Raw genomic sequence first — 230,686 nt, 5'->3', positions numbered from 1 at the left:
AGCTATTGGGAATTTCAGAAAATGAAGACATTACTTTATACAAGGGGAGAGGGTGCCCTGTTTGTAATAAAACAGGCTATAGGGGAAGAATTCCTATATATGAGATAATGACTGTTACTTCTGATATTAGAGAGCTTATAAATGCTAAGGTTTCCTCTGATGTTATTGGAGCTCAGGCTGTAAAAAATGGCATGAAAACTTTACGAGAAAGTGCTAAAAGACTTGTATTACAAGGAAAAACTACAATTGATGAAATGATAAGACTAACTTACGAGGAATGAGGGATATGGATACAAAGGAACTTTTAAAATTAGTAGTTGAAAGAAAAGCTTCAGACTTGCATATAACGGTTGGAGTACCTCCAGTTCTTAGAATTAATGGCTATTTAGAAAAATTAGAAGGGGAGCCTTTTACCCCTGGGCAGACTGAAGAAATAGTTAAGGATTTATTGACAAGTGAGCAATTGAAAAAGTTAGAACAAAATGGAGATATTGATTTGTCCTATTCAGTTACAGGAGTAGGAAGGTTTAGAATAAATGTATACAAACAAAGGGGAAGTTATAGCCTTGCAATAAGGTCTGTAGCTTTGAGAATACCTACAATAGAGGAATTGGGACTTCCTCCAATGCTTAAAGACTTAGCTTTAAAGGCAAGAGGGCTTATATTGGTAACAGGACCTACTGGCAGTGGTAAATCTACTACACTGGCTGCGATGGTGGATTGGATAAACTCTAAAAGGACTTGTCATATTCTCACATTGGAAGACCCTATAGAATATTTACATAAACACAACAAAAGCATAGTAAATCAAAGAGAGATTGGGCATGATGCGGCATCTTACGCTTCAGCTTTAAGGGCTGCTTTAAGGGAGGACCCGGATGTTATATTAGTGGGAGAGATGAGGGATTTAGAAACCATCCAAATTGCTATAACTGCTGCTGAGACAGGCCATCTTGTTTTGTCCACTCTTCACACAATAGGAGCCGTTAAGACGATCGATAGGATTATTGATGTTTTTCCTCCCCATCAGCAGCAGCAGATAAAAATTCAGCTTTCAAATGTTTTAGAGGGAATTATTTCTCAACAGCTTATACCTAAAAAGGACAACACCGGCAGAGTAGTTGCGACAGAAGTGATGATTGCTACTCCTGCTATAAGAAATCTCATAAGAGAAGGGAAGACTTTCCAGATACAGTCGGCAGTTCAAACAGGTAGCAAGTTTGGAATGATGACAATGGATATGTCTATTTTACATCTGTTAAAAAGAGGAGTTATTTCTTTGGAGGATGCATTGACCTATTGTGTGGACCAAGAGAATTTTTCTCGCATGATATAGAGGTGATTATATGCCGTTGTATGCATATAGGGCAAGGGATATGGGAGGAAATCTCGTTACAGGGACTTTGGAAGTTGATTCAAAGGCTCAGTGCATTGATGTTTTAAAGCAAAAAAATTATTATATAATTGACATCAAAGAAGAAGTTGTAAAACAGGACATATTAGATTTTGGCTCTTTTAAAAAGGTAAAGATAAAAGATATTGCTGTTTTTTGTAGACAATTTGCTACTTTAATAAATGCAGGTATACCCATCGTGACGGCTTTGGCCACTATTAAGGAGCAAGTGGAGAATAAAAGGCTAAAAAGAGCTATAAGCGAAGTTTATGAGGAAGTTCAAAAGGGAAGGACTTTGTCTGATGCAATGAAAAAATACGGAGATGTTTTTCCTATGCTTCTTTATAACATGGTGGAAGTAGGGGAAGTGAGTGGAACTCTTGATAAAGTAATGAATGAAATGGCGGACCACTATGAGAAGGAAAATGAATTAAATCAAAAAGTAAAGTCTGCTTTGACTTATCCTCTTATTGTATCTGTTGTAGCTGTATTAGTTGTTATTTTTCTTTTGACAAATGTTTTACCTATTTTTGTAGGTATGTTTAAAAATGCTGGAGTTCAGTTGCCTCTTCCCACTCGAATACTTATTGCTATAAGCAGTTCTATATCTCAATATTGGTACTTTTACACAGGAGTAATTTTCCTGATTTCTTATTCGATTTCGAGTTTTTTGAAGACACCTGAAGGAAGGCGCATTTATGACAGAATGCTTTTAAACATGCCAATCTTTGGCCCTCTAAACAAAAAGATTTTAATTTCCAGGTTTACAAGGACTTTAGGAACATTGATAAGTGCTGGTGTACCGCTTATGAAGGCAATGGAAGTAGTAGAAAAAGTTGTGGGTAATACAGTAGTAGCAGAAGGTCTTGGGAAAGCTCAAGAGGATATAAAAAAAGGCTTACCCCTTTCAGAACCTTTAAAAAGAATTGGCATTTTCCCGCTAATGGTAATTCAGATGATAAGTATTGGTGAAAGTTCAGGTTCATTGGACAGCATATTAAATAAAACTGCGGATTTTTATGACGGAGAAGTGGATACAGCCGTGTCACAAATGACAACTCTTCTAGAGCCATTAATAATTGTTATGCTGGCGACAGTGGTAGGATTTATAGTTATTTCAATTGTCATGCCGCTGTTCCAATTATACAATTTCATAGGCCAGTGATATTGGGAAAGGGGGTGAAAAAGGATGGAATGGTTTGTAAAAGCATTAAACAAGGATGAGAGAGGTTTTACACTAATTGAATTGATTGTTGTCATTGCAATTTTAGGGATACTGGCAGCCATTGCAGTGCCAAGAGTGACAACTTCATTGTCAAATGCTAAGACTAATGCTGATGAGGCAAATTTAAAAATTTTACAAAATGCAATAGAGAGGTATTATGTTGAGCATGACCAAACATACCCAACATCATTAAATGACCTTGTTCCTAACTATATTGACAAAGTACCAAAAACTCAGGATGGAAAAGATTTTAACTACAATTCTTCTACTGGCGAAGTTACTTTACCATAACTTCAGGGCACATTTTTGTGCCCTCCTTAATATTTTTTTAGGAGGTCATTATGGAGATACTACTTTACATACTGATATTTTTATTCGGCACAATTATAGGAAGTTTTTTAAATGTGGTCATACACAGAGTGCCAAGAAAAGAGTCAATAGTCTATCCTCCTTCTCATTGCCCTAAATGTGGACATGAATTAAAAACTATTGATTTAATACCTATATTGAGTTATATTCTACTTAAAGGAAGATGTAGGTATTGTGGAGAAAAGATTTCAGCAAGGTATCCTGTTGTTGAAGTATTGACTGGAATTGTGTTTTTGATAATTTACTATAAATTTGGTTTAGATTTTAAAGCTTTTTCTTACATGTTTTTAGCTTCTATATTGATTTCAATAAGTTTTATTGATATGGAACACAAAATAGTGCCAAATAAAATAATTATTGCAGGATTTGTAGGTGCTATAATCTTTCGATTGTTAATGTACAATTATGGATTTTTGGATTATGTGTTGGGTTTAGTCTTAGGTGGAGGAATTCTCCTTCTCATCTCTTTAATTTCAGGAGGAGAGATGGGAGGAGGAGACATAAAACTTATGGCGTTAATTGGATTTTTTATAGGATGGAAGCTTACAATTTTAGTGCTTTTCCTTTCTGTAATCATTGGAGCATTGGGAGGAGCTATATTAGTAGCTTTGAAAATTAAAGGGAGAAAAGATTACATTCCTTTTGCACCCCACATTTCCATTGCATGGTTTATTTCAATTTTGTATGGGTATGAGATTCTTAACTATTATATAAAATTCATAAGAGGTTAAGCTTATGAAAAGAGAGGAAGGATTAACTTTAATAGAGCTTGTAACGGTTTTGGCAATTTTTACAGTTATAGTTCTTATAGTTATTCCTTCGACTGACTTTTTTGATGCGACAAGGTCAAATGTAAGACTTACTCTTATAGCTCATGAAGTTGTGAAGGATTTAAGATATATTCAGCACAAAAGTATTTTCGAAAGAGAAAATTTATATTTTGAAATCAAACCCGATAAGACTGGTTATTACATAAATAGATATGAGGACGATAAAAATATTAAGACAAAGGATTTGCCTAAAGGAATTATAATAGAGAAAAATATACAAAAAGAAATAAGGTTTAATCAGATGGGGGTTCCATCTACTGGAGGTTGTACAATAACTTTAAAAAATAACAAAAAAGAAATTTATATAACTGTGCTTCCTGCTACAGGGCGTATTATGATAAAGGGGAATTATTAGGAGTGATTTTATGAAGATTTTAAAGGATAATAAAGGCATGACTTTAATAGAGGTACTTGTCTCAATAGCTATATTTGCAATAGTGGCAATACCTCTTTTGGGCATTTTTAGTCAATCTGCTATAACTTCTGCTAACTCTAAGATAAAGACAAAAGAAGCTACAATTGCACAGACAATTGCAGAAAACATAAAGGCGGGAATTGTAAAAGACAAGGCAGACCTTGCCAAAGTAGTAACTGACTTTGAAAAAGAAGGCTTTATAGCCTATGTAGAACAGCAAACCTCTACAGCGGAAGTTTCTCAGTATCAAATAAAAGTAGGAAAAATTGGTTCAAACACTCCTATGTATACCCTTTATGTTATGGCGCCTGCAACGGAAATTACTTCTTATGTTCCTGTAGAAATACCTTCTGAGGAAGACCCAAGTGGAGGCGGTAGCAGTAGTAATGATGCAATAAAGCATGTAGTGGACCTGATAACAATAGTGATAATTGCTACATGGACTGCTTTATTTTTAGTTTTTGTGGTAATCACATTGGGTTGGAATGAGGTTACCAAAACAAAAATTTTCACTATAGCAGACACTATTGTTAACATGATAAAACAGGGAGTTACTAGTTTAAAAGCAATAGGGACAAAAGCTTCAGAAATTACTGGCGTTAAGGTTCCATGGTGGTTAAAATGGTGGTGAGAAAAGAAGAAGGATTTACCCTCATCGAACTTATCGTAACATTGGCAATACTCGGAGTGGTAATAGGAGTTTACTCTTCTTTATATTATTCGGGCTTTAAATCCTTCATAAGCACTGAAAACAGTGTAGATGTAGAGCAAAATGTCAGGTTTGCTATGAATTATATCATATCTTTATTAGAAAAAGGCCCTTCTGAAGTCATTATTATTGATAATGGCCATGGCTTATTGATGAAAGATGTGAATAATCGTGATGAGATTACAATAAAGCTAGACAACAAAAAACATGCTTTGTATATTAATGACAATGTAGGTCACGAATTAGCTGTAAAGATTTACGGATTTAATATAATTCAAAAAAATGGCAACATGATAAATATTGAAATAATTGGACAAAGTGATGATAACGGCTCAAACAGATTTTCTCTTTCTACAGACGTTTTTTTAAGAAAGAGTGGTATAAATGTTCAATGAGAGAGGTTCTGCTTTAATTTTTACTTTAATGGTAATTTTGATTCTCACAGTTTTAGCTGTAGCAATTTTAGAAGTAACTGTTACCAATTACAAAATTTCTCATGCTTATGCAAACTCTATCTCAGCTACTTATGCAGCAGAAGCTGGCCTTGAACGAGTAAAAAATGAATTTAACATAGCTTTGTTAGATGCTTATCAAGGAAAAGGTAAAGGAAAAGGGAAAGGTGAATTTTGGATAAATGTAGTTGAAAATAAAAATACAACTAAAATTCAGTATAAACAAGATGCCAAAAATTTATTAAAGGAGTCATTTGGACTTGACATCCCAGTAGGGGAGTGGATTTCACTGGGTGATTCAGGACAAGAGTATAAAATTGACAGTATAGAAATGGTTCCTCCTTCAATTAAAGCTTTTGAAAATGAAGGAACTCAAGTTTTAAACTATAAAGTACGTGCATGGACGGAAGGTAGGATGAACAAAATCGTACGTTACGGTTATGCGGAGATTACATTTAATATTAATGTAAATATTACGAAGATGGGTTCTGATAAGAGTGCGAATTATAAGGTGATTCTTAGTGGTAATGCATCACAGTCTCCACCTATAGTAGATAAGTGGATAATTGATTCAATTCCACAAACACAATAAAAATAAGGAGAGGGTTTTTATGCATCTTAAAAATTACATGGAAGACGCTGTTGACCAAATGATGGATAAGGTTTTGAAAGATTTAGACGTTTGTAAATGCGACAGGTGTAGAATGGACATAAAAGCTTTAGCACTTAACAATTTACCTCCAAAATATGTTGTATCAGAAGAAGGAGAACTATATGTAAAGACAAATGAGTTAGCCAGGCAATTTGAGGTAGACATAATAAAAGCTATAACAATGGCTGCTATTAAAGTGAATAACAATAAGCGCCATTAGGAGGTAAAAAATGCTTGGAATTGAAATAGGGAATTTTAATACAAAATTATTAGTTGGAGAAAAAAAGAATAAATTCTTTGGTAAAAGGTTAATGATAAATACGCCTTCTAATGTGATAACTAATGGTAAAATTATTGATATAAATTCATTGGCAGATGTAATTAATGAGACTTTGAAAAGGAACAATATCAAAGAAAAACAAGTGTGTTTTACTATTTCCAGCTCAAATAATATAATAAGGGATTTAGAATTGCCACTAATGAAAGAAGAGGAAGTCGAAAAGGCCTTATACTATGAGATTGAGCAATACATCCCTGATTATGAAAATTATGTAATAGATTATAGATATTTACCTAATATTGCGGAGAAAGATAAAATGATTAGAGTACTGATTGCCTCTTCTCCTAAGGATATAATAGAAAAATATGTTAAATTAGCAGAGATGTTAAAATTAAAATTAGAAGCCATTGATATTTATAGCAATTCAATTTATAAAGCTTGTAAAAAGGTGAATTTAGCTGAAGGAATAGTGTCAGTTGTAGATATAGGGGCAGTTGTTACCAATGTGACGGTGATTGATAACGGAAATTACATTTTTAGTAGGAGCATAGAGTTTGGTGGAAATAAAATTACACAAATAATTGCGAATGCCTTTAATATAGATTTTCAAGCAGCAGAAGAATATAAAAGGGCAAAAAAATTTATTGGAGAAGAAAACTATAAGGATATAGAAGATACTATACTTTTATCCTTTTCGGAAGTGTTTCAACAGCTAAGCAGAATATTTGATTTTTATTATGCCACATATCATAAAAATATACAAAAAATTATCATGTTAGGTGGTACTTCTAAACTTTTAGGATTGAGAGAATACGTGGAAGATTATTTTAGGATACCTACTTTTGTGATAGAAACAGAAGATTATTTATACTTTTTACCTGTTTATGGATGCCTTTTAAGGGGGGAATAGGTTGAAGGATATAAACCTCATACCAGCTGAACTAAAGGAACAAAAAATGCGAAGAAAAAAACAAATATCCCGTCTTTTTTTTGTGTTTGTTTTAACCACCGTTATTTTTGCCTTAATAGCTTTTCCACTGGTATATATCAATAAATTGTATCAAGACTTAAAATACGCAGATAATGAATTAGGTAAATTTAAAGACATTTCTCAGTTGCAGCAAAATGTAAAAGATTTATCCGCTTATATAGAAAAGAAGAAAAGCTTAATAGAAAAATTGAAAAAGCAAAAAGTGGATGCAGTAGGTATATTGCAAAATTTAGCCTCAAATATACCTGAAAAAGTATCTATTGATTCTTTGAAATATGAGAAAAATATTTTGGAAATAGATGGACAAGCACTTTCAGAATCTGATATAGCAGCTTTTATGCTTAACCTAAGAAGTATAAGTTATGTAGAAGATGTGAAAGTGATATCGGTGGATTTGACAGATAAAGGCCTTCTAAAATATGTTTTACAAGTAAAAATCAAGGTGGTATCATAGATGAAGCTTACAAGAAGAGAAAGAGTATTAATTTACTTTGCTGTCATACTCGGATTTTTTGCACTTTATTATCAATATTATTTAACTCCCAAAATTTTAGAAATACGAAATTTATCTATTGAATTAAAAAATAAAAGACAAATTTTAGAACAAGTAACTGCTTTAAACAATAAAAATTTAAGAGAAGGTTTAGACAAGCAACAAACTCAACTAAAGGAATTAAGCATGATTTTACCAGAAGAAAGGGATATAGAAATTTTTCTTTTTAATTTACAACAAATGGTCAATGATACAGGTGTAAAGACAAAAAGCTTAACTTTTGAAAACCAAGATCAAAGTCAAAAAGAAACTAGTAATGTGAAAAAAGAAGATTTTGTGACAATACCCGTAAATATTACTGTTTCAGGTAATTACGATGAGATTATAGCTTTTCTAAATGAAATACAAAATTCTAAGAGACTTTGTAACATTCAAAGTTTCTCTATTGAAAAAGACCAAAATCAGCACAACCTTCTTTTGACTCTACAGATCTTTATTTATTCAATGAAAGACAGTAGTGGTACTTCAATACCGACAGATTTTTTAAAAGGTAAAAGTGACCCTTTCAAGTCTCTGTATGATGATACCAGAAGTGAACAATCAAATAATGTAGAACAGCCTTCTGCTTCTCAATCTCCTCAAAACATAGATGTGAATAAGGTAATAACTGATACTATAGAAAAAGTTTTAAAAGAGAAAATACCTTCATTGCCTTAGGGAGGAAATATTCATGAAAAACATCGTTTTAACGGGTTTTATGGCTACCGGGAAAACTACTGTTGGCAAAAAAGTAGCTACCACTATGTCCTTCGGTTTTATAGATACTGATAAAATGATTGAAAAAATGGCAAATATGACTGTTTCAGATATTTTTGAAAAATATGGAGAAGACTATTTTAGGAGATTGGAAAAAGCAGCGGTTATAAAAGCAGCTCGATTAAAAAATTTTGTGATTGCTACAGGAGGGGGTGTTGTATTAAATCCTTCAAATATTGTACAATTAAGAAAAAATGGAGTTGTAATTTGCTTTACAGCGAGGCCAGAAATTATATTGAGGAATATAGGAAAGAATAAAGACAGGCCTCTTCTTATGGTGGATAATCCAGAAGAAAAAATAAGACAGCTTCTAAGAGAAAGAGAGCCTTTTTATAGGTTTGCTGACTACACTATTGATGTATCCGATATGACAATAGATGAAGTAGCAGAGGAAGTTATAAAGGCTTACATTAGACTTAAGAAAGGATGAGGGGATTGACGATAAAATTTGGACCTTCTGGGAATTCCGACAGTTTTTACAAAGAAGGGCATAAGTCTTCTCTAGAGATGCCTGAATGGCTTTATAACATGGGGCTTGATGCGTATGAATATTCTTTTTCAAGGGGAATAAAAATTAGCGAAAAGATGGCGAAAGAGGTTAAGGAAAACGCACAAAAATTCAACATAACTATTACTGTTCATGCTCCTTATTACATAAACTTAGCTACTACTGATAAAACCAAAATGGAGAATTCTAAAAGATACTTAATAGATAGTTTAATTGCGGGAAAATGGATGGGGGCAAAAAGGGTAACTTTTCATCCTGGCTCTGCGACTGAAGGGACGAGAAAAGAGGCTTTAGAGAGAGCAAAAAAAGTTTTAAATGAAATTTTAAAAGAGATGGAGGACAAAGGACTTACTGACGTAACCATATGTCCAGAGACAATGGGAAAGAAAAACCAATTGGGTACTTTAGAAGAAGTATTGGAGCTGTGCAATGTGGATAAGAGAATTATTCCTACTATAGACTTTGCCCATTTACATGCAAGAGATAATGGAAGGTTTAAGTCTATAGAAGATTATGCAGAGGTTTTGGATATTATTGAAAGGTATTTGGGAAAAGAAAGGGCGAAAAAGATACACGTCCATTTTAGCAGAATTGAATACACAGATCAGGGAGAAAAAAGGCATTGGACGTTAAATGACACTCAATACGGGCCAGAATTTGAGCCTTTGGCACAGCTTTTCTATGAAAGAAAGATGGAGCCTATTGTCATATGTGAATCAAGGGGAACTATGGCAGAAGATGCTTTAAAACTAAAAGAGATATATCTTAATGTTGCAAAAAGGATGTCGAAAGTATGAGAATTGTAGTAAAAGTTGGTACAAGCACTTTGACATATGAAAATGGTAAATTGAACTTAGAAATAATGGAGAAGTTAGTAAGGCAAATTGCTAATTTATTAAACAGAGGAGAGGAAGTAGTATTAGTAACCTCTGGGGCAATTGGAGCTGGAATGGGAAAATTAAATTTAAAGGAAAAACCTAAAACCATTCCAGAAAAGCAATCCCTAGCGGCTATAGGGCAAGGGCTTTTAATTGAGATTTATGAAAAGTTTTTTAATGAATATGGCAAAATTACTGCGCAAGTTCTTTTGACTAAGGAAGATTTTAGCGATAGAAGAAGGTATTTAAATGTCAGTTATACCTTGTCAAACCTGCTCAAATGGGGCGTTGTGCCAATAATAAATGAGAATGATACAGTAACTGTTGATGAAATTAAAATTGGAGACAATGACACTTTAGCGGCGCTGCTTGCTAGTTTAGTTGAGGCTGACCTTTTGATAATTTTGACTGACATTGATGGACTTTATAATAAAGACCCTCGAATTTATAAAGAGGCAAAAATTATAGAAATCGTAGAAGAGTTTTCAGATGAATTGTTTAAAATTGCGGGTAGTGCTGGGACAAAAAGAGGAACTGGGGGAATGTATACAAAGATTCAGGCAGCAAAGATATGTTGGAATTCAGGAGTTAAGATGATTATAGCGAATGGGAAAATTGACAATGTATTAAATAGGATAGCAAATGGCGAAAAAAATTGGCACTACATTTTTGCCTATGAAAAACCCGATAAATAGCAGGAAAATTTGGATTGCTTTTAATGCGAAAGTGAACGGATTTCTTTTTATTGATGAAGGAGCAGCGAAAGCTATTATAAAGCATGGGAAAAGTCTATTACCAAGTGGAGTTGTAAAAACTGAAGGGGATTATGATGTAGGAGACTGTGTTGCAGTGGTTGACCATCAAGAAAAAGAGATTGCCAGAGGACTTATTAATTATTCTTCAGAAGAAGTTGAAAAGATAAAAGGTTGTAAAACTCATGAAATAGAAAAGGTATTAGGTTATAAATATTATGATGAAGTAATCCATAGGAACAATCTTGTAATACTTGAAAGAGGTGAGAAGTATGGAAATTGAAGTAAAGGCGAAACAGGCAAAAGCTGCGGCAAGAAGAATGGCTGTGTTGGATGAAAATACAAAGAATTTAGCTTTGAATCACATGGCAGATGCTTTAATAAAAGATATTGGAAAAATACTTGAGGCTAATAAAAAGGATGTTGTGGAGGCTGAAAAAAGGAATATAAAAGCTTCTCTCATAGATAGACTAAAACTTGATGAAAAAAGAGTCGAAGCTATGGCAAAAGGATTAAGAGAGATTTCTGCTCTTCCTGACCCTGTAGGAAGTATAGAAAAGATGTGGAAGAGGCCAAATGGACTTCAAATTGGCAAAATGAGAGTGCCAATTGGAGTAATAGGTATAATTTATGAATCTCGCCCGAATGTGACAGCTGATGCGGCAGGCCTATGTTTAAAGTCGGGGAATGCGGTGATTTTAAGGGGAGGAAGTGATGCGATCAATTCCAATATAGCAATTTCTTCTATTCTTGCTGAAGCTGCCTATGAGGCTGGTATTCCTGAAGGGGCAATACAGCTTATAGAAAATACCGATAGAGAAGAAGTAAACCGTATGATGAAGTTAAATGGTCTAATTGACCTCATTATTCCTCGAGGGGGAGCAAGTCTTATAAAAAATGTTATTGAAAATTCTACAGTGCCTGTAATAGAGACAGGAGTAGGCAATTGCCATATTTTTGTAGATGAGACTGCCAAGTTTAATATGGCAAAAGACATCATTGTGAATGCAAAAGTACAAAGACCAGGGGTATGTAATGCAGTAGAGACAGTTTTGGTTCACAAATCTATTGCAAAAGAATTTTTGCCTTTAATGGTAGAAGAATTGACTTCTTTGGGAGTAGAAATAAGAGGGTGTCAAATTACAAAAGAAATATGTCCTCAAGTTAAAGATGCTACAGATAAGGATTGGGAAACGGAATATTTAGACCTTATACTGGCTGTAAAAGTTGTAAATGACATAGAAGAAGCCTTAGACCATATTTCGAAGTATTCAACTGGCCATTCTGAAAGCATTATTACAGAAAATTATGAAAATGCCATGATGTTTTTAAAATCAGTAGATTCGGCTGCTGTATATGTAAATGCTTCTACTCGCTTTACAGATGGAGGAGAATTTGGTTTTGGGGCAGAGATAGGAATAAGTACACAAAAAATGCATGCGAGAGGGCCAATGGGACTTAAAGAACTTACCACCTACAAATATGTAATTTTAGGTAGTGGACAAATAAGGAAATAAGGTGTATTATAGTAAAGTGAGGTGAGATTATGAAAAGAGTTTTGATAATTCATGGCCCTAATGTAAATCTGACAGGTAAAAGAGAAAAAGAGGTATATGGAGATATAAATTACGAAGAAATAAATAATCTGATAAAAAGAGAGGCTGCAAAATTAGATATAGCTGTCAAGATTCAGCAATCTAATAGTGAAGGAGAAATAATTAACCTTATCCATTCTGCAGAAAACAATTTCGATGCTATAATTATAAATCCGGCAGCTTACACTCATTACAGTTTAGCTATTATGGATGCTATTGCAGCTGTGTCAGTTCCAGTAATAGAAGTTCATATTTCAAATATTTTTGGAAGGGAGGATTACAGAAAGACCTCTGTTACTGCATCTAAGTGTAAAGGTGTGATAACGGGGTTTGGACCTTATAGTTATGTCCTTGCCCTCAATGCAGTTAAGTTTTTAGAGGATTCAATTGGGGGGTAAAATCATGAATAAAAGGTTACAAAATTTGAGAGAATTGATGAAAGAAAAAGACATAGAAGCGTTTGTTATTTATAAATTTGTCAATGTTACATATATTACTGGCTTTACTGGAGATGACAGCGTAGCTCTTGTGACCCACAATAAAGCTATTTTTATTACAGATGGAAGATATACTGAGCAAGCACAAAAAGAAGTTAAAGATTTTGAAGTTATCGAGCACAAAACTGGCATAAAAGAAGTTTTAAAAGAATACATTAAAACATTGGAGATAAAGAAACTAGCCTTTGAAGAAAATATTTCTTATGGACAGTATAGGGAATTAAAAGAGCTCTTAGAGATTGAGCTAATACCACAGGCTAATTTGGTAGAGACTTTGAGAATGGTAAAAGATGAGGAAGAAATAGAAAACATAAAAAAAGCACAAAATATTACTGATAGGGCTTTTGAGCATCTGTTAAAATTCATTAAAGTAGGAATGACAGAAAAAGAAGTAGCATTAGAATTAGAGTATTTTATGAAGAAACAAGGGGCAGAAGACCTATCTTTTGATACGATTGTAGCATCAGGTAAAAGGTCTTCTCTTCCTCATGGAAAAGCTTCTGAAAAAGTGATAGAAAAAGGTGATTTTGTCACAATAGATTTTGGATGTAAAGTAGGTGGCTATTGTTCTGATATGACAAGAACAATAGTGATGGGGAAAGCCAGTGAAAAGCAAAAAGAGATATATAACATAGTTTTAGAAGCCCAGCAAAAAGCGATAGATAATATAAGAGCAGGTATCACTTCTAAAGAGGCGGATTTGTTAGCAAGGTCTGTTATTGAAGAAAAAGGTTATGGACAGTATTTTAGTCACTCTTTAGGACATGGAGTAGGACTTGAAGTTCATGAGGCGCCGAGCTTGTCTTTCAAAAAAGAAGAAATTTTAAAAGAAGGGGCAATTGTTACAGTAGAACCAGGTATATATATTCCCGATTTTGGTGGCGTAAGAATCGAAGATATGGTATTATTAAAAGAAGATGGTGTTATAAATTTAACTAAATCACCGAAATATTTAATTGAATTAAACTAAAGCGATGGAGGGATTTTTTTGATAGCAGCGGGTGATTTCAGAAAAGGAGTAACTATTGAGGTTGACGGACAGGTTTTTACAGTTGTGGATTTTATGCATGTTAAACCAGGAAAAGGTGCAGCTTTCGTGAGGACAAAACTTAAAAATGTCATGACAGGAGCTGTAATAGAGAAAACTTTCAGCCCAACAGAAAAGTTTGAAGAAGCAGTTATAGAAAGAAGAGAAATGCAGTATTTGTACAATGATGGAGAACTTTATTATTTTATGGACACAGAAACTTATGAGCAAATTCCTTTAAATTATGATAAAGTTGAGGACGCAATTAAATACATAAAAGAAAATATGATTGTTACAGTAAAGTTCTATAAAGGCGAAGCCTTTTCCGTTGAGCCCCCTACTTTTGTTGAACTGGAAGTTGTAGAAACGGAGCCTGGATTTAGAGGAGATACTGCAACAGGGGGTTCTAAGCCGGCAACTGTAGAAACTGGTGCTGTCATCCAAGTCCCATTGTTTATAAACGTTGGAGACAAAATAAGAATTGACACTCGAACCGGAGAATATTTAGAGAGGGTATAAACGCAGCAATTTGTCAAATACTATTTTGTAAAGGAGGGTATGTGGAATATGGAATACTTAAATGAAAGGGTTTCCTACTTAAGAGGGTTAGCAGACGGCTTAGGGATAGATGACAGCACAAAAGAAGGTAAAATAATTTTGGCAATTTTAGATACTTTAGAGGATTTTGCAGATGCTATAAATGAGCTGGAAGCTTCCCATTCCGAATTAGATGATTATGTGGGAGAAATAGATGAAGACCTTTCTGAAATTGAAAACCACATATATGGCGATGAGGACTATGAGGATGAGGATGACGACTATGACTATGATTATGACGATGATGAGGAATATGAGGATGAAGACGAGGATTATGAAGAGTATGTAGAGGTAGAATGTCCTAATTGCCATATGTTGATGAGTGTGGAAGAAGAGCTTCTAGAAGATGAAGATGCTGAGTTGGTATGTCCTCATTGCAATGAAACCCTAAAAGTAAAAATTTGAAAATTGTAGATGATGATGAAGATTAATAAAAAAAATGCCCACTAACTAAAAGTTAGTGGGCATTTTTTTATTCATAAATATTTAGCCTTATAAATATAATTTTACAAGGGGAGGGACAGGTATATGAACACAAGAAAAAATTTTGAGGAAGTACTTTATGCTCTTCCTCCGTCAGTAAGAGAGGTAATTATAAAAATTCCTGATGACCTGTTGCAAGAAGTAGAAGAAATACGTCTTAGAGTAAATAGACCTCTCACAGTTTATTTAAAAAATGAAGAAAAGTTTGTGTCAAAAGAAGGGACTATTTCTTTTTCACCTTCTTTGGCCTATATTGTTACTTCTGAAGATTGTGAAAAAAGCTCTTCAATTAATATCTAAATCTTCTCTTTATGCTTTTGAAGAAGAAATAAGAAATGGATATATTACTTTAAAAGGTGGTTACAGAGTAGGTATAGTTGGAAAATGTGTGTTAGAAAATGGTTATATAAAGACTTTAAAGAATATTTCTGGATACAATTATCGAATATCAAAAGAGATAATAGGAGTGGCAGAGGAAATATTAAAATATTTAATTACTCCTTCTAAAAACGTATATAACATTTTAATAATATCACCTCCTCAATGTGGCAAAACAACTCTCTTAAGAGATATTACAAGATGGATAAGTAATGGAATAGATTTTTTGGGATTTAAAGGTAAAAAAGTAGGCGCAGTAGATGAGAGGTCAGAAATTGCCGGCTGTTACAATGGTATACCTCAAATGGATGTGGGAATTAGGACTGATGTGTTAGATGGATGTCCTAAGGCTTATGGCATGATAATGCTTATAAGGTCTATGTCTCCAGAAGTAGTAGTGACAGATGAGATAGGTAAAAAGAGGATATAGAAGCGATTCATGAAGTGCTGAATACTGGTGTTAAGATTATAACTACAGTTCATGCAAATGACATTGAAGACCTTATGAAAAAACCTGTTTTAAAAGACGTTATTTCTTTAAGATGTTTTGAACGTTATGTAATTTTAAGCAATCGTTTAGGGGCAGGTACAGTAGAAAAAATATTAGATGAGAATTTTAATACTTTGTTTAAAGGGCCCTATAGGAGAGGAAGGACTGAAAAATGAAATTACTTGGAATAGTTTTAGTTATTTTTTCTACCAGTAGTTTAGGGTATTTGTTTGCTTTGAAATATAAAATGAGGCGTTGGATACTTAAAAGCATGATATCTTCATTAAATCTTTTTAAAATAGAAATCACATATTCAAAAGCTCCTTTAGGAGAAATACTCATGGCAATTTCTCGCTCTTCAGATAAAAGTATAAAATTTGTTTTTTCTAAGACAGGAATGATATTATCACAAAATGAGGGTTATACTGCAGGAGAAGCTTGGGAGATAGCTTTAAATGAATGGGACAATGGCTATCTTAAAAAAGAAGATGTAGAAATTTTGAGGTCTTTTGGGTATGGACTTGGCAATTCTGACGTATACAATCAAGAAAAAATTTTGATTTAGCCATTGAGCTTTTAAAAAGGCAACTTAGTAACGCAGAAGAAGAGAGTAAAAAGAACGAAAAGCTGTACAAAAATATTGGAGTTTTGGCAGGACTGGCGATAATCATATTGTTTTTATAGAGGAGGATTATAATGAACATAGATATAATTTTTAAAATTGCGGCAATTGGCATTCTGGTAACAGTATTAAATCAAGTATTAATCCGTTCAGGGCGAGAAGAACAAGCAATGATGGTGACACTGGCAGGAATAGTAGTGGTTTTGATGATGGTGATATATATGATAAACAATTTGTTTAATGCAGTAAAAACAATATTTCAACTTTATTAGGTGATAGAATGGAAATATTTCAAATTGTTATTTTAGGAATAGTGGTTTTGATTATTTTGACAGTTCTAAGAGAAACAAATCCTGAAATGGCAATAATTTTAAGTTTGGTAGCCGGAGTCATCATCTTTATGATGATTCTTCCAAAACTCAGCGCAATTGTAGAAGTATTGAATACTCTTGCTAGAAAAAGTGGACTTGACAATATTTATTTTATGACAACTTTAAAAATCATTGGTATAGCTTATATAACAGAATTTGGAGTTCAGCTATGTCTCGACGCAAATGAGAAAAATTTGGCTTCTAAAATAGAGATAGCAGGAAAGATAATCATAATTTTTTTATCAATACCTATAATTGTTGCATTGATGGAAACAATTCTTTCAATAATGCCGTGAGGTGTAAAAGATTGAAAAAGGTACTTTTTGTAATTTTAATGATTATGATTTTATTAACAACTGCCAGAGCGGATACGGGACAACAAGATATAGAAAGCCAATTGAAAGGTATTGACACTTATCAGATTGACCGCTTTGTAAAAGAAGCTAATCAAAAAAATGGCAATATACTTCCCTATGTTGATATAAAGACTTATATACAAGATGTGATATCAGGAAAACAACCTTTTAATATAAAGGAACTCTTTGAAAATTTATTAAAATTGTTTTTCAAAGAATTATATTCTTCTGTAAGACTTTTAACACAACTTTTAATTTTGGCTGTAATTGGCGGCATATTAATGAATTTGCACAGTTCCTTTGAAAATGAAAATATAAGTGAGATTGCTTTTTTAGCGGTCTATATGGTTTTTATAGTAATAGCGGTTAAAAGCTTTACAGAAGCTTTAGGAATTGGCAAAGAGGCAATTGACAGTATGATTGATTTTATGCAATCGATGCTGCCTGTACTTATAACTTTACTTGTTTCAGTAGGTGCTTTTACCTCTGCAGCGTTTTTTCACCCTGTTGTCATTGTGACAGTTGAGTTTATAGCCCATCTGATGAGGGATTTTGTGTTGCCTATTATTTTGCTCATGACAGCTGTAAAAATTGTAGGAAATATTTCTGAAAAGTTTAGCTTGAATAAAATGGGGGATTTTTTTAAGACTTTGTCTACAGCTTCTATTTCAATTTTATTGAGTATTTTTTTAGGAGTAGTAACTATACAAGGTTTATCTTCTTCAATGGCAGATGGTGTCATATCGAGAACGGCGAAGTATACAGTTGGTGCTTTTTTGCCAGTAGTAGGAGGGCTTTTATCTGATAGTGTCGATGCAGTTATAGGGGCATCATTATTGATAAAAGGAGCAGTAGGCACTTATGGGCTTATAGCAATTGTGATAATTTCTGCAGTACCTTTAATAAAGCTTTTTTCTCTCATAATCATTTATCGCTTTGCAGCAGCAGTGATTGAACCAATCTCCGATAAAAGGATAGTAAATTGCCTTTCAGATGTGGCAACTTCTTTAACTTATGTTTTTGGGGTATTGGCTTCTGTTACTGTGATGATGTTCTTTACAATAACAGCTATTGTAGGAACAGCTAATATTACCACTATGCTGAGGTAGGTGAAACAATGGAGTTTTTAAAAGACTGGATAACACAGATAATTTATATTGCAATCCTTTTGATAGTTTTAGAACTTTTAGTTCCTTCCTCCAGTTTAAAAAAATATGCTAAAGTTGCGATAGGGTTTGTAATCATGATTACTATCTTAAATCCTTTGATAAATTTTTTAAAAGGAAGAGCAAATATAGAAGCCTACGTATTTAAAAATGATTACTTTTTAAAAAACATAAATATTGAGCAAATCTCAAAAGAAGCAGAAAAGCAGAGGGATAATCTAATTGTGGCAGAATATAAAAAAAGGCTGATTGAACAGATTAAGGAAAAGCTTTTAAATCTGTATGAAATTGAGGGAGTGGAAGTAGAGGTTTCTTTTGTAGAAGACTTAAATGACAAAGAATTTGGGAAAATCAAAGAAATAACCTTATCTTTTAGAAATGCGAGAAGGGTTTCTCAAAATTCAGAAAAAATAGCAAAACCGACAGAAGATAAAAAATTTAACTATGAAGAGATTAAAAAAACAATAAGTGCATTCTATAATGTACCATTAAAGAATATATCTATAAATGAGGAATAAATTGAAAGGAGGTACTTGAGTGGATTTTGATAAACTTAAAGATAAGCTTTTAAAAGATAATAAAAAGTTGGTTGAGAATTTGACTGTTATCTTTTTAATAGGTTTAATTTTGTTAATAGGTGCGAGTGCTCTTTCAAAACCTCGCCCTTCAAATAACAACGATAACAAAGAATTGGTATTAGCTCAAAAAGAAAGTAGTAGTGAAGATTATGCTCAAAAATTAGAAAAGGATTTAAAAAATATATTGTCAAAAATTGAAGGGGTGGGAAATGTTGAGGTCCTCATAACACTAAATTCAGATGAAGAGGTAGTAGCGGCAATGGATGTAGTAGAATCCAGTACTACTACAAATGAAAAAGATAGTAGTGGAGGAATACGAGAAACCATTCAAACAGAATCAAACAACAGAGTAGTTACCTCTCAAGATACCTCTGGGCAAAATGCTCCTATTGTATTAAAAAGAATAATGCCAGAAATAAGGGGAGTGATTGTAGTTGCTGATGGAGCAAAAGATCCAAGATTAAGATACGAACTTTCTTCGGCAGTTCAAACTGCTTTAGGGATTCCTGCCTATAAAGTAAAGGTAATATCTTCAAAATAAGAGTGGGGAGGAGTTTTTATGGTCTATATGAGAAAAAAGCTTATAGCGATTATATCCCTTGTCTTGCTAATTGCTATTGCTTTTGTTTTAAACTATGGGTATACCAATAAAAAAGAAGAAGCTGCTAAAAATGAGTACAGTCAGAATTCGCAAGTTATTCAAACAAGTACTTCTTCTGCAAAAGAAACTAGTACAGAAAAAGATAAACTTTTCACTGGAATATTTACTACTTATAGAGAAGAAAGAGAAATAAATAGGAGTAGAAGTATTGATGCTTTAAAAGAAATAGTAGAAAATAAAAATACCAGTGAAGCGACAAGAGACGAAGCTCAAAGGCAAATAATAAAACTTACAGAAATAACAAATCAAGAGATGATAATAGAAAATTTGATAAAAGCTAAGGGGTTTCAAGATGCAGTTGTGATGATAGATAATGGCATAGTAAATGTAATTGTACAGGCAGATAAACTGTCAGAAGAGGAAGTGGCACAAATTGTAGAAATTGTCTCAAGGCAGACAGGAGTCTCATTAGATAATATAAAAATTATGACGAGACTGGAATAAGAAAACTTAATTGTTTTTGTAACTACAATTATGATATAATTTATTTGACAAATATTTATTTTCTCTAAAAATTTTTGCTTTTTAAGGGGGTGAAATTTATGGAAGAAAATGTAAATGCAAATGAAAATCAAGAGTTAGGAACTATTAAAATCTCTGAAGAAGTAGTTAGTGTAATTGCAGGCTTGGCGGCAACGGAAGTACCTGGAGTGGCTGGAATGAGCGGGGGAGTCGTAAACGGACTTTCTGAAATGTTAGGAAGAAAGAATCTAGGTAAAGGTGTAAAAGTAGAGGTGGGAGAAAAAGAAGTATCAATAGATTTGTACTTAATTGTAGATTATGGTGTTAGAATTCCTGAAGTAGCTTGGAATGTACAAGAAAATGTTAAAAATGCTGTGGAAAATATGACAGGATTAAAAGTTGTTGAAGTCAATATTCACGTTCAAGGGGTAAATATGGATAAGGAAAATAAAAAACAACAGCAAGTTAAAGAAGAGGAAAATTAAAATATCTACTTAAACTAACCCTCTGCTAGACAGAGGGTTAGTTTAAGTAGAGTTATGGTACAATATATGTAAGAAGTAAAATTCAAGGAGTTGGGACAATGAACAGAACAGAAGCCAGGGAATGGATTGTAAAAATGCTTTATCAATACGACGTTTCAAGGCTACCTATAAGCAAAATATTTGAGAATTTTTATAAGGAAAACGACCCAGGCGAGCAAAAAGAGTACATAGAAAATACCGTAATAGGGGCTATTGAACATTTAGAGGAAATTGATAAGGAAATAGAAAGATACTCTCAAAATTGGGCTCTTAACCGCATGCCAAAAATAGATTTGGCTATTTTAAGGTGCAGCATTTATGAGATGCAATACGGGAATATTCCTGTAAATATTTCTATAAACGAAGCAGTAGAAATAGCTAAAAAATACAGTACAGAAGATTCTCATGTGTTTATAAACGGTTTGTTGGGAGCGTTTGTAAGGGATAAAGGATTGGAGGAAGGTAAATCAAATGATAATTGATGGTAAGGAGATTTCTAAAAAGATAAGAGAAGAGGTAAAAAGAGAGATAAGGGAGTTTGGTTACAAGCCCAGATTAGCGATTTTGATGGCTGGAAATGATGAGTCTTCAAAAGTTTATGCAAACTCTAAAGTTAAAGCTTGTGAAAATGTGGGGATTGAAGCTGAAATCTATTATTTTTCAGAAAGTGAAGAGTCGAAGTTTTTTGACACCTTAAAGTTTTTAAATGAAGATAAAAATACCCACGGCATAATGATAGAAATGCCTCTTCCTAAAAACTTTAATGCTGAATTGGTATACGATACGCTAAATCCTTATAAAGACGTTGATTGCATATCTAATTATAATATGGGAAGGCTTTTTGCTGGAAAACCTCTTTTTGTTCCTTGTACTCCCAAAGCAATTTTACATATTCTAGAAAGTATTGATACTCAATTTGAGGGAAAACACGCAGTTGTAATAGGCAGAAGCAATATTTTAGGAAAACCTGTAGCTAAGCTTTTATTGGATAAAAATTGTACAGTTACGGTATGCCATTCAAAGACAAAAGATTTGGCTTATTATACTAAACAAGCAGACATTTTGGTGTTGGCAGCCGGAAAAATGAATTTGGTAAAGGGAGATATGATTAAAGAAGGGACAATTCTTATAGATGCAGGTATAAACGTTTACGATGGAAATATATATGGAGACGCGGATTTTGAATCTGTAAAAGACTTGTGTTCTTATGTAACACCAGTTCCAGGAGGAGTTGGGCCTGTGACGACAGCTATGATACTTAAAAACACCCTGGAGGCTTTTAAATATGCAATTAAAAGCACTTAACGTCAGTGAGATAACGGACTATATCAAGAGAATGATGGACAATGATATAATTTTGAGAAATGTCCGAGTAAGAGGAGAAATCTCTAATTTAAAATATCACAGCACTGGAATATATTTTACTTTAAAGGATGAAGTAGCTTCTTTAAAGTGTGTGATGTTTAATGAATATAGTAGACTTTTAAATTTTACTTTGCAGGACGGTATGTCGGTGATTGCTACAGGTAGAATAACAGTTTATGAAAAAAGCGGTACTTATCAGCTTTATGTGCAGTCTATTCAATCGGAGGGTATTGGGGCTTTATACCTTGCTTTTAATAAGCTTAAAGAGAAACTGGAAAAAGAAGGTCTTTTTGATTCTGATAAAAAGGAACCTATCCCTAAACATCCTAAAAAAATTGCTGTGGTGACTTCTCCAACAGGGGCTGTAATACGAGATATAATAACAATTTCGAGAAGGAGAAATCCAACAGTAGACATTTTAGTGGTTCCTGTTTTGGTGCAAGGAAGCTCAGCCGCCGATGAAATATGTAATGCTCTTCGAATTTTGAACAAAAGGGAAGACATTGATGTAATTATTTTAGCAAGGGGTGGAGGTTCATTAGAAGAAATTTGGCCTTTCAATGAAGAAAAAGTGGCAAGATGTATTTATGCATCTCGCATACCAGTTGTTTCTGCTGTAGGCCATGAGACAGACTTTACTATTTCTGATTTTGTGGCGGATTTGAGAGCTCCTACCCCTTCTGCAGCTGCTGAAATTGTAGTACCAGACATAAAAGTTTACCAAAGGGAATTGTTTTTATTAAAAACGAAATTATTAACATTGATGACTGCTGAATTAAATCGCAAGAAAAAAGAATTTGAAGGGCTTAAAAGGGCTTTGTATCTTAATAGCCCCACTAAGAAAAGTGAAATTTTAAGGCATAAAGTTGAAAATTTAACAGCCTCTTTATACAATGAAATGCTTTCTATATACCAACATAAAAGAAATGATTTTTTAATTTTAGCAGAAAAGTTGAATTCTTTAAGTCCTTTAAAAGTACTTACAAGAGGTTATACAATTGTTTTAGATAAGCAAGAAAAAGTTATTTCTTCTGTGAAAGATATAAAACCTTATGATGAAATAAAAATTTTATTTAAAGATGGCAAAGCTAAAGCGATTGTACAAGAGGTGAAAGAGAATGAATGAGGAATTGACTTTTGAAGAAGAAATGATGAGATTAGAAAAAATTGTAAATACACTAGAAAAAGGAAATTTAAGGTTGGAAGAGTCTTTTAACTTGTTTAAAGAAGGTGTTGAAATTTCTAAGAGATTAGAAAAAAGGTTAAGTGAGGTTGAAGGAAAGATAACCCTTTTCATCAACGAAAATGAAGAAATTGATTTTAAAGAGGAGGAAAAGGATGTTTAAAGAAAAGTTAAGAGAAAAACAACAGCTTGTTGAGAAAGAACTACACAGAATACTTGATATAGATGAAAAACCAGAGATAATTTATGAAGCAATGAGATATAGTGTGTTTGCGGGAGGGAAAAGGTTAAGACCAGTTTTATGCCTTTCTTCTTGTGAGCTTTTAGGAGGAGATATAAAAAAAGCTCTTCCTGTAGCTTGTGCGATTGAACTTATTCATACTTATTCTCTGATTCACGATGACCTTCCAGCCATGGATAATGATGATTTAAGAAGAGGAAAGCCCACGAATCACAAAGTTTATGGGGAAGCTATAGCAATTTTAGCTGGCGATGGGCTTTTAAATTTAGGGTATGAAGTGTTAGTAAGACATGCTTTAGAACATCCTGAAGATTATGAAAGAATATTGAAAGCTACCAATGAAATTGCGACAGCCTCAGGATGTAAAGGAATTATTGGTGGGCAAGTTGTAGATATACTATCCCAGAATACGGAGCTTACTTATGAAGAATTAAAATTTATGCATGAACACAAGACAGGAGCTTTGATAGAAGCCTCTGTTTGCGCAGGAGCTTACATCGCTGGTGCTACAGAAGAAGAGATTCATGCCTTAAGGGAATATGCACGCTTAATAGGTTTTGCTTTTCAAATAAAAGATGATATATTGGATGTAATAGGAGAAGAGGAAAAATTGGGTAAAAAAGTAGGTAGTGATAAAGAAAAAGGCAAGTTTACTTTTGTTAATATTTTTGGATTAGAAAAATCTCAAGAGATGGTTGTAGAGCTTACACAGAATGCTATAAAGATTTTAGATAGGTTTGGAGAAAAAGCAGAGTTTTTAAAAGAGCTTTCCAATTATTTGATTGAAAGAGTAAACTAAAGCTTAAGGGAGTATTGACAATGCTTTTTGAAAGAAATGAGTTTTTTGACAGTTAAATGACTGTAGCAACCTTCTACAGACTTTGTAGAGGTTTGATATTGTCATTTTTATTATGTTATAATTAATATACCTTGAAAAGAAAGGCAAAGTGGTGCAGTATCCTAGTCAGAGGCGCTAATCCCGAAGACGGGCCTAAAAATCCGTCAAGGGCACATCGATGAAGTTCCTGGTGCTGGCTTTCAACGCCCAGTTGGGGGCTGGTGCTGGGAGTTAAGGAGGGGGGGCGATCCACAATGGCATGTGGGCGTTGACCCTTCCTCCGCGGAGACCTACTTGCGTGGCTTTTACAGGCTACGGGGTAGGATGAACCTGTCTCGCGGCCATAAAGCTGCGGACAGTGTAGCCTGCCTTGAGTGATTCGGGTGGATATCAGTTGTAAGCCATAATTCAAAGAGCTCTTGAATTACTGGCTATTGCTGATGAAACCCGAATTGCAAAAGAGGATAGGGGTTAGTCCCTCTGTTGAGGAAAACTCCTAGGCTGCGCCTTGCCGGGCGGCATATTGGGGATTACGGTGCGGACTAAGTGGTAGTCCAGTCTTACCTTTGGCGACAAGGTAGAAGCGGGCTTAAAGGGGAACCGCTGAACGGCGACGTTCAGTGCACGCTTGGGAAATCCTACTGGACCTAAGCCGCAAAGTTTACCCAATATGCTACCACTTTGCCTTTATACATGTAGGAGGTCTTTTTTTATTATGAAAAATAAAAACATAAATACGAATTATAAGTGGATTTTACATATAACTATTATAACCTTTTTTCTTGCCACTATATTAAATTTTTTTTCTGATGTTGCATTAAAAGAGAGCAATCTCCTTGTAGCCTTTTGTATTCTTGGTTTTATAGTGTTAATTGGTATAATTTTTGATATAATAGGTACAGCAGTAATTTCAGGCAGAGAAGAACCTTTTCATGCAATGGCGGCTAAAAAAGTATTTGGAGCAAAGGAAGCCATAAAACTTCTTAGAAATGCTAATATTGTGGCTAATTTTTGCAATGACGTAGTAGGAGATATTTCTGGAATTGTTTCTGGTGCTGCTCTGATGGCAATAATTGTAAAATTAGCTTTTGAGGGACCCAAAGGCTCTATTTATACTGCGATTTTAGGAGGTTTATTATCTGCCATTACAATTGGAGGAAAAGCTATTGGTAAAAATATAGGTATAGCTAAAAGCCAGTCTATTGTTTATACAGTTGCTGTAATTTTTGCTTGGATAGAAAAAAACACGGGTATAAAGATTTTGCCCGATTATAAAAATAATAAAAGGAAAAAAGAAAGTGAGGGTTTTAAATGTTAGAACAAATTAACAGCCCTTATGATTTAAAAAAATTGACAAAAAGGACTTTCCACTGCTTTGTGAAGAAATACGCCAGTTTTTAATAGAAAAGGTGTCTAAAACAGGTGGGCATTTAGCTTCAAACCTTGGAATTGTTGAACTTACAGTTGCACTTCACTATGTTTTTAATTCACCTGTTGACAAAATAATTTGGGATGTTGGGCATCAATGTTATGTACATAAAATAATTACAGGTAGGAAAGACCAGTTTGATACTTTAAGGAAATTCAATGGCCTTTCTGGTTATACTAAAAGAACGGAAAGTGTGCATGATATATTTGGAGCAGGTCACAGTAGCACCTCTATATCTGCAGCATTGGGTATTGCCAAGGCAAGAGATTTAAAGGGTGAAAAATATTCTGTTGTAGCGGTAATCGGTGATGGAGCTTTGACAGGTGGCATGGCTTTTGAAGCATTAAATAATGCAGGAAGGTCTAAAACAGATTTGATTGTCGTGCTAAATCACAATGAGATGTCTATTTCGGAAAACGTAGGTAGTTTATCTTTGTATTTAAGTAAACTTAGAACTGACCCTACTTACAACAAATTAAAACAAGAGGTTGATAATTTACTCAATATTGTACCTCCAATAGGAAAAAGCCTTCATAAATACATTGAAAGAATTAAGGATTCTGTAAAACAGTTAGTAGTGCCAGGAATGTTTTTTGAAGAGATGGGCTTTACATATTTAGGACCTATTGACGGACATGACGTTGATAGCCTAATAGAGGTTTTAGAAAGAGCAAAGAAAATAAAAGGACCTATTTTAGTACATGTTATCACAAAAAAAGGCAAAGGCTATAAATTTGCAGAAAAATTTCCTGATAAATTTCATTCTGCAGCTCCTTTTGACATACAAACAGGTAAGTTTGTAAATGAGGGGCAGGCGACTTATTCTGATGTATTTGGGAAGACTCTTACTGAAATGGCATTAAAAGATGACAAAATTGTTGCAATAACTGCTGCCATGCCAGAGGGAACAGGGCTTATTCATTTTGCAAAATTGATTCCTGAAAGATTTTTTGATGTAGGAATAGCAGAGCAGCATGCTACTACCTTTGCAGCAGGAATGGCAGTGCAAGGATATAAACCTTATTTTGCAGTGTATTCTACCTTTTTACAAAGAGCTTATGACCAGCTTATACACGATGTATGTATACAAAAATTACCTGTTGTTTTTGCAATTGATAGAGCGGGAATTGTAGGAGAGGATGGAGAAACCCATCAAGGAGTTTTTGACCTATCATATTTGAGGCCTATACCTAATATAGCGATTATGTCTCCTAAAGATGCCAATGAATTAGTTGAAATGGTTAAATTATCAAGAAATCTTGACTTCCCTGTTGCCATAAGGTATCCAAGGGGAAAAGCAGGAGAATTCGATATTACAAGAGAATGCAGTATAGAGTTTGGAAAGGCAGAGTTAATTTCTGAAGGAACAGAAATAGCAATTTTTGCATTAGGAAGAATGGTAGGAAAGGTGTTAGAAGCAAAAGCAATTTTAAAAGCTTCTGATTTGCAACCCTTTATTGTCAATTTGAGATTTGTCAAACCTGTAGATGAAGAGCTGATTTTTGATATCTCAAACAAAGTTAAATTTATTGTTACAGTGGAAGACAATGTCATAGCTGGTGGTGTTGGAAGCGCTATACTCGAGCTTTTAAATTCTAATGGAATATATAAGCCAGTTTTGCGTTTGGGGTTTCCTGATAAATTTATTGAACACGGAGATGTGGAAAACTTGTTTAAAAAATACAATTTAGATGCTGAGTCTATCGCAAATACTATACTACAAAAATATAAGGAAATGAGGTAAATATGGCTTCAAAAAAAGAAAGATTGGATGTTTTGCTTGTTCAAAAAGGTTTTTTCTCCTCAAGAGAAAAAGCAAAAGCTTCTATTATGGCAGGAGAAGTATATGTTGATGGCAAGAGAATTGAAAAAGCTGGAGAGTTTGTCAACATAGAATCTTCAATTGAAGTAAAAACTAATTCTTTACCTTATGTAAGTAGAGGTGGGCTAAAGTTACAAAAAGCTATAGAAACGTTTAATATTAATGTGACTGGCAAGATTGCCTTAGACATTGGAGCTTCCACAGGAGGTTTTACTGACTGTCTTTTAAAACACGGTGCTTTGAAAGTATATGCTGTAGATGTAGGATACGGACAATTGGATTGGAGTTTAAGAAATGACCCTCGGGTCATAAACATGGAAAAGACTAATATAAGATTTTTAGAGACATTGCCTGAAATAGTGGACATGATCACAATAGACGTTTCTTTTATCTCCCTTGAACTTGTTATACCTTCTGCAGATAAATTTTTAAAACCAGAGGGAGATTTGATAGCTTTAATAAAACCTCAATTTGAAGCAGGGAGAGAAAAAGTAGGTAAAAAAGGCGTCGTGAGAGACCCGGCCGTTCATAGGGAAGTGATTGAAAAAATTGTGACTTTGTTTCAAAAGTTTAACTACGGTATAATAGGTATTACCTATTCTCCTATAAAAGGGGCAGAAGGCAATATAGAATATTTAATTTACGGCAAAAAGGGAATTGAAAAGCAACACAATTTTGACATTACGAAAATTGTAAAAGAGGCATTTAAAAATTTGTAGCAGGAAAATTTGTTTTTTTGTAGAATATGATAAATGTGGTGATATTATAATGAAAAAAGTCGGTGTAATTCCAAATATTAATAAAGATAAAGACTTAGAAGTGACAAAATCTGTAGTAAAATGGCTATTGGAGCATGGTTCTGAACCATATCTTAACGAAATAGTTGCGTCTAAAATGGGTTATGATGAATACGGTAGAAAATCTACAGATATATATAGTAAATGCGATTTTATAATTGCTTTAGGTGGAGATGGTACTATTTTAAATGTTGCAAGGCTTTGTGCGCCTTTTGACACGCCTATTTTTGCCGTGAATTTAGGTCATCTTGGATTTCTTACGGAAGTAGATGTAAATGAGGTGTTTGTTTCTTTAGATAAAATATATAAAGGAGAATATACAGTAGAAAAAAGGATGATGCTAGAGGCAAATGTAGTTAAAAATGATATGGAGATTATTAATTTTAGAGCTTTGAATGATATTGTCATTACAAGAGGAGCTTTTTCAAGAATGGCTCGTATAAATACCTATGTCAATAATAACTATGTAGATACTTATTTAGCAGATGGAGTAATAATTGCAACTCCTACTGGTTCAACTGCTTATTCACTTTCAGCAGGAGGTCCTATTGTATATCCTACAGTAGAAGTTATAATAATAACACCTATATGTCCCCATACTTTATATTCAAGGTCTATAATAGTTTCACGAGAGGATGTCCTCAGGTTGGAAATAAGCGAAGAGAATCAAGATTTAATGATAACAACCGACGGACAACAGGGATATAAACTTGATTATAGAGATATAATTTACATTAAAAAAGCAATGAATATACCAATCTTATAAAAGTAAAAATACCAATTTTTTTGACTTATTGAGGGACAAACTTACAGAAAGATAAAATAGGGATGTGCAAAATTAATTAAAATAATCATAATCAAAAACCAAAATATGTATTACATACAATATATAGTAATCAACACTGACAATCAAACATAAAGGAAGTGGTAAGGGAAAAGAAAAGACAAAAAGAGGAGCTAAAAAAGGGCATAAATATCCTGTAGAAGTCAAATGTTAAAAAATGGCATGAAATAGATTCAATAAAAATTAGGCCGATTGCATCAAAGCAACAAGAGATCTAAACTCATCATATTTGCCCAATTTAATAGCTACAATAGCGACAGTAAGCAAAGTAATATGGCCAAAAGTATTAAGGTTGCTCACAGAATTAATATTTCTAACATAAGCCTTTTCAAAATCCAGAGCTTTAAAGCGGGAATTATATCTTTCTGATTCAATTCTCAATTTGTAGACGGCCTTAAAATATAGGGAGTCTCTATTAATAGAGGACCTATAATCAGAAGATATAATAGCATACTTAGTACAGCCTCTATGCTTTTTGCCATTAAAATATTTAGGATGATTTATAGGGCAGGCAGAATCATCCTTAGAATTACAGAACTTGCAAACAAATTTTTGCTTAATAAAACCATCAAAATATTGCTTGCCATCTTTAAGCATTTTAATACCCGCTTCACAGACCATATAACCATCATCAGTCAGAGGGGGATTTTTAGAATTACGCTTGTTAAGAGGAATAAAGCAATGACCGTGGAGAATATTTCTAACATAATTATAAAGTTTCTTAACATCATAGCCTTTATCAGCAATAAAATTAACATACTTAAGGTTAAACCACTTATTAGTCTTCTCAAGCAAAGACAAAGCGACTTCAAAATCAGGGGCATCAGCGGGGGGTAGTAGTTTCAGCGATGGGTAAACCAGAGATAGCATCAACAATAATGTGATTTTTATAGCCCCAATAAAACTTATAGCGTTTATTAGAAGAATCGTTAGAAGCAGAATAAACGCCTAATTTACAATCCTTATCAGAGTTAGGCTGATTATCTTTAGAGAATTTATTTTTAGAAAAAGACTTAGGGTTATTTAACTTAGTGTTAGCTTTAATAGGGGTAGAGTCCATGGAAATAAACTCACCAGAGATAATGCCCATATTTTTGAGGATATTGACCTGGTTTTGAAAGATAGAGGCCAAATAATCATGAGAGAACTCATTAATAAAACGGCGAAAAGTCCAATAAGAAGGAAGAGGTTTAGAAATGTCGAAGCCACAAAGATGAGCAATGATAAGATTATTGCGGAGATAATCTAAAAGGTCAGAAATTGTGCCAAATCTTTCAGCTTTCATGACAATAAAAGCTCTAAAAAGTGCATGATGAGAGTAACCCTTACGGCCAGGACTAGAGGAAGGGAATTCAGGTATTGAAGACAGGTCAAGATTTTCAAACATAGAAGAATAGAAATCAATTTTAGACTGAGAGGTAAAGAGTTCAGGTATATTTAAAAGTAATTGAAGCTGGTACATGTAGGATTTCCTCCTTCTTAAAAATTTTTTATAGTGTATATATAATAATTCGACAAATGGGAGGGGAAATCCTACATAAAAGATAAAAAATTCAAGAGTGATAGGAAAAAGTAATGTCTGTAGAATGGCTTAAATGAAGGCTTCTGAATTTTGCACAAGTCTAAGATAAAAAGTAAAAGAGGTGAAGATTACTATGATGAAAATAGCTCGACACGCTAAAATTCTTGAAATAATATCTGAAAAAGAAATTGAAACACAGGAAGAGTTAGCAGCTGAACTTCAAAAACAAGGTATTGATGTGACTCAAGCGACTGTGTCAAGAGATATAAAAGAATTGAGACTGATAAAAGTTTTAACAGAGGATGGAAAAAGATATAAATACGCCCCGATGGGAAAAGTAGATAGCCATATTACAGATAGACTAATGACTTTATTATCTGAGTCTATAGTGAGCGTGGATTATGCTGGAAATATCATAGCTATAAAAACGTTATCAGGCACAGCTCCCGCAGCAGCAGAGGCGATTGATACATTAAATTGGAAAGATATAGTTGGAACTTTAGCAGGTGACAATACCATTTTTGTTTTAGTGAGAAATGAAGAAGCTGTTCAAGAGCTATTGGAGAAATTCAGAAAGTTAGTTAAGTGATTTTTGGGGGTTTTGTTATGCTTTTAGCACTTAGCATCCAAAACGTTGCACTTATTGACAAGGCAGAAATACAATTTGAAGAAGGATTCAATGTATTAACTGGAGAAACAGGAGCAGGGAAATCTATAGTTATAGACTCGGTTTTGCTGCTTTTAGGTAGTCGAGCCAGTAGAGATATAATACGTACTGGTGAAGAAAAAGCTATCGTAGAAGGAATATTTTTTGTGGATTCTAACAAGGATAAAATTGTAGAAATTTTAGAAGAAGTAGGTTTGAGCTTAGAAGAGGATGATACTTTGATAATAAATAGAGAAATTACAAGCAGTGGAAGAAGTTATTGTAGGATAAATGGCAGAATAGTGCCTCTTTCTTTTTTGAGTAAAATAGGTGCTTTCTTGGTAGATATTTTAGGTCAACATGAGCATCAGTTTCTTTTAGACAATACAAAACATCTTTCTATTTTAGATAATTTTGGTGACCAAAAGTTTAAAAGTTTAAAAGAAAAATTTAAAGAGCTGTTAGAAGAATATAGAAAGATACAAAATGAGATTTCAAGTTTTTTTAAAGATGAAAAAGAAAAGAATGAAACAATTGATCTTTTGAAGTATCAAATTGAAGAGATTGAAAAGGCGAATTTGAGCGTAGAAGAGGAAACACAGTTGTTAGAAAAAAGAAATTTGCTTATGAATTTCGAAAAATTATTTACTGCTATGAATTCTAGTTACAAAATTTTGTACGAAGGTAGTGGGAGCTTTTCTGTTTTAGATAATTTACATGTTGTAATAAAAAATTTAGAAACAGCCTTTTCTATAGATGAAAAGCTTAAAGGTTTAAAAGATAAGCTGGAGAATATTCTCTATGAATTAGAGGATTGTGCTTTACAGGTACGGGATTACTTGAATGGCTTAGATTTTAACCAGCAAAGTTTAGAGGAAATAGAAATACGATTAGATCAAATAAATTCCTTGAAAAGAAAATATGGACCTACAATACAGCATATTTTAGAATTTAAAGAAAATAAAAAAGAGAATTAGAGAATATATTAAATTTTGAAGAAAAGCAAGAAGAATTGAAGCTTAAGCAGCAAAAGTTATGGGAAAAAATTTTAGAAGTTGGTGAAGCATTACATCTCAAAAGGAAGCAAATAGCAGATAATATAGAAAAAAATATAAATCAAATTTTAGTTGAACTTAATATGCCAAATGCTTATTTTAAAGTGAATATAGAAAAAATGGAAGAACCTACTGAAACAGGATTTGATAAAATTGAATTTTTAATTTCTACAAATATAGGAGAGCCTTTAAAACCTTTGTCTAAAATTGCTTCTGGTGGCGAGCTTTCGAGAATTATGCTGGCATTAAAAACTATTCTCGCTTCCGCAGATGGAATTTCCACTTTGATTTTCGACGAAGTTGATACAGGAATAAGCGGGAAAACTGCCCAATTAGTAGCTGAAAAAATGGCATATCTTTCTAAAAAACATCAATTGATTTGTGTGACTCATTTACCTCAAATCGCTTCTATGGCAGATACACATTATCGAATCTCCAAAATTACAAAAAATGAAAGAACTTATATAAATGTGGAAAAACTTGACTATCAAGGTAAAATAAATGAATTAGCTCGTATTATGGGAGGATCACATGTTACTCAGACTACTTTAGAACATTCAAAAGAATTATTAGATATTGCATCTCAATTTAAAAGCAAAATTTAATATTTTAGTTTAATCTCACTTCCTTTTACTATCGGATAATATATTGACAGTATATAAAGCTTTAAAAAAGGTTAAGTTAATTTTAGATTAAAATAAGCTGCAAAAAAGGAAGTGAGAGAATGACAAAAAATACAGTAAAATTGCTACTTTTTATATCCTTAAGCTTTTTTTTAGTATTTGCAAATTATTTTACTCCTATACAAGATATAGCGAAAACTCCCTCAAGTTTTAAATTTTTTCAAGGTGAAAAAGTTAATTATAACTTTAATATACCAATAAAAGTAAGTTTTCAAGCTGATAAAAAAGGTTTTTTAAAAATTAATGAGACAGAAGATAAAAATGTTTTAAATTTGAAAGAACCTATTACTATAGAAGCGGTAAACACTGGCACAGTAAATTTGGATTTTAAGCTCTTTGGAATATTTCCTATAAAGCATATCAGTGTTGACATCGTTCCGACAATAAAAGTAGTACCGGGCGGCCAAGCGATAGGGGTCAAGTTAAATACAAAGGGAGTATTAGTAGTAGGCTATTCAGATATAATGGGGGAGGACGGTAAAATTTATAGTCCTTATAAGCAAGGGAAAATACAGATAGGAGATATAATATTAGAAGTCAACGGCATAGAAATAAAGCAAGCAGAAGACATTACACAAATTGCAAATGAATTACAGGGAAAAGCCTTAAAGTTAAAAATAAATAGAAAAAATAATATCTTTTATACTACGATTTATCCTATAAAGTCAAAAGAGGATAGACAATACAGAATAGGTCTTTGGGTGAGAGACCACACTGCTGGTATAGGTACTTTAACCTTTTATTATCCTACTAGCAAGATGTATGGAGCTTTAGGTCATGCTATAACTGATATAGATACTGGTCACATGTTATCAGTAGAAAATGGAGAGATTATGAATTCTCGAATTACTTCTATTGACCAAGGAAGAAGAAGTAAACCCGGGGAATTAAAAGGGATTTTTTTAGAAGAAGTTGATACAATAGGGAATATATTAAAAAACACTGAATTTGGAATTTACGGGAATATGTATGAAGACTTTAAGAACGATTTGTATGGCGAGATTCCTATAGCATATCAAAGCCAAATAAAAGAAGGGCCAGCTAAAATATTGGCTACCATTGATAATACAGGTATACAGCAATTTGATATTGAAATTATCAAAAAAGCGTATCAAGAAACTCCTAGCCCTAAAAGTATGATAATTAAAATTGTTGACAAGAATTTATTAAAAAAGACTGGAGGCATAATACAGGGTATGAGTGGTAGTCCTATTATACAAGATGGAAAACTGGTAGGAGCAGTTACTCACGTTTTTGTGAATGACCCTACAAAAGGATATGCTGTTTATGCAGAATGGATGATTAATGAAATGAATACTCTACTTAATAATAAGCAGGTTTTTACAAATAACTAAAAATTTTTAAGGGAAAAAGAAGGAAATTCAATTATTATGTAGAATAAATATTATATACTAATATTAGCAATGGGAGGTTAAATAATTGGTTAAGAAGATTAGAGTAGGGATAGCAGATGATAACAAAGAATTTGCTACTATTTTAGCTGAGTATTTATCTACTCAAGAAAATATTGAAGTGGTTGGTGTTGCCAATGACGGCAACCAAGCGATTGAACTCATTAAAAATCAACCGCCAGATTTGTTAATTTTAGATATTATAATGCCATATTTAGATGGCATTGGTGTTTTGGAAAAGATAAATGAAGAACAATTAAAAAAGCCTAAAATTTTAGTCTTATCTGCAGTAGGCCAAGAAAAAATAACTCAACGGGCTATTGCATTAGGGGCAGATTATTATATTTTAAAACCTTTTGATTTAGCTATGTTGTCAAAAAGGATTTCTGAGCTTATGGAGCCTGAATTAGATGTAGTATCAAAGACTGTATTTCCTGTGGTAAAAGCGAAGAAAAATTATGACCTTGAAGCAATGATTACAGAAATTATTCATGAGGTAGGAGTACCAGCTCATATAAAAGGCTATATGTATCTAAGAGATGCTATTTCTCTTGTTATTAGCAATATGGAGTATTTAAATTCTGTAACTAAAATGTTATATCCTAAAATTGCTGAAAAGTACAATACTACTCCTAGCAGAGTAGAAAGAGCTATAAGGCATGCAATAGAAGTTGCTTGGAGCAGGGGCAAAACAGAAGTCTTAAATGAACTTTTTGGATATACTATAAATGACGAAAAAGGTAAGCCGACAAACTCAGAATTCATCGCGCTTATTGCTGATAAATTGAGGTTGGGGATGAAAGCGGGGTAAAAGGGGTAGATACCTGCTTTCTCTTTTTTAACCTCCCATTTCAAAAGGGCAACAAACATAAAATAGGGCGATAAATATTGAATTTTCACGGCGACAAATAAGTTATGTCCTCTGTTTGTTAAAAAAACAAATAGAGGGCATATTTTATGTGATTGACATGTTGACTTTTTATTTCATGTAAAAATTTTTTATGCTATAATAATAAACAATGGGATGTTACTTTATGGAGGAAGCTTGTATGCAAATAACAGGTACAATTAAAATGGATAAAAGAACTAAAAATTTAGCAAAAAGACTAAATTCTGGAGAAATAGCTATAATTGACCATAGAGATATAGATGAAGTGGCTGCTGAATCCTTAGTTGAAAAAAAGTTTTGGCAGTCATAAATGCTGATAAGTCTATAAGTGGCAGATATCCTAACATGGGGCCTTCTATTTTATGTGAGGCTGGAATTCCAATTATTGACGATGTTGGGAAGGATATTTTTGATTTGTTGAAAGAAAATGACAAAATCACTATAATAGATAATGAAATATATAAAGATGGTGTGTTTATAAAAAGCGGGAAACTTCTTACAAAGGACGTTATAAACTATAAATTGCAGGAAAGTCGCGAAAACATAGGTGTTGAATTAGATAAATTTATTGAAAATACATTGGAGTATGCAAAAAAAGAAAAATATTTTATTTTGGGTGGTGTTGAATTACCTAATACTAAAACTCGTTTTAAAAATAGACATGCTCTTGTGGTTGTTAGAGGAAAGGATTACAAAGAAGATTTGTTTACAATAAAACAGTATATTAACGATGTAAAACCGATTTTAATAGGGGTAGATGGAGGGGCAGATGCTCTTTTAGAGTTTGGCCTTGTTCCTGACATAGTCATTGGAGATATGGACAGTGTAAGCGATGAGGCTTTAAAAAAGGCTAAGGAAATTATTGTTCATGCCTATCCCGACGGAAGAGCGCCGGGCTTGGAAAGAGTAACGGCATTAGGCCTTAAAGCGGAAATTTTTAAGGCTCCAGGTACAAGTGAAGATATAGCTATGCTTTTGGCTTTTGAAAAAGGTGCTGACTTAATTGTGGCTGTAGGGACCCATTCCAGCATGATTGATTTTCTGGAAAAAGGGAGAAAAGGAATGTCAAGCACTTTTTTAGTGCGATTAAAAGTAGGAGAAAAATTAATCGATGCCAAAGGAGTAAATAAGCTGTACAGAGAAACTTTTAAAATTTCTTATATATTTAGCATTATACTGGCAGCATTGATTCCTCTTGGAGTAATAGCGTATTTTTCACCACCTATGCAGCAGCTATTGAAGCTATTACAACTTAGAATTCGCCTTTTAATCGGATTTTGAGGAGGACTTTCTATGAATATAAATATTAAATACTATGTTTTGACAATTGCTTCTATTTTTATTGCTTTAGGAATTGGAATTTTTATAGGTTTTATGTTAGATGGCCAAAAAGTTTTTTCAGAGCAACAAACTGCAATTATAAACGAGTTAGAACAAAAGTTTAAGGATTTACAAACAGAAAATAATAATTTAAAAAACACTGTTCAAGAGTTAAATAAACAGATAGGGTATTACAATCAATATCATCAAATTATTTTTCCTGAGTTAGTAGCTGATAGATTAACGGGAGTGAAAGTAGCGATTATTGAAACTACAAATGAGTTTATATATTCTGGCATGAGAAATGCTCTTTTAAAGGCAGGAGCTACTATTGAGTCGATTACTGTTATAAAAGACAGTTTTGATACTGGCGATGAATTGGAAGTGCAAAATTTAATAAACTTCCTTTCTAATAAATATGGAGTTACAGTAGACGAAAAGCATTTGAATGAATTTGTAGTTTCAAAATTAGCTAATGCAATTGTAACAGGTCAGGATGTGGACCTTATTAATTATTTAAAGACAAATGGTTATATAGATTTTACAGGGATTCCAGGTAATACAGATTTTGTAATTATAGCTGGAGGAAGTAATAATAAAGATAATAATGTAGCTTCTATAGATATTCCCATTATAAAACAAGTGAAGCTACTTAATGTTCCTATTGTAGGTGTTGAACAAAGTGATACTAAATATTCCTATATTGATGCGTATAAAAAACAGCATATTTCCACAATAGATAATGTGGAGGATATAATAGGGCAGACGTCGCTTATAATGGTAATGGAGGGTAAAGAAGGAAATTATGGAATTAAGCAAAGTGCAATGAGCTTAATGCCAGATTCTTTTATGAATACTGACAATTCTACACATAATTCCTCTGCTAATTCTAAAAAGTGAGGGTAGATAGATGAATAAAAAAGTTAGTGTATTGATACCTGCTTACAATGAAGAAGAAAGAATAATTGATACCATAAAGGGATTAAAAGATGTTGAAGAAGTTGATGAAGTCATCGTAATAAATGATGGCTCAACTGATAGTACTGCTGAAAAGGCAAGAAAAGCAGGAGCTAAAATAGTCAATATGAAGAGAAATGTTGGCAAAGGGACAGCTTTAAAAGAAGGCTTGAAATATGCAAAAAATGATGTGATAGTTTTTTTAGATGCAGATGTAGGTCTTTCGTCACGAGAAGTCAAAAAACTTATATTGCCTGTTCTTGAGGGAGAAGCAGATGTTACAATTGCTAAATTTCCAAAGACAAATATAAAAGCTGGATTTGGCTTTGTTAAAACTTTAGCCAGAAAAGGAGTAAAATACTTTACAGGATATGAAATTGAATCTGTCTTGTCAGGTCAAAGGGCTTTTAAAAAAGAGGTTTTAGAGAGTTTAAAAACTTTTTATAAAGGTTTTGGAATAGAAGTTGGTATGACAATAGATATATTAAAGAAAGGGTATAAAATAAAAGAAGTAGAAGTGAATATGACGCACTCTGTTACAGGGAGAAACTTGAAAGGCTTCCTGCACAGAGGTAAGCAGTTTTGGGATATACTAAAAGTATTAGTGTATAAGTTGTTTTCAAAGAATATTAAAGAATAGCAGGTGAGATAGTGTTTTGGACTAAAATATTAATTCCTTTAATAATGACAGTTATAACAAAAAAGCTTTTTTATAGCATTATTAACAAGCCTTTGTGTTTGAAGGAAAACTATAAAAAAGTTATGATACCTGTTTGTGGTGGTATTGTATTTGTTCCTGCTTTATTTGTGTCAATTGTACTTCTCAATTTATTTGGAGTTAGAATAGAATATCAAGAGGTAATTTTATTGAGCTTATCACTGATTTCTTTTGTCGGTTTTATAGATGATGTATTAGGAGACAGAAGTGTAAGAGGGCTAAAGGGTCATATAACTATGCTTTTAAAAGGAAAGCCTACTACAGGCAGTTTAAAGGCTTTATCAGGAATTTTAATTGCTTTTTATGTGAGTTTTAATGTTGGAAAAAATAATATAGAGGAATTGATAATAAATACCTTGATAATTGCACTTTTTACGAATTTTTTAAACCTTGTAGACTTGCGACCTGGAAGATGCGGAAAAACTTTTTTGGTTATTTCTTTAATTTTTCTAATAATCGGGAAAACCCATCCCCATTTCTTAGTCTTGCTGACTATGATTCTTTTAGTGTATTTTCCAGAAGATTTAAAAGCAAATGTGATGATGGGGGACACTGGATCAAATGTTTTAGGAATGTCTTTGGGAATAAGCAGTATTCTTATTTTTGATTTATATGGCAGGTTGATAATATTGGCGTTGCTAATTTTATTACATATTTTTACAGAAAAATATTCTTTAACTGCTTTAATCGAAAAAAATAAAGTCTTAAATTACCTCGATATGTTAGGAAGAAAAGGAGAAAGATAATGTGATTAGCGTTTATTTAGCTAAAGTAAGTAAAATTGTTGCACAAAGAGAAGGTATAACTGTTGTGGAAGTTGAGTCAGAGGGAGAAAAGGCGTTAGCTTTAAATTATGACGATATAACTGGTAAAATAGAAGTAGGAGATAAAGTTTATGTAAACCGAACTGCTCGCCTTTTAAATCTTGGGACAGGTGGCTATGACTTTATAGTTGTAAATCTCAAATACTCTGAATACGATGCTGTGGGAAATGGGCATATTATGAAATTGAGATATACGCCTTTTCAGATAAATGTGTTGACTATGGAGGAGCAAAACAGTCCTTATCACACTGCTTTTGAAGAGTTTGAAAGTTTAGAAGATTTACCTGTAATAGTTGGAGAACTTCACAGTATGGTAGCGCCTGTAGCCTTAGTGCTAAAAAGTACAAATCCTAACCTTAAAATTACATATGTGATGACAGATGGAGGATGTCTGCCTATTAGTTTCAGCAATACAGTTTTTGAGCTTAAAAAGAGGGGAATAATAGATAAAACAGTTACAATTGGACATGCTTTTGGAGGAGATTATGAATGTGTAAATATTTATACTGCTTTGATAGGTGCAAAGGAAGTGTTAAAAGCAGATGTTGTTATAGTAACGATGGGACCGGGAATAGTAGGCACAGGAACCAAATATGGGTTTTCAGGGGTAGAACAAGCCCATATAATAGATGCTACAAGTAAATTAGGAGGTAAGCCTGTACTTATCCCAAGAATTGGGTTTAATGATAAAAGGCAGAGACATCAAGGGATAAGTCACCATACTATAACTGTTTTAGAGCTGTGTAACAGTTCCTGTGTTTTGACTTTTCCTACAATGGAAAGAGAAAAAGAGAAGATAATAAAAGAACAAATAATTTCGAATCCAGTATTTTCGCGATTTACAATAGAATTTGTGGAGTCTTCCATTACTAAAAGATATATAGAAGAATCTGGGCTTAAATTGACAACAATGGGAAGAAATTATGAAAGTGAGCCAGACTTTTTTAATGCTTGTGGAGCTGCAGCCCTTTATGTGTCTTTTAAATTAGTGCGAAACTGATTTGATTACTTCTCCTAAAGTTTTGTATTTTTTATTTAGTTCCTTTAATAAAAATAATAGGGTGGAAAATTTTCCAGCATAATAAAGAGTGTTTCCCACTATAATCATATTTCTCACCTCATTTCTATAGTATGTATTTATTGCTAAAATTATACATAGAAAGGAAGATGAATTTTGGAACAAAAAGAAGTTACAGTTAACACCAACAAGATTTTTGAAGGGAAAATAATAAATTTAAGAGTAGATGAGGTAAAACTGCCTAATGGAAAAGTTACTACGCGAGAAATAGTTGAGCATCCTGGCGGTGTATCCATAGTAGCAGTTAATGAAGAAGGAAAGATTTTATTAGTCAAACAGTATAGAAAACCTGCAGAGGAGTCTTTATTAGAAATACCGGCAGGAAAATTAGAAAAGGGTGAAGACCCTTTGATTTGTGCTAAAAGAGAGTTATTAGAAGAGACAGGTTATGAAGCAAGTTTTATAAAGCATTTGATTACTTTTTATACTACTCCCGGTTTTTCTAATGAAAAAATGTATTTGTATTTTGCAAAAGATTTAAAAAAATACACTGCTCAACCTGATGAGGACGAATTTTTAGAATTATATGAATATACTCCAGAGGAATTGTGGGAAATGATTTTACAAAATCAAATAAAAGATTCTAAAACGATAATTGGAATTTTATATTATTTAAAAATGAGGAGTAGCTTATGAGATTTTACGGAGATTTGCATGTTCATGTTGCAAGGAGTATAAAAGGAGTTCCTGTAAAAATTGCGGCCTCAAAAAATTTAACTGTTTTAAATATATTAGAAAAAAGTATATTAAAGGGAATTGATATAGTTGGCATTGTAGATGGCGCTTCTCCGCTTATTTTGGAGGAGTTAAAAGAATATATACAAGAAGGAATATTATTCTCCCTTGAAGAAGGAGGGCTTAGGTATAAAAATAAAGTTACTTTGATTTTAGGCAGTGAAATAGAAATTGGCAAAGAGGAAAAGGGTTCTCCTCATTTAACTTGTTATTTTAGAGATATTGAGAGTATTTCTTTGTTTTCTCAAGAAATTTCTAAATACATTAAAAATATAAATCTAAGCTCTCAACGAGTAAATCTTACAAGTGTGCAAGTTGTTGAAATCGCAGAAAAATACAGCGGGGTTGTGATTCCCGCCCATGTTTTTACTCCCTTTAAAAGTTATTATGGCAGTTCTACTGATAGGCTTAAATATGTCTTTAAAGATTTTTATCAATATATTTATGGAGTAGAGTTAGGCCTTAGCGCGGACTCTGATATGGCTGATCAGATTGAGGAGTTACAAAATAAAACTTTTCTTTCCAATTCAGATGCCCATTCTTTAGAAAAAATAGGCAGAGAGTTTAATGTTTTTGATATAAAAGAGGCAAATTTTGAGGAGATTTTGTTGGCTATAAAAAGAGAAAAGGGAAGAGAAATTGTAAAAAATTATGGCTTAAATCCTAAATTAGGGAAATACCACAGAACTTTTTGCTTGGATTGTGGCTATATTGCGAAGGAAGGACCTCCTGTAAAAAAATGCTTAAAATGTGGAAGTTCAAATATAGTTTTAGGTGTAAAGGACAGAATAGAGGAAATTAAAGATTATGATACAAAACATCCTCCTTTTAGACCTTTATATGTCTATCAAATTCCCTTAGAATTTATTCCTAATATTGGAGGTAAGACTATCGAAAAATTGGTGAATTACTTTGGAAGTGAATTGTATGCTTTGCATCATGTACCTTATGAAGAATTAGAGAAAGTGATAGGAACTTCAAAGGCATTAAATATTTTGAGAGGAAGAGAAGGGAAATTGGATGTTTCAGCGGGAGGAGGAGGAATATACGGCAAAGTTACTATAACTTAAAAGGAATATTGTCCCCTTTTGAATCATAAATTTAAATTAGCTTTATAAAAAATAGGGGGCAATATTCTTGAAGTTTTTAAAAGGAAATCTTTATTTGCATATTAAAAATAATTTTTTATTGTATGTGTTGGCTGTAATGTCTTTAATGATAGGAATAGCAGCAGGATCTTTTACTGTTAATAACCTCACTGACATACAGATGGAGCAAATAATAGGATATATTTCGAAATTTTATCAAATTGCAAAATCTGTAGACTTGAATTCTGCCCAAATTTTTAAACAATCCCTTCTAAATAATTTTGTCACTGTTTTTGTTTTATGGATTTTAGGGGCTACAATTATAGGGATTCCTTTTATATTTTTGCTTGTGGGGATAAGAGGTTTTATTTTAGGATTTTCTATTGGAGTTTTGATAAAAGAATTTGAAACAAAAGGGATACTACTCGTATTGATGGGAATTTTGCCTCAAAATATTTTTATCTTATTAGGAATCTTGTTTATATCTGTAACGGCTATTAATTTTTCTTTATATCTTTTGAAAAATCGCAAATTTTATTTAGAAGAATTAGTATCACAATTCGTATCTTATACTTTTATGGTATATGCAGGGTTTTTAGTTATATTAATAGGCTGCTTGATAGAATCTTATCTTTCACCTTATATATTACTTTTACCGATTTTTTCACCATAAAAGAAGGAAAATGACGATTTATGTTGAATATTTATAATTAATGGATTTATTATAAAAATTCAAGAATTGTAGGGGTAAAGAATATGTTAAATAATGTGGTTGGGGAGTTTTTGGATTTTTTAACAAAGAACAAAAAACTGTCAAAAAACACTCTTGAATCTTATAACAGAGACATAAACCAGTTTTTAAATTATCTCGAAGAAATCGGAATAAACTGTTATAATGTCAAAAAATCGACAATATTAAATTATCTTTACTATTTGAAGAAAAAAGGCAAATCACAAGCAACTGTTTCTCGAAATCTTTCTTCTCTTAAAGCCTTTTATCATTATTTATTTATGAAAAAGAAAATAGAAGAAGACCCAACGTACATGATTAATACCCCGAAAGTAGAAAAAAAGCCGACCTACTACTTTAACAGTTGAACAGGTAGATATGTTACTTTCACTAGATTTTGGTGATGATGAAAAAGGACTTAGAGATAAAGCTCTTATTGAATTACTTTATGCTACAGGACTTAAAGTCTCCGAAGTTATTTCTTTAAAATTAGAAGATGTGAATCTCTCTTATGGCTATGTAGTTATTCGCTCTAATAAAGAAAGAGTTATTCCAATAGGCTCTCATGCAATTGAGGCCTTAAAAAATTACATTGAAAAAGGAAGAAAAGCAAAAAATGGAGAAAATACTCTTTTTTTAAATTTGCGAGGGCAAAAACTTACAAGACAAGGATGTTGGAAAATAATAAGAGAATACACTGATAAAATTAGTCCTGGCTTTCCTGTTACTCCAAATACGCTAAGACAATCTTTTGCGCAGCATATGCTTCAAAATGGTGCAGATATTCGAGCTGTTCAAGAAATGTTAGGTTATCAAACAGATTTAAATACAAATTTACTTTCTTTAATTTCAAAATCAAAAATAAAAGAAGTTTATAATAAATTTCACCCTCGTGCTTAAAAATATAAAAAGTATAATATTCACCCTCCAGCGCAAAATAAATAGTGATGAGGAGGGTGATTTTATGTTTAAAAGGCTTTTAACATTATTAGTGAGTGTGATACTAGCTATTTCTTTTGTCTTAAATGGCACAGTATATGCTGATACTTTAAATTTAAAGTCAAAATCTGCTATTTTGATAGAGGCTAATACTGGACAAATTCTTTATGAAAAAGATAGCCATAAGCCCTTGCCGCCTGCCAGTGTTACCAAAGTAATGACTCTTTTACTGGCGATTGAAGCAATAGATTCTGGTAAAATTAAAATAACAGATAAAGTTGTCACAAGTAAACATGCCTTTGATATGGGAGGTACACAAATATATTTAGAAGTAGGAGAGGAAATGACAGTAGATGATTTAATGAAGGCTATAGCGATGAATTCGGCAAATGATGCTTCTGTTGCTTTAGCTGAGTATATTGCGGGTACAGAGGAAAATTTTGTTGAAATGATGAATAAAAGGGCTAAGGAATTGGGAGCAAAAAATACTACTTTTAAAAATGCAACTGGACTACCTGAGGAAGGGCACTTGACAAGCGTATATGATATTGCAATGATTTCAAGGGAATTAGTAAAGCACGAGAGCATATTTAAATATCTAACCAATAAATTAGATTCTTTAAGAAATGGGAAATTTAGTCTCATAAATACTAATAAATTATTATGGCGCTATAAAGGAGCAGATGGTATTAAAACAGGATCTACTTCGGAAGCACTTTATTGTATGGCAGCAACAGCTAAAAGGGGAGATACAAGGCTAATAGCGGTGGTATTTGGAGCACCTGATTCTGAGACGAGGTTTAGTGAAGCGGCTAAGTTATTAGATTACGGATTTGCTAATTATGAAAGTGTAAAAGTAGCTTCAAAGGGGCAAAGTTTTGGCAATGTCAAAGTTTTTAAAGGAAAAAAGCAGGCTGTTAGTGTTGTGTGCCGCGATGATGAGTATATACTGATTAAAAAAGGAGAAGGTAAAAATATAAAAACAGAGGTGGAGCTAAAGAATGCTGTATTAGCTCCTCTGGCCAAAGAGGTCCCAATAGGCACTGTAAAAATAACACAGGATGGCAAGATTATAAAGACATTTAACATATATCCTCAGGAAGTAGTAGAAAAAGCGAACTTTTTTGAAAATCTCAATAAAGTTTTTATTGGATGGCTAAGATATCAGTAGTTTACTTAAGCACTAAACAGTTGTTTAGTGCTTTTTATATTTTTTAGAAAAATATCACAAAAAAGGAGGAATTTTAAAATTTACATCGAATATAATAGGGGGAGGTTGATAAAATGAGAGTAAAATTTGCAAAAAAAGAGGATACCTTGATAGTAAAAATTGAAGGTGAGTTAGACCATCATGTGGCGGAGAGCATAAAAAGTGTTATTGATGACGAGTATGAAAAAAAGTCGTGTAAAAATTTAATTTTTGATTTTAAAAATGTAAATTTTATGGATAGTTCAGGAATTGGCGTTATAATAGGAAGATATAAAAAAATCAAAGAGAATAATGGTAAGGTAGCTATAGTAAATGCCAATAAGCAATTACATAAAATTATTGAAGTTTCTGGATTGTTGCGTATAATTAAATGTTATAATGACATTGAAGAAGCCTTAAAGGAAATATAGAAGGGGGATTATCATGGAATACACAAACATGATGGAGTTAAAATTTTTAAGTAAGTCGCAAAATGAGTCTTTTGCAAGGACTGTTGTTGCAGCTTTTGCTGCTCAACTAGATCCGACAATTGAGGAAATTGCAGATATAAAAACTGCTGTTTCAGAAGCAGTTACTAACTGCATAATTCACGGATATGAGAATAAAATCGGCATCATTACTATTAAAGCTTTTATTTCAGGTAACAAAATAACAATTGAAGTCATAGATGAGGGAAAAGGGATTGTCGATATTGAGAAAGCTATGCAACCTCTTTTTACTACTCGCTTAGAAGAAGAGCGAGCAGGAATGGGTTTTACTGTCATGCAGACCTTTATGGATGAATTAGAAGTTGAATCAACTCCAGGAAAGGGAACTCTTGTCCGAATGACAAAGTATATAAGGTCTGATAAATGAGGTGACTTTATGAAAGAAGGGAATTTTGAAAAAAGTGATGAGAATTTGGAATTGATAAGAGCGGCACAAAAAAATGATAAAGAAAGCTTGGAAAAATTAATTTTAGAAAATAGTGGCCTTATTTGGAGTATTGTTAAAAAGTTTTCTAATAGAGGGTATGAATTGGAGGATTTGTATCAAATAGGTTGTATAGGTTTTGTAAAGGCAATTCAAAAATTTGATGAATCTTACAATGTAAAATTGTCAACCTATGCAGTACCTATAATAATGGGAGAAATTAAGAGATTTCTAAGAGATGATGGATTAATAAAAGTGAGTCGTTCTTTAAAGGAGCTTTCTACAAAAGCTTTTTATGTTAAAGAGATTTTAAGCAATGAATTAAATAGAGAGCCAACTATTAATGAAATTGCTGAAAGATTAAATGTAAGTCCTGAAGAAATTGCTATGGCTTTTGAATCGGCTGCTACTGCTGAGTCATTATATGACAACGCAACTCATGACGAAGATGACAGGCTTTTAATTGAAATGGTGAGTGAAGAGGAAAAAGAAGTTGATATAGACGATAAATTAGCTTTACAGATGGTTATAAATAAACTTAAACCACGAGAAAAACAAATAATATTTTTGAGATATTTCAAGGATATGACGCAGATGGAGGTGGCAAGTGTTTTAGGAATTTCCCAAGTGCAAGTATCTAGAATTGAGAAAAAAGTTTTACAAAAACTAAGAAAAGAATTGGAAGAAGTGTAGTATTTTAACACAAATACTACACTTTTTTTGAATTAATTTTGCTTATCTTCACATACTAATAATGGCTGGTGAAATGAAAATGAAAAAGATGTTAATTATAATCGTGGCAATATTGCTAATTTTTGCTGTTAGCTATTTTTATATGCATAAAACCAATAAAAAAATACCTGACAGTGCTGATTTGGTATATAAGGGAGGAGGAAATTGTATGGCAGTTGTGAAAGTATTAAATGTTGTAGGGGATTCAACAGTGAGCTGGGAAGATGCAATACACAAAGCTGTAGAAGAGGCAGCTAAGTCTATTGACAATATATCAGGAATTGAAGTTGTCAATCAAACAGCAAATGTAAAAAACGGCAAAATAGTAGAATATAAAGCTAATATACAAATAGCTTATAGAGCAGATAAAGAATTAGGTTGAAAATAAAGGAGCACCGTCTATGGTGCTCTTGTCATAAGGAAGGGTGAAATTAATGGAAAGAGATGTAAAAAAAGAGCAAGAATATAAAAACATAGCACAGAAATATGAGCCTAAACCTGCTTTGCTTAAAAACGTAGTAATGGCTTTTGTAGTAGGAGGATTGATAAGCGACATAGGGCAGTTCTTTTTAAATTTTTACCTATCAAGAGGTTATTCTATGCAAGATGCCAATACTCTTGTATCAATTACTATGGTATTTCTTGGGGCTTTTTTAACTGGAATTGGGGTCTATGACGATATAGGGAAGTTTGCAGGGGCAGGTTCTATAGTGCCAATAACAGGTTTTGCAAATTCTATTGTGTCACCGGCAATGGAGTTTAAAAGGGAAGGTTTTGTTTTTGGGGCGGCAGCAAAGATGTTTACAATTGCAGGACCTGTTATTGTATATGGGGTCAGTACTTCAATTATTATAGGTTTGATATATTATTTTTTAAAGTAAAAGGGGAAGTTAGATATGGCAAAAAAAAATTAGGCACACAAACTGTTAAGTTTAAAAATCCTCCTTCTATAATAGCTGGAGGCACTATTGTAGGACCTAAAGAAGGAGAAGGACCTTTAAGAGATTATTTTGATATGATTTTAGTAGACGATACTTATGGAGAAAAAAGTTGGGAAAAAGCAGAGTCAAAAATGTTTCAAGATGCTGTAAATTTAGCATTAAAAAAGGCCAATCTCAAGATTTCAGAAATTGATTACCTATTAGGTGGTGATTTGTTAAATCAAATTATAAGTGCAAATTTTGCTGCGCGACAACTGAATGTGCCACATTTCGGATTGTATGGTGCTTGTTCTACTATGACAGAGGGATTGACTTTAGGGGCTATGCTTATTGATGGAGGCTATGCTGACTATATAATAGCGGCAACTTCCAGCCATTTTTCTACTGCAGAAAGACAGTTTAGATATCCTTTAGAACAAGGCATTCAAAGGCCTTTTACTTCACAGTGGACGGTGACAGGTGCAGGAGCTACAATTTTAGCCTCCACAGGAGAAGGCCCTTATATTACCCATGCTACTACTGGCAAAGTTGTAGATTTGGGGATGAAGGATGCCAATAACATGGGAGCGGCAATGGCACCTGCTGCAGCAGATACAATTATCACTCATTTTAAAGATACAGGTTTTACAATAGAAGACTATGACCTTATTATGACGGGAGACATGGGAAGAGTAGGGAGAGACATACTTTTAGAGTTATTATATAAAGAGGGCTATGATATAGAGAGTAAGTATAAAGATTGTGGAATAGAAATTTTTGATGAATCACAAGACGTTCACTCTGGTGGCAGCGGTGCGGCTTGTTCTGCAGTGGTTTTGAATGGATGGCTGTTATCTCAAATACAAAATGGAGTCTATAAAAAAGTTTTATTTATGGCGACGGGAGCTCTTTTATCTCCTACCAGCAGCCAGCAAGGGGAATCTATTCCTGGGATTGCCCATGCTATTACAATATCGACAACATTATAAGGAGGTCAATATGGATTATATAAAAGCGTTTTTAATGGGAGGTTTGATTTGTGCTATTGCACAAATTTTGATTGATAAGACTAAATTGACTCCTGCAAGAATATTAGTAACATATGTGACATTAGGAGCAATACTTGGAGGCCTTGGAGTTTATAAAAAATTGATAGATATAGGTGGTGCAGGAGCTACAATACCCCTTTTGGGCTTTGGAAATTCCCTTGCCCAAGGTGTAATAAAAGCTGTTGAGAAAGATGGATTGATTGGAGTTTTTACAGGAGGATTGACAGCCACTGCCGGAGGAATTTCTGCTGCAGTATTTTTTGGGTACATTTTTTCTTTAATTTTTAATTCAAAGACTAAGAAATAAGTATAAAATAAGTATAGGTTAATGAATTTTAACTTATACTTATTTTTTTATCTTTTCCTATGGTATAATATAAAAAGCAAGGAATTATTTTGTTGGTAAAAGGGTGATTTTTTGCGTATAGAGGTTAATGAAATAGATTTAATTAAACTGCTGAAAGAAATTTCTTTAAAAACAAAAATTAAATCTTATATTGTAGGTGGAGTTGTAAGAGACTTTTTATTAGGGGTTAAAAACCTTGATATTGATGTAGTAGTGGAAGGAGACGGTATTGAGTTTGCTTATATATTGCTTTCTTATTTAAAAGGTGATATTGTAGTGTATGAAGCTTTTAGGACTGCTACCTTAAGTTATGACGGTATTTCTATTGATGTTATATCTGCTCGTAAAGAGTATTATGAACGTCCTGCTGTACTGCCAACAATCGAATTTTCAAATATATACGATGACATGGCAAGAAGAGATTTTACTATAAACACTTTGGCTTATGATGTAATAGAAGAGAAGATTTTGGATTATTTTAATGGATTAGAGGACTTAAAAAAGGGTTTAATTAGAGTCCTTCATCCTAAAAGTTTTATTGATGACCCTACCAGAATATTTAGAGCTATAAGATATGCTACTAGATATTCTTTTGAGATCGAAGAAAAGACGCATAATTTGATGAAGGATTCGATAGAAAATATCAGACTTTTGTCTGCTGATAGAATAAGGAATGAAATCTTTTTAATTTTAAAAGAAAGTAAAGCCAAAGAGATGATTGATAAGCTTATTTATTACAGTATTGATAAAGTTATTTTTGATGGAATTACACTTAATACTCAACATCTCGATACAGTATATGTAAATTTAGAAATTGAATTATACAGATTTTTAGTGCTTTTTTACTATCTAAAAGAAAAAGATATTAATGAAATTGAAAAGAGGTTGCGAATAAATAAAATTTATCTCAAGGCTTTAAAAGACTTGGTTTTTTTGAGAGAGCAACTCAATTGCCAAAATAAAAATATCAGAAAAATAAGAGAAACTATAGAAGAAACAAAAGAAGAAGTTTTAAAAGCTATTGAAGTAATGGAAGGAGAAAAAGCCGAAAAAATTATAAAGGGGAAATTGACTGTAAAGGGAAAAGACATAGAAAATTTAGGACTTCCTCCCGGTTCTTTATATGGGGAATTAATGGATAATGTGTTTGAGGCGAAAATTAATGGAATTATTGCTACAAGAGATGAAGAAATTGCATTTTTGAAAAAACTGATAGAAAAATTAAAGAAAGGAGAATAAATTTGATAGATTTTATAGATTTTTTATATAGAATACCTGCACTTCTTATTGCGATGAGTTTCCACGAATTTAGCCATGGTTATGTGGCAGATAAATTGGGGGACCCTACTCCAAGGCAAAGTGGTAGGCTTACATTAAATCCGTTAGCTCATATTGACCCCCTTGGTCTTTTAATGCTTTGGCTTTTAAGGTTTGGGTGGGCGAAACCTGTTCCTATTAATCCTTTATATTTTAGAGATAGAAAAAAAGGTGTATTGCTTGTATCCTTAGCAGGCCCTCTTTCCAACGTCTTGTTGGCTATCGTTTCTCGAATATTGATGATAGCATTTAAAGATGTTCCAATACTGTATCCACTTTTATATCTATTGTACATTTACAATTTAATTTTTGCTGTTTTCAATATAATACCGGTGCCGCCTTTGGATGGTTCAAAAGTACTGTGGAGTTTGTTACCCCCAAGAGAAGCTTATATGATTTCTCAATATGAAATGTATGGACAGGTTATTTTGCTCCTTCTTGTTTTCACTGGGGTTATAGGACAAATCATGGGGCCTCTTATGAATGCTTTGGACTCTTTTATAACTCTTATTTTAAAGCCTTTTGGGGTGTGAAGATGTACAACGTAAAATTAGAAGTGTTTGAAGGACCTTTTGATTTGCTTTTTCACCTTATAGAAAAAAATGAAATTGATTTGATGGATATCCCGATTTCAGTTATTTTAGATCAATATATGGAATATATTAAAACTTTGCAGGAAATGGATTTAAATGTGGCATCAGAATTTATTGTAATGGCAGCTACTTTATTAGAAATTAAATCTAAAAATGTTGCTTCCCAAACAGCAGTTTGAGGGACAACAATTAGAAATGGAAGAAGTAGACCCAAGAGAAGAATTAGTAACTAAATTGATTGAGTACAAGAAATATAAAATTATTGCCCAGACTTTTAAAGAAATGTGCAAAATTGGTTCTCGTTTTTTTAGAGAAGAGTCTGAAGTAAAATATATAGATAAAAAAATTGCTTTAAACTACTCTAGTGAAGATATATATAAAGCGTATCTTAAAGTTATTTCAAAAAATAACGCCAGAGAAAATGAAATAGAAATAAAAAAAGATGAATATACTGTAGAGAATAAGATTAAAGAGTTATTAGTGAAATTAGTAAAAAAGCCTTTCCTTTGGTTTAGTGAACTTATTAAGAAAAGTCGAGCAAAAGGAGAAATTATTGTTTCTTTTATCGCTGTTTTAGAGTTAGTGAGATTAAATAGAATTATAGCGGAACAAAAGACTACTTATGGGGATATACTTATTAAATCCTTTAGGAGAGGAGAAAAAAATGAGCAATGAAGGAAAAATAGAAGCTATATTGTTCGCAGCAGGGGGACCAGTAAAATTAAAAACCTTATCCAAAGTAGTAGGACTTTCTCAAGAGGAAATAGTAGATGTTGCAAACAAATTAAAAGAATATTACGACCGAGAAAATCGCGGTTTAGATATTATATTTTTTGAAGATAAAGTTCAAATGTGTACAAATGATAATTATGGAGAAATAGTTAGACAAGCTTTGGGATTAGAAATAAAACAAGGACTTTCTCAAGCAGCATTAGAGGTTTTGGCTATAATAGCTTATAATCAACCTATTACAAGGGCAGAAATTGAAAGAATAAGGGGTGTAAAAAGCGATAAAGCTATAAATACTTTGCTGGAGTATAATTTGATCAAAGAAAGCGGAAGGGCTTTATCTCCTGGTAGGCCAATACTGTATACTACTACAGAAGATTTTTTAAAGTATTTTGGAATTAAATCTTTAAAAGAGTTACCGCAAATTGAAATCACACCTTAAGGGAGGATTATATATGAAACGAAATATTGCGTCTCTACTTTTAATAGGGCTTGCTTTTACATTTCTTTCAACCACTTTTGCCTTTGCAAATGAAAAAGAGAATGAAGGTAAAAAAGCAGGTGCTCTTTTATAAAGAGTTAACCTGCTATATTTATATTATTATAAGTACAATTTTACATAGAAGTTTTCTACAATTGTACTTGCTATTTTTTCAAAAAGAGGTTATCATATATCAAGATACTATATTTCCTTTATATGGATAAAAATACAATATAGGCAGTTTTTTAATAACTATCAATTTTTTTACCAAAACTATAATAAAGACCTAAATCTTGCTTAGAAAAGGCTTATAAACAGCGTGATATGAGGTGAAATGATGAAATATTTGTCTGTTTTTTTTATAATCCTTATTTTTTTGATTTTACTGTATTTTTTGCCTCTTAAAATTAAAGTAAAAGCGAATAAAGAGGAGAAAAATATTTCCCTGGAAATAGCAGCTAATATATTTTTTGTAAATTTTTTGACCTTTAAATTACAGAAAGAGCCTGAAAAAGAGGAATTGTATTTTAAAATTTTTGGCATCCAGATACTTAAAAGTGCAGGAACAAAAAAATTAGAGAGAACTAAAAAAGAGAGAAAATTTTCGACTTTAGATATAGGATATAAAGATTTTTTTAAGATTATAGAATTTTTAAAAGATGTGCTAAAAGATACTATTGTTTATAAATTTTATTTAAATTTAAAAATTGGCTTAGAAGATGCAGCTTGGACTGCTATCTTGAACGGCTCTTTATGGGGAATAATATATACAGCTCTTATGCCGATATATAATAATGCTACTTTTACTAATGCACCGGAGGTTTATATCACACCTTACTATGGTCAGAATAAGTTAGAAGGAAATTTAATTTGCATATTTAAAATAACCTGTGGTAATATTATTATTAATGGAATAAAGTTTTTGGGTAGTTTAAATGGGAGGTGAAAATAAATGAGTGACCACCCAATCGATGCTTTGATGAAAACGACCATGGAAAGCTTAAAAGACATGATAGATGTCAATACAATAGTAGGAGATGCTGTAGAAACTCCTGATGGAACGATAATAATCCCTATCTCTCGTGTGACCTTTGGCTTTGCTGCTGGAGGCGGTGAAATTAACTTGCCAAAGAATGATAAAAAAGGTACAGAACAAGATTCATCTCAAAACATGCCCTTTGCCGGTGGCAGTGGCGCAGGGGTTTCTGTACAACCCGTTGCCTTTATGGTGGTTGGCCAAGGGCAAATCAGACTCTTGCCAGTTACTCAAAGTGCTATGCTAGAGAGAATAATAGATTTGACGCCTAAATTGATAGAAGAAATACAAAACTTGTTCAATAAAGGTAAGTCGACAAAAAAGGTACAAAATCCAACAATAAATAACAATGCTGATATTTAAAAAGTGGGGAATCCCACTTTTTTGTATATAAAGGAGGCATAAAATGAAAAAATTTATACTTTATCTTTTTATTTTGTTGTATTTTATGTCTTCTGTAAAAGTGTATGCTGAGAGCTATCCTTCTATCTCTGCTAAAGCAGCAATTGTAATGGACCAAGAGACAGGGAGAGTGTTATATGAAAAAAATTCTCATGAAAAGCTGCCAATGGCAAGCACTACAAAAATAATGACTTTGTTGGTGGCTTTAGAAAAAGGTAATTTAAATGATATTGTAACTGTCAGCAAAAGGGCTGCAAGCGTTGGAGGTTCATCTATTTGGCTTTCGCCAGGAGAAAAAATTGATATGGAAAGCTTACTTTTTGGACTTATGTTAAACTCAGGGAACGATGCCGCCACAGCTATTGCGGAACATATAGGTGGTAGTGTAGAAAGTTTTGTCGAAATTATGAACCAAAAAGCAAAAGAAATAGGGGCATATAACACCCATTTTGTAACACCTTCTGGTTTAGACATTGGCATTGATGACCATTATACTACTGCTTATGATTTAGCTTTAATAACAAGGTATGCTTTTAGATATCCTAAATTTGCAGAGATTGTATCAACAAAAGAAAAGACAATTCCTTGGGAAGGGAAAGAATGGGATAGATATTTGAGGAATAAAAATAAGCTCTTATGGATATACGAAGGAGCAGATGGAGTAAAAACTGGATTTACTAATAAAGCAGGTAGGTGTCTTGTATCTTCTGCTACAAGAGAGGGAAGGAGATTTATTGCAGTTGTTTTAAATAGTCCTCCTATGTGGGAAGATTCCATGAAAATATTAGATTATGCTTTTTCAAAGTACAAACCCTATAAAGTTTTAGAAAAAGGGGAGTTAATTAAGAAGGTAAAAGTAGAAGGTGGGAAAGAAAATACTGTATCAGTTGTAAGTGAGAAAGCATGTGTTATTCCAGCATTAGAAGAGGAGAAGCAGAATGTGAATTTAGAATTTTATCTTCCCAAAAGTGTCAAAGCTCCTGTTGAAAAAGGCGAAAAAATAGGTTATGTGACAGTAAAGATAGGAGAAGAAAAAGTTTGTGATGTCAATTGTGTAGCCTTAAAGAAAGTAGAACAAGAAGATTTTGGTTACAATTTTCAAAAGATAATAAAAAATTGGTTAAAGGTGCTGAATCCCTCTTGAATATGACTCAAGAGGGTTATTTGTTTTGTAATAGTTTTTAAGTTTGAAGAATATTTTATTAGTGTTAGGGATGTGCAAAATTAATAAAAATAATCACGACAAAAAACCAAAATATGTATGACATACAATATATAGTAATCAACACTGACAATCAAACATAAAGGAAGTGGTAAAGGAAAAAGAAAGACAAAAAGAGGAGCTAAAAAAGGGCATAAATATCCTGTAGAAGTCAAATGTTAAAAAATAGCATGAAATAGATTCAGTAAAAATTAGGCCGATTGCATCAAAGCAACAAGAGATCTAAACTCATCATATTTGCCCAATTTAATAGCTACAATAGCGACAGTAAGCAAAGTAATATGGCCAAAAGTATTAAGGTTGCTCACAGAATTAATATTTCTAACATAAGCCTTTTCAAAATCCAGAGCTTTAAAGCGGGAATTATATCTTTCTGATTCAATTCTCAATCTATAGACAGCCTTAAAATAGAGGGAATCTCTATTAATAGAGGACCTATAATCAGAAGATATAATAGCATACTTAGTACAGCCTCTATGCTTTTTGCCATTAAGATATTTAGGATGATTTATAGGGCAGGCAGAATCATCTTTAGAATTACAGAACTTGCAAACAAATTTTTGCTTAATAAAACCATCAAAATACTGCTTGCCATCTTTAAGCATTTTAATACCCGCTTCGCAGACCATATAACCATCATCAGTCAGAGGGGGATTTTTAGAATTGCGCTTGTTAAGAGGAATAAAACAATGACCGTGTAGAATATTTCTAACATAATTATAAAGTTTCTTAACATCATACCCCTTATCAGCAATAAAATTAACATACTTAAGGTTAAACCACTTATTAGTCTTCTCAAGCAAAGATAAAGCGACTTTCAAAATCAGGGGCATCAGCGGGGGTAGTAGTTTCAGCGATGGGTAAACCAGAGATAGCATCAACAATAATGTGATTTTTATAGCCCCAATTAAAACTTATAGCGTTTATTAGAAGAATCGTTAGAAGCAGAATAAACGCCTAATTTACAATCCTTATCAGAGTTAGGCTGATTATCTTTAGAGAATTTATTTTTAGAAAAAGACTTAGGGTTATTTAACTTAGTGTTAGCTTTAATAGGGGTAGAGTCCATGGAAATAAACTCACCAGAGATAATGCCCATATTTTTGAGGATATTGACCTGGTTTTGAAAGATAGAGGTCAAATAATCATGAGAGAACTCATTAATAAAACGGCGAAAAGTCCAATAAGAAGGAAGAGGTTTAGAAATGTCGAAGCCACAAAGATGAGCAATGATAAGATTATTGCGGAGATAATCTAAAAGGTCAGAAATTGTGCCAAATCTTTCAGCTTTCATGACAATAAAAGCTCTAAAAAGTGCATGATGAGAGTAACCCTTACGGCCAGGACTAGAGGAAGGGAATTCAGGTATTGAAGACAGGTCAAGATTTTCAAACATAGAAGAATAGAAATCAATTTTAGACTGAGAGGTAAAGAGTTCAGGTATATTTAAAAGTAATTGAAGCTGATACATGTAGGATTTCCTCCTTCTTAAAAAATTTTTTATAGTGTATATATAATAATTCGACAAATGGGAGGGGAAATCCTACATAAAAGATAAAAAATTCAAGAGTGATAGGAAAAAAGTATGTCTGTAGAATGGCTTAAATGAAGGCTTCTGAATTTTGCACAAGTCTAATTAGTGTGAAATTGGAGGTGAGATAAATTGGCAAATAGATTAGAATGCATTGACGCTGGTACTGATTATTGTCCTTGCTATTTGGCTGAATTAAATGAGTGCATAGTATGTTCACAACTTCAGGGGAAAAATTTTTGCGATTGTAATTGGCGAGGAGTTTGTATCTTTCAGGAATTTGTTTGGGCAGGATACAAGGCTAAAGCTACCCGCAGCACAATTTTTTCTAAAGTGTTAAAAAGGGAAGAAATTAACGAAGAAGTTATAATTTTGACTCTTAAAGTACCAAATAAGATGGCACGAGATTTGAATGAACCAGGTTCTTTTGTTTTTTTAAGAGGAATTTCAAGCCCACCTTTTTTTGATACTCCTATGTCAGTAATGTATGCAGACGAGCTTGAAGGAATAATCAAGATAGCTATACAAGTAAGTGGTCCAAAAACAAAATTGATTCAAAAAGCTGAGGAAGGAGAAGAGGTTTATTTAAGAGGGCCTTATTGGAATGGGCTTTTAGGTCATAGGTATATTAAAGGAATTCACAATTCTAAGGCTTTAGTTGTTTTGAGAGGAATTGCACAAGCTCCGGGGGTAATTGTTATTTCAAAACTAATAAACAACAAAAACAAAGTTATTGCTATCGTAGACAAAGGAAAAGTAGGAGTAAATTTTATAAATGACTATTTGAAAGAGTTTAATATAATGATAATTGAAACAGACCTTTTAAGCGAAGAAGGAGAAAGAATTTTAAAGGAGTTAATTAAAGATAAAGAAATAACGGTTGTATATAGTGGAGGCTCTGATGAACAGCATGTGAATATTTTAAATTATTTGGACTTATATAATCAAGAAGCCTATTTAGCGGTTTCAAACAATAATACTATATGCTGTGGTGAAGGGATATGTGGTAGTTGTGAAGTTCAGATAGGATACCAAAAAGTAAGAACCTGTAAGGTTCAAGTGGATATTAGAAAAGCTTTGGAAAGGAAGATGTTACATGGTTAAAGTTGTTGTAATAGGTGGAGGTTGGGCTGGTTGTGCAGCTGCTTTAACGGCTCGAAAAGCAGGAGCGGAAGTAGTGCTTTTAGAAAAGACTGATATGCTTTTGGGATGCGGACTTGTAGGAGGTATAATGAGAAATAACGGGAGATATACTGCTGCAGAAGAACTTATATATTTGGGTGGAAATGAACTTATTGAAATAACAGATAAGGCAGCAAGACATGTAAATATCAACTTTCCTGGCCATGCTCATGCAAATCTGTATGATGTGACAATGGTAGAACCAATGATTAGAAAAATGTTACTTGAAAAAGGGGTTACTATTAAGCTGATGACAAGAGCTACAGATGTTGTGATGGAAAGCAAAAAAAGAATAAAAGGAATAGTTTTAGCAGATGATACTATAGAGTATGGAGATGTTTTTATAGAAACTACTGGTTCTACAGGACCTATGGGCAATTGCCTAAGATATGGAAACGGATGTGCTATGTGTATTTTAAGGTGCCCTTCTTTTGGTCCTCGAATTAGCATAAGTTATAGGGCAGGTGTAGAAGACCTTTTAGGAATGAGGGCAGATGAAGTTTATGGTGCTTTTAGTGGTTCATGTAAATTAAATAAAGAATCTTTAAGCAAAGAGATAAGAGAAAAGCTGGAAAGAGATGGAGTAGTAGTATTGCCTGTGCCTAAAGAAGATATTAACATGGAAAAATTGAATTTGAAGGTGTGTCAACAATATGCATTGCCAGAATACGCAGAAAATGTTATACTATTAGATACTGGTTATGTAAAGCTCATGACTCCTTTTTATCCATTAGAAAAACTTAGAAAAATTCCTGGCTTAGAAAGAGCACGTTATGATGACCCCTATTCTGGAGGAAAAGCTAATTCTGTAAGATATTTGTCAATGGCACCGCGAGATAATACAATGAAAGTTATAGGTTTAGAGAATTTATTATGTGCAGGGGAGAAGTCTGGCTTGTTTACTGGGCATACTGAGGCAATGGTGACAGGATGTCTTGCTGGACATAACAGCGTAAGATTAGCTCTTGGCATGCCTCTTTTGGAGTTACCAAGGAATTTAGCTTCTGGTGATTTGATAGCATATGCTAATGAAAGCATAAAGACGAAAGAAGGCTTGAAAAAGAGGTATACTTTTGCAGGGGCAGAATATTTTGAGAGGATGAAACAATTAGGCCTTTATACTACTGATACCAACTTGATAAAAGAAAGGATCATGAGAAATAATTTATTAAAAATTTATGACGAAAAACTTGTATAAACGAAAAAATGGGTGAACACAAATGGAAAGGTTGCAAAAATACTTAGCAGAATGTGGAATAGCCTCACGAAGAAAGTGCGAAGAGTATATTTTACAAGGCCGTGTAAAAGTAAATGGAAAAGTAGTAAAAGAGTTGGGAGTAAAAATCAATCCTGATGTTGACATAATTGAATTTGATGATAAAATTGTGAGAAGAGAAAAGAAAAAAGTTTATATTATGTTAAATAAGCCAACAGGATATATTACTTCCGTAAAAGACCAGTTTGGCAGGCCTACAGTGATGGACTTAGTTAAAGTTAAGGAAAGAATATATCCTGTTGGCCGCTTAGATTATGATACATCAGGGCTTCTGTTACTCACAAATGATGGGGAGATAGCCAATATCTTAATGCATCCTCGACATGAAATTGTGAAGACGTATATTGCAAAAATCAAAGGAATTCCAACACAAGAAGAGTTGGAAAGGTTTAGAAATGGACTTTTGATAGGAGATTATTTGACTTCGAAAGCAGAAATAGAGATTTTAGCAGTTAAAAATGGGACAAGTGTTGTAGAAATAAAAATTCATGAAGGGAAAAATAGACAAGTTAGAAGAATGTGTGAGGCTATTGGACATCCTGTTATTTCTCTTACAAGAACTAAAATTGGTGAGTTATCTTTAGAAGGGTTAAAACCAGGAGAGTGGAGGTATTTGACACAAAAGGAAATAGATTATTTAAAAAGCTTGAGGTGAAGTATGTTTTCAGTTAACTTTGCTAAAGCAGAGGATTTCGAAATTATTAAAAAAATTGCTAATGAGTGTAATTTGAAGGGAACTTTAAATTTTTTAGAAGAGATTTTCATGATTGCAAGAGAAGACAAGCCTTTTGGCTTTATTTCTATGAAAGTAGAAAATAATAATGCTATAATAACTAATTTGGCAATTTTGCCTTCCTACAGGGATAAGGGGTTTGAAAATTTAATGGTAAGAGTAGTACTTAATCATGCCCTAGATATGGGGTTAGAAAATGCTTGTGTCAATATACCTTTTTATAAAGATTTTTTTGTAAATTAGGTTTTAAAGAAAAAGGCGATTTTCAGATAGTTAAATTAAAAGAGTTTTTTGGAGAGTGAGATATTTTTTTAAATATATTATTAAAAATCTTGGAGGTGTTTTCAATGGAATTATGGTTTACAGAAAATCAGGATGAAAATTTGAGATTTTCTTTGAAAGTTAAAGAAACATTGGTGGTAGAAAAAACTCCTTATCAACATTTAGCAATACTCGATACATATCAATTTGGAAGAGTATTAACTTTAGATGGTATACTTCAAACCACTGAAAAAGATGAATTTGTATATCATGAGATGATAGTACATGTACCCCTCTTTACTCATAAAAATCCAAAAAGCGTGTTAATTGTTGGAGGCGGAGATGGAGGCTCAGTAAGAGAGGTCTTAAAGCACCCTTCTGTAGAAAGAGTAGTTTTGGCAGAAATTGACGAGGCAGTAGTGAGAAATTCTAAAAAATATCTTCCTACAATAAGCCAGGCATTAGATGACCCAAGAGTAGAAATAATGATTGGAGATGGAATTAAATATGTTAATGAACACAAAAATGAATTTGATGTGGTAATAGTGGATTCTACTGACCCAATTGGGCCAGCTGTAGGGCTTTTTACTTCTGATTTTTATAAAGCCGTATATGAATGCTTGAAAGAAGATGGTATTATTGTGGCTCAGACAGAATCACCTTTTATTTATGGAAAATTGATAAACAAACTCAGCAAAATGTTCAAAGAAATATATCCTATTACAAAAGCATATATAGCAACAATACCGACTTATCCAGGAAGTTTGTGGACTTTTACCATGGGTTCAAAAAAATATGACCCTGAAGAAGTGGACATAAATTCTATTCCAAGAATAGATACTAAATACTATACACCTGAAATTCACAAAGCGGCCTTTGTATTGCCTAAATTTGTGAAGGATATTTTTGATGAGGTGTAATATGATAGAAGGAAAATATTTTGTTGATCCGGGAAAGTTTTTAGGGGCTACTGAAGATTATGAAAAGGCAGAGGTAGTTATAGTAGGTTTGCCTATGGATTACACAGTGAGTTTCAAAGCAGGAAGCCGCTTTGGACCTGCTGCCATAAGGCAAGCCTCTTATGGTTTAGAATATTATAGTGTGTATTTAGATAGGAGGCTGGAAGATAAGAAATTTTATGATTTAGGAGATTTAGTACTTCCTTATGGGAATGTGGAAAAGAGTTTAGATTTAATCTCAAAAGCTACAGAAGACATTTTGAAAAGTGAAAAAAAGGATTGTTCTTGGGTGGAGAACATTTAGTGACTTATGGAATTTTAAAAGAGTACTTAAAAAAATATGAGGATAACCTTGTAATCCTTCATTTTGATGCCCATACTGATTTAAGAGAAGAATTTTTTGGTGAAGCATATTCTCACGCTACAGTGATGAGAAAAGTATGGGATATTGCTAAGGGTATTAAAATGTATAATTTTGGGATAAGGTCAGGTGAAAAAGAAGAATTTGAGTTTGCAGAAAAAAATACCCATATGTTTTTGTACGAAGTAGTTGAACCTTTGAAAGGTGTAATTGATGATATAAAAGATTATCCAATTTATATTAGCTGGGATATAGATGTTGTAGACCCTGCTTTTGCACCAGGCACTGGTACACCAGAACCAGGGGGAATAACCACAAAAGAGGCATTAGAGGCTATTCATATTTTAAAAGATTTAAATGTCGTTGGGATGGATTTGGTGGAAGTCTCGCCTTCTCACGATATAGCTGGTATAACCTCTATTTTAGCAGCTAAACTTATAAGGGAATCTATCCTTTCCTTCTTCTAAAATTTTGAGCCTTTTGGCTCTTTTTTTATTTTGTTTCTTTTGAAAAAATAGTATAATATATTATGAGGAGGTATTAATATGAGCAATAAAATTAAAATTACAGAAACTGTATTAAGAGATGCCCATCAGTCACTCTTGGCTACTCGAATGTCGACGGAAGAAATGCTCCCAATTGCAGAAAAATTGGATGCAGTAGGATATTATTCTATTGAAGCGTGGGGAGGAGCTACCTTTGATGCTTGTATGAGATTTCTTGACGAAGACCCTTGGGAAAGATTAAGAAGATTAAAGAAAAGGATAAAAAATACGCCTCTTCAAATGCTTTTGAGAGGACAAAATCTATTAGGATATAGGCATTATCCTGATGATATAGTAGAAAGATTTATTGAGAAGGCTGTTTACAATGGAATAGATATAATAAGAATTTTTGATGCTTTAAATGATGTACGAAATCTTGAAGTTGCTATAAAAGCTACTAAAAAGGCGGGAGCTCACGCTCAAGGTACCCTTGTTTATACTATAAGTCCTGTTCACAACATTGACCATTATATTAAAGTAGCAAAAGAGCTGACAGAATTAGGAGTAGATTCCATATGCATAAAGGATATGTCAGGAATATTAACTCCTTATGTTGCTTATGAGTTAGTAAAAAGCCTTAAAGATACAGTAAATGTTCCTATACAGTTGCACAGCCATTATACGAGTGGAATGGCGGCAATGACTTATCTTAAAGCAATAGAGGCTGGAGTAGATATAATAGACACTGCTATTTCACCTTTGGCATTAGGAACTTCTCAACCTGCTACAGAAACAATGGTGGCAGCTTTAAAAGGCACTCAATATGACACTGGTTTGGATATGGAGTTATTATCAGAGATTGCTTCATACTTTAAAGAAGTAAAACAAAATCACAATAAAGAAATAGATTTATCTATGGTTATGGGTGTAGATACAGATGTATTAATTTATCAAGTTCCAGGAGGAATGCTATCAAATTTGATTTCCCAATTGAAACAACAAAATGCTTTAGATAAGTACCCGGAGGTTTTAAAAGAAATTCCTAAAGTTAGAGAAGAATTAGGATACCCACCTCTTGTTACTCCTATGAGTCAGATGGTAGGGACTCAAGCCGTCTTGAATGTAATAACTGGAGAAAGGTATAAAATGGTACCAAAAGAAGTAAAAGATTATGTGAAAGGACTGTATGGTAGACCACCAGCGCCAATTTCAGAAGAAATAAAGAAGAAAATAATAGGAGATGAAGAGGTAATAGATGTTAGACCAGCAGATCTTTTAAAACCGCAATTTGAAGCGATTAAAGAAGAGATTAAAGAGTATTATGAACAAGAAGAAGATGTTTTATCTTATGCTCTTTTCCCACAAGTAGCAAAGAAATTTTTTGAATACAGAAGAGCAAAAAAATATCAAATAGATGCAACTCTTCTTAATATGGAATATATGACATATCCAGTCTGACAGGGAAATAATCTTCCCTGTTTTTTATATTTAAAAATCCCTCCTGTAACATATATTTTTATCCTTCATAACATGTAGTAGAAAGTTTAAGTTTAAAAGGAGGGAAATAAGATGACAATAGATGGATCTTATTACAATCCCAACTATCCTAAGTATCCTTACCATCATCCCTATTATCCACATCATCCTCATCCGGGACATTGTAAGACTTTTTATACAGTGCAGCCAGGAGATACTATGTGGTCTATAGCGAATATGTTTGGAATAAGTCTTGACTGCTTAATAAGAGCTAATCCTCAGATATCGGATCCTAATTTGATATATCCAGGGCAACAAATTTGCATACCTTTCTATTGTCCACCAGTATCTCCAGAAACCTGCAAAACAATATACACAGTAAAACCGGGAGACAGTATGTGGTCTATAGCGAATATGTTTGGAATAAGTCTTGACTGCTTAATAAGAGCTAATCCTCAGATATCGGATCCTAATTTGATATATCCAGGGCAACAAATTTGCATACCTTTCTACTGTCCACCAGTGTCTCCAGAGACCTGCAAGACAATATACACAGTAAAACCGGGAGACAGTATGTGGTCAATAGCTAATATGTTTGGCGTAAGTCTTGATGCATTGATAAGAGCAAATCCACAAATACCAGATCCCAATTTGATATACCCAGGACAACAAATATGTATACCTTCTGCCTAAATATTTAATTGTTAAGGCACCTTTTAAGGTGCCTTAACAATTAATGTGAAGATATATAGTATTAGGATAATTGCTTGTATATTTTATAACTTTTACAGTCCCTGGTTGAATATTTTTTCCACATTTTAAGCATAGGTAATTTTTGTTTTCTTGCAAATAAGTGTAGCTTATTTCTACCTCTAATTTTCCATATTTTTTCCAGCTATTCCACCCAGTTTTTGCACAATTTGGCTCTGTTTTCATAATCGGCATATACCCATCTCAGCAATCGATGAAAATGAAAAGGATATTTTGTGTATCTTAAAAACTTTTCTGGCAATCCTAAAGATAAAGCGTAATTTTCAAAAGAATTTTCTATTATATCCTGAAGAGGATTTAATATTTGGGTACTTTCCCAATTATACTCTTCTTGTTCTAACCATTTTCTAAAAGTATCAAACATGTAACCTCTACAAACTTGTATTTTTTCAGTTTTGCTTACTTTAAGCTTTTCTAAAAGTTTTTTCCCGATTTCACAGGCTTTTTTTAAATACAATTTATTTTTAAAGTTTTCTTCGTTATAATATTCTATGGGAATTATATCACAGAAAAATTCTCCGGTTTCTACTCTCATAGCCCCAATACACGTTCCACCTACTAAACTTCCACTTCCCGCGTCGTCTATTTGTATCACTGTATCACTCCTTGCCTATATATAAATTTTGTAATAAAATCAAAGTAATTATACGTTATTAATTAGAGGAGGTAGAAAATGAAAATACTTCTTACTAATGACGATGGAGTACAAGGATTAGGGATGTTAAAATTAGCAGAATATCTTAAAGATAAGTATAAGGTAACGGTAGTAGCTCCTGAAAAAGAAAGAAGTGCTATAAGCCATGCTATAACTTTACATAAACCTTTAAGGCTTAAAAAAGTGAAGGAAGAGGATGGTTTGAAAATATATGCGGTAAATGGTACGCCCTCCGATTGTGTCAAATTAGGAATTGAAGTGGTGCTGGAAGAAAAACCTGATATTATAATTTCTGGCATTAATGAAGGTCTAAATTTAGGGACAGATATACTTTATTCTGGTACTGTTTCTGCGGCTATAGAAGCTGCAATTTACGGCATTCCTGCTATTGCAGTTTCCCTTGCAGAAACCGCTGATATTGAAGATAGGCGTATATATAAATTTTTGGAGAATTTAATAGAAAAAGTTTTAGAAAAAGGATTACCTAAAAACACATTATTGAATGTAAATATACCCGATTTTAAGAAGGGAATAAAGGGCGTAAAAGCTACAATACTCGGCAAGAGAATCTATATTGAGACTTTTCAAAAAAATTATGACCCAAGAGGGAAAGAGTACTATTGGATGGCAGGGAAAATTTCGGAAATAGAAAAGGATGAAAGGACAGACATTGTTTCTGTGAAAGAAGGTTATATTTCTATTACTCCAATTCATTTTGATTTAACAGAGTACAACATGATAAATATTTTAAACTCCTGGGATATAAAAATAGAATAAATATTTCTAATATTCTATATGATGCAAGAATTGTATCAAAAATATTCATGAAATTTATTATTCATTTTATGGAGGATTTTTTATTTTTGTATAGAATATTATATATTGCAAACAAAATTTAATGAGGGTGATAAATTGGTAAAAAATAAAGAGCTCGTAATAATAGAAGAATGGTGCAAAGGCTGCGGCATTTGTGTAGAATTTTGTCCTGTTAAAGTATTGGAACTAAAAAATGGTAAAGTTAGACTAATAGATGCGGATAAATGCACTAAATGCGGCCTTTGCGAGCTCCGGTGTCCTGATTTTGCCATATATTTAGAGGTGAAAGAATGATGCCTACGGTATTGATGCAAGGAAATGAAGCGGTAGTGGAAGGAGCTATAGATGCTGGACTAAAATTTTATGCAGGATATCCAATAACTCCCTCTACTGAGATTGCTGAACTTTGTGCCGAAAAACTTCCTTTTGTAGGTGGGAAATTTATTCAAATGGAAGATGAAATCGCCAGCATGGCAGCAGTTATAGGAGCCTCCCTTACTGGATTAAAAGCAATGACTGCTACATCGGGTCCTGGGTTTTCTTTAAAACAAGAAAACATAGGCTTCGCCGCTATGGCAGAAATTCCATGCGTTATAGTAGATGTTCAACGAATGGGTCCGAGCACAGGAATGCCTACTTCCCCTGCACAAGGAGATGTAATGCAATCCAGATGGGGAACTCATGGAGACCATCCTATAATCGTTTTATCACCATCTTCTGTAAAGGAAGCTTACTATATTACTATTCAAGCTTTTAATCTTTCTGAAAAATACAGGACACCTGTAATTTTACTTATGGATGAAGTTATAGGTCATCTACGAGAAGCAGTTAATTTGGATGAATATAAAGATGTAGAAATTTTTGAACGACCCATGCCACAAGACAAAGAGAACTACTTACCTTACCAGTATATAGAAAATGGAGTTGCACCTTTAGCACCCTTTGGTAAAGGTTTTAGATTTCACGTAACAGGACTTGCCCACAATGAAAAAGGATTGCCTACAAATGACCCTAAAGTAACAGAAAAATTGATAAAAAGATTGATAGGAAAAATTGAAAACAATAAAAAAGACATAATAATGTTTGAAGAAAAAGATACTGAAGGTGGAGATATACTTCTTATCTCCTTTGGTTCTTCTGCCAGAGCTTGTGAAGCGGCGATGCAAGAACTTAAAAAAGAAGGAATAAAAGTTGGACTTTTTAAACCTATAACCATATGGCCTTTCCCTGATGAAAAATTGAGGGAAATATATCCTAGATTTAAGAAAGTGTTTGTAGTTGAAATGAATACAGGGCAACTTTACTATGAAGTAGATAGAATTATCAAAGGGAATACCTATGTAGGAAAAATTAACAAATTTAATGGAGAGTTTCTTACTCCTTTTGATATTGTAGAGAAGATAAAGGAGAGTTTTTAAAATGGCTTCTGAGTTAGTAGAAAGGTATTTTAGAAAAGAAACGTTACCAAATATTTGGTGTCCAGGTTGCAGCAATGGAATAGTAACGGCAGCTATTGTAAGAGCAATTGACAACTTAGGACTTGATCAAAACAAGGTATGTATTGTATCTGGAATTGGTTGTTCTGCAAGGGCATCAGGATACTTGGATTTTAATACTTTGCATACTACCCATGGAAGAGCTATTGCTTTTGCAACAGGTATTAAATTTGCTAATCCTGAGCTTACAGTAATAGTTATTACTGGAGATGGAGATAATGCGGCTATTGGAGGTAATCACTTTATTCATGCTTGCAGAAGAAATATAGACTTAACTGTAGTAATGTACAACAACCATATTTATGGAATGACAGGAGGACAGTATTCTCCAACGACTCCACGATTTGACAGAGCTACTACTGCACCTTACGGAAATATTGATAGGTATTTTGATATTTGCAAATTGGCCATTGGAGCAGGTGCTACTTATGTAGCTAGGGGTACTGCTTACCATGTTCATCAATTGACAAAACTAATTGAAAGAGGAATTTCTCATAAAGGTTTTTCCTTCATTGAAGCTTTAAGTATATGTCCTACTTACTATGGAAGAAAAATAAAAAAGGAACACCTGCAGATATGCTAAAGTGGTTAAAAGACCATGCAGTAGACATAAAACAAGGTAGTAAAATGGACCCTGAAGAGTTTCATGACAAATTTATTATTGGAGAGCTTTTAAATATTGATGAGCCTGAATTTGTAGAAGAATATCAAAAAATGTTAAATAATTTGAAGGTGAATTACAAATGAGTTCAATAGAAATAAGATTAAGTGGTTCAGGAGGGCAAGGTTTAATCCTTGCAGGAATAATTTTGGCGGAAGCTGCAATATTGGATGGTAAAAATAGTGTTCAAAGTCAGTCCTATGGTCCTGAGGCAAGAGGGGGGTCCAGCAAAGCAGAAATAATAATAAGTGATGAATATATAACGTATCCTAAGGTATTAAAGCCAGACATACTACTTACTCTTGCGCCTTCTGCCTATTTATGGTATAAAAATGACATGAAAGAAAATGGAATAATTATAATAGATGAATCAATAATTCCTAATGATGAAGATGCCCAAAAAGTTATCCGACTTCCCATAATAAAAACTGCACAAGAGGTTATTGGAAGAGCTTTTGTGGCGAATATAATATCTTTAGGTGTAATAGCAGAGTTAACTAATGTAGTAACAAAAGAATCTTTGGAAAGAGCTGTTTTAAATAGAGTACCTCCAGGCACAGAAGAGATTAACAAAAGAGCATTGACAGAGGGCTATAATCTTGTAAAAATGAGGGGTAGTGAAATATGGCAAAAACAGATGATTTGATAAAAAGGATACAAGATAATTATACAAAATTAAGCAAAAGCCAAAAGATAATAGCAGAGTATATTATAAATCATTATGATAAGGCAGCTTTTATGACAGCTGCAAAATTGGGAGCCAGCATAAATGTAAGTGAATCAACTGTTGTAAGATTTGCTAATACTTTAGGCTATAATGGATATCCAGAACTTCAAAATGCACTGCAAGAGCTTATAAAAAATAAACTTACAACAGTGCAAAGGTTAGAAATGACAGAAGAGACAGACGAAATTGCTATATTGAATAATGTACTAAAAGCCGACATAGAAAACATAAAAGAGACCATAAATGAAATAAATAAGGATGACTTTAGAAGAGTCGTTTCAGATATCATCAATGCTACAAAAATTTATATAATAGGTTCCAGAAGTTCTATTGTCATTGCAGAATATTTGGGATTTTATTTAAATTTAATACGGGAAAATGTGTCAGTCGTTAAAGCCGGCGTATCAGATGTTTTCGAGCAAATTCTCAGAGTTAGTGAAAATGATTTAGTGATAGGAATTGGTTTTCCGAGATACTCAAAAAGAACATTAGATGTGCTGAAATATGCAAAATCTCAGAATGCAAAAATCGTTACAATAACAGACAGTTTAATTTCTCCTCTTACCTCTGTTGCTGATGAGATATTAATTGCGAAAAGCAACATGGCTTCTTTTGTGGATTCATTAGTGGCACCGCTAAGTCTTGTCAATGCTCTTGTTGTAGCTGTGGGTCTCAAAGAAAAAGAGAAAATAACGGATACTTTTGAAAAATTGGAAAGTATTTGGGATGAATATGGAGTATATTTCTCAAAGCCAAATTAATAATAAAATTTTTGAAGGATTATTAAAAAATTTGTAGAATATATAATTTAGAAATCGATTTATTTGCTTCAAAATTTTAAAATTAGGAGGATAATAAAATGTCAAAAGAGTCATTAAATCCTTTGATTATTGCGCAAAAACAGATTAAAAATGCTTGTGATTTGCTGGGGTTAGAAGAATCTGTTTACGAACTTTTAAAGGAACCTATGCGAGTATTAGAAGTTTCCATTCCTGTGCAGATGGATGATGGTACAGTAAAAGTCTTTAAAGGTTATAGGTCCCAACACAATGACGCATTAGGGCCCACAAAAGGTGGAATAAGATTTCATCCTGATGTTACATTAGATGAAGTAAAAGCCTTATCCATGTGGATGACATTTAAATGTGGGGTAGTTGGGCTGCCATACGGGGGAGCAAAAGGCGGAGTAGTGGTAAATCCAAAAGAATTATCTAACGATGAGTTGCAGAGGTTAAGCAGGGGCTATATAAGAGCAATAGTCAGTATAATTGGTCCTAATAAAGATATACCAGCTCCAGATGTAAATACTAACATGCAAATTATGGCTTGGATGGTAGATGAGTATAACAAAATTGTAGGCTACAATAGCCCTGCGGTCATTACAGGAAAACCTTTGATATATGGTGGTTCTAAGGGAAGAACTGCTGCAACTGGATATGGAGTTGCATTGATGGCACGGGAGGCTGTAAAACGTTTACAGATGGATTCCAAAAATTGTACATCAGCTGTACAGGGCTTTGGAAATGTTGGAAGTTACACAGCTTTAAATCTTCATAGATTAGGAGCTAAAATTGTGGCAGTAAGTGATGTGTATGGAGGTATATACAATAAAGATGGAATTGATGTCGAAAAATTAGTAGAGCATGTAAATAAGACAGGAACAGTTTGCAATTTTGAGGGAACAACCAGTATAACAAATGAAGAGCTTTTAACAATGGATGTAGATATTTTAGCTTTAGCAGCTTTAGAAAACCAGATAACTTCTGCAAATGCGCCAGATGTAAAGGCGAAAATAATTTGCGAGGGAGCAAATGGTCCTACCACCCCTGAAGCAGATAAAATTTTAGCAGAAAAAGGCGTGTTTGTAGTTCCAGATATTTTAGCTAATTCAGGAGGAGTAATAGTCTCATATTTTGAATGGGTACAAAATCTCATGAATTATTATTGGACAGAAAAAGAAGTAGAAGAAAGACAGGAAATTATGATGGTAAATGCTTTTAACGCTATATATGAATTAGCACAACAGTACAAAGTTGATATGAGGACAGCAGCTTACATGATATCGATTAAACGAGTCTATGAAGCTATGAAAATTAGAGGTTGGTTATAAAGGCCTTCAATTGAAGGTCTTTTTTTATATGGTAAAATATTATAAAAAGCTTATCAGAGGAGGCTTCTTTATGGTAAGGAGTCTTCTAACTGTAGATTGGGATTATTTTATACCTTCTAAAAAAGAGTGGTTTTTCTCTTATATAGAAAATGATAAAAATTTGACTCAACTGTGGTATAAGAGATATATAAAAGGGAAATTAGAGGGAGAAGATTTGGAAAAGACTATAAAAGTAGGTAAAGTCATAAAAGGCTTTTGGGATAAAATAAAGACACAGTTTGAGTTTGATAAAAATATTAAAATTTTTGTCTCTGAATCCCATAAAGTTGCCTATTATTTGGCAAAAAATTTTGAGTGTTCTGAAGTAATTTCTTTTGATGCCCATTCTGATTTAGGATATGGTGGACTACCTTCACTGGATTTTGAATTAAATTGTGCTAATTGGCTAGGTAAACTTTTAAAAGAAGGTATAGTAAAAAGAGCCAACATTGTATATAGCCCTTACACCTTTGAAAAGCCTTCAGATTTTGAGGACTTTAACAATCTTTACAATATACAGTATTATAAATCTGTAGAAGAATTACCAAAAGAGAATTTGATAGGGGTTATACACATTTGTAGGTCGGGTATTTGGACACCTCCTTGGCTGGATGAGCGATTTGAAAAATTTATAAATGAGTTAGGCTTGCCTTTTAAGAAAATTCCATTAAAAGAGAGAAAATGGGAGGTGTCAAAGCTTTCTTACGCAGATCAAATCTTTTACCTTAATTTCGCATAAAACTTAAGGAGGAATTGTATGACTACACGACTATATATAGCACGTCACGGGCAATCAGAGTGGAATTTACACAATAAAATGCAAGGTGTGCAGGATATTGATTTGACACCTACAGGTTTAAAACAGGCTGAACTACTGGCGAGTCGATTAAAAAATGAGAAAATAGATTGTATATATTCAAGTGATTTAAAAAGAGCTTATGTAACTGCACAAATAATTGCAAAAGAGTTGGGATTAGAAGTTCAGAAAATTCCTGAGTTTAGAGAAATGTCCTTTGGTATATGGGAAGGGCTTACATCGGAAGAAATTAATGAATTGTATAAAGAAATATATACATTATGGAAAACAAATCCTGTTAAAGCTAATATAGAAAAAGGAGAAACTTTAGAAGAAGTTCAAAAGAGAATGGTAAAAAATACTTTGAAGATAGTTGAAGAGAATAAAGGAAAAAATATATTGATTGTTTCTCATGGGACTTCTATAAAAGCACTGATTTTAGGGCTTTTAGGAATTGACTTAAGTTTTTATCCTAGATTTAGACTTGATAATACTTCTCTTAATATAATAGATGTTAAAGAAGATGGAAAAACTGTTTTAGTGCTATTTAACGATACTTGTCATTTGAGGAGAGATGAAAAAATAATATGAAAAAAATATTTGTAGTAGGCGGCGGTCCAGCAGGAATGATGGCAGCTTTATCAGCAGCTATGATGGGAAAAGAAGTAAGTATATTTGAGAGGAATAACATTTTAGGTAAAAAATTATTAGTTACAGGTAATGGAAGGTGTAATATTACGAATTTTGCTGACAAAGAAGAATTTTTCGAGAATATTCCAGGCAATAGTAAATTTTTATATAGCGCTTTTAGCAAGTTTTCTAATAAGGATTTAATAGAGTTTTTAAATAAAAATGGGCTTAAAACTAAAGTAGAAAGAGGCTTAAGGGTTTTTCCGGTTTCAGATAAATCAATAGAAGTGAGAGATTTTTTTGTGAATATCCTTAAAAAATATGGAGTAAAGATAAATTATAACTGCAGAGTAAGTGATGTGATAGTGGAAAATAAACACGTAAAGGGCATAAGTGTTGATGAGAGTGTTTTAAACTGCGATAGTGTAATATTAGCAACAGGAGGAGTGTCATATCCTACGACTGGCTCTACTGGTGATGGGTATGAAATTGCTAAGAAATTGGGGCACACAATTATAGAGCCATTTCCTTCCTTAGTGCCGATTGTTACATATGAAAATGTAAGAGAATTGATGGGACTCACTCTTAAAAATGTCAAAGTTTCTGCTTTTTTTGGAGAGAAATTAATAAGAGAAGAGTTTGGAGAAATGCTTTTTACCCATTTTGGGTTGTCAGGCCCTGCAATACTCACCTTAAGCAGGTTTTTACATGACTACTTAGGTAAGGGAGAAGTGGTAATAAAAATTGACTTAAAGCCGGGACTTAATGTTGAAAAGCTGGAGGAAAGAGTATTAAGAGATTTTAATAAGTACCAAAATAAAAATCTGAAAAATGCCTTGGAAGATTTATTGCCTCATTCATTAATCCTATATGTTATAAAAAGGGCGAATATAGACCCTGATAAAAAAGTTAGGGAAATAACCAAAAATGAAAGAAAAAAATTGGTCAATAGCTTAAAAAATCTTACTTTTAAGGTAAAAGGCCTAAGGCCTATAAGAGAAGCTATTGTTACAGGTGGTGGAGTAAGTATAAAAGAAATAAATCCCTCTACAATGGAGTCTAAAATAATAAAAGGCTTATTTTTTGCAGGTGAAATTATAGATGTGGATGGATTTACCGGTGGATTCAACTTGCAAATCGCCTTTTCTACGGGATATGTGGCAGGAATCAATGCGTGAATGCGAAATGCGGGAAACCGCATTTTTTTATTTATTTTGCATAAGATATAATAAGAAAAGGAGGATAAATATGGGAAAAAGAGTCAAAAGGAAAAAATACAGATATATTGACAGTGAAAGTATTCTTGTAGTATTGATAATGTTAGGGCTTTTAAGTATAGCTATAACTCAACTTTTGATGACAAATGACGATATAAAAGTTTTTTTAAGTTCTACACAAAGATTAGAGGGGATTAATTTAAATTCTAATCTTTCGCAAGAAGGTAAAGTGACAATTGAGGTTGTAGAAAAGGATAAAGCATTAAATTCCTTTGTATTGCTAGACGGAGAGCCAGTTGCAAATTTTTCTACCAAGTCTATTACTATTACAGTAAGGCCCAATCAAATTTTGGAAATAGATGGCACCAGAGAAAAGGAACCTCTTCATTTTAAAGTAGTAGCAATTAGTGAAAATGTAATTGAGCCGCAAAATACCACTGTAGTTAAAGTAGATAAGAATATACAAAAAATATGTATGATTAGGCTGAAATGATTTATTTGTAAAGGGTAATTATGCTATAATATAAAAAAGACAAAAGATGATAGGAGAGGAGAATGCCCTATAAAAGTCATAAGAGGTGCTATAACTTCCAAAAATACAAAAGAAGATATTTTAAAGGATACTACTATTCTCATTGAAGAAATTATTAAAGCAAATGAATTAGAAGAGAAAAACATAATTTCTATTTTTTTTAGTGCTACTAAAGATTTAGATGCGGTTTACCCTGCCGAAGCAGTTAGGAATATGGGTATGACCTCAATACCTATGATGTGCCTACAAGAAATGGAGGTAAAAGGCAGTCTCAGCCATTGCATAAGAGTTGCGATTTTTACAAATTTAAGTGAAGATAAAGAGGTTAAACACGTTTATTTGAAAGAAGCAAAAAAACTGCGTCCAGACTTAGTTTGAGGTGATAGTATTGACTGTAAAAATAGCAATAGATGGGCCGGCTGGAGCTGGCAAGAGCACTGTTGCAAAAAAATTAGCTAAACTTTTAAATTATACCTATATCGATACAGGTGCTATGTATAGAGCCATTACATATAAGGCCATCCAACAGGGGGTAAATCTTATTGAAGAAAACAAAATAGCTGATATTGTGCAAAGTGCTGATATCATCTTAGAAGAAGAAAAATTTTTTTAGATGGAAAAGACATTTCTGAAGAAATAAGAAAACCGGAGGTTTCTGAAAAAGTATCTTTGGTATCTAAAATACCTAAAGTGAGAGAAATTTTAGTGCAAAAACAAAGGAAAATTGCTGAAGGCAAAAATGTAGTAATGGATGGAAGAGACATAGGAACAGTTGTGCTGCCTGATGCACAGTTTAAATTTTTTTAACTGCTTCTTTAGAAGAAAGGGCAAAACGGCGTTATAGAGAACTTAAAACTAAAAATGTAAATGTAAGTTATTACGAGGTGTTAAAAGAAATAGAAAATCGTGACACCATAGATTCACAGAGAGATACATCTCCTCTAAAAATTGCTGAAGATTCTATTGTCATTGATACTACATATCTTTCAGAAGAGGAAGTTTTAGAAAAACTGTACAATATTATAAAGGAAGGATTAAAAGGGGAAATTTAAGTATGTTTTATTATATTGCCAAAGTTATAGTATTAGCAATTATAAAAATGATGTTTAGAATAGAAGTAAGAGGACTTGAAAATATTCCTAAAAAAGGCCCAGTAATCATATGCCCTAACCATATAAGTCTTCTAGATCCTCCTGTCATAGGAGCACTTTTAAACAGGCGAATATACTTTATGGCAAAAGAAGAGCTTTTTAAAAATCCTTTTTTAAAGCTTCTTTTAGGGACAGGCTTAGGAGCTTTTCCCGTTAAAAGAGGTACTGCTGATTTATCAGCTATTAAAACTGCTTTAACTTACTTAAAAAAAGGAAGAGCAATTGGAATTTTCCCTGAAGGTACAAGAAGTAAAACCGGAAAACTTCAAAAGGCTGAACCAGGGGTTGCCTTATTAGCAATTAAAGGGAATGCTCCTGTAGTACCTATAGGAATTAAAGGGAAATATCGCCTTTTTTCTAAGATTATTATAAATATCGGTAAACCAATAACTTTTGAAAAATATGCTAATTCTAAACTTTCCTCTGAGAGACTTTCTGCTATTGGAGAGGAAATAATGCAAGAAATTGCAAAATTGCTGTAGGAGGTAAAGAATGAAAATATTGATTGCTGAGTATGCAGGTTTTTGCTTTGGAGTAAAAAGAGCTATTGAAACTGCATATCAGGAAATTGAAAAAGGTGATGGAAAGAAAATATATACTTTAGGTGAAATTATTCATAATCCACAAGTTATATCGGACTTATCGAAAAAAGGGGTTAATGTTATTGAAGAAGAAGAGCTGGATAAATTGACTGAGGGCGATAAATTAATTATCCGAAGTCATGGGGTGTCTAAAAAATTATACGACTTTCTCGCTAAAAAAGGAGTTGAAGTCATAGATGTTACCTGCCCATTTGTAAAAAAGGTCCAAAATATAGTTTATGAGTACTACCACAAGGGCTACTCTATTATCATTGTAGGAGATAGAAATCATCCAGAAGTAATAGGAGTAAACGGATGGTGTGATGACACCGCTTATGTGGTAAATTCAATTGAAGAAGCTTATGAATTACCTCAATTAGAAAAGGCATGTGCAGTTGCTCAAACTACTCTCATTGAAAAGCATTGGAAAGATATTTTAGAAGTAATAAAGCTAAAAGTTAAAGACCTTATTTTTTTAATACTATATGCGATGCTACACAAAAAAGACAAGATGCTGCTGATGAGCTTTCAAAAAAGGTAGATGTAATGTTTGTAATTGGGGGGAAACATAGTTCTAATACTCAAAAACTAAAAAAGATATGTGAAAAAAATTGTAAAAACACTTTTCATATAGAAGATGCAGAGGAATTGACTCTTGAGATGGTAAAAGACCATGAGATTATAGGAGTAACAGCAGGAGCTTCAACCCCCGATTATGTGATAGAAGACGTGATAGAGAAAATTAGATTTTTAAAAGGGGAAGATGGGGATGAGTGATTTTTTAGAAGGTTATACTTTTAAGACGTTGCGACCTGGAGACATTGTCAAGGGAGAAGTGATAAAAGTTTCTGATGAGGGGATTATTGCAAATATTGGCTATAAATCAGATGCTTTTGTGCCTAAAAATGAACTTTCTTTAAATCCTAATTTTGATGTAAAAAAGACCTTCAATGTTGAGGATGAGTTAGATTTATATATAATAAGTGTGGAAAATGATGAAGGAAATGTATTAGCCTCTAAAGTTATGGCTGATGATAAGCTGAGCAGAGAAAAAATTGAAAAAGCCTATAAAAATAAAGAGATAATTGAAGGAGAAATTATTGAGGTTGTAAAAGGCGGAGTGATTGCCTACTCATTAGGAGCTAAGGTTTTTATTCCTGCTTCTCAACTGGAATTACATTATGTCGATAAATTAAATGAATATTTAGGTAAAACTTTGCGGCTTCGAATAATTGAGTATATTCCCGGCAAGAAGATTGTTGGATCTCAAAAAGAAGTACTGAAACTAGAAAGAGAAAAAGTTAAAAAAGCGCTTTTATCTAATTTGAAAGAAGGAGACATAGTAGAAGGAAAAGTAAAAAACATAATAGATAAGGGAGCTTTTGTAGACATAGGAGGTTTTGATGGTTTTATTCCTCTAAGTGAAATTAGCTGGGAAAGAATTAAAAATCCGCGAGAAGTATTGGGAATTGGAGATAAAGTCTCGGTTTATATATTAAATGTGGATGAAAAAAAGAAAAATTACTTTGAGCCTGAGAAAAGTATTGCCAGATCCGTGGGAGAATGCAGAAACAAAATATCACGAAGGAGACGTGCTAAAGGGAACTGTTACTAATATTACGCCTTTTGGGGTATTTGTACAGCTAGAACCAGGGATAGAAGGATTGATTCATAAAAATGATTTAGAAAATAGTATCAAAACATACAAAATAAATGATACTATAAAAGTAGAAATATTGAATATAAACCAACAAGATAAAAAAATAAATCTTAAAGAAGTGCCTCTTGAAGAAGAAGATATTCCAGAAATAGAGCATCAAGAGCTTAGAATCACCTTGGGAGAAATATTTAATAAAAATTTTTAAACTGTCATGTAAAAAACCTTGACAAAAGAAAAAAATCTGCTAAAATTAAAATCATTGAATGTATACATTATTTTAGTAAAGGAGGCACGATACAAAATGAATGCTTTGGGTCGCCACATTTTGGCAGAAATTTATGGGTGCGATAGCAATATTTTAGACAACTTGGAATTAATCGAAGACATAATGGTTCAGTCTGCAATAGTGACAGGCGCAGAGATACGGGAAGTTGCTTTCCATAAATTTAATCCCCAGGGCGTAAGCGGAGTAGTGGTCATATCAGAATCTCATATAACTATCCATACTTGGCCAGAACTGGGTTATGCCGCGGTTGACGTATTTACTTGTGGTGATGATGTCAATCCGTGGGATGCCTGTAACTATATAGCGAAAATGTTAAGAGCACAAAACATGACTGCAACAGAGGTCAAACGTGGAGTCTTTGAAAAACCAGTGAAGGTGGTTAATTACTGATTAAACTTCAAAATATGAAGGATCTGGTTTGTTTGTGGCTTTTAAAGCCACTTTTTTCTATAATTAGGGGTGAACATATTTATGGTAGGTTATGAGGACTTTGTTAAAAAAATACATAAATTGACTGGAATAGATTTATCTTTATACAAAGAAAAGCAGATGAAAAGAAGATTAGAATCTTTAATCACTAGTCACAAATTTAGCTCTTATGAGGAATATTTTAATGAACTCTCTGTTAATAAGACATTATATGAAGAGTTTCTAAATTATATTACTATTAATGTGACAGAATTTTTTAGGAACCCTTCACAGTGGGAAATCTTAGAGAAAGACCTTTTACCTGACATTATAAAAAAAAGTTTTAGAGTCTGGAGTGCAGCTTGTTCTACTGGAGAAGAACCTTATTCTGTAGCCATGCTTTTAACAAAGTTTATAGATTTAAAAGATGTGACAATTATTGCTACAGACATAGATGGAAGAGTATTGGAAAAAGCTAAAAAAGGTATATATTCGGCTGAGAGTGTAAAAAAAGTACCTCAAGAATATTTAAAAAAATTCTTTAGAAAAATTGATGACAAAAGTTATCAGATAAGTGAAGATATTAGAAAAAGCGTACAATTTGAAAAGCATGACTTGTTAAATGATGAATATCCTAAAAATATAGATTTATTAATTTGTAGAAATGTGTTAATATATTTTAATGATACAGCTAAAGATAAAATATATAAAAAATTTTATGAGTCTTTAAATGATAACGGTATATTTTTTGTGGGTAGCACAGAGCAGATAATATTGCCATATAGATACAATTTTGAACCAATTAAAACTTTTTTCTACAAAAAAATTATTCCACAGGGATAAAAGAGGTGTTAATAATAATGCCTACCAATATTTATGTGACTGAAGAAGAATTAAAAAAACAAGAAAAAATAATGAAAGAAATTGCAGAAGAAAATAAGGGTAAAAACCTTTATTATCACATTGAAACTTACGGCTGCCAAATGAATGTCCATGATTCGGAGAAATTGGCAGGTATGCTAGAAAAGATGGGATATAAATATACTGAAAATCTGGAACAAGCTGATGTTTTACTTTTTAACACTTGTGCTGTAAGAGAACATGCTGAAATAAGAGTATTGGGAAGAGTATCACAAATGAAAGAATTGAAGGCTAGAAATCCTAATTTAATTATTGGTGTATCTGGCTGTATGATGCAAGAAAAAAATGTAGTAGAAGCTATTAAAGAAAAATATTCCTATATAGATATTGTTTTTGGCACTCATAATATATATAAATTTCCACAGCTTTTATGGGAGGCTTTGAACTCTCAAGATATAGTTATAGATATTATAGAAGATACAAAAAATGTAATTGAAGAGTTACCTGTCAAAAGGGACAGCAATTTAAAGGCATGGGTTAATATTATTTATGGTTGCAATAATTTTTGCACCTATTGCATAGTACCCTATACAAGAGGCAGAGAAAAGAGCAGAAAGCCAGAAGATATAATAGCAGAAGTAAAAGAATTAGCCCAAAAAGGGTATAAGGAAATCACTTTATTAGGGCAAAATGTAAATTCTTACGGAAAAGACCTTGATGAAGATATAACTTTTGCAAAACTACTTTACAAGCTAAATGATATTGAAGGAATTGAGAGAATAAGGTTTATGACCTCTCATCCTAAAGATATTTCCGATGAATTAATATATGCCATTAGGGATTTAGATAAAGTTTGTGAACATTTGCATTTACCTGTACAAGCTGGTAGCAACAAGATTTTAAAAAAGATGAATAGAAAATACACCAAAGAACACTATTTAGAAATTATTGACAAAGTAAGAAGTAACATTCCAGATATTGCGATAACAACAGATATAATCGTAGGTTTTCCAGGTGAAACAGAAGAAGATTTTTTGGAGACGTTGGATTTAGTAGAAAGAGTGCGATTTGATGCCGCTTATACTTTTATTTACTCTAAAAGAGCAGGCACTGTTGCGGCAAATATGCCAGACCAAGTAGATGATGCTGTAAAACATGAGCGTTTAGAAAGACTTATAGAGTTGCAAAACAAAATCAGCTTAGAAAAAAGTGCAGAATTGAGAGGAAAAATTGTGGAAGTATTGATAGAAGGAATTAGTAAAAGAGACAGTAATAAATTGACCTCTCGAACTCGAACCAATAAAGTAGTCCACTTTGTGGGAGATGAAAGCCTTATCGGCAAACTTGCTAATGTTAAAATAACTGAAACAAAGGCTTGGACAATGCAGGGAGAATTAGTAGAAGTTATAAGATAAAACTGCGCCTATATGGGCGCTAATTTTTATGATATAATAAAGAGGAGTCGGAGGTGCAAAAAAATGGCCGTCACTCCAATGATGGAACAATACCTTAAAATAAAAGAAAAATATAAAGATGCAATACTCTTTTTCCGCCTAGGAGATTTTTATGAGATGTTTTACGAAGATGCGGAAATTGCTGCTAAAGAGCTTGAAATAGCTTTGACAGGGAGAGACGCAGGAACGGAAGAAAGAGCCCCAATGGCTGGTGTTCCTTACCATGCAGCAGACTTTTATATAGACAAGTTGATAAAGAAAGGATATAAAGTTGCTATTTGTGAACAATTAGAAGACCCTGCAAAAGCAAAAGGATTGGTAAAAAGAGATGTAGTAAGAATATATACTCCGGGGACAATAATAAATCCTGAATCAATGGATGAAAAAACAAATAACTACCTTGTGTCTGTTTTTAAAGGAAGGGACAATTATGGAATTTGTGCTGTTGATGTAACAACGGGAGATTTATACGCTACAGAACTTAAAAATTGTAAAGACATTAAAAGAGTTTATGATGAAATAACAAAGTATGCTCCTTCAGAAATAATCGCTAATGAAGATTTTTTAAAAAATAATAAATACATAAAAATTTTCAAGAATAATAACTGTGCTGTAAATATCTATGAAAAGCAGCTTGACTATGAAGAAAAAATTAAATTAATAGAAACTCAATTTAATAAAAAATCCGAAGAATTAGGTATAAAAGATAAGCTTTATATGGCTAATTCGTTAGCGACTCTTTTTAGCTATTTACAAGAATTACAAAAAACTGCTTTAAAGCATATAAACAAATTGCTTATATATGAAGATAACTCCTATATGGGATTAGACAGCAATGCAATAAAAAATTTAGAAATATTAGAGTCTAATAGAAACAAGTCAAAAAAAGGCTCTTTATTAGGAGTTTTAGATAAAACTGTAACTCCTATGGGAGGAAGGCTTTTAAAAAAATGGCTGGAAGAGCCTTTGCTTAACAAAGAGCACATTGATGCTCGACTGGAGGCAGTTGAAGAACTTTTTAATGATTATAAAAATCGCCAAGATTTAAAACAATTTTTAAACAAAATATACGATTTAGAAAGATTGGCCAGCAAAATTGTCTACCAGAGTATTAATCCAAAAGATTTTATTTCTATAAAGCTATCTCTGCAAAATTTGCCTTACATCAAAGAAATATTAGAAAAGTTCAATTCAAGGCTTTTAAAAGAGATATGCGAGAAATTTGATACTTTACAAGATATATACGAATTAATAGATAAGTCGATAAAAGATGACCCTTCTACTCAATTAAAAGAAGGAAATATCATAAAAGACGGGTATAATGAAACAGTAGATAAGCTAAGAAAGGCTTCAACAGAAGGTAAAAATTGGATCGCAAATCTTGAGGCTGAAGAAAGAGAAAAAACAGGCATTAAGAACTTGAGAATAGGTTACAACAAAGTTTTTGGCTATTATATTGAAGTTACAAAATCTAATATACCACAGGTTCCTGAAAGATACATACGAAAACAAACTTTGGCAAATGCAGAAAGGTATGTGACACCTGAGCTTAAAGAAATAGAAGAGACTATATTAGGAGCAGAAGAAAAATTAATTGAGCTTGAATATCAGCTTTTTAACGAAATAAGAGAAAAAGTAGAACTACAAATTGTAAGAATACAAAACACAGCAAAATATATAGCCACAATAGATGTACTCATTTCCTTTGCAGAAGTTGCGGAAACAAATAGATATATAAAACCGATAGTAGATTATAGTGACAGAATAGTCATCAAGGAAGGGAGACATCCAGTAATAGAGACTATTTCTGATGAATCTTATGTAGCAAATGATATAGATATTGGTCCTGAAAATCCTATCATGATAATAACGGGACCTAATATGGCTGGTAAATCTACTTACATGAGACAGGTTGCTTTAATTGTACTGATGGCGCAGATAGGCTCTTTTGTCCCTGCTTCTTACGCTAAAATTGGAATTGTAGATAAGATCTTTACAAGAGTAGGAGCATCCGACGACATCTTTGCAGGACAGAGTACCTTTATGGTGGAAATGTCTGAAGTGGCAAATATATTAAAATCTGCCACTAGTAAAAGTTTGATAATACTAGATGAGGTAGGAAGAGGTACAAGCACTTATGATGGTATGAGTATAGCTCATGCAGTTATTGAATATATTCATGAAAAGATAAAGGCTAAAACTTTGTTCGCTACTCACTATCATGAATTGACAAAACTTGAAGGCAAGATGAGGGGAGTCAGGAATTATAATGTTTCAGTAGAAGAAAGAGAAGATGACATAATATTTTTACGAAAAATAGTACCTGGTGGCGCTGATAAAAGCTATGGAATACAAGTTTCAAAATTAGCAGGACTACCTTATAGCATTGTTGAAAGAGCAAAAGAGATATTGAACAGTTTGGAAAGTGATAAGGTCATAAAGTCCGAATTAGAAAATGCATCACAGCAACTTGCCTTTACTCAAATAGATATTTTTTCTACGGCAAAGGATTCGCTAATTGATGATATAGCCAATTGCGATGTGGACAACATGACTCCTATTCAAGCTCTAAATTATTTATATGAATTAAAGGAGAAGGCAATCTCCTTGAGGAGCGGAGTATTATGAATAAAATTCATCTTTTAGATGAAAAGACAATAAATAAAATTTCTGCAGGAGAAGTTGTTGAAAGACCTGCCTCTATAGTGAAAGAATTAATTGAAAATTCTATTGACGCTGGAAGCAAAAATATTACAGTGGAAATTTTAGAAGGTGGCATTCCTTATATAAAGGTATCTGACGACGGTTGTGGAATGAATGAAATAGACGCTATTTTAGCTTTTGAAAGGCACGCCACCAGCAAGATAAAATCTGACAATGACCTTTATAATATAGGGACATTAGGCTTTAGAGGAGAGGCCTTAGCTAGTATTGCGGCAGTTTCCCACGTAACTTTACAGACTAAAGAAGAAGGAGCTTTATTGGGTACTAAAGTTGTTGTGGAAGGTGGGAAGGTAGTAGAAAAAACCAATTGCGGTTGTGCAAAAGGATGTAGTATTGAAGTAAGAGATGTGTTTTTTAATACGCCGGCACGAAGGAAGTTTTTGAAACGTCCTTCAACAGAGACTATGTATATAACTGATGTTGTAACTAAATTGTGCCTTTCCCATCCTGAAGTTTCTTTTAAATATGTAAAAGACAGGAAACTGCAGTTTATAACATCAGGCAATGGAAATATAGAAGATGCAATTTTGAGGCTTTTTGGAAATGAAGTCTACTCTTCTCTTATGTCAGCTTCTTTTGAAAGTGAAGATTTGAAATTAAAGATTTTAGCAGGTAAAAATTCTTTAAATTATTCAAATAGGAATATGCAATTTTTCTATGTAAATGGAAGATACGTAAAAAATAAAACCCTCTCAGCCGCTATCGATGAAGCTTTTAAGACTTATATACCTGTAAATCGATATCCTGCCGTTTTTTTGTACATGGAAATAGACCCAAGGCAAATTGATGTGAATATACATCCTTCAAAATTAGAGATAAAATTTTCAGATGAAAGAAGAATTTTTGAAGCTGTTTATAAAACTATAAAGAATAGCCTTCATAAATACAACTTAATACCAGAAGTAAAAATTGAAGAAAAGAAGAATATCTTTAAAATTGAAACTCCAACTATTTCAGCTGAGCAGACGAAATTATACTTTACTTCTTCTGATAAAGAAGTAGAAAAGGAAAAAAGAAATTTGACAATGAATTTAAAGGTCAGAATGTCTTTTTAAAAGATAATGTATTAAAAGAAAATAGTAAAAATAGTAGTTTAGATAACCATTTGGCTGTTTATGAGGAGTATGAAAAAGAAGAAGTAAATAAAAATGACCTTGCTAAAAAAATAAGTGATATAAAAATAGTGGGCACATTATTTTCTACTTATATAATCGTAGAAAGGGAAGATGTATTCTATATAATTGACCAACATGCTGCCCACGAAAGGATTTTATATGAAAAATTTACTTCCCAATATGAAAAAATTCAAACAAGGCAGGTAACATTTCCTATTGTAGTAGAATTACAACCAGGAGATTTAGAACTTGTTCATCAAGAAAAAGAGCTTTTAAATAAATTAGGTTATGTATTTGAGGAATTTGGGAACAATTCTATAATATTAAGAGAGGTGCCTGTAATTTTAGGACAGCCAGAAGCAAGGCAGTTATTTATAGATATAGTGGAAAAACTTAAAGATAAGGAACTTATCAATAAAATATCCTTAAAAGAAGAAAATATTATAATGATGGCTTGTAAAGCTGCAGTAAAAGCTATGGATAATTTATCTGAAAGAGAGATTTATAAACTCTTTGAGGATTTGAAGATTACAGAAAATCCTTACACCTGTCCTCACGGAAGACCTGTTATAATCGCTATAACAAAAACTCAGTTAGAAAAGATGTTTAAAAGAATTATGTAATATAAGGGTGATGGGATGGCTATACAAATTGTGCTTATTGTTGGGCCCACAGCCTCTGGCAAGTCTAAATTAGCAGTAGACGTGGCAAAAGAATTTAATGGAGAAATCATTTCTGCTGATTCTATGCAAGTTTATAAGTACATGGATGTTGGTACAGCAAAAATTACAAAGGAAGAAATGCAAGGCATCCCTCATTATTTGATAGATATTGTAGAGCCAAATCAAGAGTTTAGTGTAGCAGAATATGAAAAAAGAGCGAAAGAGATTATAAAGGATATTTACAAAAGAGGGAAACTTCCTATAATTGTAGGGGGAACTGGTTTATATATCAATTCAATAATTTACATCATGCACTTTTCTGATTTTGAAGGAAGCAAAGAATTTAGAGAGAAAATGAAAGAATTAGCAAATACTTATGGCAGTCAATATCTTTATGAGAAGTTAAAAAGTGTGGACCCAGAGGCAGCAAAAAAAATACATTCAAATGATATTAGAAGAATCATCAGAGCTTTAGAAGTTTATGAATTTACAGGCAAACCTATTTCTTACTATCAAAAAATGAGTGGTATGCGTTTAAATCTAGAGTATCAGCCTATAATGATAGGGCTTAATTTCAGAGACAGACAAATTTTATACGATAGAATTAATCAAAGAGTAGATGAAATGATAAAAAATAATTTGGTTGAAGAAGTGGTAAACTTGCTAAAAATCGGGTATAATAAAGACAGTACTGCTATGCAGGCTTTAGGATATAAAGAAATTGTCGAATATTTAAAAGGAGAGATTTCTTTAGAAGAAGCTGTTGAAAAGATTAAAAAAGGGACAAGGAGGTATGCAAAAAGACAGATCACCTGGTTTAAGGGTTATAACTTTATCAAATGGTTTTTTGTAGATGACTATAAAAATTATGAAGAACTCAAAAAAAATATTATTAAATATTTAGCAGGAAAATTAAATTTTTGATAGAATATAACTAATGATACATATTAAAGAAGGGGGATAAAGATGGCAAGTTCAAAAGCAGCTATTAATTTACAGGATATCTTTTTAAATCAAGTGAGAAAAGAGCATGTACCAGTAACTGTCTACTTAATCAATGGATTCCAATTAAAGGGTTTAGTGAAAGGATTTGATAATTTTACGGTGGTGTTGGAGTCAGAGAACAAACAGCAACTTCTTATCTACAAGCATGCTATTTCGACAATTACACCCCAAAAGCCTGTAATCTTCTCTGCTTCTGATAAGGATGAGAAGAAAGAAGAGTAAAAACAAAAAAACAGTATTAGGGTAACTAATACTGTTTTTTTGAAATAACAAAGTAGGGGAGTTTTTCAAGATGAAGATTGGTTTTATAGGAGTCGGCAATATGGGACTTGCTCTTATAAAGGGCATATTAAAGTCGGATTTTATAGACGCTGAGGATTTAATTCTTTATGATCCGGTGAAAGAAAAAACAGCGGGGTTAGAAAAAGAATTTGGTGTTATTGTTGCAAAAGACAATATTGACCTAACTGAAAAGTCAGATATTATCATTTTAGCAATAAAACCTAATATTTACGATGCTGTATTAGAAGAAATAAAAGTAAAAGTAACTGATAAAAAAATAATAATTACTATAGCTCCGGGTATAACTATAAGTCATGTCAAAGATATTTTAAAAACGGGAAAGATAGTGAGAACAATACCTAATACTCCTGCTTTAATAGGAGAAGGTATTACTGCTATAAGTTATTCACAAGAGATACAGCGAGAGGATAAAGAGATTGTGGAGAAGATTTTTAAAACCTGTGGGGAAATTGTAGAAGTAGAAGAAAAGTTAATTGATGCTGCAATGGCTGTCTCTAGTTGTAGTCCAGCATTTGTGTACATGTTTATTGAAGCATTGGCAGATGGTGGTGTACTATTGGGATTACCAAGAGATGTTGCGTATAAATTAGCTTCAAAGGCTGTAGCTGGTGCAGGTAACATGGTATTAAAAACAGGTTTTCATCCTGGCCAATTAAAAGACATGGTAACATCTCCAGGTGGTACAACTATTGAAGGTATAAGGATTTTGGAAAAAAATGCAATGAGAAGTGCAGTGATTGAAGCAGTGGCTGCAGCATATCAAAAAACAAAGGGATTGAAGTAAAAATGTCAAATAATATCGATGTTGTTGAAATATACACAGATGGAGCTTGTAGCGGTAATCCTGGTCCAGGTGGCTGGGCAGCAGTTTTACTGTACAAAGGAACAAAAAAAGAAATATCAGGATTTGAAGAAAATACTACAAACAATAGAATGGAATTAAAAGCAGTAATAGAAGCTTTGAAAGCCTTAAAAAGGCCTTGTAAAGTTAATTTATATAGTGACAGTAGTTATGTAATAAATGCCTTTAAAGAAGGCTGGCTTGAAAAGTGGCAGAAAAACAATTGGCTAAAATCAGATAAAACTCCAGTAGAAAATCAAGAGTTATGGAAGGAGCTTTTAAAGGTTTCAAAAAGACATCAAATCAATTGGATTAAAGTAAAAGGTCATGCAGATAGTGAATACAATAATTTATGTGATAGACTGGCTACAGAGCAAATAAAAAGAAATACTAAAAAGTTATAAGAGTTTTAAGCTCAAGGAATCTTAGTTTAGTAAGGTTCCTTGAGCTTTTTAATAATTTTGAACGCAGTCTCTAAAGTAGCTTGATTTAAGCATTATATGTATGGTATTATATATACAAGTAATTATACGAAATAGTTATTTCGTATAATTAGAATTATAGAAAATAGAAAGGAGTTTTGAAAATGTCTAATGAAATTTCTAATAATACTTCTAATAATGGTTCTATTATTAAATATCCCCCTCTTCTTGAAGAATTTTTAAACTACTTCTCAACTGTAAAAGCCCGTTCTTATAATACTGTAAAAGCTTATGCTTATGATTTAGTTTTGTTTTTGCGCTTTTTAAAGCAAAGACGCGGAAAAGTTAGTCCTAATGTAGAATTTGATGAAATAGATATTTCTGATGTAGATGTTGATTTGATAGAATCTGTTGATTTAAACGACTTATACGCCTACCTTAACTTTGTAGCTAACGAAAGGTCTAATACTCCCCCTGCTCGTGCTCGAAAAGTAGCAAGTTTAAGGTCTTTTTATAATTATCTTTACAAAAAAGCTAAAGTGCTAAGCAAAAATCCTACTCAAGAATTAGAGTCGCCAAAACTTTCTGTAAGACAGCCTATTTACCTCACCCTTGATGAAAGCAAGAAGCTTTTAAATTCTATAGATGGGCCTTTTAAAGAAAGAGATTACGCTATTATCACTTTGTTTTTAAACTGTGGGCTCAGAGTTTCTGAACTGGTGAATATAAATCTAGACGACATAAAAGATGATAAACTAACTGTTATAGGAAAAGGAAATAAACAAAGAACAGTTTATTTAAATGATGCGTGTATTGATGCAATAAATACATATTTAGAAGTAAGGCCAAAAGAAGGAGTCAAAGATAAAAAGGCTTTGTTTTTGAGCAAAAGGCTTAAACGCATAAGTGTTAAAACTGTACAATATACCGTAAAAAAACATTTAAAAAATGCTAATTTAGAAGGAAAAAAATATTCTGCCCATAAATTGCGCCATACAGCCGCGACTTTGATGTACAGATATGGTAATGTAGATATAAGGACTTTACAAAAGCTCCTAGGGCATTCTAACGTGTCTACGACGCAAATTTATACCCATGTAGATGATTCGCAATTAAAAGAAGCTGTAAATAAAAACCCTTTATCACAAAAGGAAGATTGAAAATAAAATTCAAGAGGAAAGATTTTCCTCTTGAATTTTATTTCGTAGCTTATTCTTCTTTGTAAATATTATTTAAAGCAATAGCTATTGCCAATTTTACTTGAGGATAAGTAAGACCACCTTGCACGTATGCGATATAAGGTTCTCTTATAGGTGCATCTGCACTTAACTCTATAGAAGATCCTTGTATAAATCCTCCTGCTGCCATTATGACTTTATCCTGATATCCTGGCATGTCCCACGGCTCAGGAATTACATGAGAGTCTACTGGGGACCCCATTTGTATTCCCTGGATAAAAGATATCAACTCTTCAGCAGTTTTAAATTTGATAGCTTGAACTATGTCAGTTCTTTCTTCGTCATATTTTGGAGTAACTTCATAGCCTAAGTCTGACATAATTTTCGCTAAAAGAGCAGCTCCTTTTAAAGCTTGTCCTACCACTTGAGGTGCAAAAAATAACCCTTGTAAAATCAATCTATTTAAATCTAAAGAAGGACCTACCTCTTTTCCTATGCCAGGGGCATATAGCCTATAAGAAGCATTTTCAACTAATTCCTTTTTTCCTACTACATATCCACCTGTAGGGGCAATTCCCCCACCTATGTTTTTTATAAGAGAACCTGCTATAATGTCGGCTCCTACTTCTGTTGGTTCTTTTATCTCAGTAAATTCTCCATAGCAATTATCTACAAATATAATTACATCTTCTTTTACCTTTTTAATTTCACTAATTGCCTTTTCTATATCTTCTATCTTCAAAGACTTTCTATAGTCATACCCTTTTGATCGTTGAATCATCACCATTTTAGTTTTTGAGGTTATTGCTTTTTTTACACTTTCTATATCTATTTTTCCATCATTAAGGAGGGGAATTTCTTTATATATAACTCCGTATTCTTTTAAACTTCCCCTCCCCTCCCCTTTTATCCCTATTACTTCTTCTAACGTATCATAAGGCCTCCCACAAGCCGAAATTAGCTCTTCATTTGGTTTTAAATTGCCAAATAGACATAATGCTATAGCATGAGTTCCAGATACGATTTGAGGCCTTACTAAAGCGTCTTCTGCGGCAAATATTCCTGCATATATTTTTTCGATTGTCTCTCGCCCGATGTCACCATATCCATAGCCAGTTGTGCCATTAAAATGGATATCGCTTAATTTGTTCTTTTGGAAATGATATATGACCTTATACTGATTGTACTCTACAGTCTTATCAATCTTTCTAAATACAGGATAACAATCTTTTTCTGCTTTTTCTATAACTTCGATTATTTTTGAGTTTATATGGAAATTGTTCTGCAAAAATTTTTTTGTGTCCATTTTCTCAGTCCTCTCTAATGTCTATACTGTCTATTGTTATTAAATCTTCTTTGGTTATATTTATTTTGTTTAAAACTCTTACAGCCTGTTTTCTAATTGCTCTTTCTATGATATTCCTTACAAGGCGCGCGTTTCCTATTTCTCTTGAATTGTCGTCACGAATCAATATTTTCATTAATTTTCTCTTTGCACTTTCTGTAAGCTTATATTGCCTGTTTTTTACCATGACTTCCGCAATCTGAAGAAGTTCATCTATAGTATAATCAGGAAAATCTATCTGGATTGGAAACCTGGAGCGAAGTCCGGGATTGGTATTTAAAAAATATTCCATTTCGTGTTTGTAACCTGCTAATATAAGTATAAATTTATTCCTATTGTCTTCCATTTCTTTGACAAGAGTATCAATAGCTTCTTTGCCAAAGTCTTTTTCTCCACCCCTTGCCAAAGAATAAGCTTCATCTACAAACAAAATTCCTCCCAAAGCTTTTTTTACATTTTCACGGACTCTGTGAGCAGTATGTCCTATGTATTCTCCTACTAGATCAGCTCTCTCTACTTCAACTACATGGCCTTTTTCTAAAACTCCTATACTTTTTAAAAGTTTTCCTAATATCCTTGCTACAGTAGTTTTGCCTGTTCCTGGATTACCTTTAAATATCATATGTAATACTATAGGTTCAGTGGCTAATCCTTCCTTTTTACGCTTTATTTGCAGTTGCGAGAAAGCGTAAATTTCTTGTATAATTTCTTTCACTTTATTAAGGCCTATCAAAGAATTTAGCTCTTTTAAAGCTTCTTCTTGTAATTTTTTATCATCTACAGTTGTTGTGACTTCTTTAGGTTTATCTTCTGACTTTTTTTCTATTTTATATCCTTCAAATTTATATCCTTCAAAGAAAACTGGCCATATTCCCATCTACCACCACATCCCAATACCATTTTTATTGTTATTCTATGATATTGGGATGTGGAAAGTGAACGAATTTTACACTTCTACTTTTGCTTCTACATCTTCTTTAAAATCTGCTAAAATAGGGTTTACAATTTCCTTAATGTATTCTTCAGTCTGGCTTACAGCTCTTCCGGTAAATTTTATAGGGTCAACTAATTCTTTAATTTCTTCTTGGGAAAGTTTAAATCTTTGGTCATTTTGTATATAATCAAGCAACCTATTTTCTTCTCCATTTTTAACTTCTTCTGCCGCTTTTAAGGAGTATACTCTTATAGCTTCATGTAACTCTTGTCTGTCCCCACCTTTAAGTACAGCTTCCATTAAAATCTTTTCTGTAGCCATAAAAGGCAATTCCGTCATCACATTTTTTTCAATTACTTTTTTGTTTACTTTTAAACCAGACGCAATGTTTATATAAAGATTTAATATAGCATCTGTGGCAAGGAACATTTCGGGTATTACAATTCGTCTGTTAGCTGAATCATCTAAAGTTCTTTCAAACCATTGAGCAGAAGAAGTAATAGATGCATTTAAAAGTGTGACAATAACATACCTACTTAAAGCTGCCATTCTCTCGCTTCTCATAGGATTTCTTTTATAAGCCATCGCAGAGGAACCTATTTGTTTTTCTTCAAAAGGTTCTTCAATTTCTCTCAAATGTTGTAAAAGCCTTAGGTCATTGCTGAATTTGTGAGCACTTTGAGCAATACCGCTCAATACAGACAAGAGCATAAAGTCATATTTTCTCGTATAAGTTTGCCCTGTCACGGGGAAGGACTTTTTATATCCCATTTTTTCTACTACTAATCTGTCTAGCTCTTTTACTTTTTCTTCATCACCACCAAAAAGTTCCATAAAACTTGCTTGTGTACCAGTGGTGCCTTTTACTCCTCTTAACATTATGTTTTCTCTTCTATATCTTAAATCTTGTAAATCGAGAATTAAATCTTGTATCCAAAGGCATGCTCTTTTACCAACCGTAGTAAGTTGAGCTGGTTGAAAGTGAGTATAACCTAAAGTAGGTAAATCTTTATATTTTAAAGCAAATTCGGATAGAACTTTTATTACTTTAAGAAGCTTCTTTTCAATTAGCTTAAAAGCCTTATCCATCAAAATAATGTCTGTATTGTCATCTACAAAAGCAGAGGTAGCTCCTAAATGGATTATAGGTTTTGCTTTGGGGCACAAAAGACCATAGGCATGTATGTGAGCCATAACATCATGTCGAAATTCTCTTTCGAATTTTTCCGCATCTTCATAGTTTATGTTGTCTATATTTTCTTCCATTTCTTTAATCTGCTCATCTGTAATATTGAGCCCTAATTCTTTTTCGCTTTTTGCCAAAGCTACCCATAATCTTCGCCAAGTTTTAAATTTTTCGTCGTCAGAGAAGATTTGGGCCATTTCTTTGCTAGCATATCTTGTTATTAACGGATTCTGATAAGTATCTCGCATATTTACCTCCTCATTATGCTTTATTTAAAAATTCTTCGATTCTATTTAAGCCTTTTTCAATATTTTCAATGGAAGTAGCATAAGAAATCCTAATGTAATTGTCCATTCCGAAGGGCAAAGCAGGAACAACTGCTACATTTGCTCCTTCAATTAAAGCATTTGCAAAATCTATGGAACCTCTAATAATTTTTCCTTTTATCTCTTTCCCAATGTATTCGTCTATATTTACCATTACATAAAAAGCCCCTTGAGGTTTATTTGATTTCAATCCCTTTATTTTATTTATCCTTTCTACCATATAAATTCTTCTTTTATTGAATTCTTCTGCCATTCTTTTAATAACAGTTTCATCACCTGATAAAGCAGCTACACTGGCATATTGAGCAATTGAATTGGGATTTGAGGTGGTATGACTTTGAATGTTTGACATAACCTTTGCAATTTCTAAAGAAGAAGCAGTATATCCAATTCTCCATCCTGTCATAGCATAAGCTTTAGACATACCGTTTACCAAAATTGTCAGTTCTTTAATTTTTTCATTTAAAGAGGCGATACTGATGTGACTGCCTTCGTAAATTAATTTTTCGTATATTTCATCTGAAATGACAAAAATATTTGCTTCTTCAATAATTTTTACAAGTTCTTCTAACTCTTCTTTAGTATACACTGAGCCAGTTGGATTGTTGGGGGTATTTAAAATTAAAGCTTTTGTCTTAGAGGTAATAGCATTTTTTAATTCTTCGGCTGTAATTTTAAAGTCATTTTCTGCTTTTGTTTTTACAAAGACAGGTTTTCCATAAGCCAATCTCACCATCTCAGGATAGCTTAACCAATAAGGTACAGGAATTATAACTTCGTCGCCAGGATTTAAAATTGCACAAAGAGCATTATATATAGAGTGTTTTGCACCATTTGATATGACAATCTGTTCTGGTTGGTATTTAAGGCCGTTATCTTTTAAAAGCTTGTCGCATACTGCTTTTTTTAATTCGGAAATGCCTGAAGAAGGGGTGTATTTGGTGTAGCCTTTTTTTATAGCGTCAATTGCAGCTTCTTTTATGTAATCAGGTGTATCAAAATCTGGCTCTCCTACTCCGAAGTCTATAACGTCTATGCCTTGAGCTTTTAGCTGTTTTGCCTTTGCAGTTATTTCTAATGTCATAGAAGGGGTAATTTGTAAGGCATTTTGGGATAAATCCAATTTTTACACCTCCAGAGGGTTTTGTTATATGAATCACAATATTATTTTAACTTAATTATTTTGATATTTCTACAAAATTTTTAGCTTTACTTTTCAATATTTTTACATATTCATAGTCTAACTTTATGGTTCCTAAAAGGTCTCTGCCATCTACTTCTATACCGTGAAAATCTGAGCCTCCAGTTATGATTAACTTGTATTTTTTAGCTTTGTTTAAATACTTTTCTATATCTTCGGTAGTGTGTTTTGAATGGTAAACTTCTATTCCGATTAAACCTTTTGGGGCTAATTCCTCAATAATACTATCATCTTGAAGTAACCCGGGATGAGCTAAAACAGGAACACCTCCATTTTCTAAAATAAGGTTTATTGCTTCAAAAGGAGTGATTCTGTATCTTTCTACATAAGCAGGAGCACCCACTCCTATGTATTTTTCAAAGGCTTCTTTTACACTTTCTACATAATTCTTTTTTACCATGGCTCTTGCTATATGAGGTCTTCCTATGAATTTTTCACTTGTGAATTCCAATACGTCTTCTATAGAAATATCAATTCCTAATTCATTTAATTTTTTAAAATCGCTTTGGCTCTGTCATTTCTCAGCTTTTTCATCTCTTCTAATTTTTCAGTAAAATTTTTATCGTGATAATTTATAAAATAACCTAAAATGTGAATTTCTTGATCTTGATAATAACAATTAAATTCAATTCCAGGGATAACTTCTATTTCATATCTCGAAGAAGCTCCTATGGCTTCCTCTAATCCATCAATCGTATCATGATCTGTCAGAGAAATACAACTAAGTCCGTGTTCTTTTGCCAATCGAACTACTTCAGAAGGTGAATTAGTTCCATCAGAAGCTTTTGAATGCATGTGAAGGTCTGCAAACATTATATCCCAACCTTTCTTCTAAATTTTACCTTTACAATTTAAAATAACCTGCAAAATGCAGGTTATTTTTTATCGTGGCTCTACAATTAACTTTATTGCTGTCCTTTCTTCACCGTCTATTTCAATGTCTGTAAAAGCAGGAATGCAAATTAAGTCAATCCCGCTTGGTGCTACAAAACCCCTCGCAATTGCAACAGCTTTTACAGCTTGATTTATTGCACCTGCACCTATTGCTTGTACTTCTGCACCTCCACGCTCCCTTAACACCCCTGCCAACGCTCCTGCTACAGCGTTTGGATTAGATTTTGCTGAAACTTTTAACACTTCCATTGTTTTTCCCCCTTAAAAACAAATGATTTTCTCTTTGTTAATATTCTACATTTGTTTTAAAAATCCTCCTTTTTATGCATAAATTTTATTAATCCGTTCTATGCTATAGCATTTTCCTGTTATTTCATTAACAGAAATTACAATGGCATTTATTTGGGTAGGACCTTTTGCAACTTCAAAGCGTACAGGTACAGAAGATGTAAATTTTTTAATTATTAATTCTTTATCTATTCCCAATATAGAATCACTAGGACCTGTCATGCCAACATCAGTTATGTAAGCTGTCCCATTTTGTAATATTTTCTCATCTGCCGTTTGTACATGAGTATGAGTGCCAAAAACACAACTTACTTTTCCGTCTAAAAAATATCCCATTGCTATTTTTTCAGAAGTAGCTTCTGCATGAAAATCTACGAGGATTATATTCGTCTCTTTTTTTAACTTTTCTATTTCTTCTAAGGCGACAAAGAAAGGATTTCTATTGCAAGGCATAAAGGTAGTTCCCTGCAAATTTATAATACCAATTTTTGTATTTTTAAAATTAAGTGCTATAGATCCTCTGCCAGGTGTTTCCTCTAAATAATTGGCAGGTCTTACAATTCGCATTTCTTCATCAATAAATTTTAATATTTCTTTTTGATCCCACACGTGATTTCCCATTGTTAATGCAGAAATTCCTATTTCAAAAAGTTCATCAGCAACTTTGCGAGTCAGTCCATTTCCTCCGGCAGCATTTTCTCCATTCGCTATAACTATGTCAATATTGTATTCTGATATTAATTCTTGTAAGTGCTCTTTTAATATGTTTCTACCTGGTCTTCCAACTATATCGCCGATGATAAGTATCTTCATTCTTAACCTCCAAAAAATAATTTTCTTAAACTTATTATTACACAAACCTGGCTATTAAAACAATAGCTAATAAAAATTTATGATGAAACTTTTAAAGCGTGCTCATCGCACGCTTTTTTTCAATCCTTTATTTTGCATAATCTACAGCTACTGTCTCTCTTATGACAGTCACTTTGATTTGACCTGGATATTCAACTTCTTCCTCAATTTTTTTGCTTATATTTCGCGCCAAAATGACAATATCATCATCATTGACAATTTCAGGTTTTACCATTATTCTGATTTCTCTTCCTGCTTGTATAGCATAAGACTTTTCTACACCTTCAAAAGAATTAGCAATTTGTTCTAACTTATCTAAACGCTTAATATAGGCTTCTAAAGCTTCCCGCCTTGCACCTGGCCTTGCGGCAGAGATAGCATCTGCCGCTTGTACTAATACTGCCTCAACAGTCTGAGGCTCTACATCATTATGATGAGCCATTATGGCATGAATGACAGCATCAGACTCATGATATCTTTTAGCTAGTTCTGCACCTATCATTACATGAGGGCCTTCCACCTCATGGTCTACGGCCTTACCTATATCGTGTAAAAGTCCTGCTCTTTTGGCAACTAGGGCATCTGCACCTAATTCATAAGCCATAAGTCCTGCCAAATGAGCTACTTCGATTGAATGCTTTAAGACATTTTGCCCGTAGCTAGTTCTAAATTTAAGTCTTCCTAGTAACTTAATCAGCTCGGGATGCAAACCGTGAATTCCTACTTCAAAAGCCGCTTCTTCTCCTGCTTTGATTATCATGTTGTCTACTTCTTTTTTAGCCTTTTCTACCATTTCCTCTATTCTTGCGGGATGTATTCGCCCATCTTCAATTAATTTTTCCAGCGCAATCCGCGCAACTTCTCTTCGTATAGGGTCAAAGCCTGAAATAACAACAGCCTCAGGAGTATCATCTATTATAAGGTCAATTCCCGTCAATGTCTCTATTGTCCTTATATTTCTACCTTCCCTACCTATTATGCGACCTTTCATTTCATCATTAGGAAGGGTAACAACAGACACAGTTGTTTCTGCAGCATGGTCAGCCGCACAACGTTGAATGGCATTGCTAATTATTTCCCTTGCTTTCATTTCTGCTTCTTCTTTAGCTTTGTTTTCCATTTCTTTAATCATTACAGCCATTTCATGTTGTATATCTTTTTGAACACTTTCTAATAAAATGGCTTTTGCTTCTTCACGGCTTAGTCCCGAAATTCTTTCTAATTCTTCTATTTCTTTTTGATGGAGTAAAGAAATTTGTTCTTCCAATTGTTGAATTTCTTTTTGTTTTTCTTCTAGAAGATTTTCTTTTTGTTCTAAAGTTTCGGCTCTTTTATCCAGGGTTTCTTCTTTTTGAAGGAGTCTTTTTTCTAAACGCTGTAATTCACCTCTGCGATCCCTTATCTCTTTTTCTAAATCAGTTCGCATGCGGTGAATCTCTTCTTTAGCTTCTAATAAGAGCTCTCTTTTTTTATTTTCAGCGTCTCTTTTTGCACTTTCTAATATGGTACGCGCTAAATTTTCTGCGCTTTTTATTTTAGATTCTGCAATAACCTTTCTTGCAAAATAACCAATTAGAAAGCCGACTGCTATTGCAATAAGTGCTGTGATTATCAATTCAACATGGCTAATACTCTTACACCTCCTTAGTAGTTATTCATATTTTATTTTAGACCCTTTTCAAAATTATGTCAAGTTATAAATCCTTTTCTTTCAAGGCATCGCTAATGTTTTCAATTTGAAAACCATTGTTGTAAAGATAGTTTTTTAACTTTTTAGTTTCTTCTTGGGATTTTAATTTTTTTTCAATTATTTTTTTTATTATTTCAACTTCTTTTTCTTCAGGATAAAAATTGTTTAAACTTTCTTGGATCAATTCTTTACTAATTCCTTTTTTTACAAGTTCGTAATAAATTTTTCGCCTGCTATACAATTGGTTTATTTTTTGTTCTATAAATAATTTGGTATAAACTTCGTCATTGATATAGTTATAGCTTTTCAGCTTTTCAATAACACTTTTTATAATATTCTCTTCAAAACCTTTTATTTCAAGCTTTTGAGAAAGTTCTTTTTCTGTTAACATTTTTCTTGATAAAAGTTTAAATGCGTAGTCACTCGCTTGTCTTGTTGCAGTATAGTTTACATAATAATTATACTGTTCACTATCTAGTTCTTTTCCTTCCTCTATGCCTAAATAGATCAAATCTTCTAAATTGCAACTAAAGGCATATTCTCCATCTATGTAAACATTATATTGCGTTTTATTTTTTTTCTGCTTTTCTATAGTAGTTATTATCATGCTTATTTCTCCTTTTGTAATAAAATAACCCCACAATAAGGGGTCATTCTACTATTGCATCAGGGGAGGATTTTATTTTATTATAAGCTAGATTGAAATTTTCTCTAATTTTTCTTTCAATTTCATCTGCGATTTCTTTGTTTTCTTTTAAAAATTGCTTAGCGTTTTCTCTTCCTTGCCCTAATCGTATATCTCCATAGGAATACCAAGCACCACTTTTTTCAATTATGTCTATACTTGTGCCAATATCCAAAATGCTTCCTTCTCTTGAAATACCTTCTCCATACATTATATCGAATTCTGCTTGTTTAAAAGGCGGAGCAATTTTATTTTTTACAACTTTGACACGCGTTCTATTGCCGATTATCTCATTTCCCTGCTTTATTGCATCTACTTTTCTCACATCTAGTCTTATTGTGGCATAAAATTTCAGTGCTCTTCCTCCAGGGGTTGTTTCAGGATTTCCAAACATAACACCTACTTTTTCTCTAAGCTGGTTTATAAAGACCACAATAGTTTTAGACTTACTAGTAACCCCTGCTAATTTTCTCAAAGCTTGAGACATCAGTCTCGCTTGAAGCCCTACATGGCTATCTCCCATTTCACCATCAATCTCCGCCTTAGGTACTAAAGCAGCAACAGAGTCTATCACAATTATGTCAACAGCACCACTTCTAACAAGGGCTTCTGCAATTTCTAAGGCTTGTTCGCCCGTATCAGGCTGCGCCACCAATAAATCCTCAATATTGACCCCAAGATTTTTTGCATATACAGGATCAAGAGCATGTTCTGCATCTATAAAAGCACCCGTTCCTCCCATTTTTTGTGCTTCTGCTATCATATGTAGCGCTAAGGTAGTTTTTCCTGAAGACTCAGGGCCAAAAATTTCTATTATCCTTCCCCTTGGAACTCCTCCGACACCTAAAGCAATGTCTAATTCAAGAGAACCTGTAGGTATTACTTCTACATTCAATTTTGCAGTATCTCCCAATCTCATGATAGAGCCCTTGCCAAACTGCCTCTCTATCTGACTTATAGCCATTTCTAAAGCCTTTTGTTTTTCTATCATTTATTATTTACCTCCCAAGAATACAAGGTATTGTATTAAATTAATTATATATTAATGAACATAACTAGTCAATTTTTATTCCCAGAAGATATCTTCTTACAATGTCTAAAGCATGTAGTACTGTCCTTGTCCTTATTTTACTTCTATCACCACTTAACATTAGTTTTTTTACATAGACTTTTTCATTGGTAGCAAAACCCACATACACTAATCCTACGGGCTTTTCAGGTGTTCCACCTGTAGGTCCTGCAATTCCAGTAGTAGACAAACCAAAATCAGCATTGGCCAATTTTCTTATATTTTCTGCCATTTCTTTTGCTGTCTCATGGCTTACTGCTCCATAAGACTCTAAAGTAGATTTTTTAACTCCTAAAATTTTTTCTTTGGCTTCATTACTGTAAGAAACAACACCTAAATTAAAGACTTTTGAAGCCCCTGATACATCTGTTATCTTTTTTGCCAATAAACCACCTGTACAAGATTCAGAGACAGCAAGAGTTAATTTGTTTTTCTGTAGTAATTTTATCACGACTTCTTCCATTTCTTCCTCATCTACAGCGTATATATAGTCACCTATGATACCTCTAATCCTTGATTCCATATCCTCAATCATTTCTAAAATTTCTTTGTCATCATGTCCTTTTGCAGTTATTCTCAAAGTTACGTATCCATCACCTACTAAAGGAGCAACAGTAGGATTAGAATTAAACAAAAGAGGTTTTACCATTTCCTCTACTTTTGATTCACCTAAGCCAAATATTTTGATTACTCGAGACTTTATAGTTTCATTAGTTTTGCTTTTAAGATAAGGATATACAGATTCCTCAAACATCGGAATTAGCTCAGAAGGTGGACCAGGCAAAATTATGATGATTTTGTTATCTTTTTCTATTATACAGCCAGGAGCTGTTCCATTTTTATTTGGCAAGATTTTTGCACCTTCTGGGAAAAAGGCTTGTTTGAAGTTGTTCATGGTAGGTGTTTGTCCTATTTTTTCAAAAAATCTTATTATCTCTTCTTTTGCTTCTATGTTTTCTACAAGAGGAAGACCTAAAAAAGAAGCCACTGTCTCTTTTGTAATGTCATCAACAGTAGGGCCTAATCCACCTGTTGTTATTATAAGGTCAGAGCGGTTAAAAGCGATATTTAAACATTCTTTTAATCTTTCTTCGTTATCTCCAACGTTAGTATGGAAATATATATCTATACCTAAAAGAGCCAATTTTTCAGATAAATATTTGGCGTTAGTATTTAAAATTTGTCCTAATAAAAGCTCTGTGCCAACAGAAATAATTTCTCCTCTCAATTAAAACACCTCTTTAATCTTTGAATAAATTTTTAGATTTTATAATATAATCTACACCCGAATAAATTGTCAAAATTAAAGCTATATACACCATTATAGTGTCGAAAGGAAAATTTATAAGGCTAAAAGGGTAATTATTAAGCATCAGTGCAATTACTGCTATCATTTGAAAAGTAGTTTTGTATTTACCGTAATTGCTGGCAGCAATGACAATTCCCTTATCAGCAGCAACTGTCCTAATACCTGTTATTAAAAATTCTCTTGCTAATATAACTACTACAATCCAACTTTGAATGCGTCCCATTTGTACTAAGGCTATTAGAGCAGAAGAAACCATTATTTTGTCTACCAGTGGGTCCATAAATTTCCCAAAATTAGTTATTTGATTAAACTTTCTTGCCACATATCCATCAAATTTGTCGGTCAATGCTGCAAGTGAAAATATTCCTGCAGCTATAAAATCGTTGTAGGGACCTCTGACAAGCATAAAAAACATAAAAATAGGTATTAAAAAAAGTCTTAACATTGTAAGTTTGTTTGCTAAATTCATTAATATTCCCCCACCAAATCGTACTCATAGGCATCTGTTATAGTTGCTACCACAAAATCTCCAGCTTTGAGTTTTTTGTTGCTTTTTACATAAACAACACCATCAATCTCAGGGGCATCCATATAACTTCTGCCATAATATATTCCATCTTCAAAGCCTTCAATTAGTACCTCTAACTGCTTCCCCACTTTTGAAAGATTATGCTGATAAGAAATTTCTTTTTGTATCTCCATCAACTCTTGTTGTCTTTTAATTTTGACACTCTTTTTAATTTGAGGCTTCATATAATACGATTTAGTTCCCTCTTCTCGAGAATATGTGAAAACTCCTACTCTCTCAAATCTTTTTTCTTTTATGAACTGTTTTAAATCCTCAAATTCTTCTTCTGTCTCTCCAGGGAAGCCTACCATAAAAGTAGTGCGTATTACCATGTTTGGAATGCTACGCAATCTACTTATAACCTCTTCTATTTTTTGTCTATTAGTATTTCTATTCATTCTTTTTAGGACTTCATCATGAGAATGTTGTAGCGGAATATCAATATATTTTACTATTTTTTCATTGTTTTTTATCTCTTCAACAAGTTCTTCTGTTACACTATCAGGATATGCATAAAGTAACCTAATCCACTTTAAACCATCAATCTTAGAAATTTCTTTTAAAAGTTGGGGCAGCATAAATTTTTTATAAACGTCTACTCCATATTTTGTAGTGTCTTGAGCAATGAGTATAAGTTCTTTTGCACCTTTTTTGACGAGTTCCTCGGCTTCTCTAAGTATGTCCTCCATTTTGCGACTTCTGTATCTTCCTCTAATCTTTGGAATTATGCAAAAAGAACAAGCATTGCTGCAACCTTCTGCAATTTTTAAATAGGCGTAATAATTTGGCGTAGTTAAAATGCGCTGTATTCCTTCATCATTTAGTAAATTAGCGTGTCCATATTCTAAAACAGTTTTTCCTTTTTCTATTTCTTCTATTACTTCTGCAATTTTGGGGAAATCTCCAGTGCCAATTACTGCATCTAATTCGGGAAGTTCTTTTAATAATTCTTTATTATATCTTTCAGACAAGCAACCAGTTGCAATAAGGTATTTTAGCCTGCGGTTTTTGAGTTTTCCCATCTCAATGATGTACTCTATCGACTCTCTTTTTGCATCCTCTATAAAGCCACAAGTATTTATAATGAGTATGTCAGCTTTATTTTTATCATTTACTATGTTATAACCTTTTTCTTTTAAAATTGCTAACATTTTTTCCGAATCAACTGTGTTTTTGGGACATCCAAGGGATATAATTCCTACATTTTTCATCTGCATTTCCTTTCTATTTTAAGATTCTTCTAATATTTTTTTATTTCTTCTTTTGATAGAAGAATTTGCCTTGGCTTAGAACCATCATAACCGCTTATAATACCTTTTTGCTCTAATTGATCTATAATTCGGGCAGCTCTCGCGTACCCAATTCTTAATCTTCTTTGTAACATTGAAATAGAAGCTTGCCCTGTTTCTAAAATTACAGAAATAGCATCTTCTAATAACTCATCCTCTTGTTGTTCAAAAATTTTTCCATTTGTCTTTTCCTCAATTTCTATTTCTTCGTACTGAGGCTTAGAATGATTTTTTAAGAAATTTACTACAGCTTCTACTTCTTCTTCAGAGATAAAAGCTCCTTGAATTCGCATAGGTTTTGCTGCTCCTATAGGGTTAAAAAGCATATCGCCTTTTCCTAAAAGTTTTTCTGCACCTGTCATATCCAAGATTGTTCTTGAGTCAATTTGAGAAGATACAGCAAAAGAAATCCTTGAAGGGATGTTGGCTTTAATAACTCCCGTTATTACATCAACAGAGGGTCTTTGGGTAGCAATGACCAAATGAATGCCAGCTGCTCTTGCCATTTGAGCTAACCTAAATATATATTCTTCTACTTCTGCAGGAGAGACCATCATTAAGTCAGAAAGCTCATCAATTATGATTACAATTTTATATAAGCTGTTTTCTTTGTATTTTTCGTTATAGCTGTCTATATCTCTAACTCCATATTGGGCAAATAAATTATAACGCTTAGTCATTTCTTGTACTGCCCAATTTAAGACACCGGCTGCCTTTTTAGGGTCTGTGACAACCGGAGTTAAGAGATGAGGAATGCCGTTGTAAATATTAAGTTCTACTACTTTTGGATCTATCAATATCATTTTCACCTGTTGTGGAGGGGCTTTGTATAACAAACTCACTATAAGAGAATTTATGCAAACACTTTTACCAGAACCTGTCGCACCTGCAATGAGCAAATGAGGCATTTTAGATAAATCTGCTATGACAATATTACCAGCGATATCCTTTCCTAAACCAATTGCTAAGCCTGATTTAAAATTTCTAAACTTTTTGCTATCTATTACTTCTCTCAAATATACTGGAGCTATTTTATCATTTGGGACTTCTATTCCAATAGCAGATTTACCAGGAATCGGCGCTTCTATTCTCACAGAAGGCGCAGCTAGACTTAAAGCAATGTCATCTGTTAGACTCACAATTCTGCTAACTTTGACTCCTGCACTAGGTTGCAATTCAAAACGAGTAATTGCAGGCCCCTTTGTCACTTGGATAACTTTTGCATCAACTCCGAAGTTTTTAAGGGTGTCTTCTATTTTTTTACTTTCTCCATTAACACTTCATTTTTTATTTTTGGTGGGGGAATTGCCTCTTTTAAAAGGGTTATAGGAGGAGGAAGATACTCGCTTTCTATAACCTCTTCTTTATCTTTTGTACCTTTTTCATAGATTTTTCTTTCTTCTTCTACTTGTTCAATTATATCGATTGTTCTATTTTTTTCTGTTATATTTTCTTCAATTAAAGGTGTGAAATCCTCCTGAGAAGTAGAGGTAGAAATTACTTCCTTCTCATGGTCTGTTTTTTTATCTTTTTTTACGTTGTTTAAACTTCTGATAGGAAGATTCCATCAGGTTTACGATAGATACATTTGTAATAAGCACTATAAAAATTGCCAAAGAAGAAAACAATAATATATAGCTTCCTGTGATACCCAAAAGTTTTACTAGAAAATATACCAGTAAGGCAGCAACAACTCCTCCACCCATATTGTTTATACCATTAGTGTAAGCAGCTAAAATATAATTTTTTAATCCTTCATTAGAAGGGAAATAATACAAATGATCTAAACTTATGAGGGTTAGAAAAAGTCCAAAAAGTGCTGCAGCTTTATGTAATTTTATAAAATCTCGATTATTAAAAAGAAACATCAACGCAAATACTAAAAGTAAAGCAGATACAACATAAGAACCTATCCCAAAAGAACCCTTTAAAAAAATTCCTATGTTTTTACCTATAGCACCAGTTGTATCTGTATAAAGGCTTAAAAAAGAAATAAGTGTAAAAGCCAAAAATATAATTCCAATGATTTCGTTTTTGAGAGACTTTTGTTTTTTATCAATCATATATACCACCTGTTTATAATTTCTTCTATAAAAATTTTAGTATTAATTATGTAAAATAGCAACAAAAAAATAGATGTGCTAATTTTTTAAACACATCTATTATAACACAAAAATTTTTCTAATAAATACTTATCATGCTTCCTGGAGTATATTTTGCGTCTAGGTAATCAAAAGGATTAGTAGAATACATTCTTTGAATTATATAATTTCCATTTGAGAGTTTTTCTACTACTAACTGTTTATTCCCCATCTTTAGTTCTATGTAATTGGTGGGTATATCTTCTCTTTTTTCAAAAATTAATTCATAGGGAATTATTGTATATAACATTATTCTTCACCTTTCTTTTTTTCTCTTTCTTCTATCATATTGTGTAACCTCTTTAAAGCTTCTTTGATACCCCCTATTTCGTCAATCAAACCGTAATCTACTGCTTCTTTTCCAACTAAGATTGTTCCTATGTCGTTGGCTAATTCTCCAGTTTTAAGCATAAGCTTCATAAAAGTATCTCTTTTTATTTTTGAATTTCGCACAATAAACTCTACTATTCTATCTTGCATTTTGTTGAAATAATCAAAAGTTTGGGGAACTCCTACTATTAATCCTGTCATTCTGATAGGGTGTATTGTCATGGTAGCACTTGGCACTATGTAAGAATAATTTGCTGAAACTGCTAAAGGCACCCCGATACTGTGACCTCCACCTAATACTATAGATACAGTAGGCTTAGAAAGGCTTGCTATCATTTCTGCAATAGCAAGACCTGCTTCCACATCTCCTCCTACAGTATTTAATAAAATCAAAACTCCTTTTATATTAGGGTTTTCTTCTATTGCTACCAATTGTGGTATTATGTGTTCATATTTTGTGGTTTTGTTTTGTGGAGGCAGTATCATGTGGCCTTCAATTTGCCCTATTATAGTAAGACAATGAATATTGCTTTCAAAATTAGGTACGTTTGTCTGGCCTAAATTTTTTAAATTCTCCTGAACATGTGGTAAAGTCTGAGGTTGTTCTGTTTCTTCATTTTTTAAAAAATTGCTCATCTTTATCACGCTCCTAATAATTAGTATAAAAAAAAAGCGCAATAGTATGCGCTTCCCTTTTAAAGATTAAATTCGTCATGTAGAACTCTAACTGCTTCTTCAGCTTTATCTTGACTTACAAGGCAAGAAATAGTATTATGAGAGTCAGCTGTTTGATAAATTTCTATATTATGCCTTGATAATGCCTTTATTACTCTTGCCATTACTCCTGGAACGCCTCTTATTCTATTACCAATTATAGAGACTTTTGAGCAATTAGTTCTGTAGGAATATTTTATATTGTTTTCTTCAAGAAGTTTTTGTAACTTTTTAAAATCCATCTCTGATATTGTAAAAACTTGTTTTTCAGGAAAAATATTAATAAGGTCAATGCTTATTTTTTCTTCTGCAATTTTTTCGAATATACTTTCTGTATTTTCACTGTTTTCTAGCACGATTTGAACTCTATGGTCCATATTGGCAATTCCAGTGACTAATTTGTCTATATCGTAAATATTATCGTAAGCCTCATTATATTGAGTTATAATGGTACCTGGACTGTCTGACATGGTATTTTTTATAACAAGGGGTATATTACCTCTCATTGCTATTTCTACCGCTCTAGGATGTACTACCTTTGCTCCTTGTTCTGCAAATTGGAATACTTCATTATAACTTATTTTTTTCAAAATATGAGCTTTTGAAACAATGCGAGGATCTGCTGTCATTATTCCATCTACATCTGTATATATTTCTACCGCGGAAGCTTTTAGAGCTTCACCTAAAAGAGCAGCAGTTGTATCACTGCCTCCACGCCCTAACGTAGTTAAATCTCCTTCTTCTGTGATACCTTGAAAACCTGCTACTACAGGAATAATTCCCTCTTTTAAACTTTCTAAAAGTCTTGTTGGTTCTACTTTTATAATTTCCGCATTGCCAAAATTATCATCTGTTATAATGCCTGCTTGTCCTCCGGTAAATACTTTTGCTTTATAACCCTTCTTTGATAGGGTTGCAGCAAAAGTCACACTGGAGATTATTTCACCACAATTCATCAATAAATCTAATTCTCGTTTTGAAATATTGCTATCTATTGATTTAACCATGTTTATTAGAGTGTCTGTGGCATAAGGATCTCCATTTCTTCCCATTGCAGAAACTACTACTACCACGCTAAAACCGTTTTTAACTGCCTCAATTACTTTTGATGTAGCCATTTCTCTTCTCTCAGGTGTTGATACAGAAGTTCCACCAAATTTTTGTACCAATATTTTCACGTTCTCATCCTTTCCTTTTGAAGGTATCTAAGTTGAGACATTTTATATTATTATACTTCATTAAAGTGATAAAGAAAAGTAATATTTTTAATAAAACCGTCTTTTCTTTTCTTCGAATTCCACAATAAGCATATCGTCACCAATTTTTCTTATAGAGTCCCAACTTATTTCAATATAGTTTGTCTTTCCTCTAAATAAACCTTTTGATTCATATACTATTATTGAATGAATCCTTCCTGTTTCTTCATCAATAACTAAATCTGAATCTTCTACTAATCCCCATCTTCTTCCATCCGTTAAATTTACAATTTCTTTATTTCCAAATTCGCTTAACCGCATAGAACCCCTCCTTATATACCGGTATGGCCAAATCCTCCTTCATCTCTTTTAGTTTCTGAAAGGATTTCTGCCTCTACTATTGTTGGTCTTACTATTTGATTGATTACCATTTGAGCAATTCTTTGTCCCCTTGCGATTTTGACTGCTTCTTTTCCTAAATTGATGACTATCAATTTTATTTCTCCTCTGTAATCGGAATCAATTGTACCAGGAGTATTTAAAAGAGTTATTCCGTAGTTTAAAGCTAGGCCGCTTCTTGGCCTTATTTGGGCCTCAAAATTTGGAGGAAGTTCAATTTGTATACCTGTTGGAATTAGTTTTATTTCGCCAGGTTGTAATATGACTTCCTTTTTAACATTAGCATATAAATCCATGCCAGCGGCTCCTTCACTCATATAAGCAGGCAAAGGTAAGTCTTTAGCATCATCAGTTTTTTTAATCTTAAGTATTATGGACATTTTCTAACCACCCTTTATCTCTTTTGTTTAGTTTTCCAACCACGGCTATGCTCATGTCATCAGGATTTATAATTTTTTTAGCTAAGTCATTTATTTCCTCGTAAGTTAAGTTATCTATTGTTTGAAGTATTTCCTCTACAGTATGCACTTTATTAAATAAAAGCATTGATTTTCCTATTGCGCTCATTCTACTGCTTATACTGTCTAAATCCATTAATACATTTATGCGAAGTTGCTCTTTAAATTTATCAATCTCTTCTTTTGCTAAACCTTTTGAATACACCTCTTCTATTTCTTGCAAAATTAAGTCATATACCTTTCTAAAATTATTAGCGTTCATACTAGCAAAAATAGAAAAAACCCCAGCATGGTGATAGGTAGAAGGATAAGAATAAATCGAGTAAACCAATCCCTTATCTTCTCTTATTTTTTGAAATAGTCTTGAACTCATTCCTCCACCAAAAGCATTATTAATGACGGCTAAAGCATATACTTTCCTTAAGTCATAAGTTATTCCAGGTAAACCAATACATAAATTTACCTGTTCAAAATCTTTTTCATAAAAAGCTTTGTTTTTATGCCAAATTGGAGAAGTTAATTGAGAAATAACATTAGTTTTTTGAATTTTTGATAAATATTTTTGCAGTGTTTCATAGATATCATCGCCAAAATTTCCTGCTATAGAAATGACTATGTTATCTTTGTTATAATGGGCATTATAATAATTTACAATTTGTTCTTTGTTTAGCTTTTTAATAGTAGAAAAAGTACCAAGTACAGGGAAAGACAAGGGATGTCCTTTCCATATTGTTTTTGCTAAAAGATTATAAGCTACGTCTTCAGGAGAATCTAATTCTGTCAATATTTCTTCAAAGATGACTTGCTTTTCCTTTTCTATGTCTTCTTCTTTAAAGGCAGGGTTAAATACCATATCAAAAAGTATATCAAGACCTTGTTTTACGTGAGTATTTAAGACTTTTATATAAAAACAGGTACTTTCTTTTTCAGTAAAGCCGTTTAACTGTCCACCAATACTATCCATTTCTTCCGCAATTTGCTTTGCACTTCTTAGCTTAGAACCTTTAAAAACCATGTGTTCTATAAAATGAGATATTCCGTTTATAGCTTTATGTTCGTACATAGAACCTGCTTTAATCCATATCCCTATGTATACAGAATATGCGTGAGGAATTTTACAAGTTACAACTTTTACTCCTTCAATAATCTTTTGTTCGTACATTTTATCCTCCTTTGCAAATTTAATTATTATTATAGCAAATTTAATTGTTATCTACAATTACTTCCGATACTTTAGTTATTTTATAACCTTTTTCTTTAAGTTGTTTTATTATCTGTGGCAATGCTTCCACAGTATTTTGAGTAGGGTGCATTAACACAATAGCACCGTTGTGATATTTAGTCATAACTCTATCTACAATTGTTTGAGGACTTGGATTATTCCAATCTATGGTGTCCAAACTCCATAGAATAACTTTATATCCTAATTGTCCTGCTACTTTTACTACTTCATCATTGAAATCACCATACGGTGGTGCAAAAAGGGTAGGTTTTGTTCCTGTAATTTTTTCTAAAATTTCACCGCTTTTTTTAATATCTTCTTCATATTGTTGCCGACTTAAATTTGTATATTTTACATGTGTGTATCCATGACTTCCGATTTCATGGCCTTTTTGATAAATATCTTTTACAACATCAGGATTTTTTTCTGCCCATTTTCCTTCAAAAAAAAATGTAATATGGATATTGTTATCTTTAAAAATATCTAACATTTTTGGTATGTACTCATCTCCCCATGCGACGTTGCAAGCAAAGGCAATCTTTTTTTCCTTTGTATCTCCTTTATAAATAGGTTCATTGCTGTTAAAAACAGAAACGCTGCGTGTAATTATGTAAATTAAAAAGATGAGCAGTAATATTGCTAAGGAAAAAATAATCCAAAAGCTTTTTTTAGGATATTTTATATAAAATATTTTCATTATAACACCACCCGTTGATATTCTCACTTTAATTTTATTCAAACAGGCGGCGAATATATTACTAAAAAATAAAAAACATAAACCGTGGGTCGGTTTATGCCTTTAGTTTCTTTCTTCTTCCTCTTCATCAGGCAATGCGTCTTTTCTTGAAAGGCTTATTCTTCCGAGTTTGTCTATATCTGTGACTTTTACCAATATGTCATCGCCAACTTTTACTACATCTTCTACTTTTTGTACCCGTTTTTTTGATAGCTTAGAGATGTGGACAAGTCCTTCTTTACCAGGAGCAATTTCTACAAAAGCTCCAAAGGGTGTTATTCTAAGCACTTTTCCTAAATAAATTTCTCCTACTGCTATATCTTTTGTTATAGCCTCAATCATTTGCTTAGCTCTTTCGCCAGATCTCAAATCAGAAGCAGTAATGTATAACCTGCCATCTTCTTCAATATCAATTTTTACTCCCGTTTCTGCAATAATTTTACTTATGGTTTTGCCACCAGGTCCGATTATTTCTCTAATTTTTTCAGGGTCAACTACCATCCTTATAACACGAGGTGCGTATACTGATAACTGTTTTCTCGGTTCTTTTATAACTTCTAACATTTTGTTGAGAATGTATAGTCTGCCCCTTCGGGCCTTTTCTAAAGCCATTTTCAAAATTTCTTTGTCAATTCCAGGAATTTTTATATCCATTTGTATCGCTGTGATTCCTTTTTCTGTGCCTGCTACTTTGAAGTCCATATCCCCTAAAAAGTCTTCAATTCCTTGTATATCAGTGAGTACAGAAACTACATCTCCTTCTTTGATAAGCCCCATAGCAACTCCTGCAACTGGAGCTTTTATTGGAACTCCTGCATCCATTAAAGCTAAAGTACTGCCACAAACACTAGCTTGAGAAGTAGAACCATTGGAACTTAAAACTTCTGACACTAATCTTATAGTATAGGGAAATTCCTCTTCAGAAGGAATCACCGGTTCTAAAGCCCTTTCTGCTAAAGCTCCATGACCAATTTCCCTTCTACCAGGACCTCTTAGAGGCCTTACTTCTCCAACACTGTAGGGTGGAAAATTGTAATGATGCATATATCTTTTTGCTTCTTCATCTCCTATGCCATCTAAAATCTGAATATCTCCTAATGCACCTAATGTTGCTACTGTAAGCACTTGAGTTTGTCCTCTTGTGAAAATCGCAGAACCGTGAGTTCTGGGTAGCACTCCTACTTCGCACCATATTGGTCTTATGTCGTCAAGGCCCCTGCCATCTACTCTTATTCTTTCCTCTGTTATCATTTTTCGCATTTGTTCTTTCATTATATTGTAAAGTACTTCATCTATATCAGCAAGATTATCAGGATATTCTTCTTTAAAGTGCTCTAAAACTTCTTGTTCAACTTTATCTAAGTTGTCGTTTCTCTCTTTCTTTTCTGCTGTTCTTAACGCATTGTATATTTTTTCTGTTGCATAGGCTCTTACTTTTTCTTCTAGGTCTTTGTCTATTTCATGTAAAATTACTTCGCTTTTCGGAACACCTACTTCTTTAACTATTCCTTCTATAAACTCTACAATCTGTTTGATATATTCGTGAGCATACATTATAGCATCTAGCATAGTTTCTTCAGGAATCTCTTTTGCCCCTGCTTCCACCATTACAATAGCATCTTTCGTTCCTGAAACCACTAAATGCATTAAGCTTTTTTCTCTTTGCTCATGGTTAGGATTAATTATAAATTGCCCATCGACTAATCCTACTGCTACCGCTCCTGTAGGACCATTAAAAGGAATATCAGAAATTGAAAGAGCAACAGACGAACCAATCATTGCGACTATTTCTGGTTGTACGTCAGGGTCAACAGATAAAACTGTAGCTATAACTTGTACATCATTTCTATAACCATGGGGAAATAAAGGCCTAATTGGTCTGTCAATTAACCGAGCAGAGAGAATTGCCTTTTCACTAGGTTTCCCTTCTCTTTTTATGAAACCACCAGGAATTTTACCGACAGAGTACAATCTTTCTTCGTACTCAACAGTTAAAGGAAAAAAGTCAATTCCTTCTCGGGGTTCTTTGGAAGCACAGGCAGTAACTAGAACGACAGTGTCTCCGTATTTTACCCAAGCTGCTCCATTTGCTTGTTGAGCTACTTTTCCTATCTGGACTAACAACTTTCTCCCGGCTAGTTCCATTTCAAAAGTTCGTTCTTCCATGTTATCCTCCTTTCGTAAAATTTTATAGAAAATAGAGCGAGGTATCTCGCTCTATTTTCTTAAATCTAATTTTTCGATAATGGCACGATACCTCTCCATATCTGTTTTCATTAAATAATTTAACAGTGCCCTTCTTTGCCCAACCATTTTAAGAAGACCTCTTCTTGAATGATGGTCTTTTTTATGAACTTGCAAATGAGCATTTAAGTTATTTATTCTCTCAGTTAAAAGGGCAATTTGAACTTCTGGAGAACCTGTGTCAGTATCGTGGAGCTTGAACTTATTGATTATTTCTGCCTTTTTTTCTTTGTCCAGCACTTTTTTCACCTCCATCTTTTAGAATACGCCTTATGCATAGAATACCGCCGGAGATACGGGTATCAAAGCATAAGGTAAATCGCTATTTTATTTTATCACATAATGTTTCTGTTGTAAAATATTTTTAAAGTTTTTAGCATAATTAATATCTTTAAAAACTTGTTCTTTTAAGGCTTCTAAATTTTGAAATTTAATTTCATCTCTTATTCTTGTTATAAATTCAACTTCTAAATATTTATCATATAAATTTTCATTGTAATCTAAAATGTAAGATTCGACAGAAATGCTTTTGCCACCAAAAGTAGGCTTCGAGCCAACATTTGTGACAGCTATATAAAATTTGTCTTCTATTTTTACTCGCGTCACATATACTCCTGCTTTTGGCAAAACCAAATCTTCTGATATTTGTAGATTAGCAGTAGGAAAACCTAATTTTCGCCCAATTTCTTGTCCATGAATCACTTTTCCTTGCAAGGGAAAAAAACGTCCTAATAAACTATTTGCCTCTTCAACTTTACCTGATTTTATTAATTCCCTGATATAGCTGCTGCTTACTACAATACCCTCCCTTATAACTGGTGGGACAACATAAACTTTATATGAATATACTTTGGAATATTTTTTTAATGTATCTACATTCCCTAAAGCTTTGTAGCCAAATCTATAATTATGTCCCACCACTGCTATTTTAATGTTTAATAGCTCTACTAAAATTTTTTTATAAATTCTTCAGCAGTTAATTTAGAAAAACTTTCAGTAAAGTCAAAAAATATTCCGTAATCAAGGTTAAATTGCTTTAAAATTTCTACCTTTTTTTGATAAGTAGTTATAAGCTCTGGTTGCTTGTCAGGGGTTAAAATTTTTGAAGTATGCTGTTTAAAAGTGAAAACAGCGCTCGCTAAGTTATTCTCTTTAGAAAGAGCTATTGCTTGCTTAATTAATTCCTGGTGACCTATATGAACTCCATCAAAATTGCCTAAAGCTATTACTTTGGCCTCTTTGTATTTTGATGCATTGCTTTCATAAACAATCTGCAAATTATCATTTCCCCCTCAAAGAAGTCTTTTTGGACGGATTTTATTTCGCTCTAAAATCCCAATGCCGAGAAATTTACCATTATTATCATATAACTTCAAAAGTGAAGTTTCAATAGGATATCTATTTTGAATAAATTGGCCTTTTAAAATTTTTTCAGCTTCCATTTTGTTTAATTGTACAGAAGGTAATTCAATAAACTTATCTATTGGCTGCAATAATACTTTCTTTTCCCTTATTTCTTCAAGAGTATAAGCATCTTCTATTTTAAAAGCACCAACCTCTGTTCTTATCAACATAGACATATATCCCGGCATGTTTAATTTTTCGCATATATCTCTTACTAAAGCTCTCACATAGGTGCCTTTAGAACATTTCACATCTATTAATACCCGATAAGGTGGTTCATATTCAACTAATTCAATATCATATATGGTAACCTCAATAGGTGGAATATCAATTGTCTTTCCTTCTCTTGCATATTCGTATAACTTTTTTCCTTTTATTTTCTTTGCAGAATACATTGGAGGAATTTGTTTTATTTTCCCTTTAAATTCATTTAAGACTTGCCTTAATTCTTCTTCCCTCAGAATCCTTACAGGTCCGCCTTTTACAATTTTGCCGCTTTTATCCAAAGTGTCTGTAGTAAAGCCAAAAGTTATTTCAAATCTATATCTTTTATCCTGCTCAAGAAGATAAGAGACAAATTTAGTGGCATTCCCTACACAAACAGGCAGTATTCCTGCTGCATCTGGGTCTAAAGTTCCTGTATGCCCTACTTTTCGTATATTATAGATTTTCCTAATAAAATCTACAACATCGTGAGAAGTCATACCAGGGGGTTTTAAAATATTGAGCATTCCCTCCAATTTTTATCCCTCTAATTCTTTGAATATTGCCTGTAAAATTTTTTCTTTGGCTTCTCCAATATTTCCTTTGATGCTACATCCAGCAGCTCTTACATGGCCTCCACCGTCAAAAATATTTGCAATTTTATTTACATCTATTTTTTCTTTTGACCTTAAACTAATTTTTATCTCTCCTTCTTTTTCAACTAAAAGTACCGCTACTTCTACTCCTTCAATATTTCTAGCATAAGTGATAATATTTTCTATATGTGAAAGGTTTGTGTTTGTTTCTTGGAAGTCTTTTTTTAAAATTTCCATATAAGCAACTCTTCCATCTTTATATAATGTAAGGCTATTTAAGGCTCTTCCTAAAAGTTTTGCTTTGTTGAATTTGAGAGTATTAAAAACTTTATCTCCTATTTCTTTAAATTTAGCGCCATTGTTTATTAAGTCTCCAGCTATTTGATGAGTTATAGAAGTAGTTGATTCGTACATAAATCCACCACTATCTGTCAAAATCGCTGTATAGAAACTTGTAGCTATTTCTTCATCAAATTCTACTCCTAACAATTTAACAATTTGATAGGCTATTTCTGCTGTCGCTGCTGCGTTAGTATCTACATAATTCAATTTGGCATACAAAGTATTTGAAATGTGATGGTCAATATTAATAGTTACAGCAGAAGTTTTTAAAAGTTCTTTGGTACTGCCCAATCTTTCTTCATCAGCACAGTCAAAAATCAAAACCACGTCTGCCTCTTTATAAAATGGTCTTGATATTTTCTCTACATTAGGAACAAAGTAGTACATTTCAGGGATTTCGTCATCTATGAATACATCTACTTCTTTTCCCATTTTTTTTAATACTTTATACATTCCTGTAACAGTGCCTATAGCATCTCCATCGGGTGCAATGTGAGATACTACAATTACACTTTTAGCATCTTTTATGTGATTTATTGCATCAATTAATATCAATTACCATCACCCTCTTGCTTGTTTAGTTCTTTTAATATTTCAGAAATGTGAGCTCCGTATTCTATTGATCGATCCAATTCAAAGATAATTTCAGGAGTATATCTCATTTTTATTCTTCTTCCAATTTCGTGTCTGATGTAGCCAGCTGCACTTTTTAGCCCTTCAAAAGTTTCTTGTTTATCTTCTTCACTTCCATAAATACTTACATAAACTTTAGCATATCTCAAATCTTTAGTAACTTCTATGTCAGTTATACTAACCATTGCTTTAATTCTTGGGTCTTTAATTTCTTCTAAAATCATTTTACTTATTTCTCTTTTCATTTCTTCTGAAAGTCGACTATTCCTGTACTGCATTATACTCATCCTTTCAACGAGGAATTTCTTCCATTTGGTAAGCTTCTATTATATCCCCCTCTTTAATGTCATTGAACCTATCTATACCTATACCACATTCAAATCCTTGTTGTACTTCTCTTACGTCGTCTTTAAACCTCTTTAAAGAAGCAATTTTACCTTCATAAACTACAATACCATCCCTTACTACACGTATATCAGAATTCCTTAAAATCTTACCACTTAACACATAGCATCCAGCTACATTTCCTACACCAGGTACTCTGAAAACAGCTCTAACTTCTGCTCTTCCTAGCTCTACTTCTTTATATTTTGGCTCCAACAGACCTTTCATAGCAGCTTTGATATCTTCAATAGCCTCATATATAATTCGATAAAGCTTTATATCTACCTTTTCTTTTTCTGCGAGATTTTTAGCGTTAGTCTCTGGTCTTACATTGAAACCTATTATTATGGCATTAGAAGCTGATGCAAGCATAACATCCGTTTCAGTTATTGCGCCTACTGCTCCGTGTATTACCTTTATTCTAACTTCTTCGTTGCTTAAGTCTTCAATGGATTTTTTTAGTGCTTCTACTGAACCTTGAACATCCGCTTTTATGATAATATTTAACTCTTTTACACTACCTTCCTGTATTTGACTAAATAAGTCCTCTAATGAAACTTTTTGCTTGCGTTTAAGTTCCATTTCTTTTTGAAGTTCTTTACGTCTTTCTGCTAATTCTCTTGCTTTTTTCTCGTCCTCTACTACTATGAGCTTATCTCCGGCTTCTGGTACTTCAGAAAAGCCCAAAACCTCCACTGGCATAGAAGGTCCTGCTTTTTTAATTCTTCTGCCTCTATCGTCAAACATTGCCCTTACTTTTCCATAAACAGTACCTGCTAAAATAGCATCTCCTATTTGCAAAGTTCCATTTTGCACAATGACAGTTGCAACAGGACCCTTTCCTTTTTCTAACTTTGCTTCTATTATAGTGCCTCTTGCTGGCTTATTTGGATTAGCTTTTAAATCTTCCATTTCAGCAACCAGCAAAATCATTTCTAAAAGATTATCTATACCTATATTTTTCTTAGCAGAAACAGGTACACAAATTGTATTTCCTCCCCATTCTTCTGGCACTAAACCTAACTCACTTAGCTCTGTCTTTACCCTATCTGGATTTGCAGTCGGCAAATCTATTTTGTTTATGGCTACAATCATAGGTACATTGGCGGCTTTCACGTGGTTTATTGCTTCTACTGTTTGAGGCATAACACCGTCATCTGCGGCTACTACTAGCACGACAATATCTGTGATGCTGGCTCCCCTTGCTCTCATAGCAGTAAAAGCTTCGTGGCCGGGTGTATCTAAAAAGACAATTTTTTTATCATTTATCTCAACTACAGAAGCTCCTATGTGCTGTGTAATTCCTCCCATTTCCTTCATAGTGACATTTGTATTTCTGATGGCATCCAATAAAGAAGTTTTACCGTGGTCCACATGTCCCATTACAGTGACAATAGGAGGACGAGGTTGCAAATCTTTTTCATCATCGGGCGTTTCTTCTAATAACATTTCTAATTCATCTTTTACTTCCTCTTTATCTACTAAAAATCCATATTCTTCAGCAATTTTAGCTGCATTTTCAAAGTCAATTTGTTGATTTACTGTAACCATTATTCCTTTTGCAATTAACTTTTTAATTATCTCTGTAGGATTAACTTTCATTTTTTCTGCTAATTCTTTTACAGTCAAAAACTCAGGAATAGTGATTATTTTAATTTCGTCCTCTTCTTTTTCTTCTGTTAAAACCGCTTTTTTGTTATTCTTCTTATTTTTTTTGCTACCTTTTTTAAAGCTCTTTTTATAAACTCTTTCTTCTTCTATGTCCTCTAAATTGTCCTCAAATATATCTTCTTCCTCTTTTTGATTGACTTCTTCTATTTGTTGTGGTTTGTCTCTTAATAAATCCAGTATCAGCTCTACTTCTTCATCTTCCAATGTGCTCATATGATTTTTAACTTTTATATCCAAATCGTTTAATTTGGATATAAGGTCCTTACTAGATAAATTTAATTCTTTTGCTAATTCATAAACTCTTGTTTTAGACATATTATTCACCTCCATAATTTTCCTCCTTTGCAGCATCTAATAATACATTTGCTAATCCTTCATCTGTAATACCAATTACCCCGACCATTTCTCTTCCTATAGCTTTTGCCAATAACTCTTTTGTGGAATATACAATGTAGGGGACTTTATTTCGTTCACACATTGTAGCAAACTTTTTAAAAGTATTCTTTGACACGTCGGTAGCCAATACAACTAAAAAAACTTTCTTAAGTTTAAGGTATTTATCCACACTATAATTACCAGAGACAAGTTTACCCGCTTTTTTACTTATTCCGAGCATAGAATGAAATCTGTCATTCTTCATCCTCTATCTCCCTCTTTAATTGTTCGTAAATTTCATCAGAGATCGGTACTTCTAACGCTTTTTCTAACCTTTTGTTTTTAAAAGCTTTTTCAAGACAATTTATATCTTTGCAAATATAACAACCTCTTCCCGGCACTTTACCTGTTAAATCCACCTGTACAACTGAATCTTTCGCTCGTCTTACAATGCGTATTAATTCCTTTTTTGGTTTCATCTGCTGACAGCCTAAGCACATTCTCATTGGAACCTTTTTGGTCTTCATCTTTTCACCTCACTTAACTTTTTACCATTGATTCGCTTTTTATGTCTATTTTCCAACCGGTGAGCTTTGCCGCCAGCCTCGCATTTTGTCCTTCTTTTCCAATTGCTAAAGACAATTGATAATCAGGTACAATTACTCTTGCTACTTTTTCTTTTTCATCTAAAATTTCTATACTCAAAGCCTTTGCTGGACTTAAAGCGTTCATTATAAATTCTTGAGGTTTTGAACTCCACTTGACTATATCTATTTTTTCTCCTTTTAGTTCATTGACGACAGCTTGTACCCTCGCACCTTTATATCCAACACAAGCTCCTACAGGGTCCACATTTTCATCCCTGCTAAAAACCGCCATTTTTGTCCGTGAACCAGCTTCTCGAGCAATGCTCCGTATTTCCACTATCCCTTGTTGAATTTCTGGGGATTCCAATTCAAACAATCTTTTTACAAGTCCTGGATGAGAACGAGAAATTAAAATCTGAGGTCCTTTAGTAGTCTTTTTTACTTCCACAATATACACCTTAACTCTGTCTCCCGGTGCAAAAGTTTCCCCCGGGATTTGTTCTGATGGGCCTAATATAGCCTCTACTCTTCCTAAATTAATTAACACATTTTTTTTGTCAACCCTAGTTACAATACCTGTTACTACTTCTGTTTCTTTGGCTAAAAACTCTTCATAAATTACATTTCTTTCAGCTTCTCTAATCCTTTGAATCACAACTTGTTTTGCGTTTTGTGCTGCAATTCTGCCAAAGTTTTTAGGAGTTACTTCTATATCAACTATATCTCCTATCTGGTATTTTTTATTTATTTTTCTCGCTTCTTCTAAACTTATTTCTAGTAGGTCATTGTAGACCTCTTCTACTACCGTTTTTTGTGCATAAACTTTAACATCTCCTGTTTCTCTATCCATGACAATTTTAACATTTTGAGAAGTTCCATAATTTTTCTTGTAAGCAGAAACTAAAGCAGCTTCTATTGCTTCAAACATTGTATCTTTTGGGATACCTTTTTCCTCACAGATAGAATTTAAAGCTTCTATGAATTCTGCGTTCATTATTATTCTCCCTCCTTAATTTTAAAACTTTATTACTGGTTTAACAAGACTTACATTCTTCATATCAAATTCCTTTCTTTCTCCATTATAGAGAATAATTATTTTATCACCAGTAAACTCTATAAGTTCACCTTCAAACTTTTTTCTCTTATCAATAGGGGCATATAGGGAGATTTCTATTTCTTTTCCGATATTTCTTTCAAAATCTCGAGGCTTCTTAAGAGGTCTATCGAGACCGGGAGAAGATACTTCTAAAATATAACTGTGTTCTATTGGGTCTACTTCATCTAATCTATCGCTTAAATACTCGCTAACCAATTGACAATCATCTAAAGTAATACCTCCTTCTTTATCTATATAGACTCTCAAATACCAGTGGCTTCCTTCCTTTTTGTATTCTACATCTACCAGTTCAAAATTATTTTTTTCTAAAACAGGCATTACTAAATCCTTTGCAATCTGTTCTATTTTGGACATATCCTTCTCCTCCTAAAACTTTTTATTTTTCATTATATAAACTAAAGAGTGGGAAAACCCACTCTTTGTGCAAAAAATCTATGTTGACATAACAATTATAGCATACACCTTTTACCAACGCAACACTAAAATAAACTTAATTGATTAGATTCTGGCAAATCGGTTAAACAGCCATACTGTTTTAATATTTCTATAACTGTTTTACTGACCTTTGTTCTGTTTCTAAAATCTTCAACAGATAGAAATTTGCCATTTTCTCTTTCTTGTGCAATTGTTTTGGCTGCTTGTATTCCTACTCCCTCTAAAGAATTAAGAGGTGGTAGCAATCCTTCTTCAGTAATCAAAAATTTGACTGCATCAGATTTATATAAGTCTACATTTATAAACTTAAATCCTCTTAGGTACATCTCTAAAGCTACTTCTAATACTGTTAAAAGGCTTTTTTCTTTAGGACTAGCATTATTTCCTTTCGCTTCTATCTCTTTTATAGCATTTTTTATGCTGTCTTTCCCTTTTAATACAATATCCAAATTAAAGTCATCTGCTCTAACGGTAAAGTAAGTAGCATAAAAGGCTTCTGGATAATGAACTTTAAAATAAGCAATTCGAAATGCCATTATTACGTATGCCACAGCATGGGCCTTAGGAAACATATATTTTATTTTTTGGCAAGACTCAATAAACCAATTTGGAACACCGTGTTTTCTCATTTCTTCTATTTCTTCTTGTGTTACACCTTTGCCTTTCCTCACATTTTCCATTATTTTAAAAGACAATTTTTTGTCCATACCTTTGCTTATCAAATAAAGCATTATGTCATCTCTTGTAGATATTACTTCTTTTAATGTAGCTATTCCTTCTCTTATTATATCCTGAGCATTGTTAAGCCATACATCAGTGCCGTGAGAAAGTCCACTTATGCGTACTAGTTCTGCAAAAGTAGTAGGACGAGTGTCAATAAGCATTTGTCTTACAAACTTTGTACCAAACTCAGGTAATCCTAAAGTACCCACAGGAGTATTTAGCTCTTCAGGGTCTATTCCCAATGCTTCTACACTGGTAAATAAACTCATAGTTTTTTTATCATATAAAGGAATTTCTCTTGCATTAATGCCGGTTAAATCCTCCAGCATTCTTATAACTGTAGGGTCATCATGCCCTAAAATATCCAGTTTTAAAAGCCTTCCGCTTATTGAATGGTAGTCAAAATGAGTTGTTATAACATCGGTGTCTTCTGCATCAGCAGGATGCTGTATTGGAGTAAAGTCATAAATACTCTTGTCCTTTGGCACTACCATTATTCCACCTGGATGTTGCCCTGTGGTTCTTTTCACTCCTGTACAACCAACAGTAAGTCTTTTGATTTCTGATTTATGAACTATTAAATTGCGTTCTTCAAAATATTTTTTGACATATCCATAAGCAGTTTTATCTGCTAAAGTTCCAATAGTACCTGCTCTAAAAACATGGCCTTTTCCGAAAAGTTCTTCTGTATACTTATGAGCAATAGGTTGGTATTCCCCAGAAAAATTAAGGTCTATATCTGGTTCTTTATCCCCTTCAAAACCTAAAAACACTTCAAAGGGTATATCAAAACCATCTTTCCTCATCAAAGTTCCACAGTGAGGACAAGTCTTATCCGGCATGTCCACACCACAACCATAGCTTCCATCAGTTATAAACTCGGAATACTTACAATTTGGACAAACATAATGAGGCGGCAGCGGGTTAACTTCTGTTATTCCGCTCATAGTGGCTACTAAAGAAGAGCCTACAGAACCTCTAGAACCAACCAAATACCCATCTTTTAAAGACTTAGACACTAATTTTTGAGCTATAATATACATAACTGCATATCCATTGTTAATTATAGAATTTAATTCTCTATCTAAGCGATTTTGTACTATTTCCGGCAAAGGGTCACCGTATATTTCATGGGCTTTATCTAAAGTAAGCCTTCTTAATTCTTCTTCAGCTCCCTCTATCACAGGAGGGAATGTTCCATCTGGTATAGGTTTTACTTCTTCTACAAGGTCAGCAATTTTATTAGGATTATCAATTACAATCTCTTTCGCTACTTCTTCTCCTAAATATTCGAATTCTTTTAGCATCTCATCAGTTGTTTTAAAATAAAGAGGCGGCTGCCTATCTGCATCCTTATATCCTTTTCCTGCCATTAAAATTTTTCTGTATATATCATCCCATGGATCTAAAAAGTGCACATCTCCTGTTGCCACTACTAATTTGTTGTATTTTTTACCCAAAAGATAAATTTTTTGATTAATTTCTCTTAATTCTTCTACGCTTTTTACTTCTCCTTTTTCAATTAAAAACTCATTATTACCAACAGGTTGTACTTCTAAGTAATCGTAAAAAGAAATAATATTCTCTAGTTTCTTTTCTTCTAAGTTAGATACAATCGCCCTAAAAACTTCCCCTTGTTCGCAAGCAGAACCAATGATAAGACCTTCTCTCATACTAATAAGTAAACTTTTGGGAATACGAGGTGTTCTATGAAAATATTCCAAATTGGATTTAGAGATTATTTCGTATAAATTTCTCAATCCTTTTTGGTCTTTTACCAAAATCGTGACATGATAGACAGGAAGTTTCCGTATGTCAACTTCACTTTCTTTTAATATAGCATTTATATCTTTTACCTTTTCTACTCCTAATTCTTTTAACCTATCAATAGTTTTTTTAAATATTTCAGCTGTAGCCATAGCATCGTCTACTGCTCTGTGGTGGTGTTCCAATTTTACTTGTAAATGGTCAGCCAGTGTGTCTAGCTTGTAATTTTTCAAGTCCTTATATAAATGTCTACTTAGTTCTAAGGTATCTAAAACTGCATTGTTTACATTTAAATTAAATTTTTTAGCTTTAGATTTTATAAAAGACACATCAAAATTTGCATTATGAGCTACTAAAACACTGTTAGAAGCAAACTCCAAGAATTTAGGTAATATTTCTTCTATAGAAGGAGCATCTTTAACCATAGATTCGTCAATTCCAGTAAGTTTTGTTATAAAAGAAGAAATAGGAATTTTGGGATTAACAAAGGTTTCAAAAGTATCTATTATTTTGCCTTCTTTTATTTTTACTGCACCAATTTCAATTATTTCATCATTTATATTGGAAAGACCCGTCGTCTCTATATCAAAAACAGTAAATTCATCTTCTAAAGTGGCTTCTGTATCTCCTGTTACAATAGGTACACCATCATCCACTAAATAACCTTCTACACCGTATATGACTTTTACACCGTATTTAGAAGATGCTTCCATCGCTTCAGGAAATGCCTGTACAACTGCATGGTCTGTTATAGCAATGGCTTTATGTCCCCATTTTGCTGCTCTTTTAATCACTTCTGTTGCAGAGGCTACTGCATCCATACTGCTCATTTGAGTGTGTAAGTGAAGTTCCACTCTTTTTTCTTCACTTAAATCTTTTCTTTCTTTTGGAGATATCAACTGAAGGTCTTTTAGACTTATTACTAAGTCTCCTTCATATTTATCGTAGAAAACTTTCCCTCCTAATTTTACAAAACTGCCTACTTGGATATTCTCTTTTAAATAATTATACTTTTCCTCAGTTAAAAAGGCTTTTACAAGTATCGATGAAGTATAATCAGTTATATCAAAAGTCATTAAAATTTTGGACTTTAATTCCTTAAACTCGAGAGAAAAGATTTCACCTTCTATTATTGCTTCTTCTGTTTCTGCAGTGATATTTTTAATGGATATTGCTTCAGCTTTTATTTCCTTTCCTAAAAGTACTTGGGAATCTTCTTTATCCACAATTTTTTCTGTTGTTTTGCCAGTTTCTTGCTTCTGCCCGCTTTTAGTGATTTCTTCAATAACTTTTATATCTTCCTCCATTATCATTCTTTCCATTGTATCTTCAAACTCTTCTAAAAGGACTACATCTATTTCTGTTTTAAACCCATATTTATCCTTTAGAAATTTCTTAAGAACAAAATCAATTTTATTGCTTTTTATAAATTGATAGACTACTTCGTTGGGAGCTTTAATTATTATCTTTTGATTCTCTGTTACTACATCACAGGTTTTTAAAAAACTAAGAGAAGCAGGGTATTCTTCGCTTATTTTTAAAATTATTTCCTCAAAATTGTCTAATATGTCCTGAAGACTATTAAATTTTTTCTCCTGTTCTACTACGACTTCTACCTCTTTAATTAAAGGAAATTTATTAAGCAAAAAATCCTGAAATTTTCTTATTTGAGAATTTATGTTATTATTGGAAGATACGCTTACAATTAATTTTCTCTCTTTTTTTAACAATTTTACTTTTTTTATTTCAAATTCCTGCGGAAAAGATGCTGGAATCATCAAATCCCTCTTTCTAAATCCACATTTTTAAAATATCAAAATACATTTTTAATCGCGCATAAAAGCCTTTAACTAATCCCAGCTTTTCTTCTTTCATGACATGACTCATATTCTCAAGAGGCACATTTACCACCCTTAACTTATTCTTTTCAGCATGTCTATTTAAAGCAATTTCTACTCCGAATCTACTGATTTCCATCTCTTCAATGTTTTCTAAAAACTGCCTTTTTATTGCCCTTTGGCCTGACAAAAAGGGTGCTATTTTTTGTGCAAAATCTGTAGATTTTCTTCCACCAGAAAAAATTCCAATTGTCATATCTGCTTCATTTTTTAATACAGGAGATACGAGATTTACAAAATGTTTTTCAGTAAGTCCAATCAAATCGGCATCTAACATAACGATAATATCACCTTTAGAATTATCTATTCCTGCTTTTAACGCTTTTCCTTTTCCTTGATTTTTTTCTAAATCAACAAGTTTTACATTGTATTTTAGAGCTTGTTCTTTTGTATCATCTGTAGAACCATCATTTACAACTATGATTTCATCAATCAGGTCTATTGTTTCTAAGACTGACAAAACTCTCCCAATATTTTTTCCTTCATTAAAAGCTGGGATTACAACAGAAATCATTAAGAATCCTCCTCAAGTAATTTTTCAATTTCTTTCATCAATTCTTCTACTAACTCTTCTTCCTTAACTTTTTTATAAACTTTTCCTTTTTAAAAATAACTCCTTCTCCATCTCCTCCTGCTATTCCTATATCCGCTTCTTTTGCTTCCCCTGGTCCATTTACAACACATCCCATAACAGCAACTTTTAAAGGCTTTTTAATATGCCTCGTCCTTTTTTCTACTTCTTCTGCTAACCTTATCAAGTCAATTTTTGTTCTGCCGCAGGTAGGGCAGGAAATAATTTCTACTCCTTCTTTTAGAAAGCCTAAAGAGCGTAAAATTTGTTTTCCTACTCTTACCTCATGGACTGGGTCACCTGTTAGAGAAACTCGTATTGTGTCTCCTATTCCTAAATAAAGCAATGTTCCTATTCCTATAGCAGATTTTATAGTGCCAGCTTCAATGGTACCTGCCTCTGTTATGCCTACGTGCAATGGATAATCCACTTTTGAAGAAGCGAGTTTATAAGCCTCTATAGTAAGAGGTACATTTGTAGTTTTAAGCGAAATAACTATATCATAAAAGCCTAACTTTTCTAAAATTAAAACATTTTTTAAAGCGCTTTCCACAACTGCTTCGGCAGTTACTCCCTTGTATTTATGTAATATTTCTTTTTCTAAAGAACCAGAATTTACACCTATTCTAATAGGAATACCTTTTTCTTTTGCTATTTCTACCACTTTTTTGATATTTTCTTCTCTTCCTATGTTTCCAGGATTAATTCTTATCTTGTCTGCTCCATTTTCAATTGATTTTATAGCTAATCGATAATCAAAATGAATATCTGCTACCAAAGGAATATTTATATTTTTCTTTATTTCTTTTATTGCTTCAGCTGCTTCCATATCTGGAACAGCAACTCTTATAATATCACAGCCTTCAGCTTCCAGTTTTTTTATCTGCTCTATTGTTTTTTCAATATCGTGGGTATCCGTGTTAGTCATAGACTGAACTAAAATTGGATTATTTCCTCCAATTTTTTTATTGCCTATTTTGACTTCGCGAGTAATTTTTCTCATTTTTATCACCTTTTAAAAAATGCGTAGAATATCCCTATAGGTTGCAAAAATCAACAAAGCAATCAACAGTAAAAAACCTAAATAATGAATATAGCCTTCTTTTTCAGGTGGCAATGGTTTACCTCTTACTGCCTCTGCTAACACAAACAAAATCCTTCCACCGTCTAAAGCCGGTAGTGGCAATAGATTAAAAAGGCCTAAATTTACGCTTATAAGAGCGGAAAAAGCTAGTAAATTTATAACACCTGTTTTAGCGACTGTTCCAACAGCTTGAACAATTCCCACAGGTCCCATAATATCATTGACAGAGACTTTTCCGGTTACTAACATTACAAGAGACAAAATAATAAGTTTCGAAAAATATATTGTCTGATTGATGGCAGTTTTAAAGGCAAGAGAGATAGAACGCTCATAGTCTGGAACAATTCCTATCATTACCTTTGAAGCGTTTTTATCAAAAATTGGTTTTACTTGTTTTTGTAAAATTTGATTTCCCCTTTGAATTTCAATTGTCAATACTCGCTCTCCATTAGAACTTATGGCTTTCTCTAACTCCTCCCATGTATTTATCTTTGTATTATTTACCATTACAATTTTGTCCCCCGGCAAAATTCCTGCTTTTTCAGCGGGATAGCCTTCCATTACGGATTTTACCTGTGGTATCGGACTTCCTATATTAAAAAATACAATAAAAAGCAATAAAAAAGCTAATAATATATTCATTAAAGGACCTGCAGCAAAGACAGCTAACCTTACAGGCCAAGGCTTATTTACTATAGCCCGCGGGTCATTAGATTTTTCATCTTCACCTTCTAAAGCAACATAACCACCGAATAGCAATGCTCTAAAAGAATACTCTGTTTCTCCGTATTTCTTTTTAAAAAGTCGTGGACCAAAGCCAATAGAAAATTCATTTACTCTAGCTCCAGAAAGTTTTGCAACGATAAAATGTCCAAATTCGTGAAACATTACTAAAACGCTTAAAACAATTATACTTATCAATATTGTCAAAATGTATCACCTCATATATTTTTTTGCTATTTTTTCCTTAACCTCTTTATCCACATTTATTATATCATCTAAAGTGGGATTTTGTATATTATTATGTTCTTTCATGCTCTCCTCTATGATTTCAGCTATTTGTAAAAATTCTATTTTTTTATTTAAAAACAGTGACACAGCTATTTCATCAGCCGCATTTAACACTGTAGTCATCGTGCCGCCAATTTTTAAAGCCTCATATGCCAACGACAAACATCTAAAAGTTTCTAAATCGGGTTTTTCAAAAGTTAGCTGAGTTGTAATAGAAAAATCCAAAAAATTTATTCCATTTATGTAATTGCGAGTAGGATAATTTAATGCATACTGAATAGGTATCCTCATATCGGCAGTAGCCAATTGTGCAATTACACTACCATCTATATATTCTACCATTGAGTGAATTATACTCTGGGGATGCACAATCACATCAATTTTATCTTCAGAAATGTCAAAGAGCCATTTTGCTTCTATTACTTCAAACCCTTTATTCATCAAAGTGGCAGAATCTATCGTGATTTTTTTCCCCATTTTCCAATTAGGATGATTTAGAGCCTCATTTACAGTTACTTTTCTCAAATCTTCTTTTTCTTCCCCCTAAAAGGACCTCCAGAGGCTGTTAAAATCAATCGAGATACTTCTTTTTTGTCATTTCCTCTTAAACATTGGAGTATAGCAGAGTGTTCACTATCTACAGGTAAAAGAGTTATATCCTTCTTTTTTACCAAATCCATCACAATTTGTCCAGCTGTTACAAGTACTTCTTTATTCGCTAAAGCGATATCTTTTCCCCTCTGGATAGCTGTAACTGTTGGAATAAGGCCAGCAATCCCTTCTACGGCTACCACCACTAAATCGGCATCGTACTTCACAATTTCTTGAAGCCCTTTGCTGCCAGTTAGAATTTCGACATTTTTCTTTAGATTCTCCCTTAATTGGTTAGCTTTATCTTCATCTTTTACTGCTACAACTTTAGGATTAAATTCTCTAATTTGTTTCGATAAAAGTTCTACATTGTTATAAGCTGTAAGTCCTACTATTTCAAAACTTTCTCTAAAATTTTTTATTACGTCTAATGTTTGTGTACCGATAGAACCAGTTGAGCCGAGAATTATTACCTTTTTCATAAAGTACATCCCTTTCTAAATTAAGTACTGAAAAATAAAGTATATGAAAGGAGAAACAAATAAAATACTATCAAATCTATCTAAAATTCCTCCATGGCCAGGAATTGTATTTCCAAAATCTTTAATGTAACAATTTCTTTTTATAAAGGAAGCAATTAAATCTCCACATTGAGCAATCAAACTGCCAAATAAACCTATAATTACAGAAAGATATATACTGACATTCGATTGAGGAAATAACCAAACAAATACAGCACAGCTTATGGTAGAGCCTATGATTCCTCCAATCGCTCCTTCTATCGTCTTTTTGGGACTGATTGTAGGAGCAAGTTTGTGCTTTCCAAAAAATCTACCGGTAAAATAGGCAAAAGTATCTGTCATCCAAGAGACTATAAAAACAAACCATACTATGTACATTCCTTCAGGCATTTCTCTAAGTTTTTGTATGTATAAAAAGAAAAGAGGTATATAAATGATTCCCATTAAAGTTAGAGCGTAATCTTTGAGATTATATTTTTTATTAGTCAAAAACAGCAAAAAAAGCATCATTGTGATTATAACTAATACATCTACTTTTGCGATTTTACTTTCTAAAAAATATAAAAGGATTGCTGACACGTATCCAAAAATTTTTACAGGCCGTACCCCAATATTTTTTGTAGCATTATAAAATTCATTAAGTCCTAATATGCTTACTAAAACTAATGCAATTTTAAGCATATTTCCCCCTTTTATTAAAATGAAAAATAAAATTGGCAAGCCTACTATCGCACTTATAACTCTTGTTTTTAGCATATTTATTTACCACTCCTTACTATACTCCCCCAAATCTTCTTTGGCGAGTTTGGTAATACAATATTGCTTCAATAAGATGTTCTTTGCCAAAATCCGGCCACAGTACCTCTGTAAACCAAAGCTCAGAATAAGCAGATTGCCATAATAAGAAATTGCTCAATCTTTTTTCTCCACTTGTTCTTATTATAAGATCTGGATCTGGCTGGTTTTTAGTATACAAATTTTCACTTATAGTTTGTTCTGTAATTTCCTCAATGGACAATTCATTATTTAAAATCTTTGTGCAAATTTTTTTCACAGCCTTTACTATTTCATCTCTTCCGCCATAATTTAACGCTATATTAAGTACAAGGCCAGAGTTGTTTTTTGTTACATTTTGCGCCCGATCTATTTCAATTTTACACTTCTCTGGTAAAACAGAAATATCCCCTATGAAGTTAATCAATACATTATTTTTATTCAATTCATCTACTTCTTTAGAGAGATATTCAACGAGTAAATCCATTAAAAAATTTACTTCTTCTTTAGGTCTTTTCCAGTTTTCAGTTGAAAAAGCGTACAAAGTTAAATATTTTATCCCTAATTCTCTAGAGGCTTTTACAACCTCTCTTACAGCATTAACACCAGCTTTATGGCCATAAAATCTCATCATCCCTCTTTTTTGAGCCCATCTTCCATTTCCATCCATGATAATACCTATATGAATAGGCAATTTATTTTTATCAATCTTGTCACTCAAGTCTCTATTTTTTTGTCTAAAAAACACCATTTATTTTCCTCCTCATTTTATAAGGGCACCCCCTCGTCAGAGGGGGATTAAATTCTAATAACAGTAATTTCAAGAATGTTATTTTGTTCTTTTATCCTGGCAACTTTTAAACGAGAACCCTCATATTTAAAAATAGATTTTGTCTCTACAACGTTAAATTTTAAGTCCTTAGGTAATTTTTCTATTATTTTATGTAAATCCATTCCTATAAAATTATTATAATAATCTGTCAAATTTCCATTATCTCCTTTTCTTTAGCTTCCACCGCTTTGTCTATCTCTTTAATATATTTGTCAGTTAATTTTTGAATTTCTTCTTCTCTCTTTTTTCTTTCATCTTCCGAAATTTCGCCGTTTTTTTCCATCTTTTTTACAGCATCATTAGCATCTCTTCTTATTTGCCTTACTGCTACTTTTGCCTCTTCTGCTTTTTTATGAACTAACTTTACCAATTCTTTTCTTCTTTCTTCAGTCAATTCAGGAAAAACTAATCTTAACACTTTACCGTCAGAAACTGGATTAATTCCTAAATCTGATTTCTGTATTGCTTTTTCAATATCGCTTACTTTTGAAACATCCCACGGTTGTACAACTAGTACTCTTGGCTCCGGAGCTGTAATGGTGGCTAATCTGTTAAGAGGAGTTGGAGTACCATAATAATCTACCATAATTCGGTCAAGTAGTGCAGGATTTGCTCTACCTGCTCTTATAGCAGCTAATTCGTTTTTTAAAACGCTCAAAGATTTTTGCATTTTTTCTTCGCTAGCTTTTAAATAATCACTCATACTTAAACCTCCTTCACTATTGTACCAATATCTTTTCCTGTTACTACTTTCTTTATATTTCCGTAGGTAGTAAGGTCAAAAACTATGATTGGTATTTTATTGTCCATGCATAAAGAAGTTGCTGTTGAATCCATTACTCCTAAACCTTTGTTTAAAACATCTAAATAAGATAATTCTTTAAATTTTACAGCGTCTTTGTATTTATTTGGGTCTTTGTCATAGACTCCATCTACTTTTTTAGCTAATAGTATGACCTCCGCATCTATTTCTGCTGCTCTTAATGAAGCAGCAGTATCAGTTGAAAAGAAGGGATTCCCTGTCCCAGCAGCAAATATAACAACTCGTCCTTTTTCTAAGTGTCTTATTGCTCTTCTGCGTATATAGGGTTCTGCAATTGCTCTCATCTCAATAGCAGTCTGAACTCTTGTAGGAACTCCCCGTTGCTCTAAAGCATCTTGCAGTGCAAGAGCATTAATTACAGTCGCAAGCATTCCCATGTGGTCTGCAGTAGTTCTGTCCATCCCAATACCTTCTCTTCCACGCCATATATTTCCTCCGCCAACTACAAGACCAATTTGAACTCCCATTTCTTTCACTTCTTTTATCTCGTCTGCTATTCGATTAACTGTGTCAAAATCGATTCCAAATCCTTTATTTCCTGCCAAAGCTTCTCCTGAGATTTTCAGAACTACTCGCTTGTAAACAACTGACAACACAATAACACCCCATTCTTATAAGTTCTATAAAAATTTTGAAAATCCTTCTTAATTTTTTAAGTAATTTATAAAAATGGGACACAACCGTGTCCCTATGTGGTTGCCTATTTAATTTTATTACTCATTTGAGGAAGTTTCAATACCTTCTCCTCTTTCAAATCTGACAAATCTTCTTATTACAATGTTTTCTCCTAATTTTGCAATCGTCTCATTTAACAAATCTTTCACTGTTTTTTCTGGGTCTCTAATGTATTCTTGTTCTAACAAGCAATTCTCTTTGTAAAATTTTTCAATACGTCCTTCAACTATTCTATCTACGACATTTTGGGGTTTCCCTTCATTTAACGCCTGTGCTTTTAAAATTTCTCTTTCTTTTTCCAAAACAGCTTGTGGCACATCTTCACGAGAAATATACTTTGGATTTGCGGCAGCAATTTGCATGCATATTTCTTTAACAAAATTTTTAAATTCATCAGTATTTGCAACAAAATCTGTCTCACAATTTACTTCTACTAAAACCCCTATTCTTCCACCACTGTGTATGTAGGCATCAACTAAGCCTTCATTAGCAACTCTACCTGCTTTTTTAGCAGCAGCAGCCAATCCCTTCTCTCTTAAAATATCTATGGCCTTTTCCATATCTCCATTTGCTTCCATTAAAGCTTTTTTACAATCCATCATTCCAGCGCCAGTTCGTTCTCTTAATTCTTTAACAGCTTGTGCTGATATCATTAGAAAAACCTCCTTAGATAATGATAAATGATATACAATAGTGGTAAGGAGCTTTGCCTTTTTCCTTACCACTAGACCAAAATTTTCACTCTTCTGAAGCAGCAAATTGTTCGCCTTGATTGCCTTCAATCACTGCATCTGCAATCTTTGAAGTAATAAGCTTGACAGCTCTTATAGCATCATCATTTCCTGGAATAGGATAATCGATTAGCTCAGGATCGCAATTGGTATCTACAATAGCTACAATTGGTATTTCCAAGCTTCGAGCTTCTGCCACAGCGATAGCTTCTTTTTTGGGGTCAACTATGAATAAAGCAGAAGGCAGAGACTGCATATTCTCTATTCCGCCCAAAAATTTCTGCAATCTTTCCTTTTCTTTCCTAAGTTTTATTACCTCTTTTTTAGGAAGAACATCAAAAGTTCCATCTTCCTCCATTTTTTTGAGTTCTTTTAATCGTTGAATTCTTCCTCTAATTGTTTTAAAATTAGTTAGGGTTCCACCTAACCATCTTTGATTTACATAAAACATACCACATCTTTCTGCTTCTTCCTTAATAGAATCCTGAGCCTGTTTCTTGGTCCCAACAAAAAGAATAGTGCCTCCTTCCATGGCCAACTTTTTGACAAATTCATAAGCTTGTTCCAGTTTTTCTACCGTTTGTTGTAAATCAATGATGTAAATTCCATTTCTTTCTGTAAAAATATAAGGAGCCATTTTAGGGTTCCATCTTCTTGTTTGATGACCAAAATGTACCCCTGCCTCTAATAACTGCTTCATTGAAATTACCGACATACATCCACCTCCTATGGTTATTCCTCCGCCTAAATCCTCTTGCAAAAAGACCTTTTCAGGCACCCTTTTTGCAATCATTAGGCGTGTGTTATTGACTGACAATGAATACTATATTATATATTTTGCTAAATGTCAATATATTATCACACTTTTATGTCTAGATGGCCTATGTTTTTTTACGTTTTTTATCCTTATCTTTTTCCTGCTTATTTTTTTGTTCAGAGTTTCGACGATCTTTTATAAGAGTTTTTTCTGTTTTCTCGAGTTCATTAGGCTTTGTCTTCTTTATTTCATTTTCTCTATTAGAAAGGGTTGTTATTTGCTGAGAATAAATGACAGGCTTTTGAAGGTCAATTTGTTTCAAATTTCCTACCTCTACAGTACGGGGTAGAATAGATTTTAAATCAATAGGGGCATTGGAGGACATAAAATTCATCTCCTTATTTTAGAGGAAAAAATTTTATTTCTTCCTCATTTTTTATAAACATAGCATATTTAATAGGTTCTTGTATTTTTAAAGTCACGTCATCAATGACGAGTTTAGTTCCTGGAAATATTGTATCAAAAACTTTTATAATTCCAATACTAGAACTTTTTATTTCCTCCTTTAAAGAATTTAATTCCTCACTTAGACGATGATTTAGAGAAATTAAATCTTGGAAAGATTTTTTAGCTTTATGATAAATCTCTTCTTTATCAGGAGGTAAGTTTTCGATTTTTTCTATGTACTTAAGAATTTTTCCTATTTTTTCTAATTGGGCATTGTTTTGTTCTATTTGACAAGTTAATTCCGCTATTTTCAGTCTCTTTTGAGGCAGTATACCTACTTGTAATTCTGTATACGTTCCCATTTTTGAACCAATATTTGCCGCTGAAATTTCTCTTGCAGCTACAATTTTACTGCCAATAATTTGGCTTTTATTTCCTAAAAGTTTTACACTTCCTCCTGCTTTTACATCGCAATAAATTATCGCTTCACTGTATATATCTTCTCCGGCTTCTACACTGCAGTTTTGTAAATACTTTGCTGTAATATTTCCTTCTGCGATAATTTTTGCCCTTCCAGCGCCCTGTACTCCTTTATGAATACTGATATTCCCTTTTGCTATTATAGTGGCTGCTTCCACTACTCCAAAAATTTCTATATTACCTTCACTTTCAACAGTAAAACCTGATTTAACATTTCCAGTAATTTTTACACTTGCTACCGTTTTTATGTTTCCTACAGAAGTGTCGACTTCTTTTACTTCCAAAAGAGTATGTACTTCTATTTTGTTGTTTAAAACCACAATATGGCCATCTACAGCAGCTACAAGCTTATCCTCATCAATATAAGTATTTTTTCCAAGAGGAAGTCTTACATCTTTGCCGCCTAGAGCATCAACTTTTTGTCCAAAAACATTAATTCCTGGTTGTCCTTCAGTAGGATTTATTTTTCGAGCTATTATTTGGCCCTTTTTAACGTTTTTAAACAAGTCCAAATTTTTATAGTCTACACTTCCGTCCTCCAAAATTTTTGGGGTTGCAGCACTTTCTACGTCTATCTCAAAAATTATCTTTCCATCTTCTCCATTTATAGGCTTTTTACCTTCTGCAATTAATACACCTTTTACCTTTTTCAAATCTTTACAAATATTATCTATAACATCGAATTTTATTCCATATACTATATTATGTTTTGCTATTTCTTGTAATAAAACTTCTTTATTAATACTAATGCCATTGGGGTCTTCAATTAAAGTCAAATAAGCTTGTTGTTTATCTCTTGATACGTCAACAAGTACTTTATACTTTTTTTCATCCATTTTAAAGCCCCCATTTTAAAAGTATTCGCCTAACATTTCCCTTATCCTTTTAATAGCTTTTGTATGAATTTGTGATATTCTAGACTCTGTTAAATTCAAAATTTTGCTTATGTCTTTGTAGTTTAAATCTTCATAATAATACAATGTTATAACTAATCTTTCCTTATCTGGTAAACTCTCAATAGCACTTGCTAGCTTTCTTTTTAGTTCTTTGTACAATACTTCTTCTTCTGGATTTTTTAATTCTACATTTGAAATAGCATGTAATTTAAAATTATTTTCAATAGCTTCCTCTAAAGAGTTAATGTTAGAAACATTGATATAGCTTAAAGTCTTTAAAACATCTGTTTCATTTAAGCCGCAAGCTTCTGTTATTTCTTCAACTGTAGGTTCTCTATTATATTTTTGTTGAAGTGTTTCTACGGTTTCTTCTATTTTTTTGTACTTCTTTTTGAGGCTTCGAGGCATCCAATCTTTTCTTCGCAAATAGTCTATTATTTCTCCTCTTATTCTTAAAGTAGCGTAAGTTTCAAATTTTACACCTTTACTAGGCTGATATTTTTCAATTGCATCGATAAGGCCAATTACTCCTTGATTTATTAAGTCTTCATATTCAGATTGAGTAATATCAGAAATAATGAGTTTTTTAACAATATGTTTGACAAGTGGCATATACTTGATTATTATTTCATTTCGTAAATTTGGGTCTTTATTAGAATTATAAGTTTTCCATATATCCTCCTCCGCTAATGACATACAAAATTCCCCCAATTTTTAAATATATTTTATTCCATAACCAATAGTTTTAACTAATAGTCTTCCATCCTCAGAATAAAACTCAATAGTTCTTCCATAATTTCCACCTATATCTTCCGCAACGATCGGTATACCAAGTTTTCCTAGTACTTCTTTAGTAGCAACTGCGTTTCTTTCTCCTATGTTCATAATGTCAGAATTTATCTTAGAAGAAAACATTTGCGCTCCTCCAGCAATTTTGCTAATTAACCTTTTGGGATTAGCACCCAATTTTACCATCTCTTCAATCAAAACTTGGATACCGGTATCGGCAAACTTAAGTTTATTAGAATTATCAGATATTTTGTTACTATAAGGTAACATAATATGTACTAGACCTGATATTTTTGTAATTGGGTCATAAAGAACAATTCCGACACAAGACCCCAGCCCAATAGTTGTAAGAATTCCTGGGCTTTGTGTGACCTTTGCATCTGCCATTCCAACCCTGTAAATCTTATTTTCCATTCACTTCAACTCCAAGCGCTTTTAGTATTAAATCAAAAGAGTTAATATCTGGTATTAAGAAGAAATCACCTTTTATAAGTTTTTCTCCCTCTATAAATTGGGTCTCAATAAACAAAATTTTATCAGAAATTTCTCCATATTTAATAGCCGGAACACTCAAAATTGCTCCTGCCATATCTATACTTATTGCGGGAGGTGAAATTTTCATATTTAAAGAAGTAAGAGTAGATAATGAGGCTACATAGCTACCCGCCATAATATTTCCTATTTCTTCTAAAGCGGATTTTTCTAACTCATCAAATTCTTCTTTTACTTCCAATCCCATGAGGCTCCAAATAAGAGAAGCAGCGCTTTTTATATCAAGTGCAAAAAGAATATTACCCTTTACATCTCCATCTAGATCGAAATAAATACCAACAATGATCGTATCAGCAGAGCCAAATATATCTGATACTTCTTGAAAATCTAGAATTTTTACCTTTGGCACTTGCATGTCCACTTTTTTGCCAATCATTGTTGAAAGAGCAGTTATAGCATTTCCTGCTCCAATATTTCCTAATTCTTTTAAAATGTCTAAGTACATTTCATTTAATCGGTTAATATCCACATTTCTCACACCCTGACATCTAATAATTTTTTTAAATCTAAAATGAGAAATACCTTATCTTTAATTTTTCCTACTTTGCTGACGAATTTTCCAAATTCGTCAGAAGCCTCATTAAAAACCAAGTTATCAATATCTTCTTCTGCAATATCAACCACTTCATTAGCATTATCTACAATCATGCCTACTAACATATCGTAAGCCTTTAAAACCACAATTCTTGTATCTTCATCGTACTTTTTTTCTGGTAAACCCAATTTTGCTCTTAAAGAAATCACAGGAATTATTTCTCCTCTTAAATTTATAACGCCTTTTACATGACTTTCAGTCTGAGGAACTCTTGTTATAGGCATTACTTTTTCTATAGTCTGCACTTTTTCTATGTTTATTGCATATTCTTCCTCATCAATTTTGGCGATAACATATAGGCTCAAAATTCTCCCTCCCTGTTAAAACAAATTGTTGGCATCGACAATCAAGGCCACTTGGCCATCTCCCAATATTGTAGCTCCTGCAATAACTTTGACATTAGAAAGATACTTCCCTAATGGTTTTATGACTATCTCTTGCTGACCAATTAATTCATCTACAGTACAGCATGCTAAATTTTCGCCTTTTTTGATAATTACACACACCAAATTTCCATTATTAGAAATCTTTTTGGTTTCTAATACTTCATTTAATCTTATTATTGGAATTACCTTTCCTCTAAAAAGAACTACTTCCTTTCCTTGAACATTGTGTATTTCTTCCTCTTTTTTATGAACTATTTCTGAAATTGAATTAAGGGGAATTGCAAATTTTTCATCTCCTACTTTTACTAATAAAGCTTGTATAATTGCTAAAGTAAGAGGAAGTTTAATTATAAATTTTGTTCCCTTATTTATTTCTGATAATATTTCAATTGAGCCGTTTAAGGATTCGATTTTATTTTTTACTACATCTAATCCTACGCCTCTGCCAGAAATATCTGTAACTTTGTCAGCAGTGCTAAAACCTGGCCTAAATAAAAGGTCTAAAATTTTATCTTTAGAAAGGTCATTTACTTGCTCAGCAGTGTAAATGCCTTTCTCTACTGCTTTTGCTTTGACTTTTTCTATATCAATTCCTCTTCCATCATCACTAACTTCTATTATGACATTATTACCTTCATGATAAGCTCTCAAATTAATGGTACCTTGTTCTGGTTTCCCTTTTTGCCACCTTTCTTGCGGCATTTCGATACCATGATCAATAGAATTTCTTATGAGGTGAACTAAAGGGTCACCGATTTCATCTATAACAGTTCTATCTACTTCTGTATCTTGTCCATACATATTGAGAATAATTTTTTTGCCTAACTCGTAAGATAAATCCCTTACCATTCTTGGGAACCTATTGAATACTCTTTCAACCGGTACCATTCTTACCTTCATAACCGCGTCATGTAAATTAGTAGTTATTCTTTCTAAATATTCAATAGCACTTACAGTTTCAGAGTTTTTATTATCTGCCTCTAACCCTTCAAGGCGGGTTTTTATGATTATAAGCTCACTTACTAAATTCATTAAATTATCCAATCTGTCTATATCTACTCTTACACTTTTTGAAGTTTTATTATTGCTTTGAGATTTTTTTATGTTCTCAAAACTTTGAGATTGTGAAGAAGATACCTCTTTGACAAATCTTTCCCCTTCTTTATTTAAATCAATGTTTATTAGTTCCACTTCCACGTTGTTGACCTCAGCAATAGACAATAATCTTTTTTCAATACTTTCTTTATCCTCTTTTGTAATGATGTGAACAGTGAAACTATCCTCAAATTTTTCATCTTCAATGTCTTCTACAGAGGGAGAAGAATTTATTATGTCTCCTATTTCATCTAAACTATTAAAGATTATAAAAGCACGAGCTGATTTCATAACACACCCTTTGTCAATATGTACTGTTATTTTATAGGCTTTGTAATTATCTTTTGCTGCCTCTCTTATTATATCTTCTTCGTATACATTTAGTAGAGTATCGCTCCCAGAAGCATCATTTTCCTTTTGTACAATATTTTCTTTGTTTCCAGATTTAGAACTAACACCTGAAAGTAAAAATATCAACTCATCAATAGGTACATTATCTTCTCCTGTTTGTGATATTGAATCCAGCATTTCACTTAAAGTATCTACACACTTAAAAAGAATATCCATGATTGCATGAGAAATATGCAATTGACCATTTTTTACCTCTTGTAATACATCCTCCATTTTATGAGCTAATTTATTCATGTTTTCAAAGCCCATAGTAGCAGCCATGCCTTTTAAAGTATGGGCAGACCTAAAAATCTCATCGATTACTTGCCTATTTTCAGGGTCATTTTCCAAAAGCAATAAATTGCTATTTAAATTTTCTATATGCTCTTGTGATTCTTCAATAAATATATCGATGTATTGATTATTTTCCATAAAATTCCCTCACCTTCTCAATTATTTCTACTGGAATTTTATCCAAAGGAAGAACTTTATCAACAAATCCTGTTTTTATAGCGTTATAAGGCATTCCTTTCGCTAAAGAAGAATTGATATCCTGACATATAATAAAACTTCCTCTCTCTTTTAAAAACTTAAGTCCTTTCGAACCATCACTTCCCATACCTGTCAAAATAACAGCTATTATGCAAGCATTTATTTGGGAAGCACTTATGAAAGTAGCATCAATGGAAGGTTTATAAACAGATTCAAAATCAGTAGAAAGTTTAATTTTTACTTTATCATTCTCTTCAATTAATAATAAATTTTTATCGCCAGGTGCGATATAAGCTACATTTTTCAAAATTTCCTCTCCATCTACTGCTTCTTTTACTTTGAGATTACAACTTTGGTCTAATCTTTCTGCCATCATTTTAGTAAACTTTTCTGGCATATGTTGTACTACAATTACTGAAGCAAAAAGGTCCTTTGGTAAATTTGTCAATATATATTGCAGTGCTTTAGGCCCCCCAGTAGAAGCCCCAATTATAACAAGACAATCATTTTTCATAAATCATTCAATCCCTTTTTGTCTACTTTTTCTCTGTTCTTCAAAGATATAGCTTATAATTTTTTCTCTTACTTTTTCATCAATGTCCACATAACAGAGACCAATTTCATATCCTTTTTCTAATAATTCTTCATATCTCACTACTTTTCCGCTTACTGTTATCTCTTGGTCTAATGTAAAAACACAATTTATGATAGTCCCTACCTCTAATTTTTTATCTACCTTACATCTTAATCCTCCACCGCTTATATCTTGAATAAGGCCTTTATAAACCTTATCTTCTTCTCCACCACTAATAGTATAAGTAAAGGGAATCACTTTTTCTAATCTAAAATACTGTCTCCTTTGCAATCTTTCTACACTGCTTATAGGCATTATTTCTAAAAGAGCAAGTTTTCCAGAAAATCTATTTAAAACCTTGGCATAAAAGGTAAATAAGCCTTGTTTTGTAAAATAAATTATTTGAACTATTGAACCTATTCTCACAGGAACTAAATGTCCACTGTATACTGGAGTATCAATTAATATAGTTCCATTTTTAGAAATATCCTGTACTTGAGATGAGTACATATTTTGACCATTGTTTAACCCTAATCTTAATTTCTGCCCTGGTTGTAAATTTATCTGATTCATCTAAATCCTCCTCTATTTATAAGTCTAGAAAAAATACCCCACAACCCCTTGTTTTCTATAGGAGGAGGTTGATTAGCTATTTGAGCTGCAATTTGCAATATCCTTTTTGAGGTTTTACTATTTTCATATTTAAGGACAATGGGATGTTGCTCAATTATACATTCCATCATCTTTTCGTCATTTTCCAAATAACCCAAATCAATCAAAGGAACGCCCAAATAGTTTTTAACTACTGCTTCAAACCTCTCATAAATTTTTTTGTATTCATTAAAATTTTTTACCTTATTTATCAGCACATTAATCTTTTTATCTTCACCTACCAGTGAATACTTAATAAGAGTATATGCATCCATAATAGACGTGGGTTCAGGAGTTACTATGAGTAAAACTTCATCGGCCGCTTTTAAAAAATTGCTAATTACGTTATTGAGCCCTGCACCCGTATCTATAATAATAAAATCGGAATAATAGTCTAAAATTTTAATGTTGTTTAGAAAAAGGCTTAAATCTACTCCTTCATTGATAAGGTTGAAATCTCCACCAGAAGATATGTATTTTATGCCTAAAGGTCCTTCGCTTATGACTTCTGTTATCATTTTGTTGTTGTATAAAACATCTAATAAAGTATACTTAGAAGTAACTCCTAATTCAATTTCGACATTTGAAAATCCCAAATCTGCATCAATAATCGTAACATTATAGCCCAATTTTTTAAGCCCCAAAGAAAGATTTACTGAGATACATGTTTTGCCAATGCCGCCTTTTCCGCCTGTAATTGTAATAACCCTGCTTCTTTTTATTTTATTTTTTTGGGAAACCAATTTTCTTAAACTTTCAGCCTGGTCCATCATATACTAATTCCCCTTTACTATACTTGAGGCGATAATTTCACTTCCTGCTAAAGTTATATCATCAGGAACTATTTGTCCATTTGTAAAATAAGAAATTGGCCGCCCTGAATAATAAACAGCATTTAAAATGGAACTATAATTATCGGTTTCATCTAATTTTGTAAAAATTAATTTATAATCTCCTGCAAATTCATATCTTTTTATCACTTCCTTTAAATCTTCCGATTTAGTCGTAGCACTCAAGCATAAATAAGTTTCATCACAGTTTGCATATTTAATGAAGGTTTTCAATTCATTTATTCGCTTTTCATCTTTATGGCTTCTTCCCGCTGTATCTATCAAAACAGCATCGTACTTTTCAAGCTCTGGCTGAAGTTTATGAAGGTCAAAAATATTATTTACTACTTTTACTGGCACTCCTAAAATTTCCCCATAAGTTTTCAGCTGGTCTACCGCCGCTATTCTGAAAATGTCTGCTGTAACGAGCATTATATTTTTACCTTCATTCAATATCAAATTAGAAGCAATTTTTGCAATTGTAGTAGTTTTCCCCACTCCAGTAGGTCCAATGAACAAAATTTTTTTGCTTTTTTCAGTATTCAATTTTTGAGGAGGTCCCATAAAAGCCTCTATTCGTTCTTTTAAAATTTTTATTCCTTTATTATCAAGTTCATCAATTCCCTCTCCTAACAAGTGTGATACTTCCCTTTCTATCCCATAATCCATTAATCTAGAAACTAAAGTTTTTCCTTAGTTTCTGTAACCGCTTCATTTTTATTGACTGCTATAGTTTTTATCAAATTTTTAAGTTCATTTATATCATTTTTTGTAATACTTTCTTTAGGTATTACCGGTGGGTAATCTTCTACCGCTGCTACTACTTCCACTTTACTCTTCTTAAAAAGTCCTATAATCCCTCTTTCTTTAATTTTGTTTTGATGAAGTATTACAGCGTTACTTCCCATTTCCGCTTTTATCATTCTTAAAGCTTCTTGATAATCGTTAGCAATATATTTTTTAACTTTCATTTAACCTCACCGTCCCCACCGATGTAACTTCAATATTTGGTAAAAGTTCATTATATGACAAAACAGCAATATCGGGAGAAATTTGTTCTACTAACTTTCTGAGATAAAATCGAGTTACAGGCGCTGTCAGAATTACAGGTTGTCCACCCTTTAAAGTTACCTTTTTTACTAATTCATGGATACTCTTTAAAATCCTTTGTGCCGAAGAAGGCTCCAATGCTAAATAAGAACCATGTTCTGTCTGAGTTATACTAGAGGATATTAACTGTTCAACACTCGGATCTAACGTTATAACTTCAATTTTACCACCTGCAGCATATTTATTGGAAATAGTACGAGCTAAAGCCTGTCTTACATACTCTGTTAAAACATCTGTATCTCGTATAATAGGGGCATAATCAGCTAAAGTCTCTAATATGGTGACTAAATCTCTAATAGATAGCCCCTCTCTTAAAAGGTTAGAAAGCACTTTTTCTATTTCACCTATTGTTAAAAGCTTAGGAACTAATTCTTCTATTAAGGCAGGATTTGTAGTTTTTACATTGTCAATTAAACTCTGCACTTCTTGCCTTCCTAAAAGTTCATGGGCATGCTGTCTTATAATATGAGTAAGGTGAGTAGCAATGACAGAAGGAACATCTACTACGGTATATCCTCTTGCCTCAACCTTTGACCTTTCGTTTTCATCTACCCAAATTGCAGGCAATCCAAAAGCTGGTTCTCTTTCTCGAATTCCAGAAATATCTTCATCTATTTCTCCGGCAGTCATAGCCATATACCTATCAACGTATACCTTGCCTCTGGCAATTTCATTTCCTCTAATCTTTATGACGTATTCATTTGGTTTTAATTGAATATTATCTCTTAAACGAATCATTGGGACCACAATACCCAAATCAAGAGCAATTTGTCTTCTTATCATGACAATTCTATCTAACAATTCTCCACTTGCAAGAGGAATCAATTCATAACCAAATTCCAGTTCAATAGGGTCAACTTGCAATAATTCATATACTTTCTTAGGATCTCTTATATTCTCTAACTCTTTTATGTTTTCTTCTTGTTCTTCTTCTTTTACTGTTACTTTTTGAGTCCCTGCAAATCCAAGATATGCAAACAATGAACCCATTAAGATAAGTGGGAGTTTAGGTAAAAGAGGTACTAATACCAATGCGAAGAGCAACCCAGCTGCTATTTTCAGAATTCGAGGCTGATTGAAAAGCTGCTTTATTACATCCCCTCCTAAATTTGATTCAGAAGCTGAACGAGTGACAATCATTCCAGTAGCAGTTGATATTAAAAGTGCTGGTATTTGATTTACCAAACCCTCGCCTACTGTTAAAACAGTATAAGTATTTAAAGCCCTATTTATATCCATCCCCTTCATTACCATTCCAATAATGAGACCTGCAACAATATTTATAATTATAACAATTATAGAAACAATTGCATCGCCTTTGACAAATTTACTAGCACCATCCATTGCCCCATAAAATTTTGCCTCTTGCTGTATTTCTTTTCTCCTCTCACGAGCTTCTTTTTCTGTTATAAGACCTGCGTTTAAATCAGCATCTATTGCCATTTGCTTTCCCGGCATTGCATCCAAAGTAAATCTTGCTGACACTTCAGATACTCTCTCTGCTCCTCTGGTTATGACGATAAATTGTACAATTGCAATTATCAAGAAAATAATAAATCCGACAACTGGATTTCCACCTATTACAAAACTTCCAAAGGCCTGTATTACGCCACCTGCATAGGCATTGCTTAAAATAAGTCTCGTACTCGAAATGTTAAGAGCCAGTCTCAGAAGAGTAGTTATTAATAATATAGAAGGAAATATAGAAAAATCTAAAGCATCTTTTACATACATAGTAGTTAAAAGTATTATTATAGACAAAGTTATGTTAAATATTAATAAAAAGTCCATGATAACAGGTGGTACAGGAATTATTATGAGCAAGACTATTCCTACTACAAAAAGAACCACAGTAAACTCAGAGGCTTTCAAATTATCCCTCCTATTCTCCCTTTAAGCTGTAGACATAAGCCAAAACTTCAGCTACAGCTTGATAAAGCTCTGGTGGAATCATATCTCCTATTTCAGTAGACCTATACAGTGCTTGAGCCAATGGCTTATTCTCTACTATAGGGATATTTAACTTCTTAGCTTCTTCTTTTATTCTGAGGGCGATCATATCCTGTCCTTTAGCTATCACTACAGGTGCATCATTGACATTGCTGTCATACATAAGAGCAACAGCAAGATGAGTTGGGTTTGTTATTACGACATCTGCCTTTTTTAAGTCTTGCATCATTCTTCTCATAGAAACTTGTCGCTGCTTTCTTCTTATCTCTGCTTTTATCTGTGGGTTTCCTTCTGTCTCTTTAAACTCTTCCTTTATGTCCTCTTTACTCATTTTAAGACTTGTTTCATATTCTCTCCACTGGAAGAAATAATCTAACGCTCCAAGAACAATAAGTACAATTCCTATTCTAATAGTAATTCCCAAAAGTATGTTTAAAGCGTATTTTAATATATCCTGAACTGACATATCAAGAAGCATTGGTATACCTTTATATTGAGAAGCTAAAAAAGAGTACATTATATAGAAAAGAACTGCCACTTTAGCAATAGATTTAGCTAATTCTACTAATGCTCTTTTTGAAAAAATTCTCTTAAAGCCCTCCACAGGATTTAATCTTTCGAATTTAAAGGCAAGGGGCTCGGTTGTAAATACAAAGCCTACTTGAAGATAAGTTGATGCAAGAGAAACGACAAAAATCAATAAGATTATAGGCATAATTATTGATATTGCTTGCTGCAAGACGTATGTAAACAGATTTCGTATACCTACTACGTTAAAAACATCGTCATTAGCTCCAGAATAAGTATAAAGCAAATATTTTATTAAAGCCATCATTTTTCCTAAAGAAGGCATTGCAAGTATATTTACTGCCAAAAAACCTGCTACAATTACTAAAGCAGAAGTTATTTCCCTACTTTGGAAGACTTGCCCTTTTTTTCTTGCATCTTGTCGCCTTTTAGGAGTAGCTGGTTCAGTTTTTTCTTCAGCAAACAATTGTAAATTTATTTTACTCAAAACTATCACCTTGTCATAAATTTCATCAATCTAAAAATGTCAGCATTCATTCCATTAAACATAAAATCTATAATTGTCAGGTACATCGGCAACATAATAAGCAAAGTAAAGATTCCAACAAAAATCTTCGCTGGCATTCCTATCATAAAGACGTTAAGCTGAGGTATAGTACGGGAGATTATTCCCAGAGTTAAATCTGTCAAAAGAGTTGTTAAAATTATAGGAGCACTTATTCTAAAACCTAATATAAACATATCAGAGACCATTTTTGTTAAGACCTGAGACATACCAGATAAATCAAAAGCAACTTTCCCAATAGGAATTATATCAACGCTTTTAGCCAACATTGTAAATAAGGTATAATGGCCATTCATAAGCATGAAGATAAGGATTGTCAAAATATATATGAAATTTCCCATTAAAGGAACTTGGGTTTCACTATGAATGTCTAAAATGTTTACTAGTCCAAAACCCAACTGATAATCAATTAGCTGACCGGCTAAATGTATAGCACTGAAGGATATCATAGATGCCAGCCCTATCACGAGTCCAACAATGAACTCAGATATGACAACAATAAAGTAATCTAAAACATTATTTATTTGCAAATCCACTGGTCCCATGGTATCAAAAACAATTACTGCAGCAAAAAAACCTAAACCTATTTTAAAAGTAGTAGGAACATTTTTTGTACCAAAAAAAGGTGTAAGTATAAAAATGCCAAGCATTCTGACGAAAAGTAATATAAAAACTTGAACATTTTGAAGTAAATACTGAATTATATCCATTTTACATCACTTTATAAAATTATTAATATTTAAAAACAACCTTTGAGTGTAGTTGACCAAAGTAGTAAGCATCCATGGCCCAAATAGAATTAGACTTATAAGTATAGCGACAATTTTAGGAACAAAAGATAAAGTTTGTTCCTGAATTTGTGTAGTAGCTTGAAAAATGCTAATTAAAAGTCCTACCCCTAATGCTACTGCTAATAAAGGAGTAGCAACTGTTAAGGCAATAGTTAAAGCTTCTCTTCCTATATCTATAACCATTCCCGTATTCAACTTGTTTCATCTCCTATCTAAAACCTAAAATCAAAGATTTTACAACCAGGTTCCATCCATCCACCAAAATAAAAAGTAATACTTTAAAAGGAAGAGATATCAAAACAGGTGGCAACATAAACATACCCATTGACATTAAAACACTGGCGACTACTATATCAATTATCAAAAAGGGAATGTAAATTATAAAGCCAATTTCAAAAGCAGTTTTTAATTCACTGATGATAAAAGAAGGAATGACCACTCTCATGGGAAGGTCTTCTGCATTATTTACTTTAATTTTAGCTAAACTTACAAAAAGATTTAAATCACTTTGCCTTGTTTGCTTCAACATAAAATTTTTCAATGGTTTGATAGCATTTTGATACGCTTCCTCTTGAGTTATTTTTCCTTCAGTATAAGGTTTAATAGCATTATTGTTGATATCTTGCCCCACAGGAGCCATTATATACAGAGTGAGAAACAGCGCCAAACCAATTAGCACTTGATTAGGAGGCATTTGTTGAAGTCCTAACGCGTTTCTCAAAAAAGACAGCACAACTACTATGCGAGTAAATGAAGTCATCATTATCAAAATAGAAGGTGCCAAAGTCAAAACTGTCAGCAGAAGAACTATTTGTAGGCTTGTAGCTATATTTGAAGGAGCTGTTACCGATGAAACCCAATCTCCTAAATTCATTTTTGCTCACCATCTTTTTTAGACAAATATCTGTTTTTTAGCAGTTTTAATCTCTCTATTGAAATATTCAAATTTGTCACAAAATCTTTATCATTAGTTAGAACTTTTATATTTTCTTTATTTATCTCTGTAAGATAAGTTATATTGTTGTTACTCACACCTATAAGAAAAAATTTGTCTCCTACCTTCACTATATATAAACCTTTATCTCTACCTAAAATAATATAGTCTATCACCTGTAAATTAGTAGAGCGAGTATATCTTAAAGTACTTTGTCCTATAAATCGGGTTATATAGAAAGCCGCTCCAATTACTAAAAGGAAAGCAATTAAATACCATATCAATTGAAAAACATATTCTGTGCCATTAGACACTTTAAGCGCCTCACTTCAACAATTTTTTAATAGCTTCCACTACTCTATCAGGTTGGAAAGGCTTTACGATAAAATCTTTTGCTCCTGCTTGAATTGCCTCGATAACCATAGCTTGTTGCCCCATAGCAGAGCACATTATTATTTTTGCATTGGGATCCTTTGCACGGATTGCCTTTACTGCTTGTATTCCATCCATTTCCGGCATAGTAATATCCATAATAACCAGATCTGGATTTTCTTGAAAATATTTTTCTACTGCTACAGCACCATTTTCGGCTTCTACTACACTCCCTAAATTGTTTTTTGAAATAATATCTTTAATCATCATCCTCATAAAAGCAGCATCGTCAACTATCATTATTTTGCTCACAAATGATTCCTCCTCATCTTTATTCTATATTGCTAATTCTTTTGCTTTGATGAACAATATCTATAATTCTAACCCCAAAATTCTCATCAATTACCACTACTTCCCCTTTAGCTATGTACTTTCCATTTGCCAAAATATCTACTGGCTCACCTGCCAATTTATCCAATTCAATAATAGAACCTTCACTTAATTCTAAAATATCTTTTATAAGTTTTTTAGTCTTGCCTAATTCGACAGTAATAGTAAGAGGAACATCTAAAATTAAATCTAAATTTTCTTTATCTTTTTTACCTTTAGAAGAAGAATCTTCGTCAAAGCTTTGAAAAACTACAGGACTTACATTGACTTTCTGTTCTTTCTTGGTAACTTTCCCCCCTGGTGATATATTATTAGCTGTTTCGACAATCTTTTCATCATTTTCTATTATAACATTAGAACTCTCTTCTTGGAAAGTCACTTCTGATGGTTTTTCTTCATTTTTCGACAAAACACTTTGCACTAGTTCCTTAGCAAAATCAAGAGGCAAAAGCTGCATAATTTCACTATCGATTATTTCTCCTACTTCCATTTTAAAGGCAATTTTTACTACATCGCCTTCCGGAAATGAAATATCTGTTGGCAAAGAGGCAGTAAAATCAACAATAAAAGCTTTAGGCGGTGAAATATTTATAGTTTTATTGAGAAGGGTAGAAAGGGAAGTAGCAGCAGAACCTATCATTTGGTTCATGGCTTCTCCTATTGCACTTAAATGCAGATCAGTAATTTCTCCATCTTCTACTTTTCCTTCTCCCCCCATCATCAAATCTGTCATTTTAAGTACATCTTCTTTTTTTAAAATAAGAAGGTTATGACCTTTTAGTCCTTCCGTGTACTCTACTTCAACACCCACGTAAGGAATATTAAATTCCTTTTTCAACTCTTCCCAAGATAATACTGAAACTTTTGGAGTAGTAATAGTAACTTTATTTCTCAATAAAGTATATAAAGTAGTGGCTGAAGTGCCAAAACTTATATTTCCAATTTCACCTAATATATCTTTTTCTTCTTCTGTTAATTCTTTTAAATTTGCAACTTGGTTTTCAGTAGATTCCTCCGTTAATCCCTTTAATAGTGCATTTATTTCTTCTTGTGATAAAAAGTCATTCACTTTCTTCATCTCCTTTGTAAATAACTTCTGTTATTCTTACACTGTATTTGTTATTTTTGATGCCAGGTATACCTCTGAATTTGACTTTTTTATCGATTATTATGTCTACGGGCTCTTTGAAATGTTTATCTAACATAATTATATCTCCTATTTCAAGCTCCAAAAATTCTTTTACAGTAATGGTTGTAGAACCAAGTTGAGCAGTAAGGGGTATATAAGTTTTGCTTATTTTACTCTTTATAAGTTCCGGATTTACCTTATCTTCTTTTTTCATGCTAGAAAACCAAAATTTCGTCGTTAATTTGGGTACAATAGGTTCTAATGTCAAATGAGGCATACAAAAATTCATTATTCCTTCTGTTTCATTGATTTTTATAGATAAAGTACACAAAGCTACAGTCTCATTAGGAGATATTATTTGAGCAAACTGCGAATTAGTTTCCACTCTTATTAAAGAGGGATTAATATCTAATATATTACTCCACGGTTCCTTGAAAAGTGGAAGTATTTGTTTTACAATTTTAGTCAAAAGGCTAATCTCGATCTCAGTGTAATCCCTATCCAAAAGCTCGCCTTTTCCCATTCCCCCCAAAATTCTATCAAGTATTGCATAAGTAGTATTATTATTAAATTCCAAGAGAAAAGGGCCTTCTAAAGGAGCTGCATCAATAATAGCAATGAAAACTGGATTGTTTAAAGAATTACTAAACTCATAATAAGTCAGCTGGTCAACAGAGACCACTGTAACATTTACTATTGTTCTCAAATATCCTGACAAAAAGGAAGTTAGAGACCTTGACAAATTTTCAAAAATCATTTGAAGAGTTCGCAGTTGTTCTTTTGAAAATTTATTAGGCCTTCTAAAATCATAATTTCTTATCTTTTTACTTTTAGTTTCTTCTGCTTTTTCAATTTCTTGGACATCTAACCCACCTGAACTAAAAGCTTTTAATAGTTCATCTATCTCGCTCTGCGATAATATTTCAGCCAAAAGCCCCCCTCCTCCCTATTGAACAATAAATTCATCAAAATATACATTTACAATTTTTCCTTCACCTATTATTTTATTTATCTCATTTTTTATATCGTTTTTTAACTTCTCCTGTCCTTCAGGCCCTTCCACATCTTGTTCTGTTTTTCCTCTTAAAATTTGGATTATCAAATCTCTAATCTGGGGATTCCTCTCTTCTAAGGTTTTTAAAATATTTTTATCTGCAACTTGCAACTCTATTGTTGCCTTGACAAATTTTCCGTCTCCCTTTAAATTAGTTATAAATTCTCCGCCAGGAGAGTAATTATAATAGGTGATTTCTTTAGGTTTGTTAGTAAATGCAAAATTATTAAAATATACGAAAGCAATACCAAACGATAAAACTGCCGCAACTACTGCTATAAGAATCGTCTTTGTATTCATTCTAACACCTCTTTAGTGAAAATTTTTTGCTTATATTCTATGACTCTTTGTATAATTTCCTCTGGCGTTTCTTTTACAACTATTTTTTTACCAGTGGTAAGGCTTATGACCGTATCTGGTGTTCTCTCTATGAATTCAATTAACTCAGCGTTGACAATGAATTCTTCATTATTAAGACGGGTAACATAAATCATAATTTTCCTCCATTACATCTGCTGGGCACAAAGCCCAGCAGACTATAATTATCTCTTCATATTAACAAGGTCTTGCAATATTTCATCAGAGACAGTTATAACTTTCGCATTAGCTTGAAAACCTCTTTGAGTTACAATCATATCTGCAAATTCATTAGACAAATCTACATTAGACATCTCTAAGGTTCCAGGATTTATAGAGCCCCTTGTACCTGTACCAGCTGCTCCTATCATTGGTTCTCCTGAGTTTACTGTATTAATAAACATGGTATTTCCTATCTTCTCTAATCCCATGGGGTTTTGAAAATCTGCAATAGCAATTTGCCCAATTATCTGTCGGCGACCATTGGAATATATACCTGATACAACTCCATATTTGTCTATGTTAATGCTCTCCAAAGAACCCGCTTCATTTCCATTTTTACTAAGTTCTCTCAAATCGGTCTCACTTGAGAACATAGTAAGTTTTGAAAGGTCAAGTGAAACAGGACCAATAGTTGCGTTTGTCATATTACTATCCATATTAAAAGTCAGGGTACCAGTTGCAATTCTATTTCCACTTTGATCTGGCGCAATTTTCCCCTCAGAATCAAAAGTAAGAGTACCTGTACCATCGATAGATGAAATTGCTGGATCAGAAGAGGATACTTTCCAATCCCATGAATTTGCCCCTTTTCTAGTAAAAGTAATTGTAGCTACATGACTTCCTCCTTGAGAATCATATACAACGATATTATAGCTTATATCTGCATCTATTGCTGTTGAAGCATTTAGATTTCCTCCTATTTCTAATTGTGTAGTCGCTACCGGGTCTATGCTTGACCAATTTTTAAGGCTTATTGGCACTAAATTTCCTGTATCAGTGTTTACTGTTTTCCCATCTGTTGACATCCAACCCAAAACTTTATATCCATCAGGTGTCACTAAATCTCCATTAGAGTCAAAGCTAAAGTTTCCTGCCCTTGTGTACAAATTTGCTCCTCCATTGGAGACAATGAAAAATCCATTTCCATCAATTGAAAGGTCTGTAGGATTATCTGTTCTTTGAGCACCGCCTCTTGTAAACAACGTATCAATTGAAGCTATAGCTACTCCCAGACCAATCTGTTGAGGATTAGTTCCACCGCCATTTCCTTGAGGCGCAGAAGCCCCTTTTATCGTCTGACTAAATATTTCTTTAAAAGTCATTCTGCTGGCTTTATATCCAACAGTGTTGACATTTGCTATGTTATTTCCTATTACATCCATCCTTGCTTGATGAGCTTTCAACCCTGAAACTGCAGAATACATTGACCTTAACATTTTTTCTCCTCCCTTTATTTTCGGTGCTGCTCGCTTTCTCTGTCAGTCAAAAGCGATAAGCCCCCTCGTTAAGGTCCGGCTTAAATTATTACAGCACCGTCTATATTTGTAAAAACACTATCTTTTAACATTTCTCCATCCATTGCCGTTATAACCGTCTTAGACTTTAAATTTACTACAAAGGCTTTGTTATCTATTATGATTAGAGAATCCTTTATTCCTTTTTGGTTAGCTTTGTTTACTGCCTCCAAAAGCTTTTGATATTCTTTCTGCGTAATTTTAACATTTCTCATTTCCATCCTCATAAGTGAATGCTTTGAAAATTTTAGTTCATCAATTTTTTCATTTAAAACTTCTTTGAAGGCTGTAGAAGTCCCATTGTTACCTGCTACTCTCTGGGCTAAGTAATTGACATTTAGGTTTTGAGGGATTTTCACTATCTCAGACATTTTATCACCTCATTCTGAAACAGCTGTCACAGCATCCACTGGCACATCTATGCCGTTCACTTGTAAAAAGTATTCTCCATTTTGCTTATAAACAACATCTACTTTTCCTGTCACAGTTTGAGAATTCCCATTATTGTCAGTAATGGTAGCATATATATTTTTGCCTATCAAATTTATAGCTCTTACCGCATTAAAGCTGCTATTCATGTTTTGCATTTGTTCTAACGTTGAAAACTGTGCCAATTGTGCAATAAATTCTCTATCATCCATTGGATTTAAAGGATCTTGATTTTTTAGCTGGGTGACTAAAAGTTTTAAAAAATCATCCTTTCCCAATTGGTCTTTTGATGTTGTTACTCTGTTAGTGTAAACAGTTGTAATATTGTAATTAGTATTTATATCCACAATATTCCCTCCTTTCTACGCTTTTACGTCAATATGGTCTTGTGAAATCTGATAATTTTGTTGTGGCAGATCTATCTCTTCTGTTTGTGGAAGTTCATAAACTAAGTAATTGACATATCCTTTTTGCATATTTTGCTGCTTTGATGCATCGTTAAAACCTTGCTGGCCATTGTATTGAGAAGTAAATTGCATATTTTTGTCTACTGTCACATTAAAACTATCTATTTTAATTCCTTTTAAATCTAACTGACTATTTAAAATTGCTAAATTAGATTCAATCTGATGTTTTAACTTCTCGCTGTCTGTTATTATGGTAGCGATGATGTTACCATCTATAGATTTAAGGTTAATTTGAAGTTTCCCTAAAAATTCTGGTTTTAATTGTATACTAATAGTCGAAGAAACTTCATTTTTTGAAAGAATTACGTTGTTTATTATTTGGTCAAAAATTTGAATTTCAGGTTTTTGATGGAATTTAGAGTTTTGTTGTATTAATTGATTATCAAAGATTTTTGTGTCGTGTTTTAAAAATGCAAAGTCATTTTGTTGAAACGACTGATTTTGCTCAAAATCTCCGTCTTTCTTAATTGCAAAGAATTCGTTATTTGAATTTGATGGTAAATTTTTTGATTTTGTACTGTTATCCTTACTGACTGTACTCAAAAGACGCTGTGAATTTAATTGAGCCAAATTCTCATCTTCTTCTTTAACTTGTGTCAAATTATTTTTTCCTTCTTTAGCATTAGAGGATTGTAAACGAGAAACGTACATATCTGATTCTTGTACTTTCGCAATTTCCCCATCAGGATTTTTATTTTTATAGAGACTTAAAATTTCTTCAAAATTGCCGGTTTTAATAGCGTTAGCTATTGTATCTGATTGCAATTTGATGCCGAAGTTTTTCTCTAAAAGTTGGCTAATTTTTTGAGAGATTTTGTCAATATCCAAATTTTTGCCTTGAAAAAAATTCTGCAGCAGTTGTCCCACTTCTTTTTGAAAAACTCTAACCAATTCCTGAGAGCCAACTGACTGTTGTTCGCCCTCCCTCATTTGTCCTGTTACGTTTAAAGTATTTATTAAGTATTGCAGCCAATTAAAAACATCTTTAATCAGCGTATCTTCTATATCAGCAAATTTTGCATCTTGACCTTCTTCGATGTTTTTATCTTTCTCGATTTTGGAGGACAGAGTTTCACCATTTTCTTTAACAGCTAACTGCAATTGTTGATTTAACACTTTTGAAAATTTAGGAGGACTATCTCCTTTGGTAGCTAAGTTTTTTTGTGAATTTGTAGCTGCTTTGATTCCATCAGGTTTTACATTCACTACTGCAAATGGCAACAATTCAGTATCAAGTAGTATTCCACTCAATCCCTCTCACCTCCTTTCTAAGGAATCATTGTAGCATTTTTTAAAAGAATATTAGTTATTTTAGCTGCTTTATCTGCTTTTAATGACTCTAATATTTTTGATGCACTGTCTTTATTCATGTAACTTAATATTTTTATTACATCTTCATCTGACATGTTGTTAAGAATTTGAGCTGCATTTTGAGGATCCATGTTTTGATAATAAGTAGCTATATCTTTTAAACTAGCTTGCTTATTTTCTAACTGTTGTTTTAAAGTACTACTTTCATTCTGTATTTTCTCTAATTCTGCTTTTAAAGCATTAATCTGGTCATCTTTTTCTTTTAACTTAGCCTCATAGTCAGCAATTTGTTGTTCCTTTGCTTTTAATTCATTAGTAAGTTTTGCTATTTCTGCATTTTTGTCCTGAACTGATGGCTGAGAAATCAAGCCTTTTAAAATCGGAACTTTTGATAACTGTTTTGTTAGATAGGTTTGACTTCCCCCTATATTAAAGTAAATTATCGCAGCCATGCCCCCTATAATCACCAGCAAAAGTATTAAAAATATTAGCCTCGTTTTTGGCCGCTTTTTCACTTGTGTTTCTTCATTTTGCATATGGTTATCCTCCTAATAGGATTTAGCTACTCTAAAACTTATCTGCTCATCTATCACCTTATTTTGCTCTAAGTTCAATAGATATTGATATTCAGTGAATTGCTTTTCTCTTAAATTCTCCAATGCCTTTTTTTCTTTAGAAATCTTTAAAAGATTTTCTCTTACTAAGTCAGCATCTTTTTCTAATTTTTTTATAAGATTTCTCTTGTCTTCAATCATCTGTTGTATTTTTCTTACATAAGCATCAGACTCGGCTATTTTAAGAGCTGTAGTCCCTTTACTTATTTCATCTTTTCTCTCTTCTAAAACATCATTGAGATGCTTAGTCAGATTATGTAATTTTTCCTTTTGTAAATTTATTTCTGCCATAATTTTAGACAATCTCTCTTTTTCTATCTTCTCTGACTGTTCTTTCAAATTTAATACCGGCTGCAAATTAAATTCAAATTTTTTCATGTTTATCACCTTTTAATAGATTCGTATAAAAGTTGTTTTGTAGTTTCAAAGTCATAAGATTCGTCTATTCTCTGCCTTAAGAAACTATTCATTTTTTCATTTAGCTCAATAGCTTCATCAATTTTAGGATTACTGCCAAGATTATATGCTCCTATATTTATTAAATCCTCCGCTTCTGTGTAAGTCGCCAAAATATCTTTAAACCTCGCTATTAGTTCTTTATGTTCTTCTGTAATTATGTCATTTATCACCCTGCTAACACTTGCTAATACATCAATAGCAGGATAATGGTTTTTATTAGCCAGTTTCCTTGACAAAACTATGTGCCCATCGAGTATACCCCTTACTGCGTCAGCAATTGGCTCATTCAAATCATCCCCATCTACTAGCACAGTGTAAAGAGCTGTAATAGAGCCTTTTTTAGAACATCCAGATCGCTCTAAAAGCTTAGGTAAAACTGAAAAGACAGAAGGAGTATAACCTCGTGAAACAGGAGCTTCCCCTATAGAAAGCCCTACTTCTCTTTGAGCCATGGCAAAACGAGTTACTGAATCCATCATCAAAAGAACATCTAACCCCTGGTCTCTAAAATATTCAGCTATAGCAGTTGCAGTCATAGCGCCTTTTACTCTTATAAGAGCTGGAGTATCAGAAGTAGCTACTACAACTACAGATTTTTTTAAACCTTCTTCCCCTAAATCTTTTTCTAAAAATTCATTTACCTCTCTTCCTCTTTCTCCTATAAGAGCTATTACATTTAAATCAGCTTTAGCATTTCTTGCCATCATACCTAATAACGTACTTTTTCCTACACCACTTCCTGCAAAAATACCAATTCTCTGCCCTTTGCCGCAAGTAAGTAGTCCATCTATCGCTTTTATACCAAGAGGAATGACTTCTCTAATTCGCTTCCTTTCTAAAGGATCAGGCGGCACATTATTAATAGGAATAGATTTTTCAAATTTTATCGGTCCTTTGCCATCTATAGGATTGCCCAAACCGTCTAATACCCTTCCAAGAAGTTCATTTCCTACGTTAATTCTAAGTGTTTGACCTGTAGCTATCACTTTGCTGCCTGCTCCTATTCCCTCCATATTCCCTAAAGGCATGAGATACACTTTTTCTTCTTTAAAACCTACAACTTCTGCCAAAATTGTATTTCCGTTAATAGTCTTGATATTACATATTTCTCCTATGTTGGAAAGAGGCCCTGTACTTTCGATTGTTAATCCTATTACTTGAGAAACTTTTCCATAATATTGAATTAGCCTTTTTTCTTGAAGAACTTTTTTATATTTATCTAACATATTACTCATTTAGCACACCCACAAATAAGTTTTTTAAAGCTTTAAGTTGTGTACTAACACCAGAGTTTATCACTCCAGAATTTGTTTCAATTACACAATCTCCTTTTTTTAATGATAAATCTTTTAAGATATTTACATCATCTAAAAACTCTATGTCTTTAAGAATTTTGTCTTTGTTTTTAATACAGTGTTCATAATCCTCTTCACTAACCCTTACCGTGACTTTGTCAAAAGCATTGTAGTTTTCCATTCCTTTTTTGATGAGGTTCAATATTATGTCTTTGTCCTCTTCCACATATTTACCTACAATTTTTTCTACCGCATGCAAAATTACATTTACAATATCATTTTCTGCTTCTTTATACATTCGTTGTTTTTCTTTAATAATCTCTTCTTTAATAGTCTTTGCTTCTTCTATTATAGCTTTAGCCTCTTCTTCTCCTTTTTTGTATCCTTCTTGATATCCTGCAGTATATCCAGCTTGATAGCCCTTTTCTTTATACTCTTCTTCAATCTTCTTAGCTTTTTTCTCTACTTCTATTAAGATTTTTTCTACATCTTCCTTAGTCTTCCTAAGTATCTCTTGCTGGACTTGTCTCGCCCTTTCTATTATTTTCTTTGCTAAATCCGCACTTTCTTTTTTTATATCCTCTCTTTGTTCTCTCAATTCAATTACTTTCTCCACTTTTTCTTTGTAATTGCCATTTTCCACAATTCTTAAAACCACGGGAGAGGAAAGATTTATTTCCCGTTGCTTATATATCCTATACAATAATTTCGTCCCCTCCTCCTCGTGATATTACAATCTCTCCTGCATCTTCTAATTTTCTTATGATATTTACAATTCTTTGCTGTGCTTCTTCTACATCTTTTAATCTTACAGGTCCCATATATTGTATGTCTTCTTTTATCATATCAGCAAGTCTCTTAGACATATTACTATAAATAACTCTTTGAACTTCCTCACTGGAACCTTTAAGTGCAAGAGCAATATCGTGATTGTCTACTTCTCTCAATACTCTCTGTATAGATCTGGAATCCAATGTAACAATATCTTCAAATACAAACATCCTCTTCTTAATTTCTTCTACTAACTCAACGTTTATAGTCTCAAGAGTATCCAAGATATTTTTCTCTGTACTCCTATCTACAGAATTTAGTATATCTACAATTGTCTGAATACCGCCTGAAGAAGTATAATCTTGTGTAACCAAAGAAGATAGTTTTCTTTCTAAAATCCTCTCAACTTCTTTTACTACTTCAGGAGAAGTGCTCTCCATTGTCGCTATTCTCATAGCCACTTCTGCCTGTAAGTTTTCAGGTAGTGATGATAAAATTGCTCCTGCTTGTTGAGGTTTTAAATAGGACAAAATCATCGCAATAGTCTGAGGATGTTCGTTTTGTATAAAATTTAAAACTTGAGATGGATCCGCTCTTCTTATAAAATCAAAAGGCCTTACTTTTAAAGAAGAAGTCAATTTATTGATAACTTCAAAAGCTTCTTGAGCACCTAAAGCTTTTTCTAAAACTGCTTTTGCATATTCTATTCCACCTTCTATTATGTACTCTTGCGCTACGCACATGTTATAAAATTCATCTATAACTTTTTGCTTCTCTTCAGGAGTAAGATTTCGTATACTAGCTATTTCCAAAGTTAATTGTTCAATTTCATCTTCCCTTAAATGCTTATATATTTGAGCTGAAAGGTCAGGGCCTAATGCAATCAAAAGCATTGCGCTTTTTTCCCTACCTGTAAGTGCACCTCTCGCCACAATACCACCACCTACTCTTCATTAAGCCATGTCCTAATTACCTGCACAACAAGTTCTGGCTTTTCTTTTATAAGTCTTTCTATCTGTTTTTCTTTTCGTCCTTCTCAGAGAAATCTATTTCTTCGATAGGTTCTATAGGTTCTACAGTAGCTAAGACCTCCTGTTCAGCTGTAGTTAAAGAGGTTTCTTTTTTCTTCCTTCTCATCATAATAAGGAATAGTCCGCCTCCTAACACTAAAGCCGCTAATATAGCCCATACATACACTGGTACTCCCTTTGAAACTTTTGCCTGCTGCTGCATTGTCTTTAACAGGTCTTGGTTAAATTGTATTCCTTGAACCGATACTTTTACAAGAGAATCCCCTCCTGCAGCTTTTGTAACCAAGTCAGCAATTTGCTGTTTCATAGAATTATTAAGATTTTGATTTACAACAACCGCAACAGAAATACTTTCAATTTTCCCTTGAGCTTGAACAAGACTTGTCTTAATTTGATTTATTTCATAATTTATAGTAGTTTCTGTTCTACTGTAATCAGAAGTACCATTACCAGTCGTTGAAGCTACAGGAGGATTATTTGACGCAGTACCTGGTGAGCTTCCACCTTGTGTACCTGTGGCTTTTTCTTTAAGCTCTTGTATACTCCTTACAATTCCTTTATTGTCATTCCCTTGAACAGGCAAATACTCTATAGTATCCTGCGTCTTTTTATCAAAATTTAAAGTAACATTTGCTCTTACAACTACATTACCTGGTCCAAACACTTGTTCTAACAATGTTTGAAGGCTGTTTTGTAAGTCTTCTTGAACTTTTTTTTGAAGAGCAAATTGAGTATTAGCATTTTCAGCAGTAGTATCACTTTCTGCAGTTAGAATTTTACCATTATTATCAATTACAGTAACATTTTCAGGTTTTAAACCTTCTACGCTCTTAGATACAAAATCTATGATTCCCTTGACTTGCGAAGAGGATAAAGTCACACCTGGCTTTAAAGTTAGCATCACAGCCGCTGTAGCTTGATTAGTAGTATTTGAAAGTACAAAGGCATTTTGATCAGGTACTACGATATTGACAATAGCATCTTGCACTCCATCTATAGTTTTTAGAGAATTTTGTATTTCATTTTGTAGAAAATACAAATACTTTTGTCTTCTCTCTTGGTCTGTTGTAGCAAGGGAGTTATTCATAGCGTCTTGAAAGCTAAATCCCCCTTGTGGGATTCCTTCTGTCGCAAGTTTCATCCTCACCTCATCTTTGTATTGTGCGGGAACTAAAATTGTCGTCCCATCGTTCGATATTTTATATGGAATCTTGAATTCGGTTTTTAATTTTTCAACTACCGCTCCTGCATCTTTTATACTTAGATCTGAATATAAAACTACATAATTAGGCCTATTAACTATGTAAACTAATAAAGAAATGCCTATAAAAAGTAAAATAGCAATAATTCCTAACTGTATCTTTTGTTTCTTATCAAACTTATTCCAAAAGTTTGTCAGTTGTTCTCTAAAATTGGCAATGAAGTCTGGCATTAATTCACCTCATTTCAATTAAAGACATTACAATGGCATTCTCATTATTTCCTGATAGGCCTCCAGCACTTTATTTTTATTTGAATTGTAAGCTGCAGTGCAATGTCAGCCTTCGCAGCATCTATCATCACTTGATTTATATCGTCAATTTCACCAGTTACAAGTTTTTGGTCATTTTTCATTGCCGTTAACTGTAAATCATTTACCTTGTTAAAGGCTTCTTTTAAAAAGTCGCTAAAAGTATCTATTTTACTGCCATTCTGTGTTGCTTCTAAAGTGCTATCCAAAGTTACTGGATTAACCGGTGTTATTTGATTAACCATTTATGTCTACCCCCTACCGATTTCTAAAGACTTTTGAAACATAGCTTTTGAAGCATTAAAGGCTGTTACATTGGCTTCATAAGCACGAGTAGCAGAAATCATATCTACCATTTCAGAAACAATGTTTACATTTGGGTACTCTACATATCCATTTTGGTCAGCATCAGGATGTCCAGGGTCATAAACTTCTCTAAGAGGAGTTTGGTCATCCTCAGCTATTTGTACAACTTCTACTCCTTTGCCACTGTATTTACCTTTAACTTTATCTAGAATGCTTTCGAAACTGTCAGGTTGTATTTCTTTTAAAACCACTAATTTTCTCCTATAAGGCCCTCCTTGAACTGTTCTTGTAGTATTTACATTAGCTATATTTTGGGCAATTATGTCCATTCTAAGTCTTTCCGCCGTCAAACCCGAAGCACTTATATCCATAGAACTAAATAAGTTCATTGTAAATTACCTCCCATCTTTTACAGCAGTCATGATAGAGTTAAGCTCTCCACTTACCCTTTGCACAAGGGCATAGTAATACAACTGATTCTTAGCTAAATTTGCCATTTCGGCATCTATGTCTACATTATTTCCATCTAACCTCATGGAAGTGTCATTTACTTGAATAATTTCCGGTTGTATGGAATCAATAGCAGGTGGGCCAATAGGAATGTGCTTAGGGTTTGTAACATAACCTCTTAACTTTGTACCATTTATAGCATCTTTTAAAATATCCTCAAATTTGACTTCAGACCTTTTGAAATTAGGAGTATCCACATTAGCGATGTTATTGGCAATCACATTGTTTCTTACAGTGGCTGCGTACAATCCCTTTTGTAATAAATCTATATTTTCAATTCCTAAATCCAGCATTTTCTCGCCTCCTCTTATTCGACCACACTATACTTAATTCGACAAACAAACCAAAAATCCTGCTAAAATAAGCCAAAAAATAAATATTTAACTTTGTTCTAACACTGCCTTTTTTGTAAAATAATATCAATTTTTATCGAATAATATTATATCATGCCGTAATAGTTTACACCATAAGAAAAAAGTCCTATTTTTATAGGACTCTTTTACATAAAATTAAGTCTCCTGCTTTCATGCTAAAGTACAACCCCATGCATAAAAGCGGAGACTTATATTTTTCAATAAGGGTTTAAATTTATCTTTTCATTTTCTCTAACTCTTCTAATAATTTATCGTTTAGTACCCTTATATGGGTACCTTTCATTCCTAAAGACCTTGACTCAATTATGCCAGCACTTTCAAACTTTCTAAGGGCATTTACAATTACAGACCTTGTAATACCTACTTTATCTGCTATTTTACTTGCAACTAATAATCCTTCTTTTCCATTTAGCTCTTCAAAAATATTTTTTATAGCTTCTAATTCGGAGTAAGAAAGTGTTCCTAGTGCCATTTGAACAACTGCTCTTTTTCTCGCTTCATCCTCTATTTCTTCATTTTTTGACCTTAAAATTTCAAGGCCAACTACTGTAGCACCGTATTCTGCTAATATCAAGTCATCGTCAGTAAATTCTTTTACCCCTCTTGATAAGGCTAAAGTTCCTAACCTGTCTCCACCGCCATTGACAGGTACTATAGTCAAAATTAAATCTGATAAAACTTTATCCTCTTTAAAAAGATTACCTTTATCATTAGCCAGCGTCTCCGTCACTCGCAAAAGTTTGTCATTATATTCTTCAGGTATTATTTTACTTTGAGCAAAAATGTCATTTCCATAATCTTTTAATATACTATAACCCAATACTTTACCCTTTCTACTCAAAATATATACGTTGGCCTCAATGACATCTTTTAAAATATTGGCCATTTCATTAAAATCAACTGGTTGAATTCCTGTTTTTTGCAAAATTCGATTTACTTTTCTAGTTTTTTCTAATAGTGTGCTCATATTTCTAATCCTCCTATGTTTTTATTTTTTATTATCATAAAATGTATTTACTAACTTCGTATTTATTTAGACTATCTTTTAATTGCTCTTTTACATACTCTTCAGTTATCACTATTTGCTGCCCTCCCAATTCTGGCGCATTAAAAGATAATTCTTCAAACAACTTCTCCATGACAGTGTGCAATCTTCTTGCGCCAATGTCCTCCGATTGTTGATTTATAAGATATGCTACTTCTGCAATAGCCTCAATTGCTTCATCAGTGTATTTAACTTCTATTCCTTCTGTTCTTAAAAGCTCTTGATACTGTTTTGTAAGAGCATTTTTAGGCTCCTTTAATATTCTTATAAAGTCCTCTTTTGTGAGAGGTTTTAAATTAACTCTTACAGGAAATCTTCCTTGTAGCTCAGGGATTAAATCAGACACTTTTGCAACGTTAAAAGCACCAGCTGCTATAAACAATATATGGTCTGTCTTAACAGGACCGTATTTTGTCATTACTGTACAACCTTCAATTATAGGAAGAATATCCCTTTGAACTCCTTCCCTTGATACATCTGGTCCTGCTGTATAACCGCTGCTGGCAATTTTGTCAATTTCATCTATGAAAATTATTCCATCGTTTTCTGCTCTTTTAATAGCCTCTTCAATTACTTCATCCATATCTATAAGGTTTTGAGCTTCTTCAGACTCTAGAATTCTTTTTGCTTCATACACAGGAACTTTTTTAATTTTTTCTTTTTAGGTAAAATGTCAGCAAATATATCTTGCAAATTTATGTTCATTTCTTCGGACCCTAAATTAGTATACATCTCAAGCATTGGTGTAGATGTATCTGTTACTTCTATTTCCACTACATAATTATCTAGCTCGCCATTTCTTAACTTTTGCCTTATTTCTTCTCTTTTGTATTGCATACTTTCTTCTTCTGTCTCTTCACTTTTCTCGGCAGAAGGATAATTAAACAATACTTCAAAAGGATTTTTAGTTTGTTTTTTCTTTTTCCAATTATGTAATCAATTAGCCTATCTTCTGCAATTTTCTTCGCTTTTTCAGTAACTTTTTTAATTTTTCCTCTTTTACCATTCTTACAGCAGCCTCTACAAGGTCTCTCACCATGGAATCTACATCTCGTCCTACGTATCCTACCTCAGTAAACTTAGTAGCCTCCACTTTTACAAAAGGAGCTTCTACTAATTTCGCAATTCTTCGAGCAATTTCTGTCTTTCCTACTCCAGTAGGGCCTACCATAATTATATTTTTGGGGGTCACTTCTTCTTTAAAATCGTCAGGTAAAAGATTTCTCCTATATCTATTTCTTAAAGCCACTGCTACTGACTTTTTAGCTTCCTTTTGTCCTACAATATACTTATCTAATTCCTCTACAATCTCCTTGGGAGTATAATTCTTCACTTAGAGCACCCCCTATAAAGTCTCAACTGTTATGTTGTTATTAGTGTAAACACAAATCTTTGAAGCTATCTCTAAAGCTTTTTTTGCTATATCTTCTGTATCTAAATCAGTATTATACCGTAGCGCCAAGGCTGCAGCCATAGCATAATTTCCTCCAGATCCTATCCCAATCACATCCTCATCTGGCTCAATAACTTCACCAGTGCCAGAAATAAGTAAAGTATCCTTTTTATCTACCGCAATCAAAAGAGCTTCTAACTTTCTTAAAATCTTGTCTTTTCTCCATTCCTGTGCCAATTCTACTGCTGCTCTTTTTAAATTACCTCCATACTGCTCAAGTTTTTCTTCAAATTTTTGCGAAAGAGTCAAAGCATCAGCTACCGAACCAGCAAATCCTACTATTACTTCTCCATTATACAATCTTCTAATTTTTTTCGCTCCATGTTTTAAAATTGTATTTTCTCCAAAGGTAATCTGTCCATCACCAGCCACTGATACTTTATCGCCTTTTCTCACAGCAATTATGGTAGTACCCTTAAACATGTTTACACCCCTTTAGATAGTTTAATATTAACACATTTTTCACAATGCTTCAAGAATTAATTCAAAATTTTTGTTAAATTCATTTAACTTCTTTTTGATAATCACATCCTGGATTAGAACATTTTAGTATATGTACATTTTTTGTATTTTTTTCTATTAACATGCTACCACAAACAGGACATTTTTCCTCAACAGGTTTGTCCCACAATATAAAATCGCAATCAGGTGCATTTTCGCAAGCGTAATAAGTTCGGCCTTTTTTGCTCTTTTTCTTTACAATTTCTCCACCACATTTAGGGCATTTAACACCAACCTTTTCGTATAAAGGTTTTGTATTTTTGCATTCAGGAAAACCAGAACAAGCAAGAAATTTTCCATACCTGCCTTTCTTTACAACCATATTTCTTCCACAAAGTTCACATTTAATGTCTGTTACTTCTACTTCTTCCTTTACCTCTATCTCTTCCATTTGTTCTTCTGCAATCTTCAAAGTTTTGTAAAAGTCTTTATAAAACTCTTCCACTACTTCATACCATTTCACTTGACCTTCTTCAATCTTATCTAGCTGCTCTTCCATCTCAGCAGTAAATTTTACATCTACAATTTTTGAAAAGAACTCCTTTAATGCGTCTGTTACAATAAAACCTAATTCTGTAGGTTTTAAATTCTTTTTATCTTTTACCACATATCCTCTTTCTAACAAAGTAGAGATAGTAGGAGCATAAGTGCTGGGACGACCTATTCCTTTTTCCTCCAATTCTTTAATCAAAGAAGCTTCTGTATATCGAGGCGGAGGCTGGGTAAAATGTTGCATTGGCTTTAATTCCTCTAAAAACAATTTGGTCCCTTCTTGAAGTACAGGTACAGTTTTTTCTTCCTCTTCTTGCATATCTGTTCCTTCTACATACACTGTCATAAAACCTAAAAATTTAATGCTAGACCCTGAGGCTTTAAAAACATATCCATTATTTACTATGTCCATAGAAACAGTATCGTAAATTGCAGGTGCCATTTGACTTGCTATGAATCTACTCCAAACTAGTTTGTACAATTTATATTGGTCTGGTGTTAGGGAATCTTTTATACTTTCCGGATCCCTATAAATAGAAGTAGGTCTTATAGCCTCGTGAGCATCCTGCACATTGGCTCTTTTAGAAGCATAATTTGCTTCAGGATTGGCATACTCTTTTCCAAACTTTTCAACTATATATTTATATACCTCTGCCTTAGCTTCATTTGCGACCCTTGTAGAATCAGTCCTTATATAAGTAATAAGACCTACACTGCCTTCTCCTTTGATTTCTACCCCCTCATATAATTGTTGTGCAATTAACATAGTTTTTTTGCAGTAAATCCCAATTTTCTCGAAGCTTCTTGTTGTAAAGTACTAGTGATAAAAGGTGGAGAAGGATTTCTCTTTTTGACACCTGTTTTTACTTTATCTATAATGTATTCTTCAGACAATGCTGCTAATATTTTGTCTACATCTTCTTTTGTCTTTAACTCAACTTTATCCTCTTTGGTACCGTAGAATTTTGCCTCAAACTTGCCAGAGTTTTTCTTATCAGAGAGAATCACGGTAATACTCCAATATTCTTCTGGCACAAAGGCTTCTATTTCTCTTTCTCTGTCGCAGATAAGCCTAGCTGCTACTGATTGAACTCTGCCTGCACTTAATCCCCTCTTTATTTTTTTCCAAAGAAGGGGACTTATTTTATATCCTACTAATCTATCAAGAATTCTCCTGGCTTGTTGCGCATCTACCAAATTTAAATCTATAGAGCGAGGGCTTTTAAGAGCAGTTTGCACTGCATTTTTTGTGATCTCGTGAAATTCTATGCGACAAGGCTCCTCAATATTCAAATTTAACAATTGGGCAATATGCCAGGAAATTGCTTCTCCTTCTCTGTCAGGGTCAGTGGCCAAAAAAATTTTATCTGCATCCTTTGCTTCTTTTTTTAAATTCTCTATAATAGCCCCTTTTCCCCGAATAGTTATGTACCTAGGAGCAAAATTGTTTTCAATATCGATACCTAATTGACTTTTAGGCAAATCCCTAACATGTCCCATGGAGGCTGCTACTTTAAAATTTTTGCCTAAAAATTTAGATATAGTCTTAGCTTTAGCTGGAGATTCCACAATAACTAGAGATTTTGCCATTTCGACACCTCCAAAACAATTTATAATTATATCAAAGTTTTTGACAATTATCAAAATATTTTTTTCTCATATTTATTGCCAGGAAGTTTTTCAATCATACCTTTTAACATTAAAGAAGATAAAATTGCATTAACTTTTGAGATTTTTATTTTCACATAGCCTGCTATTTCTTCTATATCTCTTGGAGCTTCACAAATAAAATCGTACACTTCTTTCTCTTCCTCCGTCAGAGAAGACATAAGATTTTCCTCAATCTTTTGTTGTACATCCTCTCTTAAATTAAATTCTTCTAAAATATCCTCAACACCAATTACAATTTTCGCACCTTGTTTTATGAGCTCATTTGTTCCTCTGCTATAAGCACTCGTTATATTCCCAGGTACTGCAAAAACCTCTCTTCCTTGTTCTAAGGCAAATTGAGCCGTCAATAAAGATCCACTTTTTATTCCTGCTTCTATCACAACTACCCCAAGAGATAACCCGCTTATGATTCTATTCCTCAGAGGAAAATTTTGTGGCAGTGGAGGAGAATCAAGAGGAAACTCTGAAACCAGCAATCCCTCCTCACTAATTTGCTCCATCAGCTTTTTATTTTCTCTTGGATAAACTATGTTTATGCCATTTCCCAAAACAGCAATAGTTTTTCCTCTTTCCTTCAACGCTCCTATATGAGAAAAACTATCAATTCCTCTTGCCATGCCACTTACAACTGTTATACCTCTTTCTGACAGCTCATATGCCAATTTTTGTGCCACTTGTTTTCCATAAAAAGTAGCATTTCTTGCGCCCACCATGGCAATGCACAAATTATCTTTTAAATTTATATTCCCCTTCAAATATAAAACAGGAGGTGGATCATAAATATTTTTTAATTCTTTCGGATATTCCTCCTCTTCTAATGTATATACACTTATTTTTAAATTTTGCAATCTTTCTATATAATCAAAAGGGTTCAACTTCTGAGCTTCTATTATATTTTGTACTAATTTTCTATTTCCTATTGCTTTAAAAATATCAATTTCTTTTGCTTTATACACACCTTCCGCAGTTTTGAAAAATTCCATCAATTGAACAAAACTTTTATACCCTATTCCTTTGACAGTACTTAACCATATTTTAAAAATCTTTTCCCTTTCCATAATTGTTCCCCTTTAACATCGTTTTCCCTAATTATCTTTATTATAATACATAACCTGTGATAAAATAAAGAAAAAAGAAAGGTGATACAATGTCAAACTTATATAACCTACGCCAACTCAAAAACTATTTATACCAAAATCCCTTTTGTGACTTTCAATCTCTCAGCTTAAATGAAACTGCTAAAAAGTGGCTTGAAAAAGAAACAGAAAGAATAAATAATCTAAAATACTATGAAAATCAATTATATCAATTAAATTTAAATTTCATTGCTGGAGTAGACGAGGCGGGAAGAGGTCCTTTAGTAGGACCAGTAGTTGCCGCCTGTGTAATACTTCCTAAAGAAGTTTTCATCCCTGAGATAAATGACTCGAAAAAACTATCTGAAGAAAAAAGAGAAGTATTGTCAGAGATAATAAAAAAAGTAGCTATCTCGTATGCCATTGGAATAGTTGATTGCGAAGAAATTGATAAAATAAATATATTAAATGCTACCTACAAAGCCATGCAGATTGCTATTTCAAAAATACAACAAAAAATTGATTACCTTTTAGTAGATGCTATTACCATTCCTCAAATAGAGATAAATCAAAAAGCGATAGTAAAAGGAGATTCAAAAAGTATTTCTATAGCTGCTGCCTCTATACTGGCAAAGGTTGAAAGAGATAAAATAATGAAAGAATACCACAAAATCTATCCTCAGTATAATTTTGAAAAAAACAAAGGTTATGGTACAAAAGAACATATTGAAGCTTTAAAAAAATACGGTCCCTGTCCTATCCACAGAAAGACTTTTATTGAAAAAATTCTGAAAGGATGAAAAACATTGAACAAAAAAACAATAGGCAGCTTAGGAGAAAAAATAGCTGCCCAATATCTATTAAAATCAGGTTATAAAATTTTAGAGAAAAATTTTAAATGCAAAATTGGGGAAATAGATATAATAGCTCTATTCAAAAAAGAAATAGTTTTTGTAGAGGTAAAAACAAGAACCTCTACCTCTTTTGGAACTGGAAGTGAAGCTGTAAATTTTCATAAACAACAAAGAATATTGAAAATTGCCCAGTTGTACTTGGCTTCAACAGAAAAATTTCGAAATTTTCAGCCTCGTTTTGACGTGATTGAGGTTTATTTAAATCCTGATACATTAGCCTTTGAAAAACTAAGTCATTTCCCAAACGCCTTTTTAATCTTTTAATATCAATCCCATCTTTTCTTTTACTTCTTTCAAAGTTTTTTCTGCAACAGCTTGAGCTCTTTCCGCCCCTTCCTTTAAAACCTTCAAAACATAATCTCTACTGAGGTCTTTATAATTTTTTTGTATAACAGTCAATTTATCTATTACAACCTCTGCTAATTCTTTCTTTAAAGTGCCATAACCCTGTCCTTTAAATTTATTTACAACTTCTTCTATTTCCATACCTGTAAATAAACTATAAATAGTCAAAAGATTGCTAACACCCGGTTTGTTTTCCCAATCAAGCCTTATTTCAGTCTCAGAATCAGTCACTGCTCTCATTATTTTCTTTTTGATTACAGAAGGCTCATCCAAAAGATTGATTCTGTTATTTGGATCACTGTCACTTTTACTCATCTTTTTAGTAGGGTCAGTAAGACTCATTATTCTCGCACCAAGTTTTAAAATCATAGGCTCAGGAACTACAAAAGTTTCACCAAATCTGTTGTTAAAACGCTGCGCAATGTCTCTTGTCAGTTCTAAGTGCTGCTTTTGGTCTTCTCCTACAGGAACATAATGGGTATTGTATAAAAGTATATCTGCTGCCATCAAGTCCGGATATGTAAAAAGTCCAACTGAAACAGATTCCTTTCCTTTGCTTTTATCCTTAAATTGTGTCATCCTGCTCAATTCACCAAAATAGGTTATACATTGTAGCAACCATGCCAATTCTGCATGGGCAGGAACGTGAGACTGAATAAAAATGGTAACTTTTTTAGGATCTAAACCTATTGCAAGGTAAAGTGCTGCCAATTCAATAGTTTTTCCTTTAAAACTTTAGGGTCTTGAGGAACTGTTAAAGCATGTAAATCAACGGCACAAAAAAAGCATTCATAATCATCTTGTAGCGCAACAAATTGCCTCATTGCTCCCAAATAATTACCTATGTGAATGTCTCCCGTTGGTTGTACTCCTGAAAAAACTCTTTTCAAGCTATCAACTCCTTTTCAATTGAGTATTTTATGTCGTTTAGAAAAAATTATAAGAGAAAATTTCAAAATTTGCAATGAAATTTAAAATAATTCCCTCATAAATCCTTTTCCATGAACTTCGGCTACATCTAATATAGAGATAAAAGCATTTTCATCTATTTGGTGTACAATAAGCTTAAGCTGTGGAAGCTGTGTTAAAGACACAATGGAATATAAAACCTTTTTGTTCTCTTTGGTATAAGCACCCTCTCCATGAAGCAAAGTAACCCCTCTTTTTAATGTAGTCATTATTTCTTTGCTCACTTCTTCTACTTTATCAGTAACCACCAGCACCATTTTTTGTCTATTAAAACCTTTTATAGTTTTATCCACCATGTAGGAAGTAATGTACATTGAGACAAGAGTGTAAAGAGCACTGGTCAAACCAAAAAATATAGCTCCAATGGCTACGATAAAAAAGTTAACAATAAAAGAAATATGCCCAATTTCAAAATTATCATATTTCTTTTTTACAATTACAGAAATTATATCTAAACCGCCAGTTGACCCGTGATTACTAAAAACTATTCCCATACCTAAACCATTTAACACTCCGCCGTATAAACTCAAAAGTAATGGATCATTTATATGTAATATATTTTTTATTGAATAAGTAAGCACCAAAAACAAAGAAAGTGATACAGTACCTATAATAGTAAAAATTGTAAATCTTAAATTTACTTTTTTATAGCTCAAAATTAAAAGCGGGATGTTTAGCAAAAATATAGTGTATCCTGCAGGAAACTTGGTTAAATACTGTATAATAAGTGCAATACCAGAGACTCCTCCACTTAAAAGTTTAGCATGAACAATAAACATGTTAATACCAATAGCAGACATTAAAGTCCCTATAAGAATAAAGAAAATATTTTTTATACTTTCCCTATTAAAAAAACTTGTTATCTCCAAAGCTAACACCTTCTTATCACATTTGAGAATTAATTACTTTACATAAAATTTTTATTGTAATTTTTATTTATACCAATATTTGCTATCAACAATTCTATACTGTAATGCTTCTGCTACATGCTCAAACTTAATATTTTCTGCACCTTCCAAATCAGCAATTGTACGAGCAACTTTTAAAATTTTATTATATCCTCTTGCACTTAAATAAAACTTCTCGAAAGCCTCATTTAAAAATTTTTTAGTATCTTCATCAAGTTTGCAATATTTTTTTAACATATTTCCTTTTAATTGAGAATTAAAGTATATACCAGTACCTTTATACCTTTTAAGTTGCATTTCTCGTGCTTTTATAACTCGTTCGCGAATTTCCTTGGAACTTTCCGATGGCGTTTCTTCTTCGAAATATTTATCTTTTTTAAGAGGTTTTACCTCCACATGTAAATCAATTCTATCTAACAAAGGTCCTGAAATTTTATTTTGGTATCTTCTTATTTCATTTACACTACAATGGCATTCGTGAGTATCATCGCCATAATAGCCACAAGGACAAGGATTCATAGCTAAAATTAAAATAAATTTACTTGGATAACTAAAGCTACCATTTACACGAGTAATTGTAACCACTTCATCTTCTAACGGCTGCCTTAAAACTTCTATTGCATCTTTTTTAAATTCAGGAATCTCATCTAAAAATAACACTCCATAGTGGGCAAGGGATACTTCCCCAGGCTTAGGATATTTTCCTCCCCCAACTAAAGCAACTGTAGAGATAGTATGATGAGGAGCTCTAAAAGGTCGAGTAGTGATAAGAGGTGTACCTTTTGGAAGCAATCCTGCTATACTGTATATCTTGGTAACTTCTAAAGCCTCTTCAAAACTTAACTGAGGAAGAATAGTAGGAAAACGCCTTGCCAACATAGTTTTACCCGCTCCAGGAGGGCCAATCATTAGCACATTGTGGCCTCCGGCAGCGGCAATCTCAAGTACCCTTTTCGCATTTTCTTGTCCCTTTACTTCAGCAAAATCTACGTCGTATTCTACATTATCAAAAAAACTATTAATATCTAAAGTAAAAGATTCTATTTCCCTATCTCCATTTAAAAATTCAACCACTTCTTTTAAATTTTTCATAGGATATACTTTTATCCCCTCAACAACTGCCGCTTCATAAGCATTTTCATAAGGAACAACAATAGAGGATATACCTTTTTCCTTTGCCCCGATTACCATTGGCAGTATACCATTTACGCCTCTTAGACTTCCGTCCAAAGAAAGTTCACCTACAAAGGCTATATCTTCCTTTTCCTCTTTTATCTCCTCTGTGCATTTTAAAATTCCTATTGCCAAAGGCAAATCAAAAGCAGTACCTTCTTTTTTAGTATCCGCTGGTGCTAAATTTACAGTAATTTTTTTGAGGGGAAATTCAAAGCCACTGTTTTTGATAGCAGACCTTACTCTGTCTCTTGCTTCCTTAACTTCTGTATCGCCCAAGCCCACAATATCAAAAGAAGGAATTCCTGTAGATAAATCTACCTCCACCTCTACCACATAGGCATTTATCCCTAAGACTGCCATACTTTTTACTTTAGAAAGCATAAAAATCCCCCTTATGGTCTTTCCAGAGAAATCTTCCCCAGTTTTCCCTTGCGAAAATCCTCCAGCAAAATATGAGAAGTTTTTAATGTATCTACTTCTCCACCTGCAATTAAACAACCTCTTTTTCTACCTATTTCTTTTAAAAGTTCAAAATCTTCATCTACTATTTTATCAATTTTATAGCGGGACATCAAATAATTGGGATAATACTTTTTTAAGATTGCTACTAAGTTTAATGCTATTTCTTCTATGTCCAATATTTCATCTTTTATAGCTCCAGTAATTGCTAACATAATTCCTACTTTTTTATCGTCAAATTTTGGCCAGAGTATGCCAGGAGTGTCCAAAAGGTCGAAATAAGGAGTTTTTATCCAATGCAAAGCCCTTGTAACCCCCGGCTTATCGCCAGTCTTTGCCCTTTTACTGCCAATTAATTTATTAATAAAAGTAGATTTACCGACATTTGGAACACCTACAATCATTCCTCTCAGCCTTGGAATCATTCCTTTTTGCTTTTTTTATCCAAAATATCTTGACAAACTCTCTGAGTTGCTTCATTTATCTCTTTAAGGCCAAATCCTGTAATTGAATTAACTTTTACCGCTTCTATTCCCTTTTCTTTAAAATATTCTATCCATAAATCCGTAATTACATCATCAGCCAAATCAGCTTTATTGAGAAGAATGATCCTTTTTTATTTTTACAATATCATCAATATCTGGGTTTCTACTGCTTTTAGGTATTCTCGCATCTACTATTTCGTATACTACATCTACTAACTTAAGGTTAGAAACTATCTCCTTTTTAGATTTTGCCATATGTCCAGGATACCACTGTATCATGTCTAATTCCTCCACATATTTAAAAAAGGGGTTTTAACCCCTTTTTACATTAATTCCTTTATCTTTGTAGCAGCTTTTCCTACTCTCTTTCTCAAATAATACAATTTTGCTCTTCTGACTTTACCTCTCCTTATAACCTCTATCTTTTCAATTCTTGGAGAGTGAAGTGGAAAAGTCCTTTCAACTCCAACGCCATAAGATACACGTCTTACAGTGAAAGTCTCTCTTAAACCTGATCCACTCTTTTTAATTACTATCCCTTCAAAAGGCTGAATTCTTTCCCTATCTCCTTCAATAACCTTATAATGTACCCTTATAGTATCTCCTACATTAAAAGGAGTTAAGTCTTTTCTCATCTGCTGACTTTCAACTGCTTTTATTAAGTCCATTATTTTTCCCTCCTTCCACCTTCTAAATGTCAAATCCTTTTTCTCTTAAAAACTTTTTATCTTCTTCAGTCAAAACAGCCTTTTTAAGCAAATCAGGCCGTTTTAAAAGAGTTATCTCTAAAGACTTTTGCCTTCGCCATTTAGCTATTTCGGCATGATTACCACTTAGTAAAATTTCTGGCACCTTCATACCTCTAAAAATTTCTGGCCTTGTATACTGTGGATATTCCAATAAATTATTAGCAAAGGATTCTTCTATAGCGCTTTGAGGGTGTGAAAGTACTCCTTCAATAAGTCTTGTTACAGCGTCAATGATAGCCATGGCGGCTATCTCTCCGCCTGTCAATATAAAATCTCCTAAAGAAATTTCTTCATCAATAACAGAATAGACTCTTTCATCTATTCCTTCATAGTGGCCACACAAAAGGGCTATTCTTTCTAATTTAGACATCTTAACCGCCATTTCCTGATTGAAAATTTTACCTTTAGGACCAAGGTAATATACAGGGATATTTCCTTGACTTTTTACAAATTCAATTGCATCAAAGAGAGGCTGAGGCATCATCACCATTCCTGGCCCGCCTCCATAAGGATAATCATCTACTCTTTTGTGTTTATCCTTTGAAAAATCTCTTATATTTATCAAATTAACTTTTATTTTTCCTTTTTCAATAGCCCTTTTCAATATACTATAGGATAAAACACTATCAAACATTTCAGGAAATAGGGTTAAAACGTCAAAAATCATCATAGCCCCTCCAGAAGGTGGACCACCATTACTTTATTGTCAACATCAACTTTTTTGACCACTTCTTTTATAGCAGGAATTAGTATTTCCCTCTCCTCAGTTTTTATTACATACACATCATTTGCACCTGTCTTAAGTACCTCTACCAATGTACCCAGAAAACTTCCTTCTTCTGTATACACCTTCATCCCGACTAAATCTTTGATGAAATATTCATTTTCTTCTAACTCCAAAGCATTTTGAGAGTCAACTTTTAAAAAGGCCCCTTTTAATTTTTCTGCATCGCCTCTAGTATCAATTCCTTTTAATTTTACACAAACTCCTTTAGATATAATCTTGACATATTCAATGTCATATTTGTGGGGCCTTTGTTGGTCATCAAAAATCCATACATACTCAAGGTCATAAAACCTTTCGGGAACATTGGTAAGAGGATATACTTTAACTTCGCCCTTAATGCCATGGGCAGAAGTAACTTTTCCTACATTATAATAATCAGCCATACCACCACCTAGATTATCTCAACAATCACACGTTTCTTTTCTTTTAAGGCAGCAGCTTTAACCAACGTGCGAATTGCTTGAGCAATCCTTCCCTGTTTCCCAATTACTTTTCCCATATCTTCGGGAGCAACTTTAAGCTCTATGATAACAGATTGCTGTCCTTCAATTTCATTGACTTCTACAGCATCAGGATTGTCAACTAACGCCTTGGCTATAGTTTTAACCAATTCTCCCATTATTACACCTCCTCACAAGAGAGGATTATTGAGATGCACTATTGCCAATTATACCTTCTTTTTTAAACAGTGACTTTACAGTATCTGAAGGTTGGGCACCAACACTAAGCCACTTTTTAGCCTTTTCAACATCTATTTTTATTTCAGCAGGCTGGGCTATAGGATTGTAATATCCTATCTCATCAATAAACCTTCCATCTCTTGGTGACCTTGAATCTGCTACTACTATCCTGTAAAAAGGTCTTTTCTTAGCCCCAAACCTTTTTAATCTTATTCTGACTGCCACTTTCTCACCTCCTTCAAAAGTTGCCCACCTTCCGATATCATCTAAAGAAAGGCAGCCTCATTTTACCTTTCTTTAGGTCTTTGTCAATATCAGCAAATTTCTTCATCATCTTTTTAGTTTCTTCAAACTGTTTTAAGAGGCTATTTACCTGTTGGATGGTGGTACCGCTGCCTTTGGCTATTCTTTTCTTTCTACTGCCATTTATAATAGAAGGGTTTTTGCCTTTCTTCTTTAGTCATAGATTGAATAATGGCTTCTATCCTCTTTAAGTCTTTTTCAGAAATGTCTACATTTTTAAGCATGTTTTTGTTCATTCCAGGGATCATACTGAGAAGTTGGTCTAAAGGCCCCATATTTTTAAGACTCTGCAATTGTTCCAAGAAATCTTCCAATGTAAACTGTTTTGTTAAAAGCTTTTGACCTAACTCTTGTGCCTTTTTCTCATCAATTGCTGCTTGGGCCTTTTCAATTAAAGTCAAAACATCTCCCATTCCCAAAATACGAGAGGCCATTCTATCAGGATAAAAAGGCTCTAAATCTGTCAACTTTTCGCCTGTACCCACATATTTTATGGGTTTTTGTGTAACAGCCTTAATAGAAAGAGCTGCTCCACCCCTCGTATCTCCATCCAATTTTGTCAATATAACTCCTGTTATATCTAGCCTTTCATTAAAGGAAGACGCTACATTCACTGCGTCTTGACCTGTCATCGCATCTACTACTAGCAAAATTTCATCTGGTTGTACTGCTTTTTTTATATTTACAAGTTCCTCCATTAATTCTTCATCTATGTGAAGCCTACCCGCAGTATCTATGATAATTACGTCAGAGTTATGAGACCTTGCATAATCAATAGAAGCTTTTGCAATATCAACAGGATTTACTTTGTCCCCCATTGTAAAAACTGGTACATTTACATTAGCTCCCACAACCTGTAACTGCTTTATGGCAGCCGGTCTGACGACGTCACAGGCTACTAGTAGGGGATTTTTTCCCTGCTTCTTTAACAAGTTTGCCAATTTCCCACAAGCAGTAGTCTTTCCAGAACCTTGAAGTCCAACCATCATTATAACTGCAGGAACTTTATTCCCTATATTTAACCGGCTTTGAGTAGACCCCATAAGGGCTATAAGCTCATCATTGACTATCTTTATCACCTGTTGCCCCGGGGTCAGGCTTTCCATCACTTCTTGCCCTAAAGCTTTTTCTGTAACAGAGTTTATAAAGTCTTTTACTACCTTAAAGTTGACATCCGCTTCTAAGAGGGCAACTTTTACTTCCCTCATAGCTTCTTTTATATCTTTTTCTGTGAGTTTTCCTTTTCCTCTTAACTTTTTAAAGATTTCCTGCAGCCTTTCAGATAGGCTTTCAAAAGCCATTAAAATTTACCTCCTACGGATTTAGCTCCTCTATTTCACGAGCTATCTCCTCAATAATTTTTAAAATTTCTGGGTCTCTTTCTCTTTGCCGTATTATTTTAATGCCCTTTTCTATCTTATCCAGTTTATTCATTATTTCTTGATGTCTTTTTACCAATCCTAATTTTTCCTCAAAAAACTCTAACGAGCTTTCTGCTCTTTTTAAGGTATCATAAACCCCTTGCCGCGAGATATCCAAAAGTTCGGAAATTTCTCCAAGAGAATAATCATTTAAATAGTACATCTCAAAAATTTCTCTTTGCTTATCTGTAAGCAAAGCACCATAAAAATCATACAAAAGAGTCATAAATAAAAAATCATCATCCACAAAAATCCCACCCGTTAAGGTCCTAACCTTTACATTAAGATTTTATATGAAGGGCTGCTTTTTGTCAAGCTGTGTTTTTTCATTTTTTTATGATTTAATTTACTGAAAAATAGCAGAAACGAAAGATTTTGCATCAAAAGCTTGCAAATCCTCTATTCCTTCCCCAATTCCTATATATCTTATAGGTACATTTAATTCTGATTTTATAGCTACCACAATTCCACCTTTTGCCGTTCCATCTAATTTGGTAAGTACAATACCGGTTATATCAGAAACTTCTTTAAATATTTTCGCCTGTTGAAGAGCATTTTGACCAGTTGTAGCATCTAAAACTAAAAAGGTTTCTACTCTCGCTTCAGGATATTCCCTATCTATAACTTTGCGTATTTTCCTCAATTCCTCCATCAGATTCTTTTTATTATGCAGTCTACCTGCAGTATCACAAATAAGTATATCTATTCCCCTTGCTTTTGAGGCTTGAATGCCATCAAAAATAACAGAAGCTGGATCTGAGCCTTCTTGGTGTTTGATAATTGGACAGTTAACTCTCTCTGCCCATATTTCTAACTGGTCAATAGCTGCAGCTCTAAAAGTATCACCTGCTGCTAGCATAACTTTTTTGCCTTCTTTTTTGTACAAATAAGCTAATTTTCCAATTGTAGTAGTCTTTCCTACTCCATTTACCCCAACGTTCAATATCACCATAGGAGAAGTCAAGGTAAAAGGTTCTACATCCTTTTGCAAAATTTCATAAACTTCTTCAGCTAAAAGTTCTTTTATTTGAGACGCATCATAAATCTTTCTTTCTTTTGCCTTTTGACGTATTCCTTCTATAATCTTAGAAGTAGTACTAATACCTATATCAGCTAAAATTAAAATCTCTTCTAATTCTTCCAAAAGTTCTTCGTCAATTTTTCTACCTATTGTAACAATACTATCTATTTTAGAAGTCAAATTTTCTCTTGTTTTTAAAAGTCCTTCTTTAATCTTTTGAAAAAAACCTTTTTTTTCAGCAGTTTCGGATTCTTTTTTAGATTTGTCAAAAAAATTAAGCATGTTTTACCAAGCCTCCTATTTTGTCGTCAGTATTTAGTTTAAGGGATAACAATTTGGAAACTCCTTTTTCTTGCATTGTTACACCGTATATCGCATCTGCCACCATCATTGTCCCTTTTCTGTGGCTTACAACTATAAACTGAGTATCTCTTGACAATTCTTTCAGAAACTCAGCAAATCTCTCCACATTTGCATCATCTAATGCTGCATCTATCTCATCCAATATACAAAAAGGAGTAGGTTTTATAATTAGCATTGCAAATAAAAGGGAAATAGCAACTAATGCCTTTTCTCCTCCTGAAAGAAGAGAAAGGGTTTGCAATTTCTTTCCTGGGGGCTGTGCTTTAATTTCTATACCTGTTTCTAAAAGATTGTCTTCATCAGTAAGTATTAACTCTGCATTACCCCCTCCAAAAAGTCGCCTAAACGTCTCCTTAAATTGAATCTGTAGGATTTCAAAACCATCTTTAAATTTTGTTTTGATAATTTTATTTGCTTCTTCGATTACAGAAATTAAAGATTCCTTTGCCTTTATAATATCTTCCATCTGAGATTTTAAAAAATCATACCTTTCCTTTACCTCTTTATATTCTTCAATAGCATCTATATTCACATTACCTAATCCTTTTATAGCCTTTGCCAAATGATCTGCTCTTTGTCTTAATTTTGAAATCTCGCCTTCTTCAGCTTCTTCAAAAGCTCTGTCTAAGGTCAATTCATATTCTTCCCAAAGCCTATTTTTGATATTGTCAATCTCTATCTGGAATCTTTGCATTTCCATTTCTACCTTATGAAATTCTTCATTAATATTAGTAAATTCTTGTTGTAAAATCGAAAATTTTTCTTTACGCTTTTGTAAATCTTCTTCTTCTTGGAAAATATTATCTTCTAAAGAAGAAATATCTTTTTGAATTTTTTCTACTTCTTGTTGTAATTTATATATTTCTCCTTGCAACTTTTCCCTATCTAAACTCAAATTGACCTTTAAGCTTTCTATTTCTTTAATATTCTTTTCCTTCTCTACTATATTGTTTTTTTCTCTATCAAATTCTTGTCGTTTATCTTTTAAGTTATGAAGTTCATTCTGGAGCTTTTGTTCGATTTTAGCGATTTCAATCTTCAAAGCAGTGATTTCTTTGTCTAAAATTGCTAAATTTTCCTCTCCTTTATTGTTTTTTCTTTAAAACCATTGATCAAAGCATCCAATCGTTCTTTTTCTTTTTCTAAGCTTTCTAACTCTTTTAAAAACCGGTCAATTTCTTGTTGATAATTTCTAACATTTTCCTTTAATTCATCAATTTCTAAAGTATAATTTTCTAGTTGATTTAATAAATTTCCTATTTCTTTTTCTAATGAAATCCTCCTTTGCTCATTAGAAGTTATATTGTAGCTAATATCAGAAATTTCTTTGTTGAATAATTCTATTTGCTCCTCTTCATGAATTTTATCATTTATTTTTTGCCCAATTTCTTCCACCAATATTTCTTGTTGATTTTTTAAACTATCAATTTCTTTTTTCAGTTTAGTTATCTCTTCTTTTCTCTTAAAGATGCTTTGAAGTTTAGGTTTTAAACTGCCACCGGTTATTGCACCCCCTGGATTTATAACTTCTCCTTCTAATGTTACAATTTTATAAGCTTGATTATATTTTTTAGATAACCTCACTGCATTTTCAATGGTATCTACTATAATAACACGACCTAACAAAAAATTAAAAATTTCTTCTAAATTATCGTTATACTTTATTAGCTTAGAAGCAACTCCAATTACGCCTTTCTCAGTCAAAATATTGCTTTCCTGTTGAGAAAGACCCCTCCCACGGATTAAATCAAGAGGCAAAAAAGTAGCTCTTCCTAAATCTTTTTGTTTTAACCTTTCAATAATTTCCGCTACTCCCTCAGAAGATTTTATAACTATATTCTGTATACTTGAGCCCAATGCTACCTCAATTGCTGTGCTATAAGTATTTTCAACCTCTAAAAGTTCCCCCACTACTCCTATTATATTTTCCTTAAAAGAAGGAATATTTTCAGAGAGTTTTAACAAGTTCCGCACAGTTCCACTATAGCCTTCGTAATTTTTATCCATCTCCTCTAAAATAGAAAGTCGTGACCTTTTTCTTTCAATTTCTTCTTTAATAACTTTTAAAGTATCTTCTCTCAAAATCAGCTCACTATCAATTTTTTGTAAAGCTTGCTGTTTAGTAACCCTTTGCTGATTCTTTTTATCCAGTTCTTTTTGTAAAATTTGTAATTCTTCAACAATTTTATTTTTTCTTTATCCAAAATTTCTATTCGATTTTGAATTTCCTCTATATGCTTTTTTAAATTTTGCTGCCTACTTATTGCCTCTTCCTTTAGAGAATTGTTCAAAGACAATTTTCCTTTCACATCTGCTATGCTATTTAAAATTTCAATTATATCTTCCTTAGCTTTTTCAACTTCTTCTATCTCATTCTTTTGTTTCTTTTGCAAACTTACATATTCTTCTTGAAATTGTCTTAACTTTTCTTCCAATTCTTCCTTGTTTGCATGTAAAAGGGCTACATTAGACTCTATCCTTTTAAGTTCTTCCTTTAAAACTCTTTCCCGTTTTGCAGCTTTTTCTAACTCCTCTCTGTAAAGCTCTGTGGTTTCTTCCAAATTTCTAAGCTTCTCTATTATTAATTCCCTTTTTCCTGAGACTATCTCTATCTCTCTTAACTTATTGTGATATTCCTCTTTTTTACTGCCCAATTGCTGTTTTAAGTCATGAATTTCTTTTTCTTTATATAACAAATTCTCCTCTTGATTGATTTTATGTATTTTTTTTACATCTAATTGATTTTTTAAGTTCTCATATTTTCCTTTTAAAGCATCGTACTGATTCATAGACCTCTTTGCTAATTGAATATATAAACTTATATCTGCTTTCCTTTTTTCCTTGTGGAGTTTTAAAAACTCTTCTGCCTTGCTTTTTTGCGTTTCCAAAGTAGTAAGCTGCTTCTCTAATTCTACAACTATATCGTTTAAACGAAGTAGATTATCATTAGCTGCTGTGAGTTTCCTTTCTGCTTCTTCTTTTTTATATCTGTACTTTGAAATACCTATTGCTTCCTCAAAAATTTGTCTTCTATCTTCTGGTCTTGCAGATAGGATCTCGTCTATTCTCCCTTGTCCTATTATTGAATAGCCTTCTTTTCCTACTCCTGTATCTAAAAAAAGCTCGTATATGTCCTTAAGACGGCAAGGAGTTTTATTTATAAAAAACTCACTTTCGCCAGATCTAAAAATTTTTCTGGTAATAACTACCTCTGTATAATCAAAAGGAAGATAACCATCGGAATTATCAAGGGTGAGATTTATTTCACAAAAACCTAAAGGTTTTCTATTCTCGCTACCTGCAAAAATTACATCCTCTAACTTAGAACCTCTTAAACTTTTGATACTTTGTTCTCCCAGAACTAATCTAATAGCGTCAGAAATATTACTTTTGCCACTTCCATTTGGACCTACAATTGCTGTTACACCTTTTTCAAAATTAAGAGTTACTTTGTCTGCAAAAGACTTAAAGCCTTGAAGTTCAAGTTTCTTAAGGTACATACCACCACTCCTTATGCACCTTCCATTTTACCACATCTACATTTAAATTTCATCTTCATTTTTTCGTATTTCTTCTACAATCTCCTCTATTTCTTCCTTATAAGAAGAAGGTGCTAATATTTCTCCCCATCCTGTTACCATTTGAAACAATCCATCATAAGCCGTATCATGATAACTTCTTATAAAATGTGGTATCCCCTTTTCTTTTAAAATGCCTTCTAACAGTTTAGCTTCTATTTCATTTTCTAACACTAAAATTTTAACGAAGCCTTCCATCAAAATCACCTCTATATAAAAATAAAACCTGCTAAAAAAGCAGGTTTAGATTATCTTGGTTCTACAATAAATTTTATCGCTGTCCTCATTTCGCCGTCTATCTCAATCTCTGAAAAGGCAGGAATCGCAATTAAGTCTATGCCATTTGGCGCCACAAACCCCCTTGCTATTGCAATAGCCTTAACCGCTTGATTTACTGCACCTGCCCCAACCGCCTGAATTTCTGCTGAAGATTTTTCTCTTAAGACGGCTGCTAATGCACCTGCTACAGACTTAGGTTTAGATTTAGCTGATACTTTTAGAACCTCCACTGTAAAATAACCTCCTTCATACATTATTGTGAAAATGAATACATTTGATATATATTATATATTCGATAAAAACCAATATTTCCTTCTTTTTATAAAATTTTTTAAAAATTATTTTTATAAAATCGGTTATAGAAATACGCATGATCTTTTTATCACTACAAACAACTATTTTGTCATTAGTCAGACTGTTTAATATTTTAAATTCCGTCTTTACGTTGTATTTTTTTTCTAAAAACAACTTGTTGAATTTTTTTTGCCCTATAATTGTGGAAATCCGCTTTTCATTAGAAAAAATCGTAACCTTTGTGTTCCTTATATTTTTATCCTCAAATACCCTTATGAAAATGTCAAGAATAACACTTGACTCAACTAATTGTCCCATCGCAGGATGAAAAGGACCTGCTACTACATCTTTATTGTAATTAATATTTTCTGTCGTTTGAAGTCCAATCCGAATGACATCAATATTATTCTTAATAAAAATTATATACATTTTCTTTGAAATTTCAACAGCCTCTTGCAAGGTTAGAGGAAAGAATCTTCCTTCTTTATACATTCTTTCAAGATAAGTATTTTTAATCACCAAAGTAGGATAAATCCTCACAAAATCAGGTTTCAACTCCACAATCTTATAAGCGGTATTTAAAGATTTCTCTAAGTTATCTCCAGGTAGTCCTATCATTATTTGCAATCCTAATTTAAAGTCATATTGCCGAATTAGATTCACAGCTTTTACGACATCCTCACTTGTATGACCTCTTCTACTTTTTAAAAGCACTTCTTCATCCATTGACTGTACTCCAAGTTCTATTATTGAAACTTTGTATCTCTTAAGATTTTGTAAAATCTCGGTGTCTATATAATCAGGACGAGTAGACAAACGAATAGCATCTATTTTGCCATTGTCCAAATATTCTTTCGCAATTCCCAAGTAGAGATTTTGCATATCCTGTGGTATTCCCGTAAAACTGCCACCAAAAAAAGATACCTCTATTTCTGCATCCCTTGGAAGAGTTTTTAAATGGGTTTCTATAGTTTGTCTTACATATTCTTCTGTTATCTCCTGCTGTTGGCCTGTTATTGAATTTTGATTGCAAAAAACACACTTAAAAGGACAACCTAAATGGGGTATAAAAAGTGGTATTATATACATCTTTTTTTCATTTTAATATCCCCAATTTAATCAATGCTTCCATAGCCGCAGCTTGCTCAGCTTCTTTTTTACTTTTACCATAACCCTTTCCTAATATTACATCACCAATCCGCACTTGAGTTACAAAAGTTTTATTATGGTCAGGACCCATTTCCTCTATTAGCTCATAGATAATTTTCCCTATTTCCATGCTTTGAACAACTTCTTGCAGTTTTGTTTTATAGTCGCGATAAATAAGCCCTTCCAAAACTTCTTCAATGATATTTTTGAACAATTCTAAAATTACATTGCGAACGACTTCTAATCCTCCATCCAGATATACAGCAGCCAGTATCGCTTCCATAGCATCTGCAAGAATAGAATCTCTTTCTCTTCCTCCAGTCAGTTCTTCTCCTTTGCCAATGCGCAAAAAGTTGCCTAATTCTATTTCTCTTGCACATCTGGCAAGAGAGGGCTCACAAACTATTTCAGCTCTATATTTAGAAAGAGAACCTTCTTCTAAATCTTTTCTATTCTTGTACAAATACTCGCTTATTACAAGGCTTAGGACAGAATCTCCTAAAAACTCCAATCTTTCATTGCTAATCTTGCTATTTTTACCTTCGTGAGCCCATGAACTGTGAGTTAAAGCCTCTATAAGCAAATTTTTATCTTTAAAACTATAGTTTATTCTCTTTTCTAATTCAGACAAATTTTCTCTTTTCACTTCCATACCTCTTTTAAAATTTTTTAAAAAGTAATGTCCCATTATGTCCTCCAAAGCCTAAGGAATTAGAAATCGCATAATTTACTTCTTTTTCTATAGCCTCGTTAGGCACATAATTCAAATCGCACTCTGGATCAGGAGTTTCGTAATTAATAGTAGGAGGTATAATGCCATTTTTTATAGTCAAAACAGTAGCAACAGCTTCAACAGCCCCTGCTGCTCCTAACAAATGGCCTAGCATAGACTTGATAGAGCTTACATAGAGTTTATACGCATGGTCTTTAAAGACTTTCTTTATAGCCATTGTTTCAAATTTGTCGTTATATTCAGTGGAAGTTCCATGAGCATTGATATAATCTATCATGTCAAAACTTACTTTTCCGTCCTTTAAAGCTGCTTCCATTGCACGAGCAGCTCCTTCTCCTTCTGGCGCAGGAGCAGTTATGTGGTAAGCATCATCTGTAGCACCATAACCTATTATCTCTGCATAAATTTTAGCTCCTCTTTTTTGCGCATGTTCTAAAGATTCTAAAATTAAGCTTGCAGACCCTTCTCCCATTACAAAACCATCTCTATTCAAATCAAAAGGACGGGAGGCTTTTTTAGGGTCCTCATTTGTGGACATAGCTTTCATTGCACAAAAGCCTGCAAAAGACATGGGAGTTATAGCTGCTTCAGTACCACCTGTGACTATAAGGTCTGCATCTCCCCTTTGAATAGCTTTAAAAGCTTCTCCTATAGCATTAGTACTGGAAGCACAGGCATTTACTATAGTCTCGTTTATCCCTTTTAGCCCAAAAGTTATTGCAATTTGACCTGCTGCCATATTTGCTATCATCATAGGTATGAAGAAGGGACTTACTTTTCCGGGACCTTTTTCATACATAATTTTTATCTGATTTTCAAAAGTTTCAATTCCTCCTATGCCTGTACCGTAAATAACACCAAACCTGTTTAAATCAACTTTAGAAAGGTCAATTTGTGAATCCTCTAACGCCAACTTCGCGCTGGCAACAGCAAACTGGATGAACCTATCCATTCTTCTTGCTTCTTTTTTATCTATGTATAAAGTGGGTTCAAAATCTTTTACTTCTGCTGCTACCTTAGTAGGAAACTCCGACACGTCAAATTTGGTAACAGTGTCTATTCCAGACTCACCATTTATTAAAGAATTCCAAAATTTTTCTACAGTATTACCTAAAGGTGTAATGACTCCTACTCCTGTTACAACTACTCTGTTCATGAGTTAAAACCTCCAAAATAGAGTAAAATTTTATATTGCATAAAGTCCCGCAACGCGGGACCTCAATTATTCAAGATTGCTTAAGTATTCTACTACATCACCTACTGTTTTAATCTTTTCAGCATCTTCATCAGGAATTTCAATATCAAACTCTTCTTCCAGAGCCATTATGAGCTCTACTATGTCCAAAGAGTCTGCTCCTAAATCATCTATAAAAGATGACTCCATCGTTATTTCCTCTGGATCAATGCCGAGTTGTTCGGCTATTATGTCCCTTACTTTTTCAAAAATCATACCTTCTTCACCTCCTCTCAAAAATTATACATTATGATAATATTACATAACCATTCCTCCGTCAACATTTATTACTTGCCCGGTAATGTAATCTGAAGCGGGACTCGCCAAAAAAGCAACTAATTCAGCTACATCCTCCGGTTTTCCAGCTCTTTTCAAAGGAATACTCTTTAACATATTTTCTTTTATTTCATCTTTTAACACACTTGTCATATCCGTTTCAATGAAGCCGGGAGCTACAGCATTTACTGTTATTCCCCGATTTGCTAACTCTTTTGCAACAGATTTAGTAAGTCCTATCACTCCTGCTTTAGAAGCAGCATAGTTAGCTTGACCTGCATTTCCCATTATTCCCACAACTGATGTAATATTTATTATTTTCCCTTTTCTCTTTTTTATCATATACTTTGATGCAAATTTTATTACATTAAATGTACCTTTTAAATTTACATCTATTACTTGGTCCCACTCGCTTTCATCCATCTTCAAAATTAAATTGTCCTTTGTAATTCCCGCATTATTTACTACAACATCTATACTACCAAATTCTTCTACAATTTTATCTATCGCTTTTTCAACCTCATCGTATTTAGAGACGTCACATTTGACAGCCATTGCCTCTACTCCATACTCTTTTGCTTCTTTTACAACCTCTTCAGCACTTTTATCACTTTTCGAATAGTTGACGACAATATTAAATCCATCCTTTGCCAAGCGTAAAGCAATAGCACGTCCTATTCCTCTTGACCCACCTGTTATAAAAGCAGTTTTTCTTTCAGTTTCCATACTTATACCCCCAAAGCCGAGAGAGTCTTTAAAAGAGACTCCTCATCTTCAAAGTTATAGGCAGATTTAGTTCTGTCAATCTTTTTAACAAAACCTGTAAGAGTCCTTCCTGGACCTATTTCAACAAAAGTATCTACTCCATCTTTAATCATTCTTTTTACAGATTGTTCCCATAGCACAGGATGACTCACCTGTTTTATGAGCAGGTCCTTCACTTGGTCTTTAGACGCATAATCAGCTGTTACATTTGATACTACTGGAATTTTTAAATCTTTTATTTCTATTTTTTCTAAGTCCCTCTCTAGGAGTTCTCCTGCTTTTTTTAACATGCTGCAGTGGAAAGGTGCGCTGACTGCTAATACTACTGCTCTTTTTGCACCTTTTTCTTTGGCTAGCTCGACAGCTTTTTCCACAGCTTTTACTTCTCCAGATATAACTAATTGTCCAGGACAGTTGTAATTAGCAGGTTCTACTATTCCAACTTGTGATACAGTACGGCAAATCTCTTCTACTACTTCATTTTCAAGTCCCAGTATTGCTGCCATAGTACCCACTCCTTGGGGTACTACTTCCTGCATATACTTTCCTCTGTTTTTCACTAAACGAACCGCATCTTCAAAATCTAAAGCTTCAGCCAATACTAAAGAGGAATACTCTCCTAAGCTCAATCCTGCAGTAACCTCAGCCTTTATTCCTCTCTTTTGCAAAACCTTTGTTAAAGCAACAGAAACCGTTAAAATGGCCGGCTGGGTATTTTCTGTTTTCACAAGTTCTTCTTCTGGTCCCTCAAAACAAAGTTCAGATATGCTAAACCCTAAAGCTTCATCTGCTCTTTCAAAAATTTCTCTTGCCTCTTGGTATTTTTGGTATATTTCTTTGCCCATTCCAGCATATTGGGCACCTTGCCCGGGGTAAATAAAAGCTACTTTCATTTTTTCACCTCATTTTATTCAAATTGTCAATTACTTCCTCCACTTGTTTCATTATGTCCTCTATTATCTCTTTTACAGGTTTAATATCATTTATAAGTCCTGCAATTTGACCTGCCATCACAGAACCATATTCTACATCACCGTCTACTACCGCTGCTCTTAATTTTCCTTCCCCTAATTTTTCTAATTGTTCCTTAGGAGCACCCATTTGCTCTAACTTTTCAAATTCTCTTGTCAGTTTGTTTTTTAATGACCTGACTGGATGACCTGTGCTTCTTCCTGTAACAACGGCATCTCTGTCTTTTGCCTTTAAAATATATTCTTTGTAACGAGGATGAGCAGTACATTCAGTAGAGCATACAAACCGAGTTCCCATTTGAATACCTGAAGCTCCTAAGCAAAATGCAGCTGCAAAACCACGTCCATCAGCAATTCCTCCTGCAGCGATGACTGGAATTTTAACAGCATCTACTACTTGAGGTACTAATGCCAAAGTCGTTAGTTCTCCAATATGACCTCCCGATTCTGTTCCTTCAGCAATAACAGCATCCACACCAATGTCCTCCATTCTTTTTGCTAATGCTACTGAAGGCACAACAGGAATAACTTTAATACCCCGTTCTTTAAGTCTTTGTATGTACTTACCTGGATTCCCTGCTCCAGTGGTTATGACATCTACTTTTTCTTCTAAAATAACCTCCATAACTTCATCAACAAAAGGAGACAAAAGCATTACATTGACGCCAAAAGGTTTATCAGTAAGTTCTCTTGCCTTCCGTATCTGTTCCCTTACAAAACTAGCTGGTGCATTACCTGCTCCTATTATTCCTAAACCTCCTGCATTTGACACGGCAGCAGCTAGTTCTGCAGTTGCGACCCATGCCATTCCACCCTGAAATATTGGATATTTTATATTGAGCATTTCTACTATTTTAGTTTTAAACATATTTTTCACCCCTTACTTGCTCCATCTTATAACACTTGATGCCCAAGTCAAACCTGCACCAAAAGCGACAGTTAGTATGACATCGCCTTTTTTTATCAGTCCTTTTCTATAGGCTTCATCTAAGGCTATAGCAACAGAGGCAGCAGAGGTATTACCGTATTTATCAAGATTTATATAAACTTTATCATTGCTAAGTTTTAACCTCTTCCTCGCCGCTTCAATTATTCTTGTGTTTGCTTGGTGAGGTATAAGCATATCTATGTCTTCTGGTTTTAAACCACATCTGTTTAAAGCCTCAATAGTAGCACTATCCATTACTTTTACTGCAAACTTAAATACTTCTTGCCCTTCCATAAAAATAGTATGTAAATTCTTTTTTACAGTCTCTTCGCTGGCCGGCATTCTAGAACCACCTGCTGGCATGTACAAGTGTTTCCCGCCAGTGCCATCAGCTCCTAAATAAGAACTCAATATTCCATATCCGCTTTCAACTCTTCCCACAACTACTGCCCCTGCTCCATCTCCAAAGAGAACACAAGTGTTTCTATCCTTCCAGTTTATTATTTTAGACAAAGTTTCTGCTCCAATAACCAATATTTTGTTATACATACCAGTCTCTACAAATTGCTGAGCGATAGCAACTCCATATATAAAGCCTGAACATCCGACGGAGATATCAAAAGCAGCAGCGTTGGCTGCACCTAAATTAGCTTGAACTATGCAAGCAGTAGATGGGAAATTCATATCAGGTGTAACAGTTGCGACAATGATCATGTCAATTTCTGAAGGGTCAACTTTAGCATCTTCCAAAGCCTTCTTTGCGGCTTCAGTAGCCAAGTCAGAAGTAGCTTGTGAAGGATCTGCAATGCGCCTTTCTTTAATTCCAGTCCTTGTAGTAATCCATTCATCAGAAGTATCCACCATTTTTTCTAAATCAAAATTAGTAAGAACTTTTTCGGGAACATAACTTCCTGTACCTAAAATTCCTGCAGCAATCTTTTCACACACTTAACTCATCTCCCATTGACTCAATTTCTTCTTTTATATGATTTAAAACATCATTATCTACAAAATTTTTAGTTTGTTTTATCGCATTAAAAATAGCTTTTGCTTTTGAGTTGCCATGGGCTTTTATGACTGGCTTTTTAATTCCTAAAAGAGGGGCTCCTCCGTATTCAGTGTAATCCATTTTTTTAGTTATTCTCTTTAGTCCCCTCATTATTAAAAGAGCACCCAGTTTAGTAAAAATATTTCGTGCCAACTCTTCCTTTAAAAGTTGAGAAATCACAGAAGCAATTCCTTCCATAGACTTTAGTATCGCATTTCCCACAAATCCATCGCAGACTACAACTTCACAAACGCCGTAAGGGATATCTCTTCCTTCCACATTCCCAATAAAATTTAGTTTTGATTTTTTAAGTTTTTCAAAAGCCTTTTTTACTACTTCATTTCCTTTTTCCTCTTCTGCTCCTATATTAAAAAGCCCTACTCTTGGTCTCTCTATCTCAAACATTTTTTTGAGCATAGACATGTCCCATGACAGCAAATTGCACCAAATTTTGAGCATCACAATTAGTATTAGAACCTGCATCTAATAACACGGTAGCCCCATTTAAAGTAGGAAGTATTGGAGCCAAAGCTGGTCTGTCAATTCCCTTAATGCGCCCTAAAGTAAGCAATGCTCCTGCCATGAGAGCTCCTGTATTGCCAGCTGACAAAAAAGCATCCACTTCTTCCTTTTTAAGAAGTTCTAAACCTACTATCATTGAAGAATCTTTTTTCTTTCTAACAGCCGTAACAGGTGCTTCATCATTTTCAATAACTTCTGAAGCATAAACAAGCTTAAGCCTTTTCTCCTTTCCTTGGAGGCCGCGTAAAACTTCTTCTTTCCCAATAAGGACAATTTCTATATCTTGAAAATGCTTTAGTGCCTCTAAGCTGCCTTTAATTATCTCCTCTGGAGCATGGTCACCACCCATAGCATCAATTGCTAACCTCAACGGTGTCACTCCTTTTTTTTAGAAAATCCTCATCAATGGCCACTAAAATGAACTTTCCTCTGAATACTTCCTTATCCTTAACTTTTATCTTAACCCAAACAAAATATTTGTTTCCTCTTTGACGTATCACTTCGGCTTTCGCGACAAGTCTATCTCCTACTTTAACAGGAAACTTGTACTTTATGTTTGCAACTCCAATTAAAGCAGCAGAGGCATCAATAACAGACATAGCTAAAGACTCAGCCTGAGAATAAATGTATTGCCCTTTCACAATTTTTGTCTTGACAAAAACCATATCCTCTGTAGGCTCAAAAATCGAAATACCCCTTTTACCTAATTCTAAGTCTATTAATTCTCCAACTACTTCAGTGCCTGTAATAGTTCTCACTTTTTGATAATTTTCTTCTGCAACACTTTTTATACGCTCTCTAACTTCAGGGATTCCCAATTCCATCCTGTCAAGTCTTATAGTTTGTACACTTACTCCAAACATTTCTGCTAACTCGTCATCAGTGTAAAAGGGGTTAGTATTTATTTTTTCTTTTAAAAGTCTTTGCCTTTCTACTTTACTCATTCGCACAGCCATATTACCAGCTCCAGATATTAGTTGTTTTTATGACCTACCCAAAATTATAAATTATTTTTTTGTAAAATCAACTAAAAAAAGTAGTAATAGGTCTTTTCCTATTACTACTTTTTTTTAGTCTTATTTTAGTCTTACTCTTCTACTTTTATTACCTCTCTATCTTTGTAATAGCCGCAGTTTGGACATACTCTATGAGGTAGTTTAGGCTCATGACATCTTGGACACAAAACGTAAGCCGGTGCAGCTATTTTATAACTATTATTCCTTCTAGTATCTCTTCTCGCCTTTGATGTCCTCCTCTTTGGAACTGGCATCTTAACACCTCCTACATCTATTGCAGTAGTTTAGAAAGGACGGTAAGCCGCGGATCAATATCTTCCCGCTTGCAGCTACAGGTTTGGTGGTTTAAATTAGTACCGCAAACAGGACACAAGCCTTTGCAATCTTCTTTGCACAAAAATTTCATTGGCAACGACAATATCACAAAATGCACTACAAAAGTAGTTAAATCAAAATTTTCATAAAAGCTATCATCTACTTCTTCGTCTACTGACTCCTCTACATATTCCCGTAATTTAAGGTCTAAATTATAAATAAACCCATCCAAACATCTGTCGCAGACGGCATTTATACTACCTGTAATATCAAGTTCTGCCAAAAGCCCTTCTTTTTGCGCGGTAATAGTACCTTTTACATGTAGAGGAGTTACAATTTTGTATTCTTCCCCTTTAAATTCAATGCTCTCTATGTCCTCTACATAGTCTATATTTATGCTGCGGCCAAGCTGTCCTTTGATTTTTAATAGATCGATTTTCATTTTTCTTCACACACCTTAAAATAATTGACATCACCTATTATACTAACCCCACAACCCGTTGTCAAGATTATCTACTTTAAACCCCTTACCAATTTTTCAGTATCTTTAGCTATCATATATTCTTCATTTGTAGGAATAACCATAACTTTAACTTTTGAATCTTCTGTAGATATAATTTCCTCTTTTCCTCTCACATTATTTTTCTCTTTGTCCAGTTTAAAGCCTAAAAACTCTAGATCCTCTAAAATAAACTCTCTCATTTCTGGTCCATTCTCTCCAACTCCAGCAGTAAATACAATTACATCAACACCACCCATAGCAGCTACATAAGAACCTATTGTCTTTTTCACCCTATAAGCGAAAACTTTTAATGCCAACATAGCCCTTTTATGCCCTTCTTTAAAAGCTGCATTTTCTATATCTCTAAAGTCATTACTTATTCCTGAAATTCCGTATACACCTGATTTCTTATTGAGTATATCTATAACCTGTTCTGCAGTCAATCCTTCTTTTTCCATTAAGAAAGTTATAATTGAAGGATCAACATTTCCGGACCTTGTACCCATAGCCAGCCCTTCTAATGGTGTAAATCCCATACTTGTATCTATCGACTTACCGCCTTTAACCGCAGCAATACTAGAACCATTTCCTAAATGGCAAGTAATGATTCTCAACTCTTCAATAGGCCTATTTAATATTTCAGCAGCTCTTAAAGATACATATCTATGAGAAGTCCCATGGAATCCATATCTTCTTATTCTGTATTTTTCGTAGTATTCATAAGGAATGGGATAAATATACGCATAATCTGGCATTGTTTGATGAAAAGCCGTATCAAAAACTGCTGCCATCGGCACTCCTGGCATTATCTGCTGACAAGCTTTTATCCCCTCAATATTAGCAGGATTGTGCAAAGGCGCAAGGTCAATACATGCTTCTAATTTTTTGATTACCTCATCGTCAATCAATACGGAATCAGTAAAAAACTCTCCCCCGTGCACAACTCTATGTCCTACTGCATCTATTTCTTTCATATCTTTTAATATTCCGATTTCTTTATCTACTAAAGCCTCTAAAACAATTTGTATAGCTTCTTTATGATTTTTCATATCTTTTTGTATTTTTATTTTATCTTTGCCCTCTACTTGATGAGTTAAAAGAGAATCATTGATACCTATTCTTTCCGCCAATCCTTTCGCTAGCACTTTCCCATTATCCATATCTAACAATTGATACTTTAATGACGAACTTCCACAGTTCATGACTAAAATCTTCATACTCGCTGCCTCCTCAAAGTTATTTTTGCACCCCTTGAGCTTGTACACAAGTTATTGCTATAACATTAACAATATCTTCTACACTACAACCTCTTGACAAGTCATTGATAGGTTTTGCAAGACCTTGAGAAATTGGTCCGATAGCATTAGCTTTAGCAAGTCTTTGCACTAGCTTATATCCAATGTTTCCCGCTTGCAAATCTGGGAAAATAAGCACATTTGCATTTCCTGCTACAGGACTTCCTGGAGCCTTTAACTCTCCTACTTCTTTGACAATCGCTGCATCTAATTGAAGCTCACCATCAATTAGCAAATCAGGCGCCAATTCTTTTGCGATTTTAGTCGCATTTTTCACCTTATCTACTAATTCATGGTTTGCACTTCCTTTGGTAGAAAATGATAGCATAGCGATTCTAGGCTCAATTCCAGCAAGGACTTTTGCAGTATGAGCAGAAGCAATAGCAATTGCTGCTAATTCCTCTTCATTAGGATTAGGATTTATTGCACAATCAGCAAAAATAAATACTCCATCGCTTCCATAAGTACAATTAGGTACTTCCATTATAAAGGCGCTGGATACTACTTTGACACCTGCAGCAGTTTTTACAATTTGAAAAGCCGGTCTGAAAACATCAGCAGTAGCGTGAATCGCCCCAGATACCATACCATCAACATCGTCTAATTTGACCATCATGCACCCATAGTACATAGGGTCTTTCATAATTTGATATGCCTGTTCTTCTGTAACTCCTTTGTTTTTTCTCAAATTATAATATTCTTCAGCATATTTTTGTAAAAGAGGCGACTTTTCAGGGTCTATAATTTCTGCTTTCGAGATATCCAATCCTTTTGCTTTTTCTTTTATCTCTTCTTCCTTCCCTAATAAAACCACATCAGCGATACCTTCTTTAATAACTCTTTCGGCAGCTTTTAAAGTCCGCGCTTCACTTCCCTCAGGAAGCACAATCCTTTTTTTATTAGCTTTAGCCTTTTGTATGATACTATCCATTACTGCCATTTAAAATCTCCCTTCCTTTTTTAATTTTATCACTATAATATTGTATACACGATCTCCCTTTTACATTTTATCATATTTTATGTAAAATAATAAGTATATCTTAAAAATTTTTTTGAAAGGGTAAGAAGTTATATGGGAATTTTAGGAATTATTGTCGAATATAATCCTTTTCACAATGGCCACCTTTATCATCTGCAAATTTCAAAAAAATTAACTAATTGCGATTATACTATAGCAGTAATGAGTGGAAATTTTGTACAAAGAGGAGAGCCAGCTATTGTAGACAAATGGAAACGAACTCAAATGGCATTAAAAGCCGGTATAGATTTGGTAATCGAGTTACCAGTAGTATACGCTACCTCTACAGCTGAAAATTTCGCTTATGGAGCGGTGAAACTATTAGATTCTTTAAAAATAGTAGATTGTATTTCCTTTGGGAGTGAAAAAGGCGATTTAAGCGAACTCACAAAAATTGCTGAAATACTTTTAGAAGAGTCAATTTATTATAGAAAAGCATTAAAAGAATATTTAAAAAGCGGCATAACCTTTGCAAAAGCACGGGAATTAGCATTACAAAAAGTTATAAATAATAATGAAATAGAAAAGATTTTACAAACATCCAATAACATATTGGCAATAGAATACCTTAAATCTTTAAAGAAAATAGGTAGTTCTATTACACCTTTTACTATAAAGCGAAAAGGCTCTTTGTATACTTCGTTAGAACTAAAAGGAGAATTTGCCAGTGCCTCTTCTATAAGAAAGCATATTTTTGAAAAGGGACTAGAAGGCTTAGAAAAATATATACCGGACTTTACAAAAGAAATTTTGCAAAGTTCTTTTGAAAAAAACAAGGTCCCATATCTTTAGAGGAATTTTCTAATATTTTAATTTATCTGTTGAGAAATCACATTCCCCTCAATCACATATTTGATGTCTCTGAAGGCTTAGAAAATAAAATTTACAAAGCTTCTTATAAAACTAATAATGTTGAAGAACTTATAAAACTTGTAAAATCAAAGCGATACACAGAAAGCAGAATAAGGCATATACTTATTCATCTATTACTTAATATAGATAAACAAATTTTTAAAGAATTTGATGGCCCTAATTATATAAGGGTTTTGGGTTTTAATGAAAAGGGCAAAGAAATGCTAAGAGAAATAAAGAAAAAATCTCCCCTCCCTATAATTACAAAAGTATCACAATATAAAATCAAACTATCTAATACTAAAATGTTTGAAAAAGATTTATTTGCTACTGATGTCTATACTTTAGCTTATAAAAACTCCTCTATCGCCGGTTTAGACTTTATACATCCTTTAATAAAACTTTAAATTCCCCAACATTCATTTTTAAAGGACTTTCTAAATAATATAGTAATGATACCAAAACAAGGTGGGGATAAATCTTGAAAAACACCTTTTTAAATATTTTTATTTCTTTTTTAATTTTAATGGTACTATCTTTAATACTTTTCCCTAAAGAAGCATTAGAAGCCGCCAAAGGCGGTATAAACCTTTGGCTTTTTACTATTACTCCTTCTCTACTTCCTTTTTTCATAGGTTCAGAGCTTCTTTTACAATTAGGAGTAGTACATTTTTTTAGGCACTTTTTTTAGAGCCTATAATGAGGCCCTTATTTAACGTGCCGGGAAGTGGCTCTTTTGCGATGGCAATCGGATACACTTCCGGTTATCCCGTGGGGGCTCAAGTGATATCAAGACTTTGGGAAGAAAATTTATGCACAACAGAAGAAGCAGAAAAGCTCATGTCCTTTTGCAATAATTCAGGCCCCCTTTTTATGTTAGGAGCCGTCGCAATTGGCATGTTCGGTAGTCCAAAAGCCGGATACATAATCATGGCTTCTAATTACTTAGCAGCTATAACCACTGGACTTCTCTTTCGTCTCTACAAGAAAAATTCTTATAAAAAGTCACCTTCAACAAAAAACCTTTTAAATGCTGCCATCAAAAAAATGTATTATACAAGAGAGCAGAACAAAAAAAGCTTAAGTACTATCCTGTCAGAAGCGGTTTCCAAATCAACAAATACTATTATCATGATAGGAGGTTATGTTATACTTTTTTCAGTGGTAATAGAATTTTTAAAACTGTATAAAATTTTGGATTTTCTTTCTTACTTCATATCTCCTATATTCATATTATTAGGTTTTGACAAAAGTCTAATACCTGCTTTCTTAAGTGGCCTCTTAGAAATAACAGTAGGTTCAAACTTAATAAGCCAAGTTTCTGCATCTTTAGAACAAAAAGTAGTATTAGTAAGCGCTATAATAGCATGGGGCGGAATATCGATACATGGACAAGTGTTAGGAGTAATAGCAAAAACAAAAATAAAATATCTTCCTTATTTCATTGCAAAAACAATCCAATTTTTTCTTGCCGCTTTATACTCCTATTGGTTACTCTCTGTAATAAGAATTCAAGAAGAAAATGCAATTTCCCACGTTTTCAACCCATATACTTACAAAAATTCCTGGGACATATTTCAATTTTCTTCAATAATTTTTATAATTGTCACTTTGACTATCCTACTTTTTGCAATAGCTATAAAACAATATCTACAACAACATTAACTATTTGTTGCCTTTTAATTCTTCTCTATTTCTTTTAATAGTTTCTAATATTTCAGACACCTGTGACTCAATTTTAGCGAGCAATTCATCAGCATATTCTCTACTTCCTAACCTTATTTCCTTTGCATTAGCTTGGGCAGTAGAGATTATTTCTGCTGCCGTCTTTTCCGCCTTTTTAACTATCTCACTTTCACTCACCATTTCCTTAATCTTTTGTTCGGCTTCTTTTATTATCATTTCTGCTTCCTGTTGTGCCTCTAAAAGAATTCTTTGCCTTTCTTGTTTGATCCATTCCGCCCTTTTAAATTCATCTGGCAATTTTATTCGGATTTGTCTTATTAAGTCCAAAACTTCTTCTTTGTTTATCAAAACTTTGTTAGAAAGAGGAATAGAAGAACTGTTTTCTATAATGTCTTCTAATTCTTCTAGAAGATTAAGAACTTCTAAACCATCAAAATTTGACAAAAATAAAACCCCCTTTAATTATCTTGAAAATTTTTCTATTAATTTTTGAGCCACAATATCAGGCACAAACTCAGAAAGACAACCGCCAAATTGTGCAATTTCTTTTACTACACTGGAACTTAAATATCCATACTTTGCATTAGTCATTAAAAAAATAGTTTCAACAGAAGGGTTTAATTTTTTATTGATTAGCGCCATTTGGAACTCATATTCAAAATCAGATACCATTCTTAAGCCTTTTATTATAGCATTAGCATTGACTTTTTTAGCATAATCTACCAATAAACCATCAAAATAATCAATCTCTACATTAGGAATATCATAAGTTACCACTTTTAAAAGCTCTACCCTTTCTTCCACTGTAAATAAAGGCTTTTTCGACGGATTTAAAAGCACAGCTACAATAAGCTTATCAAACAGATTTGCTCCTCTTTTTATAATATCAATGTGTCCATAGGTAACTGGATCAAAACTCCCTGGATAAATTGCAGTTTTCATATTTCCTCCTTATAAAATGATAATATCGTCTCCCCATATTTATTTTCTCTTATCTTTACTAAATTTCCATACCTTTCTCTTATTTTATCATTTTTATGGTGTTCTGCTATGATAATGCCGTCTTTCTTTAAAACTTTAGCCTCTCCAAGCTTTATAAGAGTTTTTTCGGCAAGGTTTTGATAATAAGGGGGATCTAAAAATATTATATCAAACTTTGTGTTATTTTTGTCTAATATTTCAATAACTTTCAACACATCTCGGTGAAGTATTTTAGCAAAAGGTATTAAATTTAATTCAGCTACATTCTCCCTTATGCATTTTATGCTTTTTAAGCTTTTATCTACAAAATAGCAAAACTGGGCCCCTCTGCTTAATGCTTCGATGCCTATATTACCTGTGCCCGCAAATAAATCCAAAAAAATACTTCCTTCTATTTTGTTCATCAATATATTAAACAGCGATTCTTTAACTCTATCAGCAGTTGGCCGCACTTCATCGCCTTCTAAAGATTTTACCTTTCTTCCCTTTAACTTACCTGCTATCACTCTCAAAGACATTACCCCCACTTCAACAATTATTTTAGCATATTTTTAAAAAATATCACAAAAAATATGTATAAATTTTTTTCAAAATGGCAAATAATATTTATGGGAACAGAAATTTCCCCAAAATTCTTCCTTCAATTTCTCCTCTCCCAGTCCAGGTAGGCAACTACCTGGATTAAAATTTTAAAAGGGCAATCGCAAGGACTGCCCTTTTTTATTATAAATTATTTTATTTCCAAGTTCCTTTACTGGCCATCTGGCTTTCTGCCATTTGTATCATTTTTCTTACCATATGGCCACCTACAGCACCGCAATCTCTTGATGTGAGATTGCCCCAGTAGCCATCAGCTGGAGGAGTTATTCCTAATTCATTAGCTATCTCATACTTCCATTGGCTCATAACCTGTTTTGCTTCTCTTACCACAAGAGGATTCTTAGTTTCTGAACCTACAGCCATTTTAATCACCTCCTAAATCATGTTCCATTATTAATTTAACCCGCTATTTAGGTTATATACCTGTAAACAATTGCTATATATACCTTTTGATATTAAAAAGGATATCCCAAAGGGATATCCTTTTTTTATATTAATAATATGATTTATTTCCAAGTTCCTTTGCTAGCCATTTGGCTTTCTGCCATTTGTATCATCTTCCTTACCATGTGGCCACCTACAGCACCGCAATCGCGAGATGTGAGGTTGCCCCAGTAGCCATCAGCTGGAGGAGTTATTCCTAATTCTCTTGCTATTTCATATTTCCATTGGCTCATAACCTGTTTTGCCTCTTTTACCACAAGAGGATTTTTGGTTTCTGATCCTGCTGCCATTTCAATCACCTCCATTTGTGTTTGTATTATTAATTTAACCAAATTGCTTTTTTATAAACTATAAATTTGTTTTCAAAAATGTATAAAAGTGATTGAAATGGCAAATAATAAAAATTTATTTTTCCTCAAAAAACACTCCTGCCGCATCAGGCCCTGCATGGGTACCTATTCCGCAGCCAGCTCTTGACCTTAAAAACTTAGTTATTCCTAACTCACTTCTTAAAGCGGCTTCTATTTCATTTAAAAATTCTTCTTTATCTGTATGAATTAATCCCACTTCTCTATCTGTAAAATCTACTCCTGTATTTTTCATATAATCAATCATCCAGCGAATAACCTTTTTTTGACCTCTAACCTTATCTACTATTTTTAATTCCCCATCATCATTCATTAAAATGGGCTTTATATTTAAAATATTTCCTATAAAAGCCTGTGATTTAGGTAGACGTCCTCCTCTGTACAGATAGTCTAAAGAATCAAAAGCCATTATATACCTAATTTTAGGAATTAAATCATACACCTTTTCAACAATTTCCTCCTTAGAAGCCCCTGCAACTGCCATTTTAGCAGCTTGAAGAACTAACATACCATTTCCTAATGTAAAATGTCTTGAATCAATAACTTCAATCCGTTTTGGGTCTACCATATCCTTGGCAATCACAGCAGATTGATAAGTGCCGCTAAATTTAGAAGTCAAAATGATGGCAATGATGTAGTCATAGCTCTTTAATAAATCCTTAAAAACCTCCATGAATTCTACTGGTGAAACTTGAGTAGTTGTAGGCATTTTCCCTTCTCTTAAAAGCCTATAAAATTCTTCTTTTGTTATATCTACACCATCTTTATAACTTACACCATCAATATTGATAGTCAGAGGAACTACAAATATTCCATAAGTTTTTACTAAATCCTCAGGTATGTCAGACAAGCTATCTGTGACAATCGCTATCTTTTCCATACTACTATTCTCCTTCTCTAATTTAATATTATTCCTTCTAATTTTTGATAAAATTGATTAAGTAAAATACTTTTTAGCTTTGGATGGTTTTCAAGTTTAGGATCTTTTTCCAGTAACTCTTCTACATCTTTTTGCACTGTCTTTAAAATATCTATGTCTTCAAAAATGTTAGCAATTTTAAATTCAGGAAGACCATGCTGTCTTAATCCTAAAAATTCACCTGGTCCTCTTATTTCTAAATCTTTTTCTGCAATTTTAAATCCATCAGAAGTTTGAGCTAAAACTCCCAGTCTTTTTTTAGCTATGTCAGAATTAGAATAACTAATCAAAATACAATAAGACTGAAATTCTGACCTGCCAACTCTACCTCTAAGTTGATGAAGCTGTGCAAGTCCAAACCTTTCTGCATTTTCTACAATCATCACTGTTGCATTAGGTACATTTACTCCCACCTCTATTACTGTAGTAGAAACTAAAATATCGATTTTGCCATTTACAAACTCTTCCATAACCTTCTCTTTATCGCTGTCAGTCATTTTACCGTGTAAAAGTCCTACTTTAGCTTCCTTAAAAGCATCTTCATAAATTTCTCTATATACTATTTCGGCAGACATCGCATTTATTTTATCCGATTCTTCAATTAGTGGACAAACTACATAAACTTGCCTTCCCTTTTTTACTTCCTTCATTGCAAACTCGTAGGCTTTTTTTCTCACAGAAGAAGAAATAACGTAGGTTTTAACTTTTTTTCTTCCAGGAGGTAATTGGTCAATTATTGATATATCTAAATCTCCATAAAGAATGAGAGCCAATGTACGAGGAATTGGTGTAGCTGTCATAACCAAAACATCGGGATTTTCACCTTTTTGTGTCAAAAGCGCCCTTTGTCTCACACCAAATCGGTGTTGCTCATCAGTTATACAAAATCCTAAATTGTTAAAAATAACATTATCCTCTATTAGTGCATGTGTCCCTACTACAATATCATAATCTCCATTTTTAATTTTTCTAGTACTTCTTTTTTATTAGAAGGTGAAATGCTGCCAGATAAAAGCCCAATTTTTATATCAGTATTTCTAAAAAGCTCTTTTAATGTATGATAATGCTGTTTTGCCAATATCTCCGTTGGAGCCATCATTGCCACTTGATAGCCATTCTTGGCAGCAATGTACATGCTGCAAGCTGCAACAACTGTTTTACCAGAGCCCACATCTCCCTGCACTAAGCGATTCATCACTTTGTGAGAATTCATATCTGCAATTATTTCTTTTAAAACTTTTATCTGCGCCGAAGTCAATTTAAAGGGTAATCCCATGAGAAAAGGCTTTAACTCTACTCTTTCAAATTTTATCCCCTTTTTCCCTTTAACAGACCTTTTCATTAAAAATAAGGCCATTTGCAGCAAAAAAAGTTCTTGATATTTAAATCTGTATTTTGCTTGTTCTAAATATGCCTCATTTTGGGGGAAATTTATATTAATTAGTGCGTTCTTTATATCCATTAATCCTTTTTCAGATAAAAATTCTTCATCAAAAAACTCTTCCACTTCCTGTACATAATCATGAAGCGCATTAAACATTATCTTCCTGATAGCATTTTGCGTCAACCCTTCTGTAAGCCCATAAATAGGAACTATCCTTCCAGTGTTTAATTTAAAATCTTCACTTTTTTCTAAAACAGGATTTTCTACTATTAACTGCCCATATTTAAATTGCAATTTGCCGTTTATTATATATTCTTCACCAATTTTAAAATTATTCTTTATATAGGGTTGATTATACCAAACTAATTCTACTGCACCTGTTCCATCTTTTACAGGCACTTTAGTTATGATAACTTTTGAAGTCTTTATTTCTCGGGGACTACCTGCAATATAACCTCTAAAAGTTTGTTTTTCCCCAACTTTTAGGTCCTCAATCTTTAAAATATCGCTTCTATTCTCATAATCTTTGGGAAAATAGAATAATAAGTCCTCTACTGTGTTTATTCCCAATTTTTTAAGAAGTTTTGCCCTTTTAGGTCCAACTCCTTTTACGTACTGAATATCCAGATTTAAAGGCATTTCATTTCACCTTTACTCTATTGATATAACATAATAGTAAAGCGGCTGACCTCCAAAATAAATTTCCACATCTGCCTCTACGGAAAGAGAATTTTTCAATTCCTCCGCTTTTTCTTTTGTAACTTCTTCCCCATAATATATGCTAACTAATGAAGAATCCTCATCTAAAGCTTTATAAATCAATTCTTGTGCTACTTTATTATAATCTTTTCCTACTGATTCCAGACTGTCATTTATAAAACCTAACACATCTCCTTTTTTGATTTCAAAACCGTTTATTTGCGTGTCTCTTATTGAATAAGTCACTTCAATTGTCTTTATATTACTTAATATTTCTTTTATTCTAGTTACATTTTCCTCTAAACTTTTTTCAGTATCAATATTTACAATGGCAGTTATAGCTTCATTAAAATTATTTGTTGGGATTATTTCTACTTTCTTATTTGATAAGGCTTTTGCTTGTTCGCAAGCCATTATTATATTTTTATTATTAGGAAAAACTAAAATATTTTCCGCATTTATCTTTTTTATACCCTCTAAAATGTCATTTGTACTGGGATTCATCGTTTGTCCACCATTTATAATAACATCACAACCCAGTTCTGAAAAAAGATTTTTAATTCCTTCTCCGTTAATTACAACTAAAACTCCATATTTTTTCTCAGGCTTTCTCTCTTCACTTACCAAACTTTCATGTTGTATTTTCATATTGTCAATTTTTACTTTTATAAGTTCACCTATTTTAAGTCCTTCTTCTAATACTAATCCAGGATTGTTTGTGTGCACATGAACTTTTAAAATGTCATCATCTAAAACTATCACCAAACTATCTCCAAATTTGCCAAATTTCTCTTTTAAAATAGCTTCTGCATAAGTCTTTTTTGTTTTGACTAATATTTCTGTACAATATAAAAATCTTAAATCCTCCACAACTTGCTTATTTGTTACTATCCCTTCTAAAACTTCTATCGGCTCAATTTTGTTTCCTTTAAACCCTTCAAACATCCCTTTTAATACATACACAAATCCCATTCCACCAGAATCAACTACTCCAGCCTCTTTTAAAACTGGTAAGAGATTGGGGGTGTTTTCTAAGGACTTTTCTGCAGCTTCAATAATCTTCGGGAAGAATTCTTCAAAATTTTCAACTTGTTTACATATTTTTTCAGCCTCTTCTGCAGTTTCCCTACATACTGTGAGAATAGTACCTTCTACAGGTCTCATAACTGCTTTATAAGCTACCTCTACACCAGCTTTCAAGCCTTCTGCAAAATCGCAAGGAGTTATCTTTTTTGTATCTCTAAGTCGTTTAGAAAAGCCTCTAAAAATCTGGGACAAAATAACTCCAGAATTACCTTTTGCCCCCATCAAGGTGCCTTTAGAAATAGCATCTAAAACGTCTTTTATCGTATCTTGTGATTTTTCTAACTCTTTGGCAGCGTATTGCATTGTATACGCCATATTAGAGCCAGTATCACCATCTGGAACAGGAAAAACATTAAGTTTATCAACTTCTACTTTATTGTTAAAAAGATAATTAGAGCTTGCAATCATCATGTTCTTTAAAGTTTTTCCATCTAAGTACTTCAACATAACTTCCTCCTCAATTATCAACTTTAATTCCCTGAACATTTATTATTACATTTTCCACTTTTACTCCTACAAATTTCTCGACAGCATATTTCACTTTTTCAATAGCATTCGCTGAAACAGTTTTTATATTTACACCGTATAGGACAACTATATAAACTTCCAGTGTTACACCATCTTCTGTAGCTAAAACTTTGACTCCTCTCCCTGAATTTTCTGTTTTAAATATTTCTATTAATCCATTTGCTCCTCTCCTCCCCAATCCTACTATCCCATAACACTCCGCTACTGCTCTACTGGTTATAGCAGCAATTGCATCATTTGAGATATTTATTACTCCATATTTGTTTTTTATTTGAATCATTAATATCCCTCCAAATCAATCTTAATTTATATTTTACCTGAATATTTCAATAACATCAACTAGCCTGCGATGTCTGCTATATTACTCACCTATTAAAATTTTACACCTGCTTTATTGTAAAGGTATTTACATTTACAAAAGATGATGATAAAATAATATCGTTGTGTTAATTTCTCTATTGTGTAGGTAATTATTTTTTGATAAAATATTATTGTCTTTCAAAGGAGGTGCAACTATGCTTAAGTGCGATATTTGTGGAAAAGGGCCTTTAGCAGGCTATCAATATAGCCACTCCCACAGAAAATCTATAAGAAAGTGGAAACCTAACATAAAAAAAGTAAGAGCTATAGTAGATGGTACTCCTGTTAGACTCCATGTATGTACAAAATGCTTAAAAGCAGGAAAAGTACAAAGAGCATTATAAAGAAAGACGTGCATTTTTGCACGCTTTTTTATTTTATTTTTTCACTTAAAATATATGTTTACATAATAACCGGCTATTACAAGAAAAATTCCTAGAAAAATCATCCACAACCAGGCAGGAATATACATAACAAATATCAATACACCCAAAGCCATCAATATATATCCCAGCGAATAATTCAATTGCCTATTTAATCGCTTCAGCTTATAAAAAAATTTATCCATAAAAACACCCCTTCCCTCTTTAGTTACTATATACTATTCATTGGAAGGGGATTTTGAAACTATTCTTTTGGCTTTATCACTAATAAAAGTCCTTCTTCTATTTCTATAGTGGCTTTATCCTCTGTAAAAACATTGCTTATACCGTAAGGCATCTCTAAATCCATACTTTGACCTGAAAGACCATAAAACAAGCCTTTAGTGTATATTCCCTTTACTTCCTTTGAATAAGGCAGTAAAGATAAAAGTTCTCCTTTTTTACCTTCAACCTCTATAAATTTATTTATCAAATATATTTCATTCTTTTCATTTACAATTTTACCCTTAATATTGCGATTTAGTAGATAGAGTAAAAGTGAAAGATTTGCATAAGAATGGTCAAATCTTTCTCCAATCACCCCTATAAAAGTAACGTCTGTTGCCCCCAATTCTATAGCTTTTAACATTGCCAGTTGCGTATCTGTCTCATCCTTCATAGGAGGAAACTTTTCTATTCTTACCCCTTCATTCTCATAAAACTCTAAAATTTCTTCTTTTATTGAATCAAAATCTCCTATTATAAGGTCTGGTTTTATCTTCATTTGGTAAGCATGATTCGCTCCACCATCTGCACATATTACCATATCTACATCCTTTAATAGCTTTTCATAAAAATTATAATCTTTTATATCTCCATTAGAAATAATTAAAACTTTCATTTTTCTATTGCCTCTCTAAATTCTTTTATAGTTTGGGCAGGATTTGAAGAATCAAAAATTGCAGAACCAGCTACAATTATGTCAGCTCCTGCTCTAACAACTTCTTTCACATTATGAATATTTATTCCCCCATCTACTTCAATCTTAAAATCTAGCTTCAAAGTTTCTCTAAGTTTATTTAACTCCTCAATTTTCTTAAGCATTGAGTCTATAAACTTTTGTCCTCCAAAGCCGGGGTTTACTGTCATAATCAACACCATATCAACATCTTGCAATATATATTTTAAAGTCTCTAAGGAGGTAGCTGGATTTAAAGAAACCCCAGCTTTTTTGCCGTAGCCTTTTATTTTTGTATTGTCCTATGTAAGTGTATACAAGCCTCTTGGTGGACAGTTATAATATCCGCTCCTGAATTTGCAAACTCCTCTATGTACAAATCCGGATTTTCAATCATCAAATGGACATCAAAAGGAAGAGAAAAAAATTTTCTAAGGGACTTTACAACTACTGGTCCAATAGTAATATTTGGAACAAAATGGCCATCCATCACATCAATATGTAAAAGGTCAGCATCTTTTTCTATCTTTTTTATATCCTCTAATAAATTCGCAAAATTTGCAGATAATATTGAAGGAGCTATTTTCAATTTTTAGTACCTCCTCTTCTCTTTTTCCTTTAATTCTTTAAGCAGAGAAAGATAACTCAAATACCTGTTTTTATCTATTAGCCCTTCTTTCACCGCCTTTATAATATTACAATCTGGCTCATTTACATGAAGACAAGAAGAAAACTTGCATCCCCTTTGAAGCTCTAAAAATTCTCTAAAATAGTATCGAAGGTCTTGATTATCAATATCTAATGTCAAAGCAGTAAAACCAGGAGTATCTAAAACATACCCTCCAAAATCAAGAGATAAAAGTTCTACACTTCTTGTTGTGTGTCTACCTCTTAAAAGCTTTTCACTGACTTCCCCTGTCTTTAATTTTATATTTGACTGAATAGAATTAATCAAAGAGGACTTTCCTACTCCAGAAGGACCTGCAAAAAATGAAACCTTGTCCTTTAAATAAGATTTTAATTCCTCAATTCCTTCTTTTGTAACTGTAGAAGTAGCCACTGCTTTATATCCTATTTTCTGATAAATAGTCACCAAATCAAAAGTCTTTCTATCCTCTTTTAAATCCACCTTATTGATACAAATTACAGGTTCAATATCATTGCTCTCTGCTAAAACAATCATTTTATCTAGCAAAACTCGATTAAGCTCTGGCCTGACAATAGCAAATACTATTATCGCTTGGTCTACATTAGCTACTGGAGGCCTTGTAAGTTCATTTTTTCGTGGTAAAATGTTTAGAATATACCCCTCACTATCGTTTATCATTTGAATTTCTACAATGTCACCTACTAAGGGAGTAATATTATCTTTTCTAAACTTTCCACGAGCACGGCATTCTACAATGCCGTGCTCTGTAGCTACGTAATAAAATCCAGCTATCCCTCGTACAATTCTTCCTTCAATCCTTGTCAATTAAAATCTCGCCTCCACTGTACTATATACCTGTCCATCTATATCCACCTCAAGCGTAGCTTTACCTTTATATGCCATAACAGGCACTGTAAGTGGACTGTCTTGATAAGTGTGCTCGGCAGAATATACTAGATTCTTTTGTCCGTTTTGTATTACATACACATCCACTTTCATAGTACCCGGTTTGTCAGGCAATTTAATAATAACATTTTTAGTTTGTTGTTGTAAAGAATCTTGAGGCATCTTGCTAACAATTAAATCTATCGGACTTCCCTTTTGAACCTCACTATTTGGAGGAACACTTTGCTCTAACACAATGTTTTCTGGTACATCAGTTGTCTCTTTATAAATGACTTTACCTAATTTTAAACCAGCATTTTCTAAGGCAGTTGTCGCTTCCTCCAATGTCATATTAACTACGTTAGGCATTATTGCAGGCTGTGGACCTTTGCTAACATACAGATCAATCACTGTGTTATATTCTACCTGTACTCCCTGTCTTGGATTTTGGTCAAAAACATACTCTTTAGGAAACTGGTCATTATATTGTTCTATAATATTTGCTTTGAGGCCCATATTCTCAAGAATATTTTTAGCCTCTAAATAATCTTTATTTATCACATTAGGCACCACAACAACTTGCTTACCTTTACTAATCACCACGTAGACCGTACTTCCAGCTTTTACTACGCTCCCTTGTGGAGGGTCTTGAGATAAAATAGTATTTTCAGGTTTATCGCTATACCGCTCTTCACTTATCTCCATTTTTAAATTATGGTCTGACAAAATTTTACTTGCCTGATTTAATGACGAACCCACCACATTTGGAACTACCATATCGCTTACTTTGAAAAAGTTATTGAGGACATACATCGTACCATAAGCTAAAGAAGCCAGTAGCAAGAGAATTAATAAAACAGTTGCTATTCTTTTTATGACATTTCTCCTTTTCTTTTCTTTTTCCTTCCTTTGTGCCGCTCTCTTTAACTCCTCTACATCTTTAGAAGGAATCACTCGTGTTTTTGTGATTTCTTCTTCTTCTTTGAAATTTAGTTCTTTAGGGTTTCGCAAAAAAGTGTCTAAGTCCTTAAGAAAATCTGCTGCAGTTTGATACCTTAAATTTACATCCTTTTGAGTAGCTTTTAAAACTATTTGATCTAATTCTTTCGGCACTTTGTCATTTAGCTTTGAAGGGGGGATTATATCTTCTTGAATGTGTTTTAAAGCAACAGAAATAGGACTATCGCCCTCAAAAGGCACTTTTCCCGTTAACATTTCATAAAGGACGATTCCTAAAGAGTAAATATCCGTCCTTTCATCTACTATTCCACCCCTTGCCTGTTCAGGCGAAAAATAATAAGCAGTCCCTACTACATCTCCAGTGTAAGTTATAGTAGAACCATTAGCAGCTCGTGCAATTCCAAAATCAGTAACTTTCACCACATCGTCATCAGTAACAAGAATATTTTGAGGTTTTATATCTCTGTGAATAATGCGATTCCTATGGGCATGGTCCAATGCCTTGCAAACTTGTCGTGCTATTTCTATCGCTCTACCTACCTCTAATGGCCCACCATTTTCACTTATAAGCTTTTTTAAAGTACGTCCCTTTACATATTCCATCACAATGTAGTAAATATCCCCTTCTTGCCCAACATCGTATATACTCACTATATTAGGGTGAGAAAGACTTGCTGCTGCCTGAGATTCTCTTCTAAATTTTTTTACAAAATCCTCATCTGCTGCAAATTCAGGCCTCAAAATCTTGATTGCCACTATTCTGTTAAGGAGATGACACTTTGCTTTGTAAACTTTAGCCATTCCGCCTTCGCCAATTTTCTCTAATATTTCATAGCGGTTACCTAATATACGTCCAATCATGATGTCACCTCCTTAACAGCAATAAGAGTTATGTTATCATATCCACCGTTAGCCTTTGCAAGATTTACCAAATTAACACAAGAGGTATTTATATCTTCATTCTTAGTAAATTCATCTAAAATTTGTTGGTCTGTCACCAAATTAGTAAGCCCATCTGTGCATAAAAGCAAAATATCTTCTGGCATAACAGTGTCATGAAATATATCTACTTTTACATCCTCATCAACTCCCAAAGCCCTGGTTATTATATTTTTTTGAGGATGAACTCGGGCTTCTTCATGAGTTATTTTACCCATTTTTACAAGTTCTTCTACAAATGAATGGTCTTCTGTAATTTGTTTTATGTGGTTATCTCTTATTAAATAAGCCCTACTGTCTCCAATATGTCCTACAAAAAAACGGTTTTTTGCAAAAAATAACAAAGTAAGAGTAGTACCCATCCCAGTTAATTCACATTCTGAGCAGGCTTGAGAATAAACAACTTTATTAGCATATTTAATTGATTTCTCTATAAAACCTTCTATAGAGGAAATTTCTTTATCCTGTAGCTTAAAATAATTCTTTTTAAAATAATCAACAATGGCTTCAACTGCAGACTTACTTGCAACTTCACCCCCATTATGGCCTCCCATTCCATCTGCTACAATAAACAGTGGCAAATCTTTTTCTTCCGAGGCATAATAATAATCTTCATTTTTTTCTCTCACATTGCCAATATCAGTTAGGGCAGCTACAATCATAAAAACCCTACCTTTCCTTTAAATACTTTCTCCTCAGCTGTCCACAGGCAGCTTCAATATCGCTTCCCAATTCCCTTCTCACCGTACAAGATATCCCTGCATCTTCAATAATTTTTTTAAACATCATAACTTTTTCATTGTTTGCCTTTTTAAAGCCTATTTCTTTTACATAATTAATAGGTATCAAATTGACATGGCACAACATCCCTTTTAATAAATCAACCAATTGATACGCATGTTCTTTTTTATCATTTACTCCTTCAATTAAAGAATACTCAAAAGTTATCCTGCGCCTTGTTTTTTCTACATAATACTTACAAGCTTTCATCAATTCCTCTAATGGATAAGCCTTATTTATTGGCATTAGTTGAGTTCTCAATTCATCATTAGGAGCATGTAATGAAATAGATAAATTAACCTGTAGTTTTTCATCTGCAAATTGATAAATTTTGGGAACTATTCCACAAGTAGATATAGTTATATGCCTGCCGCCTATTCCTAAACCGTAGGGGTTATTTACTATTTTTATAAATTTCATCACTTCATCATAATTGTCAAAAGGTTCCCCACTTCCCATCAAAACAATATTAGAAATCTTGCCATAGTCGCCGTCTATAGCAATAACTTGGTCTACCATCTCTGAAGCTTTCAAATCTCTAACTTTACCTCCAATAGCAGAAGCACAAAAGCTACATCTCATATTGCACCCTACTTGAGTAGAAACACAAGCAGTATTTCCAAACCTGTATTTTATAGCAACTCCTTCAATAATATTGTTGTCTTCCAGCAAAAAAAGGTATTTCACCGTATCATCTACTTCAGAAACCCTTCTCGCTTCAATTTTCAGTTGTGAAATATAAGCAATTTCTTTTAATTTTGAGCGCAAATTCTTAGAGATATCTGTCATTTCGTCAAAATCTGTAATTTTTTTGTCGTAAATCCACTTGTAAATCTGCTTAGCTCTATATCTACTCTCTCCAATATTTACAAAAAATTCTTCCATTTCTTCCAAGGTCATATCCTTTAAATTGTACAACTTAAAATACCTCCACTATTTTATTCTTTTCAACTTACTTATAAAAAAGCCATCAATTTCATGTTCTAAAGGTGTAGTTTGTACATATCCTAAAGAATCAGTTTCAATGCTTAATCCACTTGGCATCTCAGCTTTTATATCAACCAATTTAAAATCAGGGTGTTCTTTTAAAAATTTCATTATTACATTTTGATTTTCTTCCTTTCCTATAGTGCAGGTACTATACACCAAAAATCCACCTTTTTTTACATATTTTGAACTGGAGTCTAATATTTTATATTGAGCTTCAATTAATTCTGAAATTTCTTTTCTCGTATAATTCTTTAACTTAATATCGGGTTTTTTTCTGATTATACCGATACCTGTACAAGGAACATCTGCTAAGACTTTATCAGCCTTTTCCAAATACTTTTCATTGACAAAAGTAGAGTCAAAGACTTCAGTTTTTACGTTTGTAATTCCTAATCTTTTACAGTTTTCTTTTATCAACTCTAATCTATGAGGATGCAAATCAAAAGCGATAACTTCACCACTATTTTTCATCAATTGTGCTATATGAGTCGTTTTACCACCAGGAGCAGCACACACATCTAATACTGTGTCTCCTTCTTTAGGATTTAAAGTTTTAGAAACCAACATAGAAGCCTCATCCTGAATGTAAATAAGCCCTTCTTTGTACAATTGATGCCTTTCAGGGTTTTTAATATCTATATACAGTGCTTCTTCTAGATAATAACCTTTTTTATAAACAATACCGTCAGAATCTAATAGCCTTTTCAAATCTTCAATATCAATCTTTAGAGTATTAACCCTGTAGCAAATTTCAGGCCTTTCATTTAAACTTTTTAAAAGCGCCTCTGCCTTCTCTTCATCATAATTATTTAGCAATCTTTCCACAATCCAATCAGGATAAGAATATGTTACCTTCAAATATTGCTTTAAATCCCTCTCTTTATCAGGGAAAATTACTTTTTCTTTTTCTCTCTCATAGTTTCTTAAAACTGCATTTATAAAATTTGCTCTCTTTATCCCTAATACTTTTTTAGCTATATTAACTGTCTCATTTATAGCTGCATAAGAAGGAACTTTGTCCATGTACAAAAGCTGGTATAATCCCATTTCAAGAAAAATCATGGTTTTTAAATCCGGAGCCTTCTTTACAAAAAAAGAAAGTATAAAATCTAATGTGTACTTTCTTTCAATAACACCAAATACCAACTCTTTAGTAAAACCTCTATCTATTTCTTTTAATTCTTGACTTCTTAAATGCTTATTAAAGGAAATATTCGCATAAGCTTCTTTTGACAACACTTCTTGAAGTATTTTATACGCTATTTCTCTTGGTTTCATTTATTGTATTTTTCTCCTTTACTCTCTGCTATTTCTTATAATAATCAATCTTAAAAGCTGCATAATAGAAACTAATGCTGCAGCTACATAAGTCAAAGCAGCAGCTTGTAAAACCTTCCGAGCGGGTTCAATATCTTCTCTTGTAAAAAGCGCATTTGATTGAAGAAGCGCTATTGCTCTATTGCTTGCATCAAATTCTACAGGCAAAGTAATAACCTGAAAAAGCACTGCTGCACTAAAAAGAAGTATACCTATATTTATCAAATGTAATCCAGGAGCACCCATGAAAAATCCCAAAATTACTAAAGGCCAAGCTAAATTAGCCCCTAAATTAGCTACAGGAACAAGACTGTTTCTTACAGTCAAAGGCACATAGCCTTTTGCGTGTTGTATCGCATGCCCTGCTTCATGGGCAGCTACTCCTATTGCAGCTATAGATTCACTCCCATAAACAGATTCAGAAAGTCTTAAAACTTTTGCCCTTGGATCATAATGGTCAGTCAAATTGCCCGGTATCCTTTCAATTCTAACATCATAAAGCCCCATACTATCCAATATCTTTCTCGCTACTTCCTCTGCGGTATATCCATATCTATTTCTGACGCGAGCATACTTGCTAAAAGTGCTCTGCACCTTAGCTTGTGCATACATAGCAAATATTAAAGCAGGTATTAAAAGTATTATTGTAGTATCCCAAAACATATTATTCACCCTCCATTTAACAATTTTTTTATAGTCTCTTCAATTTTTTGCACATCTACCCGAGTGTTAAAGCAAGGACCATTAGGTCTCTCATTTATTATACCATAAACAGGGATTTGCTTCACGTCTTGCATGCCACTTGTCAAATCTCTTTCACAAGCAATTGCTATTATTACCTTTGGCTTTGTGTCCTTTACTACTTTTCTTGCAAGAGTACCTCCTGTAGCAACTGCCACATTTACACCATATTTTTCTTTAAAGTTTACCAAATCATTGATTTGGCACTTTCCACATCGTCTACAATTATCTATATCATAAGTCACTTTAAATTTACATCCGCTGTATTGTATGCAATGAGGTGCCAATATCAATATGTCTTGTGGAGCATATCTCTTTATATTTTTATTAAACAAAAAATTCTTTATTTCAATGTAAGACTGCTCTACCTTTTCAATCTTTAAATCCAAAACTCTTGCTACAAACACCACTAGGGGATAAAAAAGGTCTAAAAAATTTGCTATGAAAGAGCTTAAAAATTTGTTAGATTTTTTACTGACCACCACATAAAAAGTTGCTCCAATAACAGCTACAATTAAAGCCATCAAAAAGAGAACAAAAATCATTAACGTCATAAGTAGATATTTATAAAGTTCAATTCTACCTCTATTTATTACGTATAAAATTCCCAAAACAATTAAAGTCAAAACCAAAAAGGTAACTGCCAATATCCCCAAAAAAACTCTTTTTTTCCCCTTCAAAAGTAATTCTCCTTTTTAAATTATCTAAAGATTGTCCCTTCAGGTATATTGTGACCTATTAAATATTCCCTAATACCCATTTTTTTAGAACCTTCTTGTTGAATTTCTACTATCTTTAGGGCATCTTTACCGCATTTCACGATTAAGTCCCCTTTTGACTTTAAAACTGTTCCATTTTCTTCATTCCCATTGTATTCAACTATTTCGCCTTTCCAAATTTTTAGCATTTTATCCCCATAAAAAGTATAACAACCAGGCCAAGGCTTCATTCCCCTTATCAAATTTCGTATTTCTTCTGCCGTTTTATTCCAATCTATATGTCCCATTTCTTTAGTAAGTATTGGTGAATAAGAAGCCTCCTCTTCCCGCTGTTTCACAGGAATCAAAGTACCTTTTTCTAACGCCTTTAAGGTTTCTATCAAAACCTCTGCTCCTAATCGAGAAAGCTTATCATGAAGTGTTTCCGCATCATCTTTATCTAAAATAGGAATAGATTTTTTGATAAGCATATCTCCTGTATCCAATCCCTTATCCATAAGCATTGTAGTAATACCCGTTTCTTTTTCACCATTGATTATAGCCCAATTAATCGGAGCAGCTCCTCTGTATTTTGGCAAAAGAGAAGCATGGACATTTATGCAGCCGTATTTGGGCAGTGTCAAAACCTCTTCAGGCAAAATCTTTCCATAAGCTGCAACAACTATGACATCGGGATTTATCTCTTTTAATCTGTTTAAAAACTCTGGATTGTTTTTATTTTCTCCGGCTGTAAAATTTCTACTCCTTTTTGCAATGCCACTTCTTTGACAGGGGAAAAACTAAGTTTCATTCCTCTTCCTTTCTGTTTATCTGGCTGCGTAACCACTGCAGCCACATCATACCCTTCTTCAAAAAGTTTTTGCAAAGAGGGGACGGCAAAGTCAGGCGTCCCCATAAAGACAATTTTCAACAAGTCATACCTCCTTGACATTTTCTTTTTCTTCTTCATCTAAAAATCTTATAGCCTTATCTATAAACAGAACCCCGTTTAAATGATCTATTTCATGGCATAAAGCTCTTGCCAATAAATCCTCTCCTTCAATTTCCCTCTCTTTACCTTCTCTATCCAAATATTTTACTTTTACTTTTTTAGGCCTTTTAACTTCTCCTACTACTCCAGGAATACTTAAACAGCCTTCGGCCCCTACCTGTTCTCCTTCTTCATACACAATCTCAGGGTTTATAAGCTCTAAAAGTCCTTCCCCCACATCTATGACAACTAACCTTCTCAAAACTCCTATTTGATTAGCAGCTAATCCAACTCCATCATTGAGATACATAGTTTGTGCCATATCCTCTAATATAGTGAGAATATGAGGATTTATCTCTGTAACAGGTTTTGCTTTTTTCCTTAAGACCTCATCTCCATTTTTTCTAATATACCTTATTGCCAAAATAAATACCTCCTTAAATTTACATGATATTCAAAGGGTCAATGTCTACAGCTATCCTTATATCCTTAGGATATTTCATCTTTTGAATTTCTTCTGCTATCTCTGTCAAAATGCTTCTATCTTCACTTTTTAAAATGACCTGCCATCTATATCGGTTGTTTATTTTACTTATAGGAGCTGGAGCAGGTCCTAGTATTTTATTATAACTCTTATTTTGAAGTTTGTTAATAAGCTTTTGACAAGTTAAATAAGTGTTTGCAGCAGTGTTTTTAACTTCTTCTTCCTCTTCTCCTGATATCACTATATTCATTAGATGTGAAAAGGGAGGATATCTAAAAATTTCTCTGTATTTTATCTCTTCGTTGTAAAACTTCACATAATTTTGCTGTTTTGCAGTAACTATACTGTAGTGGTCATCTTCATAGGTCTGTATTACTACTCTTCCAGGCTTTTCACCTCTTCCTGCCCTTCCAGCTACCTGAGTAAGCAGCTGAAAAGTCCTCTCACTGGACCTAAAATCAGGAAGATTTAAAGTTATATCTGCAAGTATTACTCCCACCAACGTAACATTTGGAATGTCAAAGCCTTTAGATATCATTTGCGTACCGATTAGAATGTCTGCCTTACCATTTCTAAAGTCATAAAAAATTTTCTCATGAGACCCTTTTTTTCTTGTGGTATCTACATCCATCCTCAAAACTCTTGCATTAGGAAAAAACTTTTTTATGTCGTTTTCTACCCTTTCGGTCCCTATGCCTAAATACCTAATCCTTTTACTTCCACATTTAGGGCATGTTTCTTTCATAGTCTCCTCATAACCACAATAATGGCAAACCAATTTTTTATCTTCAAAATGATAAGTTAAAGAAATATCACAATTAGGACATTTAGGCACATAACCGCAATCTCTGCAGGAAACAAATGAAGAGTATCCTCTTCTGTTTAAAAAAAGAATAGTTTGCTCTTTCCTTTTAAGATTTTCTTTTATATAGGAAAATAATTTACGACTGAATATTGAAGTATTTCCGCTTGCCAATTCCTCACTCATATTGACAACTTCTATCTGCGGCATAGAAACATTAATCCTTTTTGTAAGTCTTATAAGTTTATATTCTCCTTTATTAGCTTTATAATAGGTCTCTAAAGAAGGAGTAGCACTGGCCATAACCAGAACTGCTTTTTCTATTTCACACCGCTTTTCTGCCACTTCTTTAGCATTATATTTAGGTCTTAAGTCTGATTGTTTGTAGGTAGTCTCATGCTCCTCGTCAATTATAATAAGGCCAAGATTATTAAAAGGGGCAAAAACTGCATTTCTCACACCAACTACTACGTCCACTAAACCATTTTTTACTTTTCGCCATTCATCAAAACGCTCTCCCGGTGAAAGGCCACTGTGAATTACAGCCACTCTATTGCCAAATCGACTCACAAACCTTTCAATAGTCTGAGGCGTCAATGAGATTTCTGGTACTAAAACTATAGCGCTTTTGCCTATTTTTATAGCTTCATCTATTAATTGAAGATAAACTTCAGTTTTGCCACTTCCTGTTACACCAAAAAGCAAATATTTATCAAAAGTGCCTGTCAAGATAGAACTTTTAACCTCTTCTACAGCTTTTTGTTGTTCTTCTGTCAATAATAGAGGCTTGGTTTTTTCAATATCTTTTACACTAAATCTCAATACTTCTTCCTCATAAATTTCTATATACCCTTTATTTTGTAAACTTCTTATAACTCCATAGTCTATATTGAGCACCTTGACAAGCTCAGAAAGCCTAATAGGACTTCTATTTTTTAAATATTGTAAAATCTCATATTGCTTAGGGGCTCTTTTAGAAAGTTGGAAAGGTATCTCATCAATATTTATTTTCACAACCTTTACTTTCTTTTCCCCTTGCTTTATCCCTACAGGCATTATAGTCTGGAGAGCTTCAGAAAAATAACATTTATAATATTCCTTCATCCACTTAGCCAGTTCAATCATTTTTTCATCAAATATGCTGTAGCTGTCTAAAATTCTATGGATATCCTTTATTTTATCCACTGAATAAGACGCCTTGTCAGTAGTACTTATTACATAACCCTCTATAAACCTATTATTAAAAGGAACAGATACCCTCATACCAACTTTTATATCCATTCCTTCAGGAATACGATAAGTGTATACCCTGTCAGTATTAGAAGATTTAATGTCTACAACGACCTCGGCAAACATGGCAACCTCCGCCTGTTAAATATTTACCAAATAAAAAAAGCCAAAAGGCCTTACAACAATTTAGCTATTTCATCTAATATCACATGAGAAGCTTCAATCTTTGTCATCAAAGGATACTCCTTTACGTTTAAATCTCTGTCTATGATTTTTATTATATTAGTGTCTACTTCAAAACCTGCTCCTTCTTGAGATACATCATTTGCAACTATTAAATCCATATTTTTCTCCTTTAACTTTCTTTTTGCATATTCTACTAAATTAGTAGTTTCAGCAGCAAAGCCTATCAAAATCTTGTTTCCTTTTTTCTGTCCTACTTCATACATTATGTCTGGATTTTTAACCAACTCAATAGTTAATTTCTCATCATCTTTTTTTATCTTTTCTTTTTTCATCTCTTTAGGTCTGTAGTCAGAAACAGCTGCAGCCCCTATGACAATGTCTACTTCATTAAGGTGCATCATGACAGCATTGTACATATCTACCGCTGTTTCTACAGGAATAAAAGTCACGTCTTTAGGTACCTCTATATAAGTAGGGCCAGAAACTAAAATCACTTGTGCCCCTCTTTCTACTAAAGCTTTTGCAATCTCATAGCCCATTTTACCCGAAGAGCGATTTGTAATGTATCTTACAGGGTCAAGAGGCTCTCGAGTAGGCCCTGCTGTTACTAATACCTTTTTCCCTTCAAAGTCTCTTTTTTTCTCATTGTCCAATAACTCTAAAATAGCTTTTTCAATCTCCTCTACATCAGCCAATCTTCCTGCGCCATAAGTCCCACAAGCAAGTCTTCCGGCAGCTGGCTCCACAAATAAAAAGCCATATTCTTTTAAAATTTTAATATTCTTTTGAGTTACAGGATTGGTATACATGTTTGTATTCATGGCGGGAGCAATTAATACAGGACTCTTTGTAGCAAGAATAGTAGTAGTTAACATATCGTCTGCAATGCCATGAGCAATCTTAGCAATAACATTTGCGGTTGCAGGAACTATTGCAAATACATCAGCTTTTTTTGCTAAAGAAATATGCTCAATTTCCCAATATTTCCTGTCTGTAAACATGTCAACAACTACTTTATTGTTAGTTAAAGCCTCAAAAGTGAGAGGGCTTATAAAATTTGTAGCTTCCTTTGTCATTATGACATCCACATTTATGTCTTTTTTTACTAGTCGAGATGTAAGGTCTGCAGCTTTATAAGCTGCTATACCTCCTGTAACCCCTAATATTACATTTTTTTTGCTTGTATTCATTTCAACACCCTCTATTTTATTCCATATTTTTGCGGTCTTTCATAAGTAATAAGTCCTTTATTTACTTCTTCTGTAGCAATTGTTACAGGTTTATCAGAATCTATGTCTACTAATTTAGTGTCACCAGCAATAAGCTGTCTTGCCCTTTTTGCAATTAAAGAACACAAAGTATATTTGCTATCCACTTTTTCCATTAAATCTACAATTGATGGATATAAAATCATACCAACTCCTCCTTGATTTCTAAGTACAAATCCTTATTTCTATCAACTCTGCATTTCTCTGCAATAATTATAGCTCTAATTTTTTCAACCGCTTCTTCTACACTATCATTTATAACTACATAATTGTACCTGGAAACATAGTTTAATTCCTCATAAGCACTTTTAAATCTTTTTATTATCTCCTCTTCTGTCTCTGTCCCCCGTTTTTTAATCCTATTTTTTAATTCTTCCATTGAAGGAGGCAATATGAAAATAAACACTCCTTCTGGAAACTTCTCTTTTATTTTTAAAGCTCCTTGAATATCTATCTCTAAAACTACATCATTTCCTTCTTCTAAATTTTTTAACACGAAATCCTTTGGTGTACCGTAGTAGTGGCCATATACCTTTGCCCATTCTAAAAAAGAATCATTTTCTATCATTTTCTCAAATTCCTCTTCCGATTTAAAAAAATAGTTTTTCCCTTCTATTTCCCCGCTTCTTGGCTGACGGGTGGTGGCAGATATACTCAATTTTAAATTTTTCTCTTTTTCCATCAAGGCTTTGCATATTGTTCCTTTTCCTGCCCCTGAAGGCCCAGAAAGCACAATAAGTAACCCTTTTTCTTTTTCGACAACACAAATTCCCCCTACTCTTCCTCTTCTTCTTCGTCTTCTTCTAAAGTGTCCTCTAATATCTCTTTATTTGAATTGAGACGATTAGCTACGGTCTCTGGTTGAACAGCAGAAAGTATTATGTGGTCACTATCAGTTATTATAACTGCTCTTGTTCTTCTACCATATGTAGCATCAATAAGCATACCTCTATTTTTTGCCTCTTGAATTATTCTTTTTATAGGTGCTGATTCTGGACTGACTATTGCCACCAATCTATTTGCCGAAATTATATTGCCAAAACCAATATTTATTAATTTAATCGACATACTTTTTCCTCCCTACTCAATATTTTGAACTTGTTCTCTAATTTTTTCAATCTCATTTTTCAAGTCAATGACTTTACTAGAAATTCTATAGTCTATTGACTTTGAAGCAATCGTATTAGCTTCACGATTCATCTCCTGAACTATAAAATCTAATTTTTTACCTACAGACCCTTCTTCTTCTAAAGAATCTTTAAATTGAATAATATGGCTTTTAAGCCTTGTTATTTCTTCAGCAATACATGACTTGTCAGCAATAATTGCTATTTCCATTGCCATCCTATTAGGGTCTATATCTACCCCCAATTCTTTTATACGCTGTTCCAATCTTTTTCTATAATCTTCTACCATTACAAAACTCAAATCTTCAATCTCTTTTACTATATCTGAAATTTTGTCTATCCTATTAACTACATCATCGTATAATTTTATACCTTCTTTGTTTCTCATGTCAATGAGGTTATTAATAGCTTCACTCAATGGCAGTTTTAATAACTCCCATATTTCTTCCAAATCCAGATCATCATTCTTTACTTTGATAACCTCCGGCAAATACACCAAATCACTTACCTTTATAAATCCTTCTAATTCAAATTTAGACTTTACATCAGTAAAAACTCTAAGATATTCTGACAAAAGATTCTCATCAATTTCTATAACATTAATACTTCTTTCATACACTTCAAAGCCAATATTTAATTCTATTCTCCCTCTCACAACATGCTGCGAAACAAATTCTCTTACTTTTTCTTCAAGTCCACTTAAAAGCTTATTCATTCTGCAATTTATGTCTAAAAATCTGTGGTTTAAAGATTTAATTTCCACAGTTATATAATAGCCTTTTTCCTTAATCTCACCTCTTCCATAACCGGTCATGCTTTTTATCATCATATCACCTTTTTCTTATTATAGTCAAATTCTCTCTGTATTAAACTAAAGCTCTATCTCGCCTCTAAAGACTTCTTCCACACTTCCTGATAAATAAATACTATTGTCCTCCAGCCATTCTACTAAAAGTTTTCCAGCTTTAAAATGGACATTGACATTTCGCTCCGTCTTACCTAAAACTGCTGAAGCTACTGCAGACGCACAGGCACCACTTCCACAAGCAAGAGTAAGCCCCACACCTCTTTCCCAAGTCCTTACAGAAATATTTTCTTTATCTTCTACTTTTACAAAATCTACATTTGTGCCTTGAGGGAAAAGGGAAGATTTTTCAATTTTAGGACCTAATTCTTTAATCATATTTTCATCTAAGGATTCTACAAAAACAATAGTATGAGGCACTCCTACCCTTAGAGAAGTTAATTTATAAACTTTCCCATCTATTTTTACTGGCTCATTTATAAATTTTTGCTTGTCACTTTTTATAGGTATTTTGCTAGCTTCAAAAATGGGATTGCCCATATAAACCTTTACACTTTCTACTTTCCCATTTTCTACAAAAACTTCTGGCATAATCACTCCCGCTAAGGTTTCCACTGCCATTTTCTCTTTTTTTACTATCCCTCTTTCATAAACATATTTTGCAAAACATCTAGAACCATTACCGCACATTTCTGCTTCGCTACCATCTGCATTAAAAATCCTCATCCTAATATCCGCAATTCCTGAAGGCTCAACAACTAAAAGACCATCCGCCCCTATACCAAAATGCCTATCACAAAGTTTAATAGCTAATTCACTATAATCTACATTTTCTAGAGCCTCAATTACTATAAAGTCATTTCCCAATCCATGCATTTTAGTAAATTTCACCTATATCACTCCATTTTCTAATCTTCAAGGATATTATAACACAAAAAAGGCTAATTTGGTTAGATATTTTAAGAAAATGTGAGGAAAACAATCATAAAACGATCATAAGGCCAATAGCAGCCAAAACTCCCATAATTCCGCCAAAATAAAAAGGTGCAGTTACTCCCAATGTATCCCAAAGTACTCCTGCTATAAAAGAAGCCGGTAAAAGGCCAATGCCTGTAAAAGTAGCATGAAGCCCTATAACTGTACCTTTTAAATGAGGTGGAGAAATTTCCGCTACTAAAGCCTTTTCAACACCCTCAGTCAAAGCGATGTACAAACCATAAACAGAAAATAATATCCACATAGCACTTTTAAAGCCAAAAACAGCAAATCCTAAATACACTATTCCATAAAAGAAATAACCCATAATGAGAAGCTTTTTTCTCCCTATCTTATCAGATAATCTTCCCATTGGATATGAAAATATCATGTAAACAATATTATACACCAAGTACAAAAGTATAACATCCGAATCACTAAAGCCCACACTTTTTGCTCTCAAAAGTAAAAACTGATTAGAAGAATTACCTAAGGCAAAAATTAAAATAACTATTAAAAACATTTGAAGACGTCTATCAAGACTTTTCCAAGAAAATGAAAGTTTTTTTGAAAGTTCATGTTTTACTGTGCTTTCCTTAGCAAAAAACAGCACAATAACTCCTAAAAAAGCTGGTATTAGAGAATACATAAAAACTGCTTTATAATCTCCTTTATAAGAAGTCAAAAAATAATACGCTAAAGCAATTCCAATCGTTGCGCCTAAAGTATCCAATGCTCTATGAAGTCCATATGCTCTCCCAATGTTTTCTTTATCTACAGCTTCAGCGATCAAAGCATCTCTTGGAGCTGTTCGTATTCCTTTTCCAAACCTGTCAGCAGTTCTACCCCAAAAAACCCATCCCCATGAAGTAGCAAAATACAAAAACATTTTTCCTATAGTAGAAAAAGAATATCCAGCTATAGCTAAAGGTTTTCTTTTACCTACTTTATCAGATATGTACCCTGAAAAAACCTTAAGTATACTAGCTAGACTTTCCGCAAACCCTTCAATAATCCCTACTATTGCCGGGCTTGCCCCAAGTCGAGAAGTGAGAAAAAGTGGAATCAAAGGATATACCATTTCAGTAGATATATCTGTAAGAAGACTTGTCAACCCCAAAATAATTACATTTAACAATTAAAATGCCTCCCTTCACTCTTTATTATTTTCATAAACCAATGAAGCAAAATATTCAAAGTCTCGACTGGCTTTTTCTAATAATTCCTTAACCTCTTTTTTCATTTCACACTCAAACACATCTCTTTGGGCTACTTTTTCAAACCACTTATATAACTTATTCAACTCATCTTCATTTTCCTCTAATTCTGCAAAAGTAAAATTTTTTCTTGCTATCTCTTTTTCAATCTCTTTAAAAAACTCTTCACATTGTTCCTTTATTTCACTATATTCTTCCCTCCTTTGATGATTAAATTGTTCTATCACATCCTTCTCTATTTCTTCATCAAGGGCCACTACTTCAAAGGCTTTAAAATCTCCTCCAAAGCCTTTAATTTCATCCTTTAACTTTTCTATTTCTTTTACAAGCCTTTCCATGTAAGGCACAATACATACAGACTGTTGTAAATACAAAGCGCCAATTTTTTTTATTCTTCTCCATATAGTAACCCTAGCTGTTGACGAATCACTTGGGACCTTATACACAAAAAGTAACCACTTCAACTTTCCACCTCCTCTATCTTTCTTTCTCTTGCTTTTCAATTTTCTACTTATGGCAATTAAACTTTAATTCCTATTTTTACATCTTGTTTTATTGTAACAAATGTTACAACTAAAATCAACACAATCAATTTTTCACTATTAAACCCTTCGATTTCATGGTATACTTTTTATATACAATAAAATCTGGAGGTTATAACTATGGCTTTGGACGGTATAACTTTACATGCAATAACAAAAGAATTAAAAGAAGAAATTATTGGTGGAAGAATTGATAAAATATATCAACCTGAAAAAGAAGAATTAATCTTTATAATACGAAATAAAGGTAAAAACTATAAACTGCTATTGTCTGCTAATGCAAATTATCCAAGAATATATCTTACAGAAGAAAATAAAGAAAATCCTGCTGAGCCTCCAATGTTTTGCATGCTTTTGAGAAAATTTCTTCAAAGCGGCAGGATAATAGATATAAAACAAGTAGAATTTGACAGAATAGTAAAAATCGATATAGAAACAAAAGATGAATTAGAAAATCAAACAATTAAAACTCTAATTATTGAAATAATGGGAAAACACAGCAATATCATATTAATTGACAAAGCTACTCAAACGATAATAGATAGCATAAAAAGAGTATATTCCGATATGAGTAAAGTAAGAGAAGTACTACCTGGGAGGCAATATGTCTGCCCACCACTGCAAGAAAAGTTAAATATAAATAATCTTTCGTTACCTTCTTTTAAAGAAGCTGTTAACAACTACAAATCAAAAAAAATTGAAAAAGCCTTAATAGATATTCTACAAGGATTTAGCCCCACTTTAGCAAGAGAAGTTGCTTTTAGATGTAATGTATCTGACAGATTTGTAGAATCAATAGAAGATGAGCAAATTGAAAATCTATATCAAAACATAAAAAAAATATATGAAGATGTTTTAAGCTTAAATTTAAAACCTTGCATTGCCTTTCAGGAAAATGAAGTAATTGACTTTTCTTGTATTGATTTATCTCAATATATTACAAAAACTTTTTTCCCTACAGTGAACCAAGCTGCTTGTAAATTTTTCAGTGAAAAAGCAAATATAGTAAATTTGCAAGCAAGGTCCTCGGATTTAAGAAAAATCATCAACAACAATTTAGAAAAACTTTATAACAAATTAGATAAACTTCAACAAGAATTAAACGAAGCAAAAAATGCTGACACTTTTAGACTTTACGGCGAACTTATAACAGCAAATATGCACCTTCTAAAAAAAGGAATGGAAAGCTTCAAAACCATGAACTATTACACTGGCGAAGAAATTGAAATACCCATTGACAAAAAATATTCCCCTTCAGAAAATGCCCAAAGATACTTTAAAAAATACAGCAAGTTAAAAAATGCCAATAAAATAATAGAAAAACAAATATCCGATACTCTTGAGGAAATAACTTATTTAGAAGGTCAACTAGTGAACTTGGAAAATTGTACATTACCATCAGAAATAGAGGAAATAAAAAATGAACTGTCTGAACAAGGGTATATACATAAGCAGCAAAAGAAAAAATATCACGGCAAACTCTTTCTCAACCATTGCATGTAGTATCTTCAGACGGTTTCGACATATATATAGGGAAAAACAACACTCAAAACGATTATCTAACGTTAAAATTCGCAAATCCTAACGATATATGGCTTCACACAAAAGACATACCAGGGTCCCACGTCATAATAAAGACAAATAACAAATCTGTGCCTGAAACAACTCTTATTGAAGCTGCAAAATTAGCCGCCAAATATAGCAAAGCGAAAAATTCTTCAAATGTACCTGTTGATTATACCTTAAAAAAATACGTAAAAAAACCTTCTGGCGCAAAACCAGGTTTTGTAATATATACAAACCAAAAGACCCTTTATGTAAATCCAGAGTAAGATGCTTTTTAGGCATCTTACAGTTTGTTGATAAAGTTAAAAAATTTTCAAAGGAAATATTTTGCATCGTCGCTCCGATGTTCCAAAGCGACAAAACTAAAGCTCGACCTTCAGGCTCCGGCAGGGTACCGAGCACAATCGGCATCCATGCCTTAAGGTGCCCGCCTCCGCCATCCATGGCTTCGGCCCTGCCTCCACCCTCGGTCTTGCTAAGTTTTGTTATCGCTTTGTAACAAGTCACTCCTTATGCAAAATATCTCCTTTACGACAGTTTGTCTACAGTCCGTAAGATGCTTTTTAGGCATCTTATTTCTTATGTGCGCCCGGCATGGGCGATAACTAGGCGGTGAAAGTCCGCTGTGGGCTTGGTAGTGGGAACCACTAGCCAAGAGCAAGGGTGTCCATCGTGAGGTGGAATCTGAAGGAAGCTTAAGGCAAAATCTCGGTCTGATGAACAAGAACCAGATAAGAGGCTGAATTGGGATGGATGAGTTTGCGTAACAAAACGAAGTCCAACACTACCCGAATCCCATACAGTAAATCTGGCAGATATATGAGATGAAAGTTATCGTTCTTACCCGGGGAGGTCTCAAGGATAAGTCATGGAAGTAAAATCTGAAGTGACAACCCATGCAGTGATGTATGGCTGAACCTTGAGAAGTCAGCAGAGGTCATAGTACTTATCTAGACATGAATAGATAAGGAAGGACCGAACGTTAGGAGGTTTTGGAAATCTTATGGACTCGAAAGATATGCAGAGACTGCAGACAACTCAACAAAGAGGCTATCCGTTGAATAGAGAAATGGAATTTCAAAAGACAACGGAAGTGCTTAGTATATCATCGGCGTCGGAAGATGGAAGAAACGAGGTACAAAGATTTTCCCGGCAAGATGCTTGAAAATGATAGTTAAAACGAAGGGAACTTGGAAGCAGCATACAAGCGCGTTGTTGCAAATAAAGGAAGCCATGGAGTCGATGGGATGGAAGTAGATGAACTTCTACCGTATCTCAAAGAAAACTGGCCGACCATAAAACAACAACTGCTGGAGGGGAAATACAAACCACAACCAGTGCGAAGAGTAGAAATTCCCAAACCAGATGGAGGAGTAAGACTACTAGGAATACCTACAGCACTAGATAGACTAATACAACAAGCAATAGCCCAAATACTGAATAAAGTCTACAACCATACATTTTCAGATAGCAGTTATGGATTCAGACCAGGACGCAGTGCAAAAGACGCAATAAAAGCCGCAGAAGCATACATAAATGAAGGATACACATGGGTTGTAGATATGGACTTAGAAAAAGTTCTTTGACAGAGTAAAACCACGACATAATAAATGTCCAAACTAGAAAAGCGGATAGGAGATAAAAGGGTACTAAAGTTAATACGAAAGATACCTAGAATCAGGAGTAATGATAAACGGAATCAAAGTATCAACAGAAGAAGGGACACCCCAAGGAGGGCCTTTAAGTCCTCTATTAGCAAAACATAATGTTGGACGAACTAGACAAAGAACTTGAGAAACGAGGGCATAAATTCTGCCGATATGCAGATGACTGCAACATATATGTAAAAAGCAGGTCTGCAGGAAACAGAGTAATGAAGAGCATAAAGAAATTCATAGAAAGCAAATTAAACTAAAAGTCAACGAAGCAAAAAGTGCTGTAGATAGACCATGGAGAAGAAAATTTCTTGGATTTTCATTCTACACAAAAGAAAACGAAGTAAGAATAAGAATCCATGAAAAATCCATCAAAAGGTTTAAGGAAAAAGTAAGAGAAATAACCAATCGGAACAAGGGAATAAGCATGGAAAACAGAATAAAAAGACTAAATCAAATAACAACAGGATGGGTCAACTATTTTGGGTTAGCAGACGCGAAAAGCATAATGAAAACCCTTGACGAATGGATAAGGCGAAGACTAAGGGCATGTATATGGAAACAATGGAAGAAGATAAAAACGAAGCATGATAACTTAGTAAAACTAGGAGTAGAAGAACAAAAAGCCTGGGAATACGCCAATACAAGGAAAGGCTACTGGAGAATATCCAATAGCCCAATCCTAAATAAGACTCTTACAAATAAATACTTTGAAAGCATAGGTTATAGGAGTTTATCCCAAAGATATCTAATTGTACACAATTCCTAATGAACCGCCGTATACCGAACGGTACGTACGGTGGTGTGAGAGGACGCTGAATAAAATAATTATTCAGCTCCTACTCGATTTTAAAGGCACACTAAATATAGGAATATATTTTCTTCTATTTTCTTGTATAACGCTCTCATACAAAAAAATTGTATCTACTAAAATAGCCTCTTTCTCTTGTTTTTCAAAAAGATTATTTACTTCTTCTATTCCAATGTTTAAACGTATATCTCTTGCAATAGTAATGTGAGAAGTAAATTTTCTTTCATCTTTTGCAAATCCTATTTTATATAATTCTTTATCTATATTGTGATGCAATTTATTAAGAAAGGAATTTTCTTCTGTACCTACCCACAATACTCGCATATCGCCATTTCCCTTAAAAAATCCTACTTTGTCAAATTTTATATAAAAGGGACTAATATCTTTTACTGCTACTTCAAGAGAGTCTTTTATTTTCATTACACTTTCTGTTTCTATTTCCCCTAGAAATTTTAAAGTAATATGGAAATTATCTTTATGAGTCCATCTTCCTTTTATCGTATAATTTTTTAACTCTTCCTGAAAACTTGATAATTTCCCTATTGATTTTTCATCTAAATCAATTCCAATAAACGTTCTCATAGCATTCCTCCTTTTTTCTATTTCCATGGAAATAATTGTATTAAAACTTTCATTGTCCTCCTCAAAATTATAGCAAATAGAAGCAAAAAAAATCCATCTCAAATAGACTATTGCTATATTTTTCTTGTCTCTGTTTCTGTTAGCTTTATGATTTTTTAAATAACTTACATCATGACTTTTTTAACCTATTGACAAAAGTTTATGTTGATGTTATTATCTAATTAAATTGCTGAAGTGAATAATAAAATAAAAACTCTTATCGAGAGCAGGTGGAGGGACTGGCCCGATGAAACCCGGCAACCGGTGGCCGAAAGTTTTAAACATGCGGCTGCACGGTGCTAATTCCTGCAGAACGTTGAGTTCTGGCAGATAAGAGGATTTAAAAACCTCTTCGTACTGTCAGAAGAGGATTTTTTATTTTTATTTTGGGAAAGGAGGCTTTTCTTTGATCTATATTAGAAATCTTACAAAAGTTTATCATTCAGCTTCAGGAAATGTTAGGGCTTTGGAAGACGTCAACCTCAACATAGAAAAAGGCGATATTTTTGGAATTATAGGTCTGAGCGGTGCTGGAAAGAGTACTCTCCTGCGCTGCATAAATATGCTCGAAAAGCCAACTTCCGGTTCAATTGAGATAGATGGTGTTGAAATGACTCGGCTTTCTCCCTCTGAATTAAAAGAAATGCGAAAAAAAATAGGCATGATATTCCAGCATTTTAATCTGTTATCATCCAGAACTGTCAGAGGCAATGTGGCTTTTCCTTTGGAGATTGCCGGGCTGGACAAAAGGACAATCGATAAAAAAGTAGAAAATCTTTTAGAGCTCGTGGGGCTTTCCGACAAGGCCGACAACTATCCTTCTCAGCTTTCAGGCGGTCAAAAACAGCGGGTAGGCATAGCACGAGCCCTGGCTAATGATCCGAAAGTTCTTCTTTGTGACGAGCCTACTTCAGCGCTGGATCCAGAAACAACTCTTTCTATTTTAAATCTTTTAAAAGATATAAATAGGGAGCTGGGAATCACCATAGTTCTCATAACTCATGAAATGAATGTCATTAAACAAATTTGCAATAAAGTAGCAGTTATTGAAAAAAGTCGTGTGGTAGAACAGGGACCTCTTATTGAAGTATTTAAAAAACCTCAAACAGAAACCGCACGAAATTTTTTAAAATCTGTAACTTTATCAGAAATACCTAAGGAATTAAAAGATAGGATTGAAAACTTGTCCCACGAACACTTGGAAGGCAAAATTATTAAAATTGCCTTTTTCGGCGAAATTACAACAGAACCTGTCATATCAAGCATTATAAGAAAATTTGATGTTGACACCAATATTCTCTATGGAAACATTGACCACATCCAGGGTATGCCCTACGGTACTCTTATAGTTGAGCTAAGAGGCAAAAACGGTGAAACAGACGCTGCTTTAAAATATCTAAAAGATTTGGGACTCGACGTGGAGGTGATTGAAAATGTCTGAAACTATAAACTTATTGCTGGTCGGAACGTGGCAAACTATATACATGGTAGTGGTATCAACGCTCATAGCAACAATTTTTGGTGTACCACTTGGTGTGCTGTTAATGGTAACTGACAAAGATCAGATACTGCATAACGAACCTTTAAACAAAATACTAGGTACTATTGTAAATATTTTCCGTTCTGTACCCTTTGTAATACTTTTAATTGTACTTATACCTTTCACCCGGTTGCTTGTAGGAAAAGCTATAGGAACCACTGCTGCTATTGTTCCACTTTCTGTAGCAGCTATCCCTTTTATGGGAAGGCTTACCGAAACAGCATTGAGAGAGGTAGACCGCGGTGTCATTGAAGCAGCCCAGTCTATGGGAGCTTCGCCTTTTCAAATTATAACTAAGGTGTTAATCCCTGAGGCTCTACCTTCCATAGCAGCAGGGGTTACTATAACTACTATAAATTTAGTAGGATATTCTGCAATGGCAGGTGTTATAGGAGGTGGTGGGCTAGGAGATTTAGCAGTAAGATATGGATATCAGCGATTTATGCTCGACATTATGCTTTATACCGTAGCAATTTTGGTAGCTATGGTACAACTAATTCAATTTCTAGGAGATATATTAGTAAAACATCTGTCAAGGAACCGGTAAATTATATTTAAAAAGGAGGAAATTAAAGTGAAAAAATTTTAACCGTAGTTTTACTATTTAGTCTTATAACACTTTTTATCTCAGGATGTGGAGCAAAACAAACATCCCAATCCCAAACACAGGACACATCAAAGATAACCATCAAAGTAGGAGCTACTCCAGTGCCCCACGCCCAAATTTTAAACGTCGTAAAACCTATACTTGCGAAAGAGGGAATTAATTTAGAAATTGTAGAGTTTACAGATTATGTGCAACCTAATCTAAAACTTGCTGAAAAAGAATTAGATGCTAATTACTTTCAGCATATTCCTTATCTTGAAGACTTTTTAAAGGAACATAATCTCAATTTAACATACATTGCTAAAGTTCATATCGAACCTATGGGAATATACTCACAAAAAATTAAAAATCTCAGTGAATTAAAAGAAGGTGCTACTATTGCCATACCAAATGATGCTACCAATGGCGGAAGAGCTTTGCTACTGCTGCAATCAGCTGGAATAATAAAATTAAAACCAGATGCAGGTATTAAAGCAACAGTAAATGACATTGTCGAAAATCCTAAAAAAATTAAGATTTCCGAGTTGGAAGCAGCTACTCTGCCAAGAGTATTATCAGATGTAGACGCAGCAGTAATAAATACCAACTATGCGTTGGAAGCTGGACTTGTACCCACTAAGGATGCTCTCTTTATCGAATCAGCAAATTCCCCTTATGTCAATGTACTGGTAGTTCGCAAAGGTGATGAATCAAGGCCTGAACTTAAGAAGTTAGCCGAAGCCTTAAATTCTCCAGAAGTTAAAAAATTTATCGAGGACAATTATAAAGGTGCCGTAGTACCTGCTTTCTAAACAGGAGGCGATCTTATTGTCACAATCTCATAAAATTATTGGGGTTATCGCTGGTACTCCAGTAGATACTCAAATGGGAGTTGATTTTGTGAAAAAAAACGGGATTGAAGCATTGGGAATTTCCACGGCTTCAACCCCGGATGAACAAAACATCCTCCAATTTTTAAAACCTGATGTCCTCACACAAAAAGTAATCTCTATCATCGGGGATTTTAAAAAAGAAAACATAAAGAAGATAATGATTTACTGCAATTCTCTTTCAGCTGCAATAGACCTTGAACTCGTAAAACAAAAATACCCAGATACTAATATTGTAACACCTCTTCAAGTATACCATAGTGTAGCTTCAAAGTACAATCGGCTGGTAATTTGGGCTGCTAATAGTCAATCCTTAGAGGCCATAGAAAAGATATTTTATGAAAATAACCCGTTAGTTCAAATTATCGGAATAACTATGCTTCCTATAATAAGGGCAATTGAAAATTTTGAAATTCCAGAAGTTATCATCGAGAAATTTAGTCTCGCTGATTTAGTACCTAAAAATTTTAATGCAGATGGTATAGTACTAGGTTGCACCCACTTACCTTATTTGAAAGAAAAGCTTGCAGAAAAATTAAATATGCATATTATTGACCCTGCAGAAGAAATGCTACTTGAACTCCTTTAGTTAAACTAATTGCAGTTACTAATTCCACCACATAAAAAACAAAAACTAGAAAAGAGGTAGTCCATTTTAAAAACAGACTACCTCTTTTAAATATGTATAAAATTTTACCGGCAGCGACCTACTCTCCCGCGAAAGCAGTACCATCGGCGCTGGAGGGCTTAACTTCCGTGTTCGGAATGGGAACGGGTGTTTCCCCTCCGCTATCGCCACCGGAAATCTAGACCCTCAAAACTGCACAAAGCCTTCTCGGTCAAGTCCTCGACTGATTAGTACCGGTCAGCTAAGAGTGTTTCCACTCTTACACCCCCGGCCTATCTACCTCGTGGTCTTCGAGGTGTCTTACCCCTCTCGGGTGGGAAACCTAATCTTGAGGCGGGCTTCACGCTTAGATGCTTTCAGCGTTTATCCCCTCCGAACTTGGCTACCCAGCTGTGCACCTGGCGGTGCAACTGGTACACCATCGGTTCGTCCACCCCGGTCCTCTCGTACTAGGGGCAGTGCCTCTCAAGTTTCCTTCGCCCGCGACGGATAGGGACCGAACTGTCTCACGACGTTCTGAACCCAGCTCGCGTACCGCTTTAATGGGCGAACAGCCCAACCCTTGGGACCTACTTCAGCCCCAGGATGCGATGAGCCGACATCGAGGTGCCAAACCTCCCCGTCGATGTGGACTCTTGGGGGAGATCAGCCTGTTATCCCCGGGGTAGCTTTTATCCGTTGAGCGACGGCGTTCCCACTCACTGCCGCCGGATCACTAAGCCCGACTTTCGTCCCTGCTCGAGATGTCTCTCTCGCAGTCAGGCTACCTTCTGCCTTTGCACTCTCTCGCGCGATTCCCGTCCGCGCTGAGGTAACCTTTGGGCGCCTCCGTTACCCTTTAGGAGGCGACCGCCCCAGTCAAACTGCCCACCTGCCATTGTCCCTACGCCGGTTCCACGGCTATAGGTTAGAATTCCGGTAATCCCAGGGTGGTATCCCAACGCCGACTCCAGTAAGGCTGGCGCCCTACCTTCTCCGTCTCCCACCTATCCTGTACAAGAATTACCAAAATCCAGTGACAGGCTACAGTAAAGCTCCACGGGGTCTTTCTGTCCAATCGCGGGTAACTCGCATCTTCACGAGTACTACAATTTCACCGGGCCCCTCATCAAGACAGCGCCCAAGTCGTTACGCCTTTCGTGCGGGTCGGAACTTACCCGACAAGGAATTTCGCTACCTTAGGACCGTTATAGTTACGGCCGCCGTTCACTGGGGCTTCGGTTCAGTGCTCTCACACTTCCCCTAACCTTCCAGCACCGGGCAGGCGTCAGCCCCTATACTTCGTCTTCCGACTTAGCAGAGA

General features: G+C 33.3%; 220 protein-coding genes, 1 rRNA gene, 40 pseudogenes, 1 riboswitch and 2 other annotated features (1 of these 264 only partly in view). Of the genes and pseudogenes, 112 read left to right on the top strand and 149 right to left on the bottom strand.

Annotation, left to right across the window (positions count from 1 at the left end; all coding sequences use genetic code 11):
• The 39 genes and pseudogenes from gspE to THESIDRAFT1_RS11455 form a co-directional block, all read left to right on the top strand.
• Positions 1-281, top strand: partial view of a type II secretion system ATPase GspE gene (gspE, locus tag THESIDRAFT1_RS11645; RefSeq protein ID WP_006570472.1) — the end only. 1,396 nt of this gene lie to the left of the window's left edge; 281 of the gene's 1,677 nt are visible here — the last part of the coding sequence; the start codon falls outside the window, past its left edge; the stop codon is at positions 279-281.
• A 5-nt stretch (positions 282-286) separates the two neighbouring features.
• On the top strand, positions 287-1,336 hold the full coding sequence (locus THESIDRAFT1_RS11640; protein WP_006570471.1) for a type IV pilus twitching motility protein PilT: 1,050 nt from the start codon (positions 287-289) through the stop codon (positions 1,334-1,336).
• 10 nt (positions 1,337-1,346) lie between these two features.
• Complete coding sequence (locus THESIDRAFT1_RS11635; protein ID WP_006570470.1) at positions 1,347-2,558, top strand: type II secretion system F family protein; 1,212 nt, start codon at positions 1,347-1,349, stop codon at positions 2,556-2,558.
• Positions 2,559-2,582: 24 nt separating this feature from the next.
• A complete protein-coding gene (locus THESIDRAFT1_RS11630) occupies positions 2,583-2,909 on the top strand; it encodes a competence type IV pilus major pilin ComGC (protein ID WP_006570469.1) in 327 nt (108 codons plus the stop codon).
• A gap of 50 nt (positions 2,910-2,959) precedes the next feature.
• Positions 2,960-3,718 carry a prepilin peptidase gene (locus tag THESIDRAFT1_RS11625; RefSeq protein ID WP_006570468.1) on the top strand — a complete coding sequence of 253 codons (759 nt, stop codon included), beginning with the start codon at positions 2,960-2,962 and terminating at the stop codon, positions 3,716-3,718.
• A 4-nt stretch (positions 3,719-3,722) separates the two neighbouring features.
• Complete coding sequence (locus THESIDRAFT1_RS11620) at positions 3,723-4,172, top strand: prepilin-type N-terminal cleavage/methylation domain-containing protein (protein ID WP_003869815.1); 450 nt, start codon at positions 3,723-3,725, stop codon at positions 4,170-4,172.
• Positions 4,173-4,182: 10 nt separating this feature from the next.
• Positions 4,183-4,863 (top strand): type IV pilus modification PilV family protein, encoded by a 681-nt coding sequence (locus THESIDRAFT1_RS11615; RefSeq protein WP_006570467.1) that lies wholly within the window; start codon positions 4,183-4,185, stop codon positions 4,861-4,863.
• A complete protein-coding gene (locus tag THESIDRAFT1_RS11610; protein ID WP_003869817.1) occupies positions 4,854-5,336 on the top strand; it encodes a PilW family protein in 483 nt (160 codons plus the stop codon). Before THESIDRAFT1_RS11615 ends, THESIDRAFT1_RS11610 begins: the two co-directional genes overlap by 10 nt.
• Entirely contained in the window at positions 5,326-5,985 is a 660-nt protein-coding gene (locus THESIDRAFT1_RS11605; protein ID WP_006570466.1) for a pilus assembly PilX N-terminal domain-containing protein, read from the top strand. The genes THESIDRAFT1_RS11610 and THESIDRAFT1_RS11605 overlap by 11 nt, the downstream gene beginning before the upstream one ends.
• A 19-nt stretch (positions 5,986-6,004) precedes the next feature.
• On the top strand, positions 6,005-6,265 hold the full coding sequence (locus THESIDRAFT1_RS11600; protein WP_006570465.1) for a late competence development ComFB family protein: 261 nt from the start codon (positions 6,005-6,007) through the stop codon (positions 6,263-6,265).
• Between the two features lie 10 nt (positions 6,266-6,275).
• Complete coding sequence (pilM, locus tag THESIDRAFT1_RS11595) at positions 6,276-7,235, top strand: type IV pilus assembly protein PilM (RefSeq protein ID WP_006570464.1); 960 nt, start codon at positions 6,276-6,278, stop codon at positions 7,233-7,235.
• A gap of 1 nt (position 7,236) precedes the next feature.
• Entirely contained in the window at positions 7,237-7,770 is a 534-nt protein-coding gene (locus tag THESIDRAFT1_RS11590) for a PilN domain-containing protein (protein ID WP_004396414.1), read from the top strand.
• Complete coding sequence (locus tag THESIDRAFT1_RS11585; RefSeq protein WP_006570463.1) at positions 7,771-8,526, top strand: type IV pilus inner membrane component PilO; 756 nt, start codon at positions 7,771-7,773, stop codon at positions 8,524-8,526. It abuts the gene before it with no gap.
• A 13-nt stretch (positions 8,527-8,539) separates the two neighbouring features.
• Complete coding sequence (locus tag THESIDRAFT1_RS11580) at positions 8,540-9,055, top strand: shikimate kinase (protein WP_003869823.1); 516 nt, start codon at positions 8,540-8,542, stop codon at positions 9,053-9,055.
• Positions 9,052-9,930 carry a TIM barrel protein gene (locus tag THESIDRAFT1_RS11575; RefSeq protein ID WP_006570462.1) on the top strand — a complete coding sequence of 293 codons (879 nt, stop codon included), beginning with the start codon at positions 9,052-9,054 and terminating at the stop codon, positions 9,928-9,930. Before THESIDRAFT1_RS11580 ends, THESIDRAFT1_RS11575 begins: the two co-directional genes overlap by 4 nt.
• A pseudogene (gene proB, locus THESIDRAFT1_RS11570) lies at positions 9,927-11,046 on the top strand (glutamate 5-kinase). The gene THESIDRAFT1_RS11575 and the pseudogene proB overlap by 4 nt, the downstream one beginning before the upstream one ends.
• On the top strand, positions 11,036-12,280 hold the full coding sequence (locus THESIDRAFT1_RS11565) for a glutamate-5-semialdehyde dehydrogenase (protein ID WP_006570460.1): 1,245 nt from the start codon (positions 11,036-11,038) through the stop codon (positions 12,278-12,280). The pseudogene proB and the gene THESIDRAFT1_RS11565 overlap by 11 nt, the downstream one beginning before the upstream one ends.
• 29 nt (positions 12,281-12,309) lie before the next feature.
• Positions 12,310-12,756 carry a type II 3-dehydroquinate dehydratase gene (gene aroQ / locus THESIDRAFT1_RS11560; protein ID WP_003869827.1) on the top strand — a complete coding sequence of 149 codons (447 nt, stop codon included), beginning with the start codon at positions 12,310-12,312 and terminating at the stop codon, positions 12,754-12,756.
• Between the two features lie 4 nt (positions 12,757-12,760).
• The gene (locus THESIDRAFT1_RS11555; RefSeq protein WP_006570459.1) at positions 12,761-13,825 is read left to right on the top strand and encodes a M24 family metallopeptidase; all 1,065 of its coding nucleotides are present in this window, start codon (positions 12,761-12,763) and stop codon (positions 13,823-13,825) included.
• An 18-nt stretch (positions 13,826-13,843) separates the two neighbouring features.
• The gene (gene efp, locus THESIDRAFT1_RS11550; protein WP_004396379.1) at positions 13,844-14,401 is read left to right on the top strand and encodes an elongation factor P; all 558 of its coding nucleotides are present in this window, start codon (positions 13,844-13,846) and stop codon (positions 14,399-14,401) included.
• A gap of 48 nt (positions 14,402-14,449) precedes the next feature.
• Positions 14,450-14,884, top strand: a complete 435-nt coding sequence (locus tag THESIDRAFT1_RS11545; RefSeq protein WP_006570458.1) for a CD1247 N-terminal domain-containing protein — start codon at positions 14,450-14,452, stop codon at positions 14,882-14,884.
• 123 nt (positions 14,885-15,007) lie between these two features.
• A pseudogene (spoIIIAA, locus tag THESIDRAFT1_RS11540) lies at positions 15,008-16,006 on the top strand (stage III sporulation protein AA).
• Positions 16,003-16,514, top strand: a pseudogene (gene spoIIIAB, locus THESIDRAFT1_RS11535) (stage III sporulation protein SpoIIIAB). The pseudogenes spoIIIAA and spoIIIAB overlap by 4 nt, the downstream one beginning before the upstream one ends.
• Positions 16,515-16,526: 12 nt before the next feature.
• Positions 16,527-16,724: a stage III sporulation protein AC gene (spoIIIAC, locus tag THESIDRAFT1_RS11530; RefSeq protein WP_003869832.1), complete on the top strand. Its 198-nt coding sequence runs from the start codon at positions 16,527-16,529 to the stop codon at positions 16,722-16,724.
• An 8-nt stretch (positions 16,725-16,732) separates the two neighbouring features.
• The gene (spoIIIAD, locus tag THESIDRAFT1_RS11525) at positions 16,733-17,119 is read left to right on the top strand and encodes a stage III sporulation protein AD (protein ID WP_003869833.1); all 387 of its coding nucleotides are present in this window, start codon (positions 16,733-16,735) and stop codon (positions 17,117-17,119) included.
• 11 nt (positions 17,120-17,130) lie between these two features.
• Positions 17,131-18,288, top strand: coding sequence for a stage III sporulation protein AE (gene spoIIIAE / locus THESIDRAFT1_RS11520; protein ID WP_006570455.1), 1,158 nt, complete (start codon positions 17,131-17,133; stop codon positions 18,286-18,288).
• Positions 18,289-18,296: 8 nt separating this feature from the next.
• Positions 18,297-18,863 carry a stage III sporulation protein AF gene (gene spoIIIAF, locus THESIDRAFT1_RS11515; protein ID WP_006570454.1) on the top strand — a complete coding sequence of 189 codons (567 nt, stop codon included), beginning with the start codon at positions 18,297-18,299 and terminating at the stop codon, positions 18,861-18,863.
• Positions 18,864-18,882: 19 nt separating this feature from the next.
• On the top strand, positions 18,883-19,464 hold the full coding sequence (gene spoIIIAG / locus THESIDRAFT1_RS11510) for a stage III sporulation protein AG (protein ID WP_003869836.1): 582 nt from the start codon (positions 18,883-18,885) through the stop codon (positions 19,462-19,464).
• Between the two features lie 18 nt (positions 19,465-19,482).
• Positions 19,483-20,028 carry a SpoIIIAH-like family protein gene (locus THESIDRAFT1_RS11505; RefSeq protein WP_003869837.1) on the top strand — a complete coding sequence of 182 codons (546 nt, stop codon included), beginning with the start codon at positions 19,483-19,485 and terminating at the stop codon, positions 20,026-20,028.
• Between the two features lie 98 nt (positions 20,029-20,126).
• A complete protein-coding gene (locus THESIDRAFT1_RS11500; RefSeq protein WP_003869838.1) occupies positions 20,127-20,531 on the top strand; it encodes an Asp23/Gls24 family envelope stress response protein in 405 nt (134 codons plus the stop codon).
• Between the two features lie 98 nt (positions 20,532-20,629).
• Complete coding sequence (gene nusB / locus THESIDRAFT1_RS11495; protein WP_003869839.1) at positions 20,630-21,052, top strand: transcription antitermination factor NusB; 423 nt, start codon at positions 20,630-20,632, stop codon at positions 21,050-21,052.
• Positions 21,042-21,875, top strand: coding sequence for a bifunctional 5,10-methylenetetrahydrofolate dehydrogenase/5,10-methenyltetrahydrofolate cyclohydrolase (locus THESIDRAFT1_RS11490; RefSeq protein WP_003869840.1), 834 nt, complete (start codon positions 21,042-21,044; stop codon positions 21,873-21,875). Before nusB ends, THESIDRAFT1_RS11490 begins: the two co-directional genes overlap by 11 nt.
• Positions 21,856-23,061, top strand: a complete 1,206-nt coding sequence (xseA, locus tag THESIDRAFT1_RS11485) for an exodeoxyribonuclease VII large subunit (protein ID WP_003869841.1) — start codon at positions 21,856-21,858, stop codon at positions 23,059-23,061. The genes THESIDRAFT1_RS11490 and xseA overlap by 20 nt, the downstream gene beginning before the upstream one ends.
• Complete coding sequence (gene xseB, locus THESIDRAFT1_RS11480) at positions 23,054-23,281, top strand: exodeoxyribonuclease VII small subunit (protein WP_006570453.1); 228 nt, start codon at positions 23,054-23,056, stop codon at positions 23,279-23,281. The genes xseA and xseB overlap by 8 nt, the downstream gene beginning before the upstream one ends.
• Positions 23,274-24,158 (top strand): polyprenyl synthetase family protein, encoded by an 885-nt coding sequence (locus THESIDRAFT1_RS11475; RefSeq protein WP_003869843.1) that lies wholly within the window; start codon positions 23,274-23,276, stop codon positions 24,156-24,158. Before xseB ends, THESIDRAFT1_RS11475 begins: the two co-directional genes overlap by 8 nt.
• Before the next feature lie 754 nt (positions 24,159-24,912).
• The gene (locus tag THESIDRAFT1_RS11470; protein WP_006570452.1) at positions 24,913-25,515 is read left to right on the top strand and encodes a hypothetical protein; all 603 of its coding nucleotides are present in this window, start codon (positions 24,913-24,915) and stop codon (positions 25,513-25,515) included.
• Positions 25,509-27,370: pseudogene (gene dxs / locus THESIDRAFT1_RS11465) on the top strand (1-deoxy-D-xylulose-5-phosphate synthase). Before THESIDRAFT1_RS11470 ends, dxs begins: the two are co-directional and overlap by 7 nt.
• 2 nt (positions 27,371-27,372) lie before the next feature.
• Positions 27,373-28,167 (top strand): TlyA family RNA methyltransferase, encoded by a 795-nt coding sequence (locus THESIDRAFT1_RS11460; protein WP_006570450.1) that lies wholly within the window; start codon positions 27,373-27,375, stop codon positions 28,165-28,167.
• 49 nt (positions 28,168-28,216) lie between these two features.
• Positions 28,217-29,066: pseudogene (locus THESIDRAFT1_RS11455) on the top strand (NAD(+)/NADH kinase).
• A gap of 206 nt (positions 29,067-29,272) precedes the next feature.
• On the opposite strand, the pseudogene THESIDRAFT1_RS11450 reads toward THESIDRAFT1_RS11455, so the two are convergent.
• Positions 29,273-30,551 (bottom strand): annotated as a pseudogene (locus THESIDRAFT1_RS11450) (transposase).
• Between the two features lie 193 nt (positions 30,552-30,744).
• Between THESIDRAFT1_RS11450 and THESIDRAFT1_RS11445 the strand changes: the two are divergent.
• The 28 genes and pseudogenes from THESIDRAFT1_RS11445 (at position 30,745) to THESIDRAFT1_RS11310 (ending at position 54,556) form a co-directional block, all read left to right on the top strand.
• Positions 30,745-31,200, top strand: coding sequence for an arginine repressor (locus THESIDRAFT1_RS11445; protein ID WP_003871234.1), 456 nt, complete (start codon positions 30,745-30,747; stop codon positions 31,198-31,200).
• Between the two features lie 17 nt (positions 31,201-31,217).
• Positions 31,218-32,917, top strand: a pseudogene (gene recN / locus THESIDRAFT1_RS11440) (DNA repair protein RecN).
• A gap of 119 nt (positions 32,918-33,036) precedes the next feature.
• Positions 33,037-34,350, top strand: a complete 1,314-nt coding sequence (gene spoIVB, locus THESIDRAFT1_RS11435; protein ID WP_004396343.1) for a SpoIVB peptidase — start codon at positions 33,037-33,039, stop codon at positions 34,348-34,350.
• A gap of 85 nt (positions 34,351-34,435) precedes the next feature.
• The gene (gene spo0A, locus THESIDRAFT1_RS11430) at positions 34,436-35,218 is read left to right on the top strand and encodes a sporulation transcription factor Spo0A (protein ID WP_003871237.1); all 783 of its coding nucleotides are present in this window, start codon (positions 34,436-34,438) and stop codon (positions 35,216-35,218) included.
• A gap of 238 nt (positions 35,219-35,456) precedes the next feature.
• Positions 35,457-36,577, top strand: a pseudogene (steA, locus tag THESIDRAFT1_RS11425) (putative cytokinetic ring protein SteA).
• 12 nt (positions 36,578-36,589) lie between these two features.
• On the top strand, positions 36,590-37,516 hold the full coding sequence (locus THESIDRAFT1_RS11420; protein WP_003871239.1) for a copper transporter: 927 nt from the start codon (positions 36,590-36,592) through the stop codon (positions 37,514-37,516).
• Between the two features lie 10 nt (positions 37,517-37,526).
• Complete coding sequence (locus THESIDRAFT1_RS11415; protein ID WP_004396342.1) at positions 37,527-38,213, top strand: glycosyltransferase family 2 protein; 687 nt, start codon at positions 37,527-37,529, stop codon at positions 38,211-38,213.
• A gap of 11 nt (positions 38,214-38,224) precedes the next feature.
• On the top strand, positions 38,225-39,037 hold the full coding sequence (locus THESIDRAFT1_RS11410) for an MraY family glycosyltransferase (RefSeq protein WP_003871241.1): 813 nt from the start codon (positions 38,225-38,227) through the stop codon (positions 39,035-39,037).
• A 1-nt stretch (position 39,038) separates the two neighbouring features.
• Positions 39,039-40,115 (top strand): DUF3866 family protein, encoded by a 1,077-nt coding sequence (locus tag THESIDRAFT1_RS11405; RefSeq protein ID WP_003871242.1) that lies wholly within the window; start codon positions 39,039-39,041, stop codon positions 40,113-40,115.
• Between the two features lie 174 nt (positions 40,116-40,289).
• Complete coding sequence (locus THESIDRAFT1_RS11400; RefSeq protein ID WP_003871244.1) at positions 40,290-40,829, top strand: NUDIX hydrolase; 540 nt, start codon at positions 40,290-40,292, stop codon at positions 40,827-40,829.
• Entirely contained in the window at positions 40,826-41,998 is a 1,173-nt protein-coding gene (locus tag THESIDRAFT1_RS11395) for an endonuclease Q family protein (RefSeq protein WP_006570445.1), read from the top strand. Before THESIDRAFT1_RS11400 ends, THESIDRAFT1_RS11395 begins: the two co-directional genes overlap by 4 nt.
• 67 nt (positions 41,999-42,065) lie before the next feature.
• Entirely contained in the window at positions 42,066-42,689 is a 624-nt protein-coding gene (gene spoIIM, locus THESIDRAFT1_RS11390) for a stage II sporulation protein M (protein ID WP_003871246.1), read from the top strand.
• An 83-nt stretch (positions 42,690-42,772) separates the two neighbouring features.
• Positions 42,773-43,646 (top strand): annotated as a pseudogene (locus THESIDRAFT1_RS11385) (site-specific tyrosine recombinase).
• Positions 43,647-43,710: 64 nt separating this feature from the next.
• Entirely contained in the window at positions 43,711-44,856 is a 1,146-nt protein-coding gene (locus THESIDRAFT1_RS11380) for a D-alanyl-D-alanine carboxypeptidase family protein (protein ID WP_003871248.1), read from the top strand.
• 113 nt (positions 44,857-44,969) lie between these two features.
• A complete protein-coding gene (gene spoIIAA / locus THESIDRAFT1_RS11375) occupies positions 44,970-45,305 on the top strand; it encodes an anti-sigma F factor antagonist (RefSeq protein ID WP_006570443.1) in 336 nt (111 codons plus the stop codon).
• Positions 45,306-45,318: 13 nt separating this feature from the next.
• Positions 45,319-45,750 (top strand): anti-sigma F factor, encoded by a 432-nt coding sequence (gene spoIIAB / locus THESIDRAFT1_RS11370; protein WP_006570442.1) that lies wholly within the window; start codon positions 45,319-45,321, stop codon positions 45,748-45,750.
• A 9-nt stretch (positions 45,751-45,759) separates the two neighbouring features.
• A complete protein-coding gene (gene sigF / locus THESIDRAFT1_RS11365; RefSeq protein ID WP_003870636.1) occupies positions 45,760-46,500 on the top strand; it encodes an RNA polymerase sporulation sigma factor SigF in 741 nt (246 codons plus the stop codon).
• A 61-nt stretch (positions 46,501-46,561) separates the two neighbouring features.
• Positions 46,562-46,921, top strand: coding sequence for a dodecin family protein (locus tag THESIDRAFT1_RS14810; RefSeq protein ID WP_003870637.1), 360 nt, complete (start codon positions 46,562-46,564; stop codon positions 46,919-46,921).
• A gap of 52 nt (positions 46,922-46,973) precedes the next feature.
• Positions 46,974-47,420, top strand: coding sequence for a stage V sporulation protein AC (gene spoVAC, locus THESIDRAFT1_RS11355; protein WP_003867999.1), 447 nt, complete (start codon positions 46,974-46,976; stop codon positions 47,418-47,420).
• A complete protein-coding gene (gene spoVAD / locus THESIDRAFT1_RS11350) occupies positions 47,402-48,448 on the top strand; it encodes a stage V sporulation protein AD (RefSeq protein WP_006570441.1) in 1,047 nt (348 codons plus the stop codon). Before spoVAC ends, spoVAD begins: the two co-directional genes overlap by 19 nt.
• 10 nt (positions 48,449-48,458) lie before the next feature.
• Positions 48,459-48,815: a stage V sporulation protein AE gene (gene spoVAE, locus THESIDRAFT1_RS11345; protein ID WP_003867997.1), complete on the top strand. Its 357-nt coding sequence runs from the start codon at positions 48,459-48,461 to the stop codon at positions 48,813-48,815.
• A 111-nt stretch (positions 48,816-48,926) separates the two neighbouring features.
• Complete coding sequence (locus tag THESIDRAFT1_RS11340) at positions 48,927-50,093, top strand: CCA tRNA nucleotidyltransferase (RefSeq protein ID WP_006570440.1); 1,167 nt, start codon at positions 48,927-48,929, stop codon at positions 50,091-50,093.
• 2 nt (positions 50,094-50,095) lie between these two features.
• Complete coding sequence (locus THESIDRAFT1_RS11335; RefSeq protein ID WP_003867995.1) at positions 50,096-50,704, top strand: site-2 protease family protein; 609 nt, start codon at positions 50,096-50,098, stop codon at positions 50,702-50,704.
• A gap of 2 nt (positions 50,705-50,706) precedes the next feature.
• Positions 50,707-51,439, top strand: a pseudogene (locus THESIDRAFT1_RS11330) (segregation and condensation protein A).
• Positions 51,429-51,935 (top strand): SMC-Scp complex subunit ScpB, encoded by a 507-nt coding sequence (gene scpB / locus THESIDRAFT1_RS11325; RefSeq protein ID WP_006570439.1) that lies wholly within the window; start codon positions 51,429-51,431, stop codon positions 51,933-51,935. Before THESIDRAFT1_RS11330 ends, scpB begins: the two are co-directional and overlap by 11 nt.
• 376 nt (positions 51,936-52,311) lie before the next feature.
• On the top strand, positions 52,312-52,920 hold the full coding sequence (locus THESIDRAFT1_RS11320; RefSeq protein ID WP_003870643.1) for a DUF2953 domain-containing protein: 609 nt from the start codon (positions 52,312-52,314) through the stop codon (positions 52,918-52,920).
• A gap of 6 nt (positions 52,921-52,926) precedes the next feature.
• Complete coding sequence (gene ytfJ / locus THESIDRAFT1_RS11315) at positions 52,927-53,373, top strand: GerW family sporulation protein (RefSeq protein WP_003870644.1); 447 nt, start codon at positions 52,927-52,929, stop codon at positions 53,371-53,373.
• Positions 53,374-53,416: 43 nt separating this feature from the next.
• Positions 53,417-54,556: a D-alanyl-D-alanine carboxypeptidase family protein gene (locus THESIDRAFT1_RS11310; RefSeq protein ID WP_006570438.1), complete on the top strand. Its 1,140-nt coding sequence runs from the start codon at positions 53,417-53,419 to the stop codon at positions 54,554-54,556.
• Between the two features lie 269 nt (positions 54,557-54,825).
• Here THESIDRAFT1_RS11310 and THESIDRAFT1_RS11305 read toward each other — a convergent pair.
• A pseudogene (locus tag THESIDRAFT1_RS11305) lies at positions 54,826-56,105 on the bottom strand (transposase).
• Positions 56,106-56,297: 192 nt separating this feature from the next.
• On the opposite strand from THESIDRAFT1_RS11305, the gene THESIDRAFT1_RS11300 reads away from it, so the two are divergent.
• From THESIDRAFT1_RS11300 to safA, 8 genes and pseudogenes are all read left to right on the top strand, one after another.
• Positions 56,298-57,269 (top strand): sulfide/dihydroorotate dehydrogenase-like FAD/NAD-binding protein, encoded by a 972-nt coding sequence (locus THESIDRAFT1_RS11300; protein WP_004396305.1) that lies wholly within the window; start codon positions 56,298-56,300, stop codon positions 57,267-57,269.
• Positions 57,262-58,545, top strand: coding sequence for an FAD-dependent oxidoreductase (locus THESIDRAFT1_RS11295; RefSeq protein ID WP_003870647.1), 1,284 nt, complete (start codon positions 57,262-57,264; stop codon positions 58,543-58,545). Before THESIDRAFT1_RS11300 ends, THESIDRAFT1_RS11295 begins: the two co-directional genes overlap by 8 nt.
• Before the next feature lie 22 nt (positions 58,546-58,567).
• Positions 58,568-59,278 (top strand): pseudouridine synthase, encoded by a 711-nt coding sequence (locus THESIDRAFT1_RS11290; protein WP_003870648.1) that lies wholly within the window; start codon positions 58,568-58,570, stop codon positions 59,276-59,278.
• Between the two features lie 3 nt (positions 59,279-59,281).
• Entirely contained in the window at positions 59,282-59,599 is a 318-nt protein-coding gene (locus tag THESIDRAFT1_RS11285; RefSeq protein WP_006570435.1) for a GNAT family N-acetyltransferase, read from the top strand.
• Between the two features lie 104 nt (positions 59,600-59,703).
• The gene (gene speE / locus THESIDRAFT1_RS11280) at positions 59,704-60,537 is read left to right on the top strand and encodes a polyamine aminopropyltransferase (protein ID WP_003867984.1); all 834 of its coding nucleotides are present in this window, start codon (positions 59,704-59,706) and stop codon (positions 60,535-60,537) included.
• A 1-nt stretch (position 60,538) separates the two neighbouring features.
• Positions 60,539-61,404 (top strand): annotated as a pseudogene (gene speB, locus THESIDRAFT1_RS14805) (agmatinase).
• Between the two features lie 78 nt (positions 61,405-61,482).
• A complete protein-coding gene (locus THESIDRAFT1_RS11270; RefSeq protein WP_003870653.1) occupies positions 61,483-62,880 on the top strand; it encodes an oxaloacetate decarboxylase subunit alpha in 1,398 nt (465 codons plus the stop codon).
• A gap of 111 nt (positions 62,881-62,991) precedes the next feature.
• Positions 62,992-63,591, top strand: coding sequence for a SafA/ExsA family spore coat assembly protein (gene safA / locus THESIDRAFT1_RS11265; RefSeq protein WP_006570433.1), 600 nt, complete (start codon positions 62,992-62,994; stop codon positions 63,589-63,591).
• Between the two features lie 33 nt (positions 63,592-63,624).
• Here safA and THESIDRAFT1_RS11260 read toward each other — a convergent pair.
• Positions 63,625-64,264 (bottom strand): annotated as a pseudogene (locus THESIDRAFT1_RS11260) (hypothetical protein).
• 78 nt (positions 64,265-64,342) lie between these two features.
• Here THESIDRAFT1_RS11260 and surE point away from each other — a divergent pair.
• From surE to THESIDRAFT1_RS11125, 26 genes and pseudogenes are all read left to right on the top strand, one after another.
• Positions 64,343-65,101 carry a 5'/3'-nucleotidase SurE gene (surE, locus tag THESIDRAFT1_RS11255; protein ID WP_003870656.1) on the top strand — a complete coding sequence of 253 codons (759 nt, stop codon included), beginning with the start codon at positions 64,343-64,345 and terminating at the stop codon, positions 65,099-65,101.
• Between the two features lie 135 nt (positions 65,102-65,236).
• A complete protein-coding gene (locus tag THESIDRAFT1_RS11250; RefSeq protein WP_003870657.1) occupies positions 65,237-65,434 on the top strand; it encodes an ATP-binding protein in 198 nt (65 codons plus the stop codon).
• Positions 65,431-66,558: a 2-oxoacid:acceptor oxidoreductase subunit alpha gene (locus THESIDRAFT1_RS11245; protein ID WP_003870658.1), complete on the top strand. Its 1,128-nt coding sequence runs from the start codon at positions 65,431-65,433 to the stop codon at positions 66,556-66,558. The genes THESIDRAFT1_RS11250 and THESIDRAFT1_RS11245 overlap by 4 nt, the downstream gene beginning before the upstream one ends.
• 1 nt (position 66,559) lies before the next feature.
• Positions 66,560-67,383: pseudogene (locus THESIDRAFT1_RS11240) on the top strand (2-oxoacid:ferredoxin oxidoreductase subunit beta).
• A complete protein-coding gene (locus THESIDRAFT1_RS11235) occupies positions 67,380-67,943 on the top strand; it encodes a 2-oxoacid:acceptor oxidoreductase family protein (RefSeq protein WP_006570431.1) in 564 nt (187 codons plus the stop codon). Before THESIDRAFT1_RS11240 ends, THESIDRAFT1_RS11235 begins: the two are co-directional and overlap by 4 nt.
• A complete protein-coding gene (locus THESIDRAFT1_RS11230; RefSeq protein ID WP_003870661.1) occupies positions 67,922-68,785 on the top strand; it encodes a MurR/RpiR family transcriptional regulator in 864 nt (287 codons plus the stop codon). Before THESIDRAFT1_RS11235 ends, THESIDRAFT1_RS11230 begins: the two co-directional genes overlap by 22 nt.
• Before the next feature lie 98 nt (positions 68,786-68,883).
• On the top strand, positions 68,884-70,134 hold the full coding sequence (locus THESIDRAFT1_RS11225) for a Glu/Leu/Phe/Val family dehydrogenase (RefSeq protein WP_003870662.1): 1,251 nt from the start codon (positions 68,884-68,886) through the stop codon (positions 70,132-70,134).
• A gap of 70 nt (positions 70,135-70,204) precedes the next feature.
• Positions 70,205-70,912, top strand: a complete 708-nt coding sequence (locus THESIDRAFT1_RS11220) for a hypothetical protein (protein WP_003870663.1) — start codon at positions 70,205-70,207, stop codon at positions 70,910-70,912.
• Between the two features lie 18 nt (positions 70,913-70,930).
• On the top strand, positions 70,931-71,560 hold the full coding sequence (locus THESIDRAFT1_RS11215; protein ID WP_006570430.1) for a histidine phosphatase family protein: 630 nt from the start codon (positions 70,931-70,933) through the stop codon (positions 71,558-71,560).
• Complete coding sequence (locus THESIDRAFT1_RS11210) at positions 71,557-72,777, top strand: BaiN/RdsA family NAD(P)/FAD-dependent oxidoreductase (protein WP_006570429.1); 1,221 nt, start codon at positions 71,557-71,559, stop codon at positions 72,775-72,777. The genes THESIDRAFT1_RS11215 and THESIDRAFT1_RS11210 overlap by 4 nt, the downstream gene beginning before the upstream one ends.
• Before the next feature lie 70 nt (positions 72,778-72,847).
• On the top strand, positions 72,848-73,309 hold the full coding sequence (locus THESIDRAFT1_RS11205; RefSeq protein ID WP_003870670.1) for a hypothetical protein: 462 nt from the start codon (positions 72,848-72,850) through the stop codon (positions 73,307-73,309).
• A 30-nt stretch (positions 73,310-73,339) separates the two neighbouring features.
• Complete coding sequence (gene aroH, locus THESIDRAFT1_RS11200) at positions 73,340-73,726, top strand: chorismate mutase (protein WP_006570428.1); 387 nt, start codon at positions 73,340-73,342, stop codon at positions 73,724-73,726.
• A 10-nt stretch (positions 73,727-73,736) separates the two neighbouring features.
• Positions 73,737-74,400, top strand: a pseudogene (cmk, locus tag THESIDRAFT1_RS11195) ((d)CMP kinase).
• Positions 74,401-74,402: 2 nt separating this feature from the next.
• On the top strand, positions 74,403-74,981 hold the full coding sequence (locus THESIDRAFT1_RS11190) for a lysophospholipid acyltransferase family protein (protein ID WP_003870672.1): 579 nt from the start codon (positions 74,403-74,405) through the stop codon (positions 74,979-74,981).
• 10 nt (positions 74,982-74,991) lie between these two features.
• Positions 74,992-75,857, top strand: a pseudogene (locus THESIDRAFT1_RS11185) (4-hydroxy-3-methylbut-2-enyl diphosphate reductase).
• A pseudogene (locus THESIDRAFT1_RS11180) lies at positions 75,844-76,945 on the top strand (30S ribosomal protein S1). The pseudogenes THESIDRAFT1_RS11185 and THESIDRAFT1_RS11180 overlap by 14 nt, the downstream one beginning before the upstream one ends.
• A 96-nt stretch (positions 76,946-77,041) precedes the next feature.
• Positions 77,042-77,416, top strand: coding sequence for an adenosylmethionine decarboxylase (speD, locus tag THESIDRAFT1_RS11175; protein WP_003866794.1), 375 nt, complete (start codon positions 77,042-77,044; stop codon positions 77,414-77,416).
• A gap of 81 nt (positions 77,417-77,497) precedes the next feature.
• On the top strand, positions 77,498-78,277 hold the full coding sequence (locus tag THESIDRAFT1_RS11170; protein WP_004396269.1) for a CheR family methyltransferase: 780 nt from the start codon (positions 77,498-77,500) through the stop codon (positions 78,275-78,277).
• Positions 78,278-78,294: 17 nt separating this feature from the next.
• Positions 78,295-79,710 (top strand): tRNA (N6-isopentenyl adenosine(37)-C2)-methylthiotransferase MiaB, encoded by a 1,416-nt coding sequence (gene miaB, locus THESIDRAFT1_RS11165; protein WP_003869101.1) that lies wholly within the window; start codon positions 78,295-78,297, stop codon positions 79,708-79,710.
• 63 nt (positions 79,711-79,773) lie between these two features.
• Complete coding sequence (mutS, locus tag THESIDRAFT1_RS11160) at positions 79,774-82,377, top strand: DNA mismatch repair protein MutS (RefSeq protein ID WP_006570425.1); 2,604 nt, start codon at positions 79,774-79,776, stop codon at positions 82,375-82,377.
• A pseudogene (gene mutL / locus THESIDRAFT1_RS14800) lies at positions 82,374-84,211 on the top strand (DNA mismatch repair endonuclease MutL). Before mutS ends, mutL begins: the two are co-directional and overlap by 4 nt.
• A gap of 15 nt (positions 84,212-84,226) precedes the next feature.
• Entirely contained in the window at positions 84,227-85,174 is a 948-nt protein-coding gene (gene miaA, locus THESIDRAFT1_RS11145; protein ID WP_004396255.1) for a tRNA (adenosine(37)-N6)-dimethylallyltransferase MiaA, read from the top strand.
• A gap of 42 nt (positions 85,175-85,216) precedes the next feature.
• Complete coding sequence (hfq, locus tag THESIDRAFT1_RS11140) at positions 85,217-85,477, top strand: RNA chaperone Hfq (RefSeq protein WP_003869105.1); 261 nt, start codon at positions 85,217-85,219, stop codon at positions 85,475-85,477.
• A gap of 70 nt (positions 85,478-85,547) precedes the next feature.
• On the top strand, positions 85,548-86,342 hold the full coding sequence (proC, locus tag THESIDRAFT1_RS11135; RefSeq protein ID WP_006570424.1) for a pyrroline-5-carboxylate reductase: 795 nt from the start codon (positions 85,548-85,550) through the stop codon (positions 86,340-86,342).
• A 2-nt stretch (positions 86,343-86,344) separates the two neighbouring features.
• Positions 86,345-86,803, top strand: a complete 459-nt coding sequence (gene rnhA / locus THESIDRAFT1_RS11130; protein ID WP_003869107.1) for a ribonuclease HI — start codon at positions 86,345-86,347, stop codon at positions 86,801-86,803.
• Positions 86,804-86,985: 182 nt separating this feature from the next.
• On the top strand, positions 86,986-87,981 hold the full coding sequence (locus THESIDRAFT1_RS11125; RefSeq protein ID WP_006570423.1) for a tyrosine recombinase XerC: 996 nt from the start codon (positions 86,986-86,988) through the stop codon (positions 87,979-87,981).
• Positions 87,982-88,030: 49 nt separating this feature from the next.
• Here the strand turns inward: THESIDRAFT1_RS11125 and THESIDRAFT1_RS11120 are convergent, their stop codons facing one another.
• From THESIDRAFT1_RS11120 to dprA, 84 genes and pseudogenes are all read right to left on the bottom strand, one after another.
• Positions 88,031-89,305, bottom strand: coding sequence for a methionine gamma-lyase family protein (locus THESIDRAFT1_RS11120; RefSeq protein ID WP_006570422.1), 1,275 nt, complete (start codon positions 89,303-89,305; stop codon positions 88,031-88,033).
• A gap of 4 nt (positions 89,306-89,309) precedes the next feature.
• Positions 89,310-90,221, bottom strand: a complete 912-nt coding sequence (gene spoVK / locus THESIDRAFT1_RS11115) for a stage V sporulation protein K (protein ID WP_003869110.1) — start codon at positions 90,219-90,221, stop codon at positions 89,310-89,312.
• Between the two features lie 69 nt (positions 90,222-90,290).
• Positions 90,291-91,712 carry an adenylosuccinate lyase gene (purB, locus tag THESIDRAFT1_RS11110; protein ID WP_006570421.1) on the bottom strand — a complete coding sequence of 474 codons (1,422 nt, stop codon included), beginning with the start codon at positions 91,710-91,712 and terminating at the stop codon, positions 90,291-90,293.
• A 13-nt stretch (positions 91,713-91,725) separates the two neighbouring features.
• A complete protein-coding gene (locus THESIDRAFT1_RS11105) occupies positions 91,726-92,913 on the bottom strand; it encodes a pyridoxal phosphate-dependent aminotransferase (protein ID WP_006570420.1) in 1,188 nt (395 codons plus the stop codon).
• 55 nt (positions 92,914-92,968) lie between these two features.
• Positions 92,969-93,804 (bottom strand): annotated as a pseudogene (locus THESIDRAFT1_RS14795) (PHP domain-containing protein).
• Between the two features lie 69 nt (positions 93,805-93,873).
• The gene (locus THESIDRAFT1_RS11095) at positions 93,874-94,134 is read right to left on the bottom strand and encodes a stage V sporulation protein S (RefSeq protein WP_003866776.1); all 261 of its coding nucleotides are present in this window, start codon (positions 94,132-94,134) and stop codon (positions 93,874-93,876) included.
• Between the two features lie 72 nt (positions 94,135-94,206).
• Positions 94,207-94,986: a TIGR00282 family metallophosphoesterase gene (locus THESIDRAFT1_RS11090; protein WP_006570418.1), complete on the bottom strand. Its 780-nt coding sequence runs from the start codon at positions 94,984-94,986 to the stop codon at positions 94,207-94,209.
• Between the two features lie 127 nt (positions 94,987-95,113).
• Positions 95,114-96,640: a ribonuclease Y gene (gene rny, locus THESIDRAFT1_RS11085; protein WP_006570417.1), complete on the bottom strand. Its 1,527-nt coding sequence runs from the start codon at positions 96,638-96,640 to the stop codon at positions 95,114-95,116.
• 79 nt (positions 96,641-96,719) lie between these two features.
• The gene (locus THESIDRAFT1_RS11080; RefSeq protein ID WP_004396227.1) at positions 96,720-97,322 is read right to left on the bottom strand and encodes a regulatory protein RecX; all 603 of its coding nucleotides are present in this window, start codon (positions 97,320-97,322) and stop codon (positions 96,720-96,722) included.
• A gap of 43 nt (positions 97,323-97,365) precedes the next feature.
• Positions 97,366-98,391: a recombinase RecA gene (gene recA / locus THESIDRAFT1_RS11075; protein ID WP_003869117.1), complete on the bottom strand. Its 1,026-nt coding sequence runs from the start codon at positions 98,389-98,391 to the stop codon at positions 97,366-97,368.
• A 64-nt stretch (positions 98,392-98,455) separates the two neighbouring features.
• Positions 98,456-99,697, bottom strand: coding sequence for a competence/damage-inducible protein A (locus THESIDRAFT1_RS11070; protein ID WP_006570416.1), 1,242 nt, complete (start codon positions 99,695-99,697; stop codon positions 98,456-98,458).
• Between the two features lie 13 nt (positions 99,698-99,710).
• Positions 99,711-100,247: a CDP-diacylglycerol--glycerol-3-phosphate 3-phosphatidyltransferase gene (pgsA, locus tag THESIDRAFT1_RS11065; protein WP_004396226.1), complete on the bottom strand. Its 537-nt coding sequence runs from the start codon at positions 100,245-100,247 to the stop codon at positions 99,711-99,713.
• Positions 100,247-101,557 (bottom strand): 30S ribosomal protein S12 methylthiotransferase RimO, encoded by a 1,311-nt coding sequence (rimO, locus tag THESIDRAFT1_RS11060; RefSeq protein WP_003869120.1) that lies wholly within the window; start codon positions 101,555-101,557, stop codon positions 100,247-100,249. The genes pgsA and rimO overlap by 1 nt, the downstream gene beginning before the upstream one ends.
• A 29-nt stretch (positions 101,558-101,586) precedes the next feature.
• Positions 101,587-103,698: pseudogene (locus tag THESIDRAFT1_RS14790) on the bottom strand (FtsK/SpoIIIE family DNA translocase).
• A 118-nt stretch (positions 103,699-103,816) separates the two neighbouring features.
• A complete protein-coding gene (locus THESIDRAFT1_RS11045; RefSeq protein WP_003869122.1) occupies positions 103,817-104,026 on the bottom strand; it encodes a YlzJ-like family protein in 210 nt (69 codons plus the stop codon).
• Positions 104,026-104,742, bottom strand: coding sequence for a ClpP family protease (locus THESIDRAFT1_RS11040; protein WP_003869123.1), 717 nt, complete (start codon positions 104,740-104,742; stop codon positions 104,026-104,028). Before THESIDRAFT1_RS11040 ends, THESIDRAFT1_RS11045 begins: the two co-directional genes overlap by 1 nt.
• A 59-nt stretch (positions 104,743-104,801) precedes the next feature.
• Complete coding sequence (gene dapG / locus THESIDRAFT1_RS11035; RefSeq protein ID WP_003869124.1) at positions 104,802-105,998, bottom strand: aspartate kinase; 1,197 nt, start codon at positions 105,996-105,998, stop codon at positions 104,802-104,804.
• 87 nt (positions 105,999-106,085) lie between these two features.
• Positions 106,086-106,337: a YlmC/YmxH family sporulation protein gene (locus THESIDRAFT1_RS11030; RefSeq protein WP_003869125.1), complete on the bottom strand. Its 252-nt coding sequence runs from the start codon at positions 106,335-106,337 to the stop codon at positions 106,086-106,088.
• A gap of 11 nt (positions 106,338-106,348) precedes the next feature.
• Positions 106,349-106,795 carry a dUTP diphosphatase gene (gene dut / locus THESIDRAFT1_RS11025; RefSeq protein WP_006570413.1) on the bottom strand — a complete coding sequence of 149 codons (447 nt, stop codon included), beginning with the start codon at positions 106,793-106,795 and terminating at the stop codon, positions 106,349-106,351.
• Positions 106,779-108,035 carry a M16 family metallopeptidase gene (locus THESIDRAFT1_RS11020; RefSeq protein ID WP_006570412.1) on the bottom strand — a complete coding sequence of 419 codons (1,257 nt, stop codon included), beginning with the start codon at positions 108,033-108,035 and terminating at the stop codon, positions 106,779-106,781. The genes dut and THESIDRAFT1_RS11020 overlap by 17 nt, the downstream gene beginning before the upstream one ends.
• A 40-nt stretch (positions 108,036-108,075) precedes the next feature.
• A complete protein-coding gene (locus THESIDRAFT1_RS11015) occupies positions 108,076-108,792 on the bottom strand; it encodes a polysaccharide deacetylase family protein (protein WP_006570411.1) in 717 nt (238 codons plus the stop codon).
• 102 nt (positions 108,793-108,894) lie between these two features.
• Positions 108,895-110,997, bottom strand: a complete 2,103-nt coding sequence (locus tag THESIDRAFT1_RS11010; protein WP_003869129.1) for a polyribonucleotide nucleotidyltransferase — start codon at positions 110,995-110,997, stop codon at positions 108,895-108,897.
• 51 nt (positions 110,998-111,048) lie between these two features.
• Positions 111,049-111,315 carry a 30S ribosomal protein S15 gene (gene rpsO, locus THESIDRAFT1_RS11005; protein WP_003866758.1) on the bottom strand — a complete coding sequence of 89 codons (267 nt, stop codon included), beginning with the start codon at positions 111,313-111,315 and terminating at the stop codon, positions 111,049-111,051.
• A gap of 87 nt (positions 111,316-111,402) precedes the next feature.
• A pseudogene (locus THESIDRAFT1_RS11000) lies at positions 111,403-112,352 on the bottom strand (bifunctional riboflavin kinase/FAD synthetase).
• A 15-nt stretch (positions 112,353-112,367) separates the two neighbouring features.
• Positions 112,368-113,210: a tRNA pseudouridine(55) synthase TruB gene (gene truB, locus THESIDRAFT1_RS10995; protein WP_208638252.1), complete on the bottom strand. Its 843-nt coding sequence runs from the start codon at positions 113,208-113,210 to the stop codon at positions 112,368-112,370.
• 12 nt (positions 113,211-113,222) lie between these two features.
• A complete protein-coding gene (locus THESIDRAFT1_RS10990; RefSeq protein WP_003869132.1) occupies positions 113,223-114,176 on the bottom strand; it encodes a DHH family phosphoesterase in 954 nt (317 codons plus the stop codon).
• Positions 114,173-114,532, bottom strand: a complete 360-nt coding sequence (rbfA, locus tag THESIDRAFT1_RS10985; RefSeq protein ID WP_003866754.1) for a 30S ribosome-binding factor RbfA — start codon at positions 114,530-114,532, stop codon at positions 114,173-114,175. The genes THESIDRAFT1_RS10990 and rbfA overlap by 4 nt, the downstream gene beginning before the upstream one ends.
• 13 nt (positions 114,533-114,545) lie before the next feature.
• Positions 114,546-116,639 carry a translation initiation factor IF-2 gene (infB, locus tag THESIDRAFT1_RS10980; protein WP_006570410.1) on the bottom strand — a complete coding sequence of 698 codons (2,094 nt, stop codon included), beginning with the start codon at positions 116,637-116,639 and terminating at the stop codon, positions 114,546-114,548.
• The gene (locus THESIDRAFT1_RS10975) at positions 116,626-116,949 is read right to left on the bottom strand and encodes a L7Ae/L30e/S12e/Gadd45 family ribosomal protein (protein ID WP_003866751.1); all 324 of its coding nucleotides are present in this window, start codon (positions 116,947-116,949) and stop codon (positions 116,626-116,628) included. The genes infB and THESIDRAFT1_RS10975 overlap by 14 nt, the downstream gene beginning before the upstream one ends.
• A complete protein-coding gene (gene rnpM, locus THESIDRAFT1_RS10970) occupies positions 116,939-117,211 on the bottom strand; it encodes an RNase P modulator RnpM (protein ID WP_003866750.1) in 273 nt (90 codons plus the stop codon). The genes THESIDRAFT1_RS10975 and rnpM overlap by 11 nt, the downstream gene beginning before the upstream one ends.
• Positions 117,212-117,224: 13 nt before the next feature.
• On the bottom strand, positions 117,225-118,265 hold the full coding sequence (nusA, locus tag THESIDRAFT1_RS10965) for a transcription termination factor NusA (RefSeq protein ID WP_003869135.1): 1,041 nt from the start codon (positions 118,263-118,265) through the stop codon (positions 117,225-117,227).
• A 21-nt stretch (positions 118,266-118,286) separates the two neighbouring features.
• Positions 118,287-118,742, bottom strand: a complete 456-nt coding sequence (rimP, locus tag THESIDRAFT1_RS10960; protein WP_003869136.1) for a ribosome maturation factor RimP — start codon at positions 118,740-118,742, stop codon at positions 118,287-118,289.
• 125 nt (positions 118,743-118,867) lie between these two features.
• The gene (locus THESIDRAFT1_RS10955; RefSeq protein ID WP_006570409.1) at positions 118,868-123,091 is read right to left on the bottom strand and encodes a PolC-type DNA polymerase III; all 4,224 of its coding nucleotides are present in this window, start codon (positions 123,089-123,091) and stop codon (positions 118,868-118,870) included.
• 13 nt (positions 123,092-123,104) lie between these two features.
• Positions 123,105-123,725 (bottom strand): glycosyltransferase family 2 protein, encoded by a 621-nt coding sequence (locus THESIDRAFT1_RS10950; protein ID WP_003869138.1) that lies wholly within the window; start codon positions 123,723-123,725, stop codon positions 123,105-123,107.
• Positions 123,725-124,785: pseudogene (gene ispG / locus THESIDRAFT1_RS10945) on the bottom strand (flavodoxin-dependent (E)-4-hydroxy-3-methylbut-2-enyl-diphosphate synthase). Before ispG ends, THESIDRAFT1_RS10950 begins: the two are co-directional and overlap by 1 nt.
• A gap of 12 nt (positions 124,786-124,797) precedes the next feature.
• A complete protein-coding gene (gene rseP / locus THESIDRAFT1_RS10940; protein WP_003869140.1) occupies positions 124,798-125,796 on the bottom strand; it encodes an RIP metalloprotease RseP in 999 nt (332 codons plus the stop codon).
• A 6-nt stretch (positions 125,797-125,802) separates the two neighbouring features.
• Positions 125,803-126,950, bottom strand: a pseudogene (locus THESIDRAFT1_RS10935) (1-deoxy-D-xylulose-5-phosphate reductoisomerase).
• Positions 126,951-126,965: 15 nt separating this feature from the next.
• Positions 126,966-127,745: a phosphatidate cytidylyltransferase gene (locus THESIDRAFT1_RS10930; protein WP_006570406.1), complete on the bottom strand. Its 780-nt coding sequence runs from the start codon at positions 127,743-127,745 to the stop codon at positions 126,966-126,968.
• A gap of 19 nt (positions 127,746-127,764) precedes the next feature.
• Complete coding sequence (locus THESIDRAFT1_RS10925; protein WP_006570405.1) at positions 127,765-128,514, bottom strand: isoprenyl transferase; 750 nt, start codon at positions 128,512-128,514, stop codon at positions 127,765-127,767.
• Positions 128,515-128,561: 47 nt separating this feature from the next.
• Positions 128,562-128,747 carry a hypothetical protein gene (locus THESIDRAFT1_RS10920; RefSeq protein WP_003866737.1) on the bottom strand — a complete coding sequence of 62 codons (186 nt, stop codon included), beginning with the start codon at positions 128,745-128,747 and terminating at the stop codon, positions 128,562-128,564.
• A complete protein-coding gene (frr, locus tag THESIDRAFT1_RS10915; protein ID WP_006570404.1) occupies positions 128,744-129,298 on the bottom strand; it encodes a ribosome recycling factor in 555 nt (184 codons plus the stop codon). The genes THESIDRAFT1_RS10920 and frr overlap by 4 nt, the downstream gene beginning before the upstream one ends.
• A 2-nt stretch (positions 129,299-129,300) precedes the next feature.
• Complete coding sequence (pyrH, locus tag THESIDRAFT1_RS10910; RefSeq protein ID WP_039929376.1) at positions 129,301-130,014, bottom strand: UMP kinase; 714 nt, start codon at positions 130,012-130,014, stop codon at positions 129,301-129,303.
• A gap of 117 nt (positions 130,015-130,131) precedes the next feature.
• Positions 130,132-130,746, bottom strand: coding sequence for a translation elongation factor Ts (gene tsf / locus THESIDRAFT1_RS10905; protein ID WP_003866734.1), 615 nt, complete (start codon positions 130,744-130,746; stop codon positions 130,132-130,134).
• Positions 130,747-130,831: 85 nt separating this feature from the next.
• Positions 130,832-131,539: a 30S ribosomal protein S2 gene (gene rpsB / locus THESIDRAFT1_RS10900; protein ID WP_003869145.1), complete on the bottom strand. Its 708-nt coding sequence runs from the start codon at positions 131,537-131,539 to the stop codon at positions 130,832-130,834.
• Positions 131,540-131,705: 166 nt separating this feature from the next.
• Entirely contained in the window at positions 131,706-131,966 is a 261-nt protein-coding gene (locus tag THESIDRAFT1_RS10895) for a hypothetical protein (protein WP_006570402.1), read from the bottom strand.
• A 13-nt stretch (positions 131,967-131,979) separates the two neighbouring features.
• Entirely contained in the window at positions 131,980-133,344 is a 1,365-nt protein-coding gene (locus tag THESIDRAFT1_RS10890) for a DUF342 domain-containing protein (protein WP_003869147.1), read from the bottom strand.
• Positions 133,345-133,359: 15 nt separating this feature from the next.
• A complete protein-coding gene (locus tag THESIDRAFT1_RS10885; RefSeq protein WP_004396198.1) occupies positions 133,360-134,100 on the bottom strand; it encodes a FliA/WhiG family RNA polymerase sigma factor in 741 nt (246 codons plus the stop codon).
• Positions 134,101-134,118: 18 nt separating this feature from the next.
• Positions 134,119-134,607, bottom strand: a complete 489-nt coding sequence (locus THESIDRAFT1_RS10880; RefSeq protein ID WP_003869149.1) for a chemotaxis protein CheD — start codon at positions 134,605-134,607, stop codon at positions 134,119-134,121.
• Complete coding sequence (locus THESIDRAFT1_RS10875; protein WP_039929373.1) at positions 134,597-135,214, bottom strand: chemotaxis protein CheC; 618 nt, start codon at positions 135,212-135,214, stop codon at positions 134,597-134,599. Before THESIDRAFT1_RS10875 ends, THESIDRAFT1_RS10880 begins: the two co-directional genes overlap by 11 nt.
• A gap of 5 nt (positions 135,215-135,219) precedes the next feature.
• The gene (locus tag THESIDRAFT1_RS10870; protein ID WP_006570401.1) at positions 135,220-135,645 is read right to left on the bottom strand and encodes a chemotaxis protein CheW; all 426 of its coding nucleotides are present in this window, start codon (positions 135,643-135,645) and stop codon (positions 135,220-135,222) included.
• Positions 135,646-135,660: 15 nt separating this feature from the next.
• Positions 135,661-137,643, bottom strand: coding sequence for a chemotaxis protein CheA (locus THESIDRAFT1_RS10865; protein WP_003869152.1), 1,983 nt, complete (start codon positions 137,641-137,643; stop codon positions 135,661-135,663).
• The gene (locus THESIDRAFT1_RS10860) at positions 137,633-138,217 is read right to left on the bottom strand and encodes a CheB methylesterase domain-containing protein (RefSeq protein ID WP_003866725.1); all 585 of its coding nucleotides are present in this window, start codon (positions 138,215-138,217) and stop codon (positions 137,633-137,635) included. Before THESIDRAFT1_RS10860 ends, THESIDRAFT1_RS10865 begins: the two co-directional genes overlap by 11 nt.
• A gap of 3 nt (positions 138,218-138,220) precedes the next feature.
• Positions 138,221-138,850, bottom strand: coding sequence for a flagellar brake protein (locus THESIDRAFT1_RS10855; RefSeq protein ID WP_003869153.1), 630 nt, complete (start codon positions 138,848-138,850; stop codon positions 138,221-138,223).
• Positions 138,847-139,701 carry a MinD/ParA family ATP-binding protein gene (locus THESIDRAFT1_RS10850; protein WP_003869154.1) on the bottom strand — a complete coding sequence of 285 codons (855 nt, stop codon included), beginning with the start codon at positions 139,699-139,701 and terminating at the stop codon, positions 138,847-138,849. Before THESIDRAFT1_RS10850 ends, THESIDRAFT1_RS10855 begins: the two co-directional genes overlap by 4 nt.
• A 3-nt stretch (positions 139,702-139,704) precedes the next feature.
• A pseudogene (locus THESIDRAFT1_RS10845) lies at positions 139,705-140,729 on the bottom strand (flagellar biosynthesis protein FlhF).
• Positions 140,719-142,740, bottom strand: a complete 2,022-nt coding sequence (gene flhA / locus THESIDRAFT1_RS10840) for a flagellar biosynthesis protein FlhA (RefSeq protein ID WP_003869156.1) — start codon at positions 142,738-142,740, stop codon at positions 140,719-140,721. The pseudogene THESIDRAFT1_RS10845 and the gene flhA overlap by 11 nt, the downstream one beginning before the upstream one ends.
• Before the next feature lie 10 nt (positions 142,741-142,750).
• A complete protein-coding gene (gene flhB, locus THESIDRAFT1_RS10835) occupies positions 142,751-143,842 on the bottom strand; it encodes a flagellar biosynthesis protein FlhB (RefSeq protein ID WP_006570400.1) in 1,092 nt (363 codons plus the stop codon).
• Positions 143,839-144,621 (bottom strand): flagellar biosynthetic protein FliR, encoded by a 783-nt coding sequence (fliR, locus tag THESIDRAFT1_RS10830; protein ID WP_006570399.1) that lies wholly within the window; start codon positions 144,619-144,621, stop codon positions 143,839-143,841. Before fliR ends, flhB begins: the two co-directional genes overlap by 4 nt.
• 6 nt (positions 144,622-144,627) lie before the next feature.
• Complete coding sequence (gene fliQ / locus THESIDRAFT1_RS10825; protein ID WP_003869159.1) at positions 144,628-144,897, bottom strand: flagellar biosynthesis protein FliQ; 270 nt, start codon at positions 144,895-144,897, stop codon at positions 144,628-144,630.
• Positions 144,898-144,910: 13 nt separating this feature from the next.
• Positions 144,911-145,576: a flagellar type III secretion system pore protein FliP gene (fliP, locus tag THESIDRAFT1_RS10820; protein ID WP_003869160.1), complete on the bottom strand. Its 666-nt coding sequence runs from the start codon at positions 145,574-145,576 to the stop codon at positions 144,911-144,913.
• Positions 145,573-145,950: a flagellar biosynthetic protein FliO gene (gene fliO / locus THESIDRAFT1_RS10815; RefSeq protein WP_003869161.1), complete on the bottom strand. Its 378-nt coding sequence runs from the start codon at positions 145,948-145,950 to the stop codon at positions 145,573-145,575. The genes fliP and fliO overlap by 4 nt, the downstream gene beginning before the upstream one ends.
• Positions 145,951-145,960: 10 nt before the next feature.
• The gene (locus tag THESIDRAFT1_RS10810; protein ID WP_003866715.1) at positions 145,961-146,320 is read right to left on the bottom strand and encodes a response regulator; all 360 of its coding nucleotides are present in this window, start codon (positions 146,318-146,320) and stop codon (positions 145,961-145,963) included.
• Positions 146,321-146,339: 19 nt separating this feature from the next.
• On the bottom strand, positions 146,340-147,467 hold the full coding sequence (fliY, locus tag THESIDRAFT1_RS10805; protein WP_006570398.1) for a flagellar motor switch phosphatase FliY: 1,128 nt from the start codon (positions 147,465-147,467) through the stop codon (positions 146,340-146,342).
• Entirely contained in the window at positions 147,460-148,458 is a 999-nt protein-coding gene (gene fliM / locus THESIDRAFT1_RS10800) for a flagellar motor switch protein FliM (protein ID WP_003869163.1), read from the bottom strand. The genes fliY and fliM overlap by 8 nt, the downstream gene beginning before the upstream one ends.
• A gap of 15 nt (positions 148,459-148,473) precedes the next feature.
• A complete protein-coding gene (locus tag THESIDRAFT1_RS10795) occupies positions 148,474-148,881 on the bottom strand; it encodes a flagellar basal body-associated FliL family protein (protein ID WP_003869164.1) in 408 nt (135 codons plus the stop codon).
• Positions 148,878-149,075 (bottom strand): flagellar FlbD family protein, encoded by a 198-nt coding sequence (locus THESIDRAFT1_RS10790; protein ID WP_003869165.1) that lies wholly within the window; start codon positions 149,073-149,075, stop codon positions 148,878-148,880. Before THESIDRAFT1_RS10790 ends, THESIDRAFT1_RS10795 begins: the two co-directional genes overlap by 4 nt.
• Positions 149,076-149,123: 48 nt before the next feature.
• Positions 149,124-150,377 (bottom strand): flagellar basal-body rod protein FlgF, encoded by a 1,254-nt coding sequence (flgF, locus tag THESIDRAFT1_RS10785; protein WP_003869166.1) that lies wholly within the window; start codon positions 150,375-150,377, stop codon positions 149,124-149,126.
• Between the two features lie 80 nt (positions 150,378-150,457).
• Positions 150,458-150,826, bottom strand: a complete 369-nt coding sequence (locus THESIDRAFT1_RS10780; protein WP_003869167.1) for a TIGR02530 family flagellar biosynthesis protein — start codon at positions 150,824-150,826, stop codon at positions 150,458-150,460.
• A 9-nt stretch (positions 150,827-150,835) separates the two neighbouring features.
• A complete protein-coding gene (gene flgD / locus THESIDRAFT1_RS10775) occupies positions 150,836-151,231 on the bottom strand; it encodes a flagellar hook assembly protein FlgD (RefSeq protein WP_003869168.1) in 396 nt (131 codons plus the stop codon).
• 15 nt (positions 151,232-151,246) lie between these two features.
• Positions 151,247-152,602, bottom strand: coding sequence for a flagellar hook-length control protein FliK (locus THESIDRAFT1_RS10770; protein WP_006570397.1), 1,356 nt, complete (start codon positions 152,600-152,602; stop codon positions 151,247-151,249).
• A 17-nt stretch (positions 152,603-152,619) separates the two neighbouring features.
• Complete coding sequence (locus tag THESIDRAFT1_RS10765; protein WP_003869170.1) at positions 152,620-153,198, bottom strand: MotE family protein; 579 nt, start codon at positions 153,196-153,198, stop codon at positions 152,620-152,622.
• A gap of 12 nt (positions 153,199-153,210) precedes the next feature.
• Positions 153,211-153,654: a flagellar export protein FliJ gene (gene fliJ, locus THESIDRAFT1_RS10760; protein ID WP_006570396.1), complete on the bottom strand. Its 444-nt coding sequence runs from the start codon at positions 153,652-153,654 to the stop codon at positions 153,211-153,213.
• 5 nt (positions 153,655-153,659) lie between these two features.
• Positions 153,660-154,970, bottom strand: a complete 1,311-nt coding sequence (gene fliI / locus THESIDRAFT1_RS10755; RefSeq protein WP_006570395.1) for a flagellar protein export ATPase FliI — start codon at positions 154,968-154,970, stop codon at positions 153,660-153,662.
• Positions 154,963-155,733: a FliH/SctL family protein gene (locus THESIDRAFT1_RS10750; protein WP_003869172.1), complete on the bottom strand. Its 771-nt coding sequence runs from the start codon at positions 155,731-155,733 to the stop codon at positions 154,963-154,965. Before THESIDRAFT1_RS10750 ends, fliI begins: the two co-directional genes overlap by 8 nt.
• A complete protein-coding gene (fliG, locus tag THESIDRAFT1_RS10745; RefSeq protein WP_003869173.1) occupies positions 155,726-156,733 on the bottom strand; it encodes a flagellar motor switch protein FliG in 1,008 nt (335 codons plus the stop codon). The genes THESIDRAFT1_RS10750 and fliG overlap by 8 nt, the downstream gene beginning before the upstream one ends.
• Before the next feature lie 11 nt (positions 156,734-156,744).
• Positions 156,745-158,264: pseudogene (gene fliF, locus THESIDRAFT1_RS10740) on the bottom strand (flagellar basal-body MS-ring/collar protein FliF).
• Between the two features lie 27 nt (positions 158,265-158,291).
• Positions 158,292-158,587 (bottom strand): annotated as a pseudogene (fliE, locus tag THESIDRAFT1_RS10735) (flagellar hook-basal body complex protein FliE).
• A 6-nt stretch (positions 158,588-158,593) separates the two neighbouring features.
• Positions 158,594-159,037, bottom strand: coding sequence for a flagellar basal body rod protein FlgC (gene flgC / locus THESIDRAFT1_RS10730; protein WP_003866699.1), 444 nt, complete (start codon positions 159,035-159,037; stop codon positions 158,594-158,596).
• A 6-nt stretch (positions 159,038-159,043) separates the two neighbouring features.
• The gene (flgB, locus tag THESIDRAFT1_RS10725) at positions 159,044-159,451 is read right to left on the bottom strand and encodes a flagellar basal body rod protein FlgB (protein WP_003866698.1); all 408 of its coding nucleotides are present in this window, start codon (positions 159,449-159,451) and stop codon (positions 159,044-159,046) included.
• A gap of 295 nt (positions 159,452-159,746) precedes the next feature.
• Positions 159,747-160,499, bottom strand: coding sequence for a GTP-sensing pleiotropic transcriptional regulator CodY (gene codY / locus THESIDRAFT1_RS10720; RefSeq protein WP_003869175.1), 753 nt, complete (start codon positions 160,497-160,499; stop codon positions 159,747-159,749).
• Positions 160,500-160,533: 34 nt separating this feature from the next.
• Positions 160,534-161,910, bottom strand: a pseudogene (gene hslU / locus THESIDRAFT1_RS10715) (ATP-dependent protease ATPase subunit HslU).
• Between the two features lie 12 nt (positions 161,911-161,922).
• Entirely contained in the window at positions 161,923-162,453 is a 531-nt protein-coding gene (gene hslV, locus THESIDRAFT1_RS10710) for an ATP-dependent protease subunit HslV (RefSeq protein WP_003869177.1), read from the bottom strand.
• A gap of 79 nt (positions 162,454-162,532) precedes the next feature.
• Positions 162,533-164,613: pseudogene (gene topA / locus THESIDRAFT1_RS10705) on the bottom strand (type I DNA topoisomerase).
• A gap of 50 nt (positions 164,614-164,663) precedes the next feature.
• Positions 164,664-165,752, bottom strand: coding sequence for a DNA-processing protein DprA (gene dprA / locus THESIDRAFT1_RS10700; RefSeq protein WP_006570390.1), 1,089 nt, complete (start codon positions 165,750-165,752; stop codon positions 164,664-164,666).
• 89 nt (positions 165,753-165,841) lie between these two features.
• On the opposite strand from dprA, the gene THESIDRAFT1_RS10695 reads away from it, so the two are divergent.
• Complete coding sequence (locus THESIDRAFT1_RS10695) at positions 165,842-166,570, top strand: ribonuclease HII (protein ID WP_006570389.1); 729 nt, start codon at positions 165,842-165,844, stop codon at positions 166,568-166,570.
• Positions 166,571-166,576: 6 nt separating this feature from the next.
• Positions 166,577-166,948 carry a YraN family protein gene (locus THESIDRAFT1_RS10690; protein WP_004396179.1) on the top strand — a complete coding sequence of 124 codons (372 nt, stop codon included), beginning with the start codon at positions 166,577-166,579 and terminating at the stop codon, positions 166,946-166,948.
• On the opposite strand, the pseudogene trpS reads toward THESIDRAFT1_RS10690, so the two are convergent.
• The 29 genes and pseudogenes from trpS to pta all read right to left on the bottom strand — a co-directional run bounded on the left by trpS (position 166,937) and on the right by pta (position 192,195).
• Positions 166,937-167,919: pseudogene (gene trpS, locus THESIDRAFT1_RS10685) on the bottom strand (tryptophan--tRNA ligase). The gene THESIDRAFT1_RS10690 and the pseudogene trpS overlap by 12 nt on opposite strands.
• Positions 167,920-168,000: 81 nt before the next feature.
• Positions 168,001-168,867: a YitT family protein gene (locus THESIDRAFT1_RS10680; protein ID WP_003869183.1), complete on the bottom strand. Its 867-nt coding sequence runs from the start codon at positions 168,865-168,867 to the stop codon at positions 168,001-168,003.
• 63 nt (positions 168,868-168,930) lie between these two features.
• A complete protein-coding gene (locus tag THESIDRAFT1_RS10675) occupies positions 168,931-170,463 on the bottom strand; it encodes a YifB family Mg chelatase-like AAA ATPase (RefSeq protein WP_006570387.1) in 1,533 nt (510 codons plus the stop codon).
• Between the two features lie 11 nt (positions 170,464-170,474).
• Positions 170,475-171,305 (bottom strand): annotated as a pseudogene (ylqF, locus tag THESIDRAFT1_RS10670) (ribosome biogenesis GTPase YlqF).
• 44 nt (positions 171,306-171,349) lie between these two features.
• Entirely contained in the window at positions 171,350-171,694 is a 345-nt protein-coding gene (rplS, locus tag THESIDRAFT1_RS10665; RefSeq protein ID WP_003866683.1) for a 50S ribosomal protein L19, read from the bottom strand.
• Positions 171,695-171,716: 22 nt separating this feature from the next.
• On the bottom strand, positions 171,717-172,442 hold the full coding sequence (gene trmD, locus THESIDRAFT1_RS10660) for a tRNA (guanosine(37)-N1)-methyltransferase TrmD (RefSeq protein ID WP_006570385.1): 726 nt from the start codon (positions 172,440-172,442) through the stop codon (positions 171,717-171,719).
• Positions 172,442-172,945, bottom strand: a complete 504-nt coding sequence (gene rimM / locus THESIDRAFT1_RS10655; RefSeq protein WP_003866681.1) for a ribosome maturation factor RimM — start codon at positions 172,943-172,945, stop codon at positions 172,442-172,444. The genes trmD and rimM overlap by 1 nt, the downstream gene beginning before the upstream one ends.
• 8 nt (positions 172,946-172,953) lie before the next feature.
• Positions 172,954-173,181, bottom strand: a complete 228-nt coding sequence (locus THESIDRAFT1_RS10650; RefSeq protein WP_003866680.1) for a KH domain-containing protein — start codon at positions 173,179-173,181, stop codon at positions 172,954-172,956.
• A 25-nt stretch (positions 173,182-173,206) separates the two neighbouring features.
• On the bottom strand, positions 173,207-173,467 hold the full coding sequence (gene rpsP / locus THESIDRAFT1_RS10645; protein ID WP_003866679.1) for a 30S ribosomal protein S16: 261 nt from the start codon (positions 173,465-173,467) through the stop codon (positions 173,207-173,209).
• Between the two features lie 37 nt (positions 173,468-173,504).
• A pseudogene (gene ffh / locus THESIDRAFT1_RS10640) lies at positions 173,505-174,846 on the bottom strand (signal recognition particle protein).
• 13 nt (positions 174,847-174,859) lie between these two features.
• Positions 174,860-175,213, bottom strand: coding sequence for a putative DNA-binding protein (locus THESIDRAFT1_RS10635; protein ID WP_003869188.1), 354 nt, complete (start codon positions 175,211-175,213; stop codon positions 174,860-174,862).
• Between the two features lie 99 nt (positions 175,214-175,312).
• Entirely contained in the window at positions 175,313-176,269 is a 957-nt protein-coding gene (gene ftsY, locus THESIDRAFT1_RS10630; protein ID WP_004396174.1) for a signal recognition particle-docking protein FtsY, read from the bottom strand.
• Positions 176,262-179,850: pseudogene (gene smc / locus THESIDRAFT1_RS15225) on the bottom strand (chromosome segregation protein SMC). Before smc ends, ftsY begins: the two are co-directional and overlap by 8 nt.
• 42 nt (positions 179,851-179,892) lie before the next feature.
• Positions 179,893-180,126, bottom strand: a complete 234-nt coding sequence (locus THESIDRAFT1_RS10620; RefSeq protein ID WP_003869191.1) for a DUF2007 domain-containing protein — start codon at positions 180,124-180,126, stop codon at positions 179,893-179,895.
• 50 nt (positions 180,127-180,176) lie between these two features.
• Positions 180,177-180,437 carry a stage V sporulation protein S gene (locus tag THESIDRAFT1_RS10615; RefSeq protein ID WP_003869192.1) on the bottom strand — a complete coding sequence of 87 codons (261 nt, stop codon included), beginning with the start codon at positions 180,435-180,437 and terminating at the stop codon, positions 180,177-180,179.
• A gap of 16 nt (positions 180,438-180,453) precedes the next feature.
• Entirely contained in the window at positions 180,454-181,590 is a 1,137-nt protein-coding gene (locus tag THESIDRAFT1_RS10610) for an elongator complex protein 3 (RefSeq protein WP_006570383.1), read from the bottom strand.
• A 7-nt stretch (positions 181,591-181,597) separates the two neighbouring features.
• Positions 181,598-182,338: a ribonuclease III gene (rnc, locus tag THESIDRAFT1_RS10605; protein ID WP_003869194.1), complete on the bottom strand. Its 741-nt coding sequence runs from the start codon at positions 182,336-182,338 to the stop codon at positions 181,598-181,600.
• Positions 182,310-183,539, bottom strand: coding sequence for a beta-ketoacyl-ACP synthase II (gene fabF / locus THESIDRAFT1_RS10600; protein ID WP_006570382.1), 1,230 nt, complete (start codon positions 183,537-183,539; stop codon positions 182,310-182,312). Before fabF ends, rnc begins: the two co-directional genes overlap by 29 nt.
• A gap of 66 nt (positions 183,540-183,605) precedes the next feature.
• Positions 183,606-183,833, bottom strand: a complete 228-nt coding sequence (gene acpP / locus THESIDRAFT1_RS10595) for an acyl carrier protein (RefSeq protein ID WP_003866668.1) — start codon at positions 183,831-183,833, stop codon at positions 183,606-183,608.
• Between the two features lie 42 nt (positions 183,834-183,875).
• Positions 183,876-184,619: a 3-oxoacyl-[acyl-carrier-protein] reductase gene (gene fabG, locus THESIDRAFT1_RS10590; protein WP_003869196.1), complete on the bottom strand. Its 744-nt coding sequence runs from the start codon at positions 184,617-184,619 to the stop codon at positions 183,876-183,878.
• 2 nt (positions 184,620-184,621) lie between these two features.
• A complete protein-coding gene (gene fabD / locus THESIDRAFT1_RS10585; protein WP_006570381.1) occupies positions 184,622-185,551 on the bottom strand; it encodes an ACP S-malonyltransferase in 930 nt (309 codons plus the stop codon).
• 4 nt (positions 185,552-185,555) lie between these two features.
• Positions 185,556-186,497, bottom strand: a complete 942-nt coding sequence (fabK, locus tag THESIDRAFT1_RS10580; RefSeq protein WP_039929369.1) for an enoyl-[acyl-carrier-protein] reductase FabK — start codon at positions 186,495-186,497, stop codon at positions 185,556-185,558.
• Between the two features lie 12 nt (positions 186,498-186,509).
• Complete coding sequence (locus THESIDRAFT1_RS10575; protein WP_006570379.1) at positions 186,510-187,505, bottom strand: beta-ketoacyl-ACP synthase III; 996 nt, start codon at positions 187,503-187,505, stop codon at positions 186,510-186,512.
• Positions 187,498-188,497 (bottom strand): annotated as a pseudogene (plsX, locus tag THESIDRAFT1_RS10570) (phosphate acyltransferase PlsX). Before plsX ends, THESIDRAFT1_RS10575 begins: the two are co-directional and overlap by 8 nt.
• The gene (gene fapR / locus THESIDRAFT1_RS10565) at positions 188,481-189,083 is read right to left on the bottom strand and encodes a transcription factor FapR (RefSeq protein ID WP_003869201.1); all 603 of its coding nucleotides are present in this window, start codon (positions 189,081-189,083) and stop codon (positions 188,481-188,483) included. The pseudogene plsX and the gene fapR overlap by 17 nt, the downstream one beginning before the upstream one ends.
• Before the next feature lie 131 nt (positions 189,084-189,214).
• Complete coding sequence (rpmF, locus tag THESIDRAFT1_RS10560) at positions 189,215-189,397, bottom strand: 50S ribosomal protein L32 (RefSeq protein ID WP_003868236.1); 183 nt, start codon at positions 189,395-189,397, stop codon at positions 189,215-189,217.
• 17 nt (positions 189,398-189,414) lie between these two features.
• A complete protein-coding gene (locus THESIDRAFT1_RS10555; protein WP_006570377.1) occupies positions 189,415-189,900 on the bottom strand; it encodes a YceD family protein in 486 nt (161 codons plus the stop codon).
• Between the two features lie 71 nt (positions 189,901-189,971).
• Positions 189,972-191,177 (bottom strand): acetate kinase, encoded by a 1,206-nt coding sequence (locus tag THESIDRAFT1_RS10550; RefSeq protein WP_003869203.1) that lies wholly within the window; start codon positions 191,175-191,177, stop codon positions 189,972-189,974.
• Positions 191,178-191,196: 19 nt separating this feature from the next.
• Positions 191,197-192,195, bottom strand: coding sequence for a phosphate acetyltransferase (pta, locus tag THESIDRAFT1_RS10545; RefSeq protein WP_003869204.1), 999 nt, complete (start codon positions 192,193-192,195; stop codon positions 191,197-191,199).
• A 132-nt stretch (positions 192,196-192,327) separates the two neighbouring features.
• Here pta and THESIDRAFT1_RS10540 point away from each other — a divergent pair.
• A pseudogene (locus THESIDRAFT1_RS10540) lies at positions 192,328-193,532 on the top strand (nucleotidyltransferase).
• Here THESIDRAFT1_RS10540 and THESIDRAFT1_RS14280 read toward each other — a convergent pair.
• The gene (locus THESIDRAFT1_RS14280) at positions 193,507-193,758 is read right to left on the bottom strand and encodes a hypothetical protein (RefSeq protein ID WP_244262822.1); all 252 of its coding nucleotides are present in this window, start codon (positions 193,756-193,758) and stop codon (positions 193,507-193,509) included. The pseudogene THESIDRAFT1_RS10540 and the gene THESIDRAFT1_RS14280 overlap by 26 nt on opposite strands.
• Here THESIDRAFT1_RS14280 and ylbJ point away from each other — a divergent pair.
• Positions 193,652-194,790, top strand: a pseudogene (gene ylbJ, locus THESIDRAFT1_RS10535) (sporulation integral membrane protein YlbJ). The gene THESIDRAFT1_RS14280 and the pseudogene ylbJ overlap by 107 nt on opposite strands.
• Here ylbJ and THESIDRAFT1_RS10530 read toward each other — a convergent pair.
• The 9 genes and pseudogenes from THESIDRAFT1_RS10530 to THESIDRAFT1_RS10490 all read right to left on the bottom strand — a co-directional run bounded on the left by THESIDRAFT1_RS10530 (position 194,791) and on the right by THESIDRAFT1_RS10490 (position 202,100).
• Entirely contained in the window at positions 194,791-195,255 is a 465-nt protein-coding gene (locus THESIDRAFT1_RS10530; protein WP_003868230.1) for an ATPase, read from the bottom strand.
• 18 nt (positions 195,256-195,273) lie between these two features.
• Positions 195,274-195,753 (bottom strand): pantetheine-phosphate adenylyltransferase, encoded by a 480-nt coding sequence (gene coaD, locus THESIDRAFT1_RS10525; protein ID WP_006570374.1) that lies wholly within the window; start codon positions 195,751-195,753, stop codon positions 195,274-195,276.
• The gene (gene rsmD, locus THESIDRAFT1_RS10520) at positions 195,750-196,310 is read right to left on the bottom strand and encodes a 16S rRNA (guanine(966)-N(2))-methyltransferase RsmD (protein ID WP_483027934.1); all 561 of its coding nucleotides are present in this window, start codon (positions 196,308-196,310) and stop codon (positions 195,750-195,752) included. The genes coaD and rsmD overlap by 4 nt, the downstream gene beginning before the upstream one ends.
• Before the next feature lie 217 nt (positions 196,311-196,527).
• Entirely contained in the window at positions 196,528-196,755 is a 228-nt protein-coding gene (locus tag THESIDRAFT1_RS10515; RefSeq protein WP_003869209.1) for an alpha/beta-type small acid-soluble spore protein, read from the bottom strand.
• 143 nt (positions 196,756-196,898) lie between these two features.
• The gene (locus THESIDRAFT1_RS10510) at positions 196,899-197,126 is read right to left on the bottom strand and encodes an alpha/beta-type small acid-soluble spore protein (protein WP_003869210.1); all 228 of its coding nucleotides are present in this window, start codon (positions 197,124-197,126) and stop codon (positions 196,899-196,901) included.
• A gap of 115 nt (positions 197,127-197,241) precedes the next feature.
• Positions 197,242-198,084, bottom strand: coding sequence for a DegV family protein (locus THESIDRAFT1_RS10505; RefSeq protein WP_003869211.1), 843 nt, complete (start codon positions 198,082-198,084; stop codon positions 197,242-197,244).
• Positions 198,085-198,101: 17 nt separating this feature from the next.
• Positions 198,102-200,146: pseudogene (gene recG / locus THESIDRAFT1_RS10500) on the bottom strand (ATP-dependent DNA helicase RecG).
• Between the two features lie 12 nt (positions 200,147-200,158).
• Positions 200,159-201,739 carry a DAK2 domain-containing protein gene (locus THESIDRAFT1_RS10495; protein WP_006570371.1) on the bottom strand — a complete coding sequence of 527 codons (1,581 nt, stop codon included), beginning with the start codon at positions 201,737-201,739 and terminating at the stop codon, positions 200,159-200,161.
• A 10-nt stretch (positions 201,740-201,749) separates the two neighbouring features.
• Positions 201,750-202,100, bottom strand: coding sequence for an Asp23/Gls24 family envelope stress response protein (locus tag THESIDRAFT1_RS10490; protein WP_003868221.1), 351 nt, complete (start codon positions 202,098-202,100; stop codon positions 201,750-201,752).
• A 235-nt stretch (positions 202,101-202,335) separates the two neighbouring features.
• On the opposite strand from THESIDRAFT1_RS10490, the gene rpmB reads away from it, so the two are divergent.
• Positions 202,336-202,524 (top strand): 50S ribosomal protein L28, encoded by a 189-nt coding sequence (gene rpmB, locus THESIDRAFT1_RS10485; protein ID WP_003868220.1) that lies wholly within the window; start codon positions 202,336-202,338, stop codon positions 202,522-202,524.
• Between the two features lie 41 nt (positions 202,525-202,565).
• Here rpmB and THESIDRAFT1_RS10480 read toward each other — a convergent pair whose 3' ends face one another.
• The 21 genes and pseudogenes from THESIDRAFT1_RS10480 to THESIDRAFT1_RS10380 all read right to left on the bottom strand — a co-directional run bounded on the left by THESIDRAFT1_RS10480 (position 202,566) and on the right by THESIDRAFT1_RS10380 (position 221,008).
• Positions 202,566-202,748, bottom strand: coding sequence for a hypothetical protein (locus THESIDRAFT1_RS10480; protein WP_003869214.1), 183 nt, complete (start codon positions 202,746-202,748; stop codon positions 202,566-202,568).
• Positions 202,749-202,807: 59 nt separating this feature from the next.
• A complete protein-coding gene (locus THESIDRAFT1_RS10475; protein ID WP_006570370.1) occupies positions 202,808-203,443 on the bottom strand; it encodes a thiamine diphosphokinase in 636 nt (211 codons plus the stop codon).
• Positions 203,440-204,089, bottom strand: a pseudogene (gene rpe, locus THESIDRAFT1_RS10470) (ribulose-phosphate 3-epimerase). The gene THESIDRAFT1_RS10475 and the pseudogene rpe overlap by 4 nt, the downstream one beginning before the upstream one ends.
• Positions 204,090-204,092: 3 nt before the next feature.
• Positions 204,093-204,974: a ribosome small subunit-dependent GTPase A gene (gene rsgA, locus THESIDRAFT1_RS10465; protein ID WP_006570368.1), complete on the bottom strand. Its 882-nt coding sequence runs from the start codon at positions 204,972-204,974 to the stop codon at positions 204,093-204,095.
• A complete protein-coding gene (pknB, locus tag THESIDRAFT1_RS10460) occupies positions 204,975-206,855 on the bottom strand; it encodes a Stk1 family PASTA domain-containing Ser/Thr kinase (RefSeq protein ID WP_006570367.1) in 1,881 nt (626 codons plus the stop codon).
• Positions 206,852-207,595, bottom strand: coding sequence for a Stp1/IreP family PP2C-type Ser/Thr phosphatase (locus THESIDRAFT1_RS10455; protein WP_006570366.1), 744 nt, complete (start codon positions 207,593-207,595; stop codon positions 206,852-206,854). The genes pknB and THESIDRAFT1_RS10455 overlap by 4 nt, the downstream gene beginning before the upstream one ends.
• Positions 207,596-207,602: 7 nt before the next feature.
• Positions 207,603-208,631 carry a dual-specificity RNA methyltransferase RlmN gene (gene rlmN / locus THESIDRAFT1_RS10450; RefSeq protein ID WP_006570365.1) on the bottom strand — a complete coding sequence of 343 codons (1,029 nt, stop codon included), beginning with the start codon at positions 208,629-208,631 and terminating at the stop codon, positions 207,603-207,605.
• Between the two features lie 15 nt (positions 208,632-208,646).
• A complete protein-coding gene (gene rsmB / locus THESIDRAFT1_RS10445) occupies positions 208,647-209,981 on the bottom strand; it encodes a 16S rRNA (cytosine(967)-C(5))-methyltransferase RsmB (protein WP_003869221.1) in 1,335 nt (444 codons plus the stop codon).
• An 18-nt stretch (positions 209,982-209,999) separates the two neighbouring features.
• The gene (locus THESIDRAFT1_RS10440) at positions 210,000-210,683 is read right to left on the bottom strand and encodes a zinc metallopeptidase (protein WP_006570364.1); all 684 of its coding nucleotides are present in this window, start codon (positions 210,681-210,683) and stop codon (positions 210,000-210,002) included.
• A gap of 5 nt (positions 210,684-210,688) precedes the next feature.
• Entirely contained in the window at positions 210,689-211,441 is a 753-nt protein-coding gene (locus THESIDRAFT1_RS10435; RefSeq protein WP_003869223.1) for a DUF116 domain-containing protein, read from the bottom strand.
• Between the two features lie 20 nt (positions 211,442-211,461).
• Positions 211,462-212,390, bottom strand: a pseudogene (fmt, locus tag THESIDRAFT1_RS10430) (methionyl-tRNA formyltransferase).
• 4 nt (positions 212,391-212,394) lie between these two features.
• A complete protein-coding gene (def, locus tag THESIDRAFT1_RS10425) occupies positions 212,395-212,874 on the bottom strand; it encodes a peptide deformylase (RefSeq protein ID WP_003869225.1) in 480 nt (159 codons plus the stop codon).
• Positions 212,875-212,893: 19 nt separating this feature from the next.
• Positions 212,894-215,092 carry a primosomal protein N' gene (priA, locus tag THESIDRAFT1_RS10420; protein ID WP_006570363.1) on the bottom strand — a complete coding sequence of 733 codons (2,199 nt, stop codon included), beginning with the start codon at positions 215,090-215,092 and terminating at the stop codon, positions 212,894-212,896.
• 50 nt (positions 215,093-215,142) lie between these two features.
• A complete protein-coding gene (gene coaBC / locus THESIDRAFT1_RS10415; protein WP_006570362.1) occupies positions 215,143-216,342 on the bottom strand; it encodes a bifunctional phosphopantothenoylcysteine decarboxylase/phosphopantothenate--cysteine ligase CoaBC in 1,200 nt (399 codons plus the stop codon).
• An 11-nt stretch (positions 216,343-216,353) separates the two neighbouring features.
• On the bottom strand, positions 216,354-216,566 hold the full coding sequence (rpoZ, locus tag THESIDRAFT1_RS10410; RefSeq protein ID WP_003869228.1) for a DNA-directed RNA polymerase subunit omega: 213 nt from the start codon (positions 216,564-216,566) through the stop codon (positions 216,354-216,356).
• Positions 216,563-217,189 carry a guanylate kinase gene (gene gmk / locus THESIDRAFT1_RS10405; RefSeq protein ID WP_006570361.1) on the bottom strand — a complete coding sequence of 209 codons (627 nt, stop codon included), beginning with the start codon at positions 217,187-217,189 and terminating at the stop codon, positions 216,563-216,565. The genes rpoZ and gmk overlap by 4 nt, the downstream gene beginning before the upstream one ends.
• A gap of 5 nt (positions 217,190-217,194) precedes the next feature.
• Complete coding sequence (gene remA / locus THESIDRAFT1_RS10400; RefSeq protein WP_003869230.1) at positions 217,195-217,488, bottom strand: extracellular matrix/biofilm regulator RemA; 294 nt, start codon at positions 217,486-217,488, stop codon at positions 217,195-217,197.
• Between the two features lie 12 nt (positions 217,489-217,500).
• Positions 217,501-218,373 (bottom strand): YicC/YloC family endoribonuclease, encoded by an 873-nt coding sequence (locus tag THESIDRAFT1_RS10395; protein ID WP_004396145.1) that lies wholly within the window; start codon positions 218,371-218,373, stop codon positions 217,501-217,503.
• A 45-nt stretch (positions 218,374-218,418) separates the two neighbouring features.
• Complete coding sequence (gene dapF, locus THESIDRAFT1_RS10390) at positions 218,419-219,243, bottom strand: diaminopimelate epimerase (protein ID WP_003869232.1); 825 nt, start codon at positions 219,241-219,243, stop codon at positions 218,419-218,421.
• 91 nt (positions 219,244-219,334) lie between these two features.
• Positions 219,335-220,465, bottom strand: a complete 1,131-nt coding sequence (locus tag THESIDRAFT1_RS10385; RefSeq protein ID WP_003871558.1) for an MFS transporter — start codon at positions 220,463-220,465, stop codon at positions 219,335-219,337.
• A gap of 15 nt (positions 220,466-220,480) precedes the next feature.
• Positions 220,481-221,008 (bottom strand): Chromate resistance protein ChrB, encoded by a 528-nt coding sequence (locus THESIDRAFT1_RS10380; RefSeq protein WP_004396143.1) that lies wholly within the window; start codon positions 221,006-221,008, stop codon positions 220,481-220,483.
• 198 nt (positions 221,009-221,206) lie between these two features.
• On the opposite strand from THESIDRAFT1_RS10380, the pseudogene THESIDRAFT1_RS10375 reads away from it, so the two are divergent.
• Both THESIDRAFT1_RS10375 and ltrA read left to right on the top strand, forming a co-directional pair.
• Positions 221,207-222,918, top strand: a pseudogene (locus THESIDRAFT1_RS10375) (Rqc2 family fibronectin-binding protein).
• A 737-nt stretch (positions 222,919-223,655) separates the two neighbouring features.
• Positions 223,656-225,076 (top strand): annotated as a pseudogene (ltrA, locus tag THESIDRAFT1_RS13335) (group II intron reverse transcriptase/maturase).
• Positions 225,077-225,139: 63 nt separating this feature from the next.
• On the opposite strand, the gene thpR reads toward ltrA, so the two are convergent.
• Entirely contained in the window at positions 225,140-225,700 is a 561-nt protein-coding gene (gene thpR / locus THESIDRAFT1_RS10350; protein WP_006570359.1) for an RNA 2',3'-cyclic phosphodiesterase, read from the bottom strand.
• Between the two features lie 253 nt (positions 225,701-225,953).
• A riboswitch (SAM riboswitch) is annotated at positions 225,954-226,076 on the top strand.
• 69 nt (positions 226,077-226,145) lie between these two features.
• Here thpR and THESIDRAFT1_RS10345 point away from each other — a divergent pair.
• The 4 genes from THESIDRAFT1_RS10345 to THESIDRAFT1_RS10330 are packed head-to-tail and all read left to right on the top strand — an operon-like array spanning position 226,146 to position 229,344.
• Positions 226,146-227,180 carry a methionine ABC transporter ATP-binding protein gene (locus THESIDRAFT1_RS10345; protein ID WP_003869562.1) on the top strand — a complete coding sequence of 345 codons (1,035 nt, stop codon included), beginning with the start codon at positions 226,146-226,148 and terminating at the stop codon, positions 227,178-227,180.
• On the top strand, positions 227,173-227,826 hold the full coding sequence (locus THESIDRAFT1_RS10340) for a methionine ABC transporter permease (RefSeq protein WP_003869563.1): 654 nt from the start codon (positions 227,173-227,175) through the stop codon (positions 227,824-227,826). The genes THESIDRAFT1_RS10345 and THESIDRAFT1_RS10340 overlap by 8 nt, the downstream gene beginning before the upstream one ends.
• 35 nt (positions 227,827-227,861) lie before the next feature.
• On the top strand, positions 227,862-228,677 hold the full coding sequence (locus tag THESIDRAFT1_RS10335; RefSeq protein WP_006570358.1) for a MetQ/NlpA family ABC transporter substrate-binding protein: 816 nt from the start codon (positions 227,862-227,864) through the stop codon (positions 228,675-228,677).
• 16 nt (positions 228,678-228,693) lie between these two features.
• Positions 228,694-229,344, top strand: coding sequence for an aspartate/glutamate racemase family protein (locus tag THESIDRAFT1_RS10330; protein WP_003869565.1), 651 nt, complete (start codon positions 228,694-228,696; stop codon positions 229,342-229,344).
• A 105-nt stretch (positions 229,345-229,449) separates the two neighbouring features.
• Here the strand turns inward: THESIDRAFT1_RS10330 and rrf are convergent.
• Positions 229,450-229,558, bottom strand: a 5S ribosomal RNA gene (gene rrf / locus THESIDRAFT1_RS10325).
• A gap of 44 nt (positions 229,559-229,602) precedes the next feature.
• Positions 229,603-230,471 (bottom strand) — a sequence feature (23S ribosomal RNA rRNA prediction is too short).
• Positions 230,472-230,511: 40 nt separating this feature from the next.
• Positions 230,512-230,686 (bottom strand) — a sequence feature (23S ribosomal RNA rRNA prediction is too short).

It is taken from the genome of Thermoanaerobacter siderophilus SR4 (genome assembly GCF_000262445.1).
In the GTDB taxonomy this organism is placed as follows: Bacteria; Bacillota; Thermoanaerobacteria; order Thermoanaerobacterales; family Thermoanaerobacteraceae; genus Thermoanaerobacter; species Thermoanaerobacter ethanolicus.
The sequence above is the reverse complement of the archived record's forward strand: the minus strand, read 5'-3'. Positions and strand labels throughout refer to the sequence as shown.

Coding starts and splice junctions, on each gene's coding strand:
- THESIDRAFT1_RS11640 (WP_006570471.1), top strand. CDS start 287: ATGGATACAAAGGAACTTTTAAAATTAGTAGTTGAAAGAAAAGCTTCA.
- THESIDRAFT1_RS11635 (WP_006570470.1), top strand. CDS start 1,347: ATGCCGTTGTATGCATATAGGGCAAGGGATATGGGAGGAAATCTCGTT.
- THESIDRAFT1_RS11630 (WP_006570469.1), top strand. CDS start 2,583: ATGGAATGGTTTGTAAAAGCATTAAACAAGGATGAGAGAGGTTTTACA.
- THESIDRAFT1_RS11625 (WP_006570468.1), top strand. CDS start 2,960: ATGGAGATACTACTTTACATACTGATATTTTTATTCGGCACAATTATA.
- THESIDRAFT1_RS11620 (WP_003869815.1), top strand. CDS start 3,723: ATGAAAAGAGAGGAAGGATTAACTTTAATAGAGCTTGTAACGGTTTTG.
- THESIDRAFT1_RS11615 (WP_006570467.1), top strand. CDS start 4,183: ATGAAGATTTTAAAGGATAATAAAGGCATGACTTTAATAGAGGTACTT.
- THESIDRAFT1_RS11610 (WP_003869817.1), top strand. CDS start 4,854: ATGGTGGTGAGAAAAGAAGAAGGATTTACCCTCATCGAACTTATCGTA.
- THESIDRAFT1_RS11605 (WP_006570466.1), top strand. CDS start 5,326: ATGTTCAATGAGAGAGGTTCTGCTTTAATTTTTACTTTAATGGTAATT.
- THESIDRAFT1_RS11600 (WP_006570465.1), top strand. CDS start 6,005: ATGCATCTTAAAAATTACATGGAAGACGCTGTTGACCAAATGATGGAT.
- pilM (WP_006570464.1), top strand. CDS start 6,276: ATGCTTGGAATTGAAATAGGGAATTTTAATACAAAATTATTAGTTGGA.
- THESIDRAFT1_RS11585 (WP_006570463.1), top strand. CDS start 7,771: ATGAAGCTTACAAGAAGAGAAAGAGTATTAATTTACTTTGCTGTCATA.
- THESIDRAFT1_RS11580 (WP_003869823.1), top strand. CDS start 8,540: ATGAAAAACATCGTTTTAACGGGTTTTATGGCTACCGGGAAAACTACT.
- THESIDRAFT1_RS11575 (WP_006570462.1), top strand. CDS start 9,052: ATGAGGGGATTGACGATAAAATTTGGACCTTCTGGGAATTCCGACAGT.
- THESIDRAFT1_RS11565 (WP_006570460.1), top strand. CDS start 11,036: ATGGAAATTGAAGTAAAGGCGAAACAGGCAAAAGCTGCGGCAAGAAGA.
- aroQ (WP_003869827.1), top strand. CDS start 12,310: ATGAAAAGAGTTTTGATAATTCATGGCCCTAATGTAAATCTGACAGGT.
- THESIDRAFT1_RS11555 (WP_006570459.1), top strand. CDS start 12,761: ATGAATAAAAGGTTACAAAATTTGAGAGAATTGATGAAAGAAAAAGAC.
- THESIDRAFT1_RS11545 (WP_006570458.1), top strand. CDS start 14,450: ATGGAATACTTAAATGAAAGGGTTTCCTACTTAAGAGGGTTAGCAGAC.
- spoIIIAC (WP_003869832.1), top strand. CDS start 16,527: ATGAACATAGATATAATTTTTAAAATTGCGGCAATTGGCATTCTGGTA.
- spoIIIAD (WP_003869833.1), top strand. CDS start 16,733: ATGGAAATATTTCAAATTGTTATTTTAGGAATAGTGGTTTTGATTATT.
- spoIIIAF (WP_006570454.1), top strand. CDS start 18,297: ATGGAGTTTTTAAAAGACTGGATAACACAGATAATTTATATTGCAATC.
- THESIDRAFT1_RS11505 (WP_003869837.1), top strand. CDS start 19,483: ATGGTCTATATGAGAAAAAAGCTTATAGCGATTATATCCCTTGTCTTG.
- THESIDRAFT1_RS11500 (WP_003869838.1), top strand. CDS start 20,127: ATGGAAGAAAATGTAAATGCAAATGAAAATCAAGAGTTAGGAACTATT.
- nusB (WP_003869839.1), top strand. CDS start 20,630: ATGAACAGAACAGAAGCCAGGGAATGGATTGTAAAAATGCTTTATCAA.
- THESIDRAFT1_RS11490 (WP_003869840.1), top strand. CDS start 21,042: ATGATAATTGATGGTAAGGAGATTTCTAAAAAGATAAGAGAAGAGGTA.
- xseA (WP_003869841.1), top strand. CDS start 21,856: ATGCAATTAAAAGCACTTAACGTCAGTGAGATAACGGACTATATCAAG.
- xseB (WP_006570453.1), top strand. CDS start 23,054: ATGAATGAGGAATTGACTTTTGAAGAAGAAATGATGAGATTAGAAAAA.
- THESIDRAFT1_RS11475 (WP_003869843.1), top strand. CDS start 23,274: ATGTTTAAAGAAAAGTTAAGAGAAAAACAACAGCTTGTTGAGAAAGAA.
- THESIDRAFT1_RS11470 (WP_006570452.1), top strand. CDS start 24,913: ATGAAAAATAAAAACATAAATACGAATTATAAGTGGATTTTACATATA.
- THESIDRAFT1_RS11460 (WP_006570450.1), top strand. CDS start 27,373: ATGGCTTCAAAAAAAGAAAGATTGGATGTTTTGCTTGTTCAAAAAGGT.
- THESIDRAFT1_RS11445 (WP_003871234.1), top strand. CDS start 30,745: ATGATGAAAATAGCTCGACACGCTAAAATTCTTGAAATAATATCTGAA.
- spoIVB (WP_004396343.1), top strand. CDS start 33,037: ATGACAAAAAATACAGTAAAATTGCTACTTTTTATATCCTTAAGCTTT.
- THESIDRAFT1_RS11420 (WP_003871239.1), top strand. CDS start 36,590: ATGAATATAAATATTAAATACTATGTTTTGACAATTGCTTCTATTTTT.
- THESIDRAFT1_RS11415 (WP_004396342.1), top strand. CDS start 37,527: ATGAATAAAAAAGTTAGTGTATTGATACCTGCTTACAATGAAGAAGAA.
- THESIDRAFT1_RS11395 (WP_006570445.1), top strand. CDS start 40,826: ATGAGATTTTACGGAGATTTGCATGTTCATGTTGCAAGGAGTATAAAA.
- THESIDRAFT1_RS11380 (WP_003871248.1), top strand. CDS start 43,711: ATGTTTAAAAGGCTTTTAACATTATTAGTGAGTGTGATACTAGCTATT.
- spoIIAA (WP_006570443.1), top strand. CDS start 44,970: ATGAGAGTAAAATTTGCAAAAAAAGAGGATACCTTGATAGTAAAAATT.
- spoIIAB (WP_006570442.1), top strand. CDS start 45,319: ATGGAATACACAAACATGATGGAGTTAAAATTTTTAAGTAAGTCGCAA.
- sigF (WP_003870636.1), top strand. CDS start 45,760: ATGAAAGAAGGGAATTTTGAAAAAAGTGATGAGAATTTGGAATTGATA.
- THESIDRAFT1_RS14810 (WP_003870637.1), top strand. CDS start 46,562: ATGGCTGGTGAAATGAAAATGAAAAAGATGTTAATTATAATCGTGGCA.
- spoVAC (WP_003867999.1), top strand. CDS start 46,974: ATGGAAAGAGATGTAAAAAAAGAGCAAGAATATAAAAACATAGCACAG.
- spoVAE (WP_003867997.1), top strand. CDS start 48,459: ATGGATTATATAAAAGCGTTTTTAATGGGAGGTTTGATTTGTGCTATT.
- scpB (WP_006570439.1), top strand. CDS start 51,429: ATGAGCAATGAAGGAAAAATAGAAGCTATATTGTTCGCAGCAGGGGGA.
- THESIDRAFT1_RS11320 (WP_003870643.1), top strand. CDS start 52,312: ATGAAATATTTGTCTGTTTTTTTTATAATCCTTATTTTTTTGATTTTA.
- ytfJ (WP_003870644.1), top strand. CDS start 52,927: ATGAGTGACCACCCAATCGATGCTTTGATGAAAACGACCATGGAAAGC.
- THESIDRAFT1_RS11310 (WP_006570438.1), top strand. CDS start 53,417: ATGAAAAAATTTATACTTTATCTTTTTATTTTGTTGTATTTTATGTCT.
- THESIDRAFT1_RS11295 (WP_003870647.1), top strand. CDS start 57,262: ATGGTTAAAGTTGTTGTAATAGGTGGAGGTTGGGCTGGTTGTGCAGCT.
- THESIDRAFT1_RS11290 (WP_003870648.1), top strand. CDS start 58,568: ATGGAAAGGTTGCAAAAATACTTAGCAGAATGTGGAATAGCCTCACGA.
- THESIDRAFT1_RS11285 (WP_006570435.1), top strand. CDS start 59,282: ATGTTTTCAGTTAACTTTGCTAAAGCAGAGGATTTCGAAATTATTAAA.
- speE (WP_003867984.1), top strand. CDS start 59,704: ATGGAATTATGGTTTACAGAAAATCAGGATGAAAATTTGAGATTTTCT.
- THESIDRAFT1_RS11270 (WP_003870653.1), top strand. CDS start 61,483: ATGAGCAATAAAATTAAAATTACAGAAACTGTATTAAGAGATGCCCAT.
- safA (WP_006570433.1), top strand. CDS start 62,992: ATGACAATAGATGGATCTTATTACAATCCCAACTATCCTAAGTATCCT.
- surE (WP_003870656.1), top strand. CDS start 64,343: ATGAAAATACTTCTTACTAATGACGATGGAGTACAAGGATTAGGGATG.
- THESIDRAFT1_RS11245 (WP_003870658.1), top strand. CDS start 65,431: ATGATGCCTACGGTATTGATGCAAGGAAATGAAGCGGTAGTGGAAGGA.
- THESIDRAFT1_RS11235 (WP_006570431.1), top strand. CDS start 67,380: ATGAGTTCAATAGAAATAAGATTAAGTGGTTCAGGAGGGCAAGGTTTA.
- THESIDRAFT1_RS11230 (WP_003870661.1), top strand. CDS start 67,922: ATGGCAAAAACAGATGATTTGATAAAAAGGATACAAGATAATTATACA.
- THESIDRAFT1_RS11225 (WP_003870662.1), top strand. CDS start 68,884: ATGTCAAAAGAGTCATTAAATCCTTTGATTATTGCGCAAAAACAGATT.
- THESIDRAFT1_RS11220 (WP_003870663.1), top strand. CDS start 70,205: ATGGTAAGGAGTCTTCTAACTGTAGATTGGGATTATTTTATACCTTCT.
- THESIDRAFT1_RS11215 (WP_006570430.1), top strand. CDS start 70,931: ATGACTACACGACTATATATAGCACGTCACGGGCAATCAGAGTGGAAT.
- THESIDRAFT1_RS11210 (WP_006570429.1), top strand. CDS start 71,557: ATGAAAAAAATATTTGTAGTAGGCGGCGGTCCAGCAGGAATGATGGCA.
- THESIDRAFT1_RS11205 (WP_003870670.1), top strand. CDS start 72,848: ATGGGAAAAAGAGTCAAAAGGAAAAAATACAGATATATTGACAGTGAA.
- THESIDRAFT1_RS11190 (WP_003870672.1), top strand. CDS start 74,403: ATGTTTTATTATATTGCCAAAGTTATAGTATTAGCAATTATAAAAATG.
- speD (WP_003866794.1), top strand. CDS start 77,042: ATGAATGCTTTGGGTCGCCACATTTTGGCAGAAATTTATGGGTGCGAT.
- THESIDRAFT1_RS11170 (WP_004396269.1), top strand. CDS start 77,498: ATGGTAGGTTATGAGGACTTTGTTAAAAAAATACATAAATTGACTGGA.
- miaB (WP_003869101.1), top strand. CDS start 78,295: ATGCCTACCAATATTTATGTGACTGAAGAAGAATTAAAAAAACAAGAA.
- mutS (WP_006570425.1), top strand. CDS start 79,774: ATGGCCGTCACTCCAATGATGGAACAATACCTTAAAATAAAAGAAAAA.
- miaA (WP_004396255.1), top strand. CDS start 84,227: ATGGCTATACAAATTGTGCTTATTGTTGGGCCCACAGCCTCTGGCAAG.
- hfq (WP_003869105.1), top strand. CDS start 85,217: ATGGCAAGTTCAAAAGCAGCTATTAATTTACAGGATATCTTTTTAAAT.
- proC (WP_006570424.1), top strand. CDS start 85,548: ATGAAGATTGGTTTTATAGGAGTCGGCAATATGGGACTTGCTCTTATA.
- rnhA (WP_003869107.1), top strand. CDS start 86,345: ATGTCAAATAATATCGATGTTGTTGAAATATACACAGATGGAGCTTGT.
- THESIDRAFT1_RS11125 (WP_006570423.1), top strand. CDS start 86,986: ATGTCTAATGAAATTTCTAATAATACTTCTAATAATGGTTCTATTATT.
- THESIDRAFT1_RS11120 (WP_006570422.1), bottom strand. CDS start 89,305: ATGGACACAAAAAAATTTTTGCAGAACAATTTCCATATAAACTCAAAA.
- spoVK (WP_003869110.1), bottom strand. CDS start 90,221: ATGGGAATATGGCCAGTTTTCTTTGAAGGATATAAATTTGAAGGATAT.
- purB (WP_006570421.1), bottom strand. CDS start 91,712: ATGCGAGATACTTATCAGAATCCGTTAATAACAAGATATGCTAGCAAA.
- THESIDRAFT1_RS11095 (WP_003866776.1), bottom strand. CDS start 94,134: ATGGAAGTGTTAAAAGTTTCAGCAAAATCTAATCCAAACGCTGTAGCA.
- THESIDRAFT1_RS11090 (WP_006570418.1), bottom strand. CDS start 94,986: ATGAAGATACTTATCATCGGCGATATAGTTGGAAGACCAGGTAGAAAC.
- THESIDRAFT1_RS11080 (WP_004396227.1), bottom strand. CDS start 97,322: ATGATAATAACTACTATAGAAAAGCAGAAAAAAAATAAAACGCAATAT.
- recA (WP_003869117.1), bottom strand. CDS start 98,391: ATGATAGAAAAACAAAAGGCTTTAGAAATGGCTATAAGTCAGATAGAG.
- pgsA (WP_004396226.1), bottom strand. CDS start 100,247: ATGAATTTAGCAAACAAACTTACAATGTTAAGACTTTTTTTAATACCT.
- rimO (WP_003869120.1), bottom strand. CDS start 101,557: ATGAAAAATGTAGGAATTATATCCCTTGGATGTCCCAAAAACACAGTT.
- THESIDRAFT1_RS11045 (WP_003869122.1), bottom strand. CDS start 104,026: ATGTTATATACAATAATTCCCTATGAATTAATTTTTGAAAAAAGAGAA.
- THESIDRAFT1_RS11040 (WP_003869123.1), bottom strand. CDS start 104,742: ATGAGCAATTTTTTAAAAAATGAAGAAACAGAACAACCTCAGACTTTA.
- THESIDRAFT1_RS11030 (WP_003869125.1), bottom strand. CDS start 106,337: ATGCGGTTAAGCGAATTTGGAAATAAAGAAATTGTAAATTTAACGGAT.
- dut (WP_006570413.1), bottom strand. CDS start 106,795: ATGTCCATAATACTTAAGATTAAAAAAACTGATGATGCTAAAGACTTA.
- THESIDRAFT1_RS11020 (WP_006570412.1), bottom strand. CDS start 108,035: ATGTACGAACAAAAGATTATTGAAGGAGTAAAAGTTGTAACTTGTAAA.
- THESIDRAFT1_RS11015 (WP_006570411.1), bottom strand. CDS start 108,792: ATGAAAATATTTTATATAAAATATCCTAAAAAAAGCTTTTGGATTATT.
- THESIDRAFT1_RS11010 (WP_003869129.1), bottom strand. CDS start 110,997: ATGGAAGAACGAACTTTTGAAATGGAACTAGCCGGGAGAAAGTTGTTA.
- truB (WP_208638252.1), bottom strand. CDS start 113,210: ATGCTCAATATTTTAAAACCCCCTGGTATGACTTCTCACGATGTTGTA.
- rbfA (WP_003866754.1), bottom strand. CDS start 114,532: ATGCAGTACAGGAATAGTCGACTTTCAGAAGAAATGAAAAGAGAAATA.
- infB (WP_006570410.1), bottom strand. CDS start 116,639: ATGGAGGTGAATAATATGTCTAAAACAAGAGTTTATGAATTAGCAAAA.
- THESIDRAFT1_RS10975 (WP_003866751.1), bottom strand. CDS start 116,949: ATGAAGAATGACAGATTTCATTCTATGCTCGGAATAAGTAAAAAAGCG.
- rnpM (WP_003866750.1), bottom strand. CDS start 117,211: ATGAAGACCAAAAAGGTTCCAATGAGAATGTGCTTAGGCTGTCAGCAG.
- nusA (WP_003869135.1), bottom strand. CDS start 118,265: ATGAACGCAGAATTCATAGAAGCTTTAAATTCTATCTGTGAGGAAAAA.
- rimP (WP_003869136.1), bottom strand. CDS start 118,742: ATGTCCAAAATAGAACAGATTGCAAAGGATTTAGTAATGCCTGTTTTA.
- THESIDRAFT1_RS10955 (WP_006570409.1), bottom strand. CDS start 123,091: ATGATTCCAGCATCTTTTCCGCAGGAATTTGAAATAAAAAAAGTAAAA.
- THESIDRAFT1_RS10950 (WP_003869138.1), bottom strand. CDS start 123,725: ATGATTTCTGTTGTAATCCCAGCTTTTAATGAAGGAAAAAATATTGGG.
- THESIDRAFT1_RS10930 (WP_006570406.1), bottom strand. CDS start 127,745: ATGCTAAAAACAAGAGTTATAAGTGCGATAGTAGGCTTGCCAATTTTA.
- THESIDRAFT1_RS10925 (WP_006570405.1), bottom strand. CDS start 128,514: ATGGTGTTTTTTAGACAAAAAAATAGAGACTTGAGTGACAAGATTGAT.
- frr (WP_006570404.1), bottom strand. CDS start 129,298: ATGAGTGATTATTTAAAAGCTAGCGAAGAAAAAATGCAAAAATCTTTG.
- tsf (WP_003866734.1), bottom strand. CDS start 130,746: ATGATATCAGCACAAGCTGTTAAAGAATTAAGAGAACGAACTGGCGCT.
- rpsB (WP_003869145.1), bottom strand. CDS start 131,539: ATGTCGGTAATTTCAATGAAGCAGTTATTAGAGGCAGGGGTACATTTT.
- THESIDRAFT1_RS10895 (WP_006570402.1), bottom strand. CDS start 131,966: ATGTCCTCCAATGCCCCTATTGATTTAAAATCTATTCTACCCCGTACT.
- THESIDRAFT1_RS10890 (WP_003869147.1), bottom strand. CDS start 133,344: ATGGATGAAAAAAAGTATAAAGTACTTGTTGACGTATCAAGAGATAAA.
- THESIDRAFT1_RS10885 (WP_004396198.1), bottom strand. CDS start 134,100: ATGTCATTAGCGGAGGAGGATATATGGAAAACTTATAATTCTAATAAA.
- THESIDRAFT1_RS10880 (WP_003869149.1), bottom strand. CDS start 134,607: ATGGAAAATAAGATTTACAGGGTTGGAATGGCAGATGCAAAGGTCACA.
- THESIDRAFT1_RS10865 (WP_003869152.1), bottom strand. CDS start 137,643: ATGGAAAATAATCAATACATCGATATATTTATTGAAGAATCACAAGAG.
- THESIDRAFT1_RS10860 (WP_003866725.1), bottom strand. CDS start 138,217: ATGAAAAATGATTGTCTTGTTATAATTGGGGCTTCTACTGGGGGGCCT.
- THESIDRAFT1_RS10855 (WP_003869153.1), bottom strand. CDS start 138,850: ATGAATCAGATAAATTTACAACCAGGGCAGAAATTAAGATTAGGGTTA.
- THESIDRAFT1_RS10850 (WP_003869154.1), bottom strand. CDS start 139,701: ATGATGGACCAGGCTGAAAGTTTAAGAAAATTGGTTTCCCAAAAAAAT.
- fliR (WP_006570399.1), bottom strand. CDS start 144,621: ATGGATATAATTCAGTATTTACTTCAAAATGTTCAAGTTTTTATATTA.
- fliP (WP_003869160.1), bottom strand. CDS start 145,576: ATGAATTTAGGAGATTGGGTTTCATCGGTAACAGCTCCTTCAAATATA.
- THESIDRAFT1_RS10795 (WP_003869164.1), bottom strand. CDS start 148,881: ATGAATACAAAGACGATTCTTATAGCAGTAGTTGCGGCAGTTTTATCG.
- THESIDRAFT1_RS10790 (WP_003869165.1), bottom strand. CDS start 149,075: ATGATTTATGTTACCCGTCTTAATAATGAAGAATTCATTGTCAACGCT.
- flgF (WP_003869166.1), bottom strand. CDS start 150,377: ATGTTAAGGTCAATGTATTCTGCAGTTTCAGGGTTGAAAGCTCATCAA.
- THESIDRAFT1_RS10780 (WP_003869167.1), bottom strand. CDS start 150,826: ATGTCTGAGATAGTGAAAATCCCTCAAAACCTAAATGTCAATTACTTA.
- THESIDRAFT1_RS10765 (WP_003869170.1), bottom strand. CDS start 153,198: ATGCAAAATGAAGAAACACAAGTGAAAAAGCGGCCAAAAACGAGGCTA.
- fliJ (WP_006570396.1), bottom strand. CDS start 153,654: ATGAAAAAATTTGAATTTAATTTGCAGCCGGTATTAAATTTGAAAGAA.
- fliI (WP_006570395.1), bottom strand. CDS start 154,970: ATGAGTAATATGTTAGATAAATATAAAAAAGTTCTTCAAGAAAAAAGG.
- flgC (WP_003866699.1), bottom strand. CDS start 159,037: ATGAACTTATTTAGTTCTATGGATATAAGTGCTTCGGGTTTGACGGCG.
- flgB (WP_003866698.1), bottom strand. CDS start 159,451: ATGCTGGATTTAGGAATTGAAAATATAGATTTATTACAAAAGGGATTG.
- codY (WP_003869175.1), bottom strand. CDS start 160,499: ATGAGCACACTATTAGAAAAAACTAGAAAAGTAAATCGAATTTTGCAA.
- hslV (WP_003869177.1), bottom strand. CDS start 162,453: ATGTTTAAGGGTACTACCATAATTGCTGTGAGAAAAGGCGATAAAGTA.
- dprA (WP_006570390.1), bottom strand. CDS start 165,752: ATGGAAAGGGAAAAGATTTTTAAAATATGGTTAAGTACTGTCAAAGGA.
- THESIDRAFT1_RS10695 (WP_006570389.1), top strand. CDS start 165,842: ATGTCAAACTTATATAACCTACGCCAACTCAAAAACTATTTATACCAA.
- THESIDRAFT1_RS10675 (WP_006570387.1), bottom strand. CDS start 170,463: ATGCTTTCTAAAGTAAAAAGTATGGCAGTCTTAGGGATAAATGCCTAT.
- rplS (WP_003866683.1), bottom strand. CDS start 171,694: ATGGACTTAATAAAAGCAGTTGAAAGTCAGCAGATGAGAAAAGACTTA.
- trmD (WP_006570385.1), bottom strand. CDS start 172,442: ATGATTTTTGACGTTTTAACCCTATTTCCTGAAATGTTTGATAGTGTT.
- rimM (WP_003866681.1), bottom strand. CDS start 172,945: ATGGCTGATTATTATAATGTAGGAAAAGTTACTTCTGCCCATGGCATT.
- THESIDRAFT1_RS10650 (WP_003866680.1), bottom strand. CDS start 173,181: ATGGGAGAATTGGTTAAAACTATAGCCAAGGCGTTAGTTGACAATCCT.
- ftsY (WP_004396174.1), bottom strand. CDS start 176,269: ATGCTTAATTTTTTTGACAAATCTAAAAAAGAATCCGAAACTGCTGAA.
- THESIDRAFT1_RS10620 (WP_003869191.1), bottom strand. CDS start 180,126: ATGGAAGGCTTCGTTAAAATTTTAGTGTTAGAAAATGAAATAGAAGCT.
- THESIDRAFT1_RS10610 (WP_006570383.1), bottom strand. CDS start 181,590: ATGTATATAATACCACTTTTTATACCCCATTTAGGTTGTCCTTTTAAG.
- rnc (WP_003869194.1), bottom strand. CDS start 182,338: ATGGGACATTACTTTTTAAAAAATTTTAAAAGAGGTATGGAAGTGAAA.
- fabF (WP_006570382.1), bottom strand. CDS start 183,539: ATGAACAGAGTAGTTGTAACAGGAGTAGGAGTCATTACACCTTTAGGT.
- acpP (WP_003866668.1), bottom strand. CDS start 183,833: ATGATTTTTGAAAAAGTAAGGGACATAATAGCCGAACAACTCGGCATT.
- fabG (WP_003869196.1), bottom strand. CDS start 184,619: ATGGAAACTGAAAGAAAAACTGCTTTTATAACAGGTGGGTCAAGAGGA.
- fabD (WP_006570381.1), bottom strand. CDS start 185,551: ATGAAAGTAGCTTTTATTTACCCCGGGCAAGGTGCCCAATATGCTGGA.
- fabK (WP_039929369.1), bottom strand. CDS start 186,497: ATGTTTAAAACTAAAATAGTAGAAATGCTCAATATAAAATATCCAATA.
- fapR (WP_003869201.1), bottom strand. CDS start 189,083: ATGGCTGTGCGAATGAGTAAAGTAGAAAGGCAAAGACTTTTAAAAGAA.
- rpmF (WP_003868236.1), bottom strand. CDS start 189,397: ATGCCAGTTCCAAAGAGGAGGACATCAAAGGCGAGAAGAGATACTAGA.
- THESIDRAFT1_RS10555 (WP_006570377.1), bottom strand. CDS start 189,900: ATGAAAATCGATCTATTAAAAATCAAAGGACAGCTTGGCCGCAGCATA.
- THESIDRAFT1_RS10550 (WP_003869203.1), bottom strand. CDS start 191,177: ATGAAGATTTTAGTCATGAACTGTGGAAGTTCGTCATTAAAGTATCAA.
- pta (WP_003869204.1), bottom strand. CDS start 192,195: ATGGCAGTAATGGATAGTATCATACAAAAGGCTAAAGCTAATAAAAAA.
- THESIDRAFT1_RS14280 (WP_244262822.1), bottom strand. CDS start 193,758: ATGAAAAAAGGAAGTAGAGAAGGAGTAATAGTAAAAAGCCAAAGGTTT.
- coaD (WP_006570374.1), bottom strand. CDS start 195,753: ATGAAAACTGCAATTTATCCAGGGAGTTTTGATCCAGTTACCTATGGA.
- rsmD (WP_483027934.1), bottom strand. CDS start 196,310: ATGTCTTTGAGAGTGATAGCAGGTAAGTTAAAGGGAAGAAAGGTAAAA.
- THESIDRAFT1_RS10515 (WP_003869209.1), bottom strand. CDS start 196,755: ATGGCTGTAGGTTCAGAAACTAAGAATCCTCTTGTGGTAAGAGAAGCA.
- THESIDRAFT1_RS10510 (WP_003869210.1), bottom strand. CDS start 197,126: ATGGCAGCAGGATCAGAAACCAAAAATCCTCTTGTGGTAAAAGAGGCA.
- THESIDRAFT1_RS10505 (WP_003869211.1), bottom strand. CDS start 198,084: ATGGAAAAGATAGCGATTGTCACAGATAGCTTGTCTGACATACCTGAG.
- THESIDRAFT1_RS10495 (WP_006570371.1), bottom strand. CDS start 201,739: ATGTTGAAGTACTTAGATGGAAAAACTTTAAAGAACATGATGATTGCA.
- THESIDRAFT1_RS10490 (WP_003868221.1), bottom strand. CDS start 202,100: ATGATTCAAATAAAAAACAAATATGGAGTAATAAATATCTCAAATGAT.
- rpmB (WP_003868220.1), top strand. CDS start 202,336: ATGCTTAAGTGCGATATTTGTGGAAAAGGGCCTTTAGCAGGCTATCAA.
- THESIDRAFT1_RS10480 (WP_003869214.1), bottom strand. CDS start 202,748: ATGGATAAATTTTTTTATAAGCTGAAGCGATTAAATAGGCAATTGAAT.
- THESIDRAFT1_RS10475 (WP_006570370.1), bottom strand. CDS start 203,443: ATGAAAGTTTTAATTATTTCTAATGGAGATATAAAAGATTATAATTTT.
- pknB (WP_006570367.1), bottom strand. CDS start 206,855: ATGATTGGACGTATATTAGGTAACCGCTATGAAATATTAGAGAAAATT.
- THESIDRAFT1_RS10455 (WP_006570366.1), bottom strand. CDS start 207,595: ATGATTGTAGCTGCCCTAACTGATATTGGCAATGTGAGAGAAAAAAAT.
- rsmB (WP_003869221.1), bottom strand. CDS start 209,981: ATGAAACCAAGAGAAATAGCGTATAAAATACTTCAAGAAGTGTTGTCA.
- THESIDRAFT1_RS10440 (WP_006570364.1), bottom strand. CDS start 210,683: ATGTTTTGGGATACTACAATAATACTTTTAATACCTGCTTTAATATTT.
- priA (WP_006570363.1), bottom strand. CDS start 215,092: ATGTTTGCCGAGGTCGTTGTAGACATTAAATCTTCTAATACTGACAGG.
- coaBC (WP_006570362.1), bottom strand. CDS start 216,342: ATGAATACAAGCAAAAAAAATGTAATATTAGGGGTTACAGGAGGTATA.
- rpoZ (WP_003869228.1), bottom strand. CDS start 216,566: ATGATTTTATATCCATCAATTGTAGATTTAATGGAAAAAGTGGATAGC.
- remA (WP_003869230.1), bottom strand. CDS start 217,488: ATGTCGATTAAATTAATAAATATTGGTTTTGGCAATATAATTTCGGCA.
- THESIDRAFT1_RS10395 (WP_004396145.1), bottom strand. CDS start 218,373: ATGATAAAAAGCATGACCGGTTATGGAAGAGGTGAGATTAAGGAAAAA.
- thpR (WP_006570359.1), bottom strand. CDS start 225,700: ATGAGAACGTTTATTGGAATTGATTTAGATGAAAAATCAATAGGGAAA.
- THESIDRAFT1_RS10340 (WP_003869563.1), top strand. CDS start 227,173: ATGTCTGAAACTATAAACTTATTGCTGGTCGGAACGTGGCAAACTATA.